Source organism: Paludisphaera mucosa (assembly GCF_029589435.1).
GTDB classification, from domain to species: Bacteria; Planctomycetota; Planctomycetia; order Isosphaerales; family Isosphaeraceae; genus Paludisphaera; species Paludisphaera mucosa.
Genome location: NZ_JARRAG010000002.1, coordinates 4,539,071 through 4,769,756, shown reverse-complemented (window position 1 = coordinate 4,769,756; position 230,686 = coordinate 4,539,071). Strand labels below are relative to the sequence as shown.

At 70.5% G+C, this 230,686-nt stretch carries 182 protein-coding genes, 2 tRNA genes and 4 pseudogenes (2 of these 188 cut by a window edge); 105 read left to right on the top strand and 83 right to left on the bottom strand.

Annotation, left to right across the window (positions count from 1 at the left end):
• The 13 genes from PZE19_RS28455 to PZE19_RS28395 all read left to right on the top strand — a co-directional run.
• Window positions 1-1,501: the 3' portion of a secretin GspD/PilQ domain-containing protein gene (locus tag PZE19_RS28455; RefSeq protein WP_277863985.1), read on the top strand. It extends 680 nt beyond the left edge of the window; the window shows 1,501 of its 2,181 coding nt (coding positions 681-2,181); the start codon falls outside the window, past its left edge; its stop codon occupies window positions 1,499-1,501.
• Window positions 1,502-1,878: 377 nt separating this feature from the next.
• On the top strand, window positions 1,879-2,340 hold the full coding sequence (locus tag PZE19_RS28450) for a type IV pilin protein (RefSeq protein WP_277863984.1): 462 nt from the start codon (window positions 1,879-1,881) through the stop codon (window positions 2,338-2,340).
• A gap of 160 nt (window positions 2,341-2,500) precedes the next feature.
• A complete protein-coding gene (locus PZE19_RS28445; protein WP_277863983.1) occupies window positions 2,501-4,006 on the top strand; it encodes a hypothetical protein in 1,506 nt (501 codons plus the stop codon).
• Between the two features lie 209 nt (window positions 4,007-4,215).
• Window positions 4,216-4,749, top strand: coding sequence for a type 4a pilus biogenesis protein PilO (locus tag PZE19_RS28440; RefSeq protein WP_277863982.1), 534 nt, complete (start codon window positions 4,216-4,218; stop codon window positions 4,747-4,749).
• A gap of 1 nt (window position 4,750) precedes the next feature.
• On the top strand, window positions 4,751-5,389 hold the full coding sequence (locus PZE19_RS28435; protein WP_277863981.1) for a hypothetical protein: 639 nt from the start codon (window positions 4,751-4,753) through the stop codon (window positions 5,387-5,389).
• Window positions 5,390-5,396: 7 nt separating this feature from the next.
• Entirely contained in the window at window positions 5,397-7,136 is a 1,740-nt protein-coding gene (locus tag PZE19_RS28430; protein ID WP_277863980.1) for a GspE/PulE family protein, read from the top strand.
• A gap of 256 nt (window positions 7,137-7,392) precedes the next feature.
• Complete coding sequence (locus PZE19_RS28425; RefSeq protein WP_277863979.1) at window positions 7,393-8,487, top strand: type II secretion system F family protein; 1,095 nt, start codon at window positions 7,393-7,395, stop codon at window positions 8,485-8,487.
• A 63-nt stretch (window positions 8,488-8,550) separates the two neighbouring features.
• Window positions 8,551-9,075 carry a type II secretion system protein gene (locus PZE19_RS28420; protein ID WP_277863978.1) on the top strand — a complete coding sequence of 175 codons (525 nt, stop codon included), beginning with the start codon at window positions 8,551-8,553 and terminating at the stop codon, window positions 9,073-9,075.
• 50 nt (window positions 9,076-9,125) lie between these two features.
• On the top strand, window positions 9,126-9,779 hold the full coding sequence (locus PZE19_RS28415; RefSeq protein ID WP_277863977.1) for a hypothetical protein: 654 nt from the start codon (window positions 9,126-9,128) through the stop codon (window positions 9,777-9,779).
• Window positions 9,776-10,360: a hypothetical protein gene (locus PZE19_RS28410; protein WP_277863976.1), complete on the top strand. Its 585-nt coding sequence runs from the start codon at window positions 9,776-9,778 to the stop codon at window positions 10,358-10,360. The genes PZE19_RS28415 and PZE19_RS28410 overlap by 4 nt, the downstream gene beginning before the upstream one ends.
• Entirely contained in the window at window positions 10,357-10,755 is a 399-nt protein-coding gene (locus tag PZE19_RS28405) for a hypothetical protein (RefSeq protein ID WP_277863975.1), read from the top strand. Before PZE19_RS28410 ends, PZE19_RS28405 begins: the two co-directional genes overlap by 4 nt.
• Window positions 10,756-10,909: 154 nt before the next feature.
• Window positions 10,910-11,287, top strand: a complete 378-nt coding sequence (locus PZE19_RS28400) for a DUF5658 family protein (protein ID WP_277863974.1) — start codon at window positions 10,910-10,912, stop codon at window positions 11,285-11,287.
• Window positions 11,288-11,395: 108 nt separating this feature from the next.
• Window positions 11,396-11,824 carry a prepilin peptidase gene (locus tag PZE19_RS28395; RefSeq protein WP_277863973.1) on the top strand — a complete coding sequence of 143 codons (429 nt, stop codon included), beginning with the start codon at window positions 11,396-11,398 and terminating at the stop codon, window positions 11,822-11,824.
• Window positions 11,825-11,917: 93 nt separating this feature from the next.
• Here PZE19_RS28395 and PZE19_RS28390 read toward each other — a convergent pair whose 3' ends face one another.
• Both PZE19_RS28390 and PZE19_RS33265 read right to left on the bottom strand, forming a co-directional pair.
• Window positions 11,918-12,325: a transposase gene (locus PZE19_RS28390; protein WP_438270001.1), complete on the bottom strand. Its 408-nt coding sequence runs from the start codon at window positions 12,323-12,325 to the stop codon at window positions 11,918-11,920.
• Between the two features lie 85 nt (window positions 12,326-12,410).
• Window positions 12,411-12,584 (bottom strand): annotated as a pseudogene (locus PZE19_RS33265) (transposase); the annotation flags it as partial.
• 254 nt (window positions 12,585-12,838) lie between these two features.
• Between PZE19_RS33265 and PZE19_RS28380 the strand changes: the two are divergent.
• The gene (locus PZE19_RS28380) at window positions 12,839-12,973 is read left to right on the top strand and encodes a hypothetical protein (protein WP_277863972.1); all 135 of its coding nucleotides are present in this window, start codon (window positions 12,839-12,841) and stop codon (window positions 12,971-12,973) included.
• A gap of 788 nt (window positions 12,974-13,761) precedes the next feature.
• On the opposite strand, the gene PZE19_RS28375 is transcribed toward PZE19_RS28380, so the two are convergent.
• Together PZE19_RS28375 and PZE19_RS28370 are read right to left on the bottom strand one after the other, a co-directional pair.
• Window positions 13,762-13,835: transfer RNA gene (locus PZE19_RS28375), tRNA-Arg, on the bottom strand.
• A 101-nt stretch (window positions 13,836-13,936) separates the two neighbouring features.
• Window positions 13,937-16,183, bottom strand: a complete 2,247-nt coding sequence (locus PZE19_RS28370; protein WP_277863971.1) for an ABC transporter ATP-binding protein — start codon at window positions 16,181-16,183, stop codon at window positions 13,937-13,939.
• A 238-nt stretch (window positions 16,184-16,421) separates the two neighbouring features.
• Between PZE19_RS28370 and PZE19_RS28365 the strand changes: the two genes are divergently transcribed.
• From PZE19_RS28365 to PZE19_RS33260, 5 genes and pseudogenes are all read left to right on the top strand, one after another.
• Window positions 16,422-16,493 (top strand) — tRNA-Gly (locus PZE19_RS28365).
• Window positions 16,494-16,588: 95 nt separating this feature from the next.
• Complete coding sequence (locus PZE19_RS28360; RefSeq protein ID WP_277863970.1) at window positions 16,589-16,852, top strand: hypothetical protein; 264 nt, start codon at window positions 16,589-16,591, stop codon at window positions 16,850-16,852.
• Entirely contained in the window at window positions 16,849-17,208 is a 360-nt protein-coding gene (locus PZE19_RS28355) for a hypothetical protein (protein WP_277863969.1), read from the top strand. The genes PZE19_RS28360 and PZE19_RS28355 overlap by 4 nt, the downstream gene beginning before the upstream one ends.
• Window positions 17,209-17,558: 350 nt before the next feature.
• Window positions 17,559-17,774 carry a tyrosine-type recombinase/integrase gene (locus tag PZE19_RS28350; RefSeq protein WP_277864394.1) on the top strand — a complete coding sequence of 72 codons (216 nt, stop codon included), beginning with the start codon at window positions 17,559-17,561 and terminating at the stop codon, window positions 17,772-17,774.
• Window positions 17,722-18,099 (top strand): annotated as a pseudogene (locus tag PZE19_RS33260) (hypothetical protein); the annotation flags it as partial. The gene PZE19_RS28350 and the pseudogene PZE19_RS33260, both read left to right, overlap by 53 nt.
• Here PZE19_RS33260 and PZE19_RS28345 read toward each other — a convergent pair.
• The 5 genes from PZE19_RS28345 to PZE19_RS28325 all read right to left on the bottom strand — a co-directional run bounded on the left by PZE19_RS28345 (window position 18,057) and on the right by PZE19_RS28325 (window position 23,571).
• Window positions 18,057-18,254 (bottom strand): hypothetical protein, encoded by a 198-nt coding sequence (locus tag PZE19_RS28345; protein WP_277863968.1) that lies wholly within the window; start codon window positions 18,252-18,254, stop codon window positions 18,057-18,059. The pseudogene PZE19_RS33260 and the gene PZE19_RS28345 sit on opposite strands and share 43 nt — an antisense overlap.
• 142 nt (window positions 18,255-18,396) lie before the next feature.
• Entirely contained in the window at window positions 18,397-18,921 is a 525-nt protein-coding gene (locus tag PZE19_RS28340; RefSeq protein WP_277863967.1) for a hypothetical protein, read from the bottom strand.
• 170 nt (window positions 18,922-19,091) lie between these two features.
• Window positions 19,092-19,469: a response regulator gene (locus PZE19_RS28335; protein ID WP_277863966.1), complete on the bottom strand. Its 378-nt coding sequence runs from the start codon at window positions 19,467-19,469 to the stop codon at window positions 19,092-19,094.
• A 39-nt stretch (window positions 19,470-19,508) separates the two neighbouring features.
• Window positions 19,509-22,244, bottom strand: a complete 2,736-nt coding sequence (locus PZE19_RS28330; protein ID WP_277863965.1) for a response regulator — start codon at window positions 22,242-22,244, stop codon at window positions 19,509-19,511.
• 73 nt (window positions 22,245-22,317) lie between these two features.
• Window positions 22,318-23,571 carry a PP2C family protein-serine/threonine phosphatase gene (locus tag PZE19_RS28325; protein ID WP_277863964.1) on the bottom strand — a complete coding sequence of 418 codons (1,254 nt, stop codon included), beginning with the start codon at window positions 23,569-23,571 and terminating at the stop codon, window positions 22,318-22,320.
• An 824-nt stretch (window positions 23,572-24,395) separates the two neighbouring features.
• On the opposite strand from PZE19_RS28325, the gene PZE19_RS28320 reads away from it, so the two are divergent.
• Window positions 24,396-24,722: a hypothetical protein gene (locus PZE19_RS28320; protein ID WP_277863963.1), complete on the top strand. Its 327-nt coding sequence runs from the start codon at window positions 24,396-24,398 to the stop codon at window positions 24,720-24,722.
• Window positions 24,723-24,740: 18 nt separating this feature from the next.
• Here PZE19_RS28320 and PZE19_RS28315 read toward each other — a convergent pair whose 3' ends face one another.
• On the bottom strand, window positions 24,741-26,192 hold the full coding sequence (locus PZE19_RS28315) for a mandelate racemase/muconate lactonizing enzyme family protein (protein WP_277863962.1): 1,452 nt from the start codon (window positions 26,190-26,192) through the stop codon (window positions 24,741-24,743).
• A gap of 250 nt (window positions 26,193-26,442) precedes the next feature.
• On the opposite strand from PZE19_RS28315, the gene PZE19_RS28310 reads away from it, so the two are divergent.
• Complete coding sequence (locus PZE19_RS28310; protein ID WP_277863961.1) at window positions 26,443-27,630, top strand: hypothetical protein; 1,188 nt, start codon at window positions 26,443-26,445, stop codon at window positions 27,628-27,630.
• Between the two features lie 72 nt (window positions 27,631-27,702).
• Here the strand turns inward: PZE19_RS28310 and PZE19_RS28305 are convergent, their stop codons facing one another.
• Entirely contained in the window at window positions 27,703-29,214 is a 1,512-nt protein-coding gene (locus PZE19_RS28305; protein WP_277863960.1) for a hypothetical protein, read from the bottom strand.
• 387 nt (window positions 29,215-29,601) lie between these two features.
• Here PZE19_RS28305 and PZE19_RS28300 point away from each other — a divergent pair, with 387 nt between their 5' ends.
• Window positions 29,602-30,306 (top strand): DUF434 domain-containing protein, encoded by a 705-nt coding sequence (locus PZE19_RS28300; protein WP_277863959.1) that lies wholly within the window; start codon window positions 29,602-29,604, stop codon window positions 30,304-30,306.
• A 296-nt stretch (window positions 30,307-30,602) separates the two neighbouring features.
• Here PZE19_RS28300 and PZE19_RS28295 read toward each other — a convergent pair whose 3' ends face one another.
• Window positions 30,603-31,160: a hypothetical protein gene (locus tag PZE19_RS28295; RefSeq protein ID WP_277863958.1), complete on the bottom strand. Its 558-nt coding sequence runs from the start codon at window positions 31,158-31,160 to the stop codon at window positions 30,603-30,605.
• A gap of 24 nt (window positions 31,161-31,184) precedes the next feature.
• Window positions 31,185-32,222 (bottom strand): DUF1559 family PulG-like putative transporter, encoded by a 1,038-nt coding sequence (locus PZE19_RS28290; RefSeq protein WP_277863957.1) that lies wholly within the window; start codon window positions 32,220-32,222, stop codon window positions 31,185-31,187.
• Between the two features lie 442 nt (window positions 32,223-32,664).
• On the opposite strand from PZE19_RS28290, the gene rfbB reads away from it, so the two are divergent.
• From rfbB to PZE19_RS28255, 7 genes are all read left to right on the top strand, one after another.
• Window positions 32,665-33,675: a dTDP-glucose 4,6-dehydratase gene (rfbB, locus tag PZE19_RS28285; protein WP_277863956.1), complete on the top strand. Its 1,011-nt coding sequence runs from the start codon at window positions 32,665-32,667 to the stop codon at window positions 33,673-33,675.
• A gap of 43 nt (window positions 33,676-33,718) precedes the next feature.
• Window positions 33,719-34,687: a GDP-mannose 4,6-dehydratase gene (locus PZE19_RS28280; protein ID WP_277863955.1), complete on the top strand. Its 969-nt coding sequence runs from the start codon at window positions 33,719-33,721 to the stop codon at window positions 34,685-34,687.
• Between the two features lie 137 nt (window positions 34,688-34,824).
• A complete protein-coding gene (locus tag PZE19_RS28275) occupies window positions 34,825-37,779 on the top strand; it encodes a sigma-70 family RNA polymerase sigma factor (protein WP_277863954.1) in 2,955 nt (984 codons plus the stop codon).
• 118 nt (window positions 37,780-37,897) lie between these two features.
• Window positions 37,898-39,769: an APC family permease gene (locus PZE19_RS28270; RefSeq protein ID WP_277863953.1), complete on the top strand. Its 1,872-nt coding sequence runs from the start codon at window positions 37,898-37,900 to the stop codon at window positions 39,767-39,769.
• A 115-nt stretch (window positions 39,770-39,884) separates the two neighbouring features.
• The gene (locus PZE19_RS28265) at window positions 39,885-41,009 is read left to right on the top strand and encodes an alpha/beta hydrolase (RefSeq protein ID WP_277863952.1); all 1,125 of its coding nucleotides are present in this window, start codon (window positions 39,885-39,887) and stop codon (window positions 41,007-41,009) included.
• Window positions 41,010-41,094: 85 nt separating this feature from the next.
• Entirely contained in the window at window positions 41,095-41,850 is a 756-nt protein-coding gene (locus PZE19_RS28260) for a hypothetical protein (protein WP_277863951.1), read from the top strand.
• Between the two features lie 390 nt (window positions 41,851-42,240).
• Complete coding sequence (locus PZE19_RS28255; RefSeq protein WP_277863950.1) at window positions 42,241-43,743, top strand: MFS transporter; 1,503 nt, start codon at window positions 42,241-42,243, stop codon at window positions 43,741-43,743.
• Between the two features lie 105 nt (window positions 43,744-43,848).
• Here PZE19_RS28255 and PZE19_RS28250 read toward each other — a convergent pair whose 3' ends face one another.
• The 3 genes from PZE19_RS28250 to PZE19_RS28240 all read right to left on the bottom strand — a co-directional run bounded on the left by PZE19_RS28250 (window position 43,849) and on the right by PZE19_RS28240 (window position 47,047).
• Complete coding sequence (locus PZE19_RS28250) at window positions 43,849-45,390, bottom strand: DUF5010 domain-containing protein (RefSeq protein WP_277863949.1); 1,542 nt, start codon at window positions 45,388-45,390, stop codon at window positions 43,849-43,851.
• A gap of 199 nt (window positions 45,391-45,589) precedes the next feature.
• A complete protein-coding gene (locus PZE19_RS28245; RefSeq protein WP_277863948.1) occupies window positions 45,590-46,765 on the bottom strand; it encodes a DUF1559 domain-containing protein in 1,176 nt (391 codons plus the stop codon).
• Between the two features lie 96 nt (window positions 46,766-46,861).
• The gene (locus tag PZE19_RS28240; RefSeq protein WP_277863947.1) at window positions 46,862-47,047 is read right to left on the bottom strand and encodes a hypothetical protein; all 186 of its coding nucleotides are present in this window, start codon (window positions 47,045-47,047) and stop codon (window positions 46,862-46,864) included.
• A 680-nt stretch (window positions 47,048-47,727) separates the two neighbouring features.
• Between PZE19_RS28240 and PZE19_RS28235 the strand changes: the two genes are divergently transcribed.
• Window positions 47,728-48,414: a hypothetical protein gene (locus tag PZE19_RS28235; RefSeq protein ID WP_277863946.1), complete on the top strand. Its 687-nt coding sequence runs from the start codon at window positions 47,728-47,730 to the stop codon at window positions 48,412-48,414.
• Window positions 48,411-49,568, top strand: coding sequence for a tetratricopeptide repeat protein (locus tag PZE19_RS28230; protein ID WP_277863945.1), 1,158 nt, complete (start codon window positions 48,411-48,413; stop codon window positions 49,566-49,568). The genes PZE19_RS28235 and PZE19_RS28230 overlap by 4 nt, the downstream gene beginning before the upstream one ends.
• A 58-nt stretch (window positions 49,569-49,626) precedes the next feature.
• On the opposite strand, the gene surE is transcribed toward PZE19_RS28230, so the two are convergent.
• Complete coding sequence (surE, locus tag PZE19_RS28225; protein ID WP_277863944.1) at window positions 49,627-50,388, bottom strand: 5'/3'-nucleotidase SurE; 762 nt, start codon at window positions 50,386-50,388, stop codon at window positions 49,627-49,629.
• 325 nt (window positions 50,389-50,713) lie between these two features.
• Here surE and PZE19_RS28220 point away from each other — a divergent pair, with 325 nt between their 5' ends.
• Entirely contained in the window at window positions 50,714-52,270 is a 1,557-nt protein-coding gene (locus PZE19_RS28220) for a dockerin type I repeat-containing protein (protein WP_277863943.1), read from the top strand.
• 156 nt (window positions 52,271-52,426) lie between these two features.
• Here the strand turns inward: PZE19_RS28220 and PZE19_RS28215 are convergent, their stop codons facing one another.
• The 4 genes from PZE19_RS28215 to PZE19_RS28200 form a co-directional block, all read right to left on the bottom strand.
• Complete coding sequence (locus PZE19_RS28215; protein ID WP_277863942.1) at window positions 52,427-52,855, bottom strand: hypothetical protein; 429 nt, start codon at window positions 52,853-52,855, stop codon at window positions 52,427-52,429.
• A gap of 146 nt (window positions 52,856-53,001) precedes the next feature.
• The gene (locus tag PZE19_RS28210; RefSeq protein ID WP_277863941.1) at window positions 53,002-54,585 is read right to left on the bottom strand and encodes a DHA2 family efflux MFS transporter permease subunit; all 1,584 of its coding nucleotides are present in this window, start codon (window positions 54,583-54,585) and stop codon (window positions 53,002-53,004) included.
• A complete protein-coding gene (locus PZE19_RS28205) occupies window positions 54,582-56,090 on the bottom strand; it encodes an HlyD family secretion protein (protein WP_277863940.1) in 1,509 nt (502 codons plus the stop codon). The genes PZE19_RS28210 and PZE19_RS28205 overlap by 4 nt, the downstream gene beginning before the upstream one ends.
• Window positions 56,091-56,289: 199 nt before the next feature.
• Window positions 56,290-57,015 (bottom strand): PEP-CTERM sorting domain-containing protein, encoded by a 726-nt coding sequence (locus PZE19_RS28200; RefSeq protein WP_277863939.1) that lies wholly within the window; start codon window positions 57,013-57,015, stop codon window positions 56,290-56,292.
• Window positions 57,016-57,503: 488 nt separating this feature from the next.
• Between PZE19_RS28200 and PZE19_RS28195 the strand changes: the two genes are divergently transcribed.
• The 3 genes from PZE19_RS28195 to PZE19_RS28185 all read left to right on the top strand — a co-directional run bounded on the left by PZE19_RS28195 (window position 57,504) and on the right by PZE19_RS28185 (window position 60,323).
• Window positions 57,504-58,139, top strand: a complete 636-nt coding sequence (locus tag PZE19_RS28195; protein ID WP_277863938.1) for an HdeD family acid-resistance protein — start codon at window positions 57,504-57,506, stop codon at window positions 58,137-58,139.
• Between the two features lie 491 nt (window positions 58,140-58,630).
• Window positions 58,631-59,770, top strand: a complete 1,140-nt coding sequence (locus PZE19_RS28190; protein WP_277863937.1) for a DUF1559 domain-containing protein — start codon at window positions 58,631-58,633, stop codon at window positions 59,768-59,770.
• 70 nt (window positions 59,771-59,840) lie between these two features.
• Window positions 59,841-60,323 (top strand): hypothetical protein, encoded by a 483-nt coding sequence (locus PZE19_RS28185; protein WP_277863936.1) that lies wholly within the window; start codon window positions 59,841-59,843, stop codon window positions 60,321-60,323.
• Between the two features lie 5 nt (window positions 60,324-60,328).
• On the opposite strand, the gene PZE19_RS28180 is transcribed toward PZE19_RS28185, so the two are convergent.
• The 3 genes from PZE19_RS28180 to larE all read right to left on the bottom strand — a co-directional run bounded on the left by PZE19_RS28180 (window position 60,329) and on the right by larE (window position 63,301).
• On the bottom strand, window positions 60,329-61,756 hold the full coding sequence (locus PZE19_RS28180) for an L-serine ammonia-lyase (protein ID WP_277863935.1): 1,428 nt from the start codon (window positions 61,754-61,756) through the stop codon (window positions 60,329-60,331).
• A gap of 35 nt (window positions 61,757-61,791) precedes the next feature.
• Window positions 61,792-62,388: a CSL-type zinc finger protein gene (locus PZE19_RS28175; RefSeq protein WP_277863934.1), complete on the bottom strand. Its 597-nt coding sequence runs from the start codon at window positions 62,386-62,388 to the stop codon at window positions 61,792-61,794.
• Window positions 62,389-62,452: 64 nt separating this feature from the next.
• A complete protein-coding gene (gene larE / locus PZE19_RS28170) occupies window positions 62,453-63,301 on the bottom strand; it encodes an ATP-dependent sacrificial sulfur transferase LarE (protein ID WP_368411391.1) in 849 nt (282 codons plus the stop codon).
• A 254-nt stretch (window positions 63,302-63,555) separates the two neighbouring features.
• On the opposite strand from larE, the gene PZE19_RS28165 reads away from it, so the two are divergent.
• Window positions 63,556-64,407 carry a metallophosphoesterase gene (locus tag PZE19_RS28165; protein WP_277863932.1) on the top strand — a complete coding sequence of 284 codons (852 nt, stop codon included), beginning with the start codon at window positions 63,556-63,558 and terminating at the stop codon, window positions 64,405-64,407.
• Window positions 64,408-64,422: 15 nt separating this feature from the next.
• On the opposite strand, the gene PZE19_RS28160 is transcribed toward PZE19_RS28165, so the two are convergent.
• The 5 genes from PZE19_RS28160 to PZE19_RS28140 all read right to left on the bottom strand — a co-directional run bounded on the left by PZE19_RS28160 (window position 64,423) and on the right by PZE19_RS28140 (window position 71,853).
• Window positions 64,423-65,490, bottom strand: coding sequence for a polysaccharide deacetylase family protein (locus tag PZE19_RS28160; protein WP_277863931.1), 1,068 nt, complete (start codon window positions 65,488-65,490; stop codon window positions 64,423-64,425).
• 139 nt (window positions 65,491-65,629) lie between these two features.
• On the bottom strand, window positions 65,630-66,835 hold the full coding sequence (locus PZE19_RS28155) for a PAS domain-containing sensor histidine kinase (protein ID WP_277863930.1): 1,206 nt from the start codon (window positions 66,833-66,835) through the stop codon (window positions 65,630-65,632).
• 468 nt (window positions 66,836-67,303) lie between these two features.
• A complete protein-coding gene (locus PZE19_RS28150; RefSeq protein ID WP_277863929.1) occupies window positions 67,304-68,014 on the bottom strand; it encodes a Crp/Fnr family transcriptional regulator in 711 nt (236 codons plus the stop codon).
• Between the two features lie 455 nt (window positions 68,015-68,469).
• Entirely contained in the window at window positions 68,470-69,120 is a 651-nt protein-coding gene (locus tag PZE19_RS28145; protein ID WP_277863928.1) for an HD domain-containing protein, read from the bottom strand.
• 96 nt (window positions 69,121-69,216) lie between these two features.
• On the bottom strand, window positions 69,217-71,853 hold the full coding sequence (locus tag PZE19_RS28140) for a glutaminase domain-containing protein (RefSeq protein WP_277863927.1): 2,637 nt from the start codon (window positions 71,851-71,853) through the stop codon (window positions 69,217-69,219).
• A gap of 164 nt (window positions 71,854-72,017) precedes the next feature.
• Here PZE19_RS28140 and PZE19_RS28135 point away from each other — a divergent pair, with 164 nt between their 5' ends.
• The 4 genes from PZE19_RS28135 to PZE19_RS28120 all read left to right on the top strand — a co-directional run bounded on the left by PZE19_RS28135 (window position 72,018) and on the right by PZE19_RS28120 (window position 75,322).
• The gene (locus PZE19_RS28135; protein ID WP_277863926.1) at window positions 72,018-72,971 is read left to right on the top strand and encodes a PDZ domain-containing protein; all 954 of its coding nucleotides are present in this window, start codon (window positions 72,018-72,020) and stop codon (window positions 72,969-72,971) included.
• 139 nt (window positions 72,972-73,110) lie between these two features.
• The gene (locus tag PZE19_RS28130; protein WP_277863925.1) at window positions 73,111-73,980 is read left to right on the top strand and encodes a PDZ domain-containing protein; all 870 of its coding nucleotides are present in this window, start codon (window positions 73,111-73,113) and stop codon (window positions 73,978-73,980) included.
• A 16-nt stretch (window positions 73,981-73,996) separates the two neighbouring features.
• Window positions 73,997-74,506, top strand: a complete 510-nt coding sequence (locus PZE19_RS28125) for a hypothetical protein (RefSeq protein WP_277863924.1) — start codon at window positions 73,997-73,999, stop codon at window positions 74,504-74,506.
• A gap of 15 nt (window positions 74,507-74,521) precedes the next feature.
• Window positions 74,522-75,322, top strand: a complete 801-nt coding sequence (locus PZE19_RS28120; RefSeq protein ID WP_277863923.1) for a hypothetical protein — start codon at window positions 74,522-74,524, stop codon at window positions 75,320-75,322.
• A gap of 40 nt (window positions 75,323-75,362) precedes the next feature.
• Here PZE19_RS28120 and PZE19_RS28115 read toward each other — a convergent pair whose 3' ends face one another.
• Window positions 75,363-76,517, bottom strand: a complete 1,155-nt coding sequence (locus tag PZE19_RS28115) for a cysteine desulfurase family protein (RefSeq protein ID WP_277863922.1) — start codon at window positions 76,515-76,517, stop codon at window positions 75,363-75,365.
• A gap of 48 nt (window positions 76,518-76,565) precedes the next feature.
• Window positions 76,566-76,907 carry a hypothetical protein gene (locus tag PZE19_RS28110; RefSeq protein ID WP_277863921.1) on the bottom strand — a complete coding sequence of 114 codons (342 nt, stop codon included), beginning with the start codon at window positions 76,905-76,907 and terminating at the stop codon, window positions 76,566-76,568.
• A gap of 291 nt (window positions 76,908-77,198) precedes the next feature.
• On the opposite strand from PZE19_RS28110, the gene PZE19_RS28105 reads away from it, so the two are divergent.
• The 3 genes from PZE19_RS28105 (at window position 77,199) to PZE19_RS28095 (ending at window position 80,033) form a co-directional block, all read left to right on the top strand.
• Window positions 77,199-78,032, top strand: coding sequence for a hypothetical protein (locus PZE19_RS28105; protein WP_277863920.1), 834 nt, complete (start codon window positions 77,199-77,201; stop codon window positions 78,030-78,032).
• Between the two features lie 176 nt (window positions 78,033-78,208).
• Window positions 78,209-78,700: a hypothetical protein gene (locus PZE19_RS28100; protein ID WP_277863919.1), complete on the top strand. Its 492-nt coding sequence runs from the start codon at window positions 78,209-78,211 to the stop codon at window positions 78,698-78,700.
• Window positions 78,701-78,947: 247 nt separating this feature from the next.
• The gene (locus PZE19_RS28095; RefSeq protein WP_277863918.1) at window positions 78,948-80,033 is read left to right on the top strand and encodes a hypothetical protein; all 1,086 of its coding nucleotides are present in this window, start codon (window positions 78,948-78,950) and stop codon (window positions 80,031-80,033) included.
• A 35-nt stretch (window positions 80,034-80,068) separates the two neighbouring features.
• On the opposite strand, the gene PZE19_RS28090 is transcribed toward PZE19_RS28095, so the two are convergent.
• Complete coding sequence (locus tag PZE19_RS28090) at window positions 80,069-81,184, bottom strand: prenyltransferase/squalene oxidase repeat-containing protein (protein ID WP_277863917.1); 1,116 nt, start codon at window positions 81,182-81,184, stop codon at window positions 80,069-80,071.
• 356 nt (window positions 81,185-81,540) lie between these two features.
• On the opposite strand from PZE19_RS28090, the gene PZE19_RS28085 reads away from it, so the two are divergent.
• Complete coding sequence (locus PZE19_RS28085; protein WP_277863916.1) at window positions 81,541-82,245, top strand: hypothetical protein; 705 nt, start codon at window positions 81,541-81,543, stop codon at window positions 82,243-82,245.
• 50 nt (window positions 82,246-82,295) lie between these two features.
• Here the strand turns inward: PZE19_RS28085 and PZE19_RS28080 are convergent, their stop codons facing one another.
• Window positions 82,296-86,300 carry a serine/threonine-protein kinase gene (locus PZE19_RS28080; RefSeq protein WP_277863915.1) on the bottom strand — a complete coding sequence of 1,335 codons (4,005 nt, stop codon included), beginning with the start codon at window positions 86,298-86,300 and terminating at the stop codon, window positions 82,296-82,298.
• Between the two features lie 235 nt (window positions 86,301-86,535).
• Here PZE19_RS28080 and PZE19_RS28075 point away from each other — a divergent pair, with 235 nt between their 5' ends.
• On the top strand, window positions 86,536-87,234 hold the full coding sequence (locus PZE19_RS28075; protein ID WP_277863914.1) for a class I SAM-dependent methyltransferase: 699 nt from the start codon (window positions 86,536-86,538) through the stop codon (window positions 87,232-87,234).
• On the opposite strand, the gene PZE19_RS28070 is transcribed toward PZE19_RS28075, so the two are convergent.
• Window positions 87,231-88,070 (bottom strand): aldo/keto reductase, encoded by an 840-nt coding sequence (locus PZE19_RS28070; protein ID WP_277863913.1) that lies wholly within the window; start codon window positions 88,068-88,070, stop codon window positions 87,231-87,233. The genes PZE19_RS28075 and PZE19_RS28070 overlap by 4 nt on opposite strands.
• A gap of 474 nt (window positions 88,071-88,544) precedes the next feature.
• On the opposite strand from PZE19_RS28070, the gene PZE19_RS28065 reads away from it, so the two are divergent.
• The gene (locus PZE19_RS28065; RefSeq protein ID WP_277863912.1) at window positions 88,545-89,630 is read left to right on the top strand and encodes a DUF1559 domain-containing protein; all 1,086 of its coding nucleotides are present in this window, start codon (window positions 88,545-88,547) and stop codon (window positions 89,628-89,630) included.
• A gap of 94 nt (window positions 89,631-89,724) precedes the next feature.
• The gene (locus tag PZE19_RS28060; protein WP_277863911.1) at window positions 89,725-90,195 is read left to right on the top strand and encodes a hypothetical protein; all 471 of its coding nucleotides are present in this window, start codon (window positions 89,725-89,727) and stop codon (window positions 90,193-90,195) included.
• 55 nt (window positions 90,196-90,250) lie between these two features.
• On the opposite strand, the gene PZE19_RS28055 is transcribed toward PZE19_RS28060, so the two are convergent.
• Window positions 90,251-91,549: an L-lactate MFS transporter gene (locus PZE19_RS28055; protein WP_277863910.1), complete on the bottom strand. Its 1,299-nt coding sequence runs from the start codon at window positions 91,547-91,549 to the stop codon at window positions 90,251-90,253.
• 254 nt (window positions 91,550-91,803) lie between these two features.
• Here PZE19_RS28055 and PZE19_RS28050 point away from each other — a divergent pair, with 254 nt between their 5' ends.
• The 4 genes from PZE19_RS28050 to PZE19_RS28035 all read left to right on the top strand — a co-directional run bounded on the left by PZE19_RS28050 (window position 91,804) and on the right by PZE19_RS28035 (window position 96,848).
• The gene (locus PZE19_RS28050) at window positions 91,804-93,309 is read left to right on the top strand and encodes a rhamnulokinase (protein WP_277863909.1); all 1,506 of its coding nucleotides are present in this window, start codon (window positions 91,804-91,806) and stop codon (window positions 93,307-93,309) included.
• 24 nt (window positions 93,310-93,333) lie between these two features.
• Window positions 93,334-94,512 carry a T6SS phospholipase effector Tle1-like catalytic domain-containing protein gene (locus PZE19_RS28045; RefSeq protein ID WP_277863908.1) on the top strand — a complete coding sequence of 393 codons (1,179 nt, stop codon included), beginning with the start codon at window positions 93,334-93,336 and terminating at the stop codon, window positions 94,510-94,512.
• A 109-nt stretch (window positions 94,513-94,621) separates the two neighbouring features.
• Entirely contained in the window at window positions 94,622-95,977 is a 1,356-nt protein-coding gene (locus PZE19_RS28040; RefSeq protein WP_277863907.1) for an AAA family ATPase, read from the top strand.
• A 25-nt stretch (window positions 95,978-96,002) separates the two neighbouring features.
• Complete coding sequence (locus PZE19_RS28035; RefSeq protein WP_277863906.1) at window positions 96,003-96,848, top strand: HNH endonuclease family protein; 846 nt, start codon at window positions 96,003-96,005, stop codon at window positions 96,846-96,848.
• On the opposite strand, the gene PZE19_RS28030 is transcribed toward PZE19_RS28035, so the two are convergent.
• A complete protein-coding gene (locus tag PZE19_RS28030) occupies window positions 96,812-98,392 on the bottom strand; it encodes an ArnT family glycosyltransferase (RefSeq protein ID WP_277863905.1) in 1,581 nt (526 codons plus the stop codon). The genes PZE19_RS28035 and PZE19_RS28030 overlap by 37 nt on opposite strands.
• Window positions 98,393-98,593: 201 nt before the next feature.
• Between PZE19_RS28030 and PZE19_RS28025 the strand changes: the two genes are divergently transcribed.
• The 7 genes from PZE19_RS28025 (at window position 98,594) to PZE19_RS27995 (ending at window position 112,273) form a co-directional block, all read left to right on the top strand.
• Window positions 98,594-102,235 carry an FG-GAP-like repeat-containing protein gene (locus PZE19_RS28025; protein WP_277863904.1) on the top strand — a complete coding sequence of 1,214 codons (3,642 nt, stop codon included), beginning with the start codon at window positions 98,594-98,596 and terminating at the stop codon, window positions 102,233-102,235.
• A gap of 794 nt (window positions 102,236-103,029) precedes the next feature.
• Entirely contained in the window at window positions 103,030-104,148 is a 1,119-nt protein-coding gene (gene dnaN / locus PZE19_RS28020) for a DNA polymerase III subunit beta (protein ID WP_277863903.1), read from the top strand.
• Between the two features lie 52 nt (window positions 104,149-104,200).
• Window positions 104,201-104,521: a DciA family protein gene (locus PZE19_RS28015; RefSeq protein WP_277863902.1), complete on the top strand. Its 321-nt coding sequence runs from the start codon at window positions 104,201-104,203 to the stop codon at window positions 104,519-104,521.
• Between the two features lie 243 nt (window positions 104,522-104,764).
• Complete coding sequence (gene gyrB / locus PZE19_RS28010) at window positions 104,765-107,326, top strand: DNA topoisomerase (ATP-hydrolyzing) subunit B (RefSeq protein ID WP_277863901.1); 2,562 nt, start codon at window positions 104,765-104,767, stop codon at window positions 107,324-107,326.
• A 129-nt stretch (window positions 107,327-107,455) separates the two neighbouring features.
• Entirely contained in the window at window positions 107,456-111,073 is a 3,618-nt protein-coding gene (locus tag PZE19_RS28005) for a DEAD/DEAH box helicase (RefSeq protein WP_277863900.1), read from the top strand.
• A 92-nt stretch (window positions 111,074-111,165) separates the two neighbouring features.
• Window positions 111,166-111,891, top strand: a complete 726-nt coding sequence (locus PZE19_RS28000) for a leucine-rich repeat domain-containing protein (protein WP_277863899.1) — start codon at window positions 111,166-111,168, stop codon at window positions 111,889-111,891.
• A 28-nt stretch (window positions 111,892-111,919) separates the two neighbouring features.
• A complete protein-coding gene (locus PZE19_RS27995) occupies window positions 111,920-112,273 on the top strand; it encodes a VOC family protein (protein ID WP_277863898.1) in 354 nt (117 codons plus the stop codon).
• Window positions 112,274-112,297: 24 nt separating this feature from the next.
• Here PZE19_RS27995 and PZE19_RS27990 read toward each other — a convergent pair whose 3' ends face one another.
• Both PZE19_RS27990 and PZE19_RS27985 read right to left on the bottom strand, forming a co-directional pair.
• Window positions 112,298-113,068, bottom strand: coding sequence for a PEP-CTERM sorting domain-containing protein (locus PZE19_RS27990; protein WP_277863897.1), 771 nt, complete (start codon window positions 113,066-113,068; stop codon window positions 112,298-112,300).
• A gap of 226 nt (window positions 113,069-113,294) precedes the next feature.
• Window positions 113,295-116,627 carry a sigma-70 family RNA polymerase sigma factor gene (locus PZE19_RS27985; RefSeq protein ID WP_277863896.1) on the bottom strand — a complete coding sequence of 1,111 codons (3,333 nt, stop codon included), beginning with the start codon at window positions 116,625-116,627 and terminating at the stop codon, window positions 113,295-113,297.
• A gap of 197 nt (window positions 116,628-116,824) precedes the next feature.
• Between PZE19_RS27985 and PZE19_RS27980 the strand changes: the two genes are divergently transcribed.
• Window positions 116,825-118,279 (top strand): family 43 glycosylhydrolase, encoded by a 1,455-nt coding sequence (locus PZE19_RS27980; protein ID WP_277863895.1) that lies wholly within the window; start codon window positions 116,825-116,827, stop codon window positions 118,277-118,279.
• Window positions 118,280-118,292: 13 nt separating this feature from the next.
• On the opposite strand, the gene PZE19_RS27975 is transcribed toward PZE19_RS27980, so the two are convergent.
• The 6 genes from PZE19_RS27975 to PZE19_RS27950 all read right to left on the bottom strand — a co-directional run bounded on the left by PZE19_RS27975 (window position 118,293) and on the right by PZE19_RS27950 (window position 126,525).
• Window positions 118,293-118,934 (bottom strand): PEP-CTERM sorting domain-containing protein, encoded by a 642-nt coding sequence (locus PZE19_RS27975; RefSeq protein WP_277863894.1) that lies wholly within the window; start codon window positions 118,932-118,934, stop codon window positions 118,293-118,295.
• Between the two features lie 736 nt (window positions 118,935-119,670).
• Entirely contained in the window at window positions 119,671-120,789 is a 1,119-nt protein-coding gene (locus PZE19_RS27970) for a zinc metalloprotease (protein WP_277863893.1), read from the bottom strand.
• Window positions 120,790-120,960: 171 nt separating this feature from the next.
• Window positions 120,961-123,894 (bottom strand): alpha-L-rhamnosidase-related protein, encoded by a 2,934-nt coding sequence (locus PZE19_RS27965; protein ID WP_277863892.1) that lies wholly within the window; start codon window positions 123,892-123,894, stop codon window positions 120,961-120,963.
• A gap of 420 nt (window positions 123,895-124,314) precedes the next feature.
• On the bottom strand, window positions 124,315-124,602 hold the full coding sequence (locus PZE19_RS27960) for a hypothetical protein (RefSeq protein ID WP_277863891.1): 288 nt from the start codon (window positions 124,600-124,602) through the stop codon (window positions 124,315-124,317).
• A gap of 132 nt (window positions 124,603-124,734) precedes the next feature.
• On the bottom strand, window positions 124,735-125,517 hold the full coding sequence (locus PZE19_RS27955; protein WP_277863890.1) for an ABC transporter permease: 783 nt from the start codon (window positions 125,515-125,517) through the stop codon (window positions 124,735-124,737).
• A gap of 33 nt (window positions 125,518-125,550) precedes the next feature.
• Window positions 125,551-126,525, bottom strand: a complete 975-nt coding sequence (locus PZE19_RS27950) for an ABC transporter ATP-binding protein (protein WP_277863889.1) — start codon at window positions 126,523-126,525, stop codon at window positions 125,551-125,553.
• 209 nt (window positions 126,526-126,734) lie between these two features.
• Between PZE19_RS27950 and PZE19_RS27945 the strand changes: the two genes are divergently transcribed.
• The 7 genes from PZE19_RS27945 (at window position 126,735) to PZE19_RS27915 (ending at window position 136,620) form a co-directional block, all read left to right on the top strand.
• Window positions 126,735-127,676, top strand: coding sequence for a hypothetical protein (locus PZE19_RS27945; RefSeq protein ID WP_277863888.1), 942 nt, complete (start codon window positions 126,735-126,737; stop codon window positions 127,674-127,676).
• A gap of 238 nt (window positions 127,677-127,914) precedes the next feature.
• Window positions 127,915-128,646, top strand: coding sequence for a PEP-CTERM sorting domain-containing protein (locus PZE19_RS27940; RefSeq protein WP_277863887.1), 732 nt, complete (start codon window positions 127,915-127,917; stop codon window positions 128,644-128,646).
• Window positions 128,647-128,688: 42 nt separating this feature from the next.
• On the top strand, window positions 128,689-129,432 hold the full coding sequence (locus PZE19_RS27935; protein WP_277863886.1) for an SDR family NAD(P)-dependent oxidoreductase: 744 nt from the start codon (window positions 128,689-128,691) through the stop codon (window positions 129,430-129,432).
• A gap of 387 nt (window positions 129,433-129,819) precedes the next feature.
• Complete coding sequence (locus PZE19_RS27930) at window positions 129,820-130,815, top strand: endonuclease domain-containing protein (protein WP_277863885.1); 996 nt, start codon at window positions 129,820-129,822, stop codon at window positions 130,813-130,815.
• 2 nt (window positions 130,816-130,817) lie between these two features.
• Window positions 130,818-131,471, top strand: coding sequence for a hypothetical protein (locus PZE19_RS27925; RefSeq protein ID WP_277863884.1), 654 nt, complete (start codon window positions 130,818-130,820; stop codon window positions 131,469-131,471).
• Window positions 131,468-134,665, top strand: coding sequence for an ATP-binding protein (locus tag PZE19_RS27920; protein ID WP_277863883.1), 3,198 nt, complete (start codon window positions 131,468-131,470; stop codon window positions 134,663-134,665). Before PZE19_RS27925 ends, PZE19_RS27920 begins: the two co-directional genes overlap by 4 nt.
• A gap of 218 nt (window positions 134,666-134,883) precedes the next feature.
• Window positions 134,884-136,620, top strand: coding sequence for a hypothetical protein (locus tag PZE19_RS27915; RefSeq protein ID WP_277863882.1), 1,737 nt, complete (start codon window positions 134,884-134,886; stop codon window positions 136,618-136,620).
• A gap of 389 nt (window positions 136,621-137,009) precedes the next feature.
• Here PZE19_RS27915 and PZE19_RS27910 read toward each other — a convergent pair whose 3' ends face one another.
• From PZE19_RS27910 to carB, 5 genes are all read right to left on the bottom strand, one after another.
• The gene (locus PZE19_RS27910; protein ID WP_277863881.1) at window positions 137,010-138,476 is read right to left on the bottom strand and encodes an ankyrin repeat domain-containing protein; all 1,467 of its coding nucleotides are present in this window, start codon (window positions 138,474-138,476) and stop codon (window positions 137,010-137,012) included.
• Window positions 138,477-138,812: 336 nt separating this feature from the next.
• Window positions 138,813-139,580 carry an IS66 family transposase gene (gene tnpC / locus PZE19_RS27905; RefSeq protein WP_277864393.1) on the bottom strand — a complete coding sequence of 256 codons (768 nt, stop codon included), beginning with the start codon at window positions 139,578-139,580 and terminating at the stop codon, window positions 138,813-138,815.
• A 140-nt stretch (window positions 139,581-139,720) separates the two neighbouring features.
• Window positions 139,721-141,565 carry a glycerophosphodiester phosphodiesterase gene (locus PZE19_RS27900; RefSeq protein ID WP_277863880.1) on the bottom strand — a complete coding sequence of 615 codons (1,845 nt, stop codon included), beginning with the start codon at window positions 141,563-141,565 and terminating at the stop codon, window positions 139,721-139,723.
• Window positions 141,566-141,599: 34 nt separating this feature from the next.
• Complete coding sequence (locus PZE19_RS27895; protein ID WP_277863879.1) at window positions 141,600-141,869, bottom strand: hypothetical protein; 270 nt, start codon at window positions 141,867-141,869, stop codon at window positions 141,600-141,602.
• A gap of 15 nt (window positions 141,870-141,884) precedes the next feature.
• Complete coding sequence (gene carB, locus PZE19_RS27890) at window positions 141,885-145,121, bottom strand: carbamoyl-phosphate synthase large subunit (RefSeq protein ID WP_277863878.1); 3,237 nt, start codon at window positions 145,119-145,121, stop codon at window positions 141,885-141,887.
• A 606-nt stretch (window positions 145,122-145,727) separates the two neighbouring features.
• Between carB and PZE19_RS27885 the strand changes: the two genes are divergently transcribed.
• The 3 genes from PZE19_RS27885 to PZE19_RS27875 all read left to right on the top strand — a co-directional run bounded on the left by PZE19_RS27885 (window position 145,728) and on the right by PZE19_RS27875 (window position 149,018).
• Window positions 145,728-146,429, top strand: a complete 702-nt coding sequence (locus PZE19_RS27885) for a PEP-CTERM sorting domain-containing protein (RefSeq protein WP_277863877.1) — start codon at window positions 145,728-145,730, stop codon at window positions 146,427-146,429.
• 755 nt (window positions 146,430-147,184) lie between these two features.
• The gene (locus PZE19_RS27880; protein WP_277863876.1) at window positions 147,185-147,970 is read left to right on the top strand and encodes a TIGR04255 family protein; all 786 of its coding nucleotides are present in this window, start codon (window positions 147,185-147,187) and stop codon (window positions 147,968-147,970) included.
• A gap of 376 nt (window positions 147,971-148,346) precedes the next feature.
• Window positions 148,347-149,018: a hypothetical protein gene (locus PZE19_RS27875; protein WP_277863875.1), complete on the top strand. Its 672-nt coding sequence runs from the start codon at window positions 148,347-148,349 to the stop codon at window positions 149,016-149,018.
• Window positions 149,019-149,095: 77 nt separating this feature from the next.
• On the opposite strand, the gene PZE19_RS27870 is transcribed toward PZE19_RS27875, so the two are convergent.
• From PZE19_RS27870 to PZE19_RS27795, 16 genes are all read right to left on the bottom strand, one after another.
• Complete coding sequence (locus tag PZE19_RS27870; RefSeq protein WP_277863874.1) at window positions 149,096-150,007, bottom strand: glycosyltransferase family 2 protein; 912 nt, start codon at window positions 150,005-150,007, stop codon at window positions 149,096-149,098.
• 49 nt (window positions 150,008-150,056) lie between these two features.
• Complete coding sequence (locus tag PZE19_RS27865; RefSeq protein ID WP_277863873.1) at window positions 150,057-151,241, bottom strand: glycosyltransferase; 1,185 nt, start codon at window positions 151,239-151,241, stop codon at window positions 150,057-150,059.
• 5 nt (window positions 151,242-151,246) lie between these two features.
• Window positions 151,247-152,440, bottom strand: a complete 1,194-nt coding sequence (locus PZE19_RS27860) for a glycosyltransferase (protein ID WP_277863872.1) — start codon at window positions 152,438-152,440, stop codon at window positions 151,247-151,249.
• A gap of 37 nt (window positions 152,441-152,477) precedes the next feature.
• A complete protein-coding gene (locus PZE19_RS27855) occupies window positions 152,478-153,680 on the bottom strand; it encodes an acyltransferase family protein (protein WP_277863871.1) in 1,203 nt (400 codons plus the stop codon).
• On the bottom strand, window positions 153,677-155,125 hold the full coding sequence (locus tag PZE19_RS27850) for a patatin-like phospholipase domain-containing protein (RefSeq protein ID WP_277863870.1): 1,449 nt from the start codon (window positions 155,123-155,125) through the stop codon (window positions 153,677-153,679). The genes PZE19_RS27855 and PZE19_RS27850 overlap by 4 nt, the downstream gene beginning before the upstream one ends.
• 85 nt (window positions 155,126-155,210) lie before the next feature.
• Entirely contained in the window at window positions 155,211-156,557 is a 1,347-nt protein-coding gene (locus PZE19_RS27845) for a glycosyltransferase family 4 protein (RefSeq protein WP_277863869.1), read from the bottom strand.
• Between the two features lie 202 nt (window positions 156,558-156,759).
• Complete coding sequence (gene gmd / locus PZE19_RS27840) at window positions 156,760-157,773, bottom strand: GDP-mannose 4,6-dehydratase (protein ID WP_277863868.1); 1,014 nt, start codon at window positions 157,771-157,773, stop codon at window positions 156,760-156,762.
• A gap of 63 nt (window positions 157,774-157,836) precedes the next feature.
• Window positions 157,837-158,511 carry an EpsI family protein gene (locus PZE19_RS27835; RefSeq protein ID WP_277863867.1) on the bottom strand — a complete coding sequence of 225 codons (675 nt, stop codon included), beginning with the start codon at window positions 158,509-158,511 and terminating at the stop codon, window positions 157,837-157,839.
• On the bottom strand, window positions 158,508-159,596 hold the full coding sequence (locus PZE19_RS27830) for an exosortase/archaeosortase family protein (RefSeq protein ID WP_277863866.1): 1,089 nt from the start codon (window positions 159,594-159,596) through the stop codon (window positions 158,508-158,510). Before PZE19_RS27830 ends, PZE19_RS27835 begins: the two co-directional genes overlap by 4 nt.
• A gap of 53 nt (window positions 159,597-159,649) precedes the next feature.
• Window positions 159,650-161,668, bottom strand: a complete 2,019-nt coding sequence (locus PZE19_RS27825) for a hypothetical protein (RefSeq protein ID WP_277863865.1) — start codon at window positions 161,666-161,668, stop codon at window positions 159,650-159,652.
• A 763-nt stretch (window positions 161,669-162,431) separates the two neighbouring features.
• Entirely contained in the window at window positions 162,432-164,003 is a 1,572-nt protein-coding gene (locus PZE19_RS27820; RefSeq protein WP_277863864.1) for an O-antigen ligase family protein, read from the bottom strand.
• A gap of 24 nt (window positions 164,004-164,027) precedes the next feature.
• Window positions 164,028-166,334 carry an exopolysaccharide transport family protein gene (locus PZE19_RS27815; protein ID WP_277863863.1) on the bottom strand — a complete coding sequence of 769 codons (2,307 nt, stop codon included), beginning with the start codon at window positions 166,332-166,334 and terminating at the stop codon, window positions 164,028-164,030.
• A 52-nt stretch (window positions 166,335-166,386) separates the two neighbouring features.
• Window positions 166,387-168,111: an MraY family glycosyltransferase gene (locus tag PZE19_RS27810; protein ID WP_277863862.1), complete on the bottom strand. Its 1,725-nt coding sequence runs from the start codon at window positions 168,109-168,111 to the stop codon at window positions 166,387-166,389.
• Window positions 168,111-168,392, bottom strand: a complete 282-nt coding sequence (locus tag PZE19_RS27805; protein WP_277863861.1) for a hypothetical protein — start codon at window positions 168,390-168,392, stop codon at window positions 168,111-168,113. Before PZE19_RS27805 ends, PZE19_RS27810 begins: the two co-directional genes overlap by 1 nt.
• A 353-nt stretch (window positions 168,393-168,745) precedes the next feature.
• The gene (locus PZE19_RS27800) at window positions 168,746-169,021 is read right to left on the bottom strand and encodes a hypothetical protein (RefSeq protein WP_277863860.1); all 276 of its coding nucleotides are present in this window, start codon (window positions 169,019-169,021) and stop codon (window positions 168,746-168,748) included.
• A 593-nt stretch (window positions 169,022-169,614) separates the two neighbouring features.
• Complete coding sequence (locus tag PZE19_RS27795) at window positions 169,615-170,775, bottom strand: IS701 family transposase (protein ID WP_277858971.1); 1,161 nt, start codon at window positions 170,773-170,775, stop codon at window positions 169,615-169,617.
• 148 nt (window positions 170,776-170,923) lie between these two features.
• Between PZE19_RS27795 and PZE19_RS33255 the strand changes: the two are divergent.
• Both PZE19_RS33255 and PZE19_RS27790 read left to right on the top strand, forming a co-directional pair.
• Window positions 170,924-171,148: pseudogene (locus PZE19_RS33255) on the top strand (transposase); the annotation flags it as partial.
• A gap of 85 nt (window positions 171,149-171,233) precedes the next feature.
• Entirely contained in the window at window positions 171,234-171,746 is a 513-nt protein-coding gene (locus PZE19_RS27790; RefSeq protein WP_277864392.1) for an IS5 family transposase, read from the top strand.
• A gap of 524 nt (window positions 171,747-172,270) precedes the next feature.
• Here the strand turns inward: PZE19_RS27790 and PZE19_RS27785 are convergent.
• From PZE19_RS27785 to PZE19_RS27765, 6 genes are read right to left on the bottom strand one after another with little or no spacing between them, the layout of a single operon-like run.
• Window positions 172,271-172,633: an ATP-binding protein gene (locus tag PZE19_RS27785; RefSeq protein WP_277863859.1), complete on the bottom strand. Its 363-nt coding sequence runs from the start codon at window positions 172,631-172,633 to the stop codon at window positions 172,271-172,273.
• Window positions 172,630-172,983, bottom strand: coding sequence for an ATP-binding protein (locus tag PZE19_RS27780; RefSeq protein ID WP_277863858.1), 354 nt, complete (start codon window positions 172,981-172,983; stop codon window positions 172,630-172,632). The genes PZE19_RS27785 and PZE19_RS27780 overlap by 4 nt, the downstream gene beginning before the upstream one ends.
• Before the next feature lie 55 nt (window positions 172,984-173,038).
• Window positions 173,039-174,184, bottom strand: a complete 1,146-nt coding sequence (locus tag PZE19_RS27775; RefSeq protein ID WP_277863857.1) for a PP2C family protein-serine/threonine phosphatase — start codon at window positions 174,182-174,184, stop codon at window positions 173,039-173,041.
• 38 nt (window positions 174,185-174,222) lie between these two features.
• Entirely contained in the window at window positions 174,223-178,887 is a 4,665-nt protein-coding gene (locus PZE19_RS27770) for a PAS domain S-box protein (protein ID WP_277863856.1), read from the bottom strand.
• A gap of 60 nt (window positions 178,888-178,947) precedes the next feature.
• A complete protein-coding gene (locus PZE19_RS33250; protein ID WP_368411390.1) occupies window positions 178,948-179,391 on the bottom strand; it encodes a hypothetical protein in 444 nt (147 codons plus the stop codon).
• Window positions 179,279-179,599 carry a recombinase family protein gene (locus tag PZE19_RS27765; RefSeq protein ID WP_277863855.1) on the bottom strand — a complete coding sequence of 107 codons (321 nt, stop codon included), beginning with the start codon at window positions 179,597-179,599 and terminating at the stop codon, window positions 179,279-179,281. Before PZE19_RS27765 ends, PZE19_RS33250 begins: the two co-directional genes overlap by 113 nt.
• Window positions 179,600-180,058: 459 nt before the next feature.
• Here PZE19_RS27765 and PZE19_RS27760 point away from each other — a divergent pair, with 459 nt between their 5' ends.
• Window positions 180,059-181,225 (top strand): ISAs1 family transposase, encoded by a 1,167-nt coding sequence (locus PZE19_RS27760; protein ID WP_277862715.1) that lies wholly within the window; start codon window positions 180,059-180,061, stop codon window positions 181,223-181,225.
• 680 nt (window positions 181,226-181,905) lie between these two features.
• Here the strand turns inward: PZE19_RS27760 and PZE19_RS27755 are convergent.
• Window positions 181,906-183,858 (bottom strand): hypothetical protein, encoded by a 1,953-nt coding sequence (locus tag PZE19_RS27755; protein WP_277863854.1) that lies wholly within the window; start codon window positions 183,856-183,858, stop codon window positions 181,906-181,908.
• A 276-nt stretch (window positions 183,859-184,134) separates the two neighbouring features.
• Here PZE19_RS27755 and PZE19_RS27750 point away from each other — a divergent pair, with 276 nt between their 5' ends.
• The 10 genes from PZE19_RS27750 to PZE19_RS27705 all read left to right on the top strand — a co-directional run bounded on the left by PZE19_RS27750 (window position 184,135) and on the right by PZE19_RS27705 (window position 194,837).
• Window positions 184,135-184,566: a hypothetical protein gene (locus PZE19_RS27750; protein WP_277863853.1), complete on the top strand. Its 432-nt coding sequence runs from the start codon at window positions 184,135-184,137 to the stop codon at window positions 184,564-184,566.
• A gap of 253 nt (window positions 184,567-184,819) precedes the next feature.
• A complete protein-coding gene (locus PZE19_RS27745) occupies window positions 184,820-186,133 on the top strand; it encodes a ParB N-terminal domain-containing protein (RefSeq protein ID WP_277863852.1) in 1,314 nt (437 codons plus the stop codon).
• 82 nt (window positions 186,134-186,215) lie between these two features.
• Window positions 186,216-186,653 carry a hypothetical protein gene (locus PZE19_RS27740; RefSeq protein WP_277863851.1) on the top strand — a complete coding sequence of 146 codons (438 nt, stop codon included), beginning with the start codon at window positions 186,216-186,218 and terminating at the stop codon, window positions 186,651-186,653.
• Entirely contained in the window at window positions 186,602-187,927 is a 1,326-nt protein-coding gene (locus PZE19_RS27735; protein ID WP_277863850.1) for an IS701 family transposase, read from the top strand. The genes PZE19_RS27740 and PZE19_RS27735 overlap by 52 nt, the downstream gene beginning before the upstream one ends.
• A gap of 91 nt (window positions 187,928-188,018) precedes the next feature.
• Window positions 188,019-188,309: a hypothetical protein gene (locus PZE19_RS27730; protein WP_277863849.1), complete on the top strand. Its 291-nt coding sequence runs from the start codon at window positions 188,019-188,021 to the stop codon at window positions 188,307-188,309.
• Between the two features lie 141 nt (window positions 188,310-188,450).
• Window positions 188,451-190,514, top strand: a complete 2,064-nt coding sequence (locus tag PZE19_RS33390) for a DNA polymerase (protein ID WP_277863848.1) — start codon at window positions 188,451-188,453, stop codon at window positions 190,512-190,514.
• Between the two features lie 22 nt (window positions 190,515-190,536).
• Entirely contained in the window at window positions 190,537-191,301 is a 765-nt protein-coding gene (locus PZE19_RS33230) for a DNA-methyltransferase (RefSeq protein ID WP_277863847.1), read from the top strand.
• Between the two features lie 750 nt (window positions 191,302-192,051).
• Window positions 192,052-192,447, top strand: a complete 396-nt coding sequence (locus PZE19_RS27715; RefSeq protein WP_277863846.1) for a hypothetical protein — start codon at window positions 192,052-192,054, stop codon at window positions 192,445-192,447.
• A gap of 56 nt (window positions 192,448-192,503) precedes the next feature.
• Window positions 192,504-192,698 carry a CopG family ribbon-helix-helix protein gene (locus tag PZE19_RS27710; RefSeq protein WP_277863845.1) on the top strand — a complete coding sequence of 65 codons (195 nt, stop codon included), beginning with the start codon at window positions 192,504-192,506 and terminating at the stop codon, window positions 192,696-192,698.
• Window positions 192,699-192,749: 51 nt separating this feature from the next.
• A complete protein-coding gene (locus PZE19_RS27705) occupies window positions 192,750-194,837 on the top strand; it encodes a recombinase family protein (RefSeq protein ID WP_277863844.1) in 2,088 nt (695 codons plus the stop codon).
• Here PZE19_RS27705 and PZE19_RS27700 read toward each other — a convergent pair.
• Window positions 194,737-195,294: a hypothetical protein gene (locus tag PZE19_RS27700; protein WP_277863843.1), complete on the bottom strand. Its 558-nt coding sequence runs from the start codon at window positions 195,292-195,294 to the stop codon at window positions 194,737-194,739. The genes PZE19_RS27705 and PZE19_RS27700 overlap by 101 nt on opposite strands.
• A gap of 223 nt (window positions 195,295-195,517) precedes the next feature.
• Here PZE19_RS27700 and PZE19_RS27695 point away from each other — a divergent pair, with 223 nt between their 5' ends.
• The 5 genes and pseudogenes from PZE19_RS27695 (at window position 195,518) to PZE19_RS27675 (ending at window position 199,479) form a co-directional block, all read left to right on the top strand.
• Window positions 195,518-196,006 carry a DUF1569 domain-containing protein gene (locus PZE19_RS27695; RefSeq protein ID WP_277863842.1) on the top strand — a complete coding sequence of 163 codons (489 nt, stop codon included), beginning with the start codon at window positions 195,518-195,520 and terminating at the stop codon, window positions 196,004-196,006.
• A gap of 82 nt (window positions 196,007-196,088) precedes the next feature.
• On the top strand, window positions 196,089-196,772 hold the full coding sequence (locus PZE19_RS27690) for a GntR family transcriptional regulator (RefSeq protein ID WP_277863841.1): 684 nt from the start codon (window positions 196,089-196,091) through the stop codon (window positions 196,770-196,772).
• A gap of 20 nt (window positions 196,773-196,792) precedes the next feature.
• A complete protein-coding gene (locus PZE19_RS27685; protein ID WP_277863840.1) occupies window positions 196,793-197,860 on the top strand; it encodes an SDR family oxidoreductase in 1,068 nt (355 codons plus the stop codon).
• Between the two features lie 68 nt (window positions 197,861-197,928).
• Window positions 197,929-198,969: an aldo/keto reductase gene (locus PZE19_RS27680; protein ID WP_277863839.1), complete on the top strand. Its 1,041-nt coding sequence runs from the start codon at window positions 197,929-197,931 to the stop codon at window positions 198,967-198,969.
• Window positions 198,970-199,048: 79 nt separating this feature from the next.
• Window positions 199,049-199,479: pseudogene (locus tag PZE19_RS27675) on the top strand (cupin domain-containing protein).
• A gap of 23 nt (window positions 199,480-199,502) precedes the next feature.
• On the opposite strand, the gene PZE19_RS27670 reads toward PZE19_RS27675, so the two are convergent.
• Both PZE19_RS27670 and PZE19_RS27665 read right to left on the bottom strand, forming a co-directional pair.
• On the bottom strand, window positions 199,503-200,864 hold the full coding sequence (locus PZE19_RS27670) for a hypothetical protein (protein ID WP_277863837.1): 1,362 nt from the start codon (window positions 200,862-200,864) through the stop codon (window positions 199,503-199,505).
• Between the two features lie 59 nt (window positions 200,865-200,923).
• Window positions 200,924-202,471 carry a hypothetical protein gene (locus tag PZE19_RS27665; RefSeq protein ID WP_277863836.1) on the bottom strand — a complete coding sequence of 516 codons (1,548 nt, stop codon included), beginning with the start codon at window positions 202,469-202,471 and terminating at the stop codon, window positions 200,924-200,926.
• 193 nt (window positions 202,472-202,664) lie between these two features.
• On the opposite strand from PZE19_RS27665, the gene PZE19_RS27660 reads away from it, so the two are divergent.
• The 5 genes from PZE19_RS27660 (at window position 202,665) to PZE19_RS27640 (ending at window position 209,045) form a co-directional block, all read left to right on the top strand.
• A complete protein-coding gene (locus tag PZE19_RS27660) occupies window positions 202,665-203,216 on the top strand; it encodes a YrhB domain-containing protein (RefSeq protein ID WP_277863835.1) in 552 nt (183 codons plus the stop codon).
• Window positions 203,217-203,259: 43 nt separating this feature from the next.
• Window positions 203,260-204,462 carry an anhydro-N-acetylmuramic acid kinase gene (locus PZE19_RS27655; protein ID WP_277863834.1) on the top strand — a complete coding sequence of 401 codons (1,203 nt, stop codon included), beginning with the start codon at window positions 203,260-203,262 and terminating at the stop codon, window positions 204,460-204,462.
• 162 nt (window positions 204,463-204,624) lie between these two features.
• Window positions 204,625-205,590 carry an ADP-ribosylglycohydrolase family protein gene (locus PZE19_RS27650; protein WP_277863833.1) on the top strand — a complete coding sequence of 322 codons (966 nt, stop codon included), beginning with the start codon at window positions 204,625-204,627 and terminating at the stop codon, window positions 205,588-205,590.
• A gap of 176 nt (window positions 205,591-205,766) precedes the next feature.
• Complete coding sequence (locus PZE19_RS27645; RefSeq protein WP_277863832.1) at window positions 205,767-206,315, top strand: hypothetical protein; 549 nt, start codon at window positions 205,767-205,769, stop codon at window positions 206,313-206,315.
• Window positions 206,316-206,564: 249 nt separating this feature from the next.
• A complete protein-coding gene (locus tag PZE19_RS27640) occupies window positions 206,565-209,045 on the top strand; it encodes an arylsulfatase (protein ID WP_277863831.1) in 2,481 nt (826 codons plus the stop codon).
• 88 nt (window positions 209,046-209,133) lie between these two features.
• Here PZE19_RS27640 and PZE19_RS27635 read toward each other — a convergent pair whose 3' ends face one another.
• Both PZE19_RS27635 and PZE19_RS27630 read right to left on the bottom strand, forming a co-directional pair.
• Window positions 209,134-209,316, bottom strand: coding sequence for a PEP-CTERM sorting domain-containing protein (locus tag PZE19_RS27635; protein WP_277863830.1), 183 nt, complete (start codon window positions 209,314-209,316; stop codon window positions 209,134-209,136).
• Complete coding sequence (locus PZE19_RS27630) at window positions 209,313-209,801, bottom strand: hypothetical protein (RefSeq protein ID WP_277863829.1); 489 nt, start codon at window positions 209,799-209,801, stop codon at window positions 209,313-209,315. Before PZE19_RS27630 ends, PZE19_RS27635 begins: the two co-directional genes overlap by 4 nt.
• A 539-nt stretch (window positions 209,802-210,340) precedes the next feature.
• On the opposite strand from PZE19_RS27630, the gene PZE19_RS27625 reads away from it, so the two are divergent.
• From PZE19_RS27625 to PZE19_RS27585, 9 genes are all read left to right on the top strand, one after another.
• The gene (locus PZE19_RS27625; protein ID WP_277863828.1) at window positions 210,341-211,810 is read left to right on the top strand and encodes a sodium:solute symporter; all 1,470 of its coding nucleotides are present in this window, start codon (window positions 210,341-210,343) and stop codon (window positions 211,808-211,810) included.
• A gap of 8 nt (window positions 211,811-211,818) precedes the next feature.
• Entirely contained in the window at window positions 211,819-212,736 is a 918-nt protein-coding gene (gene murQ / locus PZE19_RS27620; RefSeq protein WP_277863827.1) for an N-acetylmuramic acid 6-phosphate etherase, read from the top strand.
• Window positions 212,733-213,704 (top strand): N-acetylglucosamine kinase, encoded by a 972-nt coding sequence (locus tag PZE19_RS27615; RefSeq protein WP_277863826.1) that lies wholly within the window; start codon window positions 212,733-212,735, stop codon window positions 213,702-213,704. Before murQ ends, PZE19_RS27615 begins: the two co-directional genes overlap by 4 nt.
• A gap of 38 nt (window positions 213,705-213,742) precedes the next feature.
• A complete protein-coding gene (locus PZE19_RS27610; protein WP_277863825.1) occupies window positions 213,743-214,081 on the top strand; it encodes a barstar family protein in 339 nt (112 codons plus the stop codon).
• Window positions 214,082-214,194: 113 nt separating this feature from the next.
• On the top strand, window positions 214,195-214,968 hold the full coding sequence (locus PZE19_RS27605) for an ankyrin repeat domain-containing protein (protein ID WP_277863824.1): 774 nt from the start codon (window positions 214,195-214,197) through the stop codon (window positions 214,966-214,968).
• Between the two features lie 238 nt (window positions 214,969-215,206).
• Window positions 215,207-216,181 carry a fumarylacetoacetate hydrolase family protein gene (locus PZE19_RS27600; protein WP_277863823.1) on the top strand — a complete coding sequence of 325 codons (975 nt, stop codon included), beginning with the start codon at window positions 215,207-215,209 and terminating at the stop codon, window positions 216,179-216,181.
• 72 nt (window positions 216,182-216,253) lie between these two features.
• Complete coding sequence (locus tag PZE19_RS27595) at window positions 216,254-219,712, top strand: pyruvate carboxylase (RefSeq protein ID WP_277863822.1); 3,459 nt, start codon at window positions 216,254-216,256, stop codon at window positions 219,710-219,712.
• A 16-nt stretch (window positions 219,713-219,728) separates the two neighbouring features.
• Entirely contained in the window at window positions 219,729-220,517 is a 789-nt protein-coding gene (locus PZE19_RS27590) for a biotin--[acetyl-CoA-carboxylase] ligase (RefSeq protein WP_277863821.1), read from the top strand.
• Between the two features lie 242 nt (window positions 220,518-220,759).
• Window positions 220,760-221,107, top strand: coding sequence for a hypothetical protein (locus PZE19_RS27585; RefSeq protein ID WP_277863820.1), 348 nt, complete (start codon window positions 220,760-220,762; stop codon window positions 221,105-221,107).
• Window positions 221,108-221,143: 36 nt separating this feature from the next.
• On the opposite strand, the gene PZE19_RS27580 is transcribed toward PZE19_RS27585, so the two are convergent.
• Together PZE19_RS27580 and PZE19_RS27575 are read right to left on the bottom strand one after the other, a co-directional pair.
• Complete coding sequence (locus tag PZE19_RS27580; RefSeq protein WP_277863819.1) at window positions 221,144-221,812, bottom strand: hypothetical protein; 669 nt, start codon at window positions 221,810-221,812, stop codon at window positions 221,144-221,146.
• A 263-nt stretch (window positions 221,813-222,075) separates the two neighbouring features.
• Entirely contained in the window at window positions 222,076-222,744 is a 669-nt protein-coding gene (locus tag PZE19_RS27575; protein WP_277863818.1) for a hypothetical protein, read from the bottom strand.
• Between the two features lie 546 nt (window positions 222,745-223,290).
• Between PZE19_RS27575 and PZE19_RS27570 the strand changes: the two genes are divergently transcribed.
• The 4 genes from PZE19_RS27570 to PZE19_RS27555 all read left to right on the top strand — a co-directional run bounded on the left by PZE19_RS27570 (window position 223,291) and on the right by PZE19_RS27555 (window position 226,645).
• On the top strand, window positions 223,291-223,566 hold the full coding sequence (locus PZE19_RS27570; RefSeq protein WP_277863817.1) for a hypothetical protein: 276 nt from the start codon (window positions 223,291-223,293) through the stop codon (window positions 223,564-223,566).
• A 73-nt stretch (window positions 223,567-223,639) separates the two neighbouring features.
• Window positions 223,640-224,896 (top strand): DNA cytosine methyltransferase, encoded by a 1,257-nt coding sequence (locus PZE19_RS27565; RefSeq protein ID WP_277863816.1) that lies wholly within the window; start codon window positions 223,640-223,642, stop codon window positions 224,894-224,896.
• A complete protein-coding gene (locus PZE19_RS27560; protein ID WP_277863815.1) occupies window positions 224,823-225,251 on the top strand; it encodes a very short patch repair endonuclease in 429 nt (142 codons plus the stop codon). The genes PZE19_RS27565 and PZE19_RS27560 overlap by 74 nt, the downstream gene beginning before the upstream one ends.
• Window positions 225,252-225,262: 11 nt before the next feature.
• Window positions 225,263-226,645: a right-handed parallel beta-helix repeat-containing protein gene (locus PZE19_RS27555; protein ID WP_277863814.1), complete on the top strand. Its 1,383-nt coding sequence runs from the start codon at window positions 225,263-225,265 to the stop codon at window positions 226,643-226,645.
• A 22-nt stretch (window positions 226,646-226,667) separates the two neighbouring features.
• Here the strand turns inward: PZE19_RS27555 and PZE19_RS27550 are convergent, their stop codons facing one another.
• The 4 genes from PZE19_RS27550 to PZE19_RS27535 form a co-directional block, all read right to left on the bottom strand.
• The gene (locus PZE19_RS27550; protein ID WP_277863813.1) at window positions 226,668-227,123 is read right to left on the bottom strand and encodes a DUF5872 domain-containing protein; all 456 of its coding nucleotides are present in this window, start codon (window positions 227,121-227,123) and stop codon (window positions 226,668-226,670) included.
• Window positions 227,124-227,128: 5 nt separating this feature from the next.
• Window positions 227,129-227,521 (bottom strand): DUF6321 domain-containing protein, encoded by a 393-nt coding sequence (locus PZE19_RS27545; RefSeq protein ID WP_277863812.1) that lies wholly within the window; start codon window positions 227,519-227,521, stop codon window positions 227,129-227,131.
• Window positions 227,522-228,026: 505 nt separating this feature from the next.
• The gene (locus PZE19_RS27540) at window positions 228,027-229,388 is read right to left on the bottom strand and encodes a CehA/McbA family metallohydrolase domain-containing protein (RefSeq protein ID WP_277863811.1); all 1,362 of its coding nucleotides are present in this window, start codon (window positions 229,386-229,388) and stop codon (window positions 228,027-228,029) included.
• A 239-nt stretch (window positions 229,389-229,627) separates the two neighbouring features.
• Window positions 229,628-230,686 carry the 3' portion of an argininosuccinate synthase gene (locus PZE19_RS27535; protein WP_277863810.1) on the bottom strand. It continues 204 nt past the right edge of the window, so 1,059 of the gene's 1,263 nt are visible here — the last part of the coding sequence; its start codon lies off the right edge, out of view; its stop codon occupies window positions 229,628-229,630.

Below are 230,686 nucleotides of genomic sequence, written 5' to 3'. Positions count from 1 at the left end.
CGGGAACGGTGCGGAGCTGGTCGCCAACTCGGGGTTCACCCCCGCCAAACTCCTGACCGTCCCTGCCGACGCCACCGCCGCCGCGATCGCCGCCGCCGGACGGATCAACGGCGGCACCGCCACCGGCGGGCTCAGCTCCTCGACCAATGGCATCAAGTTCGGCTTCGTCAGCGCGAACAACAGCGGATTCATCCGGGCGTTGGAGACCCTCGGCGAGACTCGCGTCCTCGCCAGCCCGCGCTTGCTGGTGCTGAACAAGCAGAAGGCCGAGATCCAGCTCGGCCAGCGACTGGGCTACAGCACGGTCACGCAGAATTTCACGAGCACCGTCCAGCAGATCCAGTTCCTGAACACCGGCACGCTCCTGCGGCTTCGGCCCTTCGTGTCGTCCGACGGCATGGTGCGGATGGAGATCCACCCGGAGCGCAGCTCGGGGGTCGTCAACGCCATCAGCGGCCTCCCCAACTCGAACACGGCCGAGGTGACGACCAACGTCATGATCCCCGACGGCGCGACCCTGGTCATCGGCGGCCTGATCGAGAATGAAGACAGCTACACCCAGGAAGGGCTCCCCGGCCTCAATCGCTTGCCGATCCTGGGCGCGGCGTTCGGCCAGAAGTCGAGGGCCAAGAACAAGCGAGAGCTGATCGTGCTCCTGACGCCCCACATCTGGAAGCAAGGACTCGGCCGGCTGCCGGTCGAACCGATGGAGGCAGCCGCCGCCCCGGGAGAGAGCCGAAACGGTCCGGCCGGCACATCGGTCGCGGCCCGGCGGGGGAAGGACCTCTCGCGGCCGAGCGGACGCCGCCCGCCCGCGACCGACGACGAGCCGCAAACTTCGCCCGACCCAGATCGCTCGCCGCCGGCCTACTCTCCCGCCATGGCGACGGAGCCGGTCGCCGGCCGGACGGCGCCCGAACCACGGGCCGGGAATGGGCCGACCCGACATGTCGTGGGCCGGGGCGAGAATTTCTGGACGATCTCCCGTCGCTGCTACGGCTCGGGGCGGTACTACCTGGCGCTCTGGGACGTCAACCGCGACCTCGTCGACGCGCCCGAACGGCTTTCCGTCGGCGACACGATCCAGATCCCTCCCCTGGAGACGCTGGACCGGTCGCTCGAGGTCGATCCTCGGACCCGATGCGTCGCCGACGGCTCGTCGGCCGAGGAGGCCGTCACGGCCCGACGGCTCTCCCGACCGCAGACGCCGATCGACGCGCAGGTCATGCAAGCCGACTTCGCCGAGTCGAGCCCCGGGCGGGTCGACGCGCGTCCGACGGCGAGCGGCGAGGGGCGGGTGCGACGGGATCCCTATCCGACCCATCGGGTCGGCCCGCGCGAGACCGTGAGGAGCATCGCCCGCGACCGCCTCGGCGACCCGAGGCGCGCGACCGAGATCATCGAGCTGAATCGCGGCGTGATCCCCCCTTCGGGACGCCCGTCGCCCGGCCAGCGACTCGAGCTTCCCAAGGACGCCCTCCCCCCCGCGGCCGCACGCTGACGACGAGTTCGCGTGCTCGAATTTGACATCCGGTCGACCGCGGCCTAGTGGTTGATTAGCGTCCGACGAAGGACAGGATCGCCGCGAGCCCTCGGTAGAGTCTTCCCGGCTCGCGGCCGGATCGAGGTGGGCCGACGATCGTGCTCGCCTGACCCCAATGGTGAGGACCGGGCCGGCGGCGAGTCGGATGCGGGGCTAGTCTCCGATCCAGCTCCCGGCAAGTCAAACCTCCAAGTCCCTGGCGACTTGCCCCGGGATCGGCGTCAATCGGCCGACCTGGGGCGGGCGAAAGGCGTGATTTTCCACGCCCGTCCGGTCGTCACCCATCGTACCGCGCTTCCCCTACATCGGGACCGGTCGCAACAGGAGTTCCGATCATGAACGTGCAACAGACGAGCCCGAAGGTCCGCAAGGGATTCACGCTGGTCGAGCTGGCTGTGGTCATCGTGATCATCGGCGTCCTCGCCGCGTTCGGCGTGCCGAAGTTCCTCAACTCGGTCGAGCGATCCAAGGCGGCGGAAGCGTTCGCCTACCTGGCCGCCGTCCGCACCGCCCAAGAGCGGTACATCGCCAGGCAGGGCGTCTATACCGAGGACCTCACGCAACTTGACATCGCGATCCAGGCCCCGAAGTATTTCACCCCCGGGACGATCACCTCGACGAACACCGGCACCGACCCGACCTGGACGATGACCCTGACGCGGATCGCGGCCACCTCCTCCAAGGGGGCTTACACGGTCACCTTCACCCAGGAAGGCTTCGATCCCGACAACAGCACCATCCTCGCTCTCCCCGAGATCAACCCGTCGGGCACCACCGCTGCGGCCCCCACGACTTGATTCGAGGTCACGTCCTCACGACCGCGGCCTCACCCTCAGGTAGGGCCGCGGACGATCCTGGGACGTCGGGACGGGCGGCTGTTTAGGCCGCCCGTCCCTCATGACGTTGGCGACGCGACGAATCGAGCCGAGCATCGGTCCCATTCGAGAGGCCGGCACCTTGAAAGCCCTCCTGACCCGCCTGGCCGTCCAGAACGAAATCGGGCTGGCGATCGGCGAGCGTGAGATCGCCGTCTCGCAAGTGGCCGCGACGCCGCTCGGGCGGGTCGAGGTCGTCCAGGACCGGGCGGCCTTCGAGCCCGGAGGGCTTGCCGAGGCCCTGGAGAAGCTCCTGGCGAAGCACTTCACCCGCCGCGACCTGGAACGTGCGCGGGTGTCCGTCGGCCTGCCGGCGTTGCGGGTCTTCTTCTCGACCAGGCCGATCCAGGAGAGGAACCTCCAGGCGTCGCCCGAGATCCTCCTCCACGAAGTCCTCCAATCGCCGACCCTGATCGTGGACGACATGGTGGTCGACCTGATCAAGTCCAAGGTCGGGTTCCGGCCGCTGGCCAGCATCGTCTCGTGCCACAAGAAATACCTCTCGGGCGTGCTCGCGGCCCTGCAATCCTGCGGGATCGTCCCGACGCGGGCCGAGCCCTCGCCATGCGCCCTGCTTCGAGAGGCGGTGCGGAGGTATCACCCGCCGAGGAATTCACGGGGCTTCCTGCGCGTCTTCCTGGGGAGGGGCCAAGGGCTGGCCGTGCTGATGGCCGCGCCCGACATGCCGCTGATGTGGCGGCCCTTCGACCTGCCGGGCGAGGGGGAGGCCGAGGCGGTCCTGGCCACGGTCGCCTCGATGCGCATCCTGGGGTCGTATTGCGGCCTGGATTCCGAGGTGGACGCCGTGTTGATCCACGGGCGCGCCGACCTCGGCGGCCTCGCCGACGAGCTCGGCGCGAACCCGGGCTTGCAGGGCCTTCAAATCCTCCACCACGGCGGCCCGGGGATGGACGCGGCGGACGTGGCCACGGGGCTGGCCCGGGGCCTGAGGAGCGGTTCCGAGGCCTTCAATCTCATCCGTTCGTTCGGCGGCCGGACCTCTTTCCGCGACCTCTTCCCCTGGGGCCAGGCCGCATTTCAGGTCGCCGTCCTGCTCGCGGCCACCTCCTGGCTCAACGTCCAGCTCCGCGCCCATCGCGCGGAGGCCGAGGCGGTCCGGGCCGAGGACGCCAAGTATCCCTGGGCCGCGAAGTCGTCGGCCGAGAAGCTTCTCGGCGAGAAGAAAATGCTGGAGGAGAAGGCCGCCGCGATCCGCGCGTTCGTCGAGACGCGCATCCCCTGGACCTCGTACACGCACGACCTCTCCGATCGACTCCCGGCCGACCTGACGCTGGTCCTCTTCCAGGGCTACCAAGAGCTGGAACTCATCGGCGGCAGGTCGAACGGCAAGCCCAAAAGGTCGCTGACCCTGCGACTCAATGCGCCGATACCCCGGACCGGGGCGATGCCCCAGGAGATCGACGCATTCCTCCAGATCCTGCGCGACGACCCGCTCCTGAAGCGGGACTTCCCCAAGATCGAGCTGGGCGACCTAAGATGGAGACAGAACGGCGTGAATCCGGCCACGGCGGATTTCAGCGTGGCGTGCCATCCGCTGGAATCCGGCGCTTCGAAGCCGAAGCCGTGAGGCGATGGCGAGACCCTCGACCAGGGGAGCCGATCGGCGCCAGGGGAGCGACCCGAGGACCGCTCGCGTCAACCCTCGGAGCGCGGCGGCGAATCGACACGGCCCCGCGACGGTCGAACCGGGAGCAATCGCCCGCGATCCGGGGTCGCGATTTCAAACGACTTTTCCTTTTCGATCGATTTACAGGACCTCATAGAAAGGGTCGAACCATGGACGCCGGCCGAGTCGGCCCCCTCTGGGCGAAGCTGAAGAAGCGGCTCCACGACCCGCTCCAGCTCCGCTTCGCCCTGGGCGGTGCGATGCTGATCGTCTGGTATGCCGGGGTCTACCGGCCGATGAGCGCGTGGATCGACGAGGCGGTGGCCGCCCGGGCGCGGTCGGAGGCGCACCTGGCCCCGGCCCGCGCGATCGAGGCGTTGCGTTCCCAGGCCGCGAAATTCCGCGACCGACTGCCGGAGAAGGCCGACAGGAACGAGTGGATCGAGTACATGCTCGCCGGCATCCGAAAGTACCCGCTGAAGCTCCAGAAACTCGACCCGCAGGCGCTGGAGAAGCATGGTCCGTTCAACCTGATGGTCCTGAAAATCGAGCTTCAGGGGACCTTCGCCGAGCTGAACGGCTTTCTCGGCTGGATCGAGTCCAACCCCCGGCTCTTCCGGGTCGACCAGGTGGACCTCCACTCGATCCAGGGGGATGCCGGTGGGCTGGACCTTCAAATGACCGTGCTGGGAGTCATGGGCTGACATGAAAGACCTGGTCGGGACACTCGTGCCGCCGATGATCGCGCTCGCGGCGACGGGCTGGGCCGTCTGGCCGTACCTGGAATCGCCCGTCCCGAGTCCCATCTCCAGGACCCGGGTCGCGGAGATCTCCTCGGATTCGCTGGCGACGGTCCCGGGCCGCACCCCCGACCGCGACCCCTTCTCATTCACGGGCTCGTCCGCGGCCGACGAATCGGCCGATGCAACGAAGTCCGGTCCTGGCGGGAGGGCCCCGAAGGCCCGGCCCGCGGACGCGATCCTCAAGGTGGGCCGGGCCGAGGTCGACATCCTGGCCGCCCTGCCGGGCAAGGTCTCGCTCTCGGCCACCTCGATCCACGACTCGCGCCGCATGGCGGTCCTGAACGGGCGAGTCTACGCCGAGGGGGAGTCCGTCCAGGGGCTTGACGCGCCCGGTCCGGTGGTCCTGGCCGCCATACATCCCGCGTCGGTCGGGCTCCGCTACGGCGGCAAGGACGTCGAGATCGCATTCCCCGCCTCCTCGACCATGACGCGACCGCCCTCGTCGATCGCAAGCTCGCCGCCGATCCAAGCGAAGCAGGACCGCAAGCGGGGCAAGGCGTCGAAGTCGAACTCCGTCCGCAGGACGACCCGCCCACGCTGAGGTGACCATGGCCCACGCCGCCGAGCTCGCAGGTGCTGAGGCCACGATCTTCAACGCCCTCCGGAGATGCAACCTCCTGGACGCGGCGAAGCTGGAAGTCTACCGCGAGTCCAAGTTGCGAGACGACGACATCCCGGAGCGGATCATCGTCCGCGCCGGGATCGCCACCGAGAGGGACATCGCCTCGGCTTACGCCGCATACCTGTCGCTCCCGCTCATGGACGCGGCCGCCGAGGTCGGGGCGAACCACCACGACCTCGCGCGCCTCTTGCCCGAGAAGATCTGCCGCGATCAGCTCATCGCCCCGATCGCGGTCAACGGCGAGGTCGTCGACCTGGCCTTCGCCACGCCGAGCGCCCTGCTCGTCGTCGACGAGGTCCAGCTCCTGACCGGCCTCCAGGTCCGCCCCGTCGTCGTCCCGCTGTCGCTCGTCGGGGCGTTGATCGAGTGCCTTTACAGCCACGGGAACGTCGGAGACCTCGTCGGCGGGACGGCCGACTTCGAGCAGGTCGACGAGGAGGGGGAAGAGAGGGCGGAAGAGCCGCAGGATGAGATCCTCCACCTCGACCAGCCCCCCCCGCCGGGGCGGAACGGCCGGATCATCCGCATGGTCAATCAGATCCTCGAGCAGGCCATGCGCGCCGGCGCCAGCGACATCCACCTCGAGCCGTACGAGGACTCGTGCAAGATCCGCCTGCGCGTGGACGGGATCCTCCAGGAGATGGCCCCGCCGTCGCGCGCCCAGTTCACCCGGATGATCTCGAGGTTCAAGATCCTGGCCAAGATGGACATCGCCGAGAAGCGCATCCCGCTGGACGGCGCCATCTCGATGCGCTCCGGCGATCGCCGGGTGGACCTGCGGGTCAGCACCGTCCCCACGGTCTTCGGCGAGAAGATGGTCATGCGATTGCTCGACAAGGGCGCGGTCCCGCTCCAGCTCACCAGCCTCGGCCTGGACGAGCGGCAGGCGCGCGACCTGATCGAGTCGATCCACCTGCCCCACGGCCTGATGCTCGTGACCGGGCCGACCGGAAGCGGCAAGAGCACCACGCTCTACTCGTGCCTGAACCTGCTGAACGACCCGAGGACGAACATCTGCACCGTCGAGGATCCGGTCGAGTACAAATTCAGCGGGATGAACCAGGTCCAGGTCAAGGCCCAGGTCGGCCTGAACTTCACCACGGCCCTGCGGGCGTTCCTGCGACAAGACCCGGACGTGATCATGGTCGGAGAGGTCCGCGACCAGGAGACGGCCCAGATCTGCCTCCGCGCGGCCCTGACGGGGCATTTCGTCCTCTCGACGATCCACACCAACGACTCCCTCTCGGCCGTGACACGCCTGGTCGACATGGGGATCGAGCCGTTCCTGCTCGCCTCGACCTTGCGCGTGCTGGAGGCCCAGCGCCTGGTGCGCCGGCTCTGCAAGTCGTGCCGCGAGCCGTATCGCTGCGACCTCGAGACCGCGCGGCGCTACGGCTTGGAGCCCAGCTCGACCCTCTACCGCCCCAAGGGGTGCGACGCCTGCCGGGGGGCGGGTTACCGGGGCCGGGTGGGGATCTTCGAGGTCGTCCGGATCACGTCCACGCTGGCCAGGCTGATCCAGTCGCGGGCCCCTCTGACCGACCTGCGCGAGGCCGCCAGGTCCGACGGCATGAAGCTCCTCATCGATAGCGCCGTGGCCAAGGCCTGTGAAGGGCTCACGAGCCTCGAGGCCGCCCTGAGCGTCACGACGACCGACGACGCGTGATCGTGCGACGCGAGAAATCCCCCCGCCCTTCGCTCGTGGTGGCCTATGGTTCTGGTAGGCGGCGGAAAGTCGTTCGCCGCTCGACGTCCTCGCCGACCGGGGCCCTGGCCCCTGGAGACCACGAGATCCTCCGGGCGCCCTGCAGCCAGCCGCACGGCAAGCTCCTCGCTTGCCGAGACAGCTTCGGCTCTCGACAGCGTCGGAGGGGGAGCCTCGCCGGCGACGGGTTCAGGATACCTTCGACAAGGAGGCGGATTTGGGTTTCGTCGATTTCGTCCTGGCCCACGCGCGGGTCTCGTCCAAGTCCCACGCCAGGATCACGCTGGACGACAAGATGTCGTTCTTCCAGCAGATCTCCACGCTGGTCTCTTCGGGGACGCCGCTGCTCCAGTCGCTTCACCAGGGGGCCGAGCAGAGCCAGAGCAATAAGTTGCGAGTGGCCCTGGAGGAAATCGCCTGGCGGGTCTCCTCCGGCAGTTCGTTCCACGAAGCCGCGGCGGAGCATCCCAGGATCTTCGAGCCCTACTGGGTCGAGGTCATCCGCACCGGCGAACTGACCGGCCAGATGGGGCCGGTCCTGATCGAGCTGAACAAGCAGATCCGCGAGTCGCGCGAGACCCGACGCAAGGTGACCGGGGCGCTCATGTACCCGATCGTCCTGGTCATCGTGGCGATCCTGGCCGTGACGATCATGCTCTGGCTGGTGGTCCCGACATTCGCCGGGATGTTCAAGGACATGGGGGCGAAGCTGCCGGCGATCACCCAGCTCGTCGTGGACGCCTCGGCGGCCGTGGTTTCCTACGGGCCGTACGCACTCGTCGCGATCATCGCAGCGGTGGTCGGCCTCAAAAACTACATGGGGACCGAGTCCGGCCGGCGGAACTTCAGCGGCGTCGGCCTGATTACGCCGCTGATCGGTCCGCTGCTGGTCCAGATGGCGATGTACCGCTTCGCGTCCAACATCGCGCTGCTATTGAAGGCGGGCGTTCCGCTGCTGGAGACCATGGGGGTCTTGATCGGGGTCTTCCAGAACAACCCGATCTACCGCGACGCCCTGACTCGCGCCCGCGGCCGTGTCGCGGCGGGCAGGCCCCTCGCCGTGTCTCTGGAAGAGACCGGGCTGTTCACCACGATGCTGACGAACATGGTCCACACCGGGGAGGAGTCCGGCCAGCTCGCCGCCGTGATGGAGCAGCTCGCGCCCTATTACAAAGAGAAGATGGAGGGGCTCATCACCAAGGTCACCAAGATGCTCGAGCCGCTCATCATCATGGGGATGGGCTCGACCATCGCCGGGCTGATGCTCGCGATCTACATGCCCATGTTCGAGATGGCCGGCAAGGTTAATTGACCGCCGCACCGCCGCGCGAGGCGCGGAACGACGCCGGAATCACCAGGTCCAGGAACCTTGACGATGAGACCCGCCCGACGGTCGTCTCCCCGATTACTCCTCCGCGGCTTCACGTTGCTGGAGGTCGTGATCGTACTGACCATCATGATCGTGATGCTCGCATTCGCGATCCAAGGCCTGTCGCTCTTCCGCGCCATCGAGCAGTCGAAACTCGATGTGGCCGCCAGCAACCTGCGGGCGATCTGGGGCGCCCAGAGGTTCTACTACCTGGAATACGGCAGGTACGGCACGCTCGACCAATTGGCCCCCGATCCCGACGACCCCTCCGCCGCCGACTCCGAGCACCACGCCGACCTGATCGATCCGACGATCGCCGCGGTCCCTTCAAAGACCTTTTACACATATGAGATCGAGCTGGCGGCAGACGGCCTCGCCCAGTCCTTCCGCGCCACGGCCACGCATCCAGCCACCTCCTCGATGCGCTGCGTCGGATCCATCGCGATCGATGAAGGAGGGGCCTTCGACCCCCGGCTGTTCGTGACCTACGATGGTACTCCGATGTCCCCTTCTCAGGAGCGCGACCCGTGAGGCGGCCTCAACACCGATCCGGGTCGCTCCTCCTCGAGATCCTGATCGCGATGGTGATCCTGGCGATTGCTCTTGCGGGACTCTGCCCCTGCATGGTCATGCAGATGAGGATCCTGCGCAGGTTCGAGTCTCAGCCGATCGAGAACAATCCGCAGGTGCTCCGAGGAGTGCAGCTGGTCGATGACGAGCCCTATTTTCCCGTCAGAGGGGACGTTTCCCAGCCGGTCCTGATCCTCCTGCCGCAGCCCGACGATTGGGTGCGCCGCCTGGGCGGCGCGGCGACATTCGAACTGAACGCGACCCCCCAGGGTTTTTCTCGCAACTTGACGGAGACGACGCTCCACCGCGAGCCTGGCGACGATGCGCCCTGGACGCTTCTTCCGGTCGCGCCGGGCCGCTATCGCGTGATGATCCATGGCTCGGTCCCCGAGGGCACGATGTTCACCCTGACCGACGGTTCGACGCCTCCAAGCTCCGCCGATGCGCCGGCGGTCGGCCCGGGCCCGTGGTATGACCTGGGCGAGCATTCCCTCGACGTTTCGCTCGATCTCAGCCTCACGAGAGGGGCGAATGCGGCGGTCGTCGTCAGCAAAGTGCGGATCGGGGCCCGGAATGACGTGACGGTCCTCCCCCCTTCCGGCCTGGACCCTCCGCCCGCACCGGGGAGCGTGGCGGTCCGAGTGAGGGTGGTGACCCGGCCATGAGAGTCCGAGAACCTCGAATTCAGAACAGGGGCTTCAGTCTCTTCGAGACGACGGTCGCCGCCCTCCTCATGGCCCTGGCGGCCAACCTCCTGGCCGACTCCTGGGTCGCCTTCGGCCGCCCCGCGATCTCGACCGCGACGCGGGCGCGCCTTGCGCAGGAGGCGAACCTATTCGCCGAGACCTTGGCCCGTGACGTCGGCCGACTGGCCGAGCAACCGGGAACCGACTCGCGGTATCAGAACGTCCAGGTGGTCGACGCGACGCCCCCCGGATCAAAGCTCAAAATGAGCATCGACGACGGAAAGGGGCTGCTCCAGGAAATCTGCTATTCGATCGACGAGGATGATCCCGGAAAACTCGTTCGTACGGGTTCCGGCCCCCGACGGGTCGTGGCCGCCTTGGTCACGAGATTCTATTGCGTCCGCGACGAACTTCCCGTCGGACCCGACAATGCCAACGTCTACGGCGTTCGAATCGATCTGACGCTCGGCCATCGGATCAACGAGCGCGATTGGAATCATTTATTCGGATACGATCACACGAGACGTTATCGTATTTTCATTCCGGATCCGCAGCCATGATGCGACGACGAAGTCAGAGGCGCGGCTATGCAATGGTCATGGTCGTCCTCTTCGTAACCCTGATGCTCGGCTTGTGGAGCCTGGCGTCCCGAGAGATCGGGACTCTCTTGCGCATCGAACAGGCCCGGGCCAGTCGCGTGCAACGCGACAAAGACTCGCTCCCGGGCAGAAAAGCGATGGCGAAAGCACTGTCTGTCGCGCTGGACGCGTTGGCGGGCGGCTACCCTCGCTCGACCTCGTTGACCCGGGCCATCTATGTAGGCGAGGACCAATTCGCCTTGACCTTTGCATGCGACCCGGACCACCCGGAGGAATGGACCATCCAGGTCACGCCGACGACGGAAGTCGGCTTGGAGTCGCTGGACGCCTCACTGTTCTCGGCGACCCCCCCGTGATCGCCCCCGCGGTCTGTTCAGGGCCTCATCCAGTATCAGGTGCATTTACACGTGCGGAGGGATAACATCGATGGATGAGACTCGGAAAGCGGCAGGAGCAAGCCCATCGGATCGTCGCCGGACGGCCACGAGCCCATGGGACGCGATTGCCTCCGTGGGCGACCGGATCGGGAACCGTCGCCAGGAAGACGAACAACGGTACCTATATTTCGACCGATTCCCGACCACGACGTTCGTCCTGATCCTGAGCCTGCTGTCCCTGACGCTCATTGACGGGGTTCTCACCCTCCGGCTGCTCGAAGAGCACTTCGTCGAGGCGAACCCGGTGATGCACGCCCTCCTTCAAAGGGGCCCGGTCAGCTTCATCCTGGGCAAGTACGCCCTCACGGTCTTCGGCCTGCCGTTCCTCCTGATTTTCGGGCGGCGCCAGGTGTTCCTGCCATGCCTGCGGGTCGGACACGTTTTGCCGGCCGCCGTGGGCTTGTACTTGCTGCTCCTGAGCTATCAGATCCGCCTCATCATCACATTCTAATCCGGTACATCGGGGAGGGGGGCCGTCCTAGGAGATTTCGTTCAGCCCTGTCCAGTCATAATGCGGGCCGTCTAGTTCTCATGCTGCAACTCGAGGGGGACGGGTGATATGACTTCGGCCCATTATCTCGTGATCGGCCTGCTCCTCTTTGTGCTGGGGGCGTGCGTCGGGAGCTTCCTCAACGTTTGCATCCATCGAATCCCGCTCGGCCAGAGCCTGATTCGGCCGAGGTCACGCTGCCCGAAGTGCCTGGCCGCGATCGCGACGCGGCACAATGTGCCGATCCTCGGATGGCTGATCCTCGGGGGCCGCTGCCGCGGCTGCGGCCTGCCCATCTCGATGCGATACCCGTGCACAGAAGCGCTCGTCGGCCTAATCTCTGTGGGCGTATTCAGCATCGAAGCCGCGTTGAGCCCCGTCGATATCGTCGATCGGGGTTTGGTACTCGTCGGCTTGCGACTGTTCTTGGAACTGAGCCTTGCAGCATTCGTGGTGACCGCGTCGTCCATCGCCATTGGTGTCATGCGACCGAGTTGAGGCTACGGCGTGTTGACGGATGGAGCGAGCTTCCGGACGTGGATGAAGCCGAAGACGAGCCGGGCGACGCCGAGGTAGACGTCCTTCAAATTCTCATATGTCGTGGCGAAGCGGCGGAACTGCTTCGCCTTCGGACGCGCGCTCGACGCGGTTCCGCTGCTTGTAGATCTCCTTCAACTCGTCGTCCCAGCACCAGGGCTCCTTGCGGTTGCTCCGGTTGGGGATCGCCGGCAGGGCGTCGAGGTCGTCCAGCACCACGTCGGAGTCGAAGCCCTTGTCGCCGAGGACCTCGCGGACCGTCCCGACCGCGTCGCGGGCCTCGATCAGGACGGACTTCGCCGGCGGGGCGTCGTTCCTCCGCCCCTCGGCCACGTCCAGGGCCACGACGCCGTCCTCGTCGCAGGCGACGGCGATCACCTTCGTCGAGAAGCCGCCGCGCGACCGGCCGAGGGCCTGCGCCTCGCCCCCCCCTTTTTCGCGCCGCCCCGGCGGCGTGCTGATGGGCCCGGACGACCGTCGAGTCGATCGTCAGCCGGCGGGCGCCCCCGCACTCGGCCCGCCCGGCCATCAGGTCGAACAGCTTCTTGAGCCGCCCCGAATGGACCCGGCGGCGGAGCCGGTTGGAGGCCGCGTCCCAGGCGCCGAACTCCGCCGGCGGGGCGCGCCAGGGGATGCCGGTCCTGGCCCGGTAGAGGACAGCCTCGAAGAACATGCGGTCGGGCGGCTCCGGGCCCGGCTTCGAGCGGCAGCCCTCGACCATCGGGCCGAGGACGGCCCGGATCTCGTCGGCGATCAGGCGTCGCATGGCGACGTCGGTTCCCTCCTGGGTCGTGGTCCGCCTTAAACCCTTACCGGATCAGCCTCTGGGCAGTCAACGGGCCGTAGTAATGCGGTATGACCTGGCAAGCTTCGAGGCCGATCTTCTTGGATGGGTGGCCCCGGCCGACTCCGCGACCTGACGGCCGACGCCTTGCAGCGATCGCTCCAGTGCCTCATGAGCGAAGGGCTGGGGAGATGTCCGCCAATCACCACAGGGCGGCCGCCAAGGCCTTCACGCGATGGGCCTGGAAGTCGGGCCGACTGGCGTTCGAACCGCTCGCCGGTTTGACGGGGTACGACGCCCTGGAAGACTCTCGACACGATCGGTGATCCATCGGGCCTCGACGAGCTGCAAGGGCTCGTCCAGGCGGCTCACGAGGTGCCGGAGCACATGGGAATGGCCGTCCCGGCGTGAGCCCTGGTTTATCGCCCGGCCGTGGCCACCGGCCTGCGCTACGGCGAGATTCAGAGGATCACGCCCGAGAGCTTCGATCGGACGGCCGCCCCCCCCGGGACCGTCTCGGCCGGCTACACGAAGAACAGACAGCCCGCGACGTCGCCCCTGACCGAAGACCTGGTGCAGGATCTAGGGGCCTTATAGACCCGGCATCCCTCGGCGCGGCCGTCTTCTCGCTACCGGTTGGGAAGGGGGCCAAGTTGCTGAGCCTCGACTTGGCCGCTGCCGGGATTCCCTACGAGGACGCATCCGGCCGGTTCTTCGATTTCCACGGTTTACGACGCAGGATGCTCGCGAACCTGGCCGATGCCGCCGGGGTGACGCTCCGAGTCGTCCAGAAGCTCACGAGGCCTAACACTCTTGAACTGACCGGCAAGTACACGAGACCTCGCGTCGTAGACGTGAACCGAGCCGCCGCAGCGATCCCGTCCTTACGGCCAGGTTCCGACCATCCCCATGCATCGGCCCTGGCGGCGACGGGCACGGAGGGACGGCCCATAAGCGAAGTCTTTGCCCACCGGAGGGGATGGATCAGGGCGGATTCCGCCGGATGCCGGCGTGAGTGACGACGGGGCCGGTGGAGAGATCGAGCCTGGACGCCTCGACCCGGCAAGAGGGGGCCTGACGCTTGATGTCGGCTTGAGAGGGGGGAGGAGCGGAGTACACCCGATAGGATTCGAACCTATAACCTTCGGTTCCGTAGACCGATGCTCTATCCAATTGAGCTACGGGTGCGGGTGTGACCTACGGACACATGATATCGCCTGAGGGTTCGGCTGGCAAGCCTCCGCCGGCCCGACTTTCCGCGGGCGGCGGGGGGGCCGGCGGCGGCCGGTTCAGGCGCTCTCGCGGCGGTAGTGGATCTCGTGGAGGCGGCGGTAGAGGGGGCTGGTCCGCTTCAGCTCCTGGTCGGTGCCGACGGCGACGATCCGGCCGTCGTCGATCAGGACGATCCGGTCGGCGAACTGGATCGCGCCCATGCTGTGCGAGATCAGGAAGGTCGTCCGGCCCCGCGAGAACTCCTCGATCGCCTTGCGGATCAGGGCCTCGTCCTGGATGTCGACCGCGCTGGTGGCCTCGTCGAGGATCAGGATCGAGGGGTTGCGGAGCATGGCCCGCGCCAGGGCGAGCCGCTGCCGCTGGCCGCCCGAGAGGCCGTGCCCGCGCTCGCCGATGACCGTGTCGTAGCCGTCGGGCAGGGCGGTGATGAACTGGTGGGCGTACGACCGCTTGGCCGCCTCGACGACCGCCTCGCGATTCGCCCCCGGGTCGCCGTAGGCGATGTTGCGGGCGATCGTGTCCTGGAACAGGATCGTCTCCTGGGGCACGACGCCGATCAGCCGCCGCAGGCTCCGGCCGCGGATCTCGCGGACGTCCACGCCGTCGATCCGGATCGTCCCCGAGTCGACGTCCCAGAACCGCGGCAGGAGGTTCATCAGCGTCGACTTGCCGCAGCCGTTGGGGCCCACCAGCGCGACCGTCTCGCCGTGGCGGACGGTCAGCGTGATCCCCTGCAAGAGCCGGTCGCGGCCGGGATAGGAGAAATGCACGTCGTCGAACTCGATCGTCCGCCGGTGCGCGGGGCTCTCCACCGCGCGGGGCGACTCGACGACCTGCGGCTCGCGGTCCATCAGGGCGCAGATCCGGTCGGACGCCGCCGCGGCCCGCTGGAGCTTGGAATTGACGTTCGACAGCTTCCGGATCGGGTCCGACACGCCCGCCATGATCGCGTAGAGCGTCAGCAGGTCCTCGATCGCCATCACCTGCGAGGCCAGCTGCAGCTTGAACGGCCCGATCTGCAGGAAGATCGACTGCTTCAGCACCAGGTACGACCCCGACAGGAGCGCGATCGCCACCGTGATGAGCGTCAGCATCTCCAGGACCGGGTCCGACATCGAGTCGATCATCGCGACCCGGATGCTCTTGCGGTAGAAGTTCTTGGTCTCCAGGAAGAACCGCCTGCGCTCGACCCGCTCCATGCCGAACGCCTTGACGACCTTGATCCCCTGGAAGGTCTCCTGGAGGATCTTGTAGATCGACGACATGCTCTCCAGCGACCGCCGCACGGCGCGCTTCATCACCCGGCCCACGCGGTAGGTGGTGTAGGCCGAGATCGGCACGACCACGAGCGTCAGGCAGGTCAGCCGCCAGTTGAACCAGAAGGCGCCCGTGATGCAGATCACCGCCCGCAGGGGCTCGCGGATCAGCTTGCTCAGGATCGTGTTGAGCCCCTGGCCGAACGAGTCCATGTCGTTGGTGAACCGCGCCATCAGGTCCGACGAGCCCTGCTCCGAGAAGCTCGCCAGGTCGAGGTTCGTCGTCCGCCGGAAGAACAGGTTGCGGAGGTCAAACAGCGTGTGCTGCATCACGTCGGCCACCAGGACTTCCTGGCAGAACGTGAACAGGCCCTTGATCATGACCCCGATCAGGACCATCCCCATGAGCATGCTCAGGGTGTTGAACTGGTCCGAGGGGAGGTATTTATAGATCGCCGGCTTGAGGCCCTGATAGAGCCTCTGCCACCAGGCCTCGGCGTCGCGCTTGCGGTCGATCTCCGCCAGGCGGCGGTCGAGCGAGCGCCGCGCCCCGTCGCGCAGCCAGTAGCTCCCCCGGGTCAGCTCCTCCCAGCGCGCGTCGGCGATCCGCTCCTGGCGCTGGAGCCCCTGGATCTCGCCGGCCGTCTGGGCCAGGAACTGCGAGGAGATCCCGTGCTGGTCGGGGAGGTCGACGCGCCGCCGCCTCTCCTGCAACTCGTCGAGGATCCCCGCCTTGAGCGCCTCCAGCTCCCGGAAGCGGTCGCTGAGGGGGGCCGCGGAGGCCCCGCCGGCCGCGAACGCCCGCTCCACCCGCGCCAGCTCCTCGCGACGGGCCCCCAGCTGCTCGATGTTCTCGGCGATCGAGTCGATCTTGGTCGAGATCCAGCGCTGGGGGTTGTCGTTGTTGATGAGGATCTTGAGCACGGGGAGGACGGCGCCCAGCTCCATGAACGAGAGCAGGGCGACCATCAAGGCGCAGGCGATCGACACGCCGAATCGGTAGCGATAAGGCCAGGCGGACCGCACCAGGCGAACGAAATTCTTCATATCGACCCGCGCCCAAGAGACAGGGACCCCGGCGAGCATCCATGCTTTAGCGACGTCGTGTCGTGGCCGCCAGAGCGCCGAGGGGTCCTACGCTTACCATGATCCCCGCGAATCGGCAATTCGAGTTCGGATCCCCGCCGCACTTCCGGCGAGCCCCTCCGCCGAGAGACCCATTGCCCTCGGCATCCCGCCCGGCTATGATTTGGGCGACCTGTCGGGGAGCGCCGCTCCCCCTCCCGCGGGCGTAATTCAGTGGTAGAATGCCAGCTTCCCAAGCTGGACGTCAGGGGTTCGAATCCCCTCGCCCGCTTTTCCTAACCCCATCCGAAAGCTCAAGTTAGCGCCAACCTGCCGAAGCCGGGCGGTGCGGCCGAAACGGTAGTCTACCGGATTTGGAGCGCCGTCATGTCCATCCAACCCGCCCGCACACCCTCCTATCGCCATCACAAAGGGACCGGTCAAGCGGTCGTCACCTTCGACGGCCGGGCCGTCAATCTGGGCCTGCACGGCTCCGAGGCGAGTCGCAAGGCCTACGATCGCGTCATCGCCGAATGGCTCGCCAACGGCCGAAGGCTCCCCGACGATTCGACCCTGACCGTCGTCGAGTCGAACTGGCCTCGCGGTATCACGCGTGCGCCGGGGCCCGCTACCGCTCGCGCGAGCCGATGAACATCCGGGACGCGTTGCGGGTCGCAGTCGAACTGTACGCAGAGCCCCCGGCCCTCGACTTCCGCCCGCTGGCGCTCAAGGCCGTGCATCGGCGGATGGTGGACTCGGGGTTGCGCCGAACCCTGGTGAACAGGCGCGTCGGGGCGATCGTCCGCATGTTCAAGTGGGCGGTGTCGGAACAGTTGCTCCCGTCGTCCGCCTGGGAGTCGCCCCGGACCGTGGGGGGGCTTGCGGCGGGGGGGGCTGCCGACGTCCGCGAGTCGGAACCGGTCATGCGGTCCACGACGCCCATGTCGCGGCGACGCTGCCGTTCCTGCCCCCGCCGGTCCGCACCATGGTCGAAATTCAGCGGCTGACGGGTGCCAGGCCGGGGGAGGTCTGCGCGATGCGGGGGCGCGACCTAACGACCGCCGGGAAGGTCTGGGAGTACCGACCCGCCGGCCACAAGACCGCCCACCATGGCAAGGGGCGAGTCATCCTCATCGGCCCGGCCGCGCAGGAAGTCCTACGGCCGTGGCTGAGGCCCGTCCTGTCCGAATATCCGTTCTCCGCCCGTCGAAGCCGAAGCGGAGCGTAAGACAAGCCTCAGAGCGGCCCGCAAGAGCAAGGTGCAGCCCTCGCAGGTCGATCGCAGCGATCCGGCCGTTCCTCGCAAGCTCGGGGAACGCTATTCGGTCGCCAGCTACCGACAGGCGATCACCCCGGGATCGTCCGGGCGAACGCGGCGCAAGGCTCGGACGCGCCGGTCGTCCCGCACTGGCACCCTCACCAGCTTCGACACTCCGCGGCGACGGCCCTGCGTCGGGAATTCGGGCTGGACGTGGCACGAGCCGCGTCGGGGCACACCTCGCCCGCGGTGACGCTGCGATATGCGGAAGCGGACGTCGCTCTGGCCCGGGAGGCTATGGAGCGGATGGGGTGACGATAGTCGAATGTTTCTCGTTGATGCCCATAGAGGAAGGTCCAGTCAGTTCAGTAGACATTCCCCCCAGGCCTTCCATGAGTCTAGAGCCTGTCGACTGCCTGGAGGCCGATCCGGTAAGGGTTTAAGGCGGACCACGACCCAGGAGGGGGCCGACGCCGCCATGCGACGCCTGATCGCCGACGAGATCCGGGCCGTCCTCGGCCCGATGGTCGAGGGCTGCCGCTCGAAGCCGGGCCCGGAGCCGGAGCCGCCCGACCGCATGTTCTTCGAGGCCGTCCTCTACCGGGCCAGGACCGGCATCCCCTGGCGCGCCCCGCCGGCGGAGTTCGGCGCCCGGGACGCGGCCTCCAACCGGCTCCGCCGCCGGGTCCATTCGGGGCGGCTCAAGAAGCGGTCGCGGACCTTGTGCGGCAGGTCGCTGCGTCGCAGGGCCTTCAGCTCGTCGCGGGTGGCGTCGTCGAGGTGGATGCGGATCATGCGAAACTATAGGAAGACCATGTCCAGCCGCTTCGTCCGCCCGACGCCTCGGCGAGAGGGTCCTCGAACGCGAAAAGCCGCCTCGTCGGGCGGACCCGGGGAGGCGGCGTATCGATCAACCGGGAGTCCCACCCGGGCTCATTCAGGGGTTCGCGCCACGTCGCCTGCGCACCTCGACGCAACGGTCGTAGGCGTCCTTCACGGCGAGGCTGGCCTTCGACCAGGGCATCTGGCTGTCCTTGCTGGCCTCCCAGTCGTCCTGCAACGTCCTGTCCGACAGGTCGATGCCCGAGTCGCCGTATTTCGACTCGGCCCACGCCCCGTAGCGGAACGCGTGGTGGAAGTCCTCGAACTGGTCGCCCTCCTCGACGTACGGCCGCGAGCCGAAGTTGTCGCGCAGCCAGTTGTCCTCGGTGGTCGGGTCGATCAATTCGCCGAGGCCCTTGCCCGCGAGCCCGCCGGCGACGGCCCCGACGGCCGTGCCGATCGCCATCCCCACGGGCCCGGCCGCCGAGCCGAGGGACGCCCCCGTGACGGCGCCGCCGACGGCGGCCCCGATGCCGGTCTCGATCGGGTGCGAGCCCGGCTGGTCGGAGGCGGGGTCGGGGTTGCGACTGCCGTAGGGCGGCAGGTCCACGAGCTTTTCGGGATCCTTGGCGGCGGCCATCGTGATCCTCCTGCAAGCATCTATGCCCCGCTCCGGAGAAGGTTCCGGGCGGTGGCAGGACCGGATCTGCAAGTTCGTTGCCAAAAGCGCGTGGTATTCACATATCGACCGCACGATTAAGGACGGTTCGACCTGGACGTTCGGGAGGACGAGTGCCGATCGGGTGCTGGTCATGTCCGCGGCCCCGCGTCGAGGCCGGACTCGATCTTGGCGAGCAGCCGGGTGAAATCGATCGGCTTGCTGTCGTAGTCGTCGCATCCCGCGTCGATCGCGCGCTCGCGGTCGCCGGGCATGGCGTGGGCCGTCAGGGCGATGATCGGCGTCGCCGCGGTCCGCGGGTCGGCCCTCAGAAGCCGCGTCGCCTCCCAGCCGTCCAAGACGGGAAGGCTCATATCCATCAGGATCAGGTCGAACTCCCCCGCCAGGGCCGCGGCGACCCCCTCCCGCCCGTCGGCGGCTATGACCACGTCATAGCCCTTGCGCCCCAGGCGCCGGGAGAGCATGTCGCGGTTCAGCTCGTTGTCCTCGACCAGGAGGATCTTCGGCATCGATGCACATCCCTCCCGCCGGATTCTCCCGGCGACGCGTCATCCCGATTCCTTCGCGTCCGCGGGGCGAGCCGCGCCCGGACGGACGCGGTCGACCACCTCGCGGCGGATCTCGTCCAGCAGCCGCCCTCGCGAGTAGGCATCTTTCCGGACCACCCCGAGGATGTGCCCGTTGAGCCGGATGCGGTCCTCCTCCGTGACGTCCTTCGCCGTCAACACGAGGATGGGGATCGTCCGCCACGCGTCGCGGCGGCGCAGCTCCTGGGCGAAGCCGAACCCGTCCATCTCGGGCATCATCAGGTCCAGGACGACGAGGTCGGGCACGGCTTCCGCCACGCGTTCCAGGCCGGCCCGGCCGTCCTCCGCCTCGGACACGACCCATCCGTCGGCCTCGAGCGCGTGGCGGACCATCTGTCGAGTCGCCTCGTCGTCGTCCACCACCAGGGCGCGGCAATCCGCGCCCGTCCGGCGGTACTTCTTCAGGACCGTCGCGAGGCGCTTGCGGTCGATCGGCTTGGTCAGATAGTCCGAGGCCCCCAACGCGTAGCCCAGGTTCTTGTCGTCGACGATGGTCACCATGACCACCGGGATCTCCGCCACGTCGGGAGTCGACTTCAAGGCTTCGAGGACCGCCCAGCCGTCCATCCCCGGCATCATCACGTCGAGCGTTATGGCGGCCGGGCGGATCTCGCGCGCCAGCCGCAGGCCCTCCTCGCCCCCCGCGGCGTAGGCGACCTGGAAGCCGTCCTTCTTCAGGGCCCGGCGCATCAGGTCGCGGACCGTGGGGTCGTCGTCGATCACCAGGACCGTGTCCCCGGGATCGGTCGGCGCAACGGCGGGCGACGCCTCGGAGGCGGGCGCGTCGTCCACGACCTCGGCGAGATCCGGGTCGGCGAGATCATTCCTCGCCTCGGCCGGGAGCCGGATCGTGAAGGCCGATCCGCGGCCCGGCTCGCTCTCGACGATGATGTCGCCCCCCATCATCTGGCAGAAGCGCCGGGTGATGGTGAGGCCGAGGCCGGTCCCGCCGTACTTCCGGGTGGTGGAGGCGTCGGCCTGGGTGAACGGCTGGAAGAGCCGCCTGAGCTGGTCGGGCGTCATCCCGATCCCGCTGTCCCGGACGGCCAGGACGACCCACCCCCGGCCCTCGGCCCGTTCGATCGCCGCCCGCAGGGTGATCGTCCCGCGGTCGGTGAACTTCCCGGCGTTGCTGAGGAGGTTGAAGAGGGCCTGGCGGACCTTCGTCAGGTCGGCGTGCATCGCCCCGAGGTCGTCGGGGCAGTCGACCACCAGCCTGTTGCCGTTCTTCGCGATCAGGGGCTCGATGGTGCCGACCACGCCGCGGACCAGCTCGGCCACGTCGAAGGTCTCCAGGTAGAGGTCCATCTTGCCGGCCTCGATCTTGGAGAGGTCGAGGATGTCGTTGATGAGGCCGAGCAGATGGTGCCCGGAGGCGTGGATCTTCCCCAGGTCGGGCACCAGGCCGTCCTGGCCCGCCTCCTCGGCCTCTTCGCGGAGCATCTCGCTGTAGCCGATGATCGCGTTCAGGGGCGTGCGCAGCTCATGGCTCATGTTCGCCAGGAACGTGCTCTTGGAGCGGCTCGCCGCCTCGGCCGCCTCCTTGGCCTGCCGAAGGTCCTCCTCGGCCCGCTTGCGCTCGATCCCCAGGGCGATCCCGCTGGCCATCGTGCCCATGGCCTGGAGCGAGGCGTCGGTGAGGGGATGGCGTGCGAACAGGCCGATGACGCCCACCAGGTGGTTCATGACCAGCAGGGGGTAGCCCGCGAACGCGACCATGCCCTCGCGGCGGGCCCATTCCTGGTCGGCCACCCGGGGATCGCCGACGACCTGGTTGGTCAGGTGCGGCCGCCGTTCCTGGGCGATGAGGCCGATCTTGAATCGGCCCACGGGCACCCGGCCGTGGGGCCCGTCGGTGTGCGTGTACATCCCGGCGCTGGCCTGGAGGACGAGCACGTCCTCGCCCTCGTCGAGGGTCCAGACCCGGGCGAAGGCCCCGTCGAGGTGGCGGACCAGGAGCGCGCAGCAGTTTCGGAGGATGTCGGGCAGGCCGTCGACCTGGTTCAGGGCCGTGCCGACGTCGGCGCCGAGCATCGCCAGCCGCGTCCTCTCCTCGGCCGCCGCCTGCTCCCGATCCCGCTCGACCACGTCGCGCCGGACCAGGAAATACGCGGCGCCCAAGAGCCCCAGGGCCAGCAGCAGGGCCACGGAGAAGGTGACCGCGGCCCGTCGGATGCTCGCGCTCGTGTCGGCCGTCCGGCGGGCCAGGAGGACGATCTCGAGATCCTTGACCTCCCGGATCGTCCGCAGCACCTCGTCCCGGGCTCGATCGCCCCGACCCGTCGCGATCGCCCGTCTCGCCGCCTCGAACCCCGCGTCGCCGCGCAGGCCGATGTCGGCCCGCAGGACGTCGAACCATTGGTCGACCAGCCCGCCGAGCGATTTCATCCGGACCTGCTGCTCCGGGTTGTCCGCGGTCAACCGGGTCAATTCCGCGATGCCGCGCTTCACGTCCTCGGCGATCTGATCCAGTCGCGCGGCCGATCCCTCGCGGCCCGTGACGACGTAGACGCTCCGCAGGACCTCGGCCTCGCGGAGCGAGGCGACGACCGACTCCACCTCGCTCAGCACCTCTCGGGTGTGCACGACCCAACCGCTGTCGACGACGAGGCGTTGCACGTTCCAGAACGAGATCACGGCGTTGACGATCAGGACGATCAAGGCGAGGCCGAAGCCCGCGGTCAGCTTGCGTTCCATGAGGCCGCCTATCGTCCCTTGTGAAGCCTGGCGCTCGTGCTTGATTCGATATGACGACGCAGGTGTCGGCGCATCAGGCGCGGCGGGCGACGTCGGACCGGTCGATCGCGCCCGAGAACTCCACCGCCAGGATCGAGACGTCGTCCTGGACGCCCGCGTCGCCGCACCACCGCTCGACGTCCATGCGCAGGGCGGCGACCCCGGCCGAGAGCGGCTCGTCCCGGGCCCGATCGACCGCGCCCAAAAGCCGCTCGTTCCCGAAGAGCCGGCCGTCGAGGTCCGCCGCCTCCGGCACGCCGTCGGAGTAGAGGAGCAGACGGTCCCCGGCCCTCATGACCAGGCTGCGCTCCTGACAGCTCTCCTCCGCCAGCCCGACCGGAAAGCCCCGACCTTCGAGGAGGGCGGGAGGGCCGTCGGCGGGAAGGTGGACGGGGCCGGGATGTCCCGCCGATGCATAGCGAAACTCCCCCGTCGCCGCATCGAACACCCCGTAGACCATCGTGAAGAACTTCTCGGTCGCCAGGTCGAACGGGAAGAGGAGGTTGAGCCGATCGAGGACCTCGGCCGGGGAAGCGGGCCCCGGGCGATCGCCGTCCGCGGCGGGACGCATCAGGATCGAGGCCGGGTCGTCCGGCGGCGTGAGGACGCGCGCGATGCTCACCGAGAGCAGGGCCGAGGCGACGCCGTGGCCGCTGACGTCCAGGACGTACAGGCCCACGCGCGAGGCGTCGAGCCTCACGATCCCCAGGCCGTCGCCGGCCAGCTCGTCGCAGGGCCGGAACGTCCAGGCGCACTCCAGGCCCGAGACGCCCGGGGTCCCTCGCGGGAGCAGGGCCTCCTGGACCCGGGCGGCGGCCTTCAGATCGCGAGCCATCCGGCCGTTGGCCGATTCCAGCACGCGGTTCCGCTCGACCAGCTCGAGCTCGAGGAGCCGCACCTGGTCCACCGCCCGTTTGAGCGTCAGCTGCGTCTGCACGCGGGCGAGGACCACCGGGAAATCGAGCGGCTTGGTCACGTAATCGTTGGCGCCGAGATTCAGGGCCTCGACGACGTCTTCGCTCCGGCTCCTCGCCGTGGCCATGATCACGGGCAGGTCGGACGCGCTGTGGGACTTCCTCAAATCCGCCAGGACCTCGAGGCCGTTCAGGTCCGGCATCATCACGTCCAGGAGCACCAGATCGAAGGGACGCTCCGCGATCAGTTCGAGCGCCCGACGGCCGTGTTCGGCCACCGTCACGTCGTACCCCTTCCGCTGGAGCCGCCGCGAGAGCATGTCGCGGTTCAGCTCGTTGTCGTCGACGACCAGGAGTGCGCCGGGGACGCTCATGATCATCGTCCACGCCTCGAAACGGCCGCGACGGCCGCCATCGGATTTATTGGTATTGGCATCTTCATAGAAAAATCAAGCGATTCCTTCAGGGTCGTGGCGGCCCGGGGACGCCTCCGCCCGGCTCGCGGGCGGCCTCGGGCCGATCGCCGAGCCTGGAACCCTGGGAGGTCCGAGTCGGCCTGACCGCGAGATCGCGACGGACCGAGCCGACTCGGGGTGGGATCGATCCGTCGTCGTGCCGAGGAGCTCGAACCGCCGAGGATCAACCCGCGGCGGATCCGGCGTTCGGCGACATGGATGTCGTCCATCGCCATGTCGATAGCATCCCCCGCCCTGCCCTCGGAGAAGACCACGTCGGGCTTTACGACCGGGGACCTCATCCCTCCGGACCGGGCGTCCAGGGGGAGGATGGACTGCAGGTCCGCGTCGGGAAGGCTCGTGCAACTCGGCGTTCGTCTCCCGGCGGAGGAACCGATCAACCTCCTGGAATCTCCTGTTGCAAAGAACGTGCCGGCGAAGCGGCCCGAGCGACCAACGGGCGGATGGGCCGGGCCGCGACATCGCGTGGAAGGCCTGGCGTGAGAGCCGGTTCGCCCGCTTCATCGGCCGACGCCACCCGAACCACCGCGCCCACGCTCTCCCGGCGTCGCCGAGCCGCCTGCACGCTCGGCGACGCCGGGAGAGCGGCGAGCTATTTCGGGCGAGCGATCGTCGCGGCGGCCCCCGCCCCGGCAATAATCGACGTCGGCCGCCGAATACGAGATGGACGGCCTCGTGGAGGGACCAGGAGGCGGGCCGCCGCGGCGATTGAGGAGTTGGGCATGGCCTTTCACTACACGACGGAATACCGCCTCGGGCGCAGGGGGACGGTGCACCGGACCTACGGCGGGCTCCGGGCGCTGCTCGCCATCGGCTTCGACCTGGCCCTGGCCCTGGTCTTCGGCCTCATCGAGTTCGGGCTGCTCGCCGCATGGTTCGGCGTCGTGGCGGTCTACCGGGTCGCCGTGTGGGGCGTCGCGACCGCCTTCAAGCTGGCCGTCGCCCTGCTGGGCCTGCCGCTGCGGCTCGCCCGCGCCGTCTCGGGTTCGGGCTCCGGCTCGGGCCGTGCGCCGGCCAAGCCCGCCCTCGCCTTGTTCGAGGATTTCTGAGCCGGTTCGTCGGCGAGGTCAGACGGCGCCCAGGCCGGGGCCGGTGAGGACGGCGGTCTCCATCGTGCCGTCCTTGACGCGGAAGATGCCCGGGAAGCGGTCCTCCCAGCCCTTGTTGGCCGCGGGCATGTACTGCCGCGCGTTGGCTTCGATCGCGCGGACGCTGGGGATGTGGGCCGAGAGCCCGGCCGAGTGGATCAGCGAGGCGCCCGGGCAGGTCAGGTCCTGCACGCAGAGGAACATCCCGAACTTCTGGGCGGCGGCGGCGAGCAGGACCGCGTGGCTCTGCCCCTTGCACGCCTTGAGCGCCGCGCCGGTGTAGCCGCGGTCGCGGGCCAGCAGCAGGCTCTCGTAGTCGGTCAGCGATTCGTCGGCCACGACGGGGAGCACCTTCGACGCCTCGTCGAGGGCGTGGGGCTGAGACGCCAGCAGGTTGCGCGCGGTCGGCTGCTCGATGTACTGGATCCGGCCGAAGCCGTCGGGCGTCTTCGCCTTCAAGAGGCGGATGAACTCCAGGACGTAGGCGACGTTCGGGGCCTTCTCGTTGAAGTCGAGGGAGTAGACCCACGACTTGACCCCGCGGCGGGCCTGGGTCTCGGCGGCGGCCCGGTCGACGCGGGCCACGCGGTCGACGTCCCAGGCCAGGTCCTCGCCGTTGAGCTTGATCTTGAGGTTCGTCAGGCCGTCGCGCTCGATCCATTCGGGGAGCGTCTCGGGGAGGCCGTCGCCGACGCGCTTGACGACGTCGGCGTCGACGATCGGGTCGACGGCCCCGACCAGGTGGTACATCGGCATGCGGGCCTTGGGCCGCTCGGAGACGTACCGGCTCGCGTACTCGCCGCGGAACTCGGGGCCGAGGTAGGCCGAGAGGTCCTGGACCATGAAGTCGGGCCCGTACGTCTGGTAGCTGCTGCGGCCGTGGACCTTGCCGAAGGCGTCGTGGATCGCGGCGTCGAAGGGGCTGGCGACGACCTGCGAGCAGAGCCTCGGGATCGGCTCGGCCAGGCCGCGCTCCCTGGCGACCTCCTCGGCGGCCTTGAAGTAGTCGGGCTCCAGGTCGCGGTTGACGTCGATCGGGTGGGCGGCCTCGCGATGCGCGGCGGTGATGGTGCGGATCCGCTCGGCGAGGGCCTTCATCGCGCCCAGGGTGGCGTCGTACGGCAGGGCCTTCGAGGGGAAGGACCAGACGTTCCCCAGCGGCATCGACCCGAACCCCTTGGCGACGCGGCCGTCGCGCGTCCTGACGACGCAGGTGACGTTCAGGATCGTCGCGCGATCGACGACGGTCCCGCCGAACTTGATGGGCGTCCGGTAGCGGTAGTCCTCGTAGTCGAAGGCGACGTCCTCGACGCCGACGTCGGTCGGCCTGGGGACCGCCACGGCGGCGGCCCGGGCGGGGAGGTCGACCCGGCCCAGCAGCGAGGCGGCGACGGCCGCGCCCAGGAAGTCGCGGCGGGTCGGATGCGTCATGGGTCTGTCCCGTTCGGATCGCCGGCGAAGTCGCGTCCCCGGATCGCCTGCGACGGTCGGCGAATCGAGGCGGCCTCCGGAAGGGCCGAGGCGGCCTTCAATGTGCCAGGAGGCGACGCGAGCGGCAAGAGGCCGGCGCGCCCCGCCGACCGCGTGGACTTCGGGCCGCGGCGATGGTCCAATCGGGAAGGCGCGGGCCCCGGGACGATCCCGGCGGATCCCGAGGCCGCCGAGGAAAGCGAGGACCCTCATGCCCCCGGCGAAATCGCGGACGATCGGGCTCGTCGTCCTGCTGGCCGCGACGGCGACCGCCGCGATCGCGCGGGCCGACGACGAGCGGTGGGACGGGTTGGGGCGGGAACTGGCCGAGTATCGCGCGCAGCTCGACGCCGTGCGCCGGGAGAACGGCGGCGTGCGGAAGCTCCCCCCCGTCGCCTTCTTCCTGTTCGGCATGGGGGACCGCCGGAAGCTCGTGTACAAAGGGGGCGTGCTCCGCGACGCCCGGACGGGCGAGGAGGTCCGCCGCTGGGACGTGCAGGACGAGCGGATCGCGCCCTCGGCCTACGCCGTCGCCCTGAAGACCATGGGGGGCGGCCGGGTCTTCCTCGTCGAGGACGAGGAGGCGGTCTGGCTGGAGGAGGACGGTCGAAAGACGGCGCTCGCGCGGGGCCGGGTCGTCCTGCCGACCTTCGCCGGCCGACGCCGCGCCGCGGTGTTGCGGGTGCTGCGCCAGGAGTTGCTGATCAACGTCGTCGAAGGCCGGCCCACGCCCAACTTCATGGTCTACCCGAAGCCCTGGTACCGGGACGGGGCGATGATGGCGATGGCCTTCGAGAAGACGGGCGACCTGGACCTGATCCGGGGCTGGATCCTCGGGCTGAGGGAGCCCTACGACCGCAACAACAACGGCGAGGACGAGGCGGACAACCTCGGCGAGGCCCTCTACCTGATCTCCCTCGTCTCGGACGCCGACCATCCCCTCGTGCCGGTCGTCCGGCGCGAGCTGAAGCGGTTCGAGAAGGGCCGCCACATCGAGGGCCGCAGCGACTTCGCCCCCCATCCCGTCTACCAGACCCTGTGGGCGAAGCTCGGGCTGGCCTCGCTGGGCCTGGACGATCCCTACGAGGCCCCCAGGACGGCCGACGGCTACGCCGCCCTGGCCTGGTGGGCGCCCCGAACGGACGACCGGCTTGCGCAGAAAGTCATCGAGAGCGACGCCTACCCCTACCTGACCTGGGCGGGCTCCCATTTCACCGGGTCGCACAGGGGGAAGCTCGGCGACCGGGACTACCCGCTGACGTGGGAGGCCGACGCGAGCCAGGCGGACTACCGGGGCATGAACGTGGTCGACCCGGCGTACGCCGAGGCGAAGCTCTGCACCCCGCACACCTGGCACGCGGCGGAAGCCTTGCTGGATTTGCTCGATCGCGAGCCCTGACGCGGCGGGCCGCCGCGCCCGCCGGGAGGCGTCCTCTCCCCCCGGCGGGCGCGACGTCGAGGCGGCGTCGGGTCAGACGCCGGGGTTCTGGCTGAGGCCCTGGGTCGGGGCCCCGCTCATACGCCGGGCGGCGGCGGGGGTGGCCCGGAGCACGCCCGCCTGGCTCGCGGCGACGGGCCGGGAGACGGGATTGTTGACGGCCGAGCGGTTGGCGACGGTGAAGGTCTGGCTGCGGCCGCCGCCGGACCTCGTCGCCAGCCGGCGCATCATGCCGCGCGGGACGTTCTGCTGGACGACGCTGAACCCCGACGTGGTGACGCCCGCCGGCAGGGTGTGGACGCCGCCCTGCGTCGGGACCGCGCCGGTGGAGACGGAGACGGGCTGGGCGACGGCCGTGGTGGTGACGTCCGGGGCCGCCGTGCTGACCACGACGGGCTGGGCGCCGGGCGTGATCGTCGCGGGCTGGACGCTGGTCGTCACGGCCCCGGACGGGGCGCCGGCGTTCATGTAGACGCCTCCCAGCCCCCCGGCCATCGCCGCGTCGGCGGCGCCGCCCCGGCCCTGGTAATTGAACGCGATCGGCTGCGAGGGCTGCGCGTCGAGCAGGGTCTGGACCGCCTTCTGGTCGGCCGCCAGGAGCTGGACGTCGTCGGACGTGACGTGGCTGGCCGCCTTGACGGCGTCCTGAGCGGCGAACAGGGCGGTGATCGTCGCGTCGGAGACGCCGGCGCTCTGGAGGACGGCCGTGTAGTCGGCCTTGAGCTGCTGTTGCTGGGCGTCGGTGAACGTGCCGGACGTCTCCACCGCCTGGGCGTCGGCCTGGTAGGTCTTGACGAGGTCGGCGTCGGCGGCGCCGGCCTCGGAGACGACCTGGTCCTGGGCCTTGCGGAGCGCGGCGAGGAGCTTCGGCGTGACCTCCGACTTGTCCTGGATCGCCTGCATGTCGGTCGACTGCTTGGCGAAGGCCGCGTCGATCGCCGCCTGGCTCGTCGCGGCGTCGGTGGCCGTCGCGGAGGTCGTCGCGAGGCCGGACGTCGCGGCGAGGGACGGGTCGCTCGCCTGGGCGGGCAGGGTGCTGGCGTCGATGGCGATCGGCTGGCTCGTCGGGTCGCCCGGGAACGACGGCAGGGTTGCGGCCGTCGGCCAGCCGACGCCGGCGGCCCCGCCCAGCGCGAGCGGGCCCGTCGGCCCGAACTGCGCGTCGGCGCCCTGCTGGATCCAACCCTGGCCCGGGTCGACGCCGAACGCCGGCCGGCCCGAGACGGCCTGCGACGTCTGGTAGGTGTAGTCGCCCTGGAACGAGAGCGTCGAGACGGGCGCCGCCGTCGTCGCGACCGCGGCGCTCGTGACCCCCGCGTCCCCGGACGCCGTCGGCGTCGCGGCCTGGGCCTGGGTCGGCGCCTGGAACATCGGCATGGGCGCGGCCATCGCCATCATTCCCATCGGCGCGCCGAAGCCCTGCGTCATGAGCTTCCGGTCCTCGAGCGTCGTGAGCGAGGGCGTGCTGCCTCGCCTGTTCCGCCGCCCGGTGCGGCCCGGGACGTGCGCGTGGGGGGAAGACGACTGGTCCTTGTTTCGGGACATCGCGTGAATCCTTTCTGGAGGTCCTGCGCCGTCGGGACGGGCTTCCTACCTCGTCTTCCCGACGGCGCGTCTCGCCATCCTCGGCGAGCGGGGCGCGGACGGCGGACGGTGTCCGAGGGGCCCGATGGCCCCGCAACCGTCCGCCTGCATCGATGTCCGGCCTGGTGTGGAGAAATGGACGGCCGTCCGCAAGATCATTCGACGAACGACCCGGTTCGGCGACGCGAAAACCGATTTCCCCGGAATGTCAAAATTGCCTGGACTGCGGCGGCCGGGACGACGCCTCTTCGTGTCGACCCCGCCGGACCGGGATCCCCGGGAGCGGTCATGGTACGATGCCGACCCGGGGACGAGGGCGATCATCGGCGGGCGACGAGGAGCCGGCCCGTGGCCGATACGCGGACGCATCGCGGCCCGGGGCCGCAGGATCGGGAATGGTTCGGCCCGGCGGCCCGCCCGAGGCTGGCGACCGCCGCGGCCGAATTCTCGTGGCTGCTCTCGCGGGGGTACGCGGAGCCCTCGACGCTCAAGCTGGTGGGCGACCGGCATCGGCTGGTCGAGCGTCAGCGGTCGGCCGTGCTCCGCTGCGCCTGCCGCGACGCGGACCGCGACGGGAGACAGGCGCGGCGGCTCGACCCGGCCTCGCTCCGCGGCCGGCCGATCCGGATCGACGGCTTCAACCTGATCCTGACGCTCGAATCGGCGCTCGGCGGCGGGGTGGTGCTGGGGGCCCGCGACGGTTGCTTCCGCGACCTGGCGAGCGTCCACGGCACGTACCGCCGGGTCGAGGAGACCCGCCCCGCGCTGGAACTGGCGGCGCGGGCGCTGGCCGCCTGGGGCGTCGGCCCCTGCACCTGGCTGCTCGACGCCCCGGTCTCCAACAGCGGCCGGCTCGCCGCGATGATCCGCGACGTCGACCCGACCTGGAGCGCCGAGGTCGTCCCCGACCCCGACCGCCTGCTGATCCTCCCCGGCGATCCCGTGGCCAGCGCCGACTCGGGCGTCCTCGACCGCTGCGGCCCCTGGCTCAACCTGGCCTGCGCGCTCGTCGAGTCGGAGGTCCCGGGGGCGTTCGTCGTCGACCTGGGGTGAGCGCCTTCGTCGGCGTCTCCGACGGCTTCCGGGCTCTTTCCCTCCCCAGAGGCCTCCCTGTTCGGCGGATCGGTCCCATAGTCGGCATGGGGGCGGTGCGCGCGGGGGGGTCGAGTCGGGGGGAGGCGAGGCGATGCGGAAGACGATCGAGGGGCGAAAAACGTGATCGAGCGCCAGCGGCCGGACGAGCCGATTTCTCGCGACAAAGACCTGTTGCAAAGAGACTTGCGTCAGATGGCTTCGTTGGCGCGAGACGCGAATGAAGCCAAGACGAAGCCGATTTCGGCGAGGGCCGGTCAGTTGACGTCTGCGGCGGCCCGGGAGCGGCCGGGCCTGGGGTCGACGGCGCTCAGGTCGAAGGTGAAGCGGTTCTCGCCGCCCGGCTTGACGGCGGCCTTGAGGGGGGACGTGGCGGGGTCGCGGTAGAGCCGGGCGAAGGTGGGCCAGGCGGCGTTCTTGCGTTCGGCCGGCGCGAGGTCGTCGGGGTGCGGCCCGGCGTCCTCCTCGCCCGGGGCGGCGGCCTCGATCGCGGCGCCGGCGGGGGTCACGGTGACGACGTAGTCGCCGGCCGGGACCCCGTCGTCGGCGTAGTAGGAGCTCATGACGAACGTCCCGTCCGCTTCGGTCGCGGTCGTCAGGGCGATCGGCGGGCCTTGCTCGCCGGGCGGGGGCTGGACGGACCTGGGGTCGACGGGGTGGAACCTCACGAACGCCCCCTTCACCGGCTCGCCCTTCCAGGCGACCTTTCCGGAGGTGGGGTGGACGGGGAGTTGATAGCCCAGGTCCTCGCCGCAGCCGAGGCCGGCGAGGGCCAGGGCGGCGGCGAGGGGGGCGAATCCGAGGCGGCGGAGCATGGTCGGGATCCTGTCGTCGGTCGATCAGTACTGGTCGCTGGAGAGGACCTCGCCCAGGCCCCGGGTGAGCAGGCGGACGTAGATCCGGATGTCGGAGGTCCCCTTGATGAATCGGACGGAGCCGTCGCCCATCAGGTAGTTGCCGCCGCCGGGGTGGAACGAGTAGTCCTCGTTGCCGTTGTAGCAGCTCGTGAAGCAGGGGCCGGGGGTCTTGCTGCCGTCGAGGGTGTAGCTGTGGAGGGTGTAGCCCGTGTCGTAGTCGGCCCAGCCGCCGGCGGAGCCCTCGCCGGGGACCACCGTCGGGTGCCTGCGGCCGCCGCGGAGGTACAGGTGGGGCCGGCCCGCGGACTCGCTCATCATGATCGTGTTGGAGAGGCCGTCGGTCACCTGGGCGATCCGCGTGACGTTGTCGGGCTCGCCGCCGGTGACGTTCCGGAGCATCGCGAGCTGGCCCCAATCCGTCAGGTCGCTGAGGCCCGACTTGACGAAGTTCTCCTCGGCGCCGTTGCTCACGGCGTAGTCGGTGACGGCCGTCCGGACGTTCGTGAACGGGCCGCCGCAGACGCTCGCGTCGCCGGCCGAGTCGCTGAAGCTGTGGTACTTCTCGCCGTTGGCCGACGACGGGCAGAGCAGGCTCGGGATCAGGGTGGCGACGGCCGTCGAGTTGTCGGCGCGGCGGAAGTCCAGCTTGATGTTGTAGGCGGCGTAGAGCGGCTGCTGCTCCATGTAGGGCAGGATGTGCGTGAAGACGTAGCTGGAGGTGGACATGCCGCCGGTCGGGATCTTGCCGTCGGGGCCTACGTTGATGTTCATCGGCCGGCAGACGCCGGAGCCGCGGATGCCCGACGGCGGGAAGAAGCTGTTCGTGCTCTCGAAGTTGTGCAGGCCCAGGCCCACCTGCTTCAGGTTGTTGACGCACTGGGCCCGGCGGGCCGCCTCGCGCGCCGCCTGCACGGCCGGCAGCAGCAGCGAGATCAGGACGGCGATGATGGCGATGACGACCAGCAGCTCGATCAGCGTGAAGCCGGTCCGACGGCGGAGAGGAAGGCGCGTGACGTTCAAGGAAACTCCTCGGGGTATGACGATCCGGCCGCCCGACGGCAAGGGGGCGTTTCGGCACGATGGCTGACGTAGTGGAGGGTGTTCCACTAGTGTACGGGGCGACATGAAGGATTTATGAAGACCTGATGATCTCGTCGGGAAGTTCGCCCGGCTCCCGATCCTTGGAGCCTCAGGGCGGGTTTCATCCTCCTCCCCCGGCCGCGATCCGACGCCTCCTCGCCGTCGGCCGAGTTCCCGCTACGCCGGCCGCCCGACGGGGCCGTGCGGGCCCCCGCCGTCGTTGCCTCGCGCGACGCCGACTCGAAGCGTCCGTTCCGCTCGACCTCGGGAGACCGATCGACGGCGGCAATCCGCCTTGCGGTCAGGGCTTGCGCCCATTACCCTGGCCAGTCACGCGTGCGACGAGAAATTCGGACGGCTCGGGGCGGGTTAGAGGGCGATCATGGCATCCTCGTTGAAGCGGATTCTCGTCACCGGCGGCTGCGGGTTCATCGGGGCCAACTTCGTCCGGCTGCAGCTCGAAAACCATCCCGAGCTGGCGATCACGAACCTGGACGCGCTCACCTACGCCGGCAATCCCGACAACCTGGCCGACCTGGCGGGCGACCCCCGCTACACGTTCGTCCACGGCGACATCGCCGACCGGCCGTTCGTGACGAAGCTGATCGCCGACGGCGGATTCGACGCGGTCGTCCACTTCGCGGCCGAGAGCCACGTCGACCGCTCGATCCACGACGCCACGCCCTTCCTGCGGACCAACGTCATCGGCACCCAGAACCTGCTGGACGCCGCCCGAGCGGCCAAGGTCCCCCGGTTCGTCCACGTCTCGACCGACGAGGTCTACGGCACCCTCGGGCCCAAGGACCCGGCGTTCACCGAGGAGACCCCGCTCACCCCCAACAGCCCCTACTCGGCCAGCAAGGCGGGCTCCGACCTGCTCGTCCGCGCCGCGTTCCACACCCACGGGATGGACGTCGTCACGACCCGGTGCTCGAACAACTACGGGCCGTACCAGTTCCCCGAGAAGCTGATCCCCCTGTTCATCACCAACGCCCTGGCGGACGTGCCGGTGCCGGTCTACGGCGACGGCATGCAGGTCCGCGACTGGATCCACGTCGTCGACCACTGCCGGGGCGTCGACGCCGCCCTGCGGAAGGGGAAGGCCGGCGAGGTCTACAACTTCGGCGGCCGCAGCGAGCGGTACAACATGGAGGTCACCAAGGCCGTCCTGAAGCTGACCGGCAAGACCGAGGCCCTGATCAAGTACGTCACCGACCGCCCCGGCCACGACCGCCGCTACGCCGTCGACACCGCCAAGTCCGAGCGCGAGCTGGGCTGGACGCCGAGCGTCACCTTCGAGAAGGGCCTGGAAGACACCGTCGCCTGGTACAAGGCCAACTCGCACTGGGTCGACCGCGTGAAGTCGGGCGCGTACCGCGGGCACGCGGGCTGAGGCGGGACGGGCGACGACCGAAGGCGATGGGGGGCCGACCGCCGTGCGAGCGTTCGTGACGGGGATCAGCGGGTTCGTGGGCGGGCATCTGGCCGAGCATCTGCTGGCGAGCGGCGATCAGGTGGCGGGCGTCTCGGCGTCGGGCCGGTTCCCGGACGACCTGGCCGAGCTGGCGCGCTCGGTCCGCATCGAGCGCCTCGACCTGATGGACGTCGACCAGGCCGAGCTGGCCGACCTCCTCCGCCGCAAGCAGCCCGAGGCCATCTACCACCTCGCGGCGCAGTCGAACCCCCGGGCCAGCTTCGACGACCCCCGGGGGACCTGGGCGCTGAACCTGGGCGGGACGCTCAACCTGCTGTCGGCGGTGAAGGAGGCGGGCCTCGCGCCGAAGCCCCGGGTGGTGATCGTGGGCTCGGGCGTCTGCTACGGCGACCCGCCGCCGGAGTTCATCCCGGTCACGGAGTCGTGCCCGCTGCGGCCCAACAACCCGTACTCGGCCAGCAAGGCGGCGGCCGACCTGCTGGGCGTTCAGATGCACCTGTCCGACGGCCTCGACGTGGTCATGGCACGGCCGTTCAACCACGCCGGCCCCCGGCAGTCGCCCCGGTACGTGCTGGCGACGCTGGCGCACCAGGTCGCCGAGGTCGAGGCCGGGCTCAAGGACGCCGTCGAGGTCGGCAACCTGGACGTGGTCCGCGACTACACCGACGTCCGCGACGTCGTCCGCGCCTACCGCCTGCTCGCCCAGGGCGGCAAGGCCGGCGAGATCTACAACCTCGGCACCGGCCGCGGCCTGAAGCTGACCGACGCCCTCGACCGCTTCCTCGCCCTGGCCACGAAGCCCATCGCGGTCCGCATCGACCCCGCCCGCGTCCGCGCCGTCGACCTCCCCTACCTCGTCGCCGACCCCTCCAAGCTCCGCGCCGCCGTCGGCTGGGAGCCGGTCTTCCCCATCGACCAGACCCTCGCCGACATGCTCGCCGACGCCCGCCGGCGCGTCGCCGGGGGCTGATCGGGCGGGCCCACGCCCCGCGAGGGGGAAAAGGCGTATCAAGTCGGGGCCCGGCGACCATTCCTCTTCGGTGGAACGGCGAGGACGCGGCGGCCGCGCCTCGCTCCCGTCCCGACCGGCCGAGGGAGCCCGATCCGATGCCCCGAGAACTCTCCGCCCGCCCGACGCCCCTCCTGCTCCGCCTCCTCGACGAGGGTGCCGTCTCGGCCCTGACCGACGCGCAGCTCGTCGAGCGATTCGCCGCGGGCCGGGACCCCGAGGCGTTCGCCGCGCTCGTGGCGCGGCACGGCCCCCTGGTCATGGGGGCCTGCCGCGGCGTGCTGGACGCCGCCGACGCCGAGGACGCCTTCCAGGCGACGTTCCTCGTCCTCCTGAAGCGCATCGGGACCTTCCCCGTCGGGCCGTCGCTCGGGGGCTGGCTGTACCGGGTCGCCCGTCGCGTCGCTCGGCAAGACCGCCTTTCTCAGGCCCGCCGCCGGCGTCGCGAGGCGTCGCGGCCGGGTCCGGAGGCGGGGTCGGGGGCCGACGCCGAACGGTCGGAATTGCTCGCCGTGATCCGCCAGGAGGTCGGCCGCCTTCCCGAGCGGTATCGGGCGGCGATCGTGCTCTGCGACCTCGAGGGGCTGACCCGCGAGCAGGCCGCGGCGGTGCTCGGCTGCCCGGCGGGGACGGTCGGGGGCCGCCTCGCCCGCGCGAGGCGGAAGCTCCGCGACGGTCTCGCACGCCGCGGCGTCGACCCCGCGACGGCGTTCCCGACGCCGTTCGCCCCCGCCCTCGCGGTCGCCCGGCGGGCCGCGTTCGAGGCGGCGTCCTCGCTCGCGGCGGGCGCGCGTCCGACGCCCGCCGTCGCCGCCCTCGCCGCCCGGGCTGTGGCGCCGTGGGCCGCCCTCAAGTCGGCCGCCGCCCTGACCGTCGCCGCCTTCCTCGCGGGGGGACTGCTCGCGGCCGCCGCCCCGAGCGAGCCGCCGCCGAGAAAGTCCCTTCGGCAGGCCCCCGCGACCGCCCCTCCCCCGGAGCCCGAGCCCGCTCCCGACCCCGACGCCCCCGCGAACGCCGGCCGGTTCGCGGGCCGGGTGGTCGACCGCGAGGGGCGGCCCATCGCAGGGGCCCGGATCTACGTCGCGCCGCGCGGCGAAGGGACGCCCCGGGACCTCGGCCCCGCCCGGGCCCTGAGCCGGCCGGACGGCCGGTTCGCGTTCGAGGCCGCCGACATGACGTTCGAGAGCCTCGACGGCCTCCCCGCGCGCCGCGAGGGCCTGATGGCGGCCGGGGCCGACGGCTACGCCCCGGACTGGGCTCGCACCTGGGGCGAGGGCGCTTCCTCGTTCCGTTCCCACTGGGATCCGATCAAGGGCGCCGACCTGACCCTGCGACTCGTACGCGACGTCCCCATCCGCGGCCGGATCGTCGACCCCGAGGGGCGACCGGTCGCCGGCGCCCGCGTGCGGCTGGAAACTCTCACGATCCCGGACCGTAATGACCTCGACGGCTATCTCGTCCAGGTCCGGACGATCCTCGGCGGCGCCTGCAACGGCCGGCCGATCTCACCGCCCGAGGTCCTGCCGGGCGTCCCCTCACAGGTCGCGACCGACGCCGAGGGCCGCTTCCGCATGACGGGCCTGGGGGCCGACCGCGTCGCCTACCTGCGCGTCTCCGCCTCCGGCTTCGCCGACTGCTACCTGACCGTCGTGACCCGCGAGACCGCCGACGTGCCCACCACGGAACGGGACATGCAGGGCCGCCCGGCCCACACGACCCACGGCGCGAGCTTCACGGCGAGCCTCGACCGCGACCGCTCGGTCGCGGTCTCGGGCCTCGTGATCGCCGGCGACACCCGCGAGCCGCTCGCCGGCGTCCGGGTCGGCCGGGGCGACGGGTCGCCGAGGCCGGAGGACGTCGTCACCGGGCCCGACGGCCGTTTCACCATGCGGGGCATCCTCCCCGAGGAACTCGAGCCGGTCGGCCCGCTCCCGGCCGATCCGATGGCGGCGGCCGCCGCGCGGCAGCCGCTCCGGCTCGCCGCTGCGCCGGGGCCCGGTCGGCCTTATCTGCCCGCCTCCACGGTCGTCGACCGCCGCGACGGGGTGGTGATCGAGTGCCTACGGGGCGTGCCGTACCGACTGAAGGTCGTCGACGAGGCGGGGGCCCCGGTCGAGGCGACGGTGGACTCTTACGCCGTCTCGCCGAACCCCTACCTGGCCTCCCTGCCCCCGGGAGTCGTCGCAGTCGGCCAGCGTCCGGTCGGCCGGGCCTTGCGGACGGACCCGGGCGTGTACGAGGGGGTCCTGGCCCCCGGCCCCGCGGCGGTCCTGGTGCAGACGCCGAGCGTCCGCGGCCTCCGCCCGCCGTTCGTCGACCCCAAGGCGTTCTTCGCCCCCGGCAAGGCGGACTGGACCGAGCAGGAAGCCCGCACGTCCTACGGCGACGGGGAGTACCTGATCCTGGGTCCGAACTGGCATCGGCAGGAAGACTACGCGGCGATCGCGCTCGCGGACCCGCCCGTCGGCTCGGGCCCGCTGGAACTCTCGGCGACCGTCGTGCGCGACCGGCCCAGGACCGTGACGCTCCTCGACCCCGACGGAAGGCCCCTCGTCGGCGTCGTCCCCGACGGCCTGACCCTGCACCCCGGAGACCAGGAGCCCCGCCTCCGCGCCGCGACCGCCGCGATCTCGAAGCTCGACCCGGGGCGCGGCCGCCGCATCACGTTCGTCCACGAGGGGCGGAAGCTGGCCGGCGACCTCGTCGCCCGGGGCGACGACGACGCGCCCTACACCGTCACGCTCCAACCCTGGGCGTCCGTGACCGGCCGGATCGTCGACGCCCGAGGGTCGGCGGGCGTCCCGGAGAAGACGTTCCTCGACATGGGGACCCGTCGGAGGCTCGCCGCGGGGGACGACCCGGGCGTGGGCGTGCTCCCCGTGATCCAGGCCGACGGCGACGGCCGATTCCGCTTCGAACGCCTGGTCCCCGGCCGACGCTACGGCGCCGAGGTCTTCCAGAAGGGCTCGCTCGTCGGCACGGCCTTCGAGGACCTGGTCCTCCGGCCCGGCGAGGCCCGCGACCTGGGCGACGTCCGCACGGCCGGGCCGTGAAGCCGGCCCGGCGGTGCATGGCCCGGCCGCGGGGTGTATGATGCTCCGTCGCTCCGGGACGCCGACGATCGACGGGCGAGGGCCTCGCCGATCCTCGTCCCGGGGCGGGAGTCCCGCGATGGCGATCACCGATTATCTCTTCGGCCGGCGGCTGGCGACCTATGAGGAGGGCGAGCAGCGGGTGGGCGTCTGGGCCGGCATCCCGATGCTCGGCCTCGACGCGCTCGGCTCGGCGGCGTACGGGCCCGAGGCCGCGCTGACGCTGCTGATCCCGCTCGGCCCGGCCGGCGTGGGCTACATCGGGCCGATCAGCACGCTGATCATCACCCTGCTGCTGGTCGTCTATTTCTCCTACCGCCAGACGATCGCCGCGTACCCCCACGGCGGCGGGTCGTACACCGTCGCCCGCGAGAACCTGGGCGAGACGGCCGGCCTGTTCGCCGCCGCGGCGCTGATGCTCGACTACGTGCTGGTCGTGGCGGTCGGCGTCTCGGCGGGGGTCGGGGCGCTGGTGTCGGCCTTGCCCTCGTTCCAGCCCTACACGCTGGCCCTGTGCCTGCTGATCCTGGCGATGATCACGGCCGTCAACCTCCGGGGGACGCGGGAGTCGGGCGTGGCCTTCCTGGCGCCGACGTACCTGTTCATCGCCTCGCTGCTGGCCGTGCTGGCGATCGGCGTCGTCAAGGCGTGGCTGGCCGGCGGCCGGCCGGCGGCCGTCGAGGTGCCGCCGAGCCCGCTCCCGGCCGAGTCGGCGGCGGGGCTCTGGATCCTGATGCGGGCGTTCGCCAGCGGGTGCACGGCCATGACCGGGGTCGAGGCGGTGAGCAACGGCGTGGGCGCCTTCCGCGAGCCCGCGGTCCCCCACGCCCGCCGCACCCTGACGGCGATCATCGCCGTTTTGGCCGTCATGCTCGCGGGGATCGCCTACCTGTGCCGGGCGTACGGGATCGCCGCCACCGAGCCCGGCCGGGCCGGCTACCAGAGCATCATCTCGCAACTCGTGGCCGCCGTGGTGGGCCGCGGGGCCTTCTATTACGTCACGATCGGCTCGGTGCTCGCCGTGCTGGCCCTCTCGGCCAACACCGGCTTCGCCGACTTCCCCCGGCTCTGCCGGGTCGTCGCGCAGGACGGCTACCTGCCCGCCGGGTTCGCCCACCGGGGACGTCGGCTCGTCTACTCGCAGGGCATCCTCGTGCTGGCGGCCCTGTCGGCCGGGCTGCTGATCGTGTTCGACGGGATCACCGACAACCTGATCCCCCTGTTCGCGGTCGGCGCCTTCCTGGCCTTCACGCTCTCGCAGGCGGGCATGGTGGCCCACTGGCGGCGCGTGGGCGGGGGCCACGCCGGCCGGTCGGCGGCGATCAACGCCGCGGGGGCCTCCTGCACGGCCGTGACGCTGGCCGTCGTGCTGGTCTCCAAGTTCGTCGAGGGCGCCTGGGTCATGGTCCTGCTGGTCCCGGGGCTCTTGCTCCTCTTCCGGGGCGTCCGCGCCCACTACCAGGCCGTCGGCCGCGAGGTGGCGACCGCCGAGCCCCTCGACGCCGCGGGCCTGGAGCCGCCCCTGGTGCTGCTGCCGATCCGCGGCTGGAGCGCGGTCACCCGCAAGGCGATGCGGTTCGCCCTGAAGATCTCGCCCGAGATCTACGCCCTGCACATCGCCGGCGACGAGCAGGCCATGGCCGCCCTGGAAGACGGCTGGGAGACGCTCGTGAGGGCGCCGACCCGGGCCGAGCACCTCCCCGCGCCGAAGCTGATCGTCGTCTACTCCCCGTACCGGCGGCTCTACGGGCCGCTCAAGGAAGTCGTGTCGGACCTGGCGCGGGCCCACCCCGGCCGCGACATCGCCGTGATCGTCCCCGAGATGGTGGGGACGCGGTGGTATCACTACGTGCTCCACAACCAGACGGCGGCGCTCATCAAGGCCTACCTCCGCCTCAGCGGCTTCCGCCGGGTGGTCGTGATCAACGTCCCGTGGTACCTGGCCGGCTGAAGCCGCGCCCCGCGGCGGTCGCGCTTGTGGTGCGCCGGCTCGCGGCATACGATGATGAGGCGGGCCGACCGGCCCGCGAGACCGCCTCGCGACGAGCCGATTACGGGGACGCCCCATGCGCAGACTGCTGGCGAGCCGGAGATTCTGGACCGTCCTGATCACCCTGTCGACCACCCTGGGCGTCGCGGCCCAGGAGGCGCGGCGGAAGGGCGGCCGGCCCCTGCGCAACCAGGGGGGCGAGCCGCTGAAGAAGGTGCAGCCCCAGGGGGGCGACCCGCTCGCCCGCGCCGACGCGGGGAAGGCCGGCGCGCCGGGGACGTATCATTACACGTTCAAGCTCCGCTCGTTCGACGGCACGCCGCTGGCGGCCTCGTACTACCCGGCGAAGGTCGGCGTCAACGCGCCGGTGGTGATCCTGATCCACGAGCGGCAGCGGTCGCGGAAGGACTTCGAGGACCCGGTCCTGGAGTTCAAGGGCCGCGGCCTGGCCGAGCACCTCCAGGACGAGAGCTACGCCGTCTTCACGATGGACCTGCGGGGCCAGGGCCAGAACCCGCGGCGGGCGCTCGCGGCCGACGAGCGCGACGCGATGGCCGACGACCTGCAGGCCGCCTACCAGTTCCTGCTCGACCGCCACAACCGCGGCGAGCTGAACGTCGGCAAGCTCGGCGTCGTCGGCGTCGGCGAGGGGGGGAACCTCGCGGCGGCCTGGGCCCACCAGCCCGGGGCCGCCGTCTCCACCGAGGGGCGGGCCGGCGACCTCGCCGCCCTCGTCCTGGTCTCGCCCCAGCCCGAGGGCTCCGGCTACGCCCTGACGCGCATCGCCCCGCCGGTCGCCCTCCGCGTCCCCCTGTTCCTCATGGCCGGCGCCAAGGACGCGGCCTCGAAGGACGCCGTCGAGGCCGTGCGAAAGGACCTGGAACGGGGCCGCTTCAACAAGGTCGAGATCTTCCCCTCCCCGCTCCACGGCTACAAGCTCCTGCGCCTCGAGCCCGGCGCGGCCGAGGCCCTCGTCAAGTACCTCGAGGCCCACATCAAGCTCCGCGCCAACGAATGGGAGCCCCGCTACAACCAGATCCCCGTCGCCTTCACCGACGTCCAGACCGTCCGCCGCCAGGCCGGCGACAGGAAGGCCGGCGAGAAGAAGGCCCAGCCCGACGCCAAGGCCAAGCCCGCCGAGAAGGCCAAGGCCGACGAGAAGAAGGCCCCCGCCGACCCCAAATCCGAGAAATCCGAATGATCGAGGACTGGCCGGGCGGCCCGCTCGCAGCGACAATACCCCTGGATCTTACAAAAGTAGGACTCAGGGGCGGGGAGGCGTCGGGATGACGATGTTCTCGGAAGATCCGACGTTGCCGGCGGGGGCCTTGCTGCTGGCGGCGGCCTGCTGCTTCGTGGCCTTGCGGGCCCGGCAGGAGGGGAAGTACCTGATCTGGGGCCTGACGGCCCTGGGCCTGGCGGGCGTGGTGCTGACGGTCGAGTGGTTCTGGGTCACGGACGACGAGCGGATCGAGGCGGTGGTCTACGACCTGCGGCGGTCGCTCCTGGCCTCCGACGCCCAAGGGCTGCTGGCGCACCTGACGCCCGACGTCCAGTACGTGCAGGCCGGCGAATCGATGCCGACGATCGCGACCCGGGCCCTGATCCAGGCGAGCCTGGCCAACTCGAAGTTCGACGTCGTGCGGATCCGCGAGCTGCAGACCAGCGCCGGGCGGCGGACGCGGCGGGGGAAGGCCGAGTTCAAGATCTTCGTCCGGGGGGCCATGCAGGGGCCGGCGGGGTACAACGGGGCCGGTGCGGGCGACTCGGCCTGGTCGCTGGGCTTCGAGGAGACCAAGCCCGGCGTCTGGAAGGTGAACCGCATCACCCCCATCTCGCTCCCCTTCAGCCCGGCCCTGCTCGCCGGCCCCGCGGGACGGCCCCCCGGCGTCGAATCCTCGCGCGACGTCGACGCGAGCCTGGCCCCCTTCCCCGGCCCGTCCGAGCCGAGCCCGCGCCGCGGACGCGCCCGCGCCGACCGCGTGGACCGCAAGAGCCTCGGCCGCCTGCGCGAACGCTCCCGCTCCGACGTCAGCCGCTGAGCCCCCGCGGGCCGCGGCGAGGCCTCGGGCCGCCCGCTTTTCCCCGCCGGACGCTCTATCGTAAACCCCGGAGTGGGGGCGGGGCGATCCACCTTCTCCCCTCGTGGGAGAAGGTGGCCCGAAGGGCCGGATGAGGGGGACCCCGCCGGGCCGTCGGACCACGAGGCCGGTGGGAGGCTTGGACCGCAAAAGGGTCGGCGTCGGATGACGAGCCCCTCGTCCGGCCTTCGGCCACCTTCTCCCACGAGGGGAGAAGGTGGATCGCCCAGGTCGCCGGTGTTTTCGACAAAGTACCCGCTGGGGAGTGGGGGACGCGGGGCCGATCCTATAGACTGGCCTGCCGTGCCGCGCCGCGGACCTCCTCCCCATCGATCCGATCGAGGGCGCCCCATGCCGTCGGAGAACCCAAGCGCCCTGGACCGTGCCCGGGGCAAGGCGTATCGGCGGCTCCTGCCGCTCTTGTTCATCTGCTACGTCGTCGCCTACGTCGACCGCACGAACGTCGGCTTCGCGAAGCTCCAGATGGAGGAGGACCTGGGCTCCCTGGGATTCACGGAGTCGGTCTTCGGCTTCGGGATGGGGGTGTTCTTCTTCGGCTACCTGCTGCTGGAGATCCCGGGCTCGATCCTGGTCGAGCGCTGGAGCGCCCGCAAGTGGATCTTCCGGATCATGGTCTCGTGGGGGCTGGTGGCCTCGCTGACCGCGTTCGTGCACTACCGCGTGCCGGTCGTGACGACGGCGCTCGAGTCGCTGCTGGGGGCCGCGGCGGGGGTCGTCGAGCGGGTCTTCGGCGGCGGCGAAGGCACGGCCGCGGCGGCCCTGCGACGCCCGGGCTCGCCGTTCGTCGCCCAGTTCTGCCTGGCCCGGTTCCTGCTGGGCCTGGCCGAGGCCGGGTTCTTCCCGGGCGTGATCGTCTACCTGTCGCACTGGTTCCCGCGCCGGGACCGCTCGCGGGCCCTGGCCTGGTTCCTCATCGCCGCGCCGATCTCGCAGATCCTCGGGCCGCCGATCTCGAACCAGATGCTGAGGCTCGGCGGCGGCGGGGGGCTGGGACCGTGGGGCCTCTTCGGCTGGCAGTGGGTCTTCCTGCTCTGGGGGATCCCGGCCGTCGTCCTGGGCTTCGTGGTCCTGGCCTACCTGACCGACCGCCCCGCCCAGGCGTCGTGGCTCACCCCCGAAGAGCGCGAGGCGCTCCAGGGCGAGCTCGACGACGAGAAGCGGCGGCACGCGGGGTCCGGGCACTTCACCATCGTCCAGGCGTTGGCGCACCCCAAGATCCTGCTCCTGGCGCTGGCCTTCTTCCTCTGCACTTGCGGCAACTACGCCGTCGAGATGCAGATGCCCTCGATCATCAAGGACTGGTACAAGCTGGACGTCGGCACGGTGGCCTACCTGCTCATGATCCCGCCCATCGGGTCGTTGCTGGGCCAGATCTTCGTGGGCTGGAACTCCGACCGGACCAACGAGCGGCGCTGGCACGCCTCGCTGCCGATCGTCGTGGGGGCGGTGGCCATGGCCCTGATCCCGTTCACGAACCGGAACAACTACCCGAGCGGGAACCAGTGGCTGACCGTGGCCGCGTTCACCATGGCGCTGGTGGGGTTCAAGGCCTACCTGCCCGCCTTCTGGACTCTCCCCGGCCTGCTGCTGACCGAGACGGCCGCGGCGGCGAGCATCGGCCTGATCAACTCGCTCGCCAACCTCGGCGGCTGGATCGGGCCGACGCTGGTGGGGGTCCTCAAGGACCACACCGACTCGTACGACTCGTCCCTCTGGATCCTCTCGGGCGCCATGCTCGTGGGGGCGACGATCATCGCCAGCCTCGGCGTCGGCGGCCGCCCCGCGGCCGGCGCGCGCCCCGACCCCGCGCCGGCGCGGGCGGCCGAGGTGTAGGGCCGGCGGCGCGGGGGCGACCGAGAGGGCGAGGGGCGCGCCCGGCGGGTCGACTCACCGACCCGGCCGGATCATCCGCACGGCGTGGATCGGCGGGTCGACGCCCTAGAAGGCCAGGCGGAAGTCGGCGCCGCCGTTCTGGGCGCCGTCGAGGCGGGCGTCGGGGAGGTCGAAGCGGACGGTCTTCCACGCGTGCGAGCCGGTCAGGCCGGCCCGGGCGGCGGCGGGCTTGTAGGCGCCGTTGAGCTCGGCCGACGGGTCGTGCGAGTCGTACTGGAGGCCGAACGAGCCCGGTCCGGCGTCGTAGTAGTCGACCTCGACCGCGGCGTGCATCGAGCGGGCCCACTTGAAGCCGTCGTCGACGCGGAAATACAGGTAGCGGCCGCCCACCCCCTTCGCCGGCGCCCGCGAGGTCTTGCCCGCGGTCGTCGCGGCGGCCGAGCGGCCGTCGGCGACGTCGACCCGGGCCAGGCCCTCGGCGCGGTCCGTCGCGCCCAGCGCGATCGCGACCGTCGCGGCGTCGGTGTACGCGGTCCTCGGCCGGGGCGGGACGATCCCCTTCTTGAACATATCGACGTACTTGCGGGTCAGGTCGATGTACGTGCGGCCGTACTCGCGGGCCTCGGCGACCGTGGTCCCCTCGTGGAACTCGTTCCAGGTCTCGACGATCACGATCCGGGGCGAGCGGTTCAGGGCCTGGACCCACGCGCGCTCGTAGAAGGCGCCCCCCTCGCGGTCGACGACCAGGGGCTCGCGGCCCGGGACGGCCGAGTGGTCGTAGCCGGGGCCGATCTCGGCGACCCCCAGGAAGTTCGGCCGCACCGCGCCGCCCCAGGCGTAGACGTCGTCGGCCTTGACGTTCCACGAGACCTCGCGGATCACGTACGGTGCCGTCCCGCCGAACCGCTTCGGGAACTCGGCCTTGAGGAGGTCGATGCTCGACTGGTCGTGGGCCTTGGCGAACGCCGCCGAGTACAGGTCGACGATCGGCTTGCCGTCCAGCAGCGCCCAGTGCCGGGGCGGGATCATCGAGAAGAAGTCGCGGATCGTGGCGACGAACCAGGCCCGGCCCAGGTCGGTCGTCAGGTCGGCGTGGTAGCCCCAGCCGTTGGACTCGAGCGTCGAGGTGTCGTAGAAGAGGCCGACGGCCGGCGGCTCGATCCCCTCGGCCTTCAGCTCGTCGAGCGCCTTGACGAACGGGGGCAGGCCCTCGAAGCTCCAGAACATCCGCGAGCCCGGCGTGTGGTCGCCGGGGCTCCCCCAGAAGACCGGCAGGACGACGTCGATCCCGGCCGCGATCATGTCCTTGAGCTGGCCCTTGTGCCACGAGACGCTCTTGTACGAGAAGTCCCTGAGCGTCGGCGGGTGGGTGGTCAGCGCGTCGGAGCCGTCGTAGTCGACGATATGGGCCTTCGAAGGGGCGTCGTACCAGTAGAAATAGTGCGTCATCACGACCTTGTCGCCCGGCCCGAACCGCCGCGACCGGGCGAAGTCGCCGGGCTCGAGGTCGATGTTCGGCCCGATCGCCGGCGGGATCTTCCGCACGGGCTCCTGGGCGGGCGCCGGGACGGCCGCGGCGAGCGTGAGGAGCGAGGCGGCCGCGGCCGTCGCCCTCGCGAAGCTCCGGATCAGCGTCGATGTTCTCATGGTCGTCGGCTCCCCGTCGGCCGCGACGGGGGGCGTGGCGGGCCGACGATCCTGGCGGGAAGGTCGAGGCGGGAAGGCCGGCCCCGGGCGGGGGCCGACCCTGGCGCGATTATCGATCCCCCCGGCCCCGTGAGCAAGGGGCCGCCGACGGCCGCGGCGAGACGTCCTCTTCCACGCCTAGGCCGCGGCGGCGCGGGGCTCAGTACGAGTCGGAGGAGACGACCTCGCCCCCTTCTCGCGAGCCCAGCGCCCAGACGATGGTGTTGGAGGTGCTCGCCTTGAGGAACCGCACCGATCCGTCGCCGAAGGCGATGTTGCAGCCGCCGGAATGGTAGCTGCTCAGCCCATAGATCCCGGGCGCGTCGAAGTCGCCCCCCGCGGTCGGGAACTCGCAGTTCGGATAGGGCGAGTTCGGGGGCAGCAGGACGTTGCCCAGGGTGTATCCGAACATGCCGGTCGCCCAGGTCTTGGCCAGCCAGCTCCGGTTCGTGGACCAGTTCCCCGGCGACGTCGGGGCGTAGCCGGCGCAGATCGGCAGCCACTGCTGCAGCGCGGTGGCGCCGGCCGGCATGTTCAACATGGGGCTGCCCCAGGTGTCGGTGATCCCGGGGGGCGCCGAGGGCGGGGTGACCACGTCGGTGATCGAGAGCTTGTTCTCGTTGAAGTCCCCCGTCCGCCACTCGCCGAACGCGATCGTGTTCGAGGTCCCGTCCGTGAGGTTGCTGATCTTGAGGGCCCCGACCGAGTCCCAGGTGGCCCCGCTGAGCTGGGCCTCGCCGCCGCCGTAGTAGAAGATGCCGTTCGGAGAGCCGCTCCCCGCCGCCCCGATCCAGTGGAAGCTGGAGCCGACCGAGGCGAAATAGTTGTTCCCGGGGACCTGCTTGCCCGCGTAGGTCGCCGGCGCCTGCGGGGAGGAGGGGCAGACGAGCGAATTGATCATGACCGTGATCGCGGTCGTGTTCGCGGCGACGCCGTTGGGGGCGTCGTTCGGCCAATCGCCGTTGCTATGCGTCGAGAAGTTGATGGCGTTGTAGAGCGCCCCCTGCTCGAAGTAGGGGAGGAGCAGCGAGTGGGGGCTCCAGGAGCACCACGTCCCCCGCCCGGTGGCCGGCGAGGACAGGTTGCGCGTGCCCCCGTAACAGGCGGGATAGGCTTGCGTGGCCGACTCGTAGTTCGCCAACGCCAGACCGAGCTGCTTGAGGTTGTTGGTGCATTGAGCGCGGCGGGCGGCCTCGCGGGCCGACTGGACGGCCGGCAGCAACAACGCGATCAGGACCGCGATGATGGCGATGACGACCAGCAATTCGATGAGCGTGAATCCACGTCCACGCCTGCCGCATGATCGCGACGGGATCGCGTGATCACAAGCCTTCATGGGAGAATCCTCCAACGGAAATTGCGGATGCGACCGATGACGCAGCGGAGTCTTCCGGGTCCGGGAGAAGGGCGATCGTGAAGGATGAGCGGCGCGTCAGGAACTCTTCCCCGGATTGAGATCCTTGGGGGAAGCGTTCTTGAGGATGTCCTTGCTCGGGAGCTTGGGCTGGGCGGGGTTGGCGTCCGCCGGAGGCGCCGGGGCCTTGGCGATCGGCACCTCGCTCCCCGGTCCGCAACCGGAGGCGAGGACGACGGCCGCGATCAACGGTAAGACGCCCAAGGCTCGCATCGATGGCGATTTCAAGGCGTATCGCTCCTATGCAGGGGTGTGATCGAAACCCGGGTCGAGCGACCTGGGTTCGACCGCGACCGAGCCCTCGTCTCGGTGCTGCTTCGACATGCCGGCCATCCGGGCGATCTTGCGGGGATCACGATGGTCCGGCCGCGTTCGGAGGCCGATCGCGCGACACGTCACCGCCCCGAAAATCCCGCCCGGCGAGAGCGGGGATCGGGTCGTCGACACGGTGCCGGACGGCCGAAAGCACGATGTTGAGGCACGACCGCGAATCGGAGAAATGCACGCACGACGCTCCGAACATCCGATCGGAGGTGTCCCGAGAGTCTCCACCGGCAGGATGCAAATTACAAGCCCCCAGTGAGAGCTTGTCGATCCCTCGATGCTAGACATATCATGTCGTCTCCTTCTCTTGCAGGGACCGGTTTCGGGACGCGCCGCCGAGGCCTCTGCACGAGGTTTCTATGTCCGAATCGAGCCGGTCGGCCGCGGAAGGCGGCCGCCGCGATCCGGACGCCGGAAGGTCTCGGGGGTGACGGATGACCGACGAGCGGTTCGACGATGATCTTCCAGGCGTCGGGTCCGTCCCGCCCTCGATCGGCGAGTCGTCGCCTGGGACGGATGCCGGTGCGACTCGTTCGACCGCGCATGATCGATGGCTGCTTGTGTTGTTCGTCGCCTGCATCGCGGGGTTCGCGGCCTGGGGCTGCGGCGAGATGACGAACGGGTTCTTCCGGCCTTCGGAAGAATCGTCGGCGCGGCGGTTCGATTTCGGCGCGTTGAACCGCGAGCTGAGGATCGCCGGGACGAGGAACGCCGCGGTCTCGTACGGACTGCTGGGAGGCCTCCTCGGGCTCGCCCTGGGCTTGTCGGCCGCCCCCTGGAAAGGCCCCGCGGCCAGGAGCCTGGGCCCGGGCCTGCTGGGTCTGATCGCGGGCGCGGCGGGAGGCGTCGCCGGGTCGTACCTGGTCATCCCCATCCACTTCGAATACAAGGACCCCTCGGGGACCGACATGCTCCAATCGGCCCGGGCCCACGGCGTCATCTGGGGGCTCGCGGGCCTCGGCGCGGGCCTTGCGGTCGGCCTTTCCGGGCCTCATCCCGGTCGCCCGATCGCGGTCCGCTCCGCGCTGGGCGGCCTGATCGGGGCGCTCCTGGGGACGGTGGTCTACGAGTTGGTCGGCGGCCTCGCCTTCCCGCTCGACCGGACCACGGACGCCGTCGCCGCATCGACGTCCACGCGGCTGATCGCCTGCATCTCGGTCGCGATCGGGACGGCCCTCGGGATCCTCGCGTTCCGGCCTCCCGCGCCGGCTCCCCCGGAGGTCCCGCAGGCCGAGTCCGTCCCATGAGGCCGGCCCTCGGGGCGTGGCTTCCGCTGGCGGCTTCATGCCTGCTCGGATGCACCGCCCAGCCATCGCCCGACAGGTCGGGGGCCGACCTTGCCCTCGCGGCGACGCGCCTGGAGCAGGGTCGCGTCGATCAGGCTTACCGGATGCTGGGACGCCTCGAAGACCGGACGCCGGGCCTGGCTCCGGTCCTGAACCGGGCGGCTGTCGCATCGCTCCAAGCCGGCGCGACGCCGGCCGCGCGGCGGCTCCTGGAACGGTCCCTGAGGATCCAGGTCGATCAGGGCGAGGCCCAGAAGCTGCTGGCGGCGATCTACCTGTCCGGCGGCGACGAGGCGCGGGCCGTGGCGCTCCTCCAGCGAGCGGCCGTCCAAGATCCGAGCGACTTCCGCCCCTGGTACGCGCTGGGCAAGGTCTTCCACGACCAGGGCCGGTACGAGGAATCGGCGGGCGCCTACGAGCAGGCCCTGCAGCGGACTCCGCCGTCGTTCGAGGGCCGGGAATCGCAGTTCGGACGCGCCCGGGCGCTGCTGGACGCCAACCGAGGCGACGAGGCCGACCCGCTGATCGCCGAGCTGCGAAGATCGGCGTCCGAAGACGCGCGGGCCTTCTCGCTCGCCGCCCGGCGCGCCCTGGATCGAGGCGAGCTTCCGGAGGCCCTCGTGCTGGCGGACCGGGCCGTCGAGCTGGGGCCGACGTTCGACGCGCGCTTCGTCCGCGGCCGATTGAGGTTCCTCGCGAGGCGTCTCGAAGCCGCCGCCGAGGACCTGGAGGTCGCGGCCTCCTTGAAGCCGAACGACGTCGGGGCCCTGCAGCTTCTCGCTCAGGTGCAGGAGGCGCTGGGGTTGAAGTCGAAAGCCGCGGAGACGCTCGCGCGCTCCGAGCAGGCGAGACGTCGGCGAGAGTCGATCGAGGCGATCAGCCGGTCCGTCCAGGAGCGCCCGGACGACCCCGAGGCGCGATACCGCATGGGCCGGGCGGCCGAGGAGGCGGGGATGACCACCCTGGCGGAACAATCCTACCGGGCCGCGCTCGATCGGAATCCCTCGCACCGCCCGGCGGCCGAGGCCCTGGCCGGGCTCGCGCGCCCTCGGCCGACGTCGCCTTCCGGAGCCGGCGGCGTCACGCCTCCCGGACCGGCTCGGCCTCGGCCCTGAGCGGAGGCCAAGGGGCGGACCGGGCGTCGGACCGGGGCCGCCCCTTCGGGGGCGTCGCTCAGCTCTTCCAATCCCAGCCGCCGATGTCCTCGAGCAGGTCGTGGCGGGTCATGTCGAAGTGGAGCGGGGTCACGGTGACGTAGCCGTCGGCCAGGCTGGTGACGTCGGTCTCCGGGCCGGGCACCTCGCGGGGCGGGGTGTACGTCATCCAGTAGTACGTCCGCCCGCGCGGATCCTGCCGCTGTTCGAAGCCCTCGCCGTGGCGCCCCAGACCCATCGGCACGACCTTCACGCCCTTGGGCTCGCCCCGCGCGTGCGAGGGGATGTTCACGTTGAACAGCGAGCCGTTGGCCGGCTTGCTGGCCAGGATCTTCTCGATCACCTTCCGCGCCTGCTTGGCCGCGCGGGGGAAGTCGAAGTGCTCGGACAGCTCGAGCGAGACGGCGATGCTGGTGATCTTGAAGAACGCCCCCTCGATCGCCGCGGCGACGGTCCCCGAGTAGAGGACGTTGATCCCGGCGTTCGCCCCGCTGTTGATCCCCGAGACGATCAGGTCGGGAGGCCGGCGCATCAGCTCGCAGATGGCCAGCTTGACGCTGTCGGCGGGCGAGCCCTCGACCGACCAGCCCAGGGCCGAGCCGTCGTCGTCGTCGACCTGCTTGACCACCAGGGGGTTCAGGATCGTGATCGTGTGGGCCACGCCGCTCTGCTCCAGCGCCGGCGCCGCCACGGTGACCTCGCCCAGCTTCATCAACTCCTTGCGCAACGCCCGGAGCCCCGGCGCGAAGACGCCGTCGTCGTTCGTCAGAAGAATGTGCATCGTCTCGACTTCGATCCTGTTCTGGGGAGAGGGACGCGTGGCGAAAGCCCGGGACTCCAGCCCTCGCCGATCCTACCGGCCCCCGTCGCCCGCCGTCAACCGACCGGCCGTCGCGACCATGGCTGCGGCGCGGTCCCCGCGGAGGCTCCCGGCGGCGGATCGCGTCGACCTCCCCATTTATGAATCCGAGTTCATGTCGCCCCGTCGCGCAGGATCTCGACTCCCGCTTGGCCGACGAGACCCGGCCGCGGACCCGCTCCTGGATCGGGACTGCGGCCCCCGTCGGCCCAACCCTCACCATCGACGACACCTATGGAGCAACAACATGAGACTCTCCTCCCATGTTGATCCACGACGACGTCGGATCGGCTTGAACCTCGGGCTCGACCGCCTGGAAGACCGCACGCTGCTCTCCGGCGGGACGAGATTCGCCGTTTATCAGGGCCAGTTGACGACCCAGTCGAGCGACGCGTTCACCGTCCAGATCGACCGCCACGGCTTCCGCCCAGCCAGGGGCAACCAGGTGCTGCTTCGAATCGATTCGCGGGCCTCGGGCGGGACGCTCGACCCCGGGGCCGTGGACCTGGACTCGACCGGCCCCCGGGCCGTCCGGGTCGTCTCCGAGCGGGACGACGCCGGATCGGGCACGGACGGGATCACGGTGGCGGCGGCCGGGCCCGGGGCCCTGACGATCCGCCCGACGGCCGAGGGCGGGACGCAGGGCGGCTACGAGGTGGGCGTCTCCCTCGCCGGCGACGTCAACGGCGACTACCGCGTCGACCGCGCGGACCTGTTCGCCATACGGAGCGCGATCGGCCGGACGCCCGGCTCGACGTCGGCGCCCGAGGCGGCCGACGTCGACGGCGACGGCGCGATCAACCTCCGCGACTGGTCGCTGGCCTTCCGCAACCTGGGTGCGGCCACCTCCATCCGGCCGCTGGACCTGACCGCGAAGGTCGACCCTTCCGACGACCCCGACGGCGACCGAACGGTGGACGAGGACGTCGCGGAGACCGACCTGATCGGCACGGCCGCCCCGGGCTCGACGATCCGGCTCGACGTCGGCGGCGACGGGACGTTCGACGCGACGACCACCGCCGCGGCCGACGGCTCCTACCGCTTCGCCGTCCCGCTGAACCTCGGCGTCAACCCGTTCGCGATCCAGGCCCGGGGCCCGGACGGCCAGGTCGCCTCGACGAGCCTCTCCGTCACCCGCGGCCCGGTCGCCGACGCCGTGACGAGGTCGTACGACTTCGCCCAGGGCGCCCAGGGCTGGACCGCCGACTTCGCCGACCTCCCGGTCGACCCGAACGACACCTACGAGCTGGATTCCGGCATCCGCGACCTGCCTTCGGAGCTGGACGGCGACGGGACCGGCTACCTGCTGCAGAGCCACAACCGCTCCGACGACGTCTTCATGTTCCTGACCCGCAAGCTGACCTCGGCCGACGGGATCGTCGCGGGCCAGGAGTATCAGGTCGAGTTCACCCTCAAGTTCGCCTCCAACGCGCCCAGCGGCGGGGTCGGGGCGGGCGGCGCGCCGGGCGAGGCGGTGGTCCTGAAGGCCGGCGCGTCGACGATCGAGCCGACGACCGTCGTGCAAAACGGCTACGACCGCCTGAACGTCGACAAGGGGAACAACTCCGAAGGCGGAACGGCGGCTTCGGTGGCCGGGAACATCGCCAACGGCCTGCAGCCGCAGGACGGCCAGGCGAGCGTCCCCTACGTCTCGCTGAGCCGGGAGCACACCCACACGGCCACCGTGAAGGCCGACGCCCAGGGGAACCTCTGGCTGATCGTGGGCACCGATTCGGGCTACGAGGGGATCACCGCGGTCTACTTCCAGAGCATCGCGGTCACGCTCACGCCCGTCACGACGTGATGATGGCACGTCGCGGGCCGATCCGCACATGACCCCTCCGCGGGAGGAGGCGTCCTGGAAGGCCGACGAGGGGCGCGAGGCCGGAAGCCGTCGCGCAAACCACCCCTCGGCCGGTCGCCCCGGCCGCCTCCGCCCGCAAGGGGCTTTTCCCTTCGATTACCGGAGGCGGCGGTTGCGTGGGCCGCTCGACTCACGCCGGAACGTCTCGACGGCGGCCCCGGCCGCGCCTCCCTGGGCGCCGCACGCGACGGCGACGACGGCGTCGCCCCACCAACCCGCCCACACATGAACGTTCAGGGCTTGGCTGACGAACGGGCCCGCCGCCAGGCCCGCGAGGATCCCCGCCCAGACGAGCGGCCCCCAGACCTCGCGCCGCATGCGAGCGACGCCCAGCGCCAGACCGAATAGGCCCCCCAACGGCGCCCCGATGAAAAGGCCGCCGAAGTATTGCCCCATGCCCGCTTGCCAGGGCTCGCCGCCCGGCTTCTGCCCCCAGGCCACGAGGTACACCGCCGCGGAGAAACCCAGCACGACCCCCAGCGCCGTCGAGCCGACGACCCGAAGCGCGTTCTGCAGGAGCCACATGGCGATCCGTCCCGCGACCGGCGCGACGTCTCTTCGCCCCAGTCGCATGAAAGGTTTTCAGACATTTGCATCAATCACGAAGATCATAGAAGGCGGCTCCCGGGCCGTCCATGGGACCTTCGATCTTCCGACCTCTTCGGTGGCGGCTAGTGGCCCAGGGGCACGTCACCCTCGACCACGGAGCGTTTCATCAGAAAGGCGAGGGGGATCGTCGCCAGCGAGAGGATCGTGAAGACCCAGAAGCAGTCGAGGAACGCCTGCGCGTAGGCCTGCTGGTCGCGGACGGCCTCCAGCGCCCGCAGGCCCATCAGCCGGCCCCGCTCGGGGTCGCCGGTGACGCTCGTGAAGAACCGGCCGGTGGAGGCCAGGGCGTCGGAGACCGTCGGGTCCAGCGGCTGGAGGCCCTCCGTCAGCCGGAACGTGTGATGCTGCAGCCGACGCTGGAGGACGGCCGTCGAGATCCCGATGCCGATGCTGCTCCCCTCGTTGCGCAGCATGTTGAACAGGGCGCTGGCCCGGTTGTTCGCGGTCGCGGGCAGGTACATCACCGCCGCCGCCGTCAGCGGGGCGAACACCAGGCCCGCGCCGGCCATCTGCACGACCCGGGGCAGCATCAGCTGGTGCGGGCCCGCCTGGAGGTTCAGGCCGACCATGATGTACGAGCCGTACGCCGTGATCGCGCCGCCGAACGCGATCAGCCAGCGCGCGTCGACCCCCTTCTTCATGAGCGCGGCGCTGAAGACCATCGCGATCATCGAGAAGAGCCCCGCCGGCGAGAGCACCAGCCCGGCGTTCGTGGCGTCGTAGCGCATCAGCGACTGCATCATCAGAGGCAGCAGCAGAATGCTGCCGAAGAGCACGGCGTAGACCAGGAAGATGATCGAGCAGCTCATGCGGAAGTTGCGCTCGCCCAGCAGCCGGAGGTCGATGAACGGCTCGGGGTGGCGAAGCTCCCAGGCCACCCCCAGGCCCAGGCCGGCGACGGTCAGGATCGTCATCGTGATGATCGCGTGCGAGCCGAACCAGTCCCACTCCTGGCCCTTGTCGAGCACCACCTCCAGGCAGCCCAGCCCCAGCGCGAACAGGCCGATGCCGACGTAGTCCACGCGCAGGCCGCGCAGGTGGAGCCTGGCCCGCTCGGCCCGGAGGTACTCGGGGTCGGCCACCAGGAGCGCGTTGAGGCCCAGCGCGAGCAGGCCGGCGGGGATGTTGATGTAGAAGATCCAGCGCCACGAGTAGTTGTCGGTGATCCAGCCGCCGAGGGTCGGCCCGAGCACCGGGGCGGTCAGCGCCGCGACGCCGTAGACGGCCATGCCCGCGGCGCGTCGCGAGGCCGGGAAGGTGTCGAGCAGGATCGCCTGCGAGACCGGCTGGAGGCCGCCCCCCGCCAGGCCCTGCACGACCCGCCAGAGGATCAGCATCGGCAGCGACGTCGCCAGCCCGCAGAGGGCCGACGTGACCGTGAAGAGCGCCACGCACGTCATGTAATAGCGCTTGCGGCCCATCGCCGTCGACAGCCAGCTCGACAGCGGGATGATCATGGCGTTGGCGACGAGGTAGCCCGTCAGCACCCAGTTCGCGTCGTCCTGGCTCGCCCCCAGGCTGCCGGCGATGTGCGGCAGGGCGACGTTGGCGATGCTGGTGTCGAGCACTTCCATGAACGTCGCGATCGTGACCGTCAGCGCCACGAGCCAGGGGTTCACCACGCGCCGGGGCGTCCCGGCGCTCATGGCTCGGCCCGGCCCTTCGTCGCGTCGGCCGCCGGTCGGGGAGAGACCTGAAGCCGGCCGCCGGCGAACGGGCCCGAGGGCCGCTCGCGGATCAGGACGCGGGGCTCGACGGAGAGGCCGACGAACAGGGGGGCCTCGTGCGGGTTGCCGTCGACGAGGTCGATGCGGACGGGCAGCCGCTGGACGACCTTCACGAAGTTGCCGGTGGCGTTCTCGGGGGGCAGGAGGGCCGTCGACGCGCCGGTGCCGGCGCCGAAGCCGGAGATCCGGCCGCGGTAGACCCGCCCGGGATAGGCGTCGGCCCGGATCTCGACCGGCTGGCCGATGCGGAGGTCGGCGAGCTGGGTCTCCTTGAAGTTGGCGTCGATCCAGACCTCGTCGAGCGGGCGGATCGCCATCATCCCCTGCCCCGCCTGCACCCGGTTGCCGACGTTGACGATCCGGCGGCTGACGAAGCCGGCGACCTCGGCGGCGATCTTCGTGTAGCCCAGGTCGAGCTTCGCCTGGTCGAGCGCCCGCCCCGCCTGCTCGACGCCGGCCAGCGCCAGGAGCACCCCGGGCGACGCGTCGACGAGCTGGTTCAGGTAGCGGTCGAGGTCGCCGCCGGGGGACTTCTTGACGAACTCCGCGTAGACGACCTCGGGGCCCTCCTCGATCGGCGGCAGCTCGACGCCGATCATGACGGCGGCGTTGATCAGGTCGGCGAGCGCGGCGCGCACGGCGGGGGCCTTCTGGTCCCAGTCGGCGGGGACGTCGTCCAGGGGCCGGCCGGCCGGCGGGTCGGGAGGCCGGCCCAGCGCGGCGCGGTTGAGCCTCACCTGCTCCTCGGCCTCGCGGACGGTCGCCTCGGCGACGAGGTACGAGGCGTTGCGCTGGTCGACGACCTGCTGGGTGCCGCTCTCGGTGCGCAGGAGGTTCCGCGCGCGGGTCAGCTCGACGCCGGCCAGGTCGGCCTGGGCCCGCGCCTTGGCCAGCGTGGCGACGCTCGCCTTGAGCTTCGCGACCTGCTCGACGACCTGATCGCGCGCCAGCCTGACGCCGTTGTAGGCCCCCCTCACCTTCGCCACGATCGCCCGGCCCTGCGACCGCGCCTGGAGCGTCTGGGCCTCGGCCAGCTTGAGGGCCGCCTCGGCCCGCGCGACGGCCACCCGGTAGGGCTCGGGGTCGAGCTCGACCAGGAGTTCGCCGGCCTTCACGAACTGGTCGTCGTCGACGAGCACCTTCGCCACCGACCCGGCCACCCGGGGGGCGACGTACGTCACGTGCGCCGCGACGTAGGCGTCGTCGGTCGAGACCGTGTGCAGCGCCTCCTCGATCCTCGGCCAGAGCCAGACCCTGAGGCCGATCAGGGCGGCGATCATCGCCGTCGCGACGACGAGACGCCTGATCGGGCTGGCGCGCGCGGGGGCCTGCGGGGGGCCGGATCCGGGCTCGGCGGGCGGCGTCGGCTCCGGCGGCGACGCGGTTGCAGGGGGGGGAGGCGAGGCGGGCTTCTCGGCGTCCAAGGCGGCGTCCCGGCTGCGAGACTCGTCCGGGACGCGTCGCGATGGCCACGAGGGGCGGATCCCGGTCTCTCCCGACTCTATCCACGCCGATCCCCGGCCCGCAAGGCGGCGGCCCGAATGCGGGCGCCGGCCCGAAGAACGAGCCGGCCCACGCGGACGGCCAAGACGACCTCGCCGACCACCGTCGATCGGTTTCGGATCATCCGGCGCGGCGACGGCCGGCGACGAACGCCGCGGCGAGCCCGATCGCCATCATCGCGTACGCCGACGGTTCGGGGACCGTCGCGAACGCTTCGTAGGCGACCTCGGTGACCGAGAACGTCGCCGGTGGCCCGCTGAGGTTGTACGCGCCGATCTCGAATCGGAGCGGCTCGTCCGGAATCCCCGACGTAGTCGAGAGCAGGAGCGTACCGTCCCTGTAGATCTCGACGAGGCCGGGATTCCACACGAAGGTGTAGACCGTCGGCAACGCGGTCGGCTGCCAGCCCGAGGGCACAGGCACGATCGGAACGCCGTTGGCATAGACGGCGGCGCCCGAGTCGTCGCGTACGTAGAGGGCGTCGACGGCGTCATACAACGCGAAGTTGGAACTGCTGTTGAGCCCGATCAGATGCGCCAGCCCGCCGCCGAATCCGTCGACCGTGATCCGAAACGTCCCGTAGGAAAAGGCGGCGGTGGACCGGATCAGCGGGGTGTAGCCGGACGAGGTGTCGAAGTGGATCGACCCGCCCGACTGGACCGGCACCTGGCCGAGCCCCGGGGCGCCCCAACGGGTCGGATCGGGCGTCGAGCCCGCCGAGGAGAAGTCGTCGTACACCACGAACCCGGCGTCGGCGACGCCGGCCGACCCGATCAGCAACGTGACGACGCCCGCCGCCTGGATCATCCGCACCCGCATCGGCCCCGCGAGGCTGAACACGATCATCCTTGGCTCCTCTTACAAACCGCGGCCTGTCCGTCGTTTCGCGTATTCTTCACATGCTCATGCCGTCGAAATCCACAGATCATCATCGACGAGCGCTCAAGGCCGATCAAGGACTCTGGTGAAACCATGCGGTTTTCGACGCGATTCGCCAGTTCCAGTCATGCGTAGTCGTCCAAAATCGCCGATCTCGACGTGACCCCGCCGCATAACGTCAGGGACTCTTCGGCTCGGGCCCGTTCGGCCGGCTTCCGGTCGTTTCGCAAGGACTGACGAAAGCAGACCCGGGCCCCTCGAAGTCCGGCCCCCCCCGGCGCAGGCTGCGTCGCGGGGATCGCCCGCGGGGGAAGAAGCGGGCTCGGCCGAACTCGAATCCCGGTCGACGCTTGCGAAACCCGCGGCGCATCCTAAGATCCAGGGTAGGCCGCGTCCCGCCCGGACCCCCCGGGAGCATCCGGACGCGGCGCCCTTCCCTCAGTCGAGGTACGCACATGAGCACCAACGTGGAAGTCATCGACGCCAAACGGTTTCGCAGGGAGCTGCGGCACGAGCTGGAGGCGATCCGGGGGCGATGGGGATGGCTCCTGGCCCTGGGGATCGCCCTGGTCGTCCTCGGCGTGCTCGCCATGTCGCTGCCGTTCGTGATGTCGCTGGCGACGGCCATGGCGATCGGCGTGCTCTTGATCATGGGCGGCGTGGCGCAATTGATCGGCGCCTTCTGGACCCGCGACTGGAGCGGCTTCTTCCTCGTGCTCCTGATGGGCGTGCTTTATACGGTGCTGGGCGTGCTGTTCCTCAACCGTCCGATCGCGGCCCTGGCCGCCATGACCCTGCTGCTGGCCTGCGCGCTCCTGGTCGGCGGTGCCTTCCGGACGATCGCCTCGGCCTGGCACCAGTTCCCGCAGTGGGGCTGGGTGTTCGTCGGCGGCCTGCTGGAGCTGGGCCTGGGCCTTATGATCTGGATGGAATGGCCCGCCAGCTCGCTCATCGTGATCGGCGTGTTCGTCGGCATCGACATGGTCTTCAGCGGCTGGACCTGGATCATGCTGGCCCTCCGCCTCAAGAAGCTCAACGATCGCCATCCCCTGCCCTCCACGCCGCCCGCGGCCCCGCCCGCCGCGGCCTGATTCCCGAGGCCGCCTCCCCTCGCCTTGGGAGGAGGCGGCCCGACGACTTTGGATCGGTCCCCGCCCTCCCCGGGAGACGTGTCGGCACGCGCGTTTCATAATTACAAACCACCGATTGAATCGGGCCGCGAATCTGCTATCATCTCCGGTCGAGATCTCCCCCCCGCTCAGCGTCCACGACTCGTCGGCCGACCCTTTCGTACACGATGGGTCGTCCCGACGCCGCAGGACGTCCGCCCTCTCTTAAGCGATTCTTCTCCATGAATTCTTTCGGTCTTCGCGCCGATCGAGCGGGAAGGGCGATACGCTGTCAGGCGGTCGGAACCTCGACCCACTCCCGCCTCGACGACGAGGCGTCGTCACACCCCTTGCAGGTTCGTGCGTCCGGATCGAAAAACGGCCGCGTCGGGGCGGTGACACCCTGCGTCGCGTCGAGGGCCGACGCGGCGGTCATCGGTTTTCATCATCCTGTTTCATCGACGGAGGTCTTCATGGCCAGGTCTAGGCGTCGCGGTTTCACCCTGATCGAGCTGCTGGTGGTGATCGCGATCATCGCGGTCCTGATCGCGCTCCTGCTGCCGGCGGTCCAGTCGGCGCGCGAGGCGGCCCGGCGGATGCAGTGCACGAACAACCTCAAGCAGATCGGCCTGGGGATCCAGAACTACCTGTCGGCCTTCGGCACGACGCCGGTGCACGAGTACCGCCGGGCCGACGAGAACGGCGGCACGGGCGGCTCGGCCGGCAACCGGGCGTGGCACTGCATGATCCTGCCGTTCATCGAGCAGAAGGCGATGTACGACTCGTTCAACTTCATCTACTCCGACGGCTTCTACGGCAACAACAACATCGTCAACGGCGTGAACGCGACGGTGCAGCGATCGTCGATCTCGGGGTTCCTCTGCCCGTCCGACGGCTTCACCTGCCTGCCCCAGGACGGCGTGGTGAACACCGGCACCGGCAAGCTCGGCAACAACAACTACGCGGGCAACACGGGACGGCCCCGGAACATCCTCATGCCCGGCCAGTCGCCGACCGGCGGCAACCTGCCCCCGCACATGGGCGTCATCTCGACCTCCCGGATGTACAACACGGTCGGGCCGTGCGGCTCGGCGGGCAAGGCGGCCAACACCAACGTGAACGTGTCGATGGCCTCGATCACCGACGGGTCGTCGAACACGGCCGCGGCCAGCGAGTTCCTGATGAACGACGGCTCGGGCAACGCGCGCGACCCCCGGCGGCGGTTCAACTACACCAACTCGGGGCTGATCGAGCAGATCGACGTCGACATCTGGGCGGTCGTCCGCGACGGCCTCGCCGGCCCGGCCCAGAACTGGTCCGACTGGACCATGTACAAGGGGTCGAGCTGGGCCTTCACCGACGCGTGGGAAGGGCACCTGTATTCGCACCTGTTCCCGCCCAACGCGCCGACGATCCACGTCTACTACTCGAACACGCTCCGCTGCTTCGAGGGCGACAGCGGCGCCAACCCCAGCAGCAATCACCCCGGCGGCGCCAACGTCGCCTTCATGGACGGCTCGGTCCGATTCCTCAAGGACTCGGTCTCGCTGCCGACCTGGTGGGCCCTCGGAACCCGCAACGGCGGCGAGGTCGTCTCGGCCGACGCCTATTGATCACGCCCCGAGCCCCGGCCCGACGTCGGGCCGGGGCGCTCGTCGGCCCTCCGCATCCCGGGACGCAACCATGAGTCGGACGATCCTCTCTTCACGCCGCGCCCACCTGGCGATCGCCGCCTGTTCCGCCCTCCTCACCATCCTGACGACGGCCGTCCTCCAGGGTTGCGGCGGCGCGGAACCCGTGTTCGACCAGTCGGTGAAGCACACCCCCGAGACCCTCGCCCAGGAGTTCGTCACCCGCTACAAGAACCTGCCGGCCAACCGCAAGCCGCTCAAGTCGGCCAGGTCGGCGGCGACGAAAGGGGAGGCGCCCGAGCAGGACGAGTCGGCCAAGTCGTCTCGCAAGGAGGCCGTGGTCAAGAGCGAGATGCTCAAGGAGTCCGAGACGCTCGAGAACATCGTCGCCACCCTCGAAGAGCGACTGGGCAAGCTCGAAGGCGTCCCCCGCGCCGAGGCCGCCAAGAAGGCCGCCGCCGTCATCGAGCAGGAGCCGGCCGTCAAGGCCGAGGACAAGGCGGCCGTCCTCGAGCGCCTCAAGAAGCTGGACTGACCGCTTCAGCACTCGACGACGTTGACCGGGATCTGGATCGCGAGGCCGCCCTCGGACGTCTCCTTGTACTTGGAGTTCATGTCCTGGGCGGTCTGCCACATCGTCCGGATGACGGCGTCGAGGCTGACCTTGGCGCGGGCGGGGTCCCCCTCCAGGGCGAGCTGCGCGGCGGTGATCGCCTTGATCGCGCCCATGGTGTTGCGCTCGATGCAGGGGACCTGCACGAGGCCGCCGACCGGGTCGCAGGTCAGCCCCAGGTGGTGCTCCATGGCGATCTCGGCCGCCATGAGCGCCTGCTCGGTGGTGCCGCCGAGCGTCTGCGTCAGGCCGGCGGCGGCCATGGCGCTGGAGACGCCGATCTCGGCCTGGCAGCCGCCCAGGGCCGCCGAGATCGTCGCCCGCTTCTTGAACACCGCGCCGATCGCGCCGGCGGTCAGCAGGAACGGCGCGACGGCCGCGTCGCCCCCCTCGTGGAAGGCGACCCGGTGGAGCAAGACCGCCGGGATCACCCCCGCCGCGCCGTTGGTGGGGGCGGTGACCACCCGGCCGAACGCCGCGTTCTCCTCGTTGACCGCCAGGGCGAAGCAGGCGACCCACTTGAGGGTCGCGTCGAAGCCGCCGTCGGCCGCGCGGATCGCCGCGACCCAGGCGTCGGCGTCCTTCGCCGCCCCCTCGGCGGCCGATCCCAGCAGCGAGCGGTTCAGCCTCGGCGCGCGGCGGACGACCTCCAGGCCGCCGGGGAGGATCCCCTCGGCATACGCGCCGCGGAAGGCCGAGCCCCGCATCGCCTCCCAGATCCGAGCCAGGCCGTCGCGGATCGCGGCGTCGTCGCGCATGGCCCGCTCGTTGCGAAGGACGACCTCGGGGATCGTCAGCCCGCCCTCCGCGCAGGCCCGCAGCAGGTCGGCCGCCGTCTCGATCGGGAAGGGGACGTCCGGCCCGGCCTGGCCCGCCCGGGCGTCGTCCCCCTCCTGCACGACGAACCCGCCGCCGACCGAGTAATACGTCTCGGCGCGGGTCGAGCCGTCGTCGAGGGTCGCGGCGAACGTCAGGGCGTTCGGGTGGAAGGGGAGCGTCTCGGCGCGATGGAAGTCGACGTCCCCCCGCTCGAACGGGATCGCCCGCCCGCCGGCCAGCGGCAGGCTTCGCGACGCTCGCACCCGCGCGACGGCCGGGTGGACGCCCGCCGGGTCGCACGTGACCGGGTCGAAGTCGCAGAGGCCCAGGATCACGGCCAAGTCCGTCCCGTGCCCCCGCCCCGTCTTCGCCAGCGAGCCGAACAGGTCCACGCGCACGCGGGCGACGCGGTCCAGCACGCCCTCGGCGCGCAGGACTTTCAGGAACCGCCGCGCGGCCGCCCAGGGCCCCATCGTGTGCGAGCTGGACGGCCCGAGGCCGATCTTGAACATGTCGAACGTGCTGATGAAGTCCATGCGTCGCCCCGATGCGGCGTCCCGGCCCCGCGGGGTCAGGCCTTGGGGGTGGAGGCCCCGCAGGCGCGGCAGGCCACGGCGCTCATGTGGAGGGGGCGGCCGCACTTGGGGCAGATGCGGAGGCCGGCCTCGACCCGAAGGGCGGGCGGGGGCGAGTACGGCGTCTCGGCGAGCCTCGGCGTGGGGACCGGCGACGACGGCGCGTCGCCGGGCAAGACGCCGTGCCGCGCCGCCCAGCGCTGGAGGCGGGCGACGTCGTCGGCGTCGAGCTCCTCGGTCCGGGCCTCGCCGTCGCCGCCGAACGAGGCGTTCGAGACGCCCAGGCCCGGCGACTTGGGGGCGGCCCCGATGGCCGCGCCGACGCCCGGGGCCCAGGCGGTCCGGGGCACCGGGACCACCCGGCCGCAGTCCGGGCAGCGGCCGGCCTCGGGGCGGTCCTCGGCGCGGACCTTGAGGCGGCGGCCGCACGGGCAGGGGAACCGGATCAGGCCGTCGCCCCCGGGGACGGCCCCGGCGCGGGTCTCGGGCCGACGCACGCGGATCCGCGCCTGGCAGCGCGGGCAGACGACCCGCTCCGGGCCGTTCCGGTCCACGTCCAGCACCTCGCCGCATCGGCAGGTCACCCGAGCCATCGCCGCCCCCTCGTCGAGTCGATCGGATTGGAAGAAATGCGTCGCAGCCGGCGCCCGCCTCGCGTCAGCGGGCGACGCGGGGCTTCAGGAGCTGCTCGGGGGGGATCAGGTCGTTGAGGCTCCCCGAACGGAAGCCTTCCAGGTCCAGCGCGACGAACTTGAAGCCGAAACCCCGGAAGGCGGCCGTCAGCTCGCCGCGGACCGGGTCGGCCAGCAGCTTCGCGAACTCCTCGGGCGCGACCTCGATCCGCGCCATGTCGTTCTTGTGGTACCGGACCCGCAGGAGCCGCAGGCCCCGGGCGCGCAGCCAGGACTCGGCCTGGTCGACCATCCGGACGCGGGCGGGCGTGACCTCCTCGCCGTAGGCGATCCGGCTGGACAGGCAGGGCGCGGCGGGCTTGTCCCACACCGGCATCCCCCAGGCCCGGGCCAGGGCGCGGACGTCGGCCTTGCCCAGGCCGCATTCCTGGAGCGGGTGCCGCACCCCCTTCTCGCCGGCCGCCCGCATGCCCGGCCTGTGGTCGCCCTGGTCGTCGAGGTTCGCGCCCGAGGCGATCGCGTCGACCTCCAGCCGATCCATCAGTCCGACCAGCCGGCCGTACAGCTCGCTCTTGCAGAAGTAGCAGCGGTCGGAGTTGTTGCGGAGGTAGTTGGGGTCGGCGAACTCCTCGGTGCGGATCACGCGATGGCGGATGCCGATCCGGCCCGCCAGCGCCTGGGCCTCTTCCAGCTCGCCCGACGCCAGGCTCTCGGACACGGCCGTCACGGCGACCGCCGCGTCGCCGAGCGCCTCGTGGGCGGCCCTGGCGACCACCGCGCTGTCGACGCCGCCCGAGTACGCGACCGCCACCCGGCCGTAGCCCCGGATCGTCGCCAGCAGGGCGTCCCGCTTCGCGGCGAGGTCGGGGTCCAGGAACAGGTCCGGCCCGGCGATCGGTTCGGCGTCGGTCCCGGGAGTCGTGGTCGTGCTCGGGCCCAAGGCGCACCTCCGTCGCGATCAGATCGAGATTCTCCACCGCCAGCATGAATTGTAAGGTCGGCGGCCCCCCGCCTCAAGGCGCGCCGTCGCGATCTGGAAACGCCCCTTGCCCCGAAGCCCGCTTTCCGAACAATGGGACGACGTCGAGGCGGCCGAGACCTTTCATGCGACGACGAGGGCGTGAAGGCATGAGCGACGAGCCGAAGCCGGTCGAGCGGACGAGTCGACGGAAGTTCTGGAAGCGGGCCGCGATCGGCGCGGCCGCGGCCTCGCTCGCGGGGGCCGCTTACCCGCTGCTGGAGGCGAGGTGGTGCCGGCTCACGCGCCGGACGCTCGCCCTGCCGAACCTTCCGGCGTCGTTCCGGGGGCTGTCGGTCGCGTACCTGAGCGACCTGCACCACGGGCCTTACGTCGGGCTCGATTACATCCGCCACGTCGTCGACTGGTCCAACGCCCTCAAGCCCGACCTGGTCTTGCTGGGGGGCGACTACGTGTCCAAAAGCTCCGAGTACATCGGCCCAGTCTGCCGGGAGATGGCGAGGCTGCGCGCGCCGATGGGCCGGTTCGCCGTGCTGGGCAACCACGACAACTGGGAGAGCGGGGCCGAATCCCGGGCCGAACTGGACCGCGCCGGCCTGGAGCTGATCGACAACCGAGGGGTCTGGCTGCGTCGCGGCGGCGACCGCCTGCGGGTCGGCGGCGTGGGAGACCTCTGGACCGACGAGCAGAGCCTCCCCCACGCCCTCGAAGACGCCCACGAGGGCGACGCGGTGGTCCTCCTGTCGCACAACCCCGATTACGCCGAGTACGTCCGCGACCCCCGCGTCGGCCTGATGCTCAGCGGCCACACCCACGGCGGCCAGGTCGTCGTCCCGGGCGTCGGCGCGGTGGTCCTCCCCTCGCGCTTCGGCCGCAAGTACTCGGGCGGGCTCGTCCAGGGGCCGGCGTTCCCCGTCTTCGTCGGCCGCGGCGTCGGCACCAGCGGCCCCCCCGTCCGCTTCTACTGCCGGCCGGAACTGGTGATGCTCACCCTGGTGTGATGTCGTTGGTGCCGCCTACAGCCACGACCTCCCCACGGCCCCCCAGAGGGCCGCGCGGGTGCGGAGCAAGGCGGGGGTGTCGCCGCCGCCGACGGTCAGGCGGGGCATGGCGAGCGGGTCGAAGCCGGCGAGGTCGGGGCGGACGATCCCCTCGGACGCCGTAAACCCGGCGCGGTAGCCGGCGGCGGCGGCCAGCCGATACGTCCGGTCGTCGACGGCTCCCGGCCAGCCGTAGGGGTAGGCGATCGTCCGCACCGGCCGCTTCACGGCGGCTTCCAAAATCGTCCGCGAGAGCGCCAGCTCGCGCCGCAGGGCCCGGTCGTCGAGCGTGCCGAGCGCGACGTGGCCGTGCGCGTGCGAGCCGATCGTATGGCCCAGGTCGGCCAGCTCCGCGAGGTGCTCCCACCCCATGAAGAGCGCCCGCCCGAGCGTCGGCGGGTCGACGTCGACCTCCGCCCGTTCCTCCAGCCGGCCCAGGAACCAGGCCCGGTCGGGGACCTCGCCGTCGAGCACCGCGCGGACGAGTCGCATGATCGCGGCCGAGCGATCGGGCCCGCCCAGCTCGACGGCGATCGGGGCCGGGTCGTCGGCCGACCGCTCGACGGCGAACCGCCCGCGACGCGAGGCCTTCACTACATAGGCCACGTGGTCCCACCAAGGCAGGCCGGGGCGCTCGAAGAAGCCGGTCGGGATGAAGAACGTCGCCGGGATCCCGAGTTCCCCCAGGATCGGCAGCGCCGCGTCGTGGTTGTCGCGATAGCCGTCGTCGAACGTCACGACGGCCCGCGGCCTGCGGTCGACCCGGACCTCGTCGGCGACCAGGTCCTCCGGGCCCACGATCTGGAACCGATCGCGGAGCATCGCCATCTGCGCCCGGAAGCCGGCGGGCGTGGCCGAGACGACGGGGTCGTAATAGGGGTTCCCCGGCCCCGGCTCGGCGATCCGGTGGTACGTCAGGACGACGACCGCCCTTCCACTCGCCTCGCGGACGGCCTCGAACGCCCTCGCCGCGCCCGTCGCCACCAAGCCCCGCGCCAGGAACGCCCGCTTGTTCGCCACCGAATCCCAGAATCGCCGTCCCAAGGCAGGCCCGTCCTCTCAAGCGAACAGGGGTGCCCCGTAAGGGGAGGGGCCGGCGCGAGGAGGTCCGGCGTCGCGGCCGTCCCCGAGGCCCCGCCGCTACTGTACCAGAGGATCCCGCGAGGCGGCACGCCCCGCCGCGTCAGGAGAGCGGGGTGGCGGATCCGCCCGGGATCGGCGGGGGACGGAGCCCGGCGGCCTCGGCCTTCGGGTCGTCCGAGACGGGCAGCCGCACGACGAACTCGCTGCCGCCGCCGGGCCCGCGGCTCATGGCGGCGATGGCCCCGCCGTGCAGCTCGGCCAGCGACTTCGCGACCGCCAGGCCGATCCCCAGCCCGTCTTCCGCATGGGCGAGGGTGTGGTCCGCCTGGATGAACGGGTCGAAGATCCGGGAGAGCATCTCGGGGGAGATCCCCATCCCGTCGTCGCGGACGCGGATGGTCACCTCGCCGCCGTCGCTCCCGGCGTCGAGGTGGATGTGCCCGTCGGGGGGGGTGTACTTGACCGCGTTGGACAGGAGGTTCACGAGGATCTGCTCGAGCCGGGTCGGGTCGGCGTGCACGTGCAGGTCCGCCGGCCCCGCGGTCACGAGCACCTCGTGATTCTTGGCGGCGACCAGCGGCCGGACCGTCTCGACGGCCCGGTGGATGACGGCGGCGGCGTCGACCGGCTCCTTGCGGAGCGTAAGCTTGCCGCGCTGGATGCGGCCGGCGTCCAGCAGGTCCTCGACGAGGATGCCGAGCTTGAGGGCCTGGCGGCGGATGATGTCGTAACACCAGCGGACGTCCTCGCCGTCGCCGGTGAGGGCGGCGACGGCCACGGCGTTTCGGATGGCGGCGATCGGCGTCCGCATCTCGTGGGCGAGCATCGTCAGGAACTCGCCCGTCCCCCCGCCGGCGTCTTCCCGCGTCGGCTCGGGAGCGGCCGGCGGGAGCGACTCGTCCGGTCGCGACCGCCCGGCGAGGTCCTCGACGGCGAGCAGGATCAACTCGGAGTGGTCGTCCTCGCGCCAGATCTTGCCGGCGTTGATCAGCAGCCGCCGCCCGCCGTCCTCGTAGGCGAGGTCCACCTCCAGGTTTTGGAAGGCCCTGTCCCTGGGGAGGACCTCTTTGAGCAGGGTCCGGAGTCGGGGGATGTTCCAGCGGCCGCCGTCGAGTTCGAAGATCAGGCGGCCCGCCGCGTCTTCCGGGGCGACCGCGAAAGTCCGATAGAAGTGGCGGTTGGCGGCGAGCACCCGCAACCGTCCGTCCAGGACGACCATCGGCTCGCGGGCCGTCTCGATGACGCCCTCGGTGAATTCGAGCGAGCTTTTCGCCCGGCTGGGCCGTCCGTCGCGATCATCGGTCATGAGATGGGACATCCCAACGTTGTCGAGGTCGAGGTCGGTCGACGAGAGGGGCGGTACGCAGGATGATCGAGGATCGCCGCCCGACGGCGCAGGGGCCATGACCCTTTGACGCGCCGGAGGTGGGAGAGCGCAGCGAGTCGCTCGGTCGGGCCATTCGATCGAGCACAGGGGCATTCGACGGCGGAGATTGCTCGCGATCGGGGCCGCGACGATCCGTCTCGGCCCGCATCCTGGGCGAGCCGTCTTCTCCGGGTATCTCGTCATCCGCCTCTCGGCGACGCCGCCCCCTCGCTTTCGGCATGCGGCGGCATGGATCCACCTGGCACGGTACGCCTTGTGGATCATTCGTTCACCTGACGTCCCTACAGCATAGGCAAGATCAACGACAAGTTCAACGGGGCGCTCTGCCCGCTGTCGGACAATCGCTCCAAGTTCGCCCTGATCGCCGCCCGTTCGGCCGCGGGCGGCTCAGACCATGACCTTCTGGTAATAGTCGCGGACGGTGGCGTAGCACTCGCATGACGCGTCCTCCAGGCCCGTCCGATTCCGGACGGTGATGAAGCCGCGGTGGTAGTCGATCAGGCCGGCCACCTGCAGGGTGCCGGCGACGACCGTCACGCTCTGGCGTCGCACGCCCAGCATGTAGGAGAGGAACTCGTGGGTCATCGGGAACTCGTCGCGACCGGCCTGGTCGTGGAGCATCAGCAGCCATCGGCAGGCCCGCGCCTCGATGGGGTGCAGGGCGTTGCAGGCGATCCCCTGGCCGGTCGCCCGCAGCGTGGAGGCCGTATAGCGCCGGACCAGCCGCGTCAGCCCCGGCCCCCGATCCATGGCTTCCAGGAAGGACCGCGAAGGGAGCCGGATGCTCTCGCCGTTCATCTGGCAGATCGCCCGATGCGGGCTCGCCGTCACGCCCAGCGGCACGGTCAGGCCGACGAAGCCTTCCTTGCCCACGGTCGCGGCCTCGACCGGATCGTCCTCCTCCAGCACCGTCATGAGCGAGATCAGCCCGGTCGTCGGGAAGTGGATGTGGGTGATCTCGGCGTCGTTCTGGTAGAGGACCTGCTTCAGGGCCAGGCCGACCGTTTGCAGGTTCGGAGCCAGGCGGTCGAACTCGTCGTGCGGCAAACGATCGAGGAGCTGGTTCCCGGTATCGCGGAGCTTGGTTGAGAGCGGCATCGCGGACTTTCGGGGGCATGGCCCCGATGAGACGGCTCGGCCGGCATCGGCTCGAACTTCGTAGGGGACGAGATGAATCGTACGAGCCGGCGGCCCTCCCGTCTGTCCTCTCGCGGACACATTAACTGGCCGGATCGGCCGGAATTCGGCCCGATCAACCGCGACGCCCCCGGCGGCCCGATCGTACGGGGCCGGAACCTCGTACCGGACGGACCGCATGGCCATGCGGCATCGGTCGGTAAGACCTGTATCATCAAGAATTGAAAATACTTAGTTGATTGTCTCGGCGTCCGGATCCACCGCCCGCAGCCCCATGGCGGGACGATCCCGGCCGCCGAAAAATCCGAAGAACTTTCGAGGCCGGGAGGCCCCGAAACGCCGCGAGAGGACGGACGGGCCGCTCGCCGACCCGGCGCGGACGCCCCCTCCGAGTCTCGTCGGGCGATCGCCGGAGGTCACCAGCCGGCCGCGACGCCCAGCTCGGCGGCGATCGCGTCGAGGAATGCGCGCATGACGCCGAGGCGCTCCTCGGCCAGGGCGCGGCCGGCCTCGGTCTTCATGGTCGCGGGGAGCTTGAGCAGCTTGGCGGCGAAGTGGTCGAGCGCGTAGCGGCGGTCGTCGAGCGGGCGGCTCGCGGCGAACGGGTCGTCGGCGTCGAACATCGCCGAGTTCATCAGGCCGGCGGTGTAGAAGGTCCGCGCCACGCCGATCGCCCCCAGCGCCTCCAGGCGGTCGGCGTCCTGGAGGATCCGCGCCTCGATCGTCTTCGTCTCGACCCCGGCCGAGAAGCTGTGGGCGTGGATCGCGTGCTGCGCCCCTGCGACGCGCTCCTCGTCGAGCCCCAGCTCGCGCAGCACCGGGCCCGCCGCCTCCGCCGAGAGCGCCGAGGCCCGTGCGCGGTCGGGCGAATCCTTCGGCGGGCTCACCAGGTCGTGCAGGTAGGCCGCCGCCAGCAGCACGACCCGATCGCCCCCCTCGCGGTCCGCGATGCGCATGGCGTTGTCCCGCACCCGCCGCGCGTGGTGCACGTCGTGCCCGGCGTCGCGCGCGTCGGCGAGGCGGGCGAAGGCGGCTTCGAGGGCCTGGATCAAGGCTTGCCGTTCCATGGGCGTATCGTTCGACTCCGGTCGCGTCCCCGGGATCGCCGCCGCGGGCCGCCGTCCCCGCGAGAGCAGGGGCGGCCCGCGGCGCGTCGGCTCACGTCACTGCGCCGCCTGGAGCTTCACCAGTCCGAGGTCGATGTACTGGCCGCCCTGGGTCTGGCGGCAGTGGACGGCGACGACGTTCTTGCCCGGCTTGAGGGCCATGAGGCCTTCGGGGCTGATCCGCATCGGGCGGTACTCGCTGGTGTAGCCGCCCAGGCGTGCGGCGGGGACGCCGTTGATGTAGACCTCGGCGTCCTCGTCGTGGTGGATGAACAGCCGCAGGTCCTCGCCGGCGTCGACGGCCGCCTTGGGGACGTCGATCTCGCGGCGGAGCCAGATCTCCGGGCCGTCCCAGACGGTGCGGACCTCGGAGCCGGGCGTCCCCTTGGTGCCGAACCCGCCCTCGCCCTGCTTCCACGTCCGGTCGTCATAGTCGATCCCCGTCCACTGGCCCGGCGGGGCCTGGAAGACGTACTTCCACGTCGCCGGCGCGTCGCGGGCGGTCGGCACGAGCGAGGCGACCTCGCGGCGGACGGGCATGGGCGCCCACTCGCGGCCCAGGTCCTTGGCGCCGGCGCGGGCCAGCTCCAGGCAGCTCTCCCAGTAGGGGAGGCCGTCGGTCAGGGCCCGGATGAAGATCCCGCCGATGACCGGCCGCGCGCGGAAGCCCGCCTCCTTGGCGCTGTCGGTCCAGTACCAGTCGGAGAAGGCCACCCGGTCGGGCGTCTCGTCGAGGAACTTGTAGATCGGGGCGACGAACTTCGCGAACGTCGCCTCGTCGGGCGCCAGCGAGGCCGTCCAGACGAGCCAGTCGGCCTTGGTGAACGGCTTGCGCGAGTCGAGCGGCAGGCCGTACTTGTCGAAGTTCTTCTGGTAGAAGGCCAGCTCCTTGGCGGCGACCTCGGGGGGGAAGATCCCCAGGCCCAGGATCTTGTCCCAGATCAGGTTGTATTTCTGGCTCCAGCTGGGCTGGGGGTCGAACGTCAGGCGGTAGTGGTCGCCGGCGTCGGCCATCGTCATCCACTTGCGGGCCAGGACCTTGGCGGTCTCGGTGTAGTGCTTGGCGACGTCGTCCTCGCCGCGCATGGCGGCCATGCGGCCGAAGGCGGCCATGCCCAGGATCGCCTTGACGGACAGGTTGGCGTTCCGCGCCAGGTGCCCCGAGAAGTCGTCGGTGCAGAGCTGGTTGGCCGGGTCGAAGCCGTCGCGCTCGCAGTACTCGGCCCACTTGGTGAGCTGGGGCCAGTACTTGGCGGCGAAGTCGGCGTTCTTCTCGACGTGGGCGATCGCGGCGACCATGAGCAGCATGTTGCCGCTCTCCTCGACGGGCATCTGGTTCTCCTCGGTCCGCTCGCCGCCGCCGTAGACCTGTCCGGTCGCGGCGGGGTAAGTCCCCAGGTCGTGGGGGGCGAACGGCCAGTTCCAGCGCGGGGAGGCCGAGTAGTCGAGCACCGGCACGAGCGAGGCCTTGGCCAGGATCGGGCTGAACAGGATCAGGTGGGGGAACTGGGGATAGATGACGTCGACGGTCCCGATGCAGCCGTTGGAGGAGTTCTCCTTCGAGAACCAGAGGGGCATCCCCTTGGAGTCGGCCGCCAGCGTCGCCCCGGCGAGCGACTGGCGGTGCGCCAGGGCCCCCATCACGGCGTATTCCTTGCCGCCGAGTTCTTCCAGGACGGTCGTGAACCGCTTGTCGAAGCGGTCGCAGTATTCGTCGTAGACGGACCGACGCAGGTGGTGCTTGAGCAGCAGGGCGGTGAAGGGCGGCTGCTTGCCCTTGCCGGCCTCCAGGGCCCGGAACTTCCAGTAGCCGACGAGCCATTCGTCCATGTAGTCGACGGCGTACTCGTCGTCGTAGGCGATCATGGCGAACGTGGAGGCGGGCGTCCCGGGCTGGACGGCCCCCAGGGCGGTCACGAGCGCCAGGGCGGGCGTGCGGTCCTCGACCTTACGGGGCATCGCCGCGTCGTCCTTGGCGGGGAGGCCGCCGTCCTTGACGAAGGCCTCGGCGAGGGTCGCGGCGGGGGCGGCGGCGAGGATGGTCCGGGGCTGGCCGGAAGCCAGGTAGAGCGAGCCCCAGTCGATCCGCGTGTCGTCGCCCCGGCGCTGGAGGATCGGCTGCTCCTGCGAGCCGATCCTGACGGCCTTGACCGCGCCCAGTTCCTCGCGGCCCCAGACGACCGGCTGGCCGGGCGTGTGCACGGCCAGGTGGCCCGTCGCGCCCAGGAAGACGGAGACCTCGTGCGGCTTGCCGTCGCGGGCCTCGACCTTCCACGAGACGTACGTGACGGGGCTCGACAGCATGTCCAGGTTGTCGGGCACGGCGAGGCCCAGGAACGTCAGCTCGACGGCCACCGCGTCGGACTGGAACTTGTAGATCGTCCGCGTCGGCCGGACCTCGACGGAGACCTGCTCCATCGCGGCGATCGCCTTGGGCTCGACGCCCATGATGCGGTAGGTCTTGTCGTCGACGCGGACCAGGCCGGTGAGCGGCTGCGGGGCGCGGGTCCAGTGGCGGGTGACGTCGTCGGTCAGCTTGTCGGCGGCCGACCAGACGCTGAAGTACGGGTCGTGCGCGATCAGCGGGACCGAGGGGGGTCGGAACGCCTTCGGCTCGTCGGCCCGCGCGGCGCCCGCGCAGGCCCCCAGGCCCAGGGCGGCGACGGACCAGAGGGTGCGGGAGAGTGTCTTCATGGCTTCCTCAAAGGTGGAACGTCTGGGCGTGGGAATTCTTGATGATAGGTTTCGGGGCCGGCCCGCACCACCCTGGCCCCGGTTTCGGCCCGATCCCCGCCGCCGGGAGGGCCTGATTGCCGCGGCTTTCGTCTTTTCCCGGGGCCGCCCCCGCGCCTAAGCTGATGGAGAGGACGCTTCTCGTCGCCTTCACGCCCGTCTGGCAAGGTCGGACCATGATCTCCAAGAAGTCGATCGGCATCGCCGCGGCGCTCGCGACGGCCCTGGCCGCGTCGGCCGTCGCGACCCAGGACAAGCCCGACGTCGCGCCGAAAGACCCGCAGATCGGCCGGGCGTTCCGCGTCCCCTACCGGCTGACCGACACGAACCACTTCCTCGTCCGGGTGCGGGTCAACGGCCAGGGGCCGTTCAACTTCCTGGTCGATTCCGGGGCCCCCGCGCTCTACGTGGCGACCGAGGCCGCGGCCAAGATCGGCATCGCGCCCCCGGAGAAGGGCTTCTGGACGCCCCTCGACAGCCTGGAGATCGAGGGCGGGGCGCGGCTGGAGAAGGTCAAGGCGCGGGTGGAAGACCCGTTCCAGCTCGTCGGAATGAACGCCCTGGGGCTGCCCGGGGCGACGATCGACGGCATCCTCGGGTTCACGATCCTGGCCCGGTTCAAGCTCGACATCGACCTGACCCGCGACCGCATGACGTGGACCCGGCTCGACTTCACCCCCGGCGACCCGCCCGTCCCCGACGACCGCGACCGCGCCAATCCGCCGGTCGAGCTTCAACTGATGAACGCCCTCGGCCCGGTCGCCAAGGGCCTGGCCTTCCTGATCGGCAAGCAGCCCGAGGAGGAACTCGCCCCCCGCGGCTTCCTGGGCCTGGAATGGGCCGAGGCGGCCGACGCCAAGGCCGTCCAGATCATCCGCGTCCTGCCCGATTCCCCCGCCGCCGCGGCCGGGCTCGCCGCCGGCGACGCCCTCGTCCGCATCGACGGCAAGCCCGTCGACGGCCTGAAATCGGCCCGCGAGAGCCTCGCGGCGCTGCGGCGGAACCAGGCGATCGAGCTGATCGTGAAGCGCGGCGGCGAGGAGAAGGCGTTCAAGGTCAAGGCGGGCGAAGGGCTGTAGCCGAGAGAGGCGACCCACTCCCTTCTCCCCTCGGGAGAAGGTGGCTCGAAGGGCCGGATGAGGGTCGCGGCGTTTCGAGGACGCCATCGTGTTCCGTCACGCCTTCCCAGCACCGAACCACGAGGCAGGTTCCCGAGCCATGAGCGACGAACGATCGACGAAGCGTCCGGGCTTCTTCCGCCCGCTGATCGGCCTGGCCGCGGCGGGTCTGGCGGGGGCGTCGTCGTGGCTCGGCCCCGCGCCGGCGGACGAGCCGAAGGCGACGGGGCCGGCGACGGCCCGGTTTTCGATGCTGCCGTCGAACCACATGGTCTTGCGGGCCATGCTCAACGGCAAGGGGCCGTACCGGCTGATCTTCGACCTCGGCGCGCCGATCACGCTGCTGAGCAACAAGGCGGCGGAGACCTCGGGGACGGTCGACGCCAAGACGCCCAAGTCGTTCCTGTTCTCGATGCGGGGCGAGGCCGAGGTCGCCAAGCTGCAGGTGGGGAGCCTGACGGCCGAGAAGCTGCCCGTGGTCGTCTTCGACCATCCCGCGCTCGGGGTCCTGAGCGAGGTGCTGGGCGAGCCGATCGACGGCATCATCGGCTTCACGTTCTTCGCCCGCTACCGGACGACGATCGACTACCAGAAGGACGAGATGACCTTCACGCCGGTCGACTTCGCGATCCGCGACCTGATGAAGGACCTGCCCGACCGCATCGCCGGCCCGAAGGTCGCCCGCCGGCGCGTGCTCGCGCCCGCCGGCCTGTGGGGCCTGCGCCTGGGCGAGGTCGACGGGGGCGGCAAGGGCGTCCGCGTCGCGTCCGTCGTCGCCGACTCGCCCGCCGCGGCCGCGGGCCTGGCCGCCGGCGACGTCGTCACGGCCGTCGACGACCGCTGGACCACCAGCGTCCACGACGTCTACGCCGCCGCCGCCTCGGTCGAGCCCGGCCGCCCCGCGCCCGTCGCCGTCGACCGCGACGGCAAGACCCTCGTCCTCACCGTCCGCCCCGCCGACGGGGCCTGAACCGGAGAACCCCGCCATGACTTCGCGAACCCCGGCGTTCTGCCTCACGACGGCCCTCCTCCTGGCGATCGGCGGCTGCGAGGAGCCGCGACAGGTCAAGGGGAGCAAGAAGAAGAACGCCGTCGCCCACGGCGCGGCGCCCTCGGCCGAGAAGAAGGAGCCCGAGTTCATCGTCGGCAAGCGGACCACCGACATCCGCCGCGTCGAGCCCGAGGTCGCCCAGGGCGCCAACGTGATCGAGAAGCCCAAGATCACCGCCAAGGACCCGATCACCCTGCAAGGCAACGCCTACGTCACGATGATCGGCCAGACCTCGATCCTCCAGATCCAGCACGCCATGAACCTCTACCAGGCGGCCAACGACCGCCTCCCCAAGGACTACGACGAGTTCATGGCCGAGATCATCAAGGCCAACAACATCGCCCTCCCCAAGCTCCCCCACTACCAGGAGTACGGCTACGACGAAGTGCAGCACAAGCTCGTCATCCTGGAGTACCCCGACCGCAAGAACAACCCGGGCTACTGACACCGAGGCGCGCCCATGCTCCGCGAACGCCCGCCGACCCAGATCCCGGCGACCGCCGAATACGTCCTGGCGACGATCCAGGACCAGCACCGCCACCTCGCCGGGATCTACGAGGCTGATCCTCACACTGACCTGACGGCCGAGACGACCATCGCCCAATGGCGCGAGGCCGACGAGCTGACCGACTGGCGAGGGCTGGCCCGGGGGCTCGACGCCTACTGGAAGCTCGGACGGTCGCGGGCCGAATGGAAGGCCGTCCTGAAACCGGCGCGGAAGCGGACCCTGGGCGGTCTAAGCGCGTTCATCGCCGCCTCGGGCGCGACGCGGCCTGAGATCGAGCCGATCGGCTTCCTCGGCGTCCCCCCCTGCCCGGCCGCCGGCGCGTTCGCGATCGTCCGATCCGCCCTCCGCGAGGCCGGCTTCGACGCCGATGCGATCACCCCGGATTCGCCGTTGGAACCCTTCCTCCGCGGGGGCGTCCTCCTCACTCGCTTCTGGCGGTCGATCGACTCCCTCGCCCCGGGGACGTTGCCGACGCTGCGCGTGGATCACCCACCGCTGGAGAAGCCCCTGGCGGCCTGCGTGATCGGCTTCATGGTCGCCGCGGGCGTCAGTTTCCTCGGCCTCCTGCACTCCCCATTTCCCTTCTTCGGGCCGCTCACAGCCGTCCTCGGGACGATGACCCTGCTCGCCATCATCGCCCTGACAGCCGTCCTGGAGTGTCATCGATCCACGTACGAACTCGGCGACCTTCGGACCTTCAAGGACCTCGCCCGGGCCCTCGCCGCGGGAGCACGGCCGAGCGTAGGAATCTGACGACGAGCGTCCTTCTCGCCCGGACGTCAGGAACCGATCCTCAGCGCGTCAGCCACTTCACCGCGGCGGCGACGTGAACGACGGCCTGGTCGATCTCGGCTTCGGTGGTGAAGGCGCCGAGGCTGAAGCGGACGGAGGAGCGCAGGCAGTCGGTGGGAACGCCCATGGCGACGAGCGTCGGCGAGGGCTGCGTCGAGCCGCTGGCGCAAGCGGAGCCCAGCGAGACGGCCAGGCCGGCCAGGTCGAGCTGCATCAACAGCGCGTCGCCGTCGACGCCGAGGAAGCCCAGGTTGACCGTCTGCGGCAGCCGCCGCGACGGGTCGGCCGGGCCGTTGGGGAGGATGCGGTCGGGGCCGATCGCGCGGTGGAGGCCGTCGATCAGGCGCTGGGTCAGGCGTCGCCAGGTCGCCGTTCGAGACTGGTATTCGCGGCGCCAGAGGTCGAGCGCGGTCGCGAAGCCCACGGCCAGGGGGACCGCGATCGTCCCCGGCCGCCTCCCCTGCTGCTGGCCGCCGCCGTACAGCCGAGGCGTGAGGCGAACGCCCCGGCGCACCAAAAGCACCCCCGAGCCGGCCGGGCCGTGGAACTTGTGGCCGCTGGCGGCGAGCGTCGCCACGCCCAGGGCGGCGAAATCGACCGGGATCCGGCCCACGGCCTGCACGGCGTCGGTGTGGACCGGGATCCCCCGCGCGGCGGCGAGGTCGGCCAGCTTGGCGACGGGCTGGATCGTTCCGGTCTCGTTGTTGGCGAGCATCAGGGTCGCCAGCCGGGTCCGCTCGTAGAACAGGGCCGCCATGCGGTCGACGTCGACGGTCCCCTCGGAGTCCACCGGCGCGAGGTCGGCGACGAATCCCCGGGCCTCCAGGTGCGCGACGAACTCGTTGACCGCCGGATGCTCGATCGGCGTGGTGGCGATCCGCCCCGGCGGCGTCGCGCCGTCGACCGCCAGCCCGAAGACGGCCAGGTTGTTCGACTCGGTCCCGCCCGAGGTGAAGACAACCTCGTCCGGCCGCGCGCCGAGGATCTCGGCGACGACCTCCGTCGCCTCCTCGAAGGCGCGGCGTGCCCGCCTCCCGGCCGAGTGCCGGCTCTCGGCGTTGCCGGCGACCAGGAAATACGGCCCCATCGCCTCCAGCACCCGGGGGTCGAGGGCCGTGGTCGCGTTGTGATCCAGATAGATCGTCGTGGCGTTCATGACGGTGGAGAGGAGGCGTCGGGCCGTCCGGGACCTAGACGTCCCATCTTACCCAAGGCACCGTAGCGTCAGCAGCAGGCCGACGAGGAAGATCGGGATCCCGACCAGGAAGAAGGGGCCCGCCCCCAGCGCCATGCCGAAGACCATCAACGTGAAGCCGACGGCCACGCCCGTCATCCGGCCCAGCAGCGAGAACATGCCGAAGACCAGGCGGAAGGGGAGCGTGACGACCCACCAGGCGGCCGAGAACAGGAAGCCGACGACGGCCAGGATGGGGTTCCCGGGAGCGTAGACCTCGGCGCGCGCCCTCCCCGGCCACGCGGCGGCCGCCGGAGACGGCCGGAACGACCCGAAGGTCGGACGTGAGCGGTAAGACTGGGCTTGCTTCATGAGCATGACTCGGGTAAATACTGCCCGTTTTCAGAGCAAAAGGGCGGACCGGCTGCTCGACGTCGATTTCTGCGGGCACGACGGAAGGCGAGGGAGGACGGACCGGCCGTCCCCTAGGCCACCGTATCGACGCGAGACGCCGAAAGGGTTCATCGTTCGGGGAAGTCTCTTCGGGTCCTCTCTAGGATTATTGCGGACGGTCGGGTTTTGACAAGGCGGCCCACGCATGCGTGGGCGTCGACGGGATGTCGGCGAGGCCGCGTCGAATGGATTGGGCAGGGAGGCCGACTCGTGCGTCAAGTTTTGCTGGTGATCGTGCTCGTGGGAGCGGCCTTCGGCGGCGGCGCGCTGGTCAGCGGACCCGGCTTCCGCTGGGCCCAGGAGCACCTCCTCGACTACATGGGCCTGAAGGACGGCGGGGAGATCGACTCGCTCGACCTGACGCCGCCCCCCGGCGCGGCGAATCCGACCGCCGCGAAAGCCGCTTCCGAGCCCCTCGTCGGGGCCGCCGCCGTGGCGGCCAGATCGGCCGAAACCCCCAAGCCGGCCGAGCCCCCTCCCCCCGCGCCGGCACCGGCGCCCAAGGTCACGGAACCCTTCGTGGACGCCCCGGCCGCCCAGGCGTCTCCCGCCCCCGTGCCGGCCAAGGCCGAGCCGCCGGCCCTCCTGGGGGCCCTGACGTCGGTCCTGTCGCCGCCGACGGCCCCCGCCCCCGGGGCTGCGCCGGCCGGCTCGACCCGCCCCCCGGCCGATACACCCGCCCCGACCCCGGCCCCCGTACCTGCACCCGTCCCGGCCCCCGCCCCGGCACCGCTCGACCCCGGCGTCGCGACCTCGGGGTTGCCGACGCTCGAAGCGGCCCCGACGCGTCCCGCCTCCGGGCCGGGGGGCGATTGGGCCGAAATCCGCCGCAAGCTGACGACGGCCGGCGTGGTCCGCTACACCATCGAGGGCGAGCCCGGCGGCCGGGTCGTCTTCGCCTGCCTGATCCCCCTGGCCGGCAAGCAGGCCGTCTCCCAGCGCTTCGAGGCCGAAGGGGCCGACGAGTTCCAGGCCGCCCAGGCCGTGTTGAAAAGAATCAACCTGTGGCGGGCGTCCCACGCCGCCGCACCCGAGGTTCGTTGATTCCCGGGAGGAGGCGACGAGGCGGCCGATGGACGCCGCCGCTATAATCGATCCGATGAAGTTCCTGGTAAGATCGGTGCTGCGATGAGGTCGTCGCCGACCGATAAAGAGATGTCGCCTCGCTCGATGCGACGCGGCTCGGCGTCGATCGATCGTCAGAAAGGTTCGGGCCGTCCATGGCCGAGGGTGCTCCGCTGAGGTTCCTCCTGATCGTGACGGGCAGTACGCTGCGGGCCGAGGAGCTGGACCGGCCGCTGGCGTATTACCTCAAACGGCGCGTCGAGGAGGCGATCGCGGCGGCCCCGGACGAGGACCTGTCCGATTACGAGGTCCACGTCGTCGCCGACTTCCGCTGGCTCCACGACGACGCGCTCCAGGCCATGGCGACGATCTCGCTGGGGGGCCCGGGCGTCAACGAACTCGCCCATCGATGGCTGGAGGAGGTGCCCGTCGCCCTCGCGGTGAACGAGCGCTACTTCATCCAGATGGACCCCGAGCTGGCCGAAGCCCACGCCAGCGTCTGGGGCATGGACAACGCCACGACCCAGATCGCGGTCTCGGTGTTCCTCGACCGGTTCCTCCCACGGTTCCTGGAACGTTGTGCAACGGTCCCGCCCGCCGCCCTCGATCTCGACGACGAAGGCGAGTCGGAATCCGAAGACGACTGACGCAGGGATCCCCAAGGTCCACCCCTTCCGAGCCCGCGCCGCACTCCCCTCCCGCCGGCGCGATGCCCTCTCGCCTCGGTTCGTCTTCGTCGCACCTTGATCGCCTCGACAGGGAATGTCGTCCAAATCAGGCGATTCTGGACCACGTTCTCTAGTAAGGAGTTCGGGCGCGAAGACCAAGTCGTTTGCTTCAGCGCACGCCATGGATGGCGGACGGTACGTTCCAGACCCAGGGAAGGACGGCGCTATGCGGTTTTCGACGCAGTCACGCGGCCGGGGCGGGCGAATCCGAAGCGGATTGGGGCTGGGGACGCTGATCCTGGCGACGGCGGCCGGGGCGGCGACGGCCGACGACGGGGCGTCGATCGGCCAGCCCAACCGGGTGACGCTCGTGCGGCGGTCGGTCCGGCAGGACCAGGGCGCCTGGGTCGTCGACTATCAGATCCGCAACGAGACGCCGACGGGCCTGATCGTCACGCCGGCGGAGATCGAGGTGAGGTCCGAGGGCTGGGTGTCGAACTCGCGGGTCGCCGGCCACGCGGTCCCGCGACGCGCGGCCGTGGCGATCAAGGCGGCCGAGAAGGCGACGGCCGACGCCGACGTGATCCCGGCCGCCGACGACCCCGGGCGCTGCCGCGAGCGGCTGTCGCTGGCGGTCTGGAGCGACGACCAGGCCCCCGACGCCGCGGCGAGGCCCGCCGAAGCGGTCGCGCCGATCAGCCTGGCGCCGGGCGCGACGGGGCTGGTCCGGCTCCGATACGCCCACCAGCACGTCGTCCACGGCGACTACGACCCGCTCCTGGGCGAGCGGACGGTGGCCGTCCGGTTCGGCCAGGAGACGTTTCACGACGTCGTGCCGCTCGACCGCGAGGCCCGCGTCGCGTACCCGAAGGCCGGCTGGCCCGAGGCCCCCGACGACCGTCGCGACCCGCGCCACTTCGTCTCCGGCCCGGACAGCCTGCACCTGGAGGCCCACGTCCCGGGGCGGCAGTATTACCGCTTCCCCGACCGCCCCGTGCGGTACGGTTCGCGGATGCGGCTGACCTTCTGGTACTTGATCGCGTACGGGACCGTCGGCGAGAGCCGCGTCCGCCTGGCCCAGTACAAGGACACCCCCACGTCCTGCCGCGTCCTCCCCGGGGGCGGGTTCGACCAGGAGCTGACCGTCGTCGGCCGCTGGACGAAGGTCGAGAAGCTCGTCCGCATCGAGGCCGAGGCCACCACCGCCGCCCTCGACTTCCGCATCTCCAGCGACGCCAACCTCGGCGAGATGTGGATCGACGACGTCGCCCTCGACCCCCTCGACGCCGAGGCCCTCGCCCAGGGCCCCTGAGCGGGCGGGCGCGATTCCGAGAGACGCTTCCTCGATCACTTCGCCGCGAGGGCCATCAGGGCGTACGAGGTGACGATGTGGGGGTCGCCTTCCATGAAGCGGTCGTCGCGGTTGGCCCAGGCGCCGGACGCCTCCTGGCGGGCGGCGAGGGCGGCGGCGAGTTCGGCCTTCCAGTCGTGGGCCTTGCCGGCGGCGTCGACGAACGGGGACTCGCCGAGGGCGGCCAGCGCGCGGGCGAAGACCATGTAGTAGTAGTACAGCCCGCGCCCGCCCTGGCCGGGGTTCTCGTCCAGGGTGTAGTTCTTCCTGATGTAGCCGACGGCCGCCTTGACGCGCAGGTCGTCGGGCTTGAGGCCGGCGTAGATCATGCTCTTGAGGCCCGAGTAGGTCATCCCGGCCGTCGACCGGATCCCGCCGTCGGGGTCCGTGCGCGCGCCCTTGGCCTCGCCGCGGCCGCCGGGCGGGGCGGACTCGCCCGAGGTGTAGATGAACCCGCCGTCGTTCACCTTGGCGGCGAACGGCTGGTCGTTGAACTCGCTCTTCAGGTTCTGGCACCGCGAGACGAACACGAGCGCCTTCTGCAAGGCCGGGTCGTCGGCCGGGACGCCGCTGTCGCGGAGGGCCTCGATCATGAACGCCGTATTGGAGAGGTCGGGCCGGCTGCGGCCGTCGCCGTAGCCTAGGCCTCCGTACTGGGGGTCGGCCCGGTCCTTCCCCTCGCTCTCGTCGTACTGCGCCCCCTTGAGGAACGCCTGGTTGCCGGCGACCACCGAGTCGTACTTGCCGCCGACGTTGGCCTCGTGAAACGCCATGAGCGCCACGGACGTCGCATAGACCGAGTGCGGGGCCTTCGCGAGCCCCCCCTTCGGCCCCAGGTAGTTCTCCAGGAACCCCAGCGCCCTGGCGATCGCGGGATCTTCGGGGACGACTTTCCCGGACCGCAGCAGGGCCGTCGCCACCAGCGCGGTGATCCCCGGCTCGCGGACGCCGGACCAGCTCCCGTCGGGCTCCTGTCGGGAGCGCAGGAACGTCACCGCCCTGGCGAGGTCCGGCGTCGAGGGGGCCGCCTGCCCGAAGCTCCGGCCGCAGCCCAGGCCGACCAGCCCGGCCGCCCCCAGCGTGCGCCCGAGGAAATCGCGTCGCGTGTCCATGTTCCCGGATCCCTTCGTCAGAGGATTTCCACGTCTCCCCGCGCCGGCGCGATCGTTCGCCCGTTCCCCCGGCGATCCCGCGCGGCTCGTCGACAGGCTGAACGAGGCAATTCCCGCACCGCCCCATCCGCACGCCGCAAGTCTTTGGACCGCTGGATCCTCCGGTCGTCCGGCGGCGTCCGCCGCCCCGTCGCGCGATGAAGAATCGTCCACTTCGTGGACAAAATCACGCCACTTTCGGTCGACCGCGCGACGGCGGTCGGGACGGATCGTGGTGTATGTTTACGCGGAGTCACGCGCGGGCCGACGCGGGCCCGGCCGGATTCCGCCTCATCCGCTGCGGAAGGAACCTGGGGATGACCCGTCGCGCCTGCGGTTGGTTTCTGGCCCTGTCGATGGCCTGCGGATTCGCGGCCGGCGAGGCGCGGGGGGAAGACCGTTACTATGCGATCGTCTTCGGGTCGCAGTCCCGGCCGAAACAGTTGCGGTACACCCACACCTGGGCGACCTTCCTGCGGGTCTCGGGCGAGGGGGCCGACCCGAACGCCCTCGAAGTCTATCACCACACGATCAGCTGGCTGCCCGAGTCGTTGGAGGTACGGGTCTGGACGCCGACGGCCGAGAAGGGCGTGAACTTCGACCTGTATCAGACGCTCGACTTCGTGCAGGGAGCCGGCGAGTCGGTGACGGCGTGGGGCCCGTTCCAGATCCTGCCCGAGGTCTACACGCGGTCGCTGAACGTCAAAGCGATCCTCGACTCGGGCCAAGCGCAGTACCGGGCGATCAGCACGTCGCGGGACCTTTTGATCAGCGACTGCATCCACGCCGTGGCGGCCGTCGACCCGGTCTTCGGCCGCGGACATTACCCGCTCATCCGGGTCGGCAAGCCGGCCAGCCGCTACCTCGCGCGTCAGGTGATCCTCCGCAGCGCGTTCGACCAGGGGCAGGTCGACGCCTCCTGGCTGATCCCCCGCCTGGGACTCGACCAGAGGGGCGTCGAGGTGGTCTCGCCGCAGCGGATCCCCGAACGCCCCTGCGCCCTCTGCCGGATCCCCGAGTGAGTCGCGCCCGCGACCGAATCGCGATCAGGTCTTGAGCCGTCGGCGTCGGCTCACTTGCGGGTGCCGGCCGGCTCGGCGAGGCTGCCGAGGAGGAGCTGGTACTCGGCGTGGGCGAGCAGGTCCTTGAAGGCGGGGTCGCCCTTGACCTCGGCCTCGAGCCCCGGGTCGGCGTCGAGCGCCTCGCGGAGCAGGAGGACCGCGCCCGCGAGCCCCTTGCGCTCCAGATCGTCGCGTTGGGCGACGTTGAGCTTGACGTCCTTGCGGGCCAGGGACGCCAGGCGGGCCAGCAGCCGGGCCGCGGCGAGGCAGCTGGGCGCGGGGGCCACGGCGTTGCGGGGGATCTCCATCGCCACCCGCCGGGCGTCCTCGTAGGCGGCCAGCTTCAGGTCGGCGTCCGACAGCGACGCCAGGGTCTCGGTGAGCAGGTCGCGGTACGAGGGGTTCCGGCCGGTCGTCGCCTCGACGGCCTGCTTGACGTGGGCGACGGCCTCTTCCAGGCCGACGCGGGCGTCCTCGGGCTTCTCGCGCGTCGCGGCCTGCTTGGCGAGGATGTAACCCAGGAAGTAGTGCAGCCTGGGGTCGGCCGGCGCCTTCGCGACCAGCCCGGCCATGCCCTCGGCGGCCTGCGCGAACAGGGGTGCGGCCTCGGCGGCGGCGCCCCGGGCCTGGAGCGATTCGGCGAGCCCGACGCGGGCGACGGCCAGCGATTCGAGGTCCTCGGCGGCGGGCGGCTCGCGACGCGCCAGCTCCTCGGAGATGGCGACGGCCCGCCGGAGCGGCCCCTCGGCGTCCCCCTTTCCGAGCCCCTGGCGGGCGCTCCCCAGGTTGCTCAGGACGGTCGACGTCTCGCGGAGGGCCTCGGCGGAGGGCCTGGCCCCCTTGTCGGCGAGGCCGTCGAGCTGGACGAGCGCGGCCTCGAAGTCCTTCTCGGCCTCGGCGGGCTTGCCGGCGGCGACCTTCTGATGGCCGAGGCCGGACAGGCAGCGCGCCAGGTCGAGCCGATAGGTGGCGTTGGCGGGATGCTTGTCGGTGAGCTTGCGCAGCAGGTCGAGCGCCTGGTCGTAGGCGGGCTCGGAGCCCGGGCGGCCGGCGGCGTCGAGGGCCTCGCCCAGGCGGCTGAGGTAGGTCGCCTGGAGGTGGGCGTTGCGGGGGACGTCGGGCAGCTCGACGACGAGCGTCCCGTTCAGGTCGCGGGCCTTCTCGATCTCGGCGATCGCCTCGTCGAGCCGGCCCCGCTTCAGGAGCAGGTAGCCGAGGTTGAAGCGGCACTTGGCCAGGTCGAAACGCACCTGGCGGTCGTCGGGCGTACGCGACGCGAGCTCCGTGTTCAGCTCGACGGCCTTCCGGAGGATCGGCTCGGCCTCGCGGAGTCGGGCCAGCTCGACCAGGACGCCGCCGTAGTTGGTGGACGCCGCGGCCAGGTTCAGGCCGTACTCGGGGCGGTCGGGGTAGTCGCCGGCGAGCCGCGAGGCCTCGTTCCAGCCGCGGCCCCAGAGGATCGCGGCGTCGTCGAACCGGGAGGCCTCGTAGGCGAGCCGGCCCATCTCGGCGCAGGCGTGGTAGAGGCCCTCGCGATGGCGGGGGATCGTCGGGTATTCGGCGACCAGCTTGTCGAGCAGCTCGTAGCTCCGCCGGGAGGCCGCCTCGGCCTTGTCGGACTCGCCCGTCTCGCGGCGGTAGCGGGCCAGGTAGTCCTCGGCCTGGGCGAGCTCGCCGACGACCTCGGGCGAGTCGGGGGCCGCGGCCAGGGCCTTCTCCAGCAGGTCGCGGGCCTCGATGCACGCCGGCCCCGTCGCGGGCAGGTCGCCGCGGCGGCGGAGGAGCTGGGCCTTCGAGCGCAGCTCGCGGGCCAGCAGCCGGCGGTCCTCGACGGTCGCGAAGTCGGGGGTCGCCAGCGGCCGGATCAGGTCGTCGGCCGAGGCGAACAGGGCCGCGGCCTCGTCGAAGCGGTCCTGGCGGAAGAGCGCCTCGGCGAACCGGATCTCGGTCGAGGCCAGCACCCGCCGGGGCTCGGGGTCGGATCGGCGCGCGGCGACGAGCGGCCTGAGCAGGTCCCGGCCGCGGCGGTAGGCCTTCTCGGCGTCGTCGCGGCGGCCGAACTTGGCGTAGACGTTGCCCATCCGCCGGAGCATCTCGCCGTGCTCGAGCTGGACGGCCGGGTCGTCGGCGGCGCGGCCGGTCTGGCCCTCGTAGAAGGCGACCGTCTTCTCCATGAAGTCCTTCTGGAGCGGGTCGAGCCGGTCTTCGAGCCAGCCCTCGCCGAGCCGGCCGTACATGTCGTTGACCGTCCCGCGGGCGATGGCGCCCTGGGCCTCGGCCTCGTCCCGCCAGCGGTTCACGACGACCGTGCCGACGCCCGAGGCGACCGTCGAGGCCAGGAGCAGGACCGTCGCCGCGGCGACGGCCGTCTTGTGCTTCCGCGCCCACCGCGCGGCGCGGCGGGGCCAGGGCTCGACGTAGGCGGTCACCGGCTCGTCGGCGAGGTGCCGCTGCACGTCCCTCGCCAGCTCGCCGGCCGTCTGATAGCGGTCCTCGCGCTCCTTGGCGAGGGCCTTCAGGCAGACCGCCTGGAGGTCGAGCGGGGCCTGCGGGTTGTGCGAGCGGACCGTCGCGGGGGACTCGTGCGACACCTTGTAGAGGATCTCGGCCGTCTTCTTGCCCAGGAACGGCGGCTGGCCGGCGAGCAGCTCGTAGAGGATGGCGCCCAGGCCGTAGACGTCGGTCCGGAAGTCGATCAGGTCGTGGCGGCCCCTGGCCTGCTCGGGCGCCATGTAGGCCGGCGTGCCCAGGAGCTGGCCCTGGATCGTCCCCTCGGGCCCCGCCCCCGATTCCTTGCCTTGCCCCCGCCCGCCCGAGCCCGAGCCGGCCCCCGCTCCCGAGCCCTTCGACGAATCGCCCGATCGTGCGGCGTGGGCGGGCGCGGCTCCCGGGGGGAGGGTGGAGTCGGCGTCGGCCGGGCTCGCGGCCGGCCGGGGCGGAGCGGCGGCGGTCGCGCCGGCGGCGAGGGTCGCGTCGAGCCCGTCCGGGGCGGCCTCGGCGCGGGAGGGGGAATCGACGGCGAGGGTGGCGAGGTCCTCCGGGGCGCCGGCGAGGGTGGCGGCCTCGGGTTCCGGGGGGGCCTCGACGTCGGCCGCGTCGCCCGCCTGGCCGTCCACGCCGATCTGCTTGGCGAGGCCCCAGTCGAGCACGATGACCTCGCCGAAGTCTCCCAGGACGACGTTCTGCCCCTTGAGGTCGCGGTGGATGATCCCGCGCGAGTGGGCGTAGTCGATCGCGTTGCAGACGGAGACGAACGCCGTCAGCAGGTTCACCAAATCGACGTGGTCCTCGGTCCCGGCGGCGCGGGCCTTGTGGTAGGCGCGGGTCGCCTCGCCGAGCGTGCGGCCCTTGACGAACCGCATCGTGTAGTACGGGGACTCGCCGCCCCCCATCTCATACACCGGGACGACGCCGGGATGCTCCAGCCGCGCCGTCACCTTGGCCTCGTACAGGAACCGCGACCAGACGACCGAGTCGCCCGCCGATTCCGGCCGCAGCTCCTTGAGCGCGATCTCGCGGCCGAGGGCGCCGTCGCGCGCCTTCCAGACCTGGCCCATGCCCCCCTTGGCGTGGAGGTGGGTCAGCGTGTAACGGGGGTCGCGTCCCTCTTCGTCATGACCGGCCCCCTTGTCGATGGTCGAGATCAGGACGTGGCCGACGGCCGGCCCCGCCGCCCCCAGGGTGGCCTCCTCGGCCGCCGAAGCCGCCGCAGCCGCGACCGCCGGGGCGATCGCCCGCGGGGCCGCGGCGCGCACCACGTCGAGCGAGCGGCCGTCGAACGTCGCGGCCAGGGTCGCCTGGACGTCGCCGGCGTGGCGTTCGAGCCGCTCCTCGACCAGCCGCTCGAGCGCCGCCCGCTGGTCGTCGGTCAGCGTCCCGTCCGCCGCCAGGGCCGCACCCGCGCCCTGCGTCCGACCCGCGTCGAGCCCGGCGCAGGTCTCGGCGAGCTGGTCGGCGTCGATCGCCCCGGTCTGGAAGGCGAGCAGGCCGAACAGGAGGTCGCGGTTCGCGTCCATCATCCACCTCGCTGCAGGGGCGGGAGCATCGCTCCGGGGCTGACGACGCGCAGCCCCGGACCATCCACGCTATCGGCTACCATCGCATGAGCGCGTTATTCTACAATCGGGCCGCGTCCACGGAGAAGCGCATTCTTGACCGGTTTGGCGCTTTTGCGCCCGGAGTCCGATTGTGTTAGGGTGGGTTCGATCGGGCCGCCCGAGACCGTCGAGAAGGTGCCAGTCGAGGGGGGAGATGAGCGAGGCCGAGGCGCGAGACGAGGTGCTCGACACCGACGCCGGGGAGTTCCCGCTGCTCGACTACCGCCTGCGGCGGGGCGGGCGCGAGTGGACCGTCCTGCACGTCGCGGCGATCCTGACCGACGAGGACGAGACGCGAGCCCTCGTCCGGAAGACGAACCGGCTCCCTTACGGGGTCTCGCTGTGGCCCTCGGCCATCGCCCTGGGCCACGAGGTCGCCGTCCGCGCGGCCGACTTCCGCGGCCGGAGCGTCCTGGAGCTGGGGGCCGGCGTGGGGTTGCCGGGGATCGTCGCCGCGTCGCTCGGCGGCCGCGCGGTGCAGACCGACCGCGACGAGCTGGCGCTGCACCTCTGCCGACGCAACGCCGAGCGCAACGGCCTGGGCGCGATCGACCACCGCCTGGCCGACTGGACCGAGTGGGCCGAGACGGGCCGCTACGACTGGATCCTCGCCGCCGACGTCCTGTACAGCGACTCGCTCCACCCCCACCTCCGGCGGATCTTCGAGACCAACCTCGCCCCCGGCGGCCGGGTCCTCCTCTCCGACCCCTTCCGGCCCGACGGCCTGCGCTTCCTGGAAGGACTGGAGGCGATCGGCTGGACGGTCACCTTCTCGAAATGGGAGGTCGGCGACGAGGCGACGCCCCGCACCATCGGCGTCTTCGAGCTGACGCCGCCGACCGGGCCTCGTTAGAGCATCGGCAGCGAGCGGGGCTTCGGGCCGACCGGGAAGGCGGCGTCGAGGCGGCCGATCTCCGCGTCGGTCAATTGCAGCGCGCCGGCCCCGGCGTTCTCGGCGGCGTGTTCGGCGTTCGACGCCTTGGGGATCGCGAAGAGGGACGGCCGGCGGGTCAGGAAGGCGAGGACGACCTGGCGCGGCGAGGCGCCGCGGGCGTCGGCGACCTCCTGCAGCGCCCGGCCCGCCGGCGAGCCCGGCTTCGGGAACGCGCCGCGGCCGAACGGGGTGTAGCCGACGACCGCGACGCCATGGGCCTCGCACCAGGGGGCCACCGCATGCTCGATCGCCCGCTCCTGGAGGTGGTAGAGGACCTGGTTGCAGGCGATCCGGCCCTCGCCGGCGACGGCGAGCGCCTCGTCCAGGTCGTCGACGTCGAAGTTGCTCACGCCCCACGACAGGATCTTGCCGGCCTCGCGGAGGGCCTCGAACGCCGCGATCGTCTCCGCGAGCGGGTGCGACCCCCGCCAGTGCAGCAGATAGGCGTCGAGCCGGTCGGTCTTCAGCCGGGCCAGCGAGCGTTCGCAGGCCGCGACGGTCCCCTTCCGCGAGGCGTTCGACGGCAGGACCTTCGAGACCAGGAAGACCTCGTCGCGTCGCCCCGCGACCGCCTCGGCGACGAGCGGCTCGGCCTCGCCGTACATCTCGGCCGTGTCGACGTGCGTCATGCCCAGGTCGAGCCCCCGACGCAGCGCGGCGACCGCCGCGGCCCGGTCGCCCCGGTCGCTCTCCCAGGTCCCCTGGCCGATCGCCGCCACCGGTCGCGCCGCGGGCCCGAACGAATGCGTCCTCATGGCGTTTATCCTTTCCGTTCCGATCACCGCCGCCGGGGCACCCCCGTCGCGCCGGCCTCGTCGGACTTTGGAGATCGTCCGGGACCTCGCCGGAACCGCGGCGACGGCCGGGACGGCGGCTTGACGATCGGGGTTTGGGGATTATATAAGGGATGGTCACCCCTGATATGTTGAGATCGGGAACACATCGACGCGGCCTCGCCTCCCGTCGATCGCCGGGGAGGACGGGACTTCCCGCGCTTCGCGAGATCCCTCCCCATCGACGACATCATTAAGCGATTTTCGTTGAGATTGATTATCAAATCTGACCGGCAAGATCCGAGGCGGATTCCGACCTTCCTCCCCGGGTCGTGGACGTCATTCCCGCCCCCTAATCTCGTCCCGACGATGACGAGTTCGCCGCCGAGTTCTCATCGATCCGTCTCCGCGCCGCCGCGGCGGCGCACTCCTTTTGCCTAGCTGGAAGGGTGAGTCATGTCCGAATCGAAACGCGCGGGCTTCACGCTGATCGAGCTGCTGGTGGTGATCGCGATCATCGCCGTCCTGATCGCCCTGCTGCTGCCGGCCGTGCAGTCGGCCCGCGAGGCCGCCCGCCGCGCCCAGTGCGTCAACAACCTGAAGCAGATCGGCTTGGCGGTGCACAACTTCGAGTCGACCAACGGCAAGTTCCCGGACGGCGTCGGGCCGGTGCCGACGGCGACGGGCGTGGGCCCGTACATCCGGTCGTCGGTCCAGGCGATCATCCTGCCGTACCTGGAGCAGGCGAGCCTCTTCTCGACGTTCAACCTGGGGCTCGACGTGAACAACACGGGCCAGAACGAGACGGCGCGGTGCCAGCTCATCGGGGCGTTCATCTGCCCCTCGGACGCCTCCGCGACCCGCATGCCGGGGAGCATCGTCTACGCGACGAGCACCGGCCAGATCGGCTACTCGAACTACTTCGCGAGCATCGGGGCGACCGCGGCCCTCCTGTTCGACACGGCGACGGCCACGGCCGAGACGAACTCGTCGACGCTGGGGATCTTCAACTACAAGATGAACCTGACCGGCTCGCTGGCGACCAACCCCAAGTTCCGGTCGGTCGAGAGCGTCATCCGGATCGCCTCGGTGACCGACGGGACCTCGAACACGTCGCTCTTCTCCGAGACCCGGCGCTCGCCGCTGCCGGCGTCGCCCGCGTCGAACCCGATGGACAAGAACCAGGTCCACCGCCTCTCGACCTGGGATGCGACCGTCGACAACTACGCCCCCAGGATCCCCGACTGCGACACCACGACGGCGCTCACCCCGCTCCCCTATCGCGGGCAGCAGTACTATCGGGGCCAGCAGTTCGTCTCGACCTACAGCCACACCGTCCAGCCCAATTATCGGGGGTTCGACTGCATGGACTCCGCCTTCGGCTCCGGCCACATCGCCGCGCGGAGCTACCACTCGGGCGGCGTGAACGTCGGGCTGGCCGACGGCTCGGTCCGCTTCGTCAAGGACTCGGTCAGCCTGCCGGCCTGGCGGGCCCTGGGCACCCGGACCGGCGGCGAGATCATCAGCGCCGACTCGCTCTGACCGGCCCGCGTCGCGAGGTCGCAGTCGACCGCGCGCCGGCCCCGGCCGGCGTGCGGCTTCGTCCCCTTCCCCCGCCCGTACGAGAGACCGTCGGATGACCAAGCTTTCGCGCATGACGCTGCCGACCCTCGCCCTCGCGGCCGCCCTGGCCGCCGGCTGCGGCGGCGACCCCAACCCGCCGAACTCGCCCCAGCTCTACCAGAACAACGTGCTGGCGGAGGTCGGCGACATGTACAACACCCATTTCGTCCAGCACAAGAAGCCTCCGCAGGGCCTCAAGGACCTGTCCCCGTTCGCCGACACCCTGCCCACGGGCCTCGGCGCGGCGCGGCGGGGGGAGGTGGTCGTCCTGTGGGGCGTGGATCCCGTCGACCCCGCCGGATCCGACGCGGCCGGCGAAGAGATCCTCGCCTACCTGAAAGAGGCCCCCGAGTCCGGCGGCGGCGTGCTCACGCGGAACCTCAAGGTCAAGTCGATGACCGCCGACGAGTTCAAGGCCGCCCCGAAGGCCGCCGGCAAGGTCGAGGAGCCGGCCAAGGCGGGCAAGTCGGGCAAGGCCGGCTGAAGCGGCTCGATCCATCGAGGGGGTCCCGCGGACCAGGCCCGCCGGGCCGTCGGCCTCACGATTCGACGGCCGCGGGCGGGAGCGTGGGCCGTTTGAGGAAGAGGCTGACGACCACGGCCGCCGCGAGCAGGGCTCCCGACAGGGTGAAGGCCGCGTCGAGGCCGCCGGTGGCGTCCTTCAGGTAGCCGGCCGCCTGGGGGACGAAAAAGGCGACGCCCCAGCCCAGGAAGACGAAGCCGTAGTTGAAGCCCAGGTTCTTCGGCCCGAAGAAGTCGGCCGTGAAGGCCGGCATCAGGGCGAGCGCGCCGCCGTACTGCCAGTAGGCCACGCCGACGGCCAGGAACAGCAGCGGCACGCTGCCCGAGGCGATGATCCGGGGCATCAGGAACAGGCAGGCCGCCGAGACCGCGCCGTTGATCAGGTAGGCGTTGGCGCGGCCGATCCCGTCCGAATAGAAGCCGGTCCCCACCCGTCCCGCCGCGTTCACCAGGCCGCCGTACGAGGCGAGGATCCAGGCGTTGGCCGCGAAGAAGGCCAGGCTCCCGGCCGTCGCGTTCAGCAAGGGCGCGGCGTTGGCGATCACGAGCAGGCCCGACTGCGCCGAGCCGATGAACAGGAAGACCAGGGCGTAGAACTGCCAAGTCTTCAGCATCCGCCCCGCCGGCCAGTCCACGGCCGTCGGCGCGGCCTTCGCAGTGATCGCGGCCGCCGGCGGCAGATAGTCGTCGGGCGGGAAGACCAGGAACCGCGAGGCCACGATCACGACCACCGCGAAGAGCACTCCCAGGCCGATGAAGCTCCCCGAGAGCCCGTAGGCGGCGATGAGCGTCTTCGCCAGGGGCGCGATGTAGATCGCCGCCGCGCCGTAGCCGCCCACGACCAGGCCGGCCACCAGCCCGCGGCGATGGGGGCCGAACCACTTCACCGCGGCCGGGGTCGTCGCCGCGTAGCCGAAGCCCATGCCGATCCCCCCCAGCACCCCGAAGCCCAGCAAGAGCCCGACGTACGACTTCATCAGCCCCGCCAGGATGCAGCCCGACGCCAGGAAGAGGCCGCCCAGCGTCGCGCCGGTCCTCGGCCCGTAGCGGTCCTGGATCCGGCCGCCGGGGATCATCGTCAGGGCGAAGATCATCCCGCAGGCCGCGTAGGCCGAGGTCGCCTGGGCGTCGGTCAGGTAGGTCCAGCCCGCGTTGAGCCCCGACATCGGCGAGCCCGCCGGGTGCGCCTTGTCGGCGACGAGGTTCGCCTTCCAGACGCTCCAGGCGTAGAGGATCCCGAGGCAGAGGTTGACCGCCATCCCGGCGAACGTCACCCCCCAAGCTTTGGGCGGGACCTTCGATGCGCGCTCCACCATGCGACGAGACTCCCCTCGATTGGCGACCGAAAAGAGGCGCAGCATAGCCGGGCCGGGCGTCGCTGCAAAGCGTGGAGGCCGCAGGATCTCGGCCCGCCCGCCCGGCGGTCGCGGGATCGCGGCCGGGATGGGTCGTGGTCGCGGGGCTTCGCCGGCTTGCGGCGGGCCCCGGGCTGGCCTATGATCGGGCGGCCCGGCGGGCCGGAGAAGGTCCGGTCGACCCGGGCCCCTCCCCGCGAGACGAGATCAAGACGATGGCGAAGACGACGGACTACCTGGCGCTGGACCTGGGCGCGGAGAGCGGGCGCGGGATGCTCGGGCGGTTCGACGGCGACCGGCTGGGGCTGGAGGAGATCCATCGCTTCCCCAACGGCCCGGTGCGGATGCTGGACACCCTCTACTGGGACCTCCCCCGGCTCTTCGACGAGATGAAGACCGCGATCCGCATGACCGCCGCGGCCAAGGCCTCGATCGACGCGATCGGCGTCGACACCTGGGGCGTCGACTTCGGTCTCATCGGCCGCGGCGACACCCTGCTGGGCAACCCGGTCCACTACCGCGACCCCCGCACCGACGGCATGCTCGACGCCGCCTTCGCCCGGATCCCCAGGGAGCGGATCTACGAGATCACCGGCCTCCAGTTCCTGCCGTTCAACACCGTCTACCAGCTCCTGGCGCTCAAGACCGCCGGCTCGCCGCTGCTCGACGTCGCCGAGACGCTGCTGATGATGCCCGACGTCCTGGGCTGGCTCCTGACCGGCGAACGCGCCGCCGAGCGCACCGACTCGTCGACCACCCAGCTCCTCGACCCCCGCACCGGCGAATGGTCGGACGAGATCTGCTCGGCCCTGGAGCTTCCGCGGTCGATCCTGCCGAGGTTGATCGAGCCCGGCAGCGAGCTGGGGACGCTGCGGGCCTCGGTCGTCGAGGAGGTGGGCCTGGCGAAGACCGTGACCGTGATCGCCCCGCCGACCCACGACACCGCCAGCGCCGTGGTCGCCGTGCCGACCGCCAGCGCGACCGTCGGCGCCGACTCGCCGCCCGACTGGTGCTACCTCAGCTCCGGGACCTGGTCGCTGCTCGGCGTCGAGGTCCCGCGGCCGGTCGTCAACGAAGAAACCTATCGGTACAACTTCACCAACGAGGGGGGCGTCCTGGGGACGACCCGGCTGCTCAAGAACATCATGGGCCTCTGGCTCGTGCAGGAGTCGCGGCGCACCTGGGCGCGGGCGGGCAACGACCTGAGCTACCCGCAGCTCATGGCGATGGCCATGTCGTCGGCCCCGTTCGGCCCCCTGATCGACCCCGACGACCCGTCGTTCCTCTCGCACGGCGACATGCCCGCCCGGATCGTCGCCTTCTGCAAGAAGACCGGCCAGCCGGCCCCCGAGTCGGAAGGGGCCCTGATTCGCACCTGCCTGGAGAGCCTGGCGCTCAAGTACCGCTGGACCATCGAGCGGCTGGAGTCGATCTGCAGGACGAAGATCAAGACGATCCACATCGTCGGCGGCGGGTCGCAGAACACGCTGCTCTGCCAGTTCGCCGCCGACGCCTGCGGCCGGCCCGTGCACGCCGGCCCCGTCGAGGCCACGGCCATCGGCAACATCCTGATGCAGGCCCTCGGCCGCAAGCGGATCGGCTCGCTGCAGCAGCTCCGCGCCATCGTCGCCCGCTCGTTCCCCGTCACCGTCTTCGAGCCCCAGAACCCCCGCGCCTGGGACGACGCCAACGGCCGGTTCCAGGAGCTGGTCAAGTCCTGAGGCGTACGGCGGGCGGAGCCGGCGATGAATCGGAACCTGGTGATCTGCTGCGACGGCACGAACAACCAGTTCGGGCCCGAGAACACCAACGTCGTCCGGCTCGTCCAGGCGCTCGACCGGGATCCGGGCCGTCAGCGGCTCTACTACGACCCGGGCGTCGGCACGCTGCCGGAGCCGGGGCGCGTCACGGCCGCGGCGAAGCTGGCGTCCGGATGGGCGGGCCTGGCCCTCGGCGTCGGGCTCCCGGGCAAGGTCGAGCAGGCGTATCGCTACCTGATGGACGCCTGGGAGCCCGGCGACCGGGTCTTCCTCTTCGGCTTCAGCCGGGGCGCCTATACCGTGAGGGTGCTGGCGGCCCTGCTGCATGCGCTGGGCCTCCTGCCGCGCGGCAATCATAACCTGACCCCCTACCTGATGCGCCTCTTCTCGGCCTCGCGCGACGCGAAGCGTGAGGATCAGGGGGGCGATTCCAACTACTGGAAGCTGAGCAACCAGTTCCGCTCGACGTTCGCGCGGGCCGTCCCGGGCGCGGCGAAGGACGACCGTCGGTTCCCGGTCCACTTCCTGGGCTGCTGGGACACCGTCGCCTCGGTCGGCTGGGTCTACAATCCCAGGTCGTACCCGTACACGCGACGCAACCCGAGCGTCGCGGTCGTCCGCCACGCCCTCGCGCTCGACGAGCGGCGCTGGTTCTTCCGCCAGAACGAGTTCCGCCGGGCCGGGGGCCAGGACCTCGTGCAAGCCTGGTTCCCCGGCGTGCACGCCGACGTCGGCGGCGGCTACCCCGAGCGCGACGGCGGCCTCTGGCGGGAGCCGTTCGGGTGGATGGCCGCCGAGGCGCAGGCCCACGGGCTGCATCTCGACCCGGCCCGCCTGCACGCCGTCCTGAGCCGCTCCCCCATCCCCGACGAACCCTGGGCCGAGCCCATGCACGAGTCGCTGACCGCGGCGTGGCGGCCCTTCGAGTACGTCCCCAAGTTCGCATGGGACTGGAAGACGAAGCGCGAGCGTCTGGGGCTCGGCCGCGGGCGCTATCGGACGCTGGTCTACGAGGACAGGCCGGACGAGGAGGTGATGATCCACGCCTCGGCCCTCAGGCGCATCCGCGCCGGCGGCTACGCCCCGGCGATCCTCGCCGACTCGTTCCTCGACGAGGTCCGCGCCCTGCCGGACGTCCCCGACCTGCGGCCCTATCGGCCCTGATCCGGCCCGCGGCTCGCCCGTCGCGGCGGGGGATGTTAGAGTGACGATCGTGCGGCCGGGCCGGCTCCGGCGACGGCCGCCGTTCGGAATCCTCACGGGGTCATGGGCGATGTTCCTGCAGCGCCTCGTCCTGGAGAACGTGCGGGCGATCGAGTCGCTCGACCTGTCGTTCGCCGCCGTGGACGCCCCCGTCCGCAAGTGGACGTTGATGCTGGGGCAGAACGGCTGCGGCAAGAGCACCGTGCTGAAGGCGGTCGCCCTGCTGCTGGCCGGCAGCGAGGCCCTCCCCGAGCTGATCGGCGACCCGGATTCGTGGATCCGGCTGAAGGCCGACCGCTGCCGGATGGCCGCCGACCTCGTCACGGCCGAAGGCGAGACCCGCCACGTCGAGCTGAGCCTGAAGCGGGGCGACCACATCCGCCGGATCTTCGAGGACAACAAAGAGTCGCTCGACCGCCTGGACCGCGCTCTGGCCCACGCGGCGCGGAACTACCTGGTCGTCGGCTACGGGGTCTCGCGACGCCTGGGCGACCCGGGCGGGTCGTCGTCGGAGGTCTTCACCCATCCCCGGTCGCGGTCGGTGGCGACGATGTTCTCGAACGACGCGACGCTGAGCCCCCTCGAAACCTGGGCGATCGCCCTCGACTACGAGCGGGGCGAGGAAGGGCTGAAGATCGTCCGCTCAACCCTGGACGACCTGCTGCCGGACGTCTCGTTCGAGCGGATCGACAAGTCGGCGAGGAAGCTCCTCTTCCGGACTCCCGACGGCGTGCTCCCGCTCGACCAGCTCAGCGACGGCTACCAGAACGCGGCCGGCTGGTGCGGCGACCTCCTCTACCGGATCCTCCGGATCTTCGAGGATTACAAGAACCCCCTGTCGGCCCGCGGCCTGCTCCTGATCGACGAGATGGACCTGCACCTCCACCCGGTCTGGAAGCGCCGGCTCGTCGACTACCTGTCGTCCAAGCTGCCGAACTTCCAGATCCTGGCCACCACCCACTCGGCCCTGACCGTGCACCAGGCGGGCCCGGGGGAGCTGTTCGTCCTGAAGCGGGACGCCGAGCACGCCCCCCCGACGCTCCACGCCTTCGAGGGCGAGCCCCGCAAGTTGATGCTCCACCAGCTGCTCATCAGCCCGATCTTCGGCCTGGAGACGGCCGACTCGCGGTCGGTCGAACAGACGCGGGCGGAGTTCCAGGGCCTCCGCGACAAGCCGCGGAACCGCCTCACCACGGCCGAGCGGGCCCGCCTGCCCGAGCTCGAACGCGAACTGCTCGCCCTGCCCGACTGGGACGCGGCGAAGCCCGAAGAGGCCCAGCGACGCGAGCTGCTGGAAGACATCCGCCTGGCCTTGCGCGACGACGTCGATCGGAAGCCCGGCCGCGAGGGACGGCCGAAGCGCGGCGCGGCGACGAAGCCGCCCGGGACCAAGGCCAAGACCAAGCCTCGCCCCGGCAAGTCGTGATCCGAGGCCCTGGGGGACGCCGCCCGTGATCCGGCTCGCGCGCGATCGATCGGCCGGGCGCATCCACCCCGGCTTCCGGGGCCCGCTCCGCGTCGCCAAGATGCTGGCGCTGCTGGACGGCCACCTGCGGGACGACGCCCGGTTCCTGGACTCGTGGAAGGTCGTCAAGGACCAGCTCAGGGCCGAGTCCGCCGGCAAGTGCGCCTATTGCGAGGCCTCGACGGACGTCGTGGCCTACGGCGACGTGGAGCACTTCCGGCCCAAGAGCCGCTACTGGTGGCTCGCGTACTGCTACGAGAACTACGTGTTCGCCTGCCAGATCTGCAACCAGGCCTACAAGTCCGACCAGTTCCCCGTCCACGGCCCGGCCATGACGTGCCCGCCCATCCCCGCGGAGGCCCTCGGCCTGACGGAAGTGGAGCGGCGGGCGATCGCCGCGAGGCTCGCCCCAGACCCCCTCGACGACGCCGCGGGCCGTCCCAGGGCCGAGTTCCTCCGGGCGGCCGCGCGGGAGAAGGCCGGGCTCGTCGACCCCTACGTGGACGATCCCGAGTCGCTCTTCAAATGGGTCGCCGACCCGATCCAGCGCCGGGTGGCGATCGCGCCTCGGCACCCGAGGCGCGCGGCCTCGCGAAGGGTGTTCGAAGCGGCCGAGCGATGCCTCGGCCTGAACCGGGACGAGCTCCTCGGGCTCCGATACCGGAAGTACGCGGACCTGGAGACGTTCCGCCTCGTCCTCGACTCGGGGAAGTTCGAGGGCCTCATGCTCGATCGGATCAGTGCCCAGGTCCGGGCCATGACCGCCCCCGACGCCGAGTTCGCGGGGATGTGCCGCTACTTCGTGCGCGACGTCTGGAAGCTGGTCGTGTAGGCGGCCACCGCCGATTCGGGCCGGTTCGGACGCAGGCGAAAGAGGCGGAACGTTCGGTCCCAGCGAGCGGAGGGGCCGCGGGCCAGCGGCTCGACGTCGCCGGCCTCGGCGAGCGCGGGGAGGTCGCGGTCGCGGCCGAGCACGGCGATCGAGGGGGTGGCCGGCGTCGCGCCGGACGGCTCGCCGACGACCCACGTCGCGGGCCGCCCGAGGTAGTACAGCCGCACGGCGAGGTCGTGGGGGATCGGCCCGAAGGGAGTCGGATAGGGGTCGCGGTCCCAGTCGTCGTAGAGCAGGACGAGCGGCTCGTCGGGCCGGATCATGGGGGCGATGCGCTCGTAAAAGTCCGGCTCGGCGCCCCGTCGCTCCAGCATGGGCGCGACCAGGCCGAAGCCCAGCCCGTAGGCCGCCGCCAGGCCGGCGAACGTCGCGAAGGCCAGCCGCCGCACCCGCGCGGGGCGCCGTCCCATCAGGACCAGCCGATCCCCCAGCGCCTCCAGGGAGATCGCCGCCCAGATCGACCAGGGGATCATGGCGTAGATCGCGTAGTGCCCGTTGCGGCCGCCGGGGATCGAGACCAAAACCAGCGGCAGGATGGCCCAGGCCGCGAGCAGGCGGTCGCCGGCCGAGCGTCGCCGCAGCGACCGCCAGGCGCCGAGGATCGCGAAGGGCGTCCAGGGGAGGCCCTGGCTCAGCAGGTCGACGGCGTACGCGCCGGGCGTCTCGCCCGCGAAGACGCCGTGGCCGGTCCTCGGCCCGAAGCGGTCGGCGACGTGCATCAGCCAGAGCGACGCCGCCCCCGCCCCGTGCTGGCGCAGCATCGCCAGCGGCCAGGCGAGCGCCAGGGCCGCCGCGACGAGCCAGCCGGCCGGGAAGGCGAAACGCCGCCACGACCCGGGACGGCGGTCCCAGGCGAGAGTCCCGCCCGCCGCCGCCGCGATCAGGGCCGCGCCGAAGCCGATCCCCTTCGCCAGCGACGTCGTCCCGAGCAGGGCGAAGAAGGCCCACCGCCAGGCCGCGCGACGGCGGGGGTCGGATTCGTCGCCGTCGGCGTCGTCCGTCTCGCGGATGCGGTCGAAGGCGGCCATCGTCCAGACGAAGAGGCAGGCGAGCGTGACGTCGGCCTCGGCCAGCCGGCCCCGGAGCACGGCCCAGGCCGTCGTGGCCTGCACGGCGCCGGCCAGCAGCGAGACCGTCCCGCCGAACCGCCGCCGCGCCACGAACGCGACGCCCAGCGCCAGGCCCGTCGCCGCCAGAGCCGAGGGCAGCCGAGCCGCCAGCGGCGAGACCCGGCCGGCGACCGCGCCGGCGGCGGCGGCCATCCAGAAGGGGAGCGGAGGCTTCTCCAGCCAGGGCCGGCCGCCGATCGTGGGCTGCGACCAATCCCCCGATTCGAGCATCTCGCGGCCCCCCTGGGCCACGAACGCCTCGTGATACGACAGCCGCGACCCCGAGCCCAGCCCCGGCCCCAGGGCGACCAGGCAGGGCCCGACCAGCAGCAGCCACGCCGCCGGCCGACGGCCGGGTTGGGGGTTCGTCGTCATCCCAAAGTCTCCTTGCCCCAACGCCTTGCGCATCCTCCTCGGGCGGCGGGATCATCCGGGATCGTCGGCGACCTGTCAAGCCGGGGCTCGCGAGGGCCCGCTCCCGGGGAATTTCCGGCCCCGAGGCATCATTCGTCGGCTCATGTTCTAGGGTGATCCATGAGGCGCGGGGAGCGCGCCCCACTCCAGAGGATCCACCCCATGACGACGCGTCGACGGTCCCGCTTCAAGGCCTCCCTGGACGCGATGGAACCGAGGCTCTGCCTGTCCGCCGGCGTGGACGCCCTGAGCCTGGGCGACGTCAACGGCGACCAGGTCGCCGACTTCGCCGTCGCCGGCCACGCCGCAAACTCGACGAAGGTCACGATCTACAGCGGCTGGGGCCGGGCGGCGGACACCTCGACCGGCTACGCGCCGCTGCCGCTGGTCACGATCGAGAACCCGCTGGGCAAGAACGCCGGGCCGCTCGAGATCGTGCTGGCTGACCTGAACGGCGACGGCGTCTCCGAGCTGGTCGTCGCCTCGACCCGGAGTGCGAACGTCGCGGCGTGGGGCTTCCGCGTCCAGGCGACCTCGCCGTACAACGCGCCGGTCACGGCCCAGGTCCTGTCGGCCGCGAGCGTCCCGGCCGGGTTCCAGGGGGCCCGGGGCCTGGACCTGGCGTCGGCCGACGTGAACGGCGACGGCAAGGACGAGCTGATCGTCGGCCAGGCCGCGACCGGGGGCCCCGCGCGGACGGTCCGGGCGTACGCGTTCCAGGTCGGGACGTCGAGCTGGGTCGAGGCGAAGCGCTACGACCGTTCGCCGATCTCGACTCGCAACGGCGTCAGCCTGGACGCCGGCGACGTCACGGGCGACGGCGTCGCCGACCTCGCGATGGCCTCGAAGGCCGACGGCCGCGTCGCGGTCTACGACGGCGCGCTCGACCGCTGGGTCTGGACGACCAAGCCCTTCAGCGCCCGCTCGGGCACGGCCCACGTGGCCGTCGTCTCGTCGGAAAACGCCGGCGGTTCGATCGTCGTGACCGGCCTGGCCTCGCGCGGCGGCGCGAGCCGGGCGGCGATCGTTTCCTACGCCGACGGCAAGGCCCGCACGTTCCAGCCGGCCGCCTCGCCGGGCTCGGGGACGCTCGTCCCGATGGGCGCGGGCTACGTCTATCAGCGGAGCACGCTCAAGGAAAAGGACGTCGACGGCAAGGAGAAGGCCGCGACCAGCCCCGGTCCCGTCACGCCGACCGTCTTCTTCGCCTCGACGGGCGGCGACCGGGTGGTCGTCCAGGGGTTCGGGGCCGACCTCTTGCCGAGCAAGTCCGCCGACGACCTCCACGTCGAGCCCCTCGGCGACTCACTCAAGGCGGCCTTCCACCCGCTCCAGGGGCGCGGCGGGGTCGCCGGCGGCGGGGGCGAGGACGTGGCCCTGGTCGCCTATCCCAGGATGACGTACACGTCCCCCTACCGCATCGACCTCTCCTCCGCGCCCAGGGGCTTCGACAAGGGGCTCTGGGACCGCACCATCTCGGCTCCCTCGGGCGACGGCTGGGGGCCGGGCCGAAACGCCAACGACCCGCCGACCGTCCCCCAGGGCGCGTCCAACGACTGGCTCCGCGAGCGCGTGATCGCCGCGTACATGAGCGCGCTCGGCGTCGATTACCAGCATCATTACGACCCGACCTGGCTGCCCACGCAGGGGAGCGCGTGGAACGTCGCCTCGACGGTCGCCTACCAGAGCCAGGGGGTCGACTGCACGAATTTCACCGCCTGGGCCTACGCCGACGCCCTGGGCGTGACGATCGACAGCAAGACCACCGACCAGGCGGCCATCTCCGCTTCCACCCCCGGAAACACCGTCATCCCCGCCTCGCTGGCCGACCGCGTAGCCATCCAGACCATCGACCACTGGACCAGCTACGACGACCTGGTCTCCCAGCTCCTGCCGGGCGACATCCTGATCATCGACGGGAACGACCAGGACCGCTCCCAGGCGACCCACGCCATCACCTGGCTGGGCGACTACGGCAAGGACGCGAACGGCCTGGACAGGCACCTGATCATCGACTCGACCGGGATCACCCCGGATCACATCGACTCGAACGGCCGCGTCGTCCCCGAGGGCGTCCAGATCCGCCCCTTCGGCGCGCCCGGGACGCCCAACGAATGGTACTTCAACCACGTCGGCCACGTCCTGCGGCTCATCAAGGCCGACGCCACGGCCGTCGCGCCGATCGCCGGCAGCGCCCTGCCCACGGTCGCCGCCGACGCCGACCTGAAGGCGCTCAAGGCCGACGAGGTCGTCGACGCCCTGCTCGTCGTCCGCCGCCGGGCCGACTCGGCGAGCCGGCCGTCGCTCGAATCGCTGGCCGCGAAGCCGCTCGACGAGCGCCAGCCCCTCTCGCGCGAGGACTTCGCCGCGCAGTACGGGGCCGACCCCGCCGACGTCGCCGCGGTGACGAAATGGGCCGAGGGCCAGGGCCTCAAGGTCGACTCGGTCGACCTCGGCACCCGCTTCATCCGCGTCTCCGGCAAGGTCCCCGACCTGGAGGACGCCTTCGGGAGGAAGCTGTACAAGGGCCAGGGCTCGGCCGACGGCCCCTGGGTCTACAATGGCGAGATCGGCGTGCCGATCGCGCTCCACGACGTGATCCAGGGCGTCTTCAGCGTCGCCCGGCCCGACGACTCGACCGGCGGCGACTCCACGCCCGCGGCGCAGGCGGACGACACGACCGAGGGCTACACCCCGGCCCAGGTCGCCGACCGCTACCAGTTCCCCGACGCGACCGGGACGGGGCAGACGGTCGGGATCATCGAGGTCGCGGGCGTGATCGACGCCTCGGCCCGCGAGGACTTCCGGGCCTACTTCGACCACCTGGGCCTCCCCACGCCCGACATCACCACCGTCGGCCGGGGGACGCCGGCGGGCGACGACGAGATCTACCTGGACGTAGAGGTCGTCGGCGCCCTCGTCCCCGACGCCAGGATCGTCGTCTACTACGCCGGCGGCGGCCCGGGCGACTTCTTCCGGTCGATCCAGGAGGCGATCCACGACGCCGGCCGCAAGATCGACGTCCTCTCGATCAGCGACTCCATCCCCGAGCCGTACCTGTCGTCGATGTACCTCGACGTCGCCAACCAGGCGTTCCTGGACGCGGCGGCGATGGGGGTCTCCGTCTTCACGTCGGCCGGCGACTACGGCTCCTCGCGGCACATCGCCGACGGCCTGGCGCACGTGGAGTTCCCCTCGGCCAGCCCCTGGGTTACGTCGGTCGGCGGCACCACGATCGCCCGGGGGGCGCAGATCGACGAGGAGGTCGTCTGGGACACGTACACGATCCAGGACGGCTACCTGATCGGCGACAAGGGCTCGACCGGCGGCGGCGTGAGCCAGCACTTCGCGACCCCTTCGTACCAGGCGGGCGTCGACGGCGGCCTGGACCCGACCTCCGTCGACCCGGGCCACCCCACCGGCCGCGGCGGCCCGGACGTCGCCTCGATCGCCGATCCGCAGACCGGCATCCTGATCCGGGCCCGCGGCAAGTTCCTCCACGACGGCGGCACCAGCGCCGGCGCCCCGGTCTGGTCGGCGCTCGCCGCCCGGATCAACCAGCTGCTGGGCCGGAACGTCGGCTTCTACAACACGCTGCTCTACGGCCCGCTGGAGGGGACCGGGTCGACCCACGACGTCACCGTCGGCGACAACGTATCCAGCCACATCGACCTGGAGGGCAAGCAGATCCCGACCTACCTCGGCTACGACGCCCACCCGGGCTGGGACATGACCACCGGCTGGGGCAGCCCCGTCGGCGGGACCCTCCTCGATTCGCTGAGGAAGCTCCTCCGGAAGCCGTGACGCCGGGCCGCGCCCGACAGTCCGGGCAATCGCCAAAGGGGCCGCACGAGGGCGCAGTCGAAAGGACCGCCAGACTCGGGCGCAGACCGCCCGTCCGCCGAGATCCGATTCTTCGAGGCCTCGACGGGCCGTTTCCACCCTGTCGACGACCTGTGGATAAGTCGGGATCGGCCGCGCGCCGAATCGGCGACGATCCACAGGCCCCGTCCCGGGCGTTCGGCGGTCGTGCACCCTCATGAACCTCGGCGCGCGGGTCGTCCACAAAGTCGTCGACCGGGTTGTGAACAGGTCTCGGTTGCCGTTGTGTTCGAGTAAGTCTTTTGGTATGCTGGACTTCGTCGGGCGCCCTCGAAGTTATCCACAGCCCGTCCGCCGCACTGTGATTATTACGGCGGTGAAGCTTTCTCTCTCATGACAATCAGGCAGACGCCGGGTCGCGCCCCCGGCCGACCGGGTCCCTTCCCGGGTCGAGACGCGTCGCCCGCCCTCCGCGGCCCCGACGCGAGGCTTGCCGCGACGTGTCCGGGGGGAGGTCGCCCCGGGGTCCCGCCGCGTCCTTCAATCCCGGCTCGTGGGGCTTCGCCGGGGTCCTGGTCGTGGTATGATGGAGCCGGAATGAACCTTCGACGGGAGCGGACGCGGGCGGCTCGGTTCGATCCCCCCTTCCCCGCCCGACGTCAGGCCGCGGCCGCCCGAACCGGCGAGCCCCCCGACGTCGGTCCGCCCATCAACCTTTCGGCCCGTCGGGAGCGGTCGAGGCCGAGCAACGCAACGTCCCAGAACGAGGCACGCGCATGAGGGCTATGTGCAATCGCGAAGGACTGCTCGCCGCGTTCAACATGGTCAGCGGCGTCGTGCCCGCGCGGAGTCCCAAGCCGATCCTGCAGAACGTCAAGCTCAGCGTCGACGCCGAGGAGGGCTCGGTCCTGATGGGGACCGACCTCGAGGTCGGCATCCGGCACAGGGTGCTCGGGGTCAAGGTCGAGGAGGCCGGATCGGCGATCCTGCCGACCGCCAAGATCGGCCCGATCCTCAGGACCAGCGGCGACCAGGACCTCCTGCTGGAGACCGGCGACGAGCACCTGCTCGTCCGCGGGGCCCGGTCGAGCTTCAAGCTCCCCCTGGAAGACCCGAGCCTCTACCCGGAGGTTCCCGATTTCGCCGCCGATCGGTATCATGTGATCCTGGCGGGCGACCTCAAGAAGCTGATCCGCCGCACCGTGTTCGCGACCGACCTGGAGAGCGCCCGCTACGCCCTGGGCGGCGTCCTCGTCGAGCTGAAGCCCGACGGCATGGCGATGATCGGGACCGACGGCCGCCGGCTGGCGAAGATGGTCGCCTCGGCCCAGGTCGAGAACGACCCGCCCGCGCCCTCGGGGACGCCCGTGATCCCGGTCAAGGCGCTCAAGCTGATCGAGCGGAACCTCGTCGACGACGACCTGCTCGTCCACCTGACGATCCAGTCGGGCGCGGCGGTGCTGGTGCGGACCGAGGGCGCCGTGATCTACAGCCGGCTGGTCGAGGGCCGCTTCCCGCGCTACCAGGACGTCTTCCCCACGACCGTCGAGACCCGGGTGCCGATGACCGTCGGCCCGCTGCGGCTGGCCGTCGAGCAGGCCTCGATCGTCACCAGCGACGAGAGCCGGGGCGTCGACTTCCAGTTCGGCCCCGGCGCCCTGAAGCTGTCGAGCCAGGCCGCCGACGTGGGCTCGGCCCAGGTCGACCTGCCCCTCGAATACCAGGGTAAGACCGTCGAGATCACCTTCGACCCCCGGTATTTGCTCGACGCCCTGAAGACCCTGGACGACGAGGCCGAGATCACCGCCGAGCTGATCGACGCCAAGAACGCCGCCGTGTTCAAGACCCTGGACCAGTACACCTACGTCGTGATGCCCCTGACCCGAGAGCGCTGAGCGAGCCGGGCTTCGGAAAGCCCGGGACCCCTTCCCAGGACGCCTGACCCGCATGCCCAACCCCGAACATCGCGGCCCCCGGCCCCTGTCCGACGTGCTCGGCGAGCTGTTCGCCCTGCGCGGCTACGGCCGGATCCACGCGATGCTCGCCCTGCAGGCCGCCTGGGACGCCGCGGTCGGCGAGGCGTACCGGGCCCGGACCCGCCTGGGCGAGGTCCGCCGCGGGACGCTGAACGTGACCGTCGACCACCCGGCCCTGCTCGAAGAACTGTCCGCCTACCGCAAGGGGGAGCTGCTCCAGGCCCTCCGCGACGCCTGCCCCGGCTCGAAGATCGAGGACCTGCGGTTCCGGATCGGGTCGGTGGATTCGTGAGCTTCGGGGGCGTCTCGGGATCCGAGGGCCGACGCCTCCCCCCCTCCCCCCGCTGGGGCGGATGAGGGCCGTCGGGATTCGCAGAGCCCGCCGGTTCGCGAGGGCGTCGGCCGCCCCGAAGCGCCGCGAGCCCGAGCCGGCCCGGCGGGCCGCCGCATCGCCTTGCATGACATCGATCGGAACGCCGCAGGGACGCGGGAGGAAGGACGCCCGGAGGACGGGACGAACCGAGGAAACGCCGCGATGGATTTGACCAAGAACGACGGCATCGACGCGACTGTGATCGAGGGCGACGCGGTCGTCGGGGGCGAAGGCTCCTACACCGGCGCCAACATCCGCGTGCTCGAGGGGATCGAGGCGGTCCGCAAACGCCCCGGCATGTACATCGGCGACACCACGTCGCGGGGGCTCCACCACCTGGTCTACGAGGTGGTGGACAACTCGATCGACGAGGCGATGGCCGGCTACTGCAAGAACATCCAGGTGACGATCCACGCCGACGGCTCGGCGTCGGTCGTCGACGACGGCCGAGGCATCCCGGTCGACGCCCACGGCGACTCGGGCAAGAGCACCCTCGAGATCGTGCTCACCAAGGTCCACGCCGGCGGCAAGTTCGATCACGACACGTACAAGGTCTCCGGCGGCCTCCACGGCGTCGGCGTCACGGTCGTCAACGCCCTCTCGGAGTGGCTCGAGGCCGAGGTCCGCCGCGACGGCCAGGTCTGGCGACAGCAGTACGAGCAGGGCGCGGCGCTGGGGCCGGTCAAGGTGCAGGGGGCCACCAAGACCACCGGCACCACCATCCGGTTCCTGCCCGACGCCTCGATCTTCCAGGCCTCGATCGAGTTCTCGTACGACATCCTGGAGAAGCGGCTCCGCGAGCTGAGCTTCCTGAACCGGGGCGTGCGCATCCGCCTGACCGACGAGCGCGGCGAGGAGCCCCGGTCCGACGAGTTCTACTCGTCCGAGGGCCTGAGCGAGTTCGTCGCCTATCTCAATCGGGCGCAGACGCCGTTCCACCAGCCGGTCGTCTTCATGGGCCGCGACGACGAGCGGGCCGTTGAAGTCGAGGTCGCCATGCAGTACAACGACTCCATCAGCGAGATGGTCGTCTCGTACTGCAACAACATCAACACGATCGAGGGCGGCACCCACCTCACCGGCTTCCGCGCCGCGCTCACCCGGACGCTCAACCAGTACGCCAAGGCGGCGAGCAGCGCCAAGAGCAAGGACCTGAGCATCACCGGCGAGGACTTCAAGGAAGGCCTCACGGCGATCGTCAGCGTCCGCGTGCCGGACCCCCAGTTCGAGGGCCAGACCAAGACCAAGCTCGGCAACGGCGAGGTCGAGGGGATCGTCACCCGGGTCGTCAACGAGAAGCTGGCCGAGTACCTGGAGACGAACCCCGGGACGGCCAAGAAGATCGTCGCCAAGGCCCAGCTCGCCGCCGAGGCGCGCGAGGCGGCGCGGAAGGCCCGCGAGCTGGTCCGCAACCGCAAGGGCGTGCTCTCCGGCGGCGGCCTGCCCGGCAAGCTGATGGACTGCACCACCCACGACCAGGACTCCAGCGAGCTCTTCCTCGTCGAGGGCGATTCGGCCGGCGGGACCGCCGAGGGGGGCCGCGACCGGATGTACCAGGCCATCCTCCCGCTGCGGGGCAAGATCCTCAACGTCGAGCGCGCCCGGCTCGACCGCGTGCTGGGCAACGAGGAGGTCCGCAACATCATCACGGCGGTCGGCAACGGCATCGGCGAGGAGGAGGAGCCGGGCAAGAGGCGCTACGGCAAGGTCGTCATGATGAGCGACGCCGACGTCGACGGCTCGCACATCCGCACCCTGCTGATGACCTTCTTCTACCGCCAGATGCCCCGCCTCGTGGCCGAGGGCCACCTGTACGTCGCCCAGCCCCCGCTGTACATGCTCGCCGGCGGCAAGAAGGAACGCCGCTACGTCCACACCGAGGAGCAGATGCAGGGGATCTTGATGGCCGCCGGCCTGGCCGACGCGGTCCTGGTCCCGGCCGACGCCCCGGTCGCGGCCGACGACGCCGGCCCCGCCTCGCGCCAGGGCGCGGTCGACGGCGAGCGGCTCAAGCACCTCGTCGAGCTGGGGGGCGCGATCGAGCACGGCCTGCGCACCTTCGGCCGCCGCAACCGCTCGCTGCGGGAGTTCCTCAAGTTCGCCCACCCGGCCGGCGACGCCCAGGCCGACCCCCGCGCCGGGCTCCTGCCCCTCTACCTGGTCGAGGACGAGCACGGCCGCGAGGCCCCGTTCTGGACCCAGGAGGAGTTCGACGCCGCCCACCCGACGAAGCCCGAAGCCGACGCCGACGCCGAGCCTGCATCCGCCGCCCCGGCCGGCCCCGCCGCGGCGCACCGGGTCCACGAGTTCCTCGAGGTCAAGACGATCAATAAGCACCTGGCGAAGCTGCGGGACGAGTTCGGCCTGCGGGCCGAGGCCCTGCTCGCTCGCGAGGTCACCGGCGACGACCCGCCGCCCCGCTTCGTCCTCCATCGCGACGGCGAGGACCACCCCCTGCTCGACCTCCGGTCGCTCGCGCCCACGATCCGCAAGCTGGGCGAGAAGGGGATCAAGATCACCCGCTTCAAGGGCCTGGGCGAGATGGACGCCGAGCAGCTCTGGGAGACCACGATGGACCCGTCGCGGCGGACGCTGATGCAGGTCCGGCTCGACGACGTCGCCGCCGCCAACGACCTCTTCACGACCCTGATGGGCGACGACGTCGAGCCGCGCCGGAACTTCATCGAGAAGCACGCGCTGGAGGTCAAGAACCTCGACGTCTGAGGCGGGGCCGCGCCCGGCTCGCGGCGCGACGGGCGGGAGCGGGAACGAGGACGAGGAAAACCTGTTCAAGAGGAGCATCCCTCCGGGGACGGGTCGATCCTCCGGTCGATGCGTTCGGGGTGGGTATCGATGATGGGGATAGCCCAGAAAGTCGCGCGAAACTTCAGCGACGCCGTCCGCGCGAGAGGCCAGTCGTATTTCTCGAAGGGCCGCGTCAGCCTGATGTCGGCGAAGCCCAACGAGGTGGTGGCCCGGGTGCGGGGCACCACCAAGTACCGGGTCCGCGCGCGGCTCCGGGGCGCCCGCCTGCTGGCGACGTGCTCCTGCCCGTACTTCGGGCCCCAGGGCGAGCCCTGCAAGCACCTCTGGGCGACCCTCCTGCTGGCGGACTCGCGGGGCTTCCTCCAATCGCCGCCCAACATGGCCGTGCGGCTGGTGGCCGAGCCCCCCCGCCGGGCCCCCGGCTCGGCCCCGAGCCCCGGCCCCGGCGTCGAGCCCGGCGAGGACCGCCCCCGTCCTGGGCCGATCCCGCCCTCGGGCCCCAGTCCCGGCCCCGGCCTCGAGGGCCCCAACGGCCTGAACCCCGACTACGGCCGCGACGTCATCATCGGCGCCCCCCGGCACCCCGCCTCGCAGGTCCCCAGCCGCCCGGCCCGGGGCCGCAACGCGACCGGCAAGGACCGCCGTCCGCCCCCCGCCCGCGCCCGGGAACGCAACGGCGAGCGGCCGCCGCCGCCGTCCCCGCCCGACGGCCCGAGCGGCGTCTGGACCCCCGCCTCCGCCCGCGAGGCCCGCGCCGCGCGCAACAAGGCCCGCCGCGAGGCCGACGCCGCCGGCCGCGCCGGGCCCAAGGCGGTCAACCGCAACGCCAAGCGGCTGCTGGTCTACGTGCTGGACGTCGCGGCCACCCAGGCGCACAACCAGATCGTCATCGACCTCGCCCGCCGCCAGCGCAAGCCGACCGGCGAGTGGGGCCCGCTGCGGCCGTGGTGGTACGCCCCCAAGGCCGCGCACGTCAAATACGACCCCGAGGACCGCCTGCTGCTGGCCCTGCTCGACGAGGCCCACCACGGCGTCGCCGCCCCCGCCCCCGCCGCGGCCCTCGCCAACGCCCAAGGGCCGGCCGACGAGTCCCGGCCCGGACAGGCGCCGCCGCCGCCGCGGGCCCATCGCAATGCGGCCGCCGACCTCCGCGGCACCCGGCGGTTCATCCTCCGCAAGGACCAGGCGGCCCTGGTCGAGCGCCTGGCGCGCAGCGGCCGGCTCCGGCTCCGCCGCACCGACGGCGAGGACGAGCCCCCCACCATGCGCTGGGACGACGGCCTCCCCTGGCGGTTCGCGCTGGACATCCGCGCCGAGGCCGGCGGCAAGCGCTGGTCGTGGCGCGGCGGCCTCCGCCGCGGCGACAACCGCATGGACCTCGCCGAGCCCCTCGTGCTGCTCCCCGGCCTGCTCGTCCTGGGCGTCGGCCGCGCCGCGCGGTTCGACGACCTGGGGGTCATGACCTGGATCGTCCGGCTCCGCTACGAGAAGGAGATCACCTTCGTCGAGCCCCAGCAGGACCTGATGCTGGGCCGGATCCTGGCCGAGGCCCGGGTCCCGGCCGTCGAGCTGGTCGACTCGCTGGCGCTCGAGGAGATCGTCGCCAAGCCCCGCCCCAGCCTGACCCTGCGCACCCCGCGCCAGAACTGGGGCCTGGCCGCCGACAAGCTGCTCGCCGAGCTGGAGTTCGACTACGACGGCGCCGTGATCCCCGCCGGCCGGACGACGCCCCTGGCCGTCTCGACCGAGCTGGGCCTGGTGATCCGCCGCGACCCCCGCACCGAGTCGGCCGCCGACGTCAAGCTGTTCGAGCTGGGCTTCCGCGAGGCCAAGGACCCCCGGCTCGACCCCAACACGCTGGAGCTCCCCGCCAAGCGGATGGACGCCGTCGCCAAGGAGCTGGTCCTGGCCGGCTGGCGGATCGAGGCCGAGGGCAAGCTCATCCGCCCCGCCGGCGAGTTCAAGCTGGCCCTCTCCACCGGGATCGACTGGTTCGACCTCGACGGCGGCGTCGACTACGGCGGCCAGAGCGTCAGCCTCCCCGAGCTGCTCTCCGCCGCCAAGCGCGGCGACACCATGATCGAGCTGGGCGACGGCTCGATGGGCATGCTCCCGGAGGACTGGCTCAAGAAGTACGGCCTGCTCGCCGACCTCGGCGCCGCCGAGAACGGCGCGCTGCGGTTCAACGCCTCGCAGGCCGGCCTGCTCGACGCCCTGCTCGAGAACCAGCCCGAGATCCAGATCGACGAGGCCTTCGCCCGCGTCCGCAAGAACCTCCGCCAATTCGACGGAGTCGTCGCGCTCGACTCGCCGCCGGGCTTCCACGGCGAGCTCCGCGCCTACCAGCGCGAGGGCCTGGGCTGGCTCGACTACCTCCAGCGCTTCGGCTTCGGCGGCATCCTCGCCGACGACATGGGCCTGGGCAAGACGATCCAGGTGCTGGCCCTGCTCCAGCGTCGGCGGTTCCGCCGCCAGGCCAAGGGCCCCACGCTCGCCGTCGTCCCCCGCTCGCTCGTCTTCAACTGGCTCGCCGAGGCCGAGAAGTTCACCCCGCGGCTCCGGATCATGGACTACACCGGGCCGGGCCGGCACCCGTTCCGCGAGAAGTTCGACGACTACGACCTGATCGTCACCACCTACGGCACCCTCCGCACCGACATCGCCGAGCTGGTGAAGTTCGAGTTCGACTACGTCATCCTCGACGAGGCCCAGGCGATCAAGAACGCCGAGAGCCAGTCGGCCAAGTCGGCCCGGCTGCTGAACGCCCGCAGCCGCCTGGCCATCAGCGGCACGCCCATCGAGAACCACATCGGCGAGCTCTGGTCGATCCTCGAGTTCCTCAACCCCGGCATGCTCGGCAGCGACACCATCTTCAAGCGCTACGCCGGCGCCTCGGCCATCGAGGGCGAGGACCGCGTCCTGCTGTCCAAGGCCCTGCGGCCGTTCATCCTCCGCCGGACCAAGTCCGAGGTCGTCAAGGACCTCCCCGAGAAGACCGAGCAGACCCTCTTCTGCGACATGGAGTCCGAGCAGCGGCGGACCTACGACGAGCTCCGCGTCCACTACCGCGACGCGCTCCTGAAGAAGGACTCCGCCGAGCTGAACCGCTCCAAGATCGAGGTCCTGGAGGCTCTCCTGCGGCTCCGCCAGGCCGCCTGCCACCCCGGCCTGATCGACCAGGACCTGGTGACGAGCCCCAGCGCCAAGCTCGACCTGCTCCTGCCCTCGCTCTCCGAGGTCGTCGAGGAGGGCCACAAGGTCCTGGTCTTCTCGCAGTTCACGTCGTTCCTGTCGATCGTCCGCGAGCGGCTCGACCAGGACAAGCTGGTCTACGAGTACCTCGACGGCCGCACCCGCAACCGCGCCGCCAAGGTGGACCGCTTCCAGAACGACCCCGACTGCCCGATCTTCCTCATCAGCCTGAAGGCCGGCGGCCTGGGCCTGAACCTGACGGCCGCCGAGTACGTGTACCTGCTGGACCCCTGGTGGAACCCCGCCGTCGAGGCCCAGGCCATCGACCGCTCGCACCGCATCGGCCAGACCCAGCACGTCTTCGCCTACCGGCTCATCTGCCGCAACACCGTCGAGGAGAAGATCCTCGAACTCCAGCAGAAGAAGCGCGACCTGGCCGACGCCATCCTCAACGCCGACAACCGGATGATCTCCGGCCTGACCCGCGACGACCTCGAATTCCTGCTCTCCTGACGCGGCCCCCGGCCTGTTGCGGATCCGCGTCGGCCGGGGTATTTTGACCAGCCCACGATCGTTGCGAAGCCGCACCCAGGGAGCCTCCCGCCATGACGCCGCACCGCAGCCTCCTCCTCGCCTCGGCCCTCGCCCTGACCTCGCTCGCCGCCCCGGCCCGCGCCCAGGAGCCCAAGAAGGACGCGCCGGCCCCCGCGCCCGCGGCCGCCCCCGCGCCGCCGGCCGAAGACCCGGCGAAGCTCAAGGAGCAGATCGCGGCCCTGCAGAAGGAGGTCGGCGGCCTCAAGCTCAAGGTCGCCGGGCTGGAGATCGAGAAGCTGGGCGGCTCGCTGACGGTCGACAAGGGGAAGGACGGCGCCGAGGTCGCGACGGTCAACATCCTCAAGAAGTGGTCGGGCGACAAGGACGGCCTGGCCCTCCTGAAGACCATCCCCAACCTGCAGGTCGTCTACATCGACAACGGCCAGGTCGGCGACGCCGCCCTCGCCCCGCTCAAGGAGCTGCCCGGCCTCACCGCCCTGACGTTGATGAGCCCCGGGATCACCGACGCCGGCCTGGAGCAGATCAAGGACCTGAAGGGCCTGACCATGCTCTTCCTGACCAACAGCAAGGTCGGCGACAAGGGCCTGCAGCAGCTCAAGGGCCTCCCCAACCTCCAGGTGCTCGCCCTCAGCCGCACCGAGGTCACCGACGCCGGCCTCGACGTCCTCAAGGACGTGAAGAGCCTCAAGTCCGTCTACCTGATCGGCTCCAAGGTCACCCCCGAGGCCGTCGAGAAGTTCAAGGTCGCCCTCCCCGGCGTCGCCGTCTACAAGTGACCCGCCGAGCCCTCGCGGAGCGCCCGGGATGATCCTGAACCACCTGAACCTGGCCGTCTCCGACGTCCGGGCCGCCCGGGATTTCCTCGTCACGTACTTCGGCCTGGACCCGAAAGGCATGCCGGGCAACGACCGGATCGCCTTCCTGCGCGACGACGCCGGCATGGTCCTGACCCTGACCAACGTCGACGGCGCGCAGGACGTGACCTACCCCGGCGCGTTCCACGTCGGCTTCATCCAGGAGAGCCCGGCGAAGGTCGACGAGATCCACCGCCGCCTCAAGGACGACGGCTTCGACGCCCCCGCTCCGTCGAAGCAGCACGGCTCCTGGACCTTCTACTTCCGCGCCCCCGGCGGCTTCGTCGTCGAGGTGCTGGCCTGAAGGTGCTCGCCTCACGCGCCCCCGTCAGGCCCTGCGGCGCAGCTTGAGGGCCGCCAGCCCGACGCCGGTCGCCAGGAGGACCAGGCCGCCCGGCTCCGGCACCGCCACGGCCTCGAAGAAGAACGCCTCGCCGAAGGCCTGGCCCAGGCCCTGCCCGCCGTAATTCGCCGCCAGGACGCTCGCCCCGGTGTTCGGGTCGACCGAGTAGACCGAGGTCCCGGCCACGGCGTAAAGCACGTCGTCGTCGCCGTTGGCCAGGCCGAAGACGTTCGACGGCGAGAACGGCCCGACCGGCGTGCCGCTCACCGGCCCCAGCCCCACCCGGACGAGCTCGTTCGACGTGCTCGACAGGTAGAGGTCGCCGCCGTGGAACGCCAGGTCGCCCGCCGAGGCGAAGCCGACGTCCCCGATCAGGGAGGCGGCCCCGGTGTTCAGGTCGATCGTGTACAGGCCCCCGCCGCTGTTCCCCATCGTGTAGGCGACCCCGGCGCTGGAGAAGACCAGGGCGTTCGCCGTGTTGAGGCCCAGCGACCCGATCGCGGTGGCGAGCCCGGTGTTCATGTTCACCCGGTAGAAGGTGGTGAAGCTGATCCCGTACAGGTTGCCGGCGGGATCGAAGGCGATGTCGGTCAGCACCACGCCCGCGTTGCCGACCAGCGTGACGTCGCCGGTGGCCACGTCCACCTTGCCGATGTTGCCGTTGGCGTCGTCGACCCACAAGATCGGGCCCGCGCGGACCTCGGACGTCGCGAGGACGAGCGCGACCAGCGACGCCAGATAGGCGAGGTTCTTCATGCGACTCTCCCGGGATCGCGAGGGCGCCCGCGCCCCCGACGTCGGATTACGCCCCCCCGGACGATCGTCGGCCCTTGGAAGGCGCCGGCCGACGCGAACCGATCGCGTCGCCCCGAGGTGGAGCGGATCTTGCAGGTCATTTAAATACGTCGTGATTGAAACGATTACTACATGAAAACCGAGATTAATTATTTCACATCTTGGCTTCATGCCGTGCAACGCTTGCTCAGGGCGATCGGCGCAAAGCCTTCGCGACCGCCTCCTCGATCCCCTCCCCCTGCATCCCGCGGGCGACGATCCTGCCGTCGGGGCCGACGAGGACGAAGGCGGGGACGGCTTGCACCCCGCACGCGGCGTCGAGGCCGGAGAGGCCGCCCTTGAGGAAGCCCATGCTCCAGGGGAGCCTGCGCCCCTCCTGGAACTCGCGGGGCGCGTCGACCGACGCGTCGAGGCTCAGGCTCACGATCGCCAGCCGGTCGTCCCCCGCGAAGGCGGCATGGACGTTCCGGATCTGATCGATCTCGCGGAGGCCTGCGCCGGACCAGGTCGCCCAGAAGGCGAGCAGCACGGTCTTGCCGGCGAAGTCCTCCAGCCTCAGCGGCTCGCCTTCGAGCGTGACGGCGTCGATCGCCGGCGCGACGTCCCCGACGGCGGGCGATCCCTCGCGGAAGTCGGAGCGCATCCGGGATCCGTGGGCCTCTCCCGGCCGCCACGTCCCCAGGTCGAACGGGCCGGCCTTCTCGACCCGGACGACGCCGGCGCGAGGGTAGGAATCCAGGTCCTCGCGGCGCACCAGGATCTCGTACTCCTCGCCGACGACCAGGGACGGCAGCGTGAACCGGCCCTCGTCGTCGGTGACGACCCGGGTGGAGAAGGCGTGGCGGTACGACCGGCCGTCGGCGGACGAAGGGACCTGCCGGCCCCAGGCCAGTTCCAGCCGCGCCGCAGGGCGTCCGTCCGCCTGGAGGAGCCGCCCGGTCGCGGACGCGGTCGGCGTCACCGGCAGGACGACTTCACGCTCGTCGGCGCCGACCAGGAAGACCGAGCCGAGGCGACCTTCGGGGCTCCAGACTCCGAGGAACGCCCGGATGAGGTCCCGCTCCATCCGGAACCTCCCGTCGGCGTCGGCCTTCGCCGGAAACGTCCTCCCGTCGCTCATGGCGACCTCCATCCGCGCGTCCGCGACCGGCGCGCCCGCGGCGTCCACCACGCGGCCCGCGAGCGGACCTCGATCGGGCCGGTCGATCTGCACGTCGCGGTGCAGCTCGGGCTCGTCGCCGACGACCAAGGGCCCTCCGGAGTTCGAGCCGAACATCAAATACGTCCCGGGGCCGAGACGCATCTCGTAACGGCCTTGCGCGTCGACTTTTGCGCTGACGAGATGCGGGGTCGGTCGATAGGACGCATCATCCGTCGCAATCGCCTTCGCCAGGGTCTTGGCGGAGACCTCCTGGGCCGTGACGTGCTCGCCGATCGCGGGGCGACGGTCCGCCCGGAGGGTCGCTCGGCCCTTCAGCATGGTCCCCTTCGCAAGCTGGAAGTCGACCGCCTCGGTCGTCCGGCCCGGCCCCACGACGACGTCGAACCGCGTCGGCGCGGTCCAGGCCGGATCGACGATCCAGACGGCGTAGTCCTCGCCCGGGGCCACTTTCATCTCGAAGCGACCGTCGTCGGTCGTGCGGGTCCGGCCGGAGCCCCGATCCGGAAGCCGTCCCGTGCCCGAGGCGACGACCATCACGTCCTTCGCGGGCGAGCCGTCGGGCAGGACGACACGGCCCTGGACCGTCGCGAGCCGCTCCAATCGCATGACGGCTTCGGACTGTTCCGGCTCGACGACGACCCGGCGGCGGGCGAAGCCCTCGTTCGGTCGCGGCCAGAAGACGAGCGGTTCCGCCGACCGGGGCAACCAGTCGAACGTCGCGACGCCGTCCACGCCGGTGGTCGCGAGATGGATGCGGCTCCAGTAATTGACGCTGCCCTTTCGATCGGCCTTCTTGAGGTACCACACGTGAAGCCCGACGCCGGCCGCCGGCTCGCCCTTCTCGTCGACGGCCTTGACGGCGACGGTTCGCGGGTCGCCGAGCGTGAGGGTGATGGACGCCGGCACGGCGTCGGGCCAGACGCCGTCGCCGTCGTCGGTCGCAAGGGTTTCCGTGAAATCGGCGTAATCGAACCCGGTCGCCGCCTTCTGGGCCACGACCGAGTGCACCCGTCCGTCGGGGGGGATGACCAGGCTCGCCCGGCCGTCGGGCCCGGTCGTCGCGTGGGCGACGGCGTGGAACTCTCCGACGACCTCCACGACCGCGTCGACGACGGGCGCTCCCCGAGGATCGGCCACCCGGACGAGGACGTCCCGCCCCGGCCTGACCATGATCCGCGCCGGGGCCTCGACCTGGGCCCGGGTGAGGTTGGAACCATAGCGGAAGATCGCCAGGCTTCGGCCGTCGGCGGAACGCGCGAGGATCGATCGGCCGTCGACCTTCAAGCCCCCGGGCTTCAGCGTGTAGGAGCCGTCGGGCCCGCTCGTCGCGCGCACCTCGTCGTCGGTGAAGGCGTTGAGCAGCACCTCGGCCCCCGCGACGGGCCGGCCGTCCTCGTCGAGGACCACGCCCCGGATCTGGGGTTCGTCCGGCTTCCGCGCGGGCTCGGGCCCGTCGTCGGCCCGGGGGACGCCGGCGGGCTCGGGCCGCGGCGCTCGACCGACGAATCCCCAGGCGAGGCCGGCGGTCAGGGCCAGCAGGCCGAGGGCCGCGGAGGCGGCGGTCGCGATCGCTTTGAAACGGGCGGCGGCGAGCATGGCGAGGACTCCTTCGGCAAGGGTGGCGACGGCGGCCGGGACGGTCCCGGCGGCGGACTGCGAGGCCATGCGGGCCGAGGCGTCGACCAGCGCGGCCAGTCCGGAAGCCGACGAAGGCCGGGGTGCGAGCGCCGCGGCGAGCGTCCCGACGGCCAGGCCGCGGCGGGTCAGGCGGTCGCGGAGGAGGGAGCGGCCGCGGGCGAGGCGGCTCGACAGGGTCCCCTCGGCGAGGCCGAGGCGCTCGGCGGCGTCGCGGCGCGAGGCGCCTTCCAGCTCGCAGAGCAGGATCGGCTCGCGGTAGCGCCCGGGGAGGCGTTGCAGCTCCTCGTCGAGCGCGGCGCGGAGTTCGAAGAGGTCGGGGTCGGCTTCGATCGCGGGCCGGGAGTCGTCGAGCGCACCCGCTTCCCGGGCGCGGAGCCGCGCCGCACGGCGGCGGGCCTCGCGGGCGGTCCGCACGGCGACGCCGTAGAGCCAGGGCCGGAGGTCGCCGCCGCGTCGGAGCGAGCCCGCCTTGCGCGCCAGCACGAGGAAGACCGCCTGGAAGGCGTCGTCGGCGTCGGGTCCGTCGAGCATGCGGCGGCAGGCCGCCAGCACCATCGGCCCGTGGCGGCGAACCAGGGCCGCGAAGGCGTCCTCGCGGTCCAACCCGCCGCGATCGACGAACCGCTCCAGCAGCCGCGCGTCGTCGAGCGGCCCGACGGGGCCCGACTCGTACAACGCCTGGATTCGCAGGACGGTCTCGTTCGTCGGCCCACCGCTCATCCCGCCGCCCTCCCGCCCGCGTTCGTCGTCGCGCCCCCCACTCTACTGGTCGTGGGAGGGGCCGCGCGTCCCGAAATCCGGGATTCGCCCTCGCGGCCGGCTCACGCCTTTCGATCCGCCCGACGCGGGGTCATGATGGGGGATCGCCGAACGGGGCGGGCGAACGGCGATCGGGTCGGCCCGAGGAGGCTTCTGCGATGAGCAAGACGATGCTGCTGCTCGGGACGATCCTCGCGGTCGCGACCGGCGACGCCGGGGCGCAGGAGGTTCGCGATTTCCATAACATCGTCGCGCCGTCGGGGGCCGATCCCTGGGTCCTCCGGCACGACGACGGCTGGTATTACGTCACCCACACGACGGGGCGCAACGTCGTGCTGCGGCGGTCGAAGACGATCTCGGGGCTGGGCGGGGCGGAGAGCCGCGTCGTGTGGGAGCCGACCCCGGGGACGCCGTTCAGCCGCGACGTCTGGGCGCCGGAGGTCCACCACCTGCGCGGGCGGTGGTACATCTACGTCGCGGCCGACGACGGCGAGAACGCCAACCACCGGATGGTCGTGCTGGAGAACCCGGCGGCCGACCCGTTCGACGGGGCCTTCCTCCTGAATGGCAAGATCGCCGACCCCGCCTCGGACCGCTGGGCCATCGACGGCTCGGTGCTGCGAATGGGCGCGGGCGAGTCCGAGCGGCTGTACTTCGTCTGGTCGGGCTGGGAAGGGGACCGGAACGTCGACCAGCGGATCTACATCGCGCCGATGGGCGACCCCCTGACGATCTCCGGGCCGCGGGTCGAGCTGTCGCGGCCGACGTTCCCGTGGGAGACCGCCGCGGGGCCGCCGACGATCAACGAGGGGCCCCAGCCGCTGATACGCGACGGCCGCGTGTTCCTGGTCTACTCGGCGGCCGGGAGCTGGAGCGACTCCTACTGCCTGGGGATGCTGGCGCTGAAGGCCGGCGCGGACCCGCTCGACCCGGCGGCGTGGATGAAAACCGGGAAGCCGGTCTTCGCGAGCGGCGACGGCGTGGTCGCGCCGGGGCATTGCTCGTTCACGAAGTCGCCCGACGGGATGCAGGACTGGATCGTCTACCACGCGGCCAAGCGGCCCGGCTCGGGCTGGTCGCGCTCGATCCGCGCGCAGCCGTTCGGCTGGGACGCCGAGGGCCTTCCCGACTTCGGCGTCCCGAAGTCGCCCGACCGGCCGATCCCCCTCCCCTCCGGCGAGCCCGGGCGGCTGCGGTTCGAGGCCGAGGCCGCCCGCCTCGAAGGCCCCGCGCGGGCCGTCGGCGACGACGGATCCGGGGGTTCGAAGGTCGTCGGCCTGACCGGTCCCGAGGCTCGCGTGACCTTCGACGTCGGCGTCGAGAAGGCGGGGACCTACGTGGGGGCCGTTCGCTATCGCACCGACCCGGCCGCCGCGGACGACCGCATCGACCAGCGCCTGCTGGTGAACGGCCGCCCGGCGGGGACGATCGCCTATGCCGATTCGGGAGGCGGGAGGTGGTCGGTCGCCTTCGCCCGCCTCCCGCTCCACGCCGGGCCGAACCGCGTGTCGTTCGCCCCGGGGCACGGGCGGGCCGAGATCGACAGCCTCGACGTCATCCTCGACCCGCCGGGGGCGGTGGTCCCGCCCCCGGAGACTCAGGACGCGCGTTGAGCCGCGAACGCCGTCAGGCCGCCGCGCGACGCCGGCGACGGGCCCAGACGACCGGCGCGACGGCCCCGAGCCCCAGCATCAGGATCGAGGAGGGTTCGGGGACGCTCTCCAGGAAGAGGGTCACGGTCCCGTCGGTGCCGCCGTTCGAGGAGGTGTGGTAACGCAGGGTGAGGGGAGACCGGATGAAGGGGAAATTGTCGTACGTCTGGATCGTGAAGATCCCCAGGGAGAGCGGCGACGGCCCCCCGTTGAAGATCGGCGCGCCGGCTCCGGTCGTGAAAACGAACGTGAAGGTGACGTCCGCATAATCGACGAGCGGTTGCGAGATGATGCCGGGCCACGGCAACTGATCCGACTGCGTCACGATGTCCGCGTCCCAGCCGGTGCCGGTCGGAGAAACAGGCTCGCCCGTCAAGGAGAGGCCGTTCACCCCGGGGACGCCGAAGATGGTGATCGTATCGAACTGCGTGAGCGTGGATCCGGCATCCAGGAACGCCTCGAAGGAGAACTGGTAGATGGGGTCGGCGATGGGGGTGATGCCGCCCTTGGGGGGACGGCTGATGATCACGCCGGCCGTGCAGGGCGGGGCGGCGAACGCGGCGCCGAGGGTCGCCGCCAGGACGACCAAGGCCGCACGGCTCAGGCGACGAGACATTTGAAGCATAGGATTCTCCCGGTCGTCCGGATGAGGGCTGATGATGAGTGGCGACGTCTGGGTGAAGCCTCGTCCCTGAGGATCGGGCGGGTCGCGCGGTCCGGGCATCCTCGCCGCACCGTCGACGTCTCGACGCGGCGTCGAGAGGCTGCGTCCTCGGACGTGGATCCGGGGGCCGGGGGGACTCCCCGGCCGGGCGGCGATCCGCTGGAAGACCCCAGGTCCGCGCGACATCCCCTGGAGAATGCATGCGGTCCCGGTGGTCGGGTCGCATTCTAACAACCTGCGCCGTTCTCTTACAAGGATGTCCGTTCGTTAATGATGCGAATATTAATCATGGGGCGGGATGAAGCCCACGCGGCGACTTGCAGATGCTTTAAATGGCATGAAATCGGGAAATCAAAAAGAACCGCCCCCAGCCGGTGAAGCCGTAAGGGCAGGACGGATCGTTCGCTACGGCGAGGTGGCCGAGGATGGACGCAGCTCCGGCCTTCGCGAGGCCACGCCCGGGCGATCGATCGAGGACCGACCGCGCGGGATGACAATAAGATGCGAAATGTTCGGATCGGTGGCCGGCGCGGCCGGACGCCGAGCTTCCGGTCGATCGCGCCTTCGATGGGATGCGCCTCGACGCCCCCGGCGCGATCCCCGTCGGGGGCGTCGACGGCTCGGCTCGTCATGCGGCCCTCCGAACCCCGAGCGGTCGACGCCGTCCCGGCGCGGCGGGCGGTTCGCGTCAATGGTCCTTGAGCCGCCTGCGGATCTCGTCCACGTCCCTGAGCCGCCGCTCGTAGAAGCCCCGGAACTTGGCCGGCACCTGCCGGTTCTCGGACAGCTCCTTGAACAGCTTCGACCGCATGAACAGGTCGCCGGCCATCTCGTCCTTGTCGTGCGGGTAGGCCTGGGCCGCCCCCGCCTTGTCCTGGGCGGAGAGCACGACGTTCTCGAAGTCGGTGTAGCACTCGCTCATCCGGCCCGACGCGAACATCGACGCGTCGAAGTAGTACTTCATGATCGAGAGCTTGTCGAACGGGCCGGCCACCATCGAGCTGGACGCCGGCAGTTGCTTCAGGTTGAAGTCCACCTTCTGGCGGCTCCAGTTGTTCGGCGGCCCGCCCAGCTGCGTGTAGAGGCCCGGCCGACGGCCCGCGGAGTCGGCGACGAACTGGCCCACCCCGTCGGTGGTCCGGACGTAGCCGGCGTCGTCGTCGAAGCGGAAGTCGCACGCCGGCCCCCCCTGGTGTTCGTGCTCGAAGCCGATGGCGTGGCCGAACTCGTGGAGCGCGACCCCCTTCCAGTCGGCGGGGGGGTTCACGTCGAAGCGCTCCAGGTTCAGCGACTCCTCGCCCGGATGGGTGATGACGTCGTCGATGCCGTCGGTGCCGACGAGCGAATAATAGCCGCGGCGGTCGAACGAGACCCGGATGTCGGCGGCGTAGGTCGCGTCGGTGGGCTGCCACGTCCGGTACTTGCCGGTCGCCGGATTCAGCCCGAAGTCGAATTTGAGGTTCGCGTACCGGGTCCATTCCGAGACCACGTCGGCGATCTCGCGGCGTCTCGCCTCGCTGCCGCCCCGGAAGGCGACCGTGATCGTCTGGCCGGGCGTCCAGCGCTTGGAGAAGCGGACGACGAATCCGGGCGCCGCGCCGCCGCCCTGCGCGGGCTGGCTGAAAGCCTCGCGACGCTCCCTGAGGCGCTCCTCGATCTTGTCCGGCAGGGCCTCCAACCTCGTCGCGATGGCGTCCAGGGCCGCGGAGGCGGGCGTCGGGGCCTGCTGGAACCCCCGGGCGGGGGAAGCCGCCGCGACCATGCAGGCCGCCGTCAGGAAAGGTCCGCCAAGCCACGAAGCTCTCATGGTGCGACTCCTGCTGATTCCTCGCGAACACGGATGAGGTTCGGACCGGCGGAGGTCTTTTCAAGACGGCCCTGACGTCGAGGGCGTCGCCGCGAACGAACATCAAGATCTAACGAAGCACGCCGAGAATGCTTACAAAAGGATCGCCCGCGGGGGGCGGCGACGCCGGCCTCACGGCGCGGGCCGGCCGTTGAACGTCACGGCCTTGCCGGCCGTCTCCGGGTTGCGGCCGACGGTCAGCGCGACGCCCTTCGGGCCGGCGGCCTGGATGGCCAGGGCGCCCTTGTCGTCGAGCGTCCACGAGACGACGACCGGGCCCCTGGCGGTGACGACCGTCCCCTTGGCCCACGACAGGCCCGAGGGCCTGGGGTTGATCTCGAAGGCGGCGGAGCCCGCCGCGACGGGCCGGACGCCCAGGATGATGCGCGGGAGGTACAGGTTGGGGGCCGACGACCAGGCGTGGCAGTGGCTCCGCGTCGGGAAGCCGCCGCCGCCGGTCGTGCCGCTGGCGAAGCTCTCCCAGACGGTCGTCGCGCCGGCGTCGAGCATCGGCAGGTAGTTCTTGTAGATCTCGGCGACGATCGCGTCCTCGCGGCCGAGGGCCTCCATCGCCCCGTAGTGGTAGAGCGCGGCGAACGGCGAGCCGACGCGCACCATGCCCTCCGGCGGCGCCAGGACGTTCTTCGCCGCGGCGGCCCGGTTCGCCGGGTCGACGACGTCGAACAGCACCGCCAGGAAGCTCGTGTGCTGGCTGGTCGACGGGCTGGGCTCGCCGTCGTCGCGGACCGAGTCGGGGTACGCCCCCTTCGCGGGGTTCCAGAGGGCGTTCACCCCCGTCGCCAGCCGGGCGCGGGTCGCCTTCAGCCAGTCGTCGCGCGAGTGGTCGCCGAGGACCTCCGCCGACTTCAGCGCGGCGTCGATCGCCCCGATGAAGAAGAGGCTGTTGTGCACGACCGTCTTGCGGTTCTGGTCGATGCCCGACCAGTCGAAGAAGTTCCAGAAGGGGCCGCTGAAGAGGGCGTGCCGGTCGATGTACTTCTCGGCCCTTTCGAGGTTCTTGAGCGCCGCGGGCTGGAAGGCGCGCAGGGCCTCGACGTCGCCGGTGTACCAGTAGTAGTCCCAGATCGAGATCCCCCAGAGGAAGCTCCAGGCCGGGATCAGCACGTCCCACGACGAGGGCGTCTGGCAGCCGGCGAACGGGTATCGCTCGATCGAGTCGGCCGTGATCCGGATGCAGCGCCGCGCCAGGTCGGTCGCGCCGAAGACCTGGTACGCCAGCAGCGACTCGTTGCGCGCGTCGCCGACCCAGTGGGTCTGCTCGTACAGCGGGCAGTCGGTGAACGTGTCCTCCATGCAGAGCTTGAGGGTCCGCGTCGAGATCGCCCAGATCCGATCCAGCCGGGGGTCGCTGCACGCGAAGCTCCCCACCTGCTCCACCGGGTAGGTCGACTCGATCAGCCGGAAGTTGCGGATCGCCACCGGCGTCTTCTGACGCCGCAGGGTGATGAACACGTACCGGCCCGAGCGGCGTTTCAGGGACGTGAACGTGTTCACGCCGTTCTTGGCGACGTAACGCATGCCGTTGCGGTTGCCCAGCGGGAACTGGATTCGGCCGTCGGGCGCGATGTACTCGACCTCGAAGACGTCCACGGCCACCCCGGCGTCGGCCACCAGCTCGAAGTCGTAGTAGCCGACGTTCTGCTCGCCCAGGTCGTACAGCAGCTCGACGTCCCCGTCGGGGCTGGGCCGGACGGTCGTCGCCGAGGGCGACTCGTGCATCAGCGCGGACGGGTCGGAGACGAGCGCGTCGGCCGGCCCGACGACCTTGCGGCCCAGGAACCGCCAGTAGGGGTCGCGCACGAACATCTCGGCGACGGTCATCTGCTTGACGCGCTCGCCCAGCTTGGCCCGGAAGACGTCGACCGACCTGACCGACTTCAGCAGCTCGGCCTTGGCGGCGTCGTACCCCTGCTCGGCTTTGGCGGCCTCGGGGCGGGTTTCGAGGGCGGGCCAGACGAGGTCGTCGCCGACCACGGCGAACTCGGGGAAGGCGAGGAAGCAGAACGGGTTCGTCTGGTCGTCGCCCATCGGGTTGACCAGGCGGAAGCCCTTCGGGTCGAGGAATCGGACGGCCTTCTCCTTGTCGTGGCCGAAGATGTTGCGGACGAAGCCCAGGAGCAGGTGCCGGCCGGCGGCGAGCTTGAAGACGCCGTCCTTGGCCGTCGCGCCGTCGATCGCGACCTCGATGTTGTCGTTCTCGACGCGGACCTCGCATGGCTCGTCGTTGACGATCAGGGTCGCCAGGCCGCAGGCGCAGCTCGTGTTGTTGTTGGCCTCGATCAGCCCGGGGTGGACCAGCCGGGCGGCGGGCAGGCAGAAGTTCCAGCCCTCGGCCCGGACGACGTTCGCCCCCAGGAACGCCCTGAGCGCGACGGGCTGGCGCGTGAGCAGGGCGACGTCGCGCGGGCGGAGGTCCTTCCAGGGGCCGCCGGTCGCCGTCGCGACGACCTTCGCCGGCCCGTACGGAGGGGCGGCTTCGAGGGTCGCGTCGTACAGCTCGGCGGGCTCCATCTGGATGCTGACCTTGGGCGTGTTGCGGATCCACGCCTCGGCCGGCGCGACCATCCAGGACGCGTCGCTGGCCACGGTCGTCGTCCGCTCGTCGCCCTCCTCGACGTCGATCTGCACGAGCAGCCCGGCGCGTTTGGGGACCCTGTGGAAGTCGCCGACGCCGTAGTACCGCGCCACGACGGCGACCTCGTTCTCGCCCGGGCGGAGGTACGGCGTGACGTCGAAGTCGTCGTACTGGTAGTGCTCGGCCCAGGCCCGGCAGGGGCCGTCGTTGACCCACCGGCCGTTGATCGAGAGCCGGTAGGAGCTGTCGGCCGTGATCCGCACCCGCCCCCGCAACGGCCGCTCGATCGTGAAGCCCTTCTTCGCCAGGATCGTCTGGTTGTAGGGGGTCGTCTCCTCCTGGTCGAGCCAGATCCAGCTCGCCGTCAGCTCCCCGCCCGGGGCCGGCTTCGCCGCGTCGCCCGCCCTCGCCGCGGCCGCCCCGACCGACGCGCACACCACCAGCCACAACGCGACCCGCGACGTTCTCATGATCCTGCCATCCTGTTCCAACGCGTCTCGGCGGCGACCGCCGCGCCTCGCACCCGCCCGATCATACCCCCGCCCCGGGGGCGATCCCAGGGGGCGGCCGCGGCCGGTCGTCCTCCGGTACGACTCCTTCGGCACGGCGCACGCTTGGCGGAGGGTCATGCAGGCCCGGGGAGACGCGGGGCTCGCGGTACTCGCGGAGGAGTTCCGCGCGCTCGTGCGCGAGATCGGCCACGGCGGCGGGCGGCCGCTCACGCGGGTCGCGCACGATTTCGGCCGACGCGCCCGGCCTACCGCGGCGAACCGGGCGGCTGTCGGAGACCGTTCCAAAGAGTCGGCTGGAGCCCCGGACGACGGCCTTCCCCTCGCGAGGGGATGCCGTCGAAAGGCCTCGCCTTTCGACCTTCAAGGGCCGGCAGTCCCTCAGACCTCGGCGGTCGCCCAGCTCGTGGGCTTGGCCGTCGAGACCGGCCGGGAGCGGCCGACGCCGATGAAGGTCAAGGCCGCGCCGAGGCCGAGGCAGGCCCAGTGGGAGCCCCCGAAGTCGGTCGGCTCCAGGGCGTTGGGCAGGACGACGTGGTTCGAATTGCTGTTGTAGAACCGCTCGATCCGCTCCTTGTCCTGGGCGTTCGAGATCGCGTGCAGGAAGATCGGCGACAGGACGAGGACGGCGCCGACGATGATCAAGAGCAGGCCGTTGTTACACTTCACGGTTCGTATCCCGGATTGGATCGTGCGAGAGGCGGCCCGGACGGTCGGGCGCGGGACGTGGAATGTGTTCGCCGACCCCGGGGGAAAATTGAGGACGACCGGCGATCATGAAAAGGTTCGAATCCGTCCTCGTCAATCCAGCCGCCCCAGGCCCCGGTTGCGGCTCTTGTGGAACATGAAGCCGAAGAACGCGACGGCGGCGGTGAGGTATGCGATGTTCAGCGCGAAGCTGATCGCCAGCTCGCGGACGGGGGTCGGGCCGCCGCGGAGGATCTGCCGCATGCCCTCGAAGACGTAGGTCATGGGCAGGGCGTGCGAGACCACCTGCGCCCAGCCGGGGAGCGCGTCGACGGGGTAGTACACGGCGCTGAAGGGGGCCAGGCCGAAGCCCGCCATCCACGCCACCATCTGCAGCCGACGGCCGAAATAGATGATCACGGCCGACGACGTGAAGCCCATGAACCAGCCCGACATCAGGAGCGAGAAGACGAACGGCAGGATCGTCCAGCCGACGTCGAAGATGTTCAGCCGGTAGAGCAGCCAGAGCGCCCCGGCCCCCACCACCATCGTCAAGACGTTCTTGATCATCCCCAGCAAAACCAGGCCCGTGGCCCACTCCCAGACCGTCAGGGGGGTCGCGAACAGGTTCACCAGGTTCTGGTTCCAGAACTCCTCCAGGAGGTTCACCGAGATCTCGTAGTCGGCGCGGTAGACCACCTGCCAGAAGACGACGCCCGTCAGCACGACGAGCGCCAGGTGGGGGACGGACGACGACGACTCGACCCACCGGCTGGTCAGGCCCCAGAGGGTCAGGTCGATCACCGGCCAGTAGATCGACTCGGCCCAGCGGTCGAGGGTCCTCGGGAAGAGGTACAGGTGGCGCATCACGACGCCCTGGATCCGGAGCCAGCTCATGACATCACTCGTCGGCGGTGAAAGGATGAGAACTCAGGGCGCGGTCGGCGCCGGGTCGGGCTCGCCCCGGCGGCGGGCGATGTGCAGGAAATAGTCTTCCAGCGTCGGCTTGCGGATCGCGATCTCGGTGTAGCGGACGTCGGCCGAGGCGAGCGCCGCGAGGAACCCGGCGACGTCGGGCTCGTCGATCTCGACCTCGATCACGCCCCCCTCCTCTTGGGTCGTATCCAGCTCGCGGGCGGCGGCGATGCGGGCGACGTCGTCCAGGCCGCGGTCGACCTTGAGCCGGACCTTGGCCCAGGCGACGGTCGCGGCCAGCTCGGAGGGGCGGCCCTCGGCGGCGATCCGGCCCCGGTCGAGGAAGACGACGCGGTGGCAGATCTCGGCGACCTCGTCCATGTTGTGCGAGGTGTGCAGGACCGACACGCCGTCCTCCTCGCACTGCTGGCGCACGAAGTCGCGGACCTCGAGCGCCACGTCGGGGTCGAGCGAGGCCGTCGGCTCGTCGAGCAGGACGATCTCGGGCCGGGGCAGGAACGCCTTGCAGAGCGTCACCCGCGTCGTCTGCCCGGCCGAGAGCGCGGACATCGTCCGCTTGCGGTTGTCCCACATCCCGAACCGATCCAGCAGCACCCGCGTCCGCGCCTTGCGATCGCCGGCCGGCATGTCGTAGAGCCGCGCGAAGACGTCGAGGTTCTCCTCCACCGACAGCAGCGAGGGGAGCTTCGAGTAGGCGCTCGCGTACCCGACCTTCGCCAGGATCGCCGAGCGGTGCCGCGCCAGGTCGCGGCCGTCGTAGAGGATCCGCCCCGACGTGGGGGTGAGCGTCGAGAGCAGCATCTGGATCGTCGTCGTCTTGCCCGCCCCGTTGGGCCCGAGCAGGCCCAGGATCTCGCCCCGCGCCATCGCGAACGAGAGGCCGGCGACCGCCGTCACCGGCTTGCGACGCCCGAACGTCTTCGTCAGCTCGATCACCTCGAGCGCCGGCGTCCCTTCGGCCACGGCCATCGTCCCCGCCTCCTCACCCTCGACCCGGGCGACCCCGCGCCGGCGACGACCCCTCGACCTCGATAGACCCGCCCCGACGCGCCCGGGTTCGCGGGGCGATTCTCCCAGAACCGGGCACGCCACTTGCAGGATACATTAGTTCAGTATCCCGGAGGGGCCGTCGGCGACGGTCCCCGACAAGACTCTAGGACAGGGAATGGGAGACGATCATGGCCGAGAAGCGAGCGACGAAGGCGAAGGCCGGTTCCAGGGCGAAGACCAAGGCCGCGGGGGCGAAGTCGAAGTCGGCCCCGTCCAAAGCGAAGGTCGCCGGGCCGAAGCCGGCGAGCGACCCGAAGCCGATGAAGGAGCAGGCCGGCGAGCCGGGGCTGCGGGGCCGGGAGGTCGAGCCCGGCGCGGAGGGCCCGGTGCTGGAGCGAGGCGACCTCTTCTTCTTCTACCGGCCGGACGTGGACGAGGCCGCGCCGCAGGGGCTGGTCGACGTGCGGCGGTTCCATGTCGTCCTGCGTCCCGAGGGGGGCGACGGCCTGCGGCTGATCACGGTGGGCCGCAAGACGCTCCCCGAGGCCGCCGACGAGGGCCGCAGCCATTGGGCCTTCGTCGACCGCATTTTCGACGCGCCCGACGCGCTCCGCGAGGCGCTCGCGGGTTCGACGTATGAGACCGAGACGGTGGGCGAGCGGACGCTGCCCGAGGCCCGCCCGGCCGGCGAGGGCTCGTACGCCCTGGTGCGACACGGGCGGAGCACGATCCTCGCCTACGCCCTGGCCGTCCCCGAAGAGCCGGGCGAGGTGCAGCGCGCGTTCCACATCGAGCGGGAAGGCCGCTTCGCGCTGGCCGTCAAGAACCCCGAGGCCGGCTCTCCCGCGGGCGTCGGCCTGGAGGAGGATCGCCGGGTCGAGTTCCCGGAGGAGCTTCAAAACCGCTTCGGCTCGCGCCGCTGGTCGCCCGTCGACCCGCCCGCGTTCCTCGACCACGAGGGGGCCGAGCTGGTCCTGATCGGGGGCCGCGAGGCCGCCGAGGACCTGGGCGTCGACCTGGAACTCGACGCCGAGCCCCGCGACGAGGACGACGCCGAGGTCTTCCGCGAACTCCACCTCGACAAGTCCGACCGCACCATCCGCCCCCTCTTCGAGGGCGACTGGAGCTGACCGCGGCCGGGCTCGCGGCGCAGCACGCCCGCGAGCCCGGTGGCTCGTCGAGCGTCGTCCGCCAGCCCCTCGTCGACCGGGCGCCCTCTTTGTGGGGTCCCGCATGCGTCGGCATGGATTCCCGAAGCGATCCATGTGATCTTGCTCGATGGGCGACCTGCGGATAGCGTCCTCAATCGGCGGGGTTTCGACCGGCCGGGATCGGCGGCGGGCCCGGCTCCAGCGAGGAGACGCGAACATGATGTGGTCAAGGACGGCCGTGACGGCGAGTTTGTTGGCGTTCGGCGTGACGTTCGGCGGGGGCGGATCGGCGCGGGCGTCGAAGCTGCTGACGTTCGAGGACGTCTACGGCGTCGTGGGCGAGATGCCGATTTACAGCGGTTACGGCGGCCTGGACTGGCAGAACGTCGAGGTCATGAACCTCGACTGGTGGCGGAACAACCTCTATGCCGCAAACGGTTACGTCCACGGCGCGACGTCGGGCTCCCAGGTCGCGTGGCTGCCCCTGTCCGTCGCCACGCCGGGCACGACCTCGGCCGTCATCAGCAGCCCCACCCCGTTCGGCTTCACGAGCGCCCAGCTCACCTCGGCGTGGAACGACGACCTGAAGGTTCAGGTCGACGGCTATTTGAAGGGCCAACTCGTGGGCTCGCGGACGTTCGTCCTGAATCCGGACGGGCCGACGCTCGCCGAACTCGACTTCAAGGCGGTCGACTCCGTGCGGATGACGGCCTCGGGCGGGACCCTCGATCCGGCCTTCGGCTCGCCGAGCGACCCCAACTGGCTCCCCACGCCCAACCTCGTCATCGACGACGTCCGACTCGACGCCGCGGCCGACCCCGACGGATCCCCGCCGACCGAACCGACCGGCCCGATCCAACCGACGCCCGTGCCCGAACCCTCGACGCTGGCCGTCGCCGGGCTGCTCGTCGCCGGCTGGTGGCTCCGTTCGCGACGGCCCGCCGCCTGACGAGTTCGACGTCGAAACGCCGGCAGAGTGGTGGAGATCCATATGAAGCTTCAAGGCAGGGTTGCAGTGGTCACCGGGGCGGGATCGGGGATCGGCCGGGCCGTCGCGACGCGGCTGGCGGCGGAAGGCGCCCGGGTCGTGATCGCCGAGATCGACGAGGCGAAGGGCGAGGAGGCCGCCGAGCAGATCCGGGGCGACGGCGGCGACGCGATCGCGATCCCCACCGACGTCTCGCGGGCGGATTCGGTCGCGGCCCTGTTCGCCCGGCTCGACGAACTCGCCATGCCTCCGGACGTCCTGGTCAACAACGCCGGCAACGCGAGCCCCCCCGTGCCCGTCCACGAGATGGCGGACGAGGTGTGGCACACGAAGCTGCGCGTGCACCTCGACGGCACCTTCTACAACACCCGCGAGGCCCTCCGGCGCATGCTGCCGCTGGGCCGGGGGGTGATCATCAACGTCGCCTCGGTGGCGGGCCTGCGGGGGCTCCCCGGCGGGGCCGCCTACACGGCCGCCAAGGGGGGCATCATCGCCTTCACCAAGGGCGTGGCCGTCGAGGTCGCCGAGGCCGGCGTGCGGGTCGTCGCCATCGCCCCGGGCTGGATCGACACGCCCATCCTGGCGAACCTCCCCAGGTCGCTGAAGGGCGAGATGCTGCGGCGGATCCCCGTCGGCCGGCTCGGCACGCCCGAGGAAGTCGCGGCCGTCGTCGCCTTCCTCGCGAGCGACGACGCCAGCTACCTGACCGGCCAGATCATCAGCCCCAACGGCGGCCTCTATCTCTGACGCCGACGACGGCCTCGCCGATTCCGCATTCCTGACGCGCATTCGTGTCGTACGGTAACAGTGTGGCCGGTTGCGCCTTAGCGTCGACCGCCGGGCGGTCCGACTTGGAGATCGGCCGCGAAAGGGGCCGAAAATGAAAACGATTTCGGCCAACGAAGCCAATTTGATTTCAACATAACAATCAAACATGGAATGACTTGCGTCGAATTCGAGCTTCGATCCCCGGAGCGAAGGGAGCCGATTCGAAGCCGAAGGGCGTGAGCGACCTCGAGCGGCCGTCGCTTCGGCTCGATGCGTGGTTGGTTGCGGCGGCCTTCGGGGCGGCGTACGATCCAGGCATCCAGGAATTCCTGGGGCGAGAGTTCGTTGATTCGAGTGACATGATCGATGTCGATCCTGTTCGCGGACGAGCTGGAACGATTCCCCCTGCCGGCGGTGGGTTCGGCGCGGGCGGCGTTCGCGGCGCGGGGGATGATCGGCGGGGTGCTGGGTGCGCTTGAGGATCGGGCGGCGGGCGAGGGCTTCCGGGTGGTGGCGGTCCGGTACGGTCGGCTGCCCCGGCTGACGCCGCTGATCGACGACGTGGTGGGGCGTATGGCGGACCTGGCCCTGGCGATGCGGCCGGACTGGTGCGGCGGGCCCGACGCCCCGGACGCGTGGCTCAAGTCGGCCCGGCGTCTGGCCGAGCGGGGCCGCCGGCCCTTGCCGAAGGGGTTCACGGCGACGGCCGCGGCGCGGGGGCTCGCCCGCGCGATCGACCCGTCCCCCCTGCTCTTCGCGCTGGCGACCGACGACGAGGCCCCGCCCCCCGGGGCGCTCCTGGGCCTGGCGAGGGCCGCCGAATGGCTCGCCGGCGAGGCCCCGGCGCGGGTCCTGGTCGTCGTCCCCGAGGTGCACGAGACCTCGAAGGAGCTGGACCCCGTCGCCTTCGACGCGACCCATGTTCGCATCAAGGATGCGGAGGGCGTCGATGTCGTCGAGGCATCGGGCGCGGGGACGCGGCTGTCGCCGCTCGTCGGGCTCCCGAACCCTTCGAGCGGCGGCGAGCGGGCGCTGGCGGCCCGGCTGGGGCGCGACGCCGAGCTGGCCGGCCTCTTCCGCTTCAACGTCCGGGTCGAGACGACGCGGGGGTCGCGGTTCCTGGTCGACCTGCTCTGGGAGGCGGGCAAGGTGGTCGTCGAGGTCGACGGCTACTACTTCCACAGCGACCTGCGGGCGTTCTCCAGCGACCGCAGCCGCGACTACGAGCTGGCGATCAGCGGGTACCTGGTGCTGCGCCTGCCCGAGGGAGAGGTCGTCGACGACGTCGCCCTCGCGGTCGAGAAGGTCCGGGACGTGGTCATGTCCCGGCGGGCGTCGACGCCCGTCGAGGGAAGGGTGTGACGATGCCGCAACTCGAGCTGAAGCCGATCGAGGTCCTCTTCCTCTGGCGCCTGGCGGCGACGGGCGGCGAGGCCTGGAACAAGGAGGTCAAGCCCGCCCTGGAGGCCCCGGCGCGGAAGCGGCTGGAGGCCGCGCGGCTGGTCGAGGCCGTCAAGCGCAAGCCCCCGGGGGGCCGCGCCGCCGCCCTGGCCCTGTCGCTGACCGACGAGGGCTGGGAGTGGCTGGGCACCCATCTCGACGCCGACCTGAACACCCGGACGCCGGCGGGCGTCGAGGTCTTCCGCCTCTTCCTCCTGGGCCTGAAACGCTACCTGGACCGCAGCGACGTCTCGCTCGGTGACCTGCTCGCCCCGGCTCCGGCCCCCGCCCCCGCCCTCGACGGCGAGGTCGCGGCCCTGGCGACGCGGGCCTACTACGCGGCCTCGGGCGGGCGACCCAACGTCCGCGTCCGCCTCGCCGAACTGCGACGGGCCCTGCCCGCCGTGCCCCGCGCCGCGCTGGACCGGGCGCTGCTCGACCTGCAGACGCGGGGCGAGGCGACCCTGTATCGGCTGGACGACCCTCGCGAGATCCGGCCCGAGGACCGCGACGCCGTGTTCCACACCCCGTCGGGCGAGGAGCGGCACGTCGTGTACCTGGGGGGGCGGGGCTCATGAACGGGCTCGACGTCCTCCGTTCGGTCGACTTCGACTGGGCCGTCCGGCTCAACGACGTCTGGGGCCGCCCCGCGTCCGACGTCCCCGAGCTGCACGCGAACCTCCGCGCCGCGTTCGGCCGCAAGCTCGACGACATGGAGCGGGCCCAGGGCCCGGGCTCGCCGCTCGGCTGGGCCCTCACGGGGGCCGGCGGCACGGGGAAGACGCACCTGCTCGGCGCCTTCCGACGCGAGGCGGCGCGGCGCGGGCACCCGTTCATCATGGTCGACCTGACCGACGTCCGGAACTTCTGGGCGTGCGTCCTGCAGGGCTACGTCCACTCGCTCCAGAAGCAGATCGAGGACGACGTCCCCCAGTATCGCTGGATCCTGGGGCACATCATCGAGAAGCTCGGCCCGAACCGGCCCGTCGCGGAGGTCCTGAAGACGCTCGCCGACCACAAGAGCGACGACCTCCGGGGCGACGTGAACAAGGTGCTCGGGGCCATGAACAGGGTCTGGCCCGAGCAGACGATGAAGTATCAGAACGTGATCCGCGCCGTCATCTGCATGAATTCGGACGACTTCACGACCTCGAACCAGGGCCAGACGTGGCTCCAGGGCCAGGCGCTCGAGCCGGAGGACCGCCGGGCCCTCGGCTTCACCGCCGAGGCCGAGCCGCCCAGGTCGATCATCGAGGCGCTCTCGTGGTTCCTGAGCCTGAGCGGCCCCGCGATCCTCGCCTTCGATCAGCTCGACCCCATCGTCACCCAGCTCCACTTCCGGCGGCAGGGCGACGGATCGACCGAGGAGCGGGCCACCGCCGAGGCCATCATCGCCGAGATCGGCGGCGGATTGGGCGCCCTTCGCGACGTCACCCGCGCCACCCTGACGGTCGTCTCGTGCATCGAGACCACCTGGGACTTCCTGGGCGAATCCGTGCTGCGCGCGGCCCTCGATCGCTTCGAGGAGCCGTTCCGACTGTTGATCGTTCAGACCGCCGAGGTCGCGCGGGCGATCGTCCAGGGCCGGCTCGCCCCCGCCTTCCGCGCGGCCGGCTTCACCCCCCCGTACCCGTCCCACCCCTTCCGGCCCGAGGCCTTCGAGGGCTCCGTCGCCGACAACCCGCGCGAGATCCTCAAGCGCTGCCATTCCCACGTGCAGAAGTGCCTGCGCGACGGCGAGGTCGTGGAGCTGACGGCCTTCGACCGCGCCGGGGCGGCATGCGCATGCGAAGGCCGGCCGATCCCCCGCGGCCGCCTCGATCAGGAGTTCGAGGCCCTCCGGGAGCAGGCCGATCCCGGCCGGATCCTGGAGGAGAAGCACGACGACGAGCGGCTGGCCCCGCTGATCCGGTCGGGGTTGCGATGCCTGATCCTCGAGGCGCCCGAGGCGCCGGACGTGGACGCGACGGTCGACGAGACGTTCACCGGGGGCGCGAAGACGGCCCCGCTGCACGCGCGGCTGCGGCGGACCTTCCACAGGGAGGATGAACGCGAGGAGCACTTCTGCGTCCGGGCCATCCAGGCCTCCAACGCGAACGCCTATCAGAGCCGGCTGACCTCGGCCCTGACGACCTCGGGCATCGACCGCAGCCTCCCCTTCCGTCGCCTGGCCGTCGTGCGGTCGATCGCCGCGCCGGGAGGGGCCAAGACGGTCGAGCAGACCGCGCGCTTCGAAAGCCTCGGCGGCGTCTTCCTCAGGCCCTCCGAGGACGAGCTGCGGACGTTGCACGCGCTCCACGAGCTGAGGGCCCGCAACGAGCCCGAGTTCCTCCCCTGGCTCAGGGCCCGCCGGCCGGCCTCGGACCTCGCCCTGCTGCGGGGGATCGTGGGCGACGCGTTCACGCCCGCCGCGCCGCCCGCTCACGCGCCGACGAACGGGGAAGCCGCCCGACCGCGACCCGTCGCGGAGCCGCCCGCATCGACCGGGGAGAGGGCGTCGAGTTCGGCCCCGTCGATCCCCCTGGGGCGTCGCGTCGTCGGCGGGACGCTCGGCGACCCGTTCGAGCTGCCGATCGCGCTGCTGGAGAAGCATACGCTGGTGATCGCCGGCGCGGGGTCGGGGAAGACGGTGCTCCTCAAGCGGCTGGTGGAGGAGGCCGCGCTGGCGGGCGTGCCGTCGATCGTGGTGGACTGCGCCAACGACCTCGCCGCGCTCGACGAGCGCTGGGGCTCGCCGCCGCCCGACTGGGGCGACGACGACCGCCGCAAGGCCGACGCCTACCACGTCGCCGGCCGCGTCGTGGTCTGGACCCCGAACCGCGCCGAGGGCAACCCGCTCTGGTTCGAGCCCCTGCCCGACCTTGCGGCCCTGGCCGAGGACCGCGAGGAGCTGGACGCCGCGGTGCAGTGCGTCGTCGAGTCGCTCGGCCCGGTCGTGGCGAAGGGCCGGAGCCAGTCGTCCGCCTACAAGCTCGGCGTGCTCGCCGACGTGCTCCGCTACCTGGCGAGGCGGGGCGGCGGCGGCCGGATCCAGGAGCTGATCGAGGTCTTGCAGGACCTCCCGCCCGAGGCGGGATCCGGGATCAGCACCCAGGGCAAGCTCGCCGTCCAGATGGCCGACGCCCTGCTCGCCGAGATGGCGACCGACCCCCTGCTGCGGACCCGCGGGACCCCCTTCGACCCCGACCGCCTGCTCGGCTCGTCGCGGCTGGCGGACCCCGCGCGGGTCTCGGTCGTCAGCCTGGTCGGGCTGCCGAGCCTGGCGGCGCAGCAGCGGTTCCTCAACCAGCTCGCGATGACGCTCTTCTCGTGGATCAAGAAGAACCCCGACCCGGGCGAGCGGCCCTTGCGGGGGCTGCTGGTGATCGACGAGGCCCGCGACTTCGTCCCCTCGATGCGATCCTCGACCTGCCGCGAGAGCCTGCTGCGGCTCGGCGCCCAGGCGCGGAAGTACCACCTGGGGCTGGTCTTCGCCACCCAGAACCCGAAGGACGTCGACGCCAAGCTCGTCGGCAACTGCTCGACCCATATTTACGGCAAGATGAATTCGCCCGCCGCCATCGAGGCGGTCCGCGACCTGATCCGCCAGAAAGGGGGCTCGGGCGACGACGTCTCGCGGCTGACCGCCGGCCGGTTCTACGTCCACAACGCCGACGCCGGCCTGGCCGCCCCGCTCAAGGTCCAGTCGCCCCTCTGCCTCTCGCGGCACCCGGCCAACCCGCTCGACGAGCCGACCATCGTCGCCAAGGCGGCGGCCTGCCGGCGGCGTTGACCGGGCGACCTGCGGATCGTCCCCCGTCCCCGTTCCGGTCATGCGGCCGTGGATGGCCCGGCCTCGCGGATTTCCTCAAGTCGTCGCCCGCCTTCGCCGATCCTGGTTGGACAGGTCGTGGTGCGATTATGCCGAAGGAATCGGCTGTGAGGGCCGTGGATGCGGCCCGTCGAGATTCGCGCCAGGGGACGTCAGGAGCCGGGAGGGCGAGGAAACTCATGTCGCACGAGGAACTTGCGGGCGGCCAGCCCCGCAGCGCCAAGCGTCGCAAGGTCGACTTCCGGACTTCGCTCGAGGATCTGGAAGGCCGGCTCCTGCTGTCGGCGGTCCGCCAGGTCCGGCCCCGGCAGGCCCAGGCCCTGGTCCGCCAGCAGGCCCAATCGGGCGCGTCCCGGCTCAAGGCCCAGGTCCAGCAGCGGACCCTCGCCGCCGCCAACGCCCAGTCCGTCGGCCGCCTCGCCGGCATGAACGCCCTCCGCATGCGGGGCCCGGGCGTTCGGATCAACGTCAACCCGACCATCAACGTCACGCCCAACATCAACGTCGGCGGGCCGACCTCCAACCCCGTCGTCAATCCGACGATCAACCCCAGCGTCAACGTCCCGGTGACCACGCCGGCCGCGACGACCCCCACGACCACGCCGACGGCCCAGACGACGCCGGCTGCGACGACCCCCGCCGCGACGCCGACGACGCCGACCACCCCGGCGGCGTCGACGCCGGCCGCGACCACCCCCGCCACGCCCACCCCCACGACTCCGACCACGCCGACGACCCCCACGACCCCGGCCAGGCCCGGGATCCCCGCCAAGCCGGGCCCGATCGGCACGTGGACGGACGTCACGAAGCCCGGCGGCCAGACGCCGAAGCCGACGCCGCCGAGCACCCCGACCACCCCGCCGGCCACCACCCCGCCGGCCTCGACGACGCCGCCGCCGACGACCACCCCCCCGACGACGACCCCGACCACCACGCCGCCGGCCACCACGCCGACGACGCCCACCAATCCGACGCCCCCCGCGCCGACCACGCCGCCGGCGCCCACGTTCCCGGACGGGACGATCCTGCGCAACGAGCAGACGGGCGAGCTGGGCTATTACAGCAAGGGGGCGAGGCGGCTGATCTCGCCGCCGGTGGCCGCGAAGATGGGCCTGACGACCGACCAGACCAAGGCGGTGACGGTCGACGTCTTCAAGGCGGTCCCGACCGGCCCCGACTACTTCCCCGACGGCATGTTCGTCCGCAACGACCAGACGGGCGAGATCAGCCGGTACTCCGACGGGGCCTTCCACGTCGTCTCGACCCCGGTCTCGACCTACCTGGGGATCGGCGTGAAGGACGTCGCGACCATCGCCGCGGCCCAGTACTCGGGCACGCCCAAGGGGAGCGACTACTTCCCCGAGGGGCTCCTGGTGCAGAACCAGCAGACGGGCGAGGTCGACATGTACAAGGGGGGCGAGCGGCACTGGATCTCCGTGCCGGTGTCGACCCGGATGAACCTCCAGGCGAGCCAGATCATCGTCATCAGCCCGACCCAGTTCAACGCGGTCCCGCAGGGCAAGGACTACTTCCCCGACGGCCTCTACCTGCAGAACCAGGAGACCGGCGAGATCGCCCGCTACGAGGGCGGCAAGCGGAGCGTCGTCTCCGCGCCGGTGGCCTCGAAGCTGGGCCTGACCGCGGCCGACCTGGTCTCGGTCTCGGCCGGCCAGTACAACGCCGTGGCCAAGGGCCCCGACTACTTCGTCGAGGGGATGTTCCTGAAGAACAACCAGACCGGCGAGCTGGCCAACTACGCCGGCGGCCAGCGGCACTGGGTCTCGTCCCCGGTCGCCACGCAGGTCAACCTGACCGACGCCATGATCACCACGATCGGCGCCGACCAGTTCAACGCCATCCCCCGGGGCGGCGACTACACCCCGCCCCCGCCCGCCCCCCTCACCGCCCAGGCCTGAGCGAGCATTAAGATAGACTGATAGATAACGTCCTTCCCCCCTTGCGGGGGAAGGTGGCTCGAAGGGCCGGATGAGGGGGTGACGAGCACGAAAGCCGTCGCTCCCCAATCCGGCCCTTTTCGCCTTCTCCCCCCGGGAGAAGGGTAAGCGTCCGGCCGAGGACGCTCTTGACGTAGATGGCGGCGTGAGCGCGGTCCGGTGTGGTATCGGGAGCGTTGATCTCAGCCTCCATCAAGGATGCGGCGGTCCGTGGTCAGGCCGATCCCCAAACGCCGCGCGATCTCCGAGTTGCTGTAGGCGGCGGCGTCTCCGTACCAAGGCGACGCCAGGCCCGTGTACTAAAGCGTCGGGCCTGGCATCGATCGGTCGTCCGCCCTCGATTCGATCTCTCAACCCTTCGCCCCATACCTCCGGAGGACCACCTTCACCAACTCGGTCCCGCCCGCCGTCTCCGGAACCGTCGCCCCGGCGGCGAGCAGCGCCTCGACGGCGCCGGCGTAATCGCCCGAGCCCGAATACCACCCGTGCTCGGACCCGTGAATCGCCCAACCGAGCGGCTTGGACTTGTAGTCGTTCTCGATGTCTTCCAGGGGCGGTCCGAACGGCAGGATCGCCTGAATCATGGCGAGGTTTCCGTGGAAAGCCGCCCAGTGGATCGACGTGGCCCCGTGCCGTCCGCGAGCGGCGACCGGCAGACCGGCCTGGAGCATCAGACGCACGGCCTCCGCGTCGTTCCGCGTGGCGGCTTCGGCGATCTCGGCCTGATCGTCGGTCGGGACGACGAGGCCGGGATTCGCGGAGAGAATTTCCGTCACCCCCGCCGCGTCATGCAGCCAGCTCAGGGCGATGAGCCGCTCGGTCGCCGAGCTTCGCTCCAGAAGCAGCCGGACGACGTCCTGGCGGCCGTATTTCGCGGCCGCCTGGTACGGCGAGGCGTCGGAGCCGAGGGACCACTGATAGATCGTGCCCCCGGCATGCCGGTTCCCCATCGGGAAGAACGTGGCGTTGCCGCGCACGCGGATCGATGCGGGGTCGGCGTCGAGGAACGCACGAACCCGCTCCAGGTCGCCAATCGCCGAGGCCATGAGGATGTCGGTCCTGCAGCCTCGCTGGACGAGGTATCGAGCCACGTCGAGCCGGTCGCCGAGCATGTACTGGGCCGGGGTCGATTCGTGATCGACGTCCTTCGCGTCGATGTCGGCGCCGTGATCGAGCAGGAACGCGGCGATCTCGACCGTGCCGGCGAAGTGAAGCGGCGTCTGGCCGTCTCCTCCCCGCGCATGGACCAGCTCAGGATCGTGCTCGACCAGTTCCACGACCCGGTCCAAACGCCCAAGGCGGGCGGCGGCGTGGATATCCAGCTCGGCCCCTCGCTCGACGGCGTGGGCGGCCAGTTCGGGGCTCGTCACGTGCGTCACCCCGAAGCCGCCCGCCCACCACGTGCTCTTGGCGTCGAGATCGGCCCCGGCTTCCACCAGGGCGTCGATCATCTGCGTGCTCCGCACGCTGTTCAACGGCGGCGAGTCGAAGGAGCCGATCGGTTCGTTGATCCGCTTCCGTAGCGATGTCGATCGCTCGAGCATCAGTCGGACGCCGGCGACGTCATCGGCCTCGATGGCGCGCATCAGCTTTTCGGGGTCGTCGGGCGTCAGCGAATCGACGTGGGCCTTGAGCGGGGGCCATCCGGCGAATCCGTACTCGCGAGCGATCACGAACTGGGCGCCGCTGAGGGTCTGCTCGGCGCGATGCTCCTGGAATCGCTTCAAAGCGTCGGCGTCGCCCGAAGCACAGGCCTTCAGGAGGTCTTTGGCCTGGTTCTTGAGCTGGTCGAGATTGGGGCGCGCGGGGAGATGCACGGCGAACGCTCCTTCGGTCGACCCTGTCGTCCGCGGTTACAGGTCGAAGAAGGTTCGTATCGAATCTTCGATCGTTCTGCCGAGTGGCCTCAGGCCTTCCCCGCGGACCGGACGCGCCTCGTAACGCGTTGGTCGGATCCTATCCGGGCGAGGACGATTTTTGAAGGCGGGGTTGGCGTCAGGGTGGGCGATCCTGATGGGCCGGCCCATCCAGTCCTCGCCTGAAATCCGGCACGCATGGTTCGACCCTCCCTGCCCAGAAACCCCCGCCGGTTCGATGCGGTCGAATCGCTTGCTTTCCGCCGTCCGTGCTCCCGCCGAGGGCCTGGTCGTTATCTATCCCTTTCGGCCGCCCGACGGCCACGGCAACACCCGGCGATCCGGTGGGAGGTCTTCGATCCGGCTGGCCGGGTGCGTGCTCACCCGGTCGAGCACGTCCCGCAGGTAGGCGAACGGCTCGTTGCCCAGGGCCTTGCAACTCTGCACCAGGCTCAGAAGCGTCGCCGCCGTGCGCCAGCCTCGGTCGCTGCCCAGGTGCAGCCAGTTCTTCCGTCCCAGGGCGATCGGCCGGATCGCGTTCTCCGTCGCGTTGTCGTCGATCGACAGGTGCGGGGACTCGAGATACCGCGTCAGGGCGACCCTGTTCGACCGGGCGTAGGCGATCGCCTCGCCGATGGGGCTCTTCGGCATCACCTTCATCGCCTCGTGATCCAGCCACGCCCACAGCGACTCCAGAACCGGCCGCGACCGCTCGCTCCGGGCCGCCATCAGCCGGACGTCGCCCCACCCGCCGTCCCGGGCCTCGCGTTCGACCGCGTAGAGGCGGCCGATCCGCGCGATCGCCGCGTGCGATCGGTCCGGGTCGCTGGTGCGAGCTTCGTGGAACTTCCGCCGCGCGTGGGCCCAGCAGCCCACCTCCACCAGGCCGCGCCTGTGCAGGCCGTCGTAGCCGGCGTAGGCGTCGGATTGGAGATAGCCCGACCGGTAGACCTCGAGGAACCGCTCGGGGCCGGCGCGGCCCCGGTCCGGGGTGTAATCATAGACGACGAACGGGTTGTCGCGGTCGCCGAGGTAGGCCCAGAGCCGGCCGGTCTCGCCGCGAATCAGGCGACTTTCCAGACGTGGTTCAGCGGACGCTTACGGAGAAGGTGGCCGTACAGGGCCGGATGAGGGTCATGGCGCTTCGAGCCGGCGAAGGACCCCGAACTCCCTCGTCACTCCGACGCCCCGGTCTTCCTCGACTTTCAACGCCCCGCGAGGCCGTTGCGGACGCGCAGCAGCAGGCGTTCGACCGGGTCGAGCGCGGCGATCTCGTCGAGGCGGGCGCGGACGCCGACGACGTCGTCGGTGATGAGGTTGGCGACGCCGTCGTCGATCAGGGGCGCGACGAGGTCGGCGCCCTTGACGGTCCAGGCGTGCACGGGCACGCCGCGCGACCGGGCGCGGTCGACGAAGTCGCGGGTGGCGAGCCGGGTCTCCATCATCAGGAAGTCGACGTCCAGCCGCGTCGGGTCGCCGATCACGGCGCCGGAGATGAAGCCGATCTCGACCTCGGGGGCGAGCTTGCGCACGGCGGCCAGCCCGCGGTTCGACTGGCCGCAGATCCGGGTCTGTTCGAGCAGGCCGGCCTTGCGGACGGCCTCGACCACCCGGCCGGCGAGCGCGACCGCCACGGCGTCGTCCTTGGCCTTCAGCTCGATGTTGAGCCGGGTCGGCAGCCCCGCGGCGGCCTCCAGGAACTCTTCCAGCGTGGGGATCCGCTCGCCGGCGAACTTGGGGTCGAACCGGGCGCCGAGATCGACCGCGCGGAGTTGTTCGAGGGTCGAGGCGGCGATCCTCAGGGGGGAGCCGCCCACCCGCAGCAGGTCGTCGTCGTGGACGATCACGAGCCGGTCGTCGGCGGTGAACTGGACGTCGATCTCGGCCCATTCGGCCCCCTCCGCGGCGGCGACGCGGAGCGCGGCGACGGTGTTCTCGGGGCCGTGGAAGGAGCCCGCGCGGTGGGCGGTGACCTCGACGTGCTCGGCGACGCGGGCGTCGCTGATGAGCTGATTCGCCGTCAGCGCCGCGGGCGCGATGGCCACGGCCGAGAGGGCGACGGCGGCCGTGGTCCACCAGCGCGCCTTCGGTTCGGCGACGGCCGGCTCGCGGATCACGCCCCCGGCCTGCTTGTAGCTCGCCATCAGGCAGGCCGCGGCGACCGCGGCGGCCGTCGCGGCGAAGCCCGCCAGCACCGCGCCGTCGAACGCCAGCAGCCCGGCCGTCGCCGCCACCGCGAGCTTCGGCCCGTGGCCGACGTGGTCGAGGACGAACCCGTTGAGCGTCCCCAGCCCCCACGCCAGCGCGGCCGAGGCCGCGACGAAGACCGCCGCCGTCGCCGCCGCGCCGAGGGCCAATCGGCCGATCCGCCCCGAGGTCCGGCGGCCGCTGGCGCGGAGGGCCGTCCAGGGCGCGAGGACGCCCTCGAACAGCACGGCCGGCACGGCGAACAGCCAGCGCACGTACAGCCATCCGGCGGCCAGGGCGTAGAGGAGCGCGAGCGAGCCGACGACCGCGACGCCCTGCCAGAACTCGGCCGGGCGCTCGACGACCAGCCGGTTGAGGTCGTGCGGCCCCCAGAGCCGGGCGTACGCGAACGCCGCCGCCGCCGCGAAGGGGGCGGCCAGCAGCAGGTACAGCACGGCCTGGAGGACGTCGACCTTGAGCAGGGCCGGCAGCCGCTTGACGGCGTCGAACGCGTGCCAGACGCCGGGGCCGTCGCCGGCCAGCACCCCCATCACCCCCGCGAGCCGCACGTGGAGCGTCGTGAGCTGGAGCGCCGTCAGGAGCGCCAGGCCCGCGAGGCCGGCCGGCGAGAGGAAGAAGGCGACGATCTCGAAGTTGCCGACCGAGCATCGGCCCCACGTCTGCAAAGCCAGCCGGAGCACCCCCGCCGCCGCCGGCGCCAGCACGGCCGCCTCCAGCAGCGAGAAGGCGATCGAGAACGTGACGAGCGGCCCCCAACGCCGACGCGCCCGGGCGAGCATCTTCCGGGTCGTCGAATCCTCGTCCGTCGCTGCGGTCATGGCGGGCGTCGTCGCGTCGCTCATGGTCGTGGGTGTCCTTCTGGGGGGCGGCCGGCGGTCAGCTCGGCTCGCCGGGCAGATAGAATTCGAGGAATCCGCACGCGGAGCAGCGACGGCCCGTCAACCCGGCGAAGTCGTAGACGACGTCGTCCACCTCGCCGGCGAGGCCCTGGCGGAAGGCCTGGATCGGGTTCGAAGAGGTGGGCGCGCCGGGGAGGACGAATTGCAGGCCCCCTCCCCCCGCGCCCGGGCGCGCGGGGCCGCGGCGGACGACGCCCCACGACATCGTCCCGCCGCATTTCGGACAGAGCTGCGAGTCGGGCTTCATGGGGATTCCCGTCGATCAGGATTTCCTGAGCAGGTCCTGCAACGCGTAGACCTCGAACTCGCCCTCGCGGAGGCGTTCCATGGCGGCGACGGCGGCCCGCGCGCCGGCGAGGGTGGTGATGCAGGGGACGCCGTGGCTGACGGCGCTGGCGCGGATGCGGCCCTCGTCGGTCCGGGCGCCCTTGCCGCTGGGGGTGTTGACGATCAGGGCGATGGCCCCGTTGGCCAGGTGGTCGAGCAGGTTGGGCCGGCCCTCCTGGATCTTGCGGACGATCTCGACCTCGACCCCCTCGGCCGTCAGGGCGGCGGCGGTGCCGCCGGTGCACATGATCTTGAAGCCCAGGCCGGAGAGCTTCTGGGCGATCGGCACGATCCCCTTGCGGTCGCGGGCGGCGACGCTCACGAAGACGGTCCCCCCCGCCGGCAGCCCGCTGTTGGCGCCGAGCTGGCTCTTGGCGAAGGCCGTGGGGAAGTCGACGGCGATCCCCATGACCTCGCCCGTCGACCGCATCTCGGGGCCCAGCACGATGTCCACGCCCGGGAACTTGGCGAACGGGAAGACGGCCTCCTTGACCGACGTGTAGGCCGGCGTCGGCTCCTCGGTCACGCCCAGCTCGGCCAGGGTCCTGCCCACCATCACCCGCGCGGCGACCTGCGCCAGGTTCAGGCCGGTCGCCTTGGAGACGAACGGGACGGTCCGCGAGGCCCGGGGGTTGACCTCCAGCACGTAGATCTCGCCGTCCTTGACGGCGAACTGGATGTTCATCAGCCCGCGCACGCCGAGGGCCTCGGCCAGCGCGTAGGTCTGCTGCTTGAGGCGGCCGACGATCTCGTCGGGGAGCGAGTACGGCGGGATGGCGCAGGCGCTGTCGCCGGAGTGGATCCCGGCCTCCTCGATATGCTGCATCACGCCGCCGACGATGGTGCGCTCGCCGTCGGACACGGCGTCGACGTCGACCTCGACCGCGTCCTCCAGGAACTTGTCGATCAGGATCGGCCGGTCGGGGCTGGCGTCGACGGCCTCGGCCATGTAGCGGTCGAGGCTGGCCTCGTCGTAGACGATCTCCATCGCCCGGCCGCCCAGCACGAAGCTGGGGCGGACGACGACGGGGTAGCCGATCCGCTCGGCGATCCGCCGGGCCTCCTCGAACCGCGTGGCCGAGGCGTTGGGGGGCTGGAGCAGGCCGAGCCGCTCGATGACCATGCGGAACCGCTCGCGGTCCTCGGCGACGTCGATGTTCTCGGGGCTGGTGCCGATGATCGGCACGCCGGCCGCCTCCAGGGCCTTGGCCAGGTTGAGCGGCGTCTGGCCGCCGAACTGGACGATCACGCCGGTCGGCTGCACGCGGTCGCAGATCCCCAGCACGTCCTCGACGGTCAGGGGCTCGAAGAAGAGCCGGTCCGACGTGTCGTAGTCGGTGCTGACGGTCTCGGGGTTGGAGTTGACCATGACGACCTCGTAGCCGTCGGCCTTGAGCGCGAACGCCGCCTGGCAGCAGCAGTAGTCGAACTCGATCCCCTGGCCGATCCGGTTGGGGCCGCCGCCGAGGATCATGATCCGGGGCTTGTCGCCCACGCGGGCCTCGTCCTCGCGCTCGTAGGTCGAGTAGTAATACGGCGTGACCGCCTCGAACTCCGCGGCGCAGGTGTCGACCAGCTTGAAGACCGATTCGATCCCCCGACGCTTGCGGTCGCGGCGGACCTCGGTCTCGGTCGTGTCCCACAGGTGGGCGAGCTGGCGGTCGGCGAAGCCCGACTGCTTGGCCTCGCGGATCAGCTCGTCGGACGCCTCGTCGAGCGTGCGGACCTCGCGGAGCCGGCCCTCGATCGCGCAGAGGTCCTCGATGTTCGCCAGGAACCAGGGGTCGATCCCCGTCAGCTCGTGGATCCGCTCGACGCTCATGCCGGCCAGCAGGGCGTAGCGGAGGTACCACAGCCGCTCGATGTTGGGCGTGGCGAGCTTGGCGACGATGTCGTCTTCCGAGGGCTGGTAGGCCGTCCCCCACAGGTCCTTCTTGTCGCAGCCGATGCCGAAGCGGCCGACCTCCAGGCCGCGGAGCGCCTTCTGGAGCGACTCCTTGAACGTCCGGCCGATCGCCATGACCTCGCCGACCGACTTCATCTGGGTCGTCAGGACCTGGTTGGCCTCGGGGAACTTCTCGAAGGCCCACCGCGGCACCTTGGTGACGACGTAGTCGATCGTCGGCTCGAAGCAGGCGGGCGTCTCGCGGGTGATGTCGTTGCGGATCTCGTCGAGCCGGAAGCCCACGGCGAGCTTGGCGGCGATCTTGGCGATCGGGAAGCCGGTCGCCTTGCTCGCCAGGGCGCTCGACCGGCTGACGCGGGGATTCATCTCGATGACGACCATGCGGCCGTCGCGGGGGTTGATCGCGAACTGGACGTTCGACCCGCCGGTGTCCACGCCGATCTTGCGGAGCACGGCCAGCGAGGCGTCGCGCATCCGCTGGTATTCCTTGTCGGTGAGCGTCTGCGCCGGGGCGACCGTGACGCTGTCGCCGGTGTGCACGCCCATGGGGTCGAGGTTCTCGATGGAGCAGACGATGACCGCGTTGTCGGCGCAGTCCCGCATGACCTCCATCTCGTACTCCTTCCAGCCGATCAGGCTCTCCTCGATCAGGACGGAGTGCGTCGGGCTGATCTCCAGCGCGTAGTTGACCATGCGGTCGAACTCTTCGCGGTTGTAGGCGATGCCGCCGCCCGAGCCCCCCAGCGTGAAGCTGGGCCGCAGGACGCACGGCAGCCCGACCATCTCGTCGCGGATCCGGCGGGCGTCCTCCAGGCTCTCGGCCATGCCGCTCCTGGCGCTCTCCAGGCCGATCTCGTCCATGCAGGTCTTGAACAGGTTGCGGTCCTCGGCCTTGCGGATGGCCTCGGCCGACGCGCCGATGAGGACGCAGCCGTGCCGCGCCAGCGCGCCCGACTCGTGCAGGGCCATGCCGACGTTGAGCCCGGTCTGGCCTCCCAGGGTCGGCAGCACGGCGTCGGGCTTCTCGACGGCGATGATCCGCTCGACGATCTCGGGGATCACCGGCTCGATGTAGGTCCGATCCGCCATCTCGGGATCGGTCATGATCGTGGCCGGGTTCGAGTTCACCAGGACGACCACGTACCCTTCCTCGCGCAGGGCCTTGCACGCCTGGGTGCCGGAGTAGTCGAACTCGCAGGCCTGGCCGATGACGATCGGCCCCGCTCCGAGGATCAGGATCTTGTTGATGTCGGTTCGCTTGGGCACGGCAGGTCGTTCTCGCGTCGTGGGGGGTCGGGGAAGCTGAGGCGGCTCCGCCTGCGCGCGACGTCGCCGGCCCTGGCCGTGCGAGACGCGCATCGGGCCGCGCTCGCCCTCGGATCTTCACGAGGCGGCGCGGCCCGGAAAATTTCCCGATCTTAGCAATTTCCAAGGTCGCTCGACAAGGGACGCGGCCGAGCGGATCGACCTCCATCCTCGGGCCGAAGCCGCCGTGTGGAAGGGACGTGGGCGCGTCCGTCGGCGTCGGATTCCGTCCCGGGACGCGGCCTCGCGTTGAATTTCGTCAACATGGACGCGAGCCTCCGGGGGTCGGCGGCGGTGCGTCGATACCCGATCCGGGAGTGGTCGCCGACCTCGTCGAAGATCGCGCAAGTCGATGCGACGTCACGACGCGCGAGGATGCTGGATCGCCGGCCGCCGGGCTCGACGACCCAGGATGAGGATGCTCATGGCCCGATAACATGAAACCTTCATTGGATCGAGGCTTGAAAGGAAGCTACCGTCGCAATCCGTCGGTGAGACGCCGGCTGCCTCATTCGCGACGCGGGTGAGGTTGTGCAGCGAATTCCACACACACGCAAGGACGAAGGCATGCGAAAGCTACTATGGATTGCGGCGGCGAGCCTGGCGGCGGCGCTCGGGATGGGCCGGGCCGACGCGGGCTCGATCGTGGAATACAGCCTGACCGGCGTGCCCGGCGACACCGTCGCCGTCAACCCGACCCTCGAGGCCGACCACGTGGCGGGGATGCAGCTCGTCCGGGGCGGCGGGCTGCTCCCGAACACGGCCGGCAACTCCTTCAATTCGCGGGGCTGGAACACCCTGGCGACCGACGACTACGTCGAGCTCGGCTTCACGGTCGACGCGGGCTACGTGGCGACCGTCGACCAGTTCATCGTGGCCACCCGCTCGTCGAGCACCGGGCCGGGATCGGTCGACGTGAACGTCTCGGTGGACGGCGGCGCCTTCCAGACGCTGGCGACGTTCCTGCAGGTCACCGACACCTTCAAGAACTCGATCGTGGACCTCGGCCTGACGGTCCACTCGAGCCTGGTCCTCCGGCTCATGGTCGACATGGACAACCCGGTCGCGGCCCGGGGGGGCGCCATCGGGGCCACCGGGACGTTCCGCGTCAGCGACTATCTCGCCGGCGGCGTGTTCAGCCCGACCCGCCTGACGGGCTCGGTGAGCCTGGCCCCGTCGGCCGTCCCCGAGCCGTCCTCCGTCCTGCTGCTCGGCGGCGGGGCCTTCGGCGTCGTCGCCCTCCGCGTCCGTCGTCGGGCCGGCCGCTGACGTCGCGGCGAGCCGGTGCGGGGCCCGCCGCCCCGCCCGGCCGGCCGTCGGCCTCCCCGGGCCGTTCCGGCGGCCCGCGCCACCTTCCGCAGCGCTTGATGCGTCGGCCCAGGAAGTCGCACTTCGAGTCAAGATAGAAGCCGTCGGCCTCGATCCGGCGGCGGATCTCGTCGGCCCAGTCGTGGCGGGCCGGTTCGCTTGGGCACGGCAGGTCGTTCTCGCGTCGGTCTAGAGGGTGGGGAGGCCGGGCGGGCCTTCGGCGTCGCGCGCGGACCCTCCTCGGCCCGCGCGAGACGCGCATCGGGCCGCGCTCGCCCTCGGACTTCCTCACGCGGCGCGGTCCGGAAAATTTCCCGATCCTAGCAACTTCCAAGGTCGCTCGACAAGGGTGGTGGCTCGACTCAGATCCTCGTCTTGGAGGGCCTGCAGGAGGGACGAGGCCGGATGACGACGCCGCTGATAGATGCCTCGGAAGCCGAGCCCGACCCCTGAAGGACATCGGGTCCGCTGCATTCTCCTCGAATACGCCCGCCCACCCGATGCGAAAGCGGTGGATGCCGGGTGGAGACCCTAACTTAAGTCCATGGTTTCATCGACGCGGCAGCTCAATCTGAGTAAGACGACGGGAGTGTTCTCCACAAAATCAGTTTCTGAGTGGTATGTTAAGGTTGGGTCGGTCATAGGTTTACGGCGGCAGCAAGAGTAGCGGTTGTTCAGTTCGCATCAAGGTGAATGGCCCGTCGGGCAGGTGTCGCATGACAACAACCACCATCCCCGAATCGCACGATCTCAAGAACAAACCTCTCGTTGAGGCGTTGTTCGAGTTTCGCTGGGACCCAGAGCTGGATATCAAGTCAACGTCCACTTTTCACCTTCTCATGGGACGTTACTACGACCGTGTTCGCGATGATTACCCGGAGTTGGAAGACCTCCCGCCGTCCCAAGTTCCTGTTTCCATGACTGGGGGCCTCGTGAGGCATCGATTCCGAGTCGGACCGAATGAATGGCCGCTCACCCAAATTGGCCCCGGCATTCTCACCGTGAACGAGACAACAAAGTATAAATGGGAGCCGTTCCGCGAACGAATCGAGAAGTCCTTGGGAGCCCTTCTCGAAAGTCACCCATCCAAGAAACTCGAACCCATTCAAATTGAATTAAGATATATAAATTTCATTGAACATGACTTCGCGAGGGGTGGTATTACCGAGTTCATTCAAAAGAATTTGCATACGACCATTAAGCTGGATGAGATGGTGACGTCAGGAATGGAAGCGATTAGCGAAAGTGCTCTGGATTTCTCGTTGAGCATCCGTTTGGAGAATCCTCCCGGGTTCGGAACGCTGATGTTTGGGACGGGCGAGAGCGACGGTCAGAAAGGTATTCTATGGCAAATCATCCTCAGGTCGAACAAGGCGAGCATACCTAAGACGTATCAAGACATTATTAAGTGGATTGACGAAGCTCATGGTAAAGTTGAAACGTGGTTCTTCACTCTGGCCCGCGGAAGCCTGATGGATGGATTCGACAAGGTGCCCAGATGAGCAATTCAACTAGAAACTTGATAGCGAATTCGGACGGACACCTTTCGGCGTCGGTGTCCTCCCGTGCAACGAACGGAACTCCGGCCGGAGCTTGGGACCGTGCCGGTTGGGCGACTGCGTTAACGGTTCCGTTAGTCCTTCTGGGAGCCGCTGCCTTTGGCGGCGGGGCTACCGTCACCCAGCTTGGCAGTACGAGTGCTTTCGTTTCCCCTTCTGATGCCTGCACTCGGCCTCGTCGGGGAGTAAGAATCTCACTCCGTCAAGCAAGGCAGCTTGCATTGCGAGTGATGGCGGAAGCCGAAGAGAGAGTGCGTAAGGAGCGGATTCAAGAGGTACTCTTTCTGCGTGGTCCCCTCGACGAGGAAGACTAACTCGTATGATTTACCAAGCCCTTTCGCCAGATGGTCCAATCTGCCAGGGCGACATTTTTTACGGCATCCCCAAAGTTGGCATCTCCCTCTCTGACTTGGCCCTCGTCGAGGATACGCCAGACGACGAAGCTGAGGTTCTTACGGGAGTGTCGTGGCGTGAAGTACTCTCAACCGGCGGCGCACAAGAGCCTAAGACTTTCACGGCGGTTCTACCGATTAAGCCGGTGATGGGAATCGTCATCAGTCAGAACTGTGACGCCGCTCGCGGAGAGGATTTGTCTCTCTGCGAAGTCGCTTCCTTGTTGAAGACCGAGGAGAAGCCTCCGAAGGATGCGAAGGCGTGGCAAAGTCGCATCACTAAGGAAGCTCGGACGAATCCCCGCTTCTTCTATATGCCGGAGGATGCATTTTTCGGCATCGATGAGAGGAAATCCGTCGACTTCCGCTCAGTCATCCGAGTGGCTCGCGTAGACCTTCTGGCGATGCGGGACCAGCGTCTTTGTTGCCTCAATCACGTCGCGACCGAGCACTTCAGAGAGTCGCTTGCTCAGTTCTTCCGACGGTATCCCGTCAACGAGTGGTATCCGCTCACGAAGGAAGAATTCGACGTATACGCTGCCGAGGTTTGGAGGGATGGCAAGGGCGAGCGGGTCGAGCCCTACGAATGGCAGAAGTGAAACTCGCCCTCCCCCTTCTATGGAGCCCAAGTGCGCTGGCAGACCGTTCGCCGTTCTGACGAAACGATCGCCCGCCATCAGGATTCTGGATCCGCCACCTTCCGCTCGTAGACGTTGGCCCAGGCCAGGAAGTCGTAGAACGACAGCAGGGTGCAGAAGACCAGGCCCGGCTTGCCGTCGAGGAAGCCGAGGCGGGCGACGTAGGAGTAGAGGAAGCGGACGGCCGGGCGCATCGGCAGGCGGAGGTAGACCTTCTTGAGCATCCGCTTGAAGCGCTTGCCGCGGCCGATGCCGGGCGGGATCGGCTCGTTGAGGAACCGCTCGTACATGGCGGCCTCCCAGACGGCGTAGCGGTTGTGCTTCTCGACCCAGGCGGCGATGGTCGGGTAGGCGTGGTGGTCCAGCTCGTGCGTCAGCCGGCCGACGCGGCCCTGGAGTTCGACGTGCTCGTGGGCCTCGTTGTCGCCCGAGCGGCCGCCGGAGGGGTCGGGCATGCGCTCGTAGCGGCCCAGGGCGTGCTTGAACAGGCGGAGGTTCCAGCACTCGGAATAGCCGCAGTGCTTGATGCGTCGGCCCAGGAAGTAGTACTTCGAGTTGAGGTAGAAGCCGTCGGCCTCGTCGGCCTCGATCCGGCGGCGGATCTCCTCGGCCAGCTCGGGGACGACCACCTCGTCGGCGTCGACGATCAGGATCCAGGCGTTGCGGAAAGGCAGGTTGTCGAGGGCCCAGTTCTTCTTCTTGGGATAGACCCCGTTGAAGGCGAACTGGACGACGCTCGCGCCATGCTCGACGGCGACGTCGCAGGTGTCGTCGCCGCTCTGGCTGTCGACCACGAAGACCTCGTCGGCCCAGTCGAGCGCGGGGAGGCACCGGCGCAGGTTGTCGGCCTCGTTCTTCACCGGCACGATCACGCTCACCGGAGCCTTCGCCGTGCGCGGGGACGACGGTGCGACTCGGTCGGGGGCCTGGGCTTCGTCCAGCAGGGGCATGGGGTCTCGACTCCGGGTGTGGGGGCTTCGGCCGGGCGTTCGCTCGGACTCAGGGGATGACGCATTCGGGCGGGGGGCCGCCGCCTGCGAGCCAGCGGTAGACCGACGCGAGCTTGCCGGCCTGCTGGTCCCACGTGTAGTCGGCCTCGACGAGTCGGCGGCCGTTCGCGCCCAGCTCGCCGCGCTCGCCGGGCGAGCGTTCCATGAGGTCGCGGAGGGCCTGCGTCAGGGCTTCGGCCTCGGGCTCGACGACCACGGCGGCCCCGGCCCTGGCGGCCTCGGGGAAGTGGCAGGCGGTGGTGAAGACGCAGGGGAGCGAGCAGGCGAGGGCTTCCAAAATCGCCATGCTGAAGCCCTCGCTGTAGCTGGGGAGCGTGAAGGCGTCGGCCGCCGCCCAGACCCGCCGGGCCTTCTCGCCCGAGACGTGGCCGACGTACGTCGCCCGGCCGTTCAGCCCCAGCGCACTTACCCGATCGGCGAACGGGGCCAGCGCTCCGTCGTCCTTGCCGGCGATCAGCAGGTGGAGGTTGGGGAAGTCGCGGGCCAGCGCCCCCATCGACCGGGCCAGCAGGTCGAGGCCCTTCTTGGCGTGGACCCGGCCGTAGAACAGCAGGACGAACTTGCCCTTCAGCTCGGGGTGCTCGGCCTCGAGCGCGGCGCGGGGGGGGAGGTCGTCGAACGCGGCCAGGTCGACGCCGTTGGGGACGAAGCAGACGGGCGCCCAGGGGGCGAGGTCGCGGAGGTGGCCGATCTCGGGCCGCGACAGGGCGTGCAGGCAGGCCGCCCGCCGCAGGTTGCGCGATTCGACCAGGGCGAGATACAGCGCCTTCTTCCAGCGCTTGTGCCGCAGGGCCCAGGGCTCGGCCATGCCGTGCGCGGCCATGACGTACGGGACCCTCGACGCCCGCGCGGCGGCCGCGCCGCGGCGGGAGTGGGCCTGCCAGAGGCCGTGCATGTGCACCACCTCGGCCGCGCGGACCGCCGCGACCAGGTCGGCGTCGGGCCCGTCGATCGCCAGGCCCTCGGGCGGGGCCAGGTCGTCGAGCCGCGAGGGGGTCGGGGTCACGATTCGGACGTCGCCCCCCGCCCGCTGGAGGGCCCCGGTCATCCCCAGGATGCTCGGCACCATGCCGCCGTCGCGGACCGGGTCCAGGCCGTTGCAGAGGTGCAGCCAGCGCCCGCGGGCGGGGCTCGTCGTCGACTTCGATCGGCTCTTCATCGCGGTCGCGGTCATCGAGTTCACCTCCCTGCGGCGTTTCCGAACGTCAGGATCGTCTTCCGTGATTTCGGGCGGGTCGCGGCGACGCCCCAGGCTTCGAGTGCGCCGCGGGCGAAACGGTCGGGGCCCCACTCGGCGGCGACCTCGCGGGCGCGGCGGCCGATGGCGAGGCGGTCGGCGCCGGCGAGCGAGGCGACCCAACCGAGCTTGCCGGCCAGGTCGCGGACGTCCATAGGGTCGAATCTCGCGCCGGTGGACCCTTCGGGGTCGGGGACGAGCGTCCGGGCGCAGCCGGCCCGCGACGAGAGCAGCAGCGGCAGGCCGGCGGCGGCGGCCTCGTTGGCGACGAGGCCCCAGGGCTCGGAGACGCTCGCCAGCACGAACGCGGCGGCGTGGGCGTACCATCGCGCCAGCTCGTCGGCCTGGAGGAAGCCGGGCCGGTGGATCGCCTCGGCGCAGTCGGACATCTCGATCGCGGCGGCGACGTCGTCCGCCTGCGGGCCGTCGCCGCAGAGGACGAGGTCCCACGACCCCCCCTGCCCCCGGTAGCGGCGGAACGCCTGGAGCAGCCGGAGCAGGTTCTTCTCCGGGGCGAACCGGCAGACCGAGAGGAAGAACGGGGCCGCCGGCATCCCTTCGCGCGAGCCGGGCCTGGCGCGCCAGGCGTCGGTCTGGTCGGCGAAGAAGTCGTGGTCGACGGCGTTGTAGCCCAGGGCGATGCGATCGGCGGGCAGGCCCAGGTCGACGAGGTAGTCGCGATGCGAGGGCCCGCCGCAGAGGGCGGCGTCGAACAGCCGCAAGCGCCGGGCCTTGATCATCTCCTTGTACCAAACGCGGGGGCGGTCGACGGCCTGGCTCTCGGACATGAGGATCGTCGCCGCGCCGTTGCCGCGGCCCCAGCGGGCCAGCGCCAGCGACTCGGGCCGGACGTAGCCGACGGCCGCCACGGCGTCGGGGCGGTCGCGGTCGAGCGCCTCGGTCATCGCCTCGCCGCACGCGCCGGCGGGGAGTTCCTCAAGTTCCCGGTCGGGGAACAGGACGACGCGGTCGAAGGGCTCGTCCCCGTCGCTGCGGGCCCAGGGGTAGAGGCGCTCGCCGCCGGCGGTCTCGTAGGCGACGAGGCGGTCGCCCCGCTCGCCCAGCCTCGCCGCCAGGGCGCGGAGGCGGGCCAGGTGATAGGGGCCGAAGTTCGTGAAGCAGACGGCGTAGATCATGGGGGCGGCTCCTTCCGTGGTGCGTCCGATCGGGTCGCTAGCGCGGCATGCCGAGGATCGGCGCCGTCGTCGTCGCGGGTCGTTCCGCGGCCTTCAGCCTCTTGAGCATCCCGGCGCGCCAGGCCATCAGCGGACGCTCGGCGACGAACCCCAGGATCAGGCCCGAGCCGATCCCGGCGACGCTCAGGAAAATCCAGGTCACGCGCCAGTCGCCGCTCATCCATCCGGTCCGCGTCATCAGCGACCCCAGCCACATGATGAACGGGCCGTGGAACAGGTACGTGGGGTAGCTCGCCAGGCCGAGCGCCCGGATGGCCGCCCCCACGCGGCCGCGATCGGGCGCGGGGGCGTCCGACCGGTCGAGGGCGACGAATCGGGCCAGCATCATCGTGAACGCCGCGCCCAGCACGAGGTAGAGGACCTGGATGTGGACGGCGTGCGAATACCAGAGGCCGACCGCCAGCAGCAGGACCAGGGGCCACGCGGCCGAAACCCGCCGCGCCGCCGCGCTGCGGCGGAGCCACGGGCGATAGACGGCGACGAAGGCCCCCTGGAACCAGATCGTCCCCAGGCCGAACAGCAGCCCCAGGCTGCGGACGATCGGGTCGGTCCGGAACCAGCCGAAGTACGCCGCCTCCAGCAGCACGGCGAGGGCCAGGCAGAGGGCCATCCCCAGGCTCGCCGGCCGGACGCCCCGCTTCATGGCGACGCAGACGACCGCGCCGAAGAAGACGTAGTAGAACATCTCGTTGGTGATGCTCCACGAGGGCGCGAACGAGCCGAACGTCTGCTGGAAGTTCTGCACGACGAAGAGCTGCGCGAACAGGGCCTCCGGGTCGAGCCCGTGCGGCCAGGTGCTGGGCCGCGACGACGCCATGAGCCACTCGAAGACCACGGCCGCCGCCAGGGCCACGTAGTAGAGCGGCAGGATCCGCGAGAGCCGGGCGATCAGGTAGGTCTTCAGAGGGAAGCGGCCCCGCTCGACCTGGCGCTCGACGGAGAGCTGGATGCAGTAGCCGCTCACGACGAAGAAGCCGATCACCCAGAAGACGCCCGCGGCGACGACGTAGAGCCAGAAGTCGTGCACCGCCGGCGACATGGCGGCCGGGGCGGCCGGGTGGATGGCCCAGGCGATGTCGAGCGCATGCGCGACGACCACCAGGAAGGCGAAGAGGCCGCGGCAGACGTCGATCTTCTCGAAGGACGTCAGCGGCGTCCGTGCGGCGGGCCGGTCGGTCAAGTCGATGCTCCTTCCGTGAAGCGACGGGCGGCGAGGCGGCCGTGGGCCGGCGCGGCGAGGGTGATCGGGGCGGCGTGCGGGCCCGGCCATGCCGGCGGGCCCTCGCTCGCGGCGGCGGCCGGGGCCTCGCGGTCGGCGAAGTACCTGGAGGCGAACCAGACGACGACGAGGACGGGGCAGGCCGAGAATCCCCAGTTGTAGTAGTACCAGACCACCGGGTCGTCGCCGACGACCACGAACCAGGCGTTGTAGAAGAAGATGGCCCAGAAGAACTGGCCCCAGACGGTCCGGGCGTGGAGCAGGAAGTAGTCGTAGCTGGTGCGGAGGGCGAGCGCCACGGCGGCCATGACGATCACCGTGCCGATCACGCCGCCGTTGAGGTGGGTGGCGCCGAGGATGCCGATGGCGGGCCCGGCGAAGTCCTCGTCGCGCTTCAGCTCGGAGCCCGCGATCCAGGCGTCGATCCACTTCGTGCGGCCGTAGATCGGCTTGGACGGCCAGATGATCCGGGGGATGTACGTGGAGAAGGCCCGCAGGTAGTTGGCGCCGTAGTCGTACCCCGACTTCTCGGGCACGGTGTCGAGCATCAGCAGGTAGCCGCCGTATTCCTTGCTCTCGTACGAGACGTCGGGGTCGGGCGGGCCGTCGTCGGCGACGTCCATGCTGACGAGGATCTTGGACACCTCGAACTCGCTGACGAACTGGCCGAAGCCGGCGATCGACCGCTCGTAGTTCGGGTTGTTGCGCCAGCCGATCGACACGGCCACGACCAGCGCCCCGGTGAACGCCGTCGCGCCCAGGACGCCCCACGACGGCCGTTTCAGCCGGGTGACGTAGATGGCGCAGATGGTCGTCAGCACCCCCATCAGCGAGTGCGACCGCTTGGCGTTGAACATCCAGATCAGGACGTACAGGCCGGCCACGGCGAGGCCCGCGGCGAAGAACGCCGGCCGGGGCGCGTCGACCCGCCGCCCGGTCGTGATCAGGAGGATCGCCGCGACCATCATCACGAACGGGAAGGATCGCAGCAGCGTCCCCTCGGCGGACAGGTCTTCCTGGCCGATGCCGCCGCCGAAGACGCCGGCGCAGAACAGCCCCCAGACGATCAGCACCGGGCTCAGGGCGGCGACGGTCGGCGTCGACCACCCTTGCGGCGCCCGGGGCAGCCTGGGGGCGATCAGCCGCCCCGCGCCGACGTGGTAGACGGCCAGGAACCACACGAGCGCCCAGAGGGCGCGGGAGTTGGCGGTCGTCACGACCTCCTCGCCTCGCACGCCGATCGCCCAGTCGTGGTAGTTGATCGCCTGGATGACGTAGATCTGGACGTAGCCGACGAAGAAGAGCCAGACCGGCGCGAACGGGTCGAACCGCCGCGTCGCGACCTGCAGCAGGAAGTACAGGCCGATGACCCCGGCCGTCGCGTAGACGTATTGCAAGTCGTCCATGACTCTCGACGCTCGCCGCGTCGCCCCCCTTCCCTGGCGGGATGCCCATCCATGTCCGGTCGATCCGCCGTCCTCGGCCGCCCTCCTACGCGCCGGCCCGCGCCAGCGGCGCTCGCCCGCGTTCGGTCGCGCGACCTCGGCGGGGGCGGCGTTCTTCGATCAGGCCGACGACGGCCTCGACGACGGCGACGTGGTAGCGGGGCCAGTCGAAGTCCATCGCCCGCCCCCGCGCCGCGGCCGACATCCGCGCCCGCAGCGTGGGGTCGTCGCCCAGGCGGGCCATCGCGGCGGCGAGGGCGTCGACGTCGCGCGCCGGGACGACCAGGCCCTCGACGCCGTCGCGGACGACCGAGCCGGCCTCGGGCGTGACCACGGCCGGCAGCCCGCAGGCGAGCGCCTCGTAGGTCACGACGGCCGACCCCTCGAACAGGGACGGGAAGACGAAGACGTCGGCCGACGCCATGTGCGCGGGGACCTCGGGATGGCCCACGCGTCCCAGCGGCTCGACGCCTTCCATCAGGCCTTCCAGCGGCCCGAGGCGGCGGGGCATCGGGCCCAAAAGCTGGAGCCGCCAACCGGGCCGGCGGACCTTCGCCCAGGCCTCCAGGAGGTACTTGATCCCCTTGCGCTGGCTGACCCCGCCCGCGAACAGGAAGGTGCAGGAGTCGTCGGGCCGGCGGTTCGTCAGGGGCCGGAAGCGGCGGCAGTCGGCCGCGTAGGGGATGACGCGGAGTCGGTCGCGGGGGACGCCCTCGCGTTCGAGGGTCGCGGCGATGTGCTCGGAGGGGACGAGGATCCGGTCGGCCAGCGCCAGGTCCTGGAGCCGGCGGGCGTGCAGCCAGGCCATCTCCTCGCGGTCGAGCGCGGCGTCGCCCAGGTAGAGCGGGAAGAAGTCGGGCGCGAGGGCCTCCTCGGCCTCCAGGAGCCGGGCCTCCTCGCGGACGTCGCCGTGGACCATGCTCAGGACGGTCGCGATCCCGCGCCGGCGGCAGAGCGGCATCGCCACGCCCGAGCCGACGTCGCTGAACACCAGCAGGGCCTCCGGCGGCGAGGCGGCCAGTTCGCGGGCCAGGCGGCGGTCGAACCAGTGGGTGCGCGCCCGAGCGGCCGCGCGCTTCAGGCGGGGGCGGCCGGCGAACTTCGACTCGACCCGTAGCGCCAGGTCGACGGTCGGCGCCGAGGCGACCCGATCGGCGGGGATCTCGTCGTCGTGGCGCCGGGCCAGGAGCCGCCGCCAGCGGTCGTAGAGGGCGGGGGCGAGCTTGCGCGTGAGCGTCGCGCCCAGGCCGTCGGGGTCGTGGTAGTACGAGGTCACGAACCGCTTGAGCATCGCCGCGCGATGCATCCCGACCACGGCCTGATAGGCGGGCGGGCGGGCGTCCGGGCAGGCCACGACCACGGAGTCCCGATATGTGCGCGCTTGTACGTCCATGGCACCTCCGACCTTCCCTGGTGGATCATCCCTGCGTGACGTCGAAGTAGACCAGAAGTCGCCCCCGAAGGCAAGCCCGCCGGGGGCGGATCGGGGACGTCCTGGGGAGCGGCTTCGAGAGGGGGCCGAAGGGCCCGCGCCGGGCCGGGGGAGCCGGCGTCCGGGAGGCGCGTAGCCCCCTGCGTTCGGCGCCTCGGGCGGGTCAGCCCGCCTGGAAGGCGAGGGCGTGCTTCTCGCGGCGGGCGAGTTCGAGGTCGTGTTCGACCATCATCTGGACGAGGCCGTCGAAGTCGACCTCGGGCTCCCACCCGAGGACCTGGCGGGCCTTCGTCGCGTCGCCTTGCAGGACGTCGACCTCGGAAGGGCGGACGTAGCGCTCGTCGAAATCGACGAAGTCGCGGTAGTCCAGGTCGACGAGCTGGAAGGCCTTCTCGAGGAGTTGGTGGATCGAGTAGGTCTCGCCGGTGGCGACGATGTAGTCGTCGGGCTTCTCCTGCTGGAGCATCAGCCACATGGCGCGGACGTAGTCGCCGGCGAAGCCCCAGTCGCGCTTGGATTCCAGGTTGCCCATGACCAGGCGCTTCTGCAGGCCCTCCTTGATCCGCGCCGCGGCGAGGGTGACCTTGCGGGTGACGAACGATTCGCCCCGGCGCGGGCTCTCGTGGTTGAACAGGATGCCCGAGCAGGCGAACAGGCCGTAGGCCTCGCGGTAGTTGATCGTCTGCCAGTGGGCGTAGAGCTTGGCGACGGCGTAGGGGCTGCGGGGGTGGAACGGGGTGTCCGGCCCCTGGGGCGCGGGAGCCGAGCCGAACATCTCGGAGCTGGACGCCTGATAGAACCGGACGGGCCGCCGGCGGTTGAGGACGCGGACGGCCTCCAGCAGGCGAAGCGTCCCCAGGCCGACGACGTCGGCGGTGTACAGGGGCTGGTCGAACGAGACGCGGACGTGGCTCTGGGCCCCGAGGTTGTAGACCTCGTCGGGCTGGATCTCCTCCAGCAGCGCCGAGAGGCACGAGGCGTCGGCCAGGTCGGCGTAGTGGAGGGAGAAGCGGCCGGCGCCCGTGGCGTCGTGGGAGAGGTGGTCGATGCGCTGCCGGTTCAGGGTGCTCGACCGCCGCACCAGGCCGTGGACCTCGTAGTCGGGCTTGTCCAGGAGGAACTCGGCGAGGTAGGAGCCGTCTTGTCCGGTGATGCCGGTGATCAGGGCGCGTTTCATCGTGTCGATCGCCTTGGGTCCGCGGCGGCGTGCGCCGGCGTGTGCCTGTCTCGCCCTCGTCCGTCAGGGCACGTGATATTCCGCGCGGTCGGGGGGCAGGACGGGCTCGAGCGCGGCGAGCAGGCCTCGCGCGAACTCCCCCAGGGCGACGGCGTCCGGGTCGACGTCGCCGGGGTAGAAGACCTCGACCGTCATCGACGAGCCGCGGGTGGTCCGCCCGTGGCTGCTGCGACTGGTGACGGGGAGCCGTCGAACGAAGTTTTCCAACCGTCCTTCCCCGAAAATGTAGTACCAGAACCCGACGTGCTTCACAAGATCCCCCTGCGCGTAGCCCAGGCGGGTGCAGGTGAGCGCGCGGCCGCCGGCGGCGGGGAACTGCAGCTCGCGGGTCTGGGACTCGATCTTGGTCCAGCCGCTGGAGGGGAGGCAGATCTCCGGCGTGTGGCGGAGGTTGGTCCCCTGCTCCGAGTAGTTGATCCAGAGCATGAGCTTCAGCCCGGGGCGGCGACGGCTCTCGTACTCCCGGTTGAGGTACTCGGTCGTCTGCGCGCGCTCGATGACGTCGAGGGGCACCGGGACGTCGCGGCCGGCCCAGCCGTCGAGCTCCATCGGCAGCGAGGCCAGGGGCCGGCGGAGCGGCGGCCGCTCGGTGGCGTCCATCCGCTCCAGGCCCGCGCGGGCGGCCAGGCCCAGGGTCAGCAGGGCGGCGCACAGGCCGCAGCGCTTCAGGGTCGTCATGACAGTTCCTCGGTGGCGGACGCGCTCAGGGAGAGGGCCCCGGCGACCCGACGGCTCGGCCAGCCCTCGGTCGCCGCCAGGATCGGCCGCCCGGTCGCGACGGCCTCGGTCGGGGGCGTCGTCGGCGAGGGGCCGGGCGCGTCGTCCCCGGCGCAGAAGAGGTCCATCAGCATGCAGACGGAATTCAGGAGCAGCAGGCCCATGCCCATCAGGAGGACCCCCTCGAGCGTGTGGTAGGCGCCCTCGGCGTAGCGGGGGTCGAGGTAGTGCATGACGTAGCCGGTGGCCACCACCCGGGTCGTGTTCGCGAACAGGGCGATCGGCAGCGCCGAGAGGACCACCACCGCGCGGTACCAGCCCGGACGTCGCGACAGGTAGGCCACCGCCGCGGCCAGCGCCAGGAACCCGGTGAGCTGGCGCATTCCGCTGCACGCCTCGGCCACGAACATCTGCACTCCGCCGGGGAGGGTCATCCGGTTCCCTTCGCAGAGGACCGGGACGCCCGTGGCGTTCATGAACCCCGACGCCACCCGGCTCGCCATGAGCTGCAGCGGCGAGGCGATCCGCGAGTACAGCGCGATCGGCAAGGGCACCATGAAGATCAGGAACGAGAAGGGGAACCAGTACCGCCGCAGCGCCGCCGGGCCGGCGACGATCGTGAAGCAGCCCACCAGGGCGGCCAGCAGCGCCAGGTCGCCCAGGAAGTCGATCGGCAGGGGGACCGTCACCAGGTGCGCGAGCAGCGCCCCGCCCAGCAGCAGCCCGCCGAGCCACACGCCCGAACGGCCCTCCGGCGACGCCGGGGCGCCCTCGCGGCGGTAGACCTGGGCCGCGAAGTAGAGGCTCAGCAGCGGCACGAGGAAGCCGTGGCTGTAGTTGTCGTCGGTCGTCCAGGCGCGGTAGAAGTGCCGCAGGCTCTCCTGGAACAGCAGGGCGAAGAGGGCCGTGCAGGCGGCCGCGCCGAGGACCGTGAGCCGGTTCTCCGGGGCGCGGACCCAGCGCAGGAACGCGTCCGCGAGCCGCGGGTCGTCTTCGGCCGCGGGGGCGGGTTCGGGGGGCGGGGCCGGCCTGTCGGGGGTCGCCATGGTTGGTCTTCCTTGGGAGCGTGGGGAGGGGTCGCGCCCGGTCGCTTGATCCGTCAATTCGCCTTGAGGCGGTTCGTCCCTGGGATGGTCGGGCCGCGCTGGAGGTCCATCGCGCGGCGGCTGACGTCGTCGGAGTCGGCCACCGCGAGCGCCTCGTCGAGCGCGGCGCGACGGTGGTCGTCGTCGTTGAGATGCAGGGCGACGTCGGCGATGTTGAACCACCACGACCGCCGGATGCGCGGGTCGGGCATCCGGTCGATGGCCGCCCGGTATCGGCGCTCGGCGTCCTTCCAGTCGGCCTGCAAGGCCAGGGCCTCGGCGGCCACGGCGAGCGCCAGGGCCTCGCCGTCGGGGTCGTCGGCCGGCTCGTCGGGGCCGCCGGCGCGGGCCCTGGCGTCGGCCTCGGACCGTTCGAGGATCCGCTTGAGGATCGCGTCGGCCTCGGGCCGTCCCTGCTTCCTCAGGACGCGGGCGGCCGCGAGTGCGGAGACGCCCGACTCGGGGACGGCCTCGGCCCAATCCTGATAGGCCCACGAGGCGTCGGCGGCCAGCTCGCGGACGACCGCGGCGGCGAGGCCCTCGCCCGGCAGCAGGTAGCGCGGGACGTTCGGATCGTCGCTGAACGTCAGCGCGCCGGAGGGCGTCGGGTCGGCCTTGGCGGCGATCTCCAGGGCCCGGCGGTACGCCCGCATGGCTTGCGCGTTCTTGCCCGAGCGGTGCAGCGTCCGGCCGGTCCAGGCGAGGCTGACGGCGTCGCGGCTCAGGCCGGCGGCGGTCGGGCCGCCGGGCGTCGGGTCGCCGGCCTTGCGGGCGAGGGCGAACCGGGCGAGCGAGTCGAGCGGGCCGACGGCGGCCGCCGCTTCGAGCATCCCGGCCGGGGTCGCGTCCCAGCCGTGCTCGACCCGGGTGCCGTCGAGGTACACGCCCCACTGGGCCAGGTGCGCCGGCGCCGCGCCCCACCACGAGGGCGACGGCGGGACGATCGACTTCGCCAGCGGCCGGTCCTTGGCCAGCCCGCGGCGAACCGCCGCCGACGTCTCGATCGCCGTCGAGGCCTCGTGCGAGACCGTCGCCTGGCGCCACGAACAGAACGCCAGCACCCCGCCGACCGCGAGCGTGAGCGCCATCGCCGGCGGCGTCGCCAGCCACGCGGGCGGCGTCCAGTGCGCGGGCTCCCGCGCGACGGTCGGGGCCGCGATCGAGGCCCTCGCCGCCCGCGCGGCGGGACGCGGGATCGCGGCCGCCGCGTCCCGGGCGCGGAGCCCGGCGTTCAGGACGTCCTGGACCGAGGGGAGGACCCAGGCCTCGTCGGCCCGCGACCGCCGCGACCGCGTCGGGTCGAACGTCTCGGCCTCGTCCTCCTCGATCTCGACGGCCCGCCGGGGCCGCGGCTCCGGCTCGACGACGGGTCGAGCCTCCGACGAGACGTATCCATAACCGACGCCGCTCGTGTCGGCCACGAACCGCCGCGCGTGGCCCGTCGTCGCCATCGACTCCACCACGGGCGAGTACGTCCAGGTCGGCTCGGGCTCGGGCTGAAACGTGGGCGCGATGGACGGCGGCGACTCGAACGGCTCCTCGGCCGTCGGGCCGGCTTCGAGGGTCGACGGCGCGGCCGCCGGGATCTCGGCCTCGACCGGTTCGATCGCTCGCGCGACCTCGGGCTCGGCGTCGACGAGCAGGACGGCGGCGTCGGTCGCGAACGCCCCGGCCGATTCGCCCGCGCTTCGGCGAAAGCAGAGTCGCCGTGGGAGTCGCCGGCGGATGGCGACCTCGGCCCCGTCCTCGACGGCGGGAACTTCAGGTGCGACCGGCTCGGGCCGGGTCGCGATCGACCCGGCCGCCTCGGCGGCGGCGAAGTCCCGGTCCAGGTCCGCGACGTCCAGGCTCTCCAGCCGGGCGAGGCGGTCGACGTCCAGGAAGCTCGCGGCCGGCGTCGGCGCGAGAGGCCGGGGCGCGACGTCCGGCAGCGGATTCGCCCAGGATTCGGGCGCGGCGGGCGTCGTGCGACGCGGCTCGGCAGGCCGCGCGGGCCGGGGTTGGGGCGTGGGCGTCGCGGCGGGTCGCGGCATACGGGCGTAGGCGGCCGGACTGTACCGGGGAGTCGTCGGCGGCGTCGGCGTCGAACGGGATCGAGCGACCGGCTCGACCCGGGGGGCGGCGGGCCGAGGGGCGACCTCGGGTGCCGGCCGGCGTTCCGTCGGCTCGACGGTTCGGGCGATCGGCGGCGCGGGTGCGGGGCCGCCGGGGCGGGCGTCGGCGCGGGCCGGGCGTCGGCGGCGCGGGCGGCCTTGAGGCGGTCGCCGGCGGCCTTCCAGCGGGCCTCCCACGGGTTGGCCAGGCCCGGCGTGGCCGCGGGCGCGAGGGGCGGCTCGACGGCCGGCGCCGCGACCGGATGATCGGGAAAGGCTTCGGGCCGAGGGGCCCGGGCGCGAGGCTCGTCGCGGGGGGGCCGCCAGTCGGGCTCGGCGAACTTGTTGCGCTTGAGGGACAGCCGGAACGACCCGACCTGGAAGCCGACGTCGAACGGCAGCGGCTGCGGGCCGTCGATCGGCCGGCCGTCGAGGGCGACGTCGGAGCCGCCCAGCGGCGTCAGGTGCCAGGTTCGGCCGCGGCGATGCAGCCGGCAGGCCTCCTCGGGGAGCGACGGGTCGGTCAGCCGGACCTCGCAATAGGCCGCCCTACCGATGCGTACCGATATCCAGGGGATCTCCACGATCCGGATCGGCCCGGCGTCATGGTCCTGGATATGGAGACAGGTGGATTCGGCCATCGTGGAATCGACTCCTCCCTGAGCGATGTCCCGGTCGGTCTCGTAGCGTCGCGTCCTCGCGATCAGCCGCGTTCGACGAACAGGTCCGTGCCGCCGGCCAGCCAGCGATTCCAGGTCCCACCCAGGGCGCTGGCGGATACGGCCACGGCCGTCAATTCCACCGTCCAGTGGACGGCGGCCAATAGACTAAGCGCCAAAGCCGCCCCGATCAACCCATGCGCCAGGAATCGATCCATCGATCCGAGACGCTTCAGACTCCCGGGGATCCGGGCCAGGCACCAGAGCGCCCCGACGCCCAAAATCGCCAACCCGACCAGGCCCGCCTCGGTCGACCATTGCAGCAGGCTGCTCATGGCGGTGTTCGAGGCCAGGTCGCGATCCTTGAAGTAGGGCTGCACCGCGCCGAAGGCCCCCAGGCCGACGCCGACCACGGGGAACTCGCGGAAGATGTGCGAGGCGTCGCGCCAGACCTCGCGGCTGCCCCGCCAGTCGGGCGCCTCCAGGGGCGGTCGGGCCCCGGTCATGTCGTCCCAGCGGGCCTGCGCCGCGACCCCCGAGGCCAACGCGACGAGCAGCGTCGAGGACAGCCCGAGGCCCACCACGCGGGCCCCCGGCGTGAACAGGGCCGGCAACCCGACCATCGCCAGGCCGAGGGCGGCGGGGACGCAGAACCAGGGGCCGGCGGCCATCCCGACCAGGAACGCCCCCGGGATCGAGAGCAGGGTCAGGAGGATCGCCAGGCTGCCCCGCCCCGTGCCCGCCATGCGGTCCGCCCAGCTCTCGCGGCTGCCGCGGGGCGAGCACAGGTGGATCACCAGGGCGAGGATCAGCGGCAAGGCCAGGGCGCCCAGGGCCAGGAAGCCGCCGACGCCGCCGGGGAGCGAGCCGAACGTGAACGGGCGGACGACCTCCAGCTGAGCCGACGGGGCCGAGCCGGGGGCCGTCGCCGCCGGCAGCTCGCGGAGCGCCGCGACGGCCGGGGCGTCGAGCAGGTCGTTCGAGTCCGGGGCCCACCAGGGCGCGCCCGCGCCGGGGATGCAGTAGCCGTAGAGGCCGTCGGTGCGGGTGCTGATCTGCACCAGGGCGAACGTCGTGTTCAGCAGGAAGCCGGCGATCACGGCCCCCCAGATCAGGTAGAGCCGCTGGAGCCGGTCGACGGCGTGCGAGGCGCACCAGAAGACCCCCAGGCAGGCCGCCGCCAGGGCCAGCCGCCGGACGGTCGCCGCGCGGTCCAGGCTGGCGGGAGAGCGGATCGTCGCCGCCTCGGCGAGCGTCGCGCCGGGGTCGTCGGCCCGGGCCAGGTCGGGGAGCGCCCCCCGGGCGTAGACCGCGCGGGCGGTCGGCGAGAGCCGCCCGGCCAGCCCCGCCGGCAGCGGCAGGACCTGGAGCACGCCCAGCGCCAGCGCCGCGAGCCCCAGCAGCCCGAGCGGGCTCTTGAGGATCGTGACGCGGCCCTCGACCAGGTTCCGGACCAGCAGCATGAGGGTCAAGGCCGTCGCGGCGGCGACCAGGGCCGGGCGCGACCACCAGGCCGTGCCGCCGAAGCCGAGGATCGCGGCCAGGACCAGGACCGCGACCATCCAGCCGAAGGAGCGGTCGAACGTCGACAGGAATCGCATGCGAAGGCTGTTCACGGGGTGCTCCGATTCCGTCGGGACTCAGGCGTCGGCCGGGGCGCCCGCCAGGGCGTCCTCGCGGGCGGGGCTCGTCGAGGAGGCGGCCAGGGCGCGATCGCGGCGGGGCGGCGGCGTCATCGGCGTCGGGCCGTAGCCGTAGCTCGACCAGTTCTGCACCCCTTCGCTCAGGCCGTTGACGATCACGCCGGCGATCTCGACGTGCGACTGCTCGAGCACGGCCTTCGCCCGCTGGAGCGTCATCGTCTGGTGCGCCCCGGCCCGGACGACCAGCATCGCGGCGTCGACCATCCGGCCCAGCACGCGGCAGTCGGCCATGCCCAGGATCGCCGGCCCGTCGAGGATCACCCGGTCGTAATGGTGCGTGACCGCCGCCAGGAGCTGCCGCAGCTCGAGCGTGCCGAGGATCTCGATCGGCACCTCGCGGGTGTCGCCGGTGGGGATGAAGTCCAGGTTGTGCAGGTCGGTGCGGCGGAGCGTCGCCTGCCAGGGGACCGACCCCTTGAGGACGTCGACCAGGCCCAGCCCCGGGCCGCCTTCCTCGTCGTCCTCGGCCGGGAAGACGCCGGCGAGCGTCGGCCGGCGGAGGTCGACGTCCAGCAGCAGGGTCCGCTCGCCGGCCCGGGCGCAGGCCGCGGCCAGGTTCAGGGCCGCGGTCGACTTGCCGTCGCCCGCCTTGGCGCTGGTGACCAGCAGGCTGACGATCGGGCCCAGGCGGTCGGCCGCGCCCAGCAGGCCGGCGCGGATGTTGCGGAAGGCGTCGGCCGCGGCCGAGTCGGGGACGGCCGAGGTCCACAGGTGGCCGCCCCGGTGCGTCAGGGCGGTGCGCGGGATCCGGGGGACGATCCCCAGCAGCGGCAGGCCCAGGCCGTGGCTGACGTGCTCCGGCACGCGGACCGAGTGGTCGAGGTACTCCAGCAGGAACACCAGGCCCAGGCCCAGGCCCAGGCTGAAGACGAGCCCCAGGGCCATCGTGACCGTCCGGCTCGACTTCGGAGTGGTCGGCTCCTCGATCCGCCCCTTGATCGTCACCGGCTGGCCCTGCGACTTCGCCAGCAGCTCGAACGAGGCGAGGTCGTGCTCCATCTCGGCGATCCGCTTCCGCAGCGCGCCGCGTTCGTCCATCAGGGTGAGGAACTTCTGATGGTCGGGCATCGCCTTCTGCAGCCGGACGAGCAGTTCCTGGCGGCGGCCGTCGGCCGCGTCGACCTCGCGCTGGAGCGAGTCGTGGATCATCTCGGTCGGGTCGGCGGCCATCTTCCCGTTCGACTTCGTGTAGGACGCGCCCAGCTCGTCGATCTCGTCGAGCACGTCGTTGAGCTGGTTGGAGATCGTCTGGACGGCCGGGTCCGAGTTGAAGTGGCGGGTCTTCCGCTTGAGCACGGTCAGGCGGTCGACGAGCTGATCCTTGACGTCCTGCAGCCGGTCGAGCTGCTGCATCTTCCTGGCCTCGGCGGGCGAGACCATGTCGTCCTTGGGGAAGAGCGGCGCGAACATCATCTTCTGCTGAAGCTCGGCGACCCGCGCCTGCTGCTGGGCGATCGACTGGCTGATGTGGGTGTACTGCTCGTCCAGGATGTTCCGCCCGCCGGGGCCGATCGTCCCCAGGGTCGTGATCTGGTCGAGCATCGACTTCTCCATCGCGGCCGACTCGCGACGAAGTTCGTTCAGGGCCTTGCGGGCGTGCTCGACGGTGTCGTCGACGTGCTTCTGCTGGTCGACCTGGGCGTACTTGACCAGCTCGTCCAGCTCGGCCTCGAGCAGCCGCTTGGTCAGGGCCGGGTCGCGGCCGGTCAGGTAGACGTAATAAGTGTTCGACTTGTTGACCGGCTTGACGCTGATGTTGTTGACGATCAGCTCCATCGCCGGGTCGTCGAGCTGCGCCAGCTCGGGGCCGAGGCGGGTGCCGGCGACGACGCGGTCGGCCAGCATCCGGCCCTGGAGGTCGGTGATCATGTCCGCCGCGTAGGAGGCCTGGGTCGAGGCGTCGGACTGGGTGACGTCCCGCGCGACCAGCGCCGAGAGCGCCGCGTCGTTGTGCGGCTGGACGATGCGGATCTGGGCGATGGCCTGGTAGAGCTTGGGCTGGCGGAGGGCGTAGATCGAGGTCAGCGTGCCCATCGGCACGGCGACGATCAGGGCCAGCCAGAACCGCCGCCGCAGCGCGCCGACGTAGTGGCCCGTGGTCTTGACGGCGGCCAGGTCGGGCCCGAACGGGGCGGCCGCGGCCGGGCCGTGGGGCGTCGGCCGGTAGGGGCTCGGGGGGGCCGCCCCGCGCGAGGACGGGGCGATCGGTGCGGATGCTCCGCGATAGGGCGCGATGTCGTCCATGATGGCCTCCGTGTCCAATCCCTGGGTGTCGTCGTCCGGACTCGCGTCGCCGTCAGCGTCGGGCCAGCCCCGCGGCCGGCGGGACGCCCCGGATCGCCTCGGGGGTCGGCCCGGCCGCGTCGCCGACGACCGGCTTGCCGATCCCCAGCCGCCGGCCCAGCCCTCGCGCCATCGCGATCGGGAAGGTCGCCGGCGCGGCGTCGGCCTCCCGTCCCTCGTCGACCCGGGCCTGGGCCTCGGCCGCGACCAGGCCGGCCCGCCGGGCCTCCTCGTCGGCCGCGAAGCCTTGCAGGCGGTCGGCCAGGCTCTCGGTCAGGCGCTGGAGGTAGCGGAAGACGATGTCGGCCGACAGCCCGCCGGCGGGCGTCAGCCGCATCACGGCCGTGATCCGCAGGCCGCCGCCCACCGTCCGGAAGATCGCGCCCGGCGAGGCGGACGACCCGTCGTCGATGGCGTCGAGCGTCTGCACGGCGTCTTCGGGCGGGAACGTCGCGTCGGCGCAGGCGACGTGGATCCCGCCGCAGCCCAGGGCCTCGGCCGTCTTCTCGAGGATCTCGAACGCGGCCAGCGGCGACTTGCACAGCTCGACCCGCTGGATGGCTTCCCACGTGAGCTTCGCCGCCCGCCGTTCCTGCCGGCCCCGGACCATCCGCGCCTGGAAGTCGTCCATCAGGTTGTTCAGCTCGTCGCGGCGGCTGGTCACCACCACCAGGAACGCCAGGCAGCCCGACATCCCCAGCACGAGCGCCAGGAACTCGCTCCGCAGCGACACCCCCAGCAGCACCGCCCCGCACAGGAAGCCCGAGAAGCAGTACAGCAGGAGCGCCGCCTGCCTCGGGTTCAGGCCCAGGCCGATCAGGATGTGGTGGACGTGGCGGCGGTCGGCCGCGCTCATCGGCAGGTTCCGCACCCAGCGCCGGAAGATGGCCATGGCCGTGTCCGAGATCGGCAGCCCCATCGCCAGGATCGGGAACAGGATCGAGATCGCCGAGGGCCCCTTGAGCGACCCCTGCACGCCGATCACCCCGATCAGCAGCCCGATCAGCAAGGCCCCGCTGTCGCCCAGGAAGATGCAGGCGGGGTGCCAGTTGTAGAGCAGGAACCCGGCCAGCGACCCGGCCAGGGCGGTCGCCAGGATCGCGACCTCGACGTTCCCGTTGTGCAGGGCCACGAGCGTCAGGGTGCCGCTCACCAGCAAACCCACGCCCGAGGCCAGGCCGTCCATGCCGTCGATCAGGTTCCAGACGTTCATGCAGCCCAGGAACCAGAACATGGTGATGAGCAGGCTCGCCGGCGCGACGTCGAAGGGCCTTCCCATCACGACGAACGGCAAGGCGGGGCTCCCCAGGTCGAGGTTCAGCCCCAGGGCCTCGATCCGGTCGATCCGGATGCCCCCCAGGTAGAGGGCCATCACCGCCGCGGCCTGGCCGAGCAGCTTGACCCGGGGGCCGAGCGACCGCGTGTCGTCGACGAAGCCGACGACCAGGATGATGATCGCGGCGGCGAAGATCGGCCACTCGTGGTTCAGGTCGGGCAGGTTGATGTTGATGTTGGCCGACCACGCCGAGGCGTGCGGCAGGAAGACGCCCACGGCCACCCCGAGCGCCAGCCCGAGCCCCCCCAGGCGGGGGACGGCCGAGGTGTGGATCCGCCGGTAGCCGTCCGGCTTGTCGATCGCCCCGACCCACCCGGCGATCTGCGTGACCAGCGGCGTGGCGAGCACGCAGCCCATCATCGCGAACGCGAAGATCATCAGGTACCCGTTCGAGATCATCATCAGCCGAGCCCCCCCCCGCGCCGTGTGGAGATCGCGCCGGTCGTCGTCGCCCGGCCTGGGATGCCGATCGGAAACGGAGGCTGCGCGGCGACGAGCCCGAGCGGAATCGGCCGAGATCGGCCGGTGCAAGCGTCGTCGAAGAGCCGGGCGAGCATCGCCGCCGCCTGGGATGCGGCCGCGGCGAGCGTCGGGAGGACGGTCGAGGACTGTTCGCGGAGACGAGCGATTCGTCCCGCGCGGCCCGTCGAGCGTCGATGGAGGATCAGGGTGTAGCCAAGCACGGTGGGTCTCGTCTTCCTTGACTCGTGCAGGTGCATTGCCACCCCCGGGCTTCCGTCCCGGGTCTGGACACTCTCTGAGACGACGGAGTATCCCCGATCGACTCAACCCCGTCAAGCGCGATCGTCGACCGAAACCGGCCCTCGCGAGGGCCCTCAATCCAGGCATCCGGGCCCCTTCGCGGCGTCTCGGCCTCTGGTATCGCCGTCGTGGTGGTCGCCGATCCCAGCAGGACCGCCCCCGCGATCAGCGACGCCGGGCGTCCCAACACCCCGACGATCAGCGCGAGGATCGACGGCAGCAGGCCGGCGACGGCGAGGAAGGCGGGCATGACGTGGCTCGTCGGGCTTTCAGATCAGATCGGCGGTCGCGCGAGGCGGCCTCCCCGCGTCTCATCCGCCGCCAGGTATGCGCACGCGGTCAGGGCCAGGGTGCCCGCGTGCCACAGGAAGTATCCCACGAAGATCTCCCCGGGAGCGGGCAGATGGCAGGTGAACTGCGCGAAGAGGGCGGTGACGAGCCCGAGCACGCGGGCGACGCGGTGTCGCCGGCAGAGGTAGGCGAGCCAGCCGGCGTCCATGACGGGCTTCGCGATCCACGCGAAGACGCAGGGCGGGATCCAGCCCGGCATGAGGAGGGGCCAGCCGTAAGTGCAGCGAGCCCTTGCCGTCGCCGTCCCAGATGCGAATGGCGGCCGTGGCGCACGCGCCGGCGTAGAGGGCGACGAAGGCGAGCCTCAGCGATTCATCGGGGCGATCTGGGCCGTCAAAGTGCCGTGGACTCGGCTGCATGCCCGTCATGGCGTTCCGGACGGTGAAGCCACCGGCCGGAACGTCGCGGGACCGAACACGCCTCCTCGGCACGACCCGACCGAACGGTGCGGATCAAGACCAACGGTCGGCCCAAGCCGCCGCGCCGCGGCCGGCGCGATGACGGCGGGCTCATTAGAGTGAAGCGATCTCGCCGCCGGCACGCGTCCCCAACGCCTCCCAGGCCTGCGGCGCGATCCCGTCATTGACGAACGCGACGTGCCCGTCTGCCGCTATTACTACAGTTGTAACTAGTCCGGCGGGTCGCCTCCACGCCTTCTGTAATGGCAGCGGCGCGCGAACGCCTGGCGGGCCCGCCGCCATTCCGACCAATTCAGGACCCCGATCGGCACCGGCAGGCGCGTCCACAGGAGCCGGACCAGCAGCCGGCGGGCCTCCGGGACCGTCACCGCGATCAGCTCCGGGGACCCGTCCGTCTTTCTTTCGGCGGGCCGTCGGCCAGCCTCCGCACCGCCGCCAGGACGGCGTGGGCCAGCAGCGCCAGCGTGACGTGGCGGTGCCAGCCGGTCCAGCTCCTGACCTCGTAGCCGGCCAGGCCGACCTCCTGCTTGGCCGCCTCGAACGCCCCCTCGATCGCCCACCTCGCCCCGGCGGCCCTCGCCAGGGCGGCCAACGGCGTGCGAGCCGGCGCCGCCGCGATGTAGTAGGCCAGCTCCCCGCGCTCGTCGAGCCCCTTGCGGACCAGCAGCCACCGCCGCCACTCGGGCCCGAGGTCGTGGTCGACCTCCGCCCGCGCCCAGGCGTACCGCCGCGGGCCCTTGCTCCCGGCGGCGACCTCGACGGTGCGCCGGGACCGCCCCGTCAGCGCCCCGGCCAGGGCCGTCGCCGTCGTCGGGCGGCCGGCCGGCAGGTACTGGTCGGCCCGCACGCCCAGGACGTACGGCCGCTTCCGCTCCTCGAGCCACCGCCGCAGCTCCCAGGCGCCGTAGACCTCGTCGCCGACGACCCAGGCCGCCGGCGTCCCGGCGGCGAGCGCCCGCTCGAGCATCCGCTTGGCCAGGCGGATCTTCGCGGCGAACTCCGTCGCCTCGGGGACGCCGGCCGCCTCGCACCGCTCGGGGTCGTCGGTCCACTCCTTGGGCAGGTACAGGGCCCGGTCGAGGAACGCGGCGCCGTGCCGCGAGGCATAGGCGAGGAAGACGCCGACCTGGGCGTTCTCGATCCGGCCCGCGGTACCCGTATATTGACGGGCGACGCCCGCGGAGCGGGCGCCCTTCTTGAGGAACCCCGTCTCGTCCAGGATCAGCACGGCGTCCGGCTCGCCGAGGGCGTCGACCACATGGGCCCGCAGGTCGTCGCGGACGGCGTCGGGGTCCCAATCGGCTCGGCCCAGCAGGTGTTGCACGCCGTAGGGGGCGGCCTCGCCGATCTGCTCGGCGATCCGCCAGGAGTTCTTGCGCCGCACCGGGGCCAGCAGCCCCTCGAGGCAGGCCCGGACGCGGTCGCGGGTCTCGCTGCGGGCGAAGCGGGCCCCGATCCGGCGGGCGACCTGGTCGAGCTGCTCGCCCCAGACGTGCACATCCTCGGCGGTGACGACGGAGCCGGTGCTGGCCATGGTGCCCCTCCTTGCGGGTCGCGCCATGGCCAGAATATCCATCCTCGTCTCTAGTTACAACTGTAGTACTAGGGCCTGTTGACTGTCAGGAGGCCGATCCGGTAAGGGTTTAAGGCGGATCACTGCCCAGGAGGGGGCCGACGCCGCCATGCGATACCTGATCACCGATGAGATCTGGGACGTCTGGAGCCCGATGATCGAGCGTTGCCGCTCGCGTCGGAGCCCCGAGCCCGAACTCCCGGACCGGATATTCTTCGAGGCCGTCCTCTACTGGGCCCGCACCGGCATCCCCTGGCGCGACCTGCCGGCGGAGGTCGGGGCGTGGGACGCCGTGCACAACCGCTTGCGCCGCTGGATCCACTCGGGGCGGCTCAAGAAGCTGTTCGACCTGATTGCCGGGCGGGTCGAGTGCGAGGACGCCCGGCGGCTGATGATCGACTCGACCGTCGTGCGGGCCCATCAGCGCGCCGCCGGGACGGCGCGAAAAAGGGGGCGGCGAGGCGCAGGCCCTCGGCCGTTCGCGCTGCGGCTTCACGACGAAGGTGATCGCGGTCGCCTGCGACGAGGACGGCGCAGTGGCGCTCGACGTCGACGAGGGCCAGAGGAACGACGCCCCTCTGGCGAGGGCTGTCCTGATCGAGGCCCGCGACGCGGTCGGCGTGGTCCGCGAGGTCCTGGGCGACAAGGGGTTCGACTCCGACGCGGTGCGGGACGTGGTGCTGGACGACCTCGACGCCCTGCCGGTGATCCCGAACCGGAGCAACCGCAAGGAGCCCTGGCCCTGGGACGACGAGATGCGCGAAATCTACAAGCAGAGGAATCGCGTCGAACGCGCGTTCGCGAAAGCGATGCAATTCCGACGATTCGCCACGAGGTACGAGAAGCTGAAGGACGTCTATCTCGGCGTCGTTCGCCTCGTCTTCGGATTCATCCACGTCCGGAAGCTCGCTCAATCCGTCAACACGCCGTAGAATTTCAAGGAAGCCATCATGGCCCGACTCAGTTCCATTATTGGGGGGACCCCCAACCGCCGAAGGGCCATCAACCGCCGAAACCGCCGCAAGGGCCCCGACCGCCCCAGCCACCAAAGGGCCCTCAACCGCCGAAACCAGTGCTCGCCGCGAAGAAGCCAACACGAGTAGCGAAATCGAACGAGACACCCTCCTCCTCGGATAGACCCACAGATACCCGTGAAGTGTGAGGCATTGGGGGACACTGGTTGGCCATGCAGGTCAGAAAGCATGGTGAACCTCTAAACGTTGCTGATGAAAGTTCAAGGGTAGATCGTCGAGATGGAGCAAGTTCCGACACAGTCTGATCGATCTCCCTACCCAGATATGACGGCGGAAACTTTTGAGCCTATATAGATGCCACGTCCGTGCGATCCTCGGCACGCGATCCCTTCGCCACTCCGGATATGCTTGAGATGCGGCAAATCTTTTTGTGAACGGCGTCGGAAAAGTGCAGGGCGGGTGAAACGGACGACGTCCGGTACTCAGGCAACTTGCCCGATGGCTTGCCGCCGATGGACCGCAGTGTCACCTCCTTGGGCGAAGCCGGCTCGCCGGCCGGCGAACGGCGACGGTCCCTCGGCGTCCCTCAGACGATAGCTCCCAGCGCCCGTCTCCAAGATCTGGCGGCGATTCCTCAGCCGGTCCAGCGCCGCCTCGGTCAGCCGCTCGCTTAGGAGCACCTCCGGCCACTGCTCGAACGACAGGCTCGTCGTCACGATCACGCTCGTCCGCCCATATGCCGTACCGATCACGTCGAAGAGCAGGTCGGCGCCGGCCTTGCTCGCCGGCACATATCCCAAGTCGTCGAGGATCAGCAGGTCCAGCTTCGTCAGCTGAGACCTCAACCGCCCAGATGTCGCTCCTCTCTCGACTCCAGCAGCTGATTCGCCAGCTCGGTCGCCCGGTGGAACCGCACCCGCCCGCCCCGGCCGCAGGCCTCCACGCCGAGCACTGTCGCCAGATGGGTCTTGCCGGCGCCCGGCCCGCCGACCAGCAGGAAGTTCTCGCGGCGATCGAGGTAGTCGCACCGCAGCGGCTCCAGAACCATCAGCCTCGGCACCGCCGCGAAGTCGAATCCCTCGAACGTCTTGAGCGTCGGGCATCGGGCCACCTTCAATAGGAGCCGGTCCGCTCGCCCCTCCCGCTCGAGCAGTCTCGCTCGTAGAGCTGGAGCAGGAAGCCCGGGTGATAGCAACGGAGAAAAGAACAGCGATCATCGACGTATCGGACGTGCAGGAGTCTTGGACGGCTTACGAGGTCCTCTTGAGCACGACCAAGGTCAGGTCATCTTTCTGCGGCCAGGGGCCGCGGAAGTCGATGACGTCGCGCATCACGGCTTCAAGGATCGCGGCGGCGTCCTGAGAGGCGTGCCGCAGGAGGCTCTGTTTCAGGCGATCGCGCCCGAACTGCTCGCCCTGCTCGTTCCAGGCCTCGGTGACCCCGTCCGTGCACAGGGCCAGGACGAGGCCCGGCTCGCGGAACGGGGCGTGGTGCCCGCGGAAGGTGATGTCGGCGTCGATCCCGAGGACCGGGCCGTCTCCCTCCAGGTCGGTGATCGTCCCCGACGCCGAGTCCACCAGCAGGGCGGGCTCGTGGCCGGCGCTCACCCAGGAGACGGCGTCTCCACGGACTTCGAGCAGGTAGAACGTCATGAACCGCTCGACGTCGCCCAAGTCGACCGCCAAGTGACGGTTCACATCCGTCACCACCTCGGCGAGGCCCCCGGGGCGCGAGGCCCGCATCCGCAGGCAGGCGCGGGCCGCCGTCATCAGCAAGGCGGCGGCGGGCCCGTGCCCCATCACGTCTCCCACGGCGACTCCGAAGCCGCGCCCCGCGAAGTCGTCGCCGGTCAGGAAGTCGAGGTAGTCGCCCCCCACGGCGTCGCACGGGGTCATCCGGCCCGCCACGTCCAGGCCGTGGAGTCCGGTCGGGGCCTTCGGTACGAGGGTCCGCTGGACGTCGGCGGCCACGGCCAGCGATTCGCGCAGCACCTTGTTCTGCGCGGCGAGCGTCTTGCGGGCCGAGGCGAGTTCCAGATGCGCGGCCACCCGCGCCTTCACGATGGGCGGCCGGATCGGCTTGGTGATGTAGTCGACGGCCCCGAGCGAGAACCCCTTCGTCTCGTCGTCCACCTCGCTCATCGCCGTGACGAAGACGACCGGCACCTCCTGCGTCTTCGGGTCGGCCTTGAGCCGGCGGCACACCTCGTAGCCGTCCATCTCGGGCATCATGATGTCGAGCAGCACGAGGTCGGGCCGGTGCTCGGATCCGGCGATCTCCAGGGCGTCGGCGCCGCCGGTGGCGACGCTCAGGAGGTAGTCCTTGCGGAGCAGGTCGGCGAGGATCTTGATGTTGGCCGGCGTGTCGTCGACGACCAGGATGCGTGGCTTGGCCATGAGAACCTTCCGCAGGGCTTGGGGGACGTCGGTCCGCTTCACCGACCGAGCCGGATGCCTTCCACGTGGGCGAGGGCGGCGAGGGCCTTCGCAGCCCCCTTGAAGTCGAACATGTCGAGGGCCTGGGCGATGCGCTCGACCTCCTTCGCACGCGACCCCTTGAGGGCGCCGCGGACCTCGTCCAGGGCGCCCTCGGCCTCCGGGTCGCTCTTGCGGAGCAGGTCGGAGAGCGCGCGGAGCGACGCCTCCAGCGCGGGCCCGTCCACGGGACCCCCGGCGCCGACCTCCGAGGTTTCGGCCTCCGCCTTCCTGGCCTCCGCCTGTCGCGCGAGGGGCTCCAGGCCGTCGATGACCACGGACAGCCCGCGCTCGACGTCCGGCAGGAGCCCCCGGGCCTTCTCCAGGTCGCCGAGTCGTAACGCGGAGTCGAGCTCCTGGGCCGCATGGTGCAGGTCCGTCGCGCCGATGTTCCCGGCCACGCCCTTGAGGGTGTGGACATGCCGCTCGGCGTCCGCGATCCGATCGTCCCCGAGCGCGGCCCGGATGCGGTCGACGCTGGTCGCGTAATCGCGGTGGAAGTCGAGCAGGAGCTTGCCGTAGAGGGCTTCGTTGCCGGCGACCCGCCTCAGCCCGGCGGCCCGGTCGATCCCCGGCAGGGCTTCGCCCGCACCCCGGGGGGCCTCGCGACGCTTCGTCGCATCGGGCTTCCGGGCCGGCGGCCTAGTGACGCCCTCCCGCACGCCCGGTCGGACCCACCGGAGCAGGACGGCGAACAGCGCGTCGGGGTCGATCGGCTTGGTGACGTGGTCGTTCATGCCGGCCCGGAGGCTCTGCTCCCGGTCGCCCGCCATCGCGTGCGCGGTCATGGCGATGATCGGCAGGTCGCCGAACCGGCCGTCGCGACGCAGTTCCTCGGCGGCCTGGAGGCCGTCCATCTCCGGCATCTGGATGTCCATCAGGACCGCGTCGAACGCGCCCGATCGCACCTTCTCGACGGCCTCCAGGCCGTTGCCGGCGATCTCCACGGCGAACCCGGCCGACTCCAGGATCTCCTGTGCCACCTGCTGGTTGATCTCGTTGTCCTCGGCCACGAGTAGCCGGGCGCCCCGGATGGACGCGAGTGCGTCCGGGTGGGTCGCCTGGGGAGCCAGCGGCTGGAACTCGCGGTGGCCGCCGCGGCCGAAGACCTCCATGACGGTGTTCAGCAGCACCGACTGGTTCACCGGCTTGATGAGGAAGCCCTCGAACCCGGCACCCTCGGCCTGCTTCATGACCTCCTCGCGGCCGTAGGCCGTCACCATGACGACCGTCGGGACCTTGCGCGGCCCGGCCCCCCGCTTGATGCGCCGGCCCGCCTCGATCCCGTCCATTCCGGGCATCTTGTAGTCCATCAGGACCAGGTCGAAGGGGCGGCCCTCGTCGGCCGCCCGGTCCAGCTCCACGAGGGCCGCCTCCCCGCTGGTGGCGAGCCCGACGTCGAACGTCATCGCCGTCAGGCTCTCGGACAGGATCTGGCGCGACGTCTCGCTGTCGTCCACCACCAGGACGCGCAGGCCCCGGAGGTCGCCGACCAGGCTGGCGAGGCGGGCCCTCGGCTTGCCGGTGCGGGCGAACGAGGCCGTGAAGCGGAAGACGCTCCCCTGGCCGGGCTCGCTCTCGACCCGTATCTCGCCCCCCATCATCTCGACGAGCCGCTTGCTGATCGACAGGCCCAGGCCGGTCCCCCCGAACTTCCGGGTCGTCGACGTGTCGGCCTGCGAGAACGGCCGAAAGAGCCTGGCAGCCTGCTCGGTGGTCATTCCGATCCCGGTGTCGCTGACGGCGAACTCCAGGACGGCCCGGTCCTCGATAACCTCCATGGCGGCCGTGGCGATGACGATCTCGCCTTCCCGGGTGAACTTGACCGCGTTGCCCGCCAGGTTGAGGAGCACCTGACCGAGCCGGAGCGGGTCGCCGACCAGGTGGAGCGGCACGCCCGGGTCGGTGCGGAAGAGCACCTCCAGCCCCTTCTCCTCGGCCTTGACCGTGACCAGGCTGGCGACGTTGTCCAGGACCTCTTCGAGGTCGAACTCGACCGACTCGATGTCGAGGCGGCCCGCCTCGATCTTGGAGAAGTCGAGGATGTCGTTGATGATCCGCAGCAGGGCCTTGGCCGAGCCGTCGATCTTGCGGAGGTAGTCGCGCTGCTTGGCCGTCAGTTCGGTCTGGAGGGCCAAGTGGGTCATGCCGATGACCGCATTCATCGGCGTGCGGATCTCGTGGCTCATGTTGGCGAGGAAGTCGGACTTCGCCCGGGTGGCCTCCTCGGCGGCCTCCCTGGCGGCCACGAGTTCCGCCTCGTTGTTCTTGCGCTCGGTGATGTCGCGGACGCTGGTCAGCAGGACGTGGCCGCCGGCCAGTGTGATGCGGCACAGCGTGATTTCGCAGGGCAGCTCCGATCCGTCTCGACGCTTATGGGTCCAATCGAAACGCAGCGGCGTTCTCATCCGCATCGCGGCGGAGACGTGGTCGACGGCCGCTTCGCCCGAGATTCGGCCGTCGGGCTGGCGTTCCGGGGAAAGCTCCACCGGCCCGCACTTGAGCAGGTCGTCGATCTTGTCGAATCCGTACAAGGTCGCGGCGGCTTGATTCGCGTGGACGAACCCACGACCCGGCGACAGGATGAGCAAGCCGTCGCTCGAACTGTTGAAGTAGGCGTTGATTCGTTCCTCGGCTTCCTTGCGCTCGGTGATGTCGGTGAAGCTGATCACCGCTCCGGCGATGGCCCCGTCTTTGAGGATCGGAGTGGCGCCGTACTCGACGGGGAGGCCGTGGCCGTCCTTGCGCCAGAGAAGTTCGTCGGCGACGCGGCTCGCCTCGCCCCGAGTGTGGGCGGCGTGCATCGGGCACTCGCCCACGGGGTAGGTCGAGCCGTCGGCCCGGCTGTGGTGGATCAGGGAGTGAGACGGCCGGCCGATCAGCTCCTCGGACGAGTACCCCAGCAACCGGGTCGCGGCGGGGTTGACGAACGTGACGGCCCCGGCCCGATCCACGCCGAAGATGCCCTCCGACGAAGATTCGAGGATCAGGCGGCTGCGCTCCTCGCTGAGGATCACCTCCTGCTCCAGCCTGCTCAGCTCGCGGACGTCGCGCACCGAGCTGCAGACGAGCATGCTCTCCCCGTCCGGGTCGGGCAGCGGGCTGAGGCTGATCTCCACGGGGAACTCGCAGCCGTCCTTTCCGACCGCCGTGAGCGTGCGCCCGACGCCGATGGAGCGGACCGCGGGCTCCCGGTAGTACCCCTGTCGCAGCGCGGGGTGCCCCGGCCGGAACCTCTCGGGAACGAGCCGTTCGACCGACCGGCCGATGATCTCCTCGCGGCGGTATCCGAACAGGCGCTCCGTCTGCGCGTTGACCAGACGGATGCGCCCCTCCCGGTCGCTGATGACCAGGGCGTCGGGGATCGCCTCGATCAGCGTTCGGAACTGCTGCTCGCTCTTCTGCGCCTCATCCCTCGCCCGCTCCAGCTCGCCGATCAGGTCCTCCAGCCGCTTCTTGTGGCTCACCTCCTCGGTGATGTTGTTGCCCACGCAGAGCAGCTCCTTCTCGCGCCCTTCGCCCGCCCTGATCACCCGGTTCGACCACGCGACCCAGAGGCGTTCCCCCGACTTCGTCACGTTCTCGTTGACCTCGTTGACCTGCACGTCCTGCCCCCGGAGCGAGTCGACGCGTCGTCGCACCTCCTCGTGCCACTCCGGCGGGACGATCAGGTCCAGGCGTCGACCGACGAGCTCGGCGTTGGAATACCCCAGAAGCTCGGAGGCGTAGTTGTTCGCGAACGTCACCACGCGGTCGCCGTCGATCTTGATGACCACGGCGCGCATGAAGTTGACCAGCTCGTCGTAGCGGGTGGAGAGCCTCGCCACCATGTCCTCGAAGACCGAGGCCAGGCTCCCCAGTTCGTCCGCGCGCTCGCGGACGCCCCTCAAGGTCCCCATCTCGTATTCTTCGTCCTCGACGGCCCTGGCGGCCCGGATCAGCTGACCGAGCGGCACCGTGACCGTGTTCCGGAGGGTGAAGTACCCGAGGCACCCGGTGGCCAGGAGGAGGCCCGCGACGCCTCCGGCCAGCAAGAAGTTCTTGTAGGCGAGTTCGGCCAGCAGGGAGTCGGTCTTGTATCCGACTTCGACGATGCGCGGTCGGTCCACGCCGCCGACGCCGACGTACTTGTACACGAAATTGTCGATCTCTCGCTTGCGGCTCTCCTGGACCACGATGTCCGAGTGGTCACGGCCGCCGTCGAGCAGGCGGAGGAAGGCGCCGGCCTGCGGTTGGTCGGGCTTGAAGGTGAACTCCACCCCTTCCGTGCCCATCACCACCCTGCCGGCGCTGTCGGTGATCCAGAACTCGTAGTCGTACTTCTTCTGCTCCTTGGCGAACCGGGCGAGTTCCTTCAGGTGGCGGTCGACCTCCTCCGGGGTCATCCCGTCCGGCCCCTTCCGCTCCGCGATCGCCACGAGATGTGCGACGATCCGGGCCTGCATGACCATCTGGTCCCCGATCGCGTCCTCGACGAACCGTCGCGTGGACGAGTAGACCACGAAGGTCGTGATCAGCGCGGTGGCCACGACCGGGGTCCCGACGAGGAGCAGGATGCGCGTGTTCAACCCGAGCGTCCGGAGCCGCATAGGTGTCTGGAACCGCATGACGCCGTCCTCGTCCATGCCATCCCCCCCCGATCCCCGCGACTACGCGTTCATGGGAGGCGATGGCGAAGCCGACCTTCAATCAACGTCGGCGAAACTCGAACTGTCCGATCGCTTCGACGCGACCCTCGAAATCGTAGACTCGTCGGAGCCGTCCCTCGCCTCGAGCCTGCAGCCTCGGCGGCTCGATGGAGGCATCCAGCGATAGAGCTTCGGGACCGAGGCGCCGAGGTACCCGTCCACGTCCCGGGGCGGCATCCCGCCCCCGAGCAGCTTGCGGGCGGATTCCACATCGCCCGGCGTCATCCGCAGCTTCCGACCGCCCACCCGGCCCCGTCGCAACGCCGCGTCCAGGCCGGCCCGGCTCCGTTCGGCCAGGACTCTCGCATCATCTGCGCCAGCGAGCCCATCACGTGGAACAAGGACCGACCCGCCGGGGTCGTAGCGTCGATGCCGTCGGTCGAGCTGCGGAACTGGACCCTTGTTCCTGCAGGCCGGCCATGAACTCCACCAGCCCCTCACCGTGCGCCCCAGTCGGTCCAGCTTCCAGACCACGAGCACGTCGCCCGACCGAAGATGGGACGACGGCGTCCGTCAGGCCGAGTCGCTCCCGATTAACGCCCGACGCCTTGTCGGTTAAGACCCGCTTGCACCCCGCATTCTTCAACGCGTCGAGCTGGAGGTCGAGCGACTGCCCGTCGGTGGAGACCCGGGCGTAACCGACCCGCATGCGACGTCTCCTGTCAGCTAGCTCTCCAGGAACTCATCGTACCCGTACCCTGGCGAGAATTCATTCCGAGAAAGATCTCCAAGCGGAAGATCCTGGTTTTGTCGGTGCCGGCTAGGCCGTCGGGCCCTCTCGGGACCCCTGGTTTGCCATAACGCCGGGGCAGGCGTCCCCCCGGGAAGAACGCCGTGCCGATCGATTTTCCTCAGCGTCGCGGAGCGCGAGCGGTCGGCTAGGATTTGACCAACCGGCCGCTCGTGCAGGGCCCGACGACAACTGATCGTCGACCACAGCCTTTGTATTTAATCCTCATCGGGCAGCATGATCGTGATGCACGGGGCGCCCCAGGGCCAGCGCGCACTTATAGGTAGATTCGGCGGAGTCTGGCGGCTTGCGCCGGATCGAGTCATCGGTTAGACCATCTCCAGGCGGCGTCACGGCGCGGGGGACGGGGGTCGGTCGATGGCGGATGCGAGCCGGTTCGGTATGGACGAGGTGGCGGCGTTCTTCCAGGACCTGGATGACCCGCGGTCGGAGATCAATCGCAAGCATCCGCTGGCCTCGGTGGTGGTGATCGCCCTGGTCGCGGTCCTGGCGGGGGCCTCCGGGCCGACGGCGATCGCGCGGTGGGCGGCGTTCAAGCGGGGTCTGCTCGAGTCGATCCTGCCGCTGCCGAACGGGGTGCCGTGCAAGGACGTCTTCCGGCGCGTGTTGATGGCCCTGCGGCCCGAGGCGTTCCAGCCGTGCTTCGCCGCCTGGCTGCGGTCGCTGCGCGACGAGGCCGCGGCCGAGACGGGCGTCGAGCGGCCCACGCTGGCGATCGACGGCAAGACCCTGCGTCGCAGCCACGACCGCAAGAACGGCCTGGGGGCGTTGCACTCGGTGACCGCCTGGGCGAGCGAGTACGGCCTGTCGCTGGGCCAGGTCGCTTGCGATGAGAAGTCGAACGAGATCGCTGCGATCCCCGAGTTGCTGAAGCTGATCGACGTCTCCGGCGGCGTCGTGACGATCGACGCGATGGGCTGCCAGAGGGAGGTCGCCGGGGCGGTCGTCGCCGCCGGCGGCGACTACGTGCTGGCGCTGAAGGGGAACCAGGGGACGCTGCATCGGGCGGCCGTCGCCCACGTCCTGGGGCGTTGGGACGAAGGGTTCGCGGGGGAGCCGGTCGGCCGCCTCCAGGTCGATGAGGCGGCCCACGGCCGTCGCGAGTCGCGGACGTACATCCAGCTCGAGGCCCCGAAGGACCTCCCCGGCTTCGAGGCGTGGCGGGGGCTGAGGTCGATCGGCGTGGCGATCTCCGAGGTCGTCCGCGAGGGAAAGACGGCGGAGGACGTCCGCTACTACATCAGCAGCCTGCCGGTCGAGCCCGACGCTAAGGCGTTCGCCCACGCGGTCCGCTCGCGCTGGGGGATCGAGAACGGCTGCCACTGGACCCTCGACGTGACCTTCCGCGAGGACGAGTCGCGAATCCGAGAGGAGCACCTGCGCCAGAACATGGCCTGGCTGAATCGCTTCTGCCTGTCCCTGCTCAAGCGGCACCCCGGGCGGGACAGCGTCGCCATGAAGCGACGCGGATGCGGATGGAGCGACGACTACTTGATGGAAGTCGTTAGAGGATCGACATGTTAGTGAGCGCTGGCCCTGCGGGGCGCCCTCGTCGCCAGGCGCGCAAATCGCCTTCAACCGGACGGGCTTCGGGCTCCCGTCGTCGTTCCTCACCAACACTTGATAGCTGATCGCGTCTCGGTCGAGCCCATCCCGACCGACGGCGACCATGAGCATCCAGACGAGATCCCAGGTCCGGCCCGCCTCGTCCTGAGCTTCGACGCCCGGCGGGATGAGGATGCAGCGGGCCCGGACGGCGGCGGTGACCGCGACGGGGACCTTGAACTTCGCCTCGCGAGCCAACCCCGAGACGTCGCAGAGGACGCCGTCCCTCAAGGCGTCCGAGCGGCTGTAGACGCTGATGGTCGTCCAACCGCGGTCGACGGGCTCGGCCCGCGCCAGGAGCCAGGAAAGCACGCCCCCGGGCTCGAAACCGCCGCCGCCCGCCTCGTACTCGGCGACGAGGTCGGGCGGTACGCCGACCTCGACGGCTCGCAGCCTGTCCGTAGGCCACTCGGCCAGCTCCGAGTAGCTGACCTCGTGGCCGCCGAGGATCAAGCCGCTCATCATGGGGTCGTCGCCGGCCCCCCAACGCTTCAAGCATCGGTCCATCACCGAGCCTCCGGGGTGGTGAGAGTGTTCACACCTCCCAGGGGAGCAGGCGATCGGGTCTATAGAGAATGCTTTGATGCGTCTCGACGACGTCATGCGGCGAGATGCTTCTCCGCCAGCTTGAGTCGACGGACGTGGTGCAGCGCGAACTGGATCTCGTACGGGGCGAATCCGCAGGACACTTTCGAGAGCACGGTCTTCGGATCAGCGCCGAGCCTGCGGCACTCGGCCCACAACTGGCAGGTCGGGTCTTGCAGACGCTCCGCGATCGGCCGAACCTTCTCGCCGAACAACCCCTCGTACCTTCCGGCCAGGACGTCGTCCCACCTCCGAAGCAGGTGGAGCGGGTTTAACTCCCAGGGGACCGTCCCGGAACCATCCTTGCCGGGCACCCCCTTCGACAGGTCGAGCAGGAAGCGGGACCGAGATGGAGCTTCGAGGCACTCGACCATCGTCTCCTGGAAGTGGTCGCGCCGCATGGTCCAGGCCTTCCGCACCTTCGGCTCGATCGAGGGACTCACGTAGTGCGACTTCGGCGGCGCGTGGCCCAGATTGATGTACTCGACGTGGGCGCCGTGGACCACCGAGTTGTAGAGCCTGACGAACGCGCGGTAGCCCTCGTCGCCGCTGGAGTCCGAGGCACCGTTGCCGGCCGCCACTTTCGCCCGCTCCTTGGCTTTCAGAGACTCCTTCCCCGGGAGGGCCTTCTCTTGCCCTTCCTGAGGCTTGGAGCGCGGGGCCCGTCCGTGGCCGCCCGCAGCGTCGGCGGTGCGACCGATGGCCAGTGAAGCCGCAGGGCGGCCCAACGAGTAGACGAAGTCGGGATCCAGGTCGCCGGCGAAGAACGCGGGAACCAGGAACTCCGAGCCCGAAGCCTGAGCGTGTTCCGCGGCCAGCAGGATCCCGGGCTTGGACAGAACGAAGGGCTTCCAGGAGTTGTCGATTATGACTGCGGGATCCATGCTTACCGAAACCTTGTCTTCGGGATCCAGGTCCGGCGGAACCTGGAAGTTCCAGGAGTAGGCCGGTACGGAGGATCCAGGGTCGTCCCGATGCACGGACTCGGTCGCCACTCCCCGCCGGCCGCGAGCTGAAAGCTCGTCTGCGTTCGCCGCGTCAGCGGCGAACAGATCCGCCTGTCGGCTTCCGGTTTCCCGTTCACGTCCCTTTTTTAGACTTTCTGGGTCTTTCAACCTAACCTGGGTCTCTCGCGGTCTCTCGTTTTTTACGGGTGGCGACGGTGGTATTTCAAGGGTGGCGACAGTGGCTTCGGCGACCTGTCCAAGGTTAGCGACGGTCGCCGCCTTCGCCCGGCCCTTGGAGCGCCCAGAGGTGGGGGCTGTCGCGGCGACGGTGCCATCGTCGCTACCTCTGGACTCGTTCTTGGAAATTGCGACGGTCCAGGGAGCGAGGGCTTTCAGGGCGGCGATCGTCGCCTCCGTGATGTGCACTTTGACCTTGGCCGCGGTCCTGGGCCGGCGGGCGCTGACGATCTCGACCACCCCGGCGGTCTCCAGGGCGTCGGCGAACCGTTTGGCCTTCTCGCACTGGCCGCTCCACCCGCCCCGCTTGCCGCTGGCGGCCGTCCGCTCCTGCGGCATCGAGTGGGCGATGGTCGGGTAGCGCTCCTTCAGCTTGCTCACCTTGTAAAGTGCGAAGACGTCGTTGCCCCTGCTCCCGGCCGGGTGGGACAGGACGCCGACGACGCCGAGGATGGCCCACGGGGCCAGGCCGGACTCGAAGAGGAGGTTGGGCACCTTGATGAAGTCGCCGGGCCCGGGGGCGGGGCCGAGGTCGTACCGCGAGTTCTCCACCCGCGTGAGCCAGCCGACGGTTGGCCAGTTCTGGAGTCGGCCGACGGCCGCGACGTACTGCGGCCTGGTGACGCCCCAGGCGGGGGCGAGTTCCTCCCACAGCCGGTTGTCGAAGACGACGCGGTTGGTCCCGCCCTGGTAGGCGGCGAGGACGCCGAGCTTGCGGACGTGGTTCAGGCCGCGGGACTTGATCAGGGCCTTGTCGAGCAGGGTGAATTCCAGTTTGCTCATCGGTGCGTGCCTATGCACACCACCGCCCGCCACCCCCGAAAGATTGGGAAAGGGTTGGCGGGCGCCAGGTGTGAAGCTGCTTGCGAAGTCATCAGCGGCGACGGTGCCGCACAGTCTTTCGGCGTCGAGTCGTCGTGAACGGGGCGGCTCTTCACACCTGCCCACTCACACGTGATATTTGCACCTATTATTTATGCCAATACGTTGACGCGACCTGCAAGTAATCCCTGTCCTGCGGGCTCGCGTGATCTAGACTTCTTTGAGGAGGGCAGGATCATGATGCGGGAGCTTGCGGATCAGGGTTGGCCCGGTTACTGGATCACGCTCGACGGGAAGATCTGGTCGGACCGGTGTCGCGACTGGCTGGCGGTCTCGACCCCCGAATCCCGCGACGCGCCGCACTTCCAGCCCTATCGACCTGGCGGCAAGGTCAAGCGGCAGGTGGGGATCGCCCACCTTATCGCGACGATCGTCTTCCCCAACCCACTGCCCGGCTTTGGCACCGTCCACTTCCTGGACGAGGACAAGCACAATGCGACGTTCGACAACGTCTTCAGGGGCAACAAGGTCCTCATCGGCGTCGCCAGGCGTTGGCGCATCTACTACCGCCGGTACGGCGATGGCCTCCTGAAGCCGATATCCACCGATCCCGAACGATGCGCCATGCTCGGCTTCGTCGAGCGGGACGTCCCGTACGACCTGATCTAGAAAAGTCAAGGATTCCTCGGGACGTATACACATGGGGATTTCGGCCTCGCGAACGCACTCCAGTTGTATGCAAAGTCTTGAATCATCAATCTTTGCGTAATATCCACCGTCTGGCCGACGGGTTGAACGCCCCGGCGATCCGATCCTCGTCGTGAACGATCGGGCCGGGCTGTGGTTGAGCGATCGACGCGGTAGTTCACCGCGCGGGGACTCAACCTATTTTGCCCATTTCGCCAGGCAAGGATTTGCCTCCATGGCCAAGGCCGAAGAGACCGAGCCCGCCGAGAAGATCGTCCCGTATTCAACCCTCCAGGCCGTCGCCTCGATCAGCGTCCCGCTGAGCAAGATCGTCGTGGGCAGCGAAGACTACGCCAACCGCGACAAGAAAGATTACGACGTCGACTGCCCCCGCATGGTCTCCCTCAAGGACTCCATCGGGACCGTCAAGAACATCTCCAACCTCCTCCGCGTCATCAAGGACGGCGACACTTACGTGGTCGTCGGCGGCCGGTCCCGATGGACCGTCCTCAAGCACCTCGCCGAACTCGCCGACTGCCCAAAGTTCACGGCGGACATGCTCGTCCCCGTGATCGTCGTCCAGGGCAGCAAACTCGATCTCCTGGTCGACGCCCTCCAGGACAACCTCGCTCGGTCCGGCCTCGACGAGCACCACATCTTCCGAGCGGTCTGCAGGCTCTTCGACGAGGGTGCCGACCCGCAGTGGGTCAAGAAGAGTTGCGGCACCCCCGAGACGACCTTCCAGAATCATCGCAGGGTCTACCGCAACAAGTTCGCTCTGGACTTCGTCAACGACGGCTCCGTCGGCTTCACCCTCATGAACCGGATGCTTGAGGCGGCAGAGGGCGGGATCGCGGGCGGCGTCAAGCTGCTCGAAACGAACCTGACGCACCGCATCATGGCCATCAAGGCCCAGATCTTCCTGAAGGCCGACAAGGCTGTATCGGTCGGCAAGAAGTTGCCCGACAGCCTCTCCCTGCCGAAGAATCGCGTCGCCAAGCATCTCGGCGAGGCCTGGGTCGAATCGGCTCGGCGGGGCAAGCCCCTCCCGGCCGAGGCCGACTACAAGCACGGGGCGTGCGTCGAACGCGACCCGAAGACGAACGTCGCCAAGCTCGTCATCCCCGGCATCTCGGTGACCATCGCCGAGCCCGAGTACGACAAGCTCGCCACCGTCCTCGAAGCTCTGTGCGCAGCGCTCACGGAAGTCGGCCCGATGTTCACGGCACTCGCGGCCGGCCGTGCGAAAATGCTCGGCGTCGAAGTGCAGAAGTCCAACGCCCGAGACGCGCTGAGCAAGGCATTCAACATCGGGGCCGACGCCTTCAAGCACGTCAAGATCGCCAAACCGGCCGATCCCTCCCCGGCCGATCCCGCCCCGGCTCCGGCCAAGCCCGAGAACCTCGACCAAGCCCATGCCCGCGTCGGCGTCGAAGAGCGCCACCCCGAGAGCAGCGACCCCGTCGCCCTTCAGGCCGACGCCCGGCCGCTCGACAAATCTCTCGTCGAAGAGTCCGAGGACGCCGAGCAGCCCGCCTACGACGCCTGATCCCGCCTAGCAAACCCCACCGGCATGGCGGCCCCGGCATACGACGCCGGGGCCGTTTCATATCCACGCGCAGGAGGCTCCCATGATTCCCGTCAAGCCCGGCTATATCCATTGCCCCATCATCACCCGCGACGCCCTGGCGAAGACCAGGGAGCCGATCGTCATCGACATCGAGACGACGGGCGTCAAGCGGCACAACCAGATCGTCAGCGTCGGCCTGTTCATCGACCGTGCGGTCCACATCCTCTTCGTCGGCGCGAATCACGTCTCGATCAAGAACCTGCCCGGCGGCGTCCCCCAAGCTCGTCTGGGCTTTGGAGCCGCTCGATCGACCGGATTGCCCGCCGGTCGTGATGCACAGCGCGACGTTCGATACTTCTACTGTAACCGATTCCTCGTGACTTCTGGACGCACCCCTTCTACGATCGACCTTCATGGCGGACGTGCAGCACGCCCGGAGGTCTTCCGATGTCACTGCTGGATCATCCCGAGGCGCAGGCCCTGCTGGCCGATGCCGTGATCACGCCCGATACCGTCCGGGGTCGGCTCGAACGCCTGACGGCCTTCCTCCAACGCTATCTGCCCCGTTTCTATCGCACCGAGCAGCGAGCCACCGCCGCCCTAGTCATCCGCGGCCGGCTCGGCGGCCTGGAACGCAAGACTTCCGAGCCGATCGCCATCGAGGCCGGCCTGCCCCGCAAGCCGATCCAGTTCTTCGTCGGCGCCGGCAAGTGGGACGACGAGGCCGTGATGGGCGAGCTGCGGCAGCACATCCGCGAGGAATTGGCCGCACCCGACGGCGTCGTGATCGTCGATCCCAGCGGCTTCCCCAAGAAGGGGGCCGAGTCCTGCGGCGTCGATCGCCAGTGGTGCGGTCGGCTGGGCAAGGTCGAGAATTGCCAGATCGGCGTCTTCCTGGCCTACGCCGCCGAGGCCGGCTACGTCCCGCTGGACCGCCGGCTCTACCTGCCCCGGGGGTGGGCCGATGACGAGGCCCGACGCGAGAAGCGCCACGTCCCCGGGGAGGTCGAGTTCCAGGAGACCTGGCGGATTGCGTTGGACCTGCTCGACCGGAGCCTGCCCGGCCTGCCCCACGGCTGGATCGTCGGCGACGACGAATTGGGCCGGGCCTCCGAGTTCCGCGCCGCGCTGCGTCGACGCGCCGAGCGGTATGTCCTGGACCTGCCCTGCAACACCACGGTGCGCGACCTGGAGCGGCGTCGCCCGCCCCGCAAGAGGGCCGGCGTCGGCCGCCGACGCGAGGTGCCGTTCGTGAGGGCCGACGCCTGGGCGGCGAGCCAGCCGGAGTCGCGCTGGGAGCGGATCACGGTCCGCGACGGCGAGAAGGGGCCGCTTGAAGTCGATGCGTTGAGCGTGCGTGTCCGGGCCAAGCAGGACAGGCATCTCGGGCCGGAGGAGAGGTTGTTGGTGATCCGCCCGGTCGGTGAGTCGCGGATCGACTACGCCCTGTGCAACGCCGGCCCCGAGACCCCCTTGGCCGAGGTGGTGCGAGCCCAGCGGCTACGGCACCGGATCGAGGAGGTGTTCGGCGCCGGCAAGGGCGAGGTCGGGCTGGATCATTACGAGGTCCGGAGTTGGGTGGGCTGGCACCACCACATGACGCTCTGCCTGGTGGCGTTGTGGTTCCTGTGGCTGGAGCGGCGGCGAGTCGGGGGGGGAAACCCCGGCGATCACGGTGCCTCAGACGCGGCACATGCTGGCCCGGCTGCTCCGCGATCGGCTACCGAGCCCGGAGGAGATCGCGGCGGTCGTCAGCCGCGTGCTGCGGCGTAACGAGGAGTCGAGGATCTACCACTGGCACAAGGCCGCCGGGGGATTCCCGCCGCGGCGGCCGAGGCCGAACACGAGTTAGGCGGCGCCGCGCATGCACCACCTCAAATATCGCTGGGACGATGATCGAGGCGACGAATACGCCGGCTGGGGTGGCTCTTGGTGGTATTTCGAGATCGGCGACGACGGGTTTCCCTCCCGCCAAGTCGAGGAGTACGACGGCGGGGTACGCCTCCGCTATAGCTCCGAGCATCATGAGGACCGATTCGGCGGCCTCAGTTACGGGCACGAATCCGAGATGGACCACTCGGCCGATGCGGCGCTATCCGCCGAGGAATTTGACGCATTGTGGCGGCAAGGCCCTTGGTACAACGATCCCGCCTGAGATCGGATGACAGGAGGGCCGGTCGCCGTAGCGATCACCTGGTGCCCAGGTGGAAAGCCCGGAAGAACGGTTACAGTAGAAATACGTTCTACCTGCGGAAGATCGGCCTCCGTTTCGGCGGTTCACTGCACGATGCAGGCGTTGCGGCTGCTGGATCAGGATCGGTCCCGGGACGGTGGCTCGGTCCACGTCAAGCGGTTCTACCACAAGTTCGTGGAGGGCCTGGAGACTTACGCGAACTACAAGCTCAAGGACGTGGTCCCTCGGCTGACCGGGATAGTGTTAATCCATTTCGAAGGGCTGATCGACCAGGAGTCCTACGGCCGGCATCGGAGGTATCTCAAGTCGGACCTGGTCGGTGACGCGGAGCTTTACGACCATCTGATGGGCCGCCTGGCGGGTTGGCGGCGGGTCCGGCTCCGCGGATATCATCGGGCTGTCTGCGCCCCGATCACGCCCGTCCTGGTCGAGATGAGAATGACCGGAGTCGCCGTCGACGCCGGGGAGATCGATCGGCAGGTCGCGCGGCTGGAGGGCGTCCTCCAGCGGCTGGACGCCATGCACGAGAGCGACTTCGGCCGCCGGGTCCGGTCGAACATACAGGCCGCCGGTTGGCTCTGGGGCGAACTGAAGCTGGAAGCCAAGCGGCGTCGGAAGTCGGACGGCAAGCCGTCGCTGGACGTCGAGCACTTCAAGCTGCTCAAGACCGCCTACGAGGGCCGCCCCGACGTCCTCCGATCGTTGACGATCATCGGGGAGATGCGGCAGGCCGAGGCCCTCCTGACGCGGATCAGGCCGTTCGGGAAGCACATCGACCCCGACGGCCGGGTCCGATCGGACATGGTCGACCGGCTCGCGACCGGGAGGATCGTCGCGCAACGCCCGAACCTCCAGGCGATGGCGAAGCCGGTGACGATCGGTTGGGACGACGAGGCGAAGGCCCGGTTCCTGGAGGTCCCGAGGCTGTCGCACGAGGAGTTGACGTTCCGTTCTCGGGATGTGCTGGTCGCCTCGCCGGGGTTTAAGTTGGTGACGATGGACTTGGCGCAGGCCGACGTCCGCGTCCTCGCCCACGAGGTCGACACCTGCAAGCTGGACCGACTGCGGCACACCAGGGGCCTGCGGCGAGGCCGGGCCGTCAGGCTCGGCCATGGCGACCCGACCTTCGATCGCATCTACGAGGGCAGGCTCGACAAGCGCAACCCTTACTGGGAGCCGAAGCGGCCCCGAGGCCCGAAGCGGATGGATTTCGACCCAAGCCTCGGCTCGGATCTCGCCCGGGACTTCAAGACGACGACGAGCGATTTCTACTCGGTCGCCGCGACGAAGATGCTCGGCAAGCGGATCGACAAGCGGACCAATCCGACCGAGCGGAACCGCTGCAAGGAGGCCGTCCTGTCGGTCGTCAACCTCATGGGAGCGACCAGCCTCGGCAAGAAGCTCGGCGTGACCACGGACGTCGCCAAGACCTGCCCGGAGCGCTTCGAGTCGACCTACCCGAACGAGATCGCGTTCCGTCGGCTCATCGAGCACTCCATCGCGGTCACCGGCCGGACGTCGACGTTCATGGGTCGCGAGCGGACGGATTCGGCGCACCACTGGCTCGTGAACGAGAAGCTGGTCGAGGCCAAGGTCCAGACCGGCGGGGCGTGGTACTGGATCCTGGCCGCGCCGGTCGATCCGCGGCGCCACGTCTTGACCTTCCACCTCCACGAGGTCTGGGAGTGCCGTCGCGACGGCTCGAAGGGGGAGACCATCTACACGGCGAGGGAGAACCGTGTGCGGAGGTCGTGCGGGCTCCTCTGCAAGCCGAACCTCGAGTACTACCTGCCGTACCGGAACGTCTCGTGGCGGTCGATCCGGGCTGTGCGAACGGCGACGGAGCAGGTCGATTACATGGGCCTGGACAAGGTCTGCCGGGGCCTGTTCAACGCGATCTGCCAGGGCAGGACGGCCGACATCGTGAAGTGGCAGATGATCCGAGTTCAGCCGATCCTGGGTAAGTACGGGGCCCGGCTGCTGCTCCAGATTCACGACGAGCTGGTGTTCGAAGTCCCGGACGGGTCGGTCGCGGCGTTCAAGGACGAGGCGGTCGCGGACCTGTCGGTCGTCCCGGGGTTCTCGGTCCCGCTGGTCCTGGAGCCGAAGTGGGGCGAGCGGGTCGCTGTCGGATTTCTGAGAAATCGCCGCCTGGCGGCGGCTTGATGCGGTCCACGCGCGAACGCGCGTGGGCGCGCATTTTATACTACCCCATCCAACTAGAAAGCATCAAATGCACACGTTTGTCATCGACGAGTCCGACGCCTTGGATTTCATGAGCAAGCTCGCCACGGGGCGAGTGCGTTTCGACGCCATCCTCACCGATCCGCCGTTCCCGAACGCCAGGGCCAGCCGCGCCACGAAGGGGACCCGCAAGCACGAACTCAAGGTCGGCAACGCGGCCATGAGCGAACGCGGCCTGGACTACACGGCGAGGTGGTTTGGGCGATTGGCCGCGCGACTGCTCAGGCCGACCGGTTCGCTCCTGATGTTCGCCGACAAGGACCTGCTCGACGTCCTGCGCGGCCCCATCGAGTCCACGGGCTTCCGCAACCGGACCATTGCGGTGTGGGACAAGGGGTCGATGGGCACCGGAACAAGCTTTCGACTCCAGCACGAATTCATCGTCCACTTCGTTCTGTCGAGCCCCGAATTCCACAGCAACGACGTCCCCAGCGTGCTCAGGCATCCTCGCGTGGCGCCAAGTCGACGACATCACGAGAACGAGAAGCCGGTCGAACTACTCAAGCAGCTGATCGGGTTGACGAGCCCGCCCGACGGCTGGGTCCTCGATCCCTTCGCCGGCAGTTTCAACGTCGGCTTCGCGTGCCATGACCTCGGTCGCAACTTCGTCGGGTGCGATCTCAACCTCGCTCACGTGGAAGCCGCCAGGGCACGCCGAGACGGGCTCAAGGCCATTCCGATCGCCGCGACGGCCGCCACGGCCGTTTAAACGTCCTCAGCCCGCCCTACGCCTCGGCCTCGACTCCGGCTTTGACTTCGCCGCGGAGCGGTCGGGGCGTTCGCCTGGGCCTCGTCCTTACAGATCGCGGTGGACTTATGTGAGGCGACACAGGCGAGCGCCGGCCCCGAGTGGCAAGATTGAAGTACCACATGCACGCTTTGCCGACGTAGCCCCGCGATGCCCCCCACCCGCCCCCGAGGAGCTGACCCTCATCCGTGAATCCACGGAGGCGATGCGCGGGTAAGGACGGACCGCGAGGCCGGCATCCGATTCCGGGGAGAGATCATCGCGAAGATCGACGCCCTTGGCGCGAACCTCGCCAAGCAGGGCGCCGACCTTGCCAAGTAGGGTACCAAAATCACGCGCATGAAGGTGGTCATCGACAAGCTCAACGACCGCGTTTTCGAGGGTAATGACACCAATTCCGTCACCTCCCGCATGGATCACCGCGACAAGGTCGTCTGAATCGTGGGCGGCGTCCTCCTCGCCCTGATCGCCACCAGCCCCGGCGTCTACCTCGCCTGGTACCTGGGCCAGTGGGCGACCGATGGAACGAGGCCCACGCCCGCCAAAGGGAAGCGACCGGTGTCTTTGTGCATCGCCTCGTGGTCGGTTGGCTACGCATAAAAAAATGTACTTACAACGATAAATTCGTATGTGGGATAATGGATTCGATGGCGATGAATGGCCGCCGGCGAGAGTCCGGATCGAGGACGTCAAGACGCGGAGCCCACGACGATGGAAGACAGCCGCCTCAACAAGATCGCCCACGTGTCGCGCAACCACCTCGGCCACAGCCGGCTTCTCGTGACCTATCGAAAAATCGAGACCCGCCTGCTGATGCACGAGACCGCCGAGCGCAGCGGTGCCAGCCAGAACCAACTCCAGAACCAGGGCGTCGACTACTGGTGCGAGGTGGTGAACACGGCGATGGATCGCGAGCTGTCGACCGTCGTCCTCCACGAGACGGTCCTCTCCCTGATCGCCAAAGCCGCCGAGCAGTTGAAGCAGGAGGCCGCCAAGCAGGCCAAACCGAAGGCCGCCAAGGTCGTGCCCGACGAGAAGGTCCCGGCGCCGCAACCCGAGCACGCCAACCCCGCGCCCCGGCGTGCCAGGAAGACCAAGGCCAAATGATCCAGAGACGCCCAGGGTCTAAGGACAGGCCGCCATCAACCCGGGGGACCGATGTCGTGAAGAAGCACCACACTAACATTCGAGTCGATTCCGACATCCTGGAAAGGCTGGACAGCGATGCCGCCGCACTCGAACGCTCTCGCGCCTACCTCATCAACAAGATCATCCGCGAGCACTACGAGCGAATTGGGGGAGCCCCGCCCGCTCCCGGCAGCAAGCCTGCTCAAACTCCCGCGAAACGCCGCAAGTGATCGCGGCCTATCGTTTAATTTGGGCAGGATCATCTTGGGGGAGGACGAGTCGTGAAACAGAACTTGGGCTACTGCCGGGTGTCCAAGGACAACAAGAAGGACGGCACCCAGGACGGCAAGAGCGTCGAGCTCCAGCTCGAGGACATCGCCCAGTACGCCGCCAAGAACGGCATCCTCGTCGACGAATACCTCGTTGACATCGGCGGCGCCCGCCACCAAGCCCGCACCAAGAAGCGCGCCCGTTTCAAGGAACTCATGCGTCGCGTCGCCAAGGGCGAGGTCGGCCTCGTCCTCATCGACGACCAGGAACGCCTAGGCTTCCGCGATCCCTGGGAGTTCGGCTCCTACGTCCACACCATGAGGACCAACGGCTGCAAGCTCGTCCAGGTCAGCGACGGCGCCGTCCTCACCGACGTCGATCTGCCCACCCTGGTGACCAGCACCATCGGGGCCTACCACTCGATGGCCGAGCTGACCAAGAAGTCCTACCGCTCGCTCGAGGCGATGCGCGATTTCGCCAAAGAAAGCGTCTTGCTTGGGGGCCCGCCCCCCTTCGGCCTCGACTCGGTGCTCGTCGACGAGGACGGCGACGAGCGCTGGCGCGTCGTCTACGAGACGAAGTGCCGGCGCTACCGGGTCTGGCCCGGACGCCCCGACGACCGCGAGCGGTGGGACGGCCCCTGCAACTTCCCCCGCGACCGGCTCCAGGGCGACCGCCTCACCGTCAGGCCCACTCGCCTCGCCCGCCGCATCGAGGTCGTCAAGGAGATGTACCGGATGGCCCTGACGGGCCTCCCCACCTACATGATTGCGAGGCACTTTAACGATAAGAGGGATGCCGCCGTCCACCACAACGAGGGCATGTGGACCGGGGCCGGCGTCTACAAGCTGCTGACCAACCCGATCTATAGGGGCGTCCTCTCGTTCAACCGGACCAGCCGCGCCAGGTACGTGGAGCTTAAGGACGGCGAGATTAACATGAACATCCCGGACGAGTTCAAGATGGGGGCCGACGCCGCCCTCCACCGCGTCCGCAAGCCCGACGAGTGGATCAACTCGTCCATCCTTTTCGAGCCCATCGTCCCCGAGGAGACCTGGCGGCGGGTCTACGACATCCTCACCCTCAACAAGAAGTCCCGAGGGCCTCGCTCCGAGAAATACTGGCTCAGCGGCCTCGTTTATTGCGGGAAGTGCGGCAAGAAGCTTTTCGGCTGCCTCTCCTACCGCGGGGCCCACAAGTCCCTCCCCTGCTACTCCTGCCCGACTTACACGACTTATGGCGGCGGCGACACCGGCTGCACCCCGATGCGGTTCCCCCAGTCCCGCATCCTGGAGGCCGTGGACGAGTATCTCCGCATCACCAGCACCAACCTGAAGGCCGTGCTCGACGCCGGGGAGGCCGCGTTCATCGCCGAGATCTACCGGCAGGCCGCCCGGGACCGGTCCGGCCTGGAGGACGTCCGCGTCCGGATGGAGCAGTACCTGGTGAACGCCCTCCAGCAGGTCCACGTCCCCGAGCGCACCGCCGACGGCCGCTGGCGGTTCCACGTCCCGAACCAGGACGCCGGCATGGTAGACCTCGTCCTGCCCAGCAACGGCGCGAAGATCGACCGGGGGCTCATGGAGTGCGTCTACTCCTGGGCGTCGGCCAGCGAGCGGCACAAGAACCGCGAGGCGCTCGCGGCCCTGGAGGCTAAATACGACGCCCTCGCCGAGCAGTGGATCGGCTTCAAGGACCTTCCTACGGCCCGCGCCAAGGTCCACTCCAAGATGAAGGCGATGGAGGCCGAGATGGAGCGGCTGAAGGCCACGAGCGTCGACCTGGCTGCGGAGGTCAAGGGTGCGACCGCCTGGCTGTCCAAGCACCTGATCAGGCTCTACCGGGTCCGGAAGGAGATCGCGACCTCGGAGGAGTCCCGGCGGTCCCTGGCCCTTCGGGAGGTCTTCGATCGGATCGTCCTGCACACGAAGCCGTATCAGCACGGCCCGCAGGTCCAGCACCGGGTCCACGCCATCGAGTTCGTGCCGACCGGGGGCGTCAGCGCCACCGTCCTCGTCGACAAGACGGCAGGCCCTCAGCTTCCCGTGGCTGCCGACGGAGTGAACAGTCCTCTAATGGCGCGTCCGCCGCGACCATGATCGCACTGCCGACGAGGCAAAGGCTGATGCAGAGACAAAACCAGGCGTGGTCCGGCAACGGGTACGTCGGCCGCGAGGTGCCCGAGATCAGCAACCAGCCGAACGCCCAGTACCAGCCCAGTACGCCCAGGAAGGCGTTGACGCCGCCGCCGATGGTGATGCGCCGCTGCCACGCGGCGTCGGGGAACGCCAGGTCCTTGATGAGCCAGACCAGGCCGTAGCCGCCGTGCATGGCGAGGTAGATCCAGGCCGCTGCGCTCGTGTTGTGATGCCAGGCGATCAGGAGCCCGAGGAACGGGAAGGTCCCCGCCTTTTGGAAGTCGATCACCCAGGCGAATTTCCACGGCCGCGGCCCGCCGCCGAAGTCGCAGACCAGGTAATCGGTGGCGCGGCGCAGAACCGCGGCCCAGGCGGGCGCATCGGCGGGGATGGGGGCGGCGGTCGTGACTTCGGGCATGGTTTCCTCCCGAACGTTCATACCCGCCTCGCGTATGGGGGGGAAGGGCCTTTCGGGATCTCCCGTCCGCGACGCGGCGCTTCCCGGGGGGAGCCCGGGGGCGTCCTCGGCCGTCCTTCCGGGCGATCCGCCGGCGCGATCTCGGAGCGGCCGACGCCTGGACTTTTCGCGGCGTTCCGCCTGTAATTTACGGATCTGCCACGACAGCCGACGGAGGATGGCCGTGTCGACCGCTCTGAAGCGCCGCGAGCTGAAGTTCTCGACCCTGGAAGACGCCGTCCGCGAGGCCGAGGCGCTGCGGGCGGGCGGCTATCGGCGGGCGGGGAAGTGGGACCTGGCGCAGGCGTGCGGCCACCTGGCCGACTGGATCACGTTCCCCATGGACGGATTCCCGACGCCGCCGGCCGTCATGCGGCCACTCTGCTTCGTGGTGCGTAACACCATCGGCCCGATGGCGGCCCGTCGAGTGATCGCCCGGGGCGAGATGCCCGCTGGGGCCCCGACGATGAAGGAGACCGTCCCGCCCCCCAACGGCGACGAGTCCGCGGCCGTCGAACGCCTGCGAAGGGCCGTCGACCGGTTCGAATCGTACGCCGGCCCCCTGCAGCCGTCGCACCTGTTCGGCCCCCTGAACCGCGACGAATGGATGCGCGTCCAGCTCATCCATTGCGCCCACCACCTGGGCTACCTGATCCCCGAAGCCTCCGCCTGAGATCTCGTCGGTCGCCGTCGAGGCCCAGCCCCTTGACTTCGATTATCGATAATATACGATTCGCCCGGGGAGGAAGACGGCCATGGGCTTCGAGCGAAGCTGCCTGAGCGATCACATCCGACGCGAGCTGGCGCGGCGGATTTTGGACGGGACGCTGAAGCCGGGGGAGCGGCTGCTGGAGTTGAAGATCGCGGCCGAGTTCGAGTCGAGCCAGACGCCGGTCCGCGAGGCCTTGCGGGAGTTGGAGTCGCTGCGGCTGGTGGAGTCTTCGCCGTACAAGGGGACGCGGGTCCGGGAGGTCGGCGACCACGAGACGGCCGAGGCCTACGCCGTGAAGGGGTCGCTGGAGCGGCTGGCCGCGGAGACGGCCGCGGCGGGCTTCAAGGGCGACGCGAAGGCCCTGCGGGCGACCGTCGACGCCCTGATCGCCGAGGCCGCCCGGGGCGACCGCGAGGGCTACGCCCGCCACGACCTCGACTTCCACCGGGCGATCGTCCGGGCCGCGGGCAACGGCACCCTGCTGCAGATCTGGGAGTCGCTCGCGTTCGAGACCCGCACGAGGATCACCCTCGCCCGCCGCGACCTCGACTGGCCGTCGATCGCCCGGTGGCATTCGCTCGTCGTCGACGCGCTCGAGGCCGGCGACGGCGCGACCGCCGGCCGGCTGCTCGAAGCCCACGCCCGGTCGTTCATGAGTCCTCCGCCCGCACCGGCCCCGGCCAAGGTCGCGAGGAAGCCGAAGTCGCCGTCGCCGAACAAGTCTTGATCATCAAGAGGAGTGAAGGGATGTCCGAAGCGGAGCGGGTCGTCGTGGTGGCCGGGGCGCAGGGCGTCATCGGCCGCAACGCCGCGGTGCACTTCTCGAAGCAGGCCGGGACGACCGTCTACGGCCTCTCGCGTCGGCCGGTCGACCTGCCCGGCGTGCGGGGCGTCGCGGTCGACCTCCTCGACCCGGCCGACGCCCGCGCCAAGCTCGGAGGGCTCTCCGACGCGACCCATCTCGTCTTCGCCGCCTACGTCGAGAAGGCCACCGCGGCCGAGAAGAGCGCCGTCAATTCGGCCCTCCTGGAGAACACGCTCGACGGCCTGGAAGCGGCCGCGCCGGGGCTCCGGCACGTCACGCTCTACCAGGGGGGCAAGGCCTACGGAGCCGACCTGGGTCCGTTCAAGACTCCGGCGCGCGAGGACGACCCGCGACTCATGCCGCCCAATTTCTACTACGACCAGGAAGATATTTTGAAGCGTCGACGCGAGGCCTGGCATTACACGGTCCTCCGCCCCGAGGCCGTCTGCGGGTTCGCGCTGGGCAACCCGATGAACCTGGCCATGGTCATCGCCGTCTACGCCACGCTCTCGAAGGAGCTGGGCCTGCCCCTGCGCTTCCCGGGGCCCCTGGGCGCGTACCGTGCGCTCTACCAGGTGACCTCGGCCGACGTCCTGGCGAGGGCGACCGACTGGGCCGGGACGACCCCGGCCGCGCGAGAGGAGGTCTACAACATCACCAACGGCGACTCCTTCCGCTGGGAGCACCTCTGGCCGCGGATCGCCCGCATGTTCGACATGGAGACGGCCCCGCCCGTCCCCTTAAAGCTCGCCGAGTACATGGCCGACAAGGGCCCGCTCTGGGACGCGATCGGGGCCCGGTACGGCCTCGCTTCGATCCCTTACGAGCAGGCCGCGGCCTGGGGCTTCGGCGACTTCATCTTCCACAGCGAGTTCGACAACATCACCAGCACGATCAAGGCCCGCCGCCACGGGTTCCACGACTGCATCGACACGGAGGAGATGTTCCTGGAGTTCTTCGACCAGCTCCGCGAGGCCCGCGTGATACCGCCCCGGGCGGCGAGGGCCTGAGGAGCGGGTCGGTCGGATTGACGGACGTTCGATTCCACATTTGTTCCAACGGGGAGGATGATCTCATCATGGAGTATCGACGACTCGGCGCCTCGGGCTTCAAGGTCCCGGCGCTGACCTTCGGCACGGGCACCTTCGGCGGCAACACGGAGCTGTTCAAGGCCTGGGGCGAGACCGACGTCGCCGAGGCGACCCGCCTGGTCGACGTCTGCCTGGAAGCCGGCGTGACCATGTTCGACTCGGCCGACGTCTACTCGAAGGGCGCGGCCGAGGAGATCCTGGGCAAGGCGATCGAGGGCCGCCGCGACAAGGTGCTGATCTCGACCAAGGCCACGTTCCGCCGCGGCGACGGGCCCAACGACGTCGGCTCCTCGCGGTTCCACCTGATCGACGCGGTCCACGCCGCGCTCAAGCGGCTGAAGACCGACTACATCGACCTGTTCCAGCTCCACGCCTACGACGCCCAGACGCCGCACGAGGAGGTCCTGAGCACGCTCGACCAGCTCGTCCGCGAGGGCAAGATCCGCTACGTCGGCTGCTCGAACTTCTCGGGCTGGCACCTCATGAAAGCCCTAGCCACGGCCGACCGCCACGGCTGGCCGCGGTACGTGGCGCACCAGGCGTACTACTCGCTCGTCGGCCGCGACTACGAGTGGGAGCTGATGCCGCTGGGCCTCGACCAGGGGGTCGGCGCGGTGGTCTGGAGCCCGCTCGGCTGGGGCCGCCTGACGGGCAAGCTCCGCCGCGGCCAGCCCAAACCGCAGGTCAGCCGGCTCAACACCAAGCTCGCCGTCGACGCCGGCCCGCAGGTCGACGACGAGTATCTCTACCAGGTCGTCGACGCTCTCGACGCCGTCGCGGCCGAGGTCGACAAGAGCGTCCCGCAGGTCGCGCTCAACTGGCTCCTGCAGCGGCCGACGGTCGCCACCATCGTCATCGGCGCCCGCAACGAGGAGCAGCTCCGCCAGAACCTCGGCGCCGTGGGCTGGAACCTGACGCCCGAGCAGGTCGCCAGGCTCGACGCCGCCAGCGGCCGCCCGCTCGCCTACCCCTACTGGCACCAGAAGGCCGCCTTCACCGAGCGGAATCCGTTTCCCGTCTCAGTCTGACGACCCGGTCGGAATCCGACCGTCGCGCGGCCTCGACGCGAGGGGCCGCGCGACGGGCCCACCCCAGGAGGACGGCTCGATGAGCGAGCATTGCGGGGGATCCGACGCCGGCCGATTCGACCTCGCCGAGGTCGCCGCGGGGTTCCCCGATTCGGCCGACACGATGCTGCTGGACCAGTACATCCGCGATCGACCCGAGGCCAGCGTGCGGTTCTTCCGCCCGTGTATCGCCCGGTCCCGCCGCACCATCACACGCAATGCGATGAATGCCTCTACGTCTTCTCGGGCCGCGGCGCGTTCTGGATGGGCGATCCGGCGACGAAGGCCGAATTCCGCCCCGGCCAGCTCATCATCTTCCCGCGCGGGACCGTCCACGCCCTGCCCGATCTGATCGAGCAGCCGATCGTCTTCCTGGCGATCGACACCCCGCGCCGCGACCCCGCCGACGTCGTCTTCCAGGATCCTGAAGACGCCAAGTCCGCCGGCGTCATCAAGGTCGTGGGCTACTGAGCCGGCGGGACGGTCCCCGTCCCTCAGCGCGGCAGCAACTGGCCCGGGAGCAGCACGGGCTGGCCGGGGATCGGCTCGGGATTCTTCATCTGTCGGCGTACGTCGGCCAGGGCGGGCGAGACGTCGAAGTCGTCGAGGTTGAAGTTGTAGCGCTGCGTGAGGCCCGCGCCGCTGTAGCGCAGGAAGGTGACGTTCAGGATCACATCGCGCTGGTCGTGCTGCGGCAGGAGCCGAGTCTGGGTGAATTGCAGGGCGCTCAGCAATGCCAGCCCGCCCATCGCCAGGACCGCCCGCCGCTCGCCGGCGAGCGTCCGCAGGCCGATCACCGCGCCCAGATAGAGCAGCGGCAGGAACGGGAAGATGAGGCCCGCATTGCCGGCGAATATCAGGAACGAGAAGGCCCACGAGGGCGCGACCCAGAGGGTCGCCAGAACCAGCCCCCGCCAGTTCTCAAGCCGGAGCGATCTCGCCAGGCCGATCAGGAACGGCGGTACGACGAGCCACGACCCCCAGGCCAGGAACAGGCCGTACTTCACGACGTTCCGCACGAGGCCCTCGAACAGGCCCCGGCCCATGAGCGAGAAGCCGGCCTTGTCGCCCTCGTGCTTGGCCCGGACGCGACCCAGGTAGACGTCGACGCCCCCCAGCACCCAGGCCGTGCCGAAGAACCAGGCGAAGCAGGCCGCCGCCAGGATCGCCGCGCCGATCAGCCAGTGTTTCCACGAGGCCCGGCCGAGCAGCAGCGAGCCGGCCCACAGCGGCGTCCCGAAGAAGAGCAGGTCCGGGCGGAGGATCATCCCCAGCCCGAGCGCCGCGCTCGCGCCGATCAGGTCGCCGAACCGGCTCTCGCGCCGGTAGCGCATGCCGAAGAAGCCGATGGCCGGCAGGACGGCCAGCCAGACGGGGTAGCTGGCGATCGCGCCGCCGTGCCACCAGACCATCGGGTTGCTGGTCATCGCCAGGGCCGCCGCCGCCGCCATCGGCCGCGAGACCACCAGCGTGCCGAACAGGTAGGCGAACGCCGCGCCGACGATCGTCAGGCCGACGTTCACGGCCAGGAACGCCGTCACCGGCTCGGCCCAGAAGACGTTCGCAAGCTTGCCCAGCAGGACGTAGCCGAGGTTCCCCGGCATCGGCACGTCGTAGGTCGCGTCGAGCTTCAGGGCGTTGACGTAGAGCGGGCCGTCCTTGCCCATGAAGTCGAACGTGTCGAGGTACGGGGCCCGGCTGGCGACCACCCAGATCGCCAGGCAGAGGACGGCGATCACATCGAACCGCCGGTGGGATTCCGCCGGGGAATCGACCGCCGCGACCGCGTCCGGTCGACCGCCGGCCGCCATGCGGGAGGCATGTCCGTCCATGTCGGCCGAGGTCGTCGAACGCATGCCGTGGCTCCTTCCGGGTGTTCGCTCGTCGCGGTCCATGACGATTCGGTCGGCTCGACTCAGCGCCTGGCCGTCATCGGCGGCGGCGGGAGGGTGAAGACGCGCAGGTGCGTCCATCCCGGTTGTTCGACGTAGCCGGCGTCGCGGACGATCCCGGCGAGGCCGTCGCTCTCGGCCTCGACGACCATCATCCGGAAGTGGTGCGCCGCCATCTGGCCCTGGACTCCGGGGCCCTTCAACAGTCCCCGGAGCGCGGCCGGGCGGTGGAAGAACGGCTCGTCGTCGAAGGTGTAGACCGGGAACGGCAGGTCGAGGCTCAGGCCGGAGAGCGCCGGCTGGCAGTAGACCGGGCCGTCGGCCTCGCGCAGCATCGTTCGGACGCGGTCCAACTCGGCCTTGCGGTCGACGTCGAAGCGGGCCTGGACGAGGTCGAACCGCGCCGGCGCGGCCAGCCTGAGGACGTCCTGCGCCGATGCGCACGCGACCGCGACGGCCAGCGCCGCGAGGGCCGGCCGGGCCGACCGTTCGGACGTCGCGACGGCCTCGACGAGCCGCCTCGCCAGGATCACCGCGAGGAACCCGGCGACGGCGTTGAACTCGAAGAAGTAGTTCATCGCCGAGCCGTTGCGCAGGCAGGCGGCGAGCCCGCCGAAGAGCGTCGTCGCGGCGCAGGCGGCCAGGGCGATCCGCTCGTCGGGCCGCAGCCAGGCCGCGCCTCGCATCGTCGCCAGGGCCAGGATCGAGACGGCCAGCGGCAGGATCCCCTTGATCGCCAGGTGGGCCGAGAGGGTCGTCACGTTCTGGACGTCGAACCCGGCCAGCGAGGTCGCGAAGACCGTGTTGTAGCGGTACTCGGGCCCGAGCAGCAGGTGCAGGCCGGCGATCGTCGCGACCACGGGGGGGACGAGCCCGGCGAGGAACCGCCACCGCCGCTGGTACATCGCGGCCAGGAGCAGGCCGCCGAAGACGAGGACGCACGACTGTTTGAACGACCAGGCGACCGCCATCGCCGCACCCGCCGCCAGGCCGGCGGTCAGCTCGCGGCGGGGGCCGATGGTGAAGGCCAGGGCCAGCCCGACCGCGCCGAGGGCTGCGGCCCCGATGTCGGGGCGGATCGAGAGGACCCACCAGCCGGGCAGCCCGCCGAACGCGGTCGCCAGGGCCGCCAAGACCATCGCCGGCGCCAGCATCGGCGAGGCCTCCCCCGGCCCGCGGCGCCGCAGGTCGACCAGCCCGTAGGCGAGCGTCGCACCCAGGCCGAGGCACGCCAGCGCGAGCGAGAAGAGCCGGGCGCCGCGCGTCAGGTCGACGATCGCCGGCGCGAGCCAGGCCGTCGCCCAGGCGTACGCCGCGTAAAAGCCGGCGTTGTAGAGCGCCACCGGATAGAACGGCGGCTCGGTCGGCCGATCGTACAGCGGCAGCCCGCGCTGGACCTTCAGCATGTTGAGCAGCTGGACCGACTCGCCGCTCGTCGTCGTGCTCAGCGGGCCCGCGGGGCCGGCGACCGTCGCGATCCGGACGCCCAAAACGCAGAGTGAGGCCGCGGCCGGCAGGAGGAGGATCGCCGCGAGGGCCCATCGCGCAGGACGACGTCGACTCGCTTGCATGATCTGAGTCCCATCCATGAGGTCGAATCCATGAGTCCGTCGGCCGGCGATCCTAACGAATCGACGCCGATTCCGCAACCATCGTCCCGGGGGCCGTCGTTCCTCTCGGAGGTCCTAGCGGGCGCGCCGCCGCACGAGGTAGTATGACGCGGGCCGGCCGGCGTGGCGCGGGGGCCGGCGCGAGGGGGCTTCGATGCTGTCGCGGGACGGGGCCCGATTGCAGGTCTTCCTCGAACTCCGTCGCCGGCACGGGCTGCGGTCGGGGCCGTGGGAACTCGTCATCCTCGACGACCTCACCATCGAGCGGGAGTGGGGCTGGGTCTTTTTCTACACCACCCGCGGATGGCGCGACGGCGACCTGCGATACGCAGTCGGCGGTAACGGGCCCCTCCTCATCGATCGGCACGACGGCAGCATCCGCTCCACCGGGACCTCCGGCGCGACGGAAGACGCCGTCGCCGACTACGAGGCCGAGCTGGAGCGTCGACGAGAGGCCTGGGAGCTGGTCATCCGGGAGCCGGCGGACGCACCTCTGGAGATGGTCAGCCGGCTTCGCAGGGGCCTCGGCCTGACGCCGGCCGAGGCGATCGCTCTGCGGAAGCGGCTTCCCGGAGTCTGTCGGACCGGGGCCCGACGGGATCTCGAACCCGACCTGGCCCGGCTGCTCGCCGCCGGCGTCGCGGCGGAGATCCGACAGGCGGCCCGACCGCAGCATCCCTTCTCGACGGGGTGGGAACTGCTTTAGGATGGTCCCCTGGGCCGGTCATGGGATATTCGGGGACGTCTTCATGAGCGTGGTGGCCGAGTTGCTGGGAGCCCGGACGGGCAAGCCGTCGCGGATCGTGGTGGGGATGATCTCGGGCACGAGCGCCGACTCGATCGACGCGGCCGTCTGCCGGATCGGGGGGAGTGGCACGCCGGCGGCCGGCCGTGCCGGGGCGCGCGTCGAGCTGATCCACTACGCCGAGACCCCCTACCCCGCCGAGGTCAAGGCTCGCATCCTGGGCCTGGCGGGCTGGGGCGTCCGCGACGTCGCCGAGCTGAACGTGCTGGTGGCCGAGGCGTTCGCCGACGCCTGCCTGCAGACGCTCGCCGAGGCCGGCCTGGCGCCGGGGGACGTCGACCTGATCGGGTCGCACGGGCAGACGGTCTATCACCACAGCTCGGTCCCCGGGGCGATCGGCGCGACGCTCCAGGTCGGCGACGGCGACGTGATCGCCGAGCGCACCGGCGCGCTGGTGATCGCCGACTTCCGCGCCCGCGACGTCGCCGCGGGCGGCGAGGGGGCGCCGATATCGCCGTTCGCCGACGTCATCCTCTACGCCCCCCGCGACCCGGAGGCCGCCCTCCAGCGGCGGGCCGTCCTGAACCTGGGGGGCATCGCCAACGTAACGGTGCTCGACCCCGACCCGTCGCGAGTCTTCGGCTTCGACACCGGCCCGGCCAACACCCTGCTCGACCGCCTCGCCCGGCGGATCTCCGGGGGGACGCTCGCCTGCGACCGCGACGGCGCCCTGGCGCGCTCGGGCCGGGTCGATCCGGGTCTGGTCGAGCGCCTGCTCGCGGAGGACGCCTACCTCGCTCGCCGCCCGCCCAAATCGACCGGCTTCGAGATGTACGGCGACGCGTTCGTCGAACGGGCCGGGACGCTGCTGGGCCGGTTCGACGCCGACCTGATGGCGACCCTGACCGAGTACACCGCGCGGACCGTCGCCGACGCTTTCGCCCGCTTCGTCCCGCCCGTCGTCGAGGTGATCGGCGCGGGGGGCGGCGTGAAGAACCCGGCGCTGTTCGGCCGCCTCGCGGAGCTGCTCGCCCCCGCGCGGCTGCTCCTGGGCGACGCCCGCGGCGTCCCCGGCGACGCCCGCGAGGCCATGGCCTTCGCCGTCCTGGCCCACGAGGCCCTCTTCGGCTTTCCGACCTCCCTCCCCGCCGTCACCGGCGCCCGCCGCCCGGCCGTGCTGGGGAAGTTCTGCCTGCCGCGGGTCTGACCCACCGGCCGTCCCCAGCCCATGCCGACGCATCCTCTCAGCGGCGACGTCGACATTTCGCGACGTCCCGGCCGCGGCGCTTGCAGCGACGCAAGGGCGGAACCATCATGGTGGGGGCTGCAAGGTCGTTCGGCTCGACGGAGGCTCGACGAGGAGTCGATCATGAGCGACACCAATGCCGGTGGGGGCCGCCTGACGGACCGTCGTCGGGGGGCCCTGGTGGGGCTGGCGGTGGGCGACGCGCTGGGGGCGGCGGTGGAGTTCCGCCGGCCGGGCACGTTCCCGCCGGTCGTCGGCTATCGCGACGGCGGGCTACACGACCTGAACGCGGGCGAGTGGACCGACGACACGAGCATGGCCCTGGCCCTGGCCGACAGCCTCGCGAGGGCCGGCTGGAACCTGGACGACCAGGCCGACCGCTACCTGAAATGGCTGCGGACGGGCGCGTACTCGGTCAACGGCCGCTGCTTCGACGTCGGGGTCGCGACGAACGACGCGCTGGGGCGGTTCGAGGTGGGCCGCGACGCGCGGGCCTCGGGCGACCCGTCGGAGTCGGCCAGCGGCAACGGCTCGATCATGCGGCTCGCGCCGGTGGCGATCCGCCACGTCGGCCTGTTCCCGGACCGCGTCGAGGAGCTGGCGCGGCTGGGGGCCGAATCGAGCCTCGTGACCCACGCCAGCCCGCACTGCCTCTCGGCCTGCCGATACCTGACGATCGTGCTCGCGGCCCTGATGAGGGGCGGGGATCGGGCCGAGGTCCTCGCGCGCGACTGGGAGCCGCTCCGCCGGATCGACGAGGTCGAGCCGTTCCACCCGTTGATCTGGGACGTCGCCTCGGGGAGCTACCGACGCAAGGCCCCCCCGGCGATCCGGGGCTCGGGCTGGGTGGTCGAGAGCCTGGAAGCCGCCCTCTGGGCGTTCCACGACGCACCGACCTTCGAGGAGGCGGTCCTCCGCGCCGTGAATCTGGGCGAGGACGCCGACACCATCGGCGCCGTCTGCGGTCAGCTTGCCGGGGCCTACTGGGGAGAGTCTCAGATCCCCCCGCCCCTCCGCCAGGGCCTGGCCCGCCTCGACATGATCGAGGCGGCCCTCGACGGGCTGCTCGCGCCGCCCCACGCATCTTGAATGTTGCAGCCGGTTCGCCGACGCGGGAAGCGTGACGGAGGGCGAGAATGTTTCAAAAGTATCCGAGGATTCCGGGTGCGACTCATGGCGTCGCGTCGGCGACCGACCCATAATCGCTGTCCTCCGGGCCGGCGTCGTCCCTGAGCGACCCACCCACTCCTCACGCGAGCGACGACATGCTCACCCGGACCCCCGAGATCGACGCCGAGGTCAGGCGGAACCTACTCTTCGCAGGCTCGATGATCGCGGGCGGCGTCCTCCTCTTCGTCGCCCTGATGATCGTCGCGGTCGGCGCCCCGAGCCGGGAGCAGGCGTTGAGTGTCGGGATGCGCCTCCTGGGGGCCCTCAGCGTCCCCATGGCCCTCTTCGCCGGGCTCGCCTACACGCTGGCCCGACCCATGGAGTGTTGGCCCGCCTTCATCCGCGCCAGGCGGCTGCCGGACCTGCTCGGGGTCGACGCCGCCTCGGTCTCGAATCCCGCGATGCGGGGCCGGATGCGGAGCCCGGGCTACTGGGCGGCCTTCGCGCGGGGGCTCGCCGCGGGGCTGCTGTTCGTCCTCCCCTGGCTCGGCTTCATGTGGGCGATCCGGACCACCGGCTTCCCCACCGGTTTGGTCGGCCCGGCCGGGATGATCGTCCTCTTCGCGGCTGGCACCGCGGCCAGGGCCTGGGTGGTGCGGCGAGCGGCCGAGGAGGCCCCTCGGGTCGCGATCGAGGCGGGCTGATCGGCCCCGCGGAGCGACGCGGGTGCGAATCCGGTCGAGGCGCGTCCCTCGTCGCCCGTGATCCTGAACTCCGGGCCTCGTGGCCGGGGGGCTCACACTCCCCCGGAATGAGGACGATTTCCGGCCTGGCCCGTATTCGCGCCGCGATCCGGGAGATACGCTGGGGCCGCCCATCGCATCAACGCCGATCATTCGGTCGGCGAGGCTTCCGATGATGCGTACGTCCAAGAACTTCGAAGAGGTCGCATCGTGAGTCGAAGACGATTCTCGCCGACGCCGGCGTCGGCGACCTGCGGTCTCCTGCTCGGCTGGCTGACGGCCGGCGCCGACCTGGCCGGCGTAACCGCCCAGGAGACCAAACCCGCGCCGCCGGCGGCCGACCCGGCCCGCGACGTCCTGCCGATCCCGCCGCCGCCCTTCCGGGGCAAGGTCGGCCGGACCGCAGCGGACTCGACGCCGGACTTCCCCAGGGCCGTCGCCGCCCCCAAGGGGTCCCCGAACGTCCTGCTCATCATGACCGACGACGTGGGCTTCGGCGCGGCGTCCACGTTCGGCGGGCCGATCCCCACGCCGACGTTCGACAAGCTGGCGAAGGCCGGCCTGCGGTTCAACAACTTCCACACCACGGCCCTCTGCTCGCCGTCGCGGGCGGCGCTCATCACCGGCCGCAACCACCACACCTGCGCCTCGGGCGTCATCACCGAGATGGGCACGGGCTTCCCCGGCTACAACACGCTGATGCCCAAGTCGTGCGGCACGGTCGCGGAGACGCTCAAGCAGAACGGCTACAACACGTCCTGGTTCGGCAAGAACCACAACGTGCCCGACTGGCAGTCGAGCCAGGCGGGGCCGTTCGACCTCTGGCCCACCGGGCTGGGCTTCGAGTACTTCTACGGCTTCATCGGCGGCGACACCGACCAGTGGCATCCCGCGCTGTTCGACGGCACCAAGCCGATCGAGGCGCCCAACGACCCGAAGTACCACCTCGACGCCGACCTGGCCGACCACGCCGTCGCCTGGATCGGCCAGCAGAACTCGCTCGCGCCGGACAAGCCGTTCTTCGCCTACTACTCGCCGGGCCTCTGCCACGCCCCGCACCACGCGCCCGAGGAATGGATCGCGAAGTTCAAGGGCAAGTTCGATCAGGGTTGGGACAAGCTGCGCGAGGAGACCCTCGCCCGCCAGATCGCCCTGGGAGTCGTACCCGCCGGCACCAGGCTCACGCCCCGGCCCGCCGAGATCCCCTCGTGGGAATCGCGCAGCGGCGACGAGAAGAAGGTCTACGCGCGGATGATGGAAGTGTACGCCGCGTGCCTCGCCTACGCCGACCATAACATCGGCCGCGTGATCCAGGCGGTCGAGGACACGGGCGAGATGGACAACACGGTCATCATCTACCAGATGGGCGACAACGGCGCGAGCGGCGAGGGGACGTTGCAGGGCCTGTCGAACGAGATCGGCGTCGCCGCCAACGGCGTCCAGGAGACGGTCCCGTATCTCCTCTCGATCATGGACGACCTCGGCGGCCCGCTGGCTTACAACCACTACCCGGTGGGATGGGCGCACGCGATGTGCTCGCCCTTCCAGTGGACCAAGCAGGTCGCCTCGCACCTCGGCGGCACGGCCAACAACCTCGTGATCTCCTGGCCCAGGCGCATCAAGGACCAGGGCGGGCTCCGCCAGCAGTTCAGCCACATCATCGACGTCGCGCCGACGATCCTCGAAGCCGCCGGGGTCGCTCAGCCCACGATGCTCAACGGCGTGAAGCAGGTCCCCATCGAGGGCGTCAGCCTCGTGTACACCTTCGACGACGCCAAGGCGCCCACGAGGCGTCCGACGCAGTACTTCGAGATGATCGGCAACCGCGCCGTCTATCACGAAGGATGGATGGCCAACACCACGCCCCTTCGCGTCCCCTGGATCAACCTCGGCGGCGACTACAAACCGGACGACTTCCAGTGGGAGCTCTATCACGTCGCGGAGGATTTTTCGCAGGCGGACGACCTCGCGGCCAGGAACCCCGAGAAGCTCAAGGAGCTGCGGGCGGTCTTCGATCGCGAGGCGAAGAAATACAACGTCTACCCGCTGGACACCCGCGCGGCCGAACGCCTCGATCCTTCGATCCGTCCCAGCCTCACGCGGGGACGCGACACGTTCACGTACTATCCCGGGACGATCCGCGTGCCCGAAGGCGCCGCCCCGAACGTGAGGAACAAGGACTTCGCCGTCACCGCGGAAGTCCAGGTCCCGGACGGGGGCGCCGACGGCGTGCTCGCCACCCAGGGCGGCCGCTTCGGCGGCTGGGGGCTGCTCGTCAGGGACGGCAGGCCGGAGTTCGCCTACGCGTTCTCCAACCAGCCCCAGCACAAGTACCGCGTCGCCTCGACGGAGAAGCTCGCCCCCGGCGCCCACACCGTCAAGTTCGCCTTCCACTACGACGGACCCGGCTACGGCAAGAGCGGCTCCGGCACGCTCTCCGTGGACGGCAAGGAGGTCGCGCAGGGCAAGATCGAGCGCACCGTCCCCACCCGCTTCTCGCTCGACGAGACGTTCGACGTCGGCATGGACACGGGCACCCCCGTCGTCGAGGACTACGTCGACAGGATGCCGTTCAAGTTCACCGGCATTCTCAAGAAAGTCGTCGTCGGCCTCGGCAAGAGCAGCGTCGCGGCCCGCGACGAGAAGCCGCTCAAGGACCTGGCCGACAAGGCGTCGCGAACCGTCGAATGACGCTCGCGACGCCGATCGCCGCGCGACGACGGACCGTCGCTCGGCGGTTCCCGGCGTGGAAAGCCGCTCCCGTCGCGAGGGGGGCCGATCAGCCGACGACCCGGCCCAGCCCGCGTCGGGCTACGGCGAAGCCGAGCAGGCCGACGAACCCGACGCCGGCCAGGACGAGGCTGATGGGCTCGGGGACGTTCGCCCCGCGGCTGGAGAACGTGGCCGTGAAATTGATCATAGTCAAGGGGCTGACCTGGGTGAACCGGATCTCCAGGATCATCGGGTCCGCTGGAAGTCGCCCAGGTCGCCGGCGGGCTCCGGGGTGAAGAAGCCGTCGTAAATCAGCAACCGGCTGTCGGCGAGCCCCCCCGCGCCCTCATTCTGCTGGTCGACGGCGGGCTTCCCCGAGGTTCGGAAGGTGCCGATGGGCTCGATGCCGACGCCCAGGGCGAATTCGATCAGGAAGTTCGGGCCGCCGTCGCTGGGAAGCTGGTTCGTGTTCATGGGTTCGACGTGGCTGACGCGGTCGATCGTCCCCAGGAAGTCGCCGGTCCCCGCGCCCACGCTGAGGATCGGCCCGAGGCCGAACGGGTCGGCCGCGGGGACGGGACCGTTGATCGAGACGATGGGGCCGTTGGCCGAGGCCTCGCCCGAGAGGCTGATCACGCCGTTGAGGAAGGCGGCGTCGGCACGCCCGCCCCCCAGGGCGAGGCCGGAGACGGCGAGCGAGGCGAGGACGATGCGACGAAAGTTCACCATGGCCATGCCGGTCTTCTCCCGACTTGGTGGGCCCATTCCGTTGCGTATAAGCCAGATGTATTGTAATGGATATGGATCATGAATCAGGAGAAGATGAGGGTAGATGGGTTCGAAGTACAGGAACTGCACGAAAAGTCCTGCGAATGCGCCGGGATGAGAGCGGGTTCCACGGCGACTTTCCGAATGATGCGCATGGGTGGATCCGCGCCGACCCGTCCGGGTCAGGCGGAGATGCACTCCCGTGAGGTGGGCGTCGTCGGACGCGAGCGACCGGCCCCGTCCCACGCGCAGGGGGCCGCCGGCCGGAGCGACTCCCCAGCAAGAGAGTGCAGCCGGCCCACCCCCCGGTCGGCGCTTCCTCGAAACTTATCGATGCATTGATACGTCAGTCATGGCGATCATCGAAGGGGCGGCCGACGGGGCCGTGATCGATGAGGCTGCAACGCGCGCGGGGCTTGTGCTAAGATCTTCCTCTCTCTCCCGACCGCAAGGCGTCGCACAGACCTTGATAGGCATCCCGGATCGATTCAGCAACGGTGAGGCAGATGAGTCCGATCGACGTCGCGGTGATCGTGGTCTACATCCTGGGGTGTACGGCGCTCGGGGGGTGGATCGGGGGCCGGGGGGACCAGGGGCTCAAGGGGTACTTCCTGGGCGAGCGGAACATGCCGGCCTGGGCGGTGATGATCTCGATCGTGGCGACCGAGACCAGCACCGTGACCTTCCTGAGCGTCCCGGGCGAGGCGTACAAGGGGGACTTCGAGTTCCTCCAGCTGCCGATGGGCTACATCGCGGGCCGGATGATCATCGCGGCCTTCCTGCTGCCGTCGTACTTCCGGGGGCAGATCGAGACCGCGTACCAGGTGCTGGGCAACCGCTTCGGCCAGGCGACGCGGCGCACGGCGTCGATCCTCTTCCTGGTCACCCGCACGCTCGCCGACGGACTGCGACTGTTCCTGGCGGCGACGGTCCTCGCGTTCGTCACCGGCTGGCCGATCGTGTACGCCATCATCGCCGTCGAGACCGCCACGATCGTGTATACGTACCTCGGCGGCGTGAAGGCCGTCATCTGGGCCGACGTGCTCCAGTTCACCGTCTACATCGTGGGCGCGCTGATCGCCCTCTACGTCCTGGTCGGCAAGCTCCCCGGCGGCTGGAACCAGCTCGTCGACACCGCGTCGGCCGCCGGCAAGTTCCGGACGTTCGACTTCCGGTTCGACCTGACCAAGCCGTACACCTTCTGGGCCGGCCTGATCGGCGGCATGGTGCTGAACACGGCGACGCACGGGGCCGACCAGATGATGGTCCAGCGCTACCTGGCGGCGCGGTCGCAGAAGCAGGCGGCCGGGGCGCTGGTGGCCAGCGGGTTCGTGGTGCTGGCCCAGTTCGGCCTCTTCCTGTTCATCGGCGTGTCGCTCTACGTGTTCTTCGGCCAGTTCCCGCCGGCCTCGCCGCTGACGAAGTCGGACCAGGCGTTCTCGCTGTTCATCGTGGAATACCTGCCGACGGGCATCAAGGGGATGGTCGTGGCGGCCATCTTCGCGTCGGCGATGGGGGTGCTGTCGGGGTCGTTGAACGCCTCGGCGTCGACCCTGATCAACGACCTGTACCGGCCGATCTCGGGCGACGTCGACGAGCGCCGGCTGATGCGGCTGTCGCGGCTGGCGACGGTCGCCTTCGGCGCGGTGCAGGCCTCGGTCGCCTGGTGGGCGACGGGCCTGGAGTCGAGCGTCGTGACCAACGCGCTGACGATCGCCGGGTTCACGACGGGCATTTTGTTGGGCCTGTTCGTGCTCGGCAACCTGACCCGAACCGTGGGCCAGGGCGCGGCGCTGACGGGGATGGCGGCGGGGGTCGCGGCGGTCTCGTACGCCAAGTTCGGCACCACGCTGGCCTGGCCCTGGTTCGCGCTGGTGGGCTCGACGACGACGTTCCTGGTCGGCCTGGCCGCCGGCCGGATCTTCCCCGCCGCCCGGGCCGTCCCGGCCTCCGAATCCCTCCAACCGACGAGCTGACCCGAATCATGGCGCTGGAAGACCACCTGCTGACCGAGGCCCGCAACCCCCGCTCGACGGCCATCGACGCCGTCGGGGCGCTGGGGATCGTGGAGCTGATGAACGACGAGGACCTCAAGGTCGTCGCGGCCGTGCGGGCCGAGGCCGCGAACATCGCCCAGGCCGTCGAGTGGACGGCCGAGCGGTTCCGCCGCGGCGGCCGGCTGATCTACGTCGGCGCCGGGACGTCGGGCCGCCTGGGCGTGCTCGACGCCTCCGAATGCCCGCCGACGTTCAGCACGCCGCCCGAGATGGTCGTCGGCCTGATCGCCGGCGGCCCCCCCGCCCTGACCCGCTCGATCGAGGGGGCCGAGGACCGCGCCGACGTCGGCGCGGCCGAGATCGCGGCCATGAACGTGGACGACCGAGACGTCGTGGTCGGAATCGCCTCGTCGGGCCGGACCCCCTACGTCCTGGGGGCCGTGCGCGAGGCGAAGCGGCGCGGGGCGGCGACGGTCGGCATCGCCTGCAACCGACCCAGCCTGCTCGGCGCCGAGGTCGACCTGGACGTCGCCCTGCTCGTCGGCCCCGAGGTGATCGCGGGCTCGACGCGGCTGAAGTCGGGGACGGCCACGAAGATGGCCTTGAATATGATCACCACCGGGGCCATGATCCTGATCGGCAAGACGCTCGGCGACCGGATGATCGACTTCACGCCGGTCAACGAGAAGCTGCGGATCCGGGCCCGCCGGATGCTCCGCGAACTCGCCGAGGTCGACGACGCCCGAGCGGGCGAGCTGCTGGCCGCCAGCGGCGGCCGGCTCAAAGTGGCGCTGACGGCGCACCTCGCCGGCGTGGATCCCGAGGAGGCCGAGGCGTTGCTGGAGTCCCACGGCGGCCAGGTGCGGCGGGCCGTCGAGGCGAAGACGGGGGCGAGCCGATTATGAGCGAAGGCGCATCGGAGTCCGCCGAGGTGCTGTTCCTGGGCGTCGACGGCGGCGGCACCTCGACGGTCGCCCTGATCGGCCTGGACGACGGCCGGGTCGTGGGCCGGGGCGAGGCGGGGCCGTCGAACGCCAAGGCCGTCGGCACGGCCGCGGCCCGCACGGCCCTGGAGGAGGCGATCGCCGGGGCGTTCGCCGCGGCCGGCCTCTGGCCGCGCGCGGTGGCCGTCGCCTGCCTGGGCGTGGCCGGGTTCGACCGCCCCGAGGACAAGGCCCTGCTGGGCGAGTGGTCGGTGGCCGGCAACTGGGCCGACCGCCTGGTCCTGGTCAACGACGGCGACCTGGTGGTCGCGGCCGGCACGCCCGAGGCCTGGGGCGTGGGCGTGATCGCCGGCACCGGCTCGATCGCCGTCGCCCGCGCCGCCGACGGCCGCAAGGCCCGCGCCGGCGGCTGGGGCGCGACCTTCGGCGACGAGGGGAGCGCCTTCGCCGTGGCCGTCGCCGCGCTCCGCCTGGTCGCCCGCCGCCTCGACGGCCGCGACCCTCGCCCGCCCGAGTTGGACCCGCTCACCGAGGCGATCTGCAAGGCCCTCAGGATCGATGGCCCGGGCAAGATCGTCTCGGCCGTCTACGCGCCCGGGATGGACCGGACCCGGATCGCCGCCCTGACCCCGGCCGTGATCGCGGCCGCCGCGAAGGACCCGTCGCTCGTCGACCTGCTCATCCGCCCCGCCGCCCGCGACCTCGCCGAGACCGCCGCCGCCGCCGCACGATCTCTGGGCTGGATCTCCGGCCCCCTCCCCCTGGGCCTCTCGGGCGGCTTCCTCGTCTCCACCCCCCTGCTCGCCGAGGCCCTGCTCGAAGACCTCCGCGGCCGCGGCTACGAACCCATCCCCACCCTCGTCGCCGAACCCGCCCAGGGCGGCCTCAACCTCGCCCGCCGCGCCTTCCACGGCGAGGCGATCGCCTGAATCGAACCAGGCGGAATCCCGGCGGGGAGGGATGCGGTATGCGGCTCGTCTCGATCGACGCCCGTCGAATCACCGACGAGGACGCGCTGCACGACGCGTTCGCCGAGGCGTTCGGCTTCCCGCCCTTCTACGGCCGAAACATGAACGCGTGGATCGACTGCATGTCGTATCTCGACGATCCGTCGGCCGAGATGACCGCGTGGCACGTCGCCCCGGGGGAGGTCGTCGTGCTGGACCTCGGCGACGCGACCGACCTGTACCGCCGCCGTTCCGACTTGTACGCCGCGATCGTCGATTGCGCGGCGTTCGTGAACAAGCGGCGGATCGACGCGGGCGACGCGTCCGTCCTGGCCCTGGCCTACTTCAAGGATCCCTGAATCCCCGCGGAAGTCCCGACTCGACGCGTTGCCGGCCGGCGCCCCCCGGGTTATCCTGCCGATGAGGCTTCGAGCCCGGCCCTGGCGGCGCGTTCGAGACGAGGTGACGGCGAATGAACAAGAAAGAAATCCTCGAACGTATCGGCGACGGCCGCACCGACCTCGTCTTCGAACTCCTGTGCCTCCCCGACTGGCGGGAGGTCCTGGAGGAGGGGCCGGTCCGGGCGTTGCAATGGTTCGTCTATTACAACGACGTGACGGCGCTGAAGGCGGTGCTGGAGGCGGGCGGCGACCTCGGCAGCCTTTCGCTCGACGCGGAACTCGGCCACGCCGCCTTCTTCGGGCACTGGAAAGTCTGCGATTTCCTGATTCGGCACGGCGCCGACGTGAACGCCGCCCTGCCCGACACCGGCGAGACCCCCCTCCATGGCGCGCTCGCCAAGTCGGGCCGACCGTACTACCTCTACGTCGTCCGACTCCTCGTCGAACACGGTGCCGACGTGAACGCCCGGACGATCCCCGATCGAGAGACCGGCGCGTTCATGCGCGACGTCCGCACGAAGGGCGAGACGCCCCTGCACCGCGCCGCGGCCTACGGAGACGAGGCCGTCGTCTCGTTCCTCCTGGAGCACGGCGCAGATCGCGAGGCCCGGGACTGCCACGGCGATTCGCCCCTCTCCTGGGCCAGCGAACACCTGCGGCCGGGATCGATCCTGGCCCTCCTGACCTTCGGCCGCCATCGGATCGGCGAAGATTCGCGCAGGCGGATCGTCAGCGATCATGGCGCCGGATGGGGGAACGGCATGGAATGGAAGCTGCTGGGCGAGTACCTGCCCGAGAGCGGCCATCCTCCCGAGCCCGATCCGGCCGAGGACCCGAGATCGTGAATCCCCCGCGGCTCCGAAGTGCGGCGAGTCCCCGACCCCGGGGCGATTCGAAAGGGACGACCCAGGCCGATCGCGTCGCCGATGGGGGGGCGGTTCTCGCGTCCGGTGGAAGGCTCGGGGCGATCGGACGCTTCTGGACTCGCGGTCGGGCCGAGATACACTGGAGGCCATCATCCTCTCATCTTGAGGTCGTGCGTCGGGACATCTCGGTTCGATCTGGGCGTCGGGGGCCACGATCATGCGCGTCTGTCGATTCCGCTGCGACGACCTGATCCTCACGGGCTTCTACGGCGACAACGTGGTGATCCCGCTCGACCAGGCGGCCGACATGTACAGCCGCGAGACCGACAACGAGATGCTGCTGGCCGCCACCGAGGACCTGCTCGACCTCCTGCCCCCGGGCGGCGAGTCGTACGAGCAGGCGAGGCGGCTGCACGACTGGATCGAGGAGCTGGACGTCATCTCGCTCAACGAGCTGACCATCCCGCGCGAGGAGGTGCAGCTCCTGGTGCCGCTCCCCAGCCCCGGCAAGCTGCTCTTCCTGGCCGGGAACTATTCGAAGCACCTCGTCGAGCGCGGCTACACGTCGACCGAGCGCGACGAGACGTTCCCCTACGTCTTCATGAAGCCGCCGAGCACGACGCTCACCCACCCCGGCGACCCGATCGTCATCCCCCGGATCTCGCCCGACCAGATCGACTGGGAGTGCGAGCTGGGGGTCGTCGTCGGCAAGCGGTGCCGCGACGTGGCGGAGGCCGACGCCCTGGACTACGTGGCCGGCTACACGGTGGTCAACGACGTCAGCGACCGGTCGTTCCGGCCCAACCCCGGGCGGAAGCCCCGCGAGCGCGACAAGTTCTTCGACTGGCTCCACGGCAAGTGGCACGACACGTTCTGCCCGATGGGCCCGTGCATCCTCTCGGCCGACGCCGTGGCCGACCCCCAGGCGCTGGCGATCAAGCTGACGGTCAACGGCCAGGTCAAGCAGGACGCGTCGACCGCCGAGATGGTCTTCCCCGTGGCGGCCGTGGTGTCGTTCGTCTCGCGGTTCGTCACCCTGGAGCCGGGCGACGTGATCGCCACCGGCACGCCGTCGGGCGTGGGCTCGTCGACCGGGACGTTCCTCAAGCCGGGCGACCGCGTGCGGGCGACGATCGCGACGATCGGGACGCTGGAGAATCCGGTCCAGGCGGAAAATGAGGATGAATTCTGACCGGAGGTTCTGGGATAATCGCGGCCCGATCGAGTCGAGCCGCTCATCCCCCAGCCCGCCGGGAAGATCCGAATGACGTCGTTCCGCAAATTGATGGTGGCCAACCGGGGCGAGATCGCCATCCGCATCTTCCGCTCGGCGCATGAGCTGGGCATCCGCACGGTCGCCCTCTACTCGCACGAGGACCGATTCGCCCTGCACCGGCTCAAGGCCGACGAGGCGTACCAGATCGGCCAGGCCGGCGAGCCCATCCGGAGCTACCTGAACATCCAGGCGATCGTCGATCTGGCCGTCGAGAAGGGGGTCGACGCGATCCACCCCGGCTACGGGTTCCTGTCCGAGAACGCCGGCTTCGCCCGCGCCTGCGCCGCGGCCGGCATCGTCTTCGTCGGCCCGACGCCCGAGATCCTCGACAAGCTCGGCGACAAGGTCGCCGCGCGGACCCTGGCCGAGCAGGCCGGCGTGCCCGTGTTGAAGGGGAGCCCGCCGGTCCTCCCGGGCCCGGAGGCCCGCAAGGTCGCCGAGGCCATGGGCTTCCCCGTCATCATCAAGGCGTCGATGGGCGGCGGCGGCCGCGGGATGCGGGTCGTCGAGAAGGCCGAGGACTTCGACGGGGCCCTCGAACAGGCCCGCAGCGAGGCCCAGGCCGCCTTCGGCTGCCCCGACGCCTTCATCGAGAAGTTCATCCGCAAGGCCAAGCACATCGAGGTCCAGCTCCTCGGCGACAAGCACGGCCGCCTCGTCCACCTCTACGAGCGCGACTGCTCGATCCAGCGCCGGCACCAGAAGGTCATCGAGATCGCCCCCGCCTACAACCTCGACGAGGACCTCCGCCACGCCATCTGCGAGGCCGCCCTGAAGATCGGCGGGGCCGTCGGCTACGAGAACGCCGGCACCGTCGAGTTCCTGGTCGACGACGAGGCCGAGACCTTCTCGTTCATCGAGGTCAACCCCCGGCTCCAGGTCGAGCACACCGTCACCGAGATCGTCACCGGGGTCGACCTGGTCAAGAGCCAGATCCTGATCACCCAGGGCGAGCCGCTGTCGAATCCCGCCATCGGCATCGACGGCCAGGACTCGGTCCACACCGAGGGCTTCGCGATCCAGTGCCGGATCACCACCGAGGACCCGGCCAACAACTTCACCCCCGACTACGGCCGGATCACCCACTACCGCTCGTCCGGCGGCCCCGGCATCCGGCTCGACGGCGGCTCCACCACCACCGGCGCGATCGTCACGCCGTTCTACGACTCGCTGCTGGTCAAGGTCTCGTGCTACGGCCGCCGGTTCGTCGACGCCGCCTCGCGCATGGAGCGCGCGCTGCAGGAATACCGCATCCGGGGCGTGAAGACGAACATCCCTTTCCTGATCAACGTCGTCACGAACGAGACCTTCCTGGAAGGCCGCTGCACCACCCGGTTCATCGACCAGACCCCCGGGCTCTTCGAGTTCGCCGAGCGCCGCGACCGGGCGACGAAGCTCCTGGCGTACATCGGCGACGTCACCGTCAACGGCTTCCCGGGCGTCAAGCGCGACCCCGGCCGGAACGTGCCGTCGGAGCCGGCCCCGCCCGCCTACAAGCACCTGGAATCCCCCCCCGACGGAACCCGCCAGCGGCTGAAGCGGCTCGGGCCCGAGGGGTTCGCGAAGTGGGTCCGCGAGCAGAAGCCGCTGCTCGTGACCGACACCACCTTCCGCGACGCCCACCAGAGCCTGCTGGCCACCCGCCTGCGCACCCGCGACATGCTCCGCGTCGCCGACGCGTACGCCCACCGCCTGCCCCAGCTCTTCTCGCTGGAGATGTGGGGCGGCGCCACGTTCGACACCGCCATGCGGTTCCTCAAGGAAGACCCCTGGGAGCGCCTGACCGCGCTCCGCGAGCGGATCCCCAACATCCTCTTCCAGATGCTCATCCGGGGCTCGAACGCCGTCGGCTACACGAGCTACCCGGACGACGTCGTCGCGGCCTTCGTGAACGCCGCGACCGGGGCCGGCATCGACGTCTTCCGCGTCTTCGACTCGCTGAACTGGGTCCCCAACATGGGGGCGACCATCGAGGCCATCCGCAACGCCGGCGCGATCTGCGAGGCCGCCATCTGCTACACCGGCGACGTCCTCGACCCCGGCAAGACCAAGTACGACCTGAAGTACTACGTGGCCATGGCCAAGGACCTGGAGAAGCGCGGGACCAACCTGATCGCGATCAAGGACATGGCCGGCCTCTGCAAGCCGTTCGCCGCCGTCAAGCTGATCAAGACCCTGCGCGACGAGGTCGGCGTGCCGATCCACTTCCACACCCACGACATCGGCGGGGCCCAGGCGGCCAGCGTCCTGATGGGCGCCGAGGCCGGGCTCGACGTCGCCGACGGGGCCGTGGCTTCGATGTCCGGGCTGACCTCTCAGCCCAGCCTCAACGCCGTCGTCGAGTCGCTCCGGTTCACCGGCCGCGACACCGGGGTCGACCACCAGACCCTGATCGACGTCAGCCGCTACTGGGACGAGGTCCGCGACCTCTACAAGCCGTTCGAGTCCGGCCCGCGGTCGCCGGCCTCGGACCTGTACGACCTGGAGATGCCCGGCGGCCAGTACACGAACCTGTACCAGCAGGCCGACGCCCTGGGGCTCTCGCCGCGCTGGCTGGAGGTCTGCCGGTCGTACAGCGAGGTGAACGCGATGTTCGGCGACATCGTCAAGGTGACGCCGTCGTCGAAGGTCGTCGGCGACATGGCGCTGTTCCTCGTCGCCAACAACCTGACCCCGGACGACGTGATGGACCCCGACCGCGAGCTGGCCTTCCCGGACAGCGTGGTCGAGTTCATGGAAGGCCGCCTGGGCCAGCCCCCGGGCGGCTTCCCGCCGGCCTTGCAGAAGCGGATCCTCCGGGACCGCAAGCCCCTGACCGACCGCGCCGCCGCCAACCTGCCGCCGGCCGACTTCGACGCGATCCGCAAGAAGGTGGCCGAGATCCGCGGCGACGACGAGCCGGCCGAGGTCTCGGACTTCGACGTCCTCAGCTACCTGATGTATCCCCGGGTCTTCCCCGACCTCGTCGCCCACGAGAAGGCCTTCTCCGACACCTCGGTCCTCCCCACGCCGGTCTTCTTCTACGGGGCCGAGCCGGGCGAGGAGAACGTCTTCGAGATCGAGCCGGGCAAGACCCTGATCATCAAGCTGCTGGCGGTGGGCGAGCCCCACTCCGACGGCAAGCGCACGGTCTTCTTCGAGCTGAACGGCCAGCCCCGCGAGGTCGAGGTGCCGGACCGCTCGCTCGCGTCGTCGGTGGTCGAGACCCCCAAGGCCGACCCGGCCGACCCCATGCAGATCGGCTCGCCCCTGCCGGGCCTGATCGTCGGCGTGGCGGTGGCCGTGGGCGACCCCGTCCGCAAGGGCCAGAAGCTGTTCTCCATCGAGGCCATGAAGATGGAGACGACCATCACCGCCGAACGCCCCGGCCGCGTCGCCGAGCTGCCCGCGCGGGTGGGGCTGCAGGTCAAGGCCGGCGACCTGCTGCTCAAGCTGGTCGACGCCTGACGCGAGCGAGGCCCTCATGCCCCCGCCTCCGCCACCGCCCCCCTGGCCCTTCGTCCGCGAGGTCCTGATCTTCGACGAGCTGGAGTCGACCAGCACCGCCGCCCGGGCGATGTCGGTCGACCCCGGCCGGGCCCCGCCGTTCGCCGTCTGGGCGCGGCGGCAGACCCGGGGACGGGGCCAGCGGGCCAACGCCTGGTGGTCCGACGCGGGCTCGCTGACGTTCACCGTCGTCCTCGACCCGGCCGAGCACGGCGTCCGCCTCGACCAGGAGCCCCGGATCGCCCTCGTGACGGCCGTCGCCCTGATCGAGGCCGTCGCCGCCCTGGGCTGGCGCGACCCCGGCCTGGGCGTGCGCTGGCCCAACGACGTCGAGGTCGGCGGCCGGAAGGTCGCCGGGATCCTCCCCGAGCGGGTCGATACCCCGGCCGGCGACCGGATCCTCATCGGGGTGGGCGTGAACGTGGCGACCCGCCTCGACCTGGCGCCCCCCGAGGTCGCCGCGATGGCGACGTCCCTGGGCGCGCTCCAGCCGGAGCCCCTGACCCTCGACGTCCTGCCGAGGTTCCTGGCCGCGGCCCTGGACCGCTTGCCGACGGCCCTCCGCCGGCTGGCCGCCGACGACCCCGAGCTCGCCGCGACCTGGGCCCGCCTCGACCTGCTCCGGGGCCGTCCCCTACGCGCGGCCGTCGGCCCCCGCAACCTCGCCGGCGTCGGCCGGGGGATCGACCCCCAGGGCGCGCTCCTGCTCGACGACGGCCGCGAGGTCCACCGCCTCTTCGCCGGCCGCATCCTCCGCGACCCCTGATCGCCCCGGATGAGTGCTTAAATATTCCGCGCGTTTGACCTTCGATCAGTGCGCAATAAGATTCTCGTGTCTGGGGATCGAAGGGATTCGAGGCCGGGTGCGGGCCTTCGGCTCCGGATCTCGACGCATCGCGACGTCGGTGCCGACCGAGAAAACGCGGCATGCAGACCGAGCGGCCACGGGCTGCGGGGGAACCCGCCTCGCCGACCGCTCCGCCCTCACGAGGAAAGCGAGCGGTTGCGATGAAGGTCGTGCGCCGGATCTCCGGGTTGAGTTTGGCCGTGACGTGTGCGGTCGTCGGCCATGGGCTCGTCGGCTCCGAGGCGAAGGCGCAGGCGGCCGGGGCGCCCGCCGGGTGGTACGTCGTCCAGCCCGCTCCCGTCCCGGCGACGGCCGGGACGATCTACCGGTATCAGCCCCAACCGCCCCCCGTCTATTACGCGAACCCGGGCGTCCGGGTCGCCTCGCCGTTCGCCCGCCGCGCGCCCATTCGTCCCCCCCGCGGGACGCCCATCGGTCCGGCCAATCGGGAGTTTGGCACGGGCCGGACCTATCCCATGATCAAGCCCTGGCTGCCCAGCAGCCCTTAATCGACGGTCGAAGCCGCGAGGACGGGCGATCCGGCGTCAGCGGGCGGAGGTCCGCGCGGTCTCGTCGAGGAAGGTGAAGGGGACGGTCGGCTCGCCGTCGTCGAACGCGGGGGCGAAACGTCTCGCGGCCGGCGACCCCGTCCGGACGGGCTGGGATCGGAGCCGGGCGACTTCGCGTAGGGCGACGTCGCGTTCGCGTTCGAGGTGCTCGACTTCGGCCTGGAGCCGAGCGTTGCGGCCCTGGAGGGCGGCCAGCTCGTCGAGCAGCTTCATGACCTCGGCGCGGCCCTGCCAGGGGTCGTCGGGGTCGGGCGTGGGGGCTGCCTGGTCGGGGCGAAGCTCCCCGCCCCGGGCGTAGGGGGCCGTCGTCGGGGCGTCGAGGACCGACGGCCCGGGGGGATCGACCAGGAATTTGGCGCGGCAGTTCCCGCAGCGGACGTGCCTTCCCACGTACTTCGCGCGCACGCGGAGGCCCGTGGCGCACTCGGGGCAGGCGACCGCGACGTACTCCGCCCCTTCGAGGTCCAGCAGCGTGCTCGTCGCGTATTCCCCCGAGCTGGAGCCCGAGGCGATCAACGGTGCCGGGGCGATCGACCGCTCGCATCGCGGGCAGGTCACCGACCCCCCCTCGTACCCGCCGCTCACGCGCAGGCGCGTCGAGCAGTGGGGACAGACGACCAGGATGTCTGCGGAAGGTTCGCTCATGGCTAGGATCGATCCCTGGTGTTGAGCAAGCCGTCATGCAAGCCCGAGAGCCCGGAAGCAATCGCGAGGAGAAGTCATTATGGGTGATTCACGTCGATACAACCAAGAACAATTTTGCGCATCGCCGTCCCCCGGGCACCTCGAAACGGTGAGGCCCAGGGGCGTTGGTGCGAAAAATCAACGTCCGGAGGGCGGAATATGCCAAAGAAACGAAGCCTGACGGTTTCGACCGGCGACGCGAGAGGTCGCATCGCCGAATCGGCTCAGGCGGCAGCCGTCCCGTGGGACGTCAGGGCCCGGGCGCGGAAGCGGGCCCGGGCGCGAAGCGCGATGGCGCCGGCGGCGGCCGACCAGAGCACGAAGCCGACGGGCTCGGGCACGTTCGGCGTCGAGCCGCCGTTGTCGGTCCCGCCCCCCGAGCCGGGGTCGGTGCTCGTCTGCGGGATCGCGGTGATGGTGACGCCGGGGGTCGACGAGACCAGCTTGGGCGGGTCGCCGGCCAGGGCTCCGTCGATGCTGAGCGCGAAGTGCAGCTCGCCGCCGGCTTGCAGGCCCTGGCCGAAGAAGACCAGGCCCAGGAGCTGTTCGGGCGTGCCCGAGTCGGTCGCCGAGTCCTTGAGGGCGACGACGAGCTGGTCGGCGTCGAAGCCGTGGGAGTCGCCCAGGATGGTCAGCGGGCTCCCCTGGGTGCCGTCGGCCTTGGTGGGCGGGACGACGCCGCCGGCGGGCGTGACCAGCGCCACGACTTGGGGGCCGTCGATGTTGGCGGCGGGGGCCGGCAGGGGCGAGTCGGCCGTCAGTCGATAGTACGCGGTCGCCGTCGCGGCGTTGGGGTTGATCGCGGCGGCCGAGGCGCGGGGGGCCCAGGCCCCGAGCGCGAGCAGGGTGGAAGCCGCTAGAACTGCCGTGGGGGTGAATCCAGGACGCGTCACGGCGCGTATCCTCCTTGATAGCTGGACGTTGTCGGCGATGACCGGGTCGGACCGATCTCCTCGTCCTCGCCGCGAGCCCCGCCGCCCCGTTTTCCGGAGAATTCGGCAAGTTTTCGCGGGCCGAGATCCGATCCTCTCCATGAAGCGTGAGATTCCACCTCGCCCGCTTTCCCCGACCCGTCCGAATGGCGGGGGCAATCCTCCGGACTGCTCCCCCACCCGATCCGGGTCGTCGAGACGACCGCCCCACCGCCGCCCTCGCGCGGACCTTTCGATCCCCGCCCGGGACTCGTCGCGGCGACGCGGCCGCCCGCCTCCGATGGCGAGCCGGCCTCAAATCACACAGAGCCTGATTCCAAGACGTACAACCATCGATGCGCCAGCCTCCAGAAACCTGAGGGCCGCATTCTGCTGCGATCCCCCGGGCCGGTCAACCCCGAAACAACCCCCGCGACGGCCCCCCGGAGCCCGCCATGGCCGCCGCGCCGGCCGGCGGATAGGATGAACGGGGACGGACGACGAACCATCCCCTCTCGGGGCGAACCGATGCCGCCGCTCATCCTGTTCCTCCACCTGCTCGTGCTGCTCGCCGCGATGCTGCTCGCCGCGTTCCTGGCGGTCGTCCTGGCGATCTTCGCCGCGACCGCGCTGCTCGTCGCGTTCGTCCTCCACAAGCTGGGCTGGGACCGCCGCCTGATAGCCTACCTGGTGCACAAGCAGCGCGGCCGGACCTCGCCCCCGGTGAAGGTCTGGGTCGACGACCTTGACGCGCCGATCGAGGCCCGCTGGTCGTTCGACGATCCGGCCGCGAAGGGCCGCTGACGCATCGTGTGATAGGCTTCCCCCGGCGCGGGCGACGTTCCGAGACCGGCGCGGCGGCGAAGGCGGGCCCGACATGAGCGGCGCGGCGGGTGACAAGACGTTCTGCGAGTTCTTCGCCGGGATCGGCCTGGTGCGCGAGGCGCTCGGGGCGTCGGGGTGGTCGTGCATCTACGCCAACGACGTCGACCCCAAGAAACGGGCGCTCTACGAGAGCCGGTTCGGCGACGAGGGCCATTTCCACCTGGGCGACGTCTGGGAGACCGCCGAGGTCGTGGCGCGGATCGAGGGCCGGCCCCGGCTGGCGACGGCCTCGTTCCCCTGCGTCGACCTCTCGCTGGCCGGCCACGGCCGGGGGTTCGAGGGGCGGCACTCGTCGACCTTCTTCGGCTTCATCCGCGCGATGGAACAGCTCGGCGAGCGTCGACCGCCCCTGGTCCTGCTGGAGAACGTCACGGGCTTCCTCACCTCGGCCGGCGGCAAGGATTTCGAAGCCGCCGCGATGGCGCTCGCGGCGCTGGGTTACCGCCTCGACGCCTTCACCCTCGACGCCGCCATGTTCCTCCCCCAGAGCCGGCCCCGCGTGTTCGTCGTGGGCGCGGCCGAGGGGCTCAGCCCGCCCGGGACCGTGCTCAAGCCGCCCTCGGGCTGGCTGGCCGACGCCTGGTCCGAGCGCGTCGAGTCGGCCGACCGCCGCATCCGGCCGGCGCGGCTCGTCGACCTGATGCGGTCGATCGACCTGCCGACGGGCTGGATCGCGTTCGACGTCCCCGCGCCCCGGGGGGCGCCGCCGCACGTCGCGACCCTGATCGACCGCGACGACGGCCAGGACTGGTGGGACGCCGCGGCGGTCTCCAGGCACCGCGACATGATGCACGACCGCCACCGCGAGCGGATCGACGCGACGGCGGCCTCGGGCGGGTCGTTCGTCGGCACGATCTACCGCCGCAAGCGCGACGGCCGCACCCGCGCCGAGGTCCGCTTCGACGGCGTCGCCGGCTGCCTGCGCACGCCCCGCGGCGGGAGCGCCAAGCAGATCGTGATCGTGGTCGAGGCGGGCCGGATCCGGATGCGCTGGATGTCGCCCCGGGAGTACGCCCGGCTGCAGGGCGCGCCCGAGTTCCCGCTGGTCTCCAACACGATCCAGAACCTGTTCGGATTCGGCGACGCGGTCTGCGTGCCGGCCGTACAATGGATCGATCGGCACGTCCTGTCGCCGGCTTTCGCGACGGGGATCCCGGAGGCCCGGAGGACGCCTCGTGGTCGACAACCTGACGCCCGACCAGCGCCGGCGGACGATGCAGGCGGTGCAAGGGAAGAACACGTCGCTTGAGCGCAAGGTCTCGTCGGCCTTCCACCGCCTGGGCTGGCGGTATCGACGCAACTACAAGCTTTTGCCCGGCAAGTCCGACTTCGTGTTCACGAAGGCCCGCGTCGTCGTGTTCGTCGACGGCGACTTCTGGCACGGCTGGCGCTACCCGCAGTGGAAGCACAAGCTGTCGGACTTCTGGCGCGCCAAGATCGAGCGCAACCGCGCCCGCGACCGCCGCAACTTCGCCCTGCTCCGCCGCCGCGGCTGGGCCGTCCTCCGCCTCTGGGGCCACGACGTCGAGAAGAACCTCGACGCCTCGATCGAACGCGTGCGGGTCCTCCTGGAACGGGCTCGCGCGGCCGAGGAACAATCATGACGAGGAATACGATGATCGGTCTTCTCCGCGCCGTCGGCGCCACGTCCCTGCTGTTCCTGGCCGCGGGGCCGGCCGCGTCATGGGCCCGGGGCGACTCCGACGTCTCTTCGGGCCGCTACCCGTCGATCCAGGCCGCGCTCGACGCCAACCCCGGCAAGGTCGTCGAGGTCCCCCCGGGCGACCATGAGATCCATGAGACGATCCGGATCGCGACCGCGGGCGGCGGGCTGAGCGGCTCGGGGCGGATCATCCAGGCCGACCCCACAAAGGCCGTCGTCCGCATCGACCACGCCGACGGTGCCAGCCTCCGCGGCCTCACTCTGACCCGTCCCGAGGGCCGTCGGGAGACCGAGTTCGAGGCCGTGCTGGCCACCGACTCGCGCGACGTGGCCCTCGTGGACTTGAAGGTCGTCGACAACCAGACCCGGGCCGGGGCCGTCGAACTCTTGAACTGCGTCGATTCACAGGTCCGCGACTGCCTGGTCCAGAACTACCAGCGCGTGGGGATCGACGACCGGACGGGCACCCCCGATCAGGGGTTCGCCTTCCGCTGCATCATCGGCACGGGCGTCATGATTCGGGAATGCCAGGGGACCCTGATCCAGGGCAACCGGGTCCGCGAGGATCGGCTCGTCGCCACGCCCGAGGTCAAGCGCCAGTTCGAACTCGGCCGCATCATCAAGAAGAACGCCGTCCGGGGCCGGATCGCCAGCGCCCGCGACTGGGAGCGGGGCGAGACCGACAACTGGATGCAGGGGACGGCCATCCACGTCGCCTCGCCCGAGACGACCGATTGCACGCGGGTGATCGGCAACTACGTCGAGCGCGCGGGCCAGGGCTTCGACATCCACGCCGACCACGTCATCCTGTCGCAGAACATCGTCAACGACGCGCTCATCGGCATGAAGGCGATGCACGGCTCGAAGCACGTGATCGTGACGGGCAACCAGTTCATCAAGAACTCGCTCTGGAGCATCGGCATGATGCCCGGCGCCGCCTCGCTGCCGTCCCGGGCCGCCGAGGGCGACCGGCCAGCCCGCGCGGCGAACGTCGACGGCGGCTCGATCATCGCCAACAACATCATCACCGACTTCGGGCTCGGCCAGACCCGATGGATCTGGGGCGACGAGAGCGGCGGCTGCCCCTTCCGCTTCGACCACGGCCAGGTCCCCGAGAACCCTCCGCTGACCGACGTGATCATCCAGGGCAACCTGGTGTACGACACTGGCCGCGACACGCTGATCCGGGACGGCAAGCCCGAGGTCGTCCCGCCCCGATACCAGTACGCCGTCCGAGTCGAGGGCGGTCCGACCGCGCCCGTCGGGCTGCACTTCGCGAACAACGTCTTCCACCCCGGCGTCCGGGGGATCTCCAACGTCGAGCTGAAGCCCTGAGGCCGCGGCTTCATCGCGATCGTCAGGTAGACGTCTTCTTGCGTGCGCGCCGGGCCGCCGCGGTGTTGGTGACGACCTGCTTCCCCTTGCGCGAGCCCGCCTTCTTCTTCGCCTCAGTCGCCTTCCGCTCGGCGGGCGAGAGCTTCTCCCAAGCTTCCTTCGGCAGGTAACGCGCGGTTTCGCCTTCGCGGACGGCGGGCTTGCCGTCCTCGGTGGTCCACTCCTGGTCTGTCCACGCGTCGAGGTTTTGCTGGGCCTCGGTCTTTTTGCCGCGCGGCTTCTTGTAGCCGCCGCCGGCCTTCTTGTACTCGGTCGCCAGGAGTTGCGACTTGCGGGCGCTCCATTGGCCCGATTTGCCCCCCTTTTCGCCGGCCTGGATCTCGGCCTTCAGCCGGTCGCGCAGGTCGGGGTCCGTGTAGGTCGCGGGGGACGACTTGCGGGCCGTCTTCGAGGCCGCCGCCTTCTTCGCCGTGGCCACGGCGGTCAGGCCTCCGCCTTCTTCCGGGACGCGCCGCCGGCCTTCGCCTTGGACCTGCGATAGCGTTCGAGCAGCCGGGTCCCCTTCTCGGCGAGCTTCTGTGCGGCCTCGGCCGTCTTGGGGACGGGCTCGCCCCAGGCGTGGGCTTGCAGGGCCAGCCGCGTGGGCTTGCCGTCCTCGTCGCGTAGCGGCCCGCGCAGGGTCGCGTAATGCCGTCGCAGGAACGAGCCCTTGCGTTTCATCTCTTCGGGCGTCATCGCGCTGAGCGGCTTCTTCACGCCCGGCTTGAGGTTCGCACCCTCGGTCTTCTGGAAATACGCCCGCCCGGCCGCGGTCAGGCCCCCCTCGGGGTCCTTGCGAGCCTTGGCGGAGGATGACGAGCGGGTGCTGGCGGCCATGGAGAGACTCCAAGGGGACCGATGAATGGGTCGGTGATGTTTCCGAAGGGATCGGCGATCCCGAACGGACGGCCAGAACACGCAAAAGCTAAGCCAGGCCGACGTCGGGGCGGTCTCCCCCTTGGAAGTGCGCCGTCGGGACTCCAGGCGCAGCAAGTCGGCCGTCGCGAAGGCGGCGAAGCCCGCCCGAGAAAGGCGGGCGAGCCTCCTGGCGGTCGCCGAACAGGTGCGCGAGGAGAGGTCAAGGTCACGACCCGCACCGTCCACAACTGGAAAACGGGCGTGACGAATCCGTCGATCAAGAAGCTAGAGGCGACTCGGAGAGTAACGGGGGAAGTGCTGGCGGGGAATTTCAAGAAGCCCAAGCTGCGGCGCGGGCTTGTTTCGACGACGAACAGCAGCGAGTCTGACTCGATGAAATCTGGGGGCATTTCCTGAAGTTATTTGGGAAGTCCAACCCCCCCTCAAGCGGTAGGCGAGCGACGGTTCCCCGCCGACTCGCTTCTCAAGGCTGTGCGGGGGCGGCCCGGACGTAGATCGGGTTGGTGTAGACCCAGCCCCGGTCCTCGCCGTCGAGGGTGAGACAGCCTTCGACCCGATAAGCCCCGGGGGCCTCGATCCCGACTTCCAGCCGATCGCCGGTCGCCTCGGCGACGATCCGGCCGCCTTCCACGAGGCGGAGCTTGCAGGGGACGGGCGACCGGGCCTCGATGCGGCCTGCGGGCTTGTAGGGGATCTCGTCGCCCATCGAGGCGACCGGTTTTCCCTCGGCGATCAGGTCGAATCGGAAGCCGGTCGGGTCGCACATCCAGTCGTGGGAGACGTAGGCGCGCCCCCGGCGGAGCGCTTCTCGGAGGGCCGATTCGGTCGCCTCGGGGGCGAGGAGGTGGGTGCTGACGTTCGCAAACGATCGGTGGTAGGGGTCGAGGTCCACCCGGGCCAGGACGTCCCCCGCCGCGCGCCCCCGGGTCATCTCGCGGAGCCCGGGGCGGAGCTTGGCCGAGACCCGACGCATCTGGTCGTCGCGGTCCACGTTGGTGCCGACCAGGACGGTCTCGGGGTCGACCATCTTCACGATCAAAATCTGGTTGTGATGGCAGTCGTTCGCCGCGACGCCGGTGAGCCGCTTCGCACGGGTCTCGCGGTCCCACTTGGCCAGGTAGTCGTCGGGATAGGTGAGCTGGGCGCCGAAGAGTTCGTCGGGATACCGCCGGAGGTCGTCCTCGAGGACCCGGAGCGCGGCGGGGTCGGTGAGCCGGAGGACCAGCGACGCCACGCCGGCGAGGTCCTTCTTGGCGTCGGCGTGGCGGTTGTAGATCTCCATCCCGTCGAGATTCGCCATGTCGTGGTCGGGCCGCTCCTCGACGTGCGAGAGGAAGGCGAGCCCGCCGTCGAGCCGCACGGCCTCCAGGAGGGCGGAAGGGGGTCCTTCCATCTTGTCGAGGACCGATTTCGTCGGGCAGAGGAGGAACCCCCGGGCCTCGGAGCCCGGCACGAAGAGGACCCCGTCGCGAGGCCCTCGCCAACTGTCGAGGAAGAAGTCGCGGGGCGGCCGGTGATGGTCGCTCAGGAAGATCGCGGCGACCCCCGCGAGCTTCGCCTCGGCGAGCATCTCGGGGCGGGTCCCCCCGGTGTGCGCCGAGTCCTCGGCGTGGGCGTGGAAGATCGCCCGGTGGTCGATCAGGCCGGGCGACGGCTCGACCGGCTTCCTCGACGCCCGGATGGCCCGGACGTCGTCGTGGGTGGCCTTGAGTCGTTCGGTCGCCATCCGCTCGACCGGCGAGCGTTTCAGGCCCGGCGGGGCGGCCCCGCCGACGACCGTCGCGATCGCGATCGCGATCCAGTAGAGACGCTTCGTCGCGTGCATCGCCTGATCCCTCCGATTCCGCGGGGTCCGAGGCCGTCCAGCTCGGATCAATACGAGTCGGCGCTGGAGGACCTCGCCGGCCTGGATCGAGTCGAGGCCGTTCCAGATCGTAGCGTTGATCATGTTCTCGAGGAAAAGGGGGATCGACCTGGGGTCGGATCGCGGTCCCCGGTCCTGGAGACGTGGGGCCGGCTCCCCCGCCCGGATGAGCCTGCGGGCGGGGGCGGCGGACCGGGTCGTCACCGCGCCGTGTCGGGCGGGATGATGCTGGGGAGTTCGAGGCGGGGGCGGCCGCCGCCCTTGGTGTTGAGGAGCTGGTGCTTGGCCTGGGTGGTCTGGCCGAGGCCGTGGATCTTGATGAAGCCCATGGCGGCGGTGGCGTCGTACTGGTCGCCTTCCTCGTAGGTCGCCAGCTCGTGGCGGTAGAGGCTGTGCGGGCTCTTGCGGCCGACGACGATCAGGCCCCCCTTGTACAGCTTCATCCGGACCACGCCCGAGACGTACTGCTGGTTCGAGACCGTGAACGCCATCAGGTCCTGGTGGAGCTGGCTGAACCAGAGGCCGTTGTAGATCAGGTCGGCGTACGTCTGGCTGACGTGCGTCTTGAACCGCTGCGATTCCTTCGAGAGCGTGAGGAACTCCAGCTCCTTGTGGGCCTCGTTGAGCAGGACCGCGCCGGGGGCCTCGTAGATCTCGCGCGACTTGATGCCGACGAGGCGGTTCTCGATGTGGTCGATCCGGCCGACGCCGTGCTTGCCGGCCGTCTTGTTGGCGGCCTCGATCAGCTCGATGCCGTCCATCTCGACGCCGTTCCAGGCGGTCGGGCGGCCCTGCTCGAAGGTGATCTCGACCTCCTCGGGCTCGTCGGGGGCGTCCTTGGGGTCGACGGTCCACTGGAAGGTCTCGGCCGGGGGTGCGACCCAGGGGTCTTCCAAAATCCCGGCCTCGATCGAGCGGCCCCAGATGTTCTGGTCGGTGCTGAAGATCGACTTCTTGGTCGCCTCGACCTCGATGCCGTGCTTGGCGGCGTACTCCAGCTCCTGCGTCCGGGTCCACTTCCACTCGCGGACCGGGGCGACGATCTTGAGGTCCGGGGCGAGCGTCTGGAACGTGACGTCGAACCGGACCTGGTCGTTCCCCTTGCCGGTGCAGCCGTGAGCCACGGCCGTCGCGCCGTGCTCGCGGGCGACGCGGACCATCAACTGCGCGATCAGCGGCCGCCCCAGCGCCGTGGCGAGCGGGTACTTCCCCTCATAGAGCGCGCCGGCCATCAGCGACGGCCAGACGAAGTAGTCGAT

What these genes read in the sequence shown, in the direction of transcription:
- PZE19_RS28095 (WP_277863918.1), top strand. Translation starts at nt 78,948, where the DNA reads ATGCGGTTTTCGACGCAGTCACGCGGCCGGGGCGGGCGAATCCGAAGC.
- PZE19_RS27740 (WP_277863851.1), top strand. Translation starts at nt 186,216, where the DNA reads ATGATTCCCGTCAAGCCCGGCTATATCCATTGCCCCATCATCACCCGC.
- PZE19_RS28065 (WP_277863912.1), top strand. Translation starts at nt 88,545, where the DNA reads ATGTCCGAATCGAAACGCGCGGGCTTCACGCTGATCGAGCTGCTGGTG.
- PZE19_RS27880 (WP_277863876.1), top strand. Translation starts at nt 147,185, where the DNA reads ATGACAACAACCACCATCCCCGAATCGCACGATCTCAAGAACAAACCT.
- PZE19_RS28310 (WP_277863961.1), top strand. Translation starts at nt 26,443, where the DNA reads ATGCCCCCGGCGAAATCGCGGACGATCGGGCTCGTCGTCCTGCTGGCC.
- PZE19_RS27850 (WP_277863870.1), bottom strand. Translation starts at nt 155,125, where the DNA reads ATGGACGACTTGCAATACGTCTACGCGACGGCCGGGGTCATCGGCCTG.
- PZE19_RS27860 (WP_277863872.1), bottom strand. Translation starts at nt 152,440, where the DNA reads ATGATCTACGCCGTCTGCTTCACGAACTTCGGCCCCTATCACCTGGCC.
- PZE19_RS28315 (WP_277863962.1), bottom strand. Translation starts at nt 26,192, where the DNA reads ATGACGCATCCGACCCGCCGCGACTTCCTGGGCGCGGCCGTCGCCGCC.
- PZE19_RS28055 (WP_277863910.1), bottom strand. Translation starts at nt 91,549, where the DNA reads ATGGTGGAGCGCGCATCGAAGGTCCCGCCCAAAGCTTGGGGGGTGACG.
- PZE19_RS27555 (WP_277863814.1), top strand. Translation starts at nt 225,263, where the DNA reads ATGATCGGTCTTCTCCGCGCCGTCGGCGCCACGTCCCTGCTGTTCCTG.
- PZE19_RS28005 (WP_277863900.1), top strand. Translation starts at nt 107,456, where the DNA reads ATGATGGGGATAGCCCAGAAAGTCGCGCGAAACTTCAGCGACGCCGTC.
- PZE19_RS27810 (WP_277863862.1), bottom strand. Translation starts at nt 168,111, where the DNA reads ATGATGATCTCGAACGGGTACCTGATGATCTTCGCGTTCGCGATGATG.
- PZE19_RS27965 (WP_277863892.1), bottom strand. Translation starts at nt 123,894, where the DNA reads ATGAGAACGTCGCGGGTCGCGTTGTGGCTGGTGGTGTGCGCGTCGGTC.
- PZE19_RS28135 (WP_277863926.1), top strand. Translation starts at nt 72,018, where the DNA reads ATGGAGAGGACGCTTCTCGTCGCCTTCACGCCCGTCTGGCAAGGTCGG.
- PZE19_RS28145 (WP_277863928.1), bottom strand. Translation starts at nt 69,120, where the DNA reads ATGGAACGGCAAGCCTTGATCCAGGCCCTCGAAGCCGCCTTCGCCCGC.
- PZE19_RS28155 (WP_277863930.1), bottom strand. Translation starts at nt 66,835, where the DNA reads ATGACCGATGATCGCGACGGACGGCCCAGCCGGGCGAAAAGCTCGCTC.
- PZE19_RS28050 (WP_277863909.1), top strand. Translation starts at nt 91,804, where the DNA reads ATGGCGAAGACGACGGACTACCTGGCGCTGGACCTGGGCGCGGAGAGC.
- PZE19_RS27715 (WP_277863846.1), top strand. Translation starts at nt 192,052, where the DNA reads ATGGAAGACAGCCGCCTCAACAAGATCGCCCACGTGTCGCGCAACCAC.
- PZE19_RS27940 (WP_277863887.1), top strand. Translation starts at nt 127,915, where the DNA reads ATGATGTGGTCAAGGACGGCCGTGACGGCGAGTTTGTTGGCGTTCGGC.
- PZE19_RS27845 (WP_277863869.1), bottom strand. Translation starts at nt 156,557, where the DNA reads ATGGACGTACAAGCGCGCACATATCGGGACTCCGTGGTCGTGGCCTGC.
- PZE19_RS27915 (WP_277863882.1), top strand. Translation starts at nt 134,884, where the DNA reads ATGTCGCACGAGGAACTTGCGGGCGGCCAGCCCCGCAGCGCCAAGCGT.
- PZE19_RS28195 (WP_277863938.1), top strand. Translation starts at nt 57,504, where the DNA reads ATGAGCACCAACGTGGAAGTCATCGACGCCAAACGGTTTCGCAGGGAG.
- dnaN (WP_277863903.1), top strand. Translation starts at nt 103,030, where the DNA reads ATGAGGGCTATGTGCAATCGCGAAGGACTGCTCGCCGCGTTCAACATG.
- PZE19_RS27615 (WP_277863826.1), top strand. Translation starts at nt 212,733, where the DNA reads ATGAGCGAAGGCGCATCGGAGTCCGCCGAGGTGCTGTTCCTGGGCGTC.
- PZE19_RS27770 (WP_277863856.1), bottom strand. Translation starts at nt 178,887, where the DNA reads ATGGACGAGGACGGCGTCATGCGGTTCCAGACACCTATGCGGCTCCGG.
- PZE19_RS28435 (WP_277863981.1), top strand. Translation starts at nt 4,751, where the DNA reads ATGAAAGACCTGGTCGGGACACTCGTGCCGCCGATGATCGCGCTCGCG.
- PZE19_RS28090 (WP_277863917.1), bottom strand. Translation starts at nt 81,184, where the DNA reads ATGGACACGCGACGCGATTTCCTCGGGCGCACGCTGGGGGCGGCCGGG.
- PZE19_RS28355 (WP_277863969.1), top strand. Translation starts at nt 16,849, where the DNA reads ATGAACATCCGGGACGCGTTGCGGGTCGCAGTCGAACTGTACGCAGAG.
- PZE19_RS27605 (WP_277863824.1), top strand. Translation starts at nt 214,195, where the DNA reads ATGAACAAGAAAGAAATCCTCGAACGTATCGGCGACGGCCGCACCGAC.
- PZE19_RS28270 (WP_277863953.1), top strand. Translation starts at nt 37,898, where the DNA reads ATGGCGATCACCGATTATCTCTTCGGCCGGCGGCTGGCGACCTATGAG.
- PZE19_RS28200 (WP_277863939.1), bottom strand. Translation starts at nt 57,015, where the DNA reads ATGATCGTGTTCAGCCTCGCGGGGCCGATGCGGGTGCGGATGATCCAG.
- PZE19_RS28335 (WP_277863966.1), bottom strand. Translation starts at nt 19,469, where the DNA reads ATGCCGAAGATCCTCCTGGTCGAGGACAACGAGCTGAACCGCGACATG.
- PZE19_RS27930 (WP_277863885.1), top strand. Translation starts at nt 129,820, where the DNA reads ATGTCGATCCTGTTCGCGGACGAGCTGGAACGATTCCCCCTGCCGGCG.
- PZE19_RS27545 (WP_277863812.1), bottom strand. Translation starts at nt 227,521, where the DNA reads ATGGCCGCCAGCACCCGCTCGTCATCCTCCGCCAAGGCTCGCAAGGAC.
- PZE19_RS27870 (WP_277863874.1), bottom strand. Translation starts at nt 150,007, where the DNA reads ATGCCCCTGCTGGACGAAGCCCAGGCCCCCGACCGAGTCGCACCGTCG.
- murQ (WP_277863827.1), top strand. Translation starts at nt 211,819, where the DNA reads ATGGCGCTGGAAGACCACCTGCTGACCGAGGCCCGCAACCCCCGCTCG.
- PZE19_RS28380 (WP_277863972.1), top strand. Translation starts at nt 12,839, where the DNA reads ATGTCCGCCAATCACCACAGGGCGGCCGCCAAGGCCTTCACGCGATGG.
- PZE19_RS27660 (WP_277863835.1), top strand. Translation starts at nt 202,665, where the DNA reads ATGCTGTCGCGGGACGGGGCCCGATTGCAGGTCTTCCTCGAACTCCGT.
- surE (WP_277863944.1), bottom strand. Translation starts at nt 50,388, where the DNA reads ATGCACATTCTTCTGACGAACGACGACGGCGTCTTCGCGCCGGGGCTC.
- PZE19_RS28125 (WP_277863924.1), top strand. Translation starts at nt 73,997, where the DNA reads ATGACTTCGCGAACCCCGGCGTTCTGCCTCACGACGGCCCTCCTCCTG.
- PZE19_RS27670 (WP_277863837.1), bottom strand. Translation starts at nt 200,864, where the DNA reads ATGCGTTCGACGACCTCGGCCGACATGGACGGACATGCCTCCCGCATG.
- PZE19_RS28255 (WP_277863950.1), top strand. Translation starts at nt 42,241, where the DNA reads ATGCCGTCGGAGAACCCAAGCGCCCTGGACCGTGCCCGGGGCAAGGCG.
- gmd (WP_277863868.1), bottom strand. Translation starts at nt 157,773, where the DNA reads ATGAAACGCGCCCTGATCACCGGCATCACCGGACAAGACGGCTCCTAC.
- PZE19_RS28210 (WP_277863941.1), bottom strand. Translation starts at nt 54,585, where the DNA reads ATGAGCGCCGGGACGCCCCGGCGCGTGGTGAACCCCTGGCTCGTGGCG.
- PZE19_RS27600 (WP_277863823.1), top strand. Translation starts at nt 215,207, where the DNA reads ATGCGCGTCTGTCGATTCCGCTGCGACGACCTGATCCTCACGGGCTTC.
- PZE19_RS27900 (WP_277863880.1), bottom strand. Translation starts at nt 141,565, where the DNA reads ATGAGCGACGCGACGACGCCCGCCATGACCGCAGCGACGGACGAGGAT.
- PZE19_RS27665 (WP_277863836.1), bottom strand. Translation starts at nt 202,471, where the DNA reads ATGCAAGCGAGTCGACGTCGTCCTGCGCGATGGGCCCTCGCGGCGATC.
- PZE19_RS28265 (WP_277863952.1), top strand. Translation starts at nt 39,885, where the DNA reads ATGCGCAGACTGCTGGCGAGCCGGAGATTCTGGACCGTCCTGATCACC.
- PZE19_RS27765 (WP_277863855.1), bottom strand. Translation starts at nt 179,599, where the DNA reads ATGCGGGTCGGTTACGCCCGGGTCTCCACCGACGGGCAGTCGCTCGAC.
- PZE19_RS27635 (WP_277863830.1), bottom strand. Translation starts at nt 209,316, where the DNA reads ATGATCCTGGAGATCCGGTTCACCCAGGTCAGCCCCTTGACTATGATC.
- PZE19_RS28110 (WP_277863921.1), bottom strand. Translation starts at nt 76,907, where the DNA reads ATGAAGCAAGCCCAGTCTTACCGCTCACGTCCGACCTTCGGGTCGTTC.
- PZE19_RS27655 (WP_277863834.1), top strand. Translation starts at nt 203,260, where the DNA reads ATGAGCGTGGTGGCCGAGTTGCTGGGAGCCCGGACGGGCAAGCCGTCG.
- PZE19_RS27680 (WP_277863839.1), top strand. Translation starts at nt 197,929, where the DNA reads ATGGAGTATCGACGACTCGGCGCCTCGGGCTTCAAGGTCCCGGCGCTG.
- PZE19_RS28015 (WP_277863902.1), top strand. Translation starts at nt 104,201, where the DNA reads ATGCCCAACCCCGAACATCGCGGCCCCCGGCCCCTGTCCGACGTGCTC.
- PZE19_RS27775 (WP_277863857.1), bottom strand. Translation starts at nt 174,184, where the DNA reads ATGGCCAAGCCACGCATCCTGGTCGTCGACGACACGCCGGCCAACATC.
- PZE19_RS27970 (WP_277863893.1), bottom strand. Translation starts at nt 120,789, where the DNA reads ATGAGAGCTTCGTGGCTTGGCGGACCTTTCCTGACGGCGGCCTGCATG.
- PZE19_RS28165 (WP_277863932.1), top strand. Translation starts at nt 63,556, where the DNA reads ATGAGCGACGAGCCGAAGCCGGTCGAGCGGACGAGTCGACGGAAGTTC.
- PZE19_RS27815 (WP_277863863.1), bottom strand. Translation starts at nt 166,334, where the DNA reads ATGGACGACATCGCGCCCTATCGCGGAGCATCCGCACCGATCGCCCCG.
- PZE19_RS28180 (WP_277863935.1), bottom strand. Translation starts at nt 61,756, where the DNA reads ATGGACTTCATCAGCACGTTCGACATGTTCAAGATCGGCCTCGGGCCG.
- PZE19_RS27800 (WP_277863860.1), bottom strand. Translation starts at nt 169,021, where the DNA reads ATGCCGGGCTGGATCCCGCCCTGCGTCTTCGCGTGGATCGCGAAGCCC.
- PZE19_RS27985 (WP_277863896.1), bottom strand. Translation starts at nt 116,627, where the DNA reads ATGAGCGGTGGGCCGACGAACGAGACCGTCCTGCGAATCCAGGCGTTG.
- PZE19_RS27885 (WP_277863877.1), top strand. Translation starts at nt 145,728, where the DNA reads ATGCGAAAGCTACTATGGATTGCGGCGGCGAGCCTGGCGGCGGCGCTC.
- PZE19_RS27945 (WP_277863888.1), top strand. Translation starts at nt 126,735, where the DNA reads ATGGCCGAGAAGCGAGCGACGAAGGCGAAGGCCGGTTCCAGGGCGAAG.
- PZE19_RS27835 (WP_277863867.1), bottom strand. Translation starts at nt 158,511, where the DNA reads ATGACGACCCTGAAGCGCTGCGGCCTGTGCGCCGCCCTGCTGACCCTG.
- PZE19_RS27935 (WP_277863886.1), top strand. Translation starts at nt 128,689, where the DNA reads ATGAAGCTTCAAGGCAGGGTTGCAGTGGTCACCGGGGCGGGATCGGGG.
- PZE19_RS28370 (WP_277863971.1), bottom strand. Translation starts at nt 16,183, where the DNA reads ATGAAGAATTTCGTTCGCCTGGTGCGGTCCGCCTGGCCTTATCGCTAC.
- PZE19_RS28410 (WP_277863976.1), top strand. Translation starts at nt 9,776, where the DNA reads ATGAGAGTCCGAGAACCTCGAATTCAGAACAGGGGCTTCAGTCTCTTC.
- PZE19_RS28345 (WP_277863968.1), bottom strand. Translation starts at nt 18,254, where the DNA reads ATGATCCGCATCCACCTCGACGACGCCACCCGCGACGAGCTGAAGGCC.
- PZE19_RS28120 (WP_277863923.1), top strand. Translation starts at nt 74,522, where the DNA reads ATGCTCCGCGAACGCCCGCCGACCCAGATCCCGGCGACCGCCGAATAC.
- PZE19_RS28085 (WP_277863916.1), top strand. Translation starts at nt 81,541, where the DNA reads ATGACCCGTCGCGCCTGCGGTTGGTTTCTGGCCCTGTCGATGGCCTGC.
- PZE19_RS27590 (WP_277863821.1), top strand. Translation starts at nt 219,729, where the DNA reads ATGCCCCCGCCTCCGCCACCGCCCCCCTGGCCCTTCGTCCGCGAGGTC.
- PZE19_RS27995 (WP_277863898.1), top strand. Translation starts at nt 111,920, where the DNA reads ATGATCCTGAACCACCTGAACCTGGCCGTCTCCGACGTCCGGGCCGCC.
- PZE19_RS27755 (WP_277863854.1), bottom strand. Translation starts at nt 183,858, where the DNA reads ATGAGCAAACTGGAATTCACCCTGCTCGACAAGGCCCTGATCAAGTCC.
- PZE19_RS28395 (WP_277863973.1), top strand. Translation starts at nt 11,396, where the DNA reads ATGACTTCGGCCCATTATCTCGTGATCGGCCTGCTCCTCTTTGTGCTG.
- PZE19_RS28340 (WP_277863967.1), bottom strand. Translation starts at nt 18,921, where the DNA reads ATGGCCGCCGCCAAGGATCCCGAAAAGCTCGTGGACCTGCCGCCCTAC.
- PZE19_RS27980 (WP_277863895.1), top strand. Translation starts at nt 116,825, where the DNA reads ATGAGCAAGACGATGCTGCTGCTCGGGACGATCCTCGCGGTCGCGACC.
- PZE19_RS27645 (WP_277863832.1), top strand. Translation starts at nt 205,767, where the DNA reads ATGCTCACCCGGACCCCCGAGATCGACGCCGAGGTCAGGCGGAACCTA.
- PZE19_RS27955 (WP_277863890.1), bottom strand. Translation starts at nt 125,517, where the DNA reads ATGAGCTGGCTCCGGATCCAGGGCGTCGTGATGCGCCACCTGTACCTC.
- PZE19_RS28325 (WP_277863964.1), bottom strand. Translation starts at nt 23,571, where the DNA reads ATGAGCGTCCCCGGCGCACTCCTGGTCGTCGACGACAACGAGCTGAAC.
- PZE19_RS27625 (WP_277863828.1), top strand. Translation starts at nt 210,341, where the DNA reads ATGAGTCCGATCGACGTCGCGGTGATCGTGGTCTACATCCTGGGGTGT.
- PZE19_RS28245 (WP_277863948.1), bottom strand. Translation starts at nt 46,765, where the DNA reads ATGAAGGCTTGTGATCACGCGATCCCGTCGCGATCATGCGGCAGGCGT.
- PZE19_RS28045 (WP_277863908.1), top strand. Translation starts at nt 93,334, where the DNA reads ATGAATCGGAACCTGGTGATCTGCTGCGACGGCACGAACAACCAGTTC.
- PZE19_RS27735 (WP_277863850.1), top strand. Translation starts at nt 186,602, where the DNA reads ATGTCACTGCTGGATCATCCCGAGGCGCAGGCCCTGCTGGCCGATGCC.
- gyrB (WP_277863901.1), top strand. Translation starts at nt 104,765, where the DNA reads ATGGATTTGACCAAGAACGACGGCATCGACGCGACTGTGATCGAGGGC.
- PZE19_RS27585 (WP_277863820.1), top strand. Translation starts at nt 220,760, where the DNA reads ATGAAGGTCGTGCGCCGGATCTCCGGGTTGAGTTTGGCCGTGACGTGT.
- PZE19_RS28040 (WP_277863907.1), top strand. Translation starts at nt 94,622, where the DNA reads ATGTTCCTGCAGCGCCTCGTCCTGGAGAACGTGCGGGCGATCGAGTCG.
- PZE19_RS28215 (WP_277863942.1), bottom strand. Translation starts at nt 52,855, where the DNA reads ATGTGGCTCCTGCAGAACGCGCTTCGGGTCGTCGGCTCGACGGCGCTG.
- PZE19_RS27565 (WP_277863816.1), top strand. Translation starts at nt 223,640, where the DNA reads ATGAGCGGCGCGGCGGGTGACAAGACGTTCTGCGAGTTCTTCGCCGGG.
- PZE19_RS28430 (WP_277863980.1), top strand. Translation starts at nt 5,397, where the DNA reads ATGGCCCACGCCGCCGAGCTCGCAGGTGCTGAGGCCACGATCTTCAAC.
- PZE19_RS28295 (WP_277863958.1), bottom strand. Translation starts at nt 31,160, where the DNA reads ATGCTCCGCCGCCTCGGATTCGCCCCCCTCGCCGCCGCCCTGGCCCTC.
- PZE19_RS27650 (WP_277863833.1), top strand. Translation starts at nt 204,625, where the DNA reads ATGAGCGACACCAATGCCGGTGGGGGCCGCCTGACGGACCGTCGTCGG.
- PZE19_RS27700 (WP_277863843.1), bottom strand. Translation starts at nt 195,294, where the DNA reads ATGCCCGAAGTCACGACCGCCGCCCCCATCCCCGCCGATGCGCCCGCC.
- PZE19_RS28330 (WP_277863965.1), bottom strand. Translation starts at nt 22,244, where the DNA reads ATGGAACGCAAGCTGACCGCGGGCTTCGGCCTCGCCTTGATCGTCCTG.
- PZE19_RS28230 (WP_277863945.1), top strand. Translation starts at nt 48,411, where the DNA reads ATGAGGCCGGCCCTCGGGGCGTGGCTTCCGCTGGCGGCTTCATGCCTG.
- PZE19_RS27730 (WP_277863849.1), top strand. Translation starts at nt 188,019, where the DNA reads ATGCACCACCTCAAATATCGCTGGGACGATGATCGAGGCGACGAATAC.
- PZE19_RS27685 (WP_277863840.1), top strand. Translation starts at nt 196,793, where the DNA reads ATGTCCGAAGCGGAGCGGGTCGTCGTGGTGGCCGGGGCGCAGGGCGTC.
- PZE19_RS28080 (WP_277863915.1), bottom strand. Translation starts at nt 86,300, where the DNA reads ATGGACGCGAACCGCGACCTCCTGTTCGGCCTGCTCGCCTTCCAGACC.
- PZE19_RS27825 (WP_277863865.1), bottom strand. Translation starts at nt 161,668, where the DNA reads ATGCCGCGACCCGCCGCGACGCCCACGCCCCAACCCCGGCCCGCGCGG.
- PZE19_RS27690 (WP_277863841.1), top strand. Translation starts at nt 196,089, where the DNA reads ATGGGCTTCGAGCGAAGCTGCCTGAGCGATCACATCCGACGCGAGCTG.
- PZE19_RS28250 (WP_277863949.1), bottom strand. Translation starts at nt 45,390, where the DNA reads ATGAGAACATCGACGCTGATCCGGAGCTTCGCGAGGGCGACGGCCGCG.
- PZE19_RS28450 (WP_277863984.1), top strand. Translation starts at nt 1,879, where the DNA reads ATGAACGTGCAACAGACGAGCCCGAAGGTCCGCAAGGGATTCACGCTG.
- PZE19_RS27580 (WP_277863819.1), bottom strand. Translation starts at nt 221,812, where the DNA reads ATGAGCGAACCTTCCGCAGACATCCTGGTCGTCTGTCCCCACTGCTCG.
- PZE19_RS28150 (WP_277863929.1), bottom strand. Translation starts at nt 68,014, where the DNA reads ATGCCGCTCTCAACCAAGCTCCGCGATACCGGGAACCAGCTCCTCGAT.
- PZE19_RS28415 (WP_277863977.1), top strand. Translation starts at nt 9,126, where the DNA reads ATGGTGATCCTGGCGATTGCTCTTGCGGGACTCTGCCCCTGCATGGTC.
- PZE19_RS28360 (WP_277863970.1), top strand. Translation starts at nt 16,589, where the DNA reads ATGTCCATCCAACCCGCCCGCACACCCTCCTATCGCCATCACAAAGGG.
- PZE19_RS27760 (WP_277862715.1), top strand. Translation starts at nt 180,059, where the DNA reads ATGGCGGATGCGAGCCGGTTCGGTATGGACGAGGTGGCGGCGTTCTTC.
- PZE19_RS28260 (WP_277863951.1), top strand. Translation starts at nt 41,095, where the DNA reads ATGACGATGTTCTCGGAAGATCCGACGTTGCCGGCGGGGGCCTTGCTG.
- PZE19_RS28220 (WP_277863943.1), top strand. Translation starts at nt 50,714, where the DNA reads ATGAGACTCTCCTCCCATGTTGATCCACGACGACGTCGGATCGGCTTG.
- PZE19_RS27950 (WP_277863889.1), bottom strand. Translation starts at nt 126,525, where the DNA reads ATGGCCGTGGCCGAAGGGACGCCGGCGCTCGAGGTGATCGAGCTGACG.
- PZE19_RS28140 (WP_277863927.1), bottom strand. Translation starts at nt 71,853, where the DNA reads ATGAAGACACTCTCCCGCACCCTCTGGTCCGTCGCCGCCCTGGGCCTG.
- PZE19_RS28025 (WP_277863904.1), top strand. Translation starts at nt 98,594, where the DNA reads ATGACGACGCGTCGACGGTCCCGCTTCAAGGCCTCCCTGGACGCGATG.
- PZE19_RS27830 (WP_277863866.1), bottom strand. Translation starts at nt 159,596, where the DNA reads ATGGCGACCCCCGACAGGCCGGCCCCGCCCCCCGAACCCGCCCCCGCG.
- PZE19_RS28100 (WP_277863919.1), top strand. Translation starts at nt 78,209, where the DNA reads ATGGCCGAGGGTGCTCCGCTGAGGTTCCTCCTGATCGTGACGGGCAGT.
- PZE19_RS28075 (WP_277863914.1), top strand. Translation starts at nt 86,536, where the DNA reads ATGAGCGAGGCCGAGGCGCGAGACGAGGTGCTCGACACCGACGCCGGG.
- PZE19_RS28275 (WP_277863954.1), top strand. Translation starts at nt 34,825, where the DNA reads ATGCCCCGAGAACTCTCCGCCCGCCCGACGCCCCTCCTGCTCCGCCTC.
- PZE19_RS28320 (WP_277863963.1), top strand. Translation starts at nt 24,396, where the DNA reads ATGGCCTTTCACTACACGACGGAATACCGCCTCGGGCGCAGGGGGACG.
- PZE19_RS28130 (WP_277863925.1), top strand. Translation starts at nt 73,111, where the DNA reads ATGAGCGACGAACGATCGACGAAGCGTCCGGGCTTCTTCCGCCCGCTG.
- PZE19_RS27630 (WP_277863829.1), bottom strand. Translation starts at nt 209,801, where the DNA reads ATGGCCATGGTGAACTTTCGTCGCATCGTCCTCGCCTCGCTCGCCGTC.
- PZE19_RS28175 (WP_277863934.1), bottom strand. Translation starts at nt 62,388, where the DNA reads ATGGCTCGGGTGACCTGCCGATGCGGCGAGGTGCTGGACGTGGACCGG.
- PZE19_RS27570 (WP_277863817.1), top strand. Translation starts at nt 223,291, where the DNA reads ATGCCGCCGCTCATCCTGTTCCTCCACCTGCTCGTGCTGCTCGCCGCG.
- PZE19_RS27975 (WP_277863894.1), bottom strand. Translation starts at nt 118,934, where the DNA reads ATGTCTCGTCGCCTGAGCCGTGCGGCCTTGGTCGTCCTGGCGGCGACC.
- PZE19_RS27540 (WP_277863811.1), bottom strand. Translation starts at nt 229,388, where the DNA reads ATGCACGCGACGAAGCGTCTCTACTGGATCGCGATCGCGATCGCGACG.
- PZE19_RS28420 (WP_277863978.1), top strand. Translation starts at nt 8,551, where the DNA reads ATGAGACCCGCCCGACGGTCGTCTCCCCGATTACTCCTCCGCGGCTTC.
- PZE19_RS27990 (WP_277863897.1), bottom strand. Translation starts at nt 113,068, where the DNA reads ATGAAGAACCTCGCCTATCTGGCGTCGCTGGTCGCGCTCGTCCTCGCG.
- PZE19_RS27895 (WP_277863879.1), bottom strand. Translation starts at nt 141,869, where the DNA reads ATGAAGCCCGACTCGCAGCTCTGTCCGAAATGCGGCGGGACGATGTCG.
- PZE19_RS28070 (WP_277863913.1), bottom strand. Translation starts at nt 88,070, where the DNA reads ATGAGGACGCATTCGTTCGGGCCCGCGGCGCGACCGGTGGCGGCGATC.
- PZE19_RS28405 (WP_277863975.1), top strand. Translation starts at nt 10,357, where the DNA reads ATGATGCGACGACGAAGTCAGAGGCGCGGCTATGCAATGGTCATGGTC.
- PZE19_RS27750 (WP_277863853.1), top strand. Translation starts at nt 184,135, where the DNA reads ATGATGCGGGAGCTTGCGGATCAGGGTTGGCCCGGTTACTGGATCACG.
- PZE19_RS28060 (WP_277863911.1), top strand. Translation starts at nt 89,725, where the DNA reads ATGACCAAGCTTTCGCGCATGACGCTGCCGACCCTCGCCCTCGCGGCC.
- PZE19_RS27795 (WP_277858971.1), bottom strand. Translation starts at nt 170,775, where the DNA reads ATGGCCAGCACCGGCTCCGTCGTCACCGCCGAGGATGTGCACGTCTGG.
- rfbB (WP_277863956.1), top strand. Translation starts at nt 32,665, where the DNA reads ATGGCATCCTCGTTGAAGCGGATTCTCGTCACCGGCGGCTGCGGGTTC.
- PZE19_RS27595 (WP_277863822.1), top strand. Translation starts at nt 216,254, where the DNA reads ATGACGTCGTTCCGCAAATTGATGGTGGCCAACCGGGGCGAGATCGCC.
- PZE19_RS28305 (WP_277863960.1), bottom strand. Translation starts at nt 29,214, where the DNA reads ATGTCCCGAAACAAGGACCAGTCGTCTTCCCCCCACGCGCACGTCCCG.
- PZE19_RS28115 (WP_277863922.1), bottom strand. Translation starts at nt 76,517, where the DNA reads ATGAACGCCACGACGATCTATCTGGATCACAACGCGACCACGGCCCTC.
- PZE19_RS27920 (WP_277863883.1), top strand. Translation starts at nt 131,468, where the DNA reads ATGAACGGGCTCGACGTCCTCCGTTCGGTCGACTTCGACTGGGCCGTC.
- PZE19_RS27925 (WP_277863884.1), top strand. Translation starts at nt 130,818, where the DNA reads ATGCCGCAACTCGAGCTGAAGCCGATCGAGGTCCTCTTCCTCTGGCGC.
- PZE19_RS27875 (WP_277863875.1), top strand. Translation starts at nt 148,347, where the DNA reads ATGATTTACCAAGCCCTTTCGCCAGATGGTCCAATCTGCCAGGGCGAC.
- PZE19_RS27610 (WP_277863825.1), top strand. Translation starts at nt 213,743, where the DNA reads ATGCGGCTCGTCTCGATCGACGCCCGTCGAATCACCGACGAGGACGCG.
- PZE19_RS28000 (WP_277863899.1), top strand. Translation starts at nt 111,166, where the DNA reads ATGACGCCGCACCGCAGCCTCCTCCTCGCCTCGGCCCTCGCCCTGACC.
- PZE19_RS28030 (WP_277863905.1), bottom strand. Translation starts at nt 98,392, where the DNA reads ATGACGACGAACCCCCAACCCGGCCGTCGGCCGGCGGCGTGGCTGCTG.
- PZE19_RS28190 (WP_277863937.1), top strand. Translation starts at nt 58,631, where the DNA reads ATGGCCAGGTCTAGGCGTCGCGGTTTCACCCTGATCGAGCTGCTGGTG.
- PZE19_RS27865 (WP_277863873.1), bottom strand. Translation starts at nt 151,241, where the DNA reads ATGACCGCGACCGCGATGAAGAGCCGATCGAAGTCGACGACGAGCCCC.
- PZE19_RS27745 (WP_277863852.1), top strand. Translation starts at nt 184,820, where the DNA reads ATGGCCAAGGCCGAAGAGACCGAGCCCGCCGAGAAGATCGTCCCGTAT.
- PZE19_RS28440 (WP_277863982.1), top strand. Translation starts at nt 4,216, where the DNA reads ATGGACGCCGGCCGAGTCGGCCCCCTCTGGGCGAAGCTGAAGAAGCGG.
- PZE19_RS28185 (WP_277863936.1), top strand. Translation starts at nt 59,841, where the DNA reads ATGAGTCGGACGATCCTCTCTTCACGCCGCGCCCACCTGGCGATCGCC.